This is a genomic window from Lysobacter enzymogenes, from assembly GCF_023617245.1.
GTDB classification, from domain to species: domain Bacteria; phylum Pseudomonadota; class Gammaproteobacteria; order Xanthomonadales; family Xanthomonadaceae; genus Lysobacter; species Lysobacter yananisis.
The window spans coordinates 1464466-1692607 of the sequence record NZ_CP067396.1 but is presented as its reverse complement, the minus strand read 5'-3'; the positions used below and the strand labels follow the sequence as shown (position 1 = coordinate 1692607).

Genomic DNA, 228142 nt, shown 5'->3' with positions numbered 1-228142 from the left:
TCAACAACGGCCGCCTGGTCAACGGCGCCATCGTGCTGACCGCCGAGGGCGGCGACTCCTACCGCCTCGACTACGACGCGGCCGGCAACGCCGCCGCACGTACGTTCTACCGTGGCAACACGCTCAATATTCGATACAGCAGCTACGACCTGCGCGGCAACCTCATCACCGAGTATCACGACAATGCCGCCCAGAACAGCGGCTACGGCGGCATCGCCCGCAGCTTCACCTACGACGCCGCCAACCGCCTGACGTCCACCCGCTCCTACTACGCCAACGGCTCCACCTGGACCCGCACCACCGGTTCGGGCCAAAGCTACGAAGAGTGGGAAACCTACGACTACAGCGGCTGGCTGAGCAGCGCCGAGAACTACAGCTACGACGCCGCCGGCCGCCTGCTCTACCAGGACAAGATCGGCCGCAACGAGGCCGCGCCGAACTGGATCCAACTCGCTTCGCAAAACAACGAGAACAACCGCCAGTCCACCGACGTCGGCGTCCTCAACACCCTCAACAACCGCATCGAATACCGCGACGCCAACGGCAACAGCACCTACGACGCCTTCGGCCGCGCCACCGGCTTCAAGACCACCACCCTGCAATACACCCACACCTACGCCATCGCCTACGAAGGCTGGGAGGGCTACCAGCAAAAGACCGTCAGCGGCACCAGCAGCAACGCCAGCTACCGTCCCACCACCAACACCCTGACCTACGACGCGCTCGGCCGCCTGATTTCCCAACAGGAAACCACCCGCCTGAGCACCGGCAGCATCGACGACCGCGTGCGCTACTACGCCTACAACGGCGACGGCCAGGTGCAACTGCGCCGCGAAGGCACGATCAAGAACGGCCAGTTCGTCCAGGACGGCGCGGTCAAGCCGAACTACCTCTACGCCTACGCCGGCGGCCAGCAGATGGCCCAGATCGCCGAAGGCAGCCGCATCGTCAGCCTCAACGGCGTCGGCATGTACCAGGCCGGCGGCGCCAAGGTCGTGGCCCTGGCCGGCGAAACCCTCCGCACCCTGGCCCAGCGCATCTACGGCAACGACCTGCTGTGGTACGTGCTGGCCGAAGCGAACGGGCTGGGCGAACCGGACCAGGAAATCGGCGGCGGGCGCGAGCTCGATGCGCCCCGGGTGGATGTGAGTCGCAACGATGCGAATACGTTCAAGCCGTACGATCCGGGGGAAGCGATTGGGTCGACTATGCCCGGATTACCGTACATTCCGCCGGCGCCGGGCGCGAAGTGCGGCGCGATGTCGAAGGTCATCTCCGTCATCGTCACCGCGGTCGTCAGCTACTTCGCAGGCGGAGCCGCCGGCGCGGCGGCGGGCAACTATGTGGGACAGATGAGCCAGCTGATGTTCAACGGCCAGTACGACTGGGGAAGAGCCTTACGCCTGGGCCTCAACCCCTTCGGCGGCAACAGCTCGGACCTGGCTCGCTCAGTTTACGATCCCGGCTCGCACGGTGCGCCAGGCCGAGTCGACTACAAGAGCATCGCGGTGTCGGCAGCCTCCGCTGCTGCGACGACAGGGATCTCGCAGTACGCCAGTTATATCGGGTTGGGCACGGCTTCCTCGATGGCGCTGCAAACCGTCGCTACCACGGCGGCAAACTATCAATTCAACAAATGGGCGGGATACGACGTCAGCTGGAGCAACCGCCAACTAGGCGCAAATATCGCCACAGCTTTTATCGGACAAGCCATGTTCGGTGGGGGAAGCAACGGCAACGCCGCTAAGGACTCCGCATCTGTCGAAGCACCTCAAGGCAACGGTAGCTTTCAGTGGAGAGCAATCGCATTAGAAACAGCCCGATCTCTCGGTCGCGGCCTAGTGTTAGGCGCTGTACAAACAGGGGTCGAAAAGGCGTTCGGCGTTAAAGACGCGTCATGGAACTGGGAACGCATCGCCACTGACGCGTTCGGAAATGTATTAGCCAATGCAGCCGCGATGGGGGTCCGAGCGGTGCAAACTAAACGGCCGCCTTCGCAAGCAGCTCGAAGTGGCAACACGCTACTACTTAATTTCGCCGATGAGCGGGCTGCGCAAGAAGGTGCCGATTCGACGTCTAACGCCAAGCTCTACCCCCAAGGCTATGAACGCGATCCCAGAGAAATCCGTATAGCTCGCGATCCAGACCAGGTGCTAGGACGAAGCGAAAGAATCGCCAGGCTCAATGCTCTCTTCGACGATCCGTTGCCCGCAAATGTCAGTGATTCAGAGCTATTGCAGCTCGAACACAACTATGGCCGCGAGTTGGCCGGCAAGATGGAACTCAACGCGACTGCCATGCCCACGGTAACCGTGGTCGGTACAAAGCCGCCCAGCGCCCCCGGATACGGCTACGACCTCATGTACCTCCTGGGCATGCTCGGAATGGGCTATCGCCGCACGGGGACGATGAGCGCAGCCGAGCGTATCGACGCTGTCGTACCGAGGATAAGCCAGGAACAAGTCGACCATTATCGGAAGACCGGATCTACGCGCTTGCCAGGCATGTATCCAGTCGATCCGATGATCGAAGCGAGGCGCGAACTCAGCAGGCGCGCCCTGCTGGCCGGGGGCAACAATCCGTTGGCTGGAATGCAGGGAGCTCTCACCTCAATGCTGGGAGGTGATGCCCAAGCGATCCAGGAATCCATTATAGCCAACGACACCTTTACCGCGCCGATTATGGACGCGGCCCCAGGCCTTTCTACGCCCGGCCGCGTGGTTAGGACACCGATCAAGTCCCTGCCTTTTGCTCAGACCAAAGGACTCGTCAATAACCATGCCGCAGACGACCTTGGCGAGCTTTTCCTGCGCAGCGGCAAGAGCTATGGCGATATTCGTGGAGCCGCTAGCGAACCCTTAAGCAAGCCGCCTGGCGGCTGGCCTAAAAGCGAGCGCCCGCTGAACGTTGACGACATTTGGGACCTCGCAGATAGAATCGGCCTGCTCGACGACAGGGAATTAACATTGGATCTTGACAAAGTGGAGTTCAAGATCATCGAAGACCGCTTCATGCCAAAAAATAGCGACGGCACGCCCCTTGCGGCCTACTACTACTATGCCCCGCAAGCAAGTACACCGGAAGGAAAACCATTGGGCGGTACGAATTTAGAAACCGGAATGGTGAAGTACAGTGACCTTACCGGTCCGAACGGCAAGATCCCGATCCGCATCTCCGAGTCAGTGGCCCAGAGCGAAATGCATACACTGCATACGGTGGCCCATGAGCTTTATGAACTGAGTCGCCTTATCGATTACTTCAAGAACAACGGCTGGGCGGCTAACGCTGGAGCACTCAGAAAAAGAATCGGAGAGAATCAGGGCGCCAACTTCCATACCAGAGCTCACGATTTCGGCGACATATGGGTGGATAAGTACAAGGAAGCCAACCGGATGAGTAAAAGTCAGCCATGAACGAAATCCATCAACAGCGAATGCTCGCGCTAAAGTCCAAGCCCTCCTCGGAGTTCGATAAGGAACTCGCCACGCTACTCGATGCGGAGAACGTTTACAGCTATCTCTCCTTGCTTGACACGACGATCTATCATTACTACGAACGCGCAGCCACTGAGCCCGACAGGTACCACGAAGCGGTAGCCGAACTGACTCATGCTTTCGGCCAAGAAAAATGGAGCCTGATCAGCGAGGCGGTCAAAAAACCCTACCGGGTATTGATCGAAATCTGCGAGCAATGGCGTATAGAAAAGCCATCGAAGAGCGAAGATTTCAGCGAAGGCGATGTTTACCGCATGGCCCTTAATGCCGCCGACGAAGAAAATGTCCTCGAAATCTTCCAAGCTCTCCCGGACACTCTAAAGTTTCAATTCGACCTGAACGCCGAAAATATCTTGAATACAGATTCGGACAAATATAGCCACCTTGACATAATTAAAGCCGCTCGGATATTCAGGGACGCCAAGCTTCGTGGTGAGGTCGAAGTCCCCGCGGGGACACTGGAGCCGTCTTCATGGCCGCTACGAGAGAGGGACCCGCGATGACATCAACCACCTTCGGCGATCTCAATGGACCGACGGCGCAGACGCTAGGTGGCAGCTAATAAGCTCGTGCTTCGCCGCGAAGTAGACACCGAATCTACTGGGGTACCTCTCCCGGTCGCAACGCAACAGGACTCGAACTCGCATCGCTTTGAGCCTTGCGGTCGGGCGTTTAGGGCGTGCGGTGGGATGGCACGGGCTGGCGACAAGGCTCGGCGGCTTGCGTTCGAGGCGGATTGGGTTGCGCGCATCCGGTGATGGCTTGCGTTCGAGCCGTTGAGGCTTGCTCGCGAGGTAAAAACGCTTGCGATTGCAGCGGAGCCGAAGGTCGCCGCCGGCCGGACGGCGACCGGTGGGCGGTGAAGGGGCTTAGTCGGAGCGGATCGTTTCGAGGTTGCCGTGGACTTGGTCGGCCCAGAGGCGGAACACGCGGGCCAGGGCACGGCGGCGCGATTGTTCGGGTTTGCGGATTTCGAGCGATGAGGCGGCGGGGTCGATGGTTTGGGCGATGCCGATCAGTTCGTCGCGGAAGGCCTGCAGGCCGTGGTAGGCGTCGGCGGGCAGCAGGACGTAATCGGCGCGGGTCGCGGGCGCGGTTCTTCGGGGCATCGGCGGTACTCCTCTCCATGAGCCAGTGGCCCGCGCTGCGCGGATGCGCAGGCGGGATGTCGGGAGGCTAGAAACCGCACGTAGACGGCGGGCTTATTCCCCTTTCGGGTGTTGTATTCACCGCCCTCCCGACGCTGACATGCGCCGAGCTTGCGCCCAAACTTCGGGCACAAAAAACCCACCGGTTTGTCGGAGGTGGGTGCCGCTACGTGAAGGAGTTTCTAGGCTCCAGCGCCAAGACTGCTACTCGCAAAAACACTTGTCAACAGCCGCTTGTGAGGCTTTTCGAGCTGTGTGCAATGCTGATGCACGCAATGCGTATCACATCGAAAGCCGCAACAGCATCGCGAACAACGCCGCCGTCGTAGAACGCGCTCGGATGAAGCGACGGCATAGTTGAGTTGACGCGGTCGCGGCTTGCGCCGCTCCTACAGGGGGCGGTCGCGACTTACTCGGCGCTTGCGGTTGCGACAAAGAAAAAGGGCGTTCTCGCGGACGCCCTTTTTGATTCGGCGATGGTGCCGCCCTACCCCGCCGTTAGTAGTAACCGGCCAGGTTGAGGAACCACCCCTTGTTGTCGTACTCCAGATCCGTCATATCGTCGCTGAAGTCGGTGAAGTTGTAGCCCACGCCGACCTTGAAGTTCTCGCTCAGCTGACGGTCCACGCCGACCAGCCAGCCGCGGCGGTCGCCGCCGTCCTTGACCGACAGCCAGCGGTATTCGGCCATCGCGTCCCACTTGGCGATCAGGTGGTAACGCACCTGCCCGGCCAACAGGTCGGCGCGGCTGTCGAGCCACAGGCCTTCGCTGCGGCCCATGCGGTAGTCGCCCCAGCGGCTGGCGGCCTTGCCGGCCACTTCCCACTTGTCGTCGATGCGGTAGATGCCTTCGAACGACAGCACCTGCGAGCGTTGGTCGTAGCGGTTGCCGCCTTCCTGGCCGATGGTGGCCAGGTCGTACAGGTACACGTACTTGCCGAACGCGGCCCAGCGCGAGTTGTCGTGCGGGCGGTAGGCGAAGCCGAGGTTGCCTTCGACGGTCTTGGCGCCGCGGCTGACGTCGATCTGGTCCTTGATGTCGGAGTACAGGAAACGCGCGGCGATGCGCCAGTCTTCGTTGATCTTGTAGAACAGGCGGTTGGCGGTGGTCCAGGCTTCGCGGCGTTCGGCGCCGCTGTCCTTGCGGTATTCGACCTTGCTCGACCAGTCGGTGCGCTGGTCGGTGCGGCCGCCGCTGAGGCTGTAGGCGCGGCGGTCGATGTGGCCGGAGGGGCCGTCGACGTCGCCGTCCATCACGCTGAAGCCCAGGTTCCAGCCTTCGGCGGGATAGAAGTCCATGCCGAAGGTGTGGCCGATGCCCTCGCTGGAATCGCGCGGGTCCTTGAGGAACACGCTTTCGTTGTAGAGGTTGGTCTGGTTGTTCAAGCGCCAGCGCTGGCCGATGGTCCAACCGGTCTGCAGCACGTTGTCGAACAGCGGATCGCGTTCGGTGCTGTCGGCGCTGAAGGTGTAGCCGCCGTAGATGGTGTGGTCCGGGGTCAGGCGGTACTCGGCCTCGGCCTTGCCGGCGCTGCCGCGGCTGCCGTTGCTGTATTCGGCGCTGACGCTGGAGCGGTCGCCGAACAGATAGCGCGCGCCGATCGTGCCCAGGTCGTTGCGGTCGTAGCGGCCGCCGTCGTCGTCGACGGTGTACTGGCCGGCGACGTACAGCTCCAGGCTGGAACCGATGCGGTGGGTGTAGCGCATCGCGAACAGCATCGCGTCGAGGTCGGGCACGGTCGAGCCGGCGCCGCGCTCTTCGCGGATGCGGCGCAGTTCGGCGCCGAGCTGGTCGTCGTTGGTGATGCGCCAGTCCATCGTCAGCTGGCTCTGTTCCAGCGCCTCGTCGCCGCGCTCGCGGCGGGTGTGGCGGCCGAACAGGCTGAAGTTCTCGGTGAAGTAGCCGAGGAATTCGGCGCCGTACTCGCGCACGGCCTGGCCCTGGTCGTAGCGCGAGATCGAGAAGCCCGGATCGACGTCGCGCCACCACGCGCCCGCGCTCCAATCGAGCTGGGTCCAGCCCAGTTCCTTGAAGTTGGCGCGCGCTTCGATCTTGTCGGCGTCGCCCTTGCGCGGGCCGTCGATCGGGTTGACGCGGACGAAGTCGATGCCGCCGTTGCTCGAATACCACAGCGGCGCCGCGGTGGATTCGCTGCGGCTCTTCTCCAGTTTCAGGTAGGTGCCGCGGCCGGCCTGCAGGGTCAGGTCCACGCCCTTGAGGGTGTAGTCGTCGCCGCTGCGGTTCTCGTCGATGTAGGTGCCGCCGACGGCGAGGTGGTCGCCGAACCACTGCTTGCCGCGGAAGCCGGCGCTGACGTCGTCGGTCTGGAAGCCGGCCGGAACGTATTCGTAGTCGACCAGCAGGCGCTGGGTGTAGCCGTCCAGCGGGGTGTCGCGGGTCAGCGTGCGCACGTTCTCGCGGGTGATCTGCGACAGCGGGCGGGTCAGCAGGATCCGGCCCTGCATGTTGTTGATTTCGTAGTCGGCGCCGCGCGTCAGGTCCACGCGCGATTCGACCCGGCCGGTGCTGACGTCGCGGATTTCGACGGTGACCTTTTCCGAACCCGGCAGCAGGTCGGTGTGGCGCAGCATGTACAGGCTGTTGCCGGTGCCGAGGAACTCGGTGTGGCCGAGCGCACTCTGCGCTTCGGAACCGAACACGCGCAGTTCGCTGCGCGGGTCGCCGAGCACGGTGGTGTTGCGGCTGCGCCAGGCCAGCGCCGCGCCGTACAGCGAGCGGTTGTACTGGGCGTACTCGGTGCCGGTGATGCCGGTGTTGAAGTTGCCCCAGATCGCCTGGTTCTGGTCCCAATCCACGCGCAAGTACAGCTTGCCCTGGGTGTCGACGTCGCGATAGGTGTTGGAATCGTCGCCGTAGACCGGGTAGTACAGGTTCGGGTCGAGGCGGCGGAAAATGTCCTGCGCGTCGGCGTCGAAGAAGCCGTTGAACAGCCGCTTGATCTCGTTCTCGCGGGTGTCGGCCTGGGCGGTGATCAGGTACTTGCCCTGCACCTTGCCCTTCAGATAGAACGCCAGCCGGCCTTCGCTGATGAAGCTGTCGTCGTAGCGGCCGCGGTCGCCCGCCGCCATCGGCTCGATGTTGCCGCTGACGCTGTTCTTGGACAGGGTGACGTCGGCCAGCGCGACCAGGAAGCTGTACTTGCCGGTGACGTTGACGTCGAGGTTCTTCTCCAGCGTCGTCCCGCCCTGGCCCTTGATCTTGACCGCATAGGTGTGCGGCCCGACCGGCTCGAGGAACTCGGCGGCGAACTTGCGCTCCAGGTCGATCGGGAAGGTCTGGTCGTTGATGGTGAGCTGGGTGTCGCGCGGGATGTCGCGGCCGTAGATGCGCACGCGCGAGCCGTACACCGGGATGTTCTGCAACCGGATCGCGTTGGTGCCGTAGATCGAGCTGGTGATCGCCAGGTCCTGGGCGTTGCGCTCGTCGATCGGCTGGCCGAGGCTCTTTTGCACCTGGTCGCGCTGGATCTGCACGCCGCGCTCGTACTCTTCCGGCTTCAGCAACTGGATGCGCTGCGGCTGGATTTCGTCGAACACTCCGCTCTTGCCGTAGGCGCGGGCGATGTAGATCAGCTCGTCGCCGGCGAGCAGGTTCAAGCCGGCCGGCAAGGCGCCGTCCCATTCCTGCTCGGCCACGTTCTCCACCGGCACGTCGATGGTCGCCAGCGGCGTCACCAGGTCGGTGTCGCTGCCGCGGTACACAGTGACCTGCAGCTTCTCGATGAAGGACGCGTAGTTGGTGTAGGCGTGGAAGCGCACCGGCTTGATGATGCGGCCGTTCTCGAACGGCGCGGTCGAACCGGACTGCACGTTGAGCACCGGCGGGCCGAGGGTGGGATCTTCGGTGGCCCAGATCACGCCGCCGTTGGGCAGGTCGATCTGGAACTTGCCGGCGATCTTGGCCGTGCCTTCGGTGAGGTTCTCGCGCACCACGTCGACGCGGCGGTTGGCCTGCAGCGCGGCGGGGTCGTCGCCTTGCGCGACCGGCTTGTCCTCGCCGCGGGTGCGCACGCGGAACAGCAGGCCCTCGTCGCTGCGGCACTCGTTGCCCTGGCACTGCGCCGGGACCTCCGCCGCGCCCGCCACCGCCTCGCGCGCGGGCGCGGGCTTGTCGAGCGAGCTCAGGTCCACCGGCACGGCGCCGGCGCGGCCGCCGTCGCCCTGCTTCAGCGGCAGGCTCGGCTGGCCGGACTTCTGCGCGTACGCGGGGGCGGCGGCGCCGGCGGCGAACACGCCGCCGGTCAGCAGGCCGATCAGAGTCATGTCCAGAAGCTTCATCTTGATCTTCATGGCCATGTCCTCAGCGGTTGCCCACGCCGACGGGCGCCTGGGTGTCGTCTGTAATGTCCACTCGCACTTTCTGCCTTACCTCGGGCTTGAGTTCGGCCGAGATCGCTTCGAACACGGCCTTGGCTCGACGCAGTCCCAGTTGGACGTTGTAGGCGGCGGCGCCGCGTTTGTCGGCGCGGCCGACGATGCCGATCGCGCCGCTGCCCTGCTGGTTGAGCGCCTTGGCGATTTCGCCGATGAGCGCGCGGTATTGCGGCTTGATCGTGGCCTGGTCGGTGTCGAACAGGACCTCGCCCAGGCGGATCGCCGGGTCCAGGCTGACCAACGTGGCGTCGGTACCGGCGACCACATCCACCGACACCTTGCTCGCCAGCGCCGGATCGCCCTCCAGCTGCTTGAGCAGCGCGGCCTGCACCGCGCGGGCGCGGGCGAAGGCGAGCGCCTCCTCCTGCGCCTGCGCGCTGACGGTGACGCTGCCGCCGCCGGCGTCGCGCAGGCGTCCGGCGATCTGCGCGAACATCGGCGCGTAGCTCTCCTTCACCTTGGCGCTGCCGGACTCGAACATCACCTCGCCCAGCTCGACGTCGGTCTCGGACTTCGCGCCGGAGACTTCGCCCGGCGGCAGCTTGACGCCGAAGTCGAAGCGGGTCGGGATGCCCTGGGTGATGCGGCGCACGCGCGGGTTCTCGGTGGTGAACGCCGAGCCCGGCGGCAACGTGGCCTGATCGACCTTGAGGATGAAGTTGCGGCCGCGCGCGGAGTTGCCGCCTTCGATGCCTTCCAGGTGGAAGCGGCCGTAGGCGTCGGTCTCCATGATCAAGCCCTCGACCGAGGCGATGCGCACGCCCGGGATGCCGCGCTCCTCGATCCCGTTGTTGCGGATCGTGTAGGAGACGACGTAACCGGTCGCGGCCTGGGCGACCTGGCGGGTCACCTGCAGGTCCTGCCCGCTCAGCCCCTTGGCCGCGTCGCCGCGGGTGCGTTCGACCGTGGTGCGGCCGTCGGCGCCCATGCGCACGGTGGTGCCTTCGTCGGTGGTCAGCACGAAGTCGTCGGTGAAGGCCAGTTCGTTCAAGGTCTGGCGCACCACCACTTCGCGCGCCGGCGCGGCGGCCGAACCGCGGCCGTCGATCCGGCCCAGGGCGATGCCGTGCAGCATCGGCGCGCTGGCGTCGGGCTCGGCGACCGGGCCTTCGCCGCGATCGACGGTGGTCGAACCGGCGACGTAGGCGTTCGGGGCGAAGCCGCCCTGCACGCGCACGCCGCTGGCCTTGGCCGGATCCTGCCAGCCGTCGCCGTCTCGGTCGTCGAACACGGTGCCGACCAGCAGGCTGTCTTCCAGCAGCGGGTCGCCGGCCATGGTGACTTCGGCGGTGGCGTCGTTGGAGATCTTGGTGCCCTTGTCGTCGTAACCGGCGACCTGGTTCTTGTGCGTGCCCTTGCCCACGCCGGCGCCGACGCGCAGGAAGTAGCTCACGGTGGCCTTGCCGCCGATCGCCACGTCGATGCCGCCGATGCGCAGCGGGTTGGCGCTCATCACCACGCCGTTCTTGTTGTCGTCGTCCACGCTCAGCGAGTTGTCGACGAAGGTGAAGCCGGCCGGCGGAATGTCGACCAGGGTGGCGTTGACCGCCGGCGAGTCGCCGACGTTCTCGACCAGCACGCTGTAGCGGACCAGGTCGCCGATCTTGACCTCGCGCACCGCCGAGGTCTTGACCAGGCGCAGCACCGGCGCGTTGGCGATCACCGTGATGGTGACCGACGCGGTCGCGCACACCGGCGTCGGCGAGGAGGTGTCGCAGACGCGGTAGGTGAACGTGTCGGTGCCGGCGAAGAACTGCTTGGGCGTGTAGGTGCACGCACCGGCCGCGCAGGTCACGGTGCCGTTGGCCGGTTCGCCGACGATGGTCAGCGAAGCCGGATCCAGCGGCGCGCCGGTCACCGTGTCGTTGCCGATCACGTTGACGGTCACCGGGGTCTGCTGGTTGGTCTGGGCGGTGTCCGGATTGGCCGTGACCTTGTTCGGCTGCACCGTCACGCTGACCTTCGCGGTCGCGCAGTTGGTCGGGTTGAGCTTCTCGCAGATCGTGTAGGTGTAGCTGTCGTCGCCGGCGAAGTTGCTGCGCGGCGTGTAGGTGATGGTGCCGTCGCTGTTGACCACGGTGGTGCCGTTGGCCGGATCGGTGCTGACGGTGATGATCACCAGGTTCGGATCGATCGGCGCGCCGTTGAGCGTGTCGTTGGCGATCACGTTGGTGCTCACCGGCGTGTTCTGCGGGGTCACGCCGGTGCCGCCGGCCGGGTCGTCGGTGGCGGTGATCGCCGGCGCCGACACGGCGATGGTGACCGTGGCGGTGTCGCAGTTGCTCGGGTTCAGCACTTCGCACAGCTGGTAGGTGACGGTGTAGCTGCCGGCCGGGGTGTTCGGCGCGACGTCCACGCTGCCGTCGGCCTTGACCGTCAGCGGACCGTTGCTGTTCGGCTTGACGGTGACGTCGGCCGGATTGACCGCGCTGCCGCCGAGGGTGTCGTTGCCGAGCACGTTGACCACGTTGGTGCCGCCGGTGGCGCCGTTGACCGGCGTGGCGACGATGTCGTCGACCGCGTCGATGGGAGCGGCGTCGACGGTGACCACGACGGTGGCGGTGGTGCAGTTGCCCGGATCCGCGGTTTCGCAGATGCGGTACTCGATGTTGTAGCTGCCCTTCGGCGTGCCCGGGGCGACGTTCACCGCGCCGGTGGCCGGATCCAGGGTCACCTTCGGGTCGGAGGTGGAGACCTGGGTCAGGATCACCGTCGTGGTCGTGGCGGGCTGGCCGTTGAGGGTGTCGTTGCCGAGCACGTTCGGCACGGCCACGCCGCCGGCGGCGCCGTTGGACACGGTGCCGGCGTCGGGGGTGGCGACGATCTGGCGACGCTGCACCTGGGTGGTGCTGGTCGCCGTCACCGGCGTGGTGATCTCGGTCGAGGTCACGCCGGCGTTGTTGACGATGCTCGTGTTGACCGCGTCGGCCGGGGTGACCGTGTAGGTACCGGTGACCGTGCACACCGCGCTCGCGCCGGTCGGCGCCATCGCCGGGCAGTTCCAGCTCGACGGCGTGGTCTTGCTGTCGGTGATCACCACGTTGTTGAGAGTGACGTTGCCGGTGTTGGTGGCGGTCAGCTCGTAGGTCAGCACGTCGCCGATGGTGATGCTGCCGCTGTTGTCGTTGTCGGCGTAGGCCGGCAGCGCGCGCTTGGCCAGGGTCATGGCCGGATTGCGGGTCGCGGTGATCTCGACCGTATCGGTCGCCGAGGTCGTGGTGCCGTCGGTCGCGCTGGCGATGTTGACGACCTTGCCGGCATCGAGGTCGGCCTGGGTCACGGTGTAGTTCGCCGTGCAGGTCAGCGTCTGGCCCGGGGCCAGGCCGCCGGCCGGCAGCGCCGGACAGGTCACCGGGGTCTTGTCGTCGTTGACCGAAACCGGTGCGGTGATCGTCACGTTGCCGCTGTTGGTCACGCGGTAGCTGTACGGCAGCACGTCGCCGACCGCCGCGTAGGTGGTCGCCGTCGACGACTTGTCGATGGTCATCGCCGGGTTGCGGGTCGCGATGATCTCGACCGTATCGGTGGCCGAGGTCGTGGTGCCGTCGGTCGCGCTGGCGATGTTGACGACCTTGCCGGCGTCGAGGTCGGCCTGGGTCACGGTGTAGTTCGCCGTGCAGGTCAGCGTCTGGCCCGGAGCCAGGCCACCGGCCGGCAACGCCGGACAGGTCACCGGGGTCTTGTCGTCGTTGACCGAAACCGGGGCGGTGATGGTCACATTGCCGCTGTTGGTCACGCGGTAGCTGTAAGGCAGCACGTCGCCGACCGCCGAATAGGTGGTCGCCGTCGACGATTTGTCGATGCTCATCGCCGGGTTGCGGGTCGCGGTGATTTCGACCGTATCGGTGGCCGAGGTCGTGGTGCCGTCGGTCGCGCTGGCGATGTTGACGACCTTGCCGGCATCGAGGTCGGCCTGGGTCACGGTGTAGTTCGCCGTGCAGGTCAGGCTCTGGCCCGGGGCCAGGCCACCGGCCGGCAGCGCCGGACAGGTCACCGTCGTCTTGTCGTCGCTGACCGAGATGGCCGCCGTCAGCGTCACGTTGCCGCTGTTGGTAACGCGGTAGCTGTACGGCAGCACGTCGCCGACCGCCGCGTAGGTGGTCGCCGTCGACGACTTGTCGATGCTCATCGCCGGATTGCGGGTCGCGGTGATTTCGACCGTATCGGTCGCCGAGGTCGTGGTGCCATCGGTCGCGCTGGCGATATTGACGACCTTGCCGGCATCGATGTCGGCCTGGGTCACGGTGTAGTTCGCCGTGCAGGTCAGGCTCTGGCCCGGGGCCAGACCGCCGGCCGGCAGCGCCGGACACGTCACCGTCGTCTTGTCGTCGCTCACCGAGATGGGCGCGGTGATCGTCACGTTGCCGCTGTTGGTCACGCGGTAGCTGTAAGGCAGCACGTCGCCAACCGCCGAATAGGTGGTCGCCGTCGACGACTTGTCGATGGTCATCGCCGGATTACGGGTCGCGATGATCTCGACCGTATCGGTCGCCGAGGTCGTGGTGCCATCGGTCGCGCTGGCGATGTTGACGACCTTGCCGGCGTCGAGGTCGGCCTGGGTCACGGTGTAGTTCGCCGTGCAGGTCAGCGTCTGGCCCGGGGCCAGGCCGCCGGCCGGCAGCGCCGGACAGGTCACCGGGGTCTTGTCGTCGTTGACCGAAACCGGGGCGGTGATGGTCACATTGCCGCTGTTGGTGATCCGGTAGCTGTAAGGCAGCACGTCGCCGACCGCCGAATAGGTGGTCGCCGTCGACGATTTGTCGATGCTCATCGCCGGGTTGCGGGTCGCGGTGATTTCGACCGTATCGGTGGCCGAGGTCGTGGTGCCGTCGGTCGCGCTGGCGATGTTGACGACCTTGCCGGCGTCGAGGTCGGCCTGGGTCACGGTGTAGTTCGCCGTGCAGGTCAGGCTCTGGCCCGGGGCCAGGCCACCGGCCGGCAGCGCCGGACAGGTCACCGTCGTCTTGTCGTCGCTGACCGAGATGGCCGCCGTCAGCGTCACGTTGCCGCTGTTGGTGACGCGGTAGCTGTACGGCAGCACGTCGCCGACCGTCGCGTAGGTGGTCGCCGTCGACGACTTGTCGATGCTCATCGCCGGATTGCGGGTCGCGATGATCTCGACCGTATCGGTCGCCGAGGTCGTGGTGCCGTCGGTCGCGCTGGCGATGTTGACGACCTTGCCGGCATCGAGGTCGGCCTGGGTCACGGTGTAGTTCGCCGTGCAGGTCAGCGTCTGGCCCGGGGCCAGGCCGCCGGCCGGCAGCGCCGGACACGTCACCGTCGTCTTGTCATCGCTCACCGAGATGGGCGAAGTGATGGTCACGTTGCCGCTGTTGGTGACCCGGTAGCTGTACGGCAACACGTCGCCGACCGCCACGTAAGTGGTCGCCGTCGACGACTTGTCGATGGTCATCGCCGGGTTGCGGGTCGCGGTGATTTCGACCGTATCGGTCGCCGAGGTCGTGGTGCCGTCGGTCGCGCTGGCGATGTTGACGACCTTGCCGGCGTCGAGGTCGGCCTGGGTCACGGTGTAGTTCGCCGTGCAGGTCAGCGTCTGGCCCGGGGCCAGGCCGCCGGCCGGCAGCGCCGGACAGGTCACCGGGGTCTTGTCGTCGTTGACCGAAACCGGGGCGGTGATGGTCACATTGCCGCTGTTGGTCACGCGGTAGCTGTACGGCAACACGTCGCCGACCGCCGCGTAGGTGGTCGCCGTCGACGACTTGTCGATCGTCATCGCGCGATTCTGAGTCGCATTGATGGTGACGCTGTCCGTCAACGATTGCACCGCGCCGGACTTGGCGCTGGCAATGTTGGTGACCAGGCTATTGTCGATGTCGGCCTGGGTCACGGTGTAGTTCGCCGTGCAGGTCAGCGCCTGGCCCGGAGCCAGGCCGCCGGCCGGCAGCGCCGGACACGTCACCGGGGTCTTGTCGTCGTCCACGGTGATGACCGTGGTCAGGGTCACGTTGCCGGTGTTGGTGACGATGTAGCGGTACGGCAGCACATCGCCCACCGCTGCGTAATTGGTAGCAGTAGAAGACTTGGCGATGCCCAGGCCAGGATTCTGGGTGGCACCGACGACCACCGTGTCGGTCGCCGAGGTCGTGGTGCCGTCGGTCGCGCTGGCGATGTTGGTGACGCTACCCGCGTCGATATCCGCCTGGGTGACCGTGTAGCTGGCCGTGCAGGTCAGCGTCTGGCCCGGGGCCAGGCCGCCGGCCGGCAACGCCGGACACGTCACCGGAGTCTTGTCGTCGCTCACCGAGATGGCCGCGGTAAGCGTCACGTTGCCGGTATTGGTGACCCGATACGTGTAGTTGAGGCTATCGCCCACCACCGCATAGCCGGTCGAAGTGGTGCTCTTGTCGATGCCCAGCCCCGGGTTGCGGGTCGCGGTGATTTCGACCGTATCGGTCGCCGAGGTCGTGGTGCCATCGGTCGCGCTGGCGATGTTGACGACCTTGCCCGCATCGAGGTCGGCCTGGGTCACGGTGTAATTCGCCGTGCAGGTCAGCGTCTGGCCCGGGGCCAGGCCGCCGGCCGGCAGCGCCGGACAGGTCACCGTCGTCTTGTCGTCGCTCACCGAGATGGGCGCGGTGATCGTCACGTTGCCGCTGTTGGTCACGCGGTAGCTGTACGGCAGCACGTTGCCGACCGCCGAGTAGGTGGTCGCCGTCGACGACTTGTCGATGCTCAGCGCCGGATTGCGGGTCGCGGTGATCTCGACCGTATCGGTGGCCGAGGTCGTGGTGCCGTCGGTGGCGCTGGCGATGTTGACCACCTTGCCGGCGTCGAGGTCGGCCTGGGTCACGGTGTAGTTCGCCGTGCAGGTCAGGCTCTGGCCCGGGGCCAGACCGCCGGCCGGCAGCGCCGGACACGTTACCGTCGTCTTGTCGTCGCTCACCGAGATGGGCGAAGTGATCGTCACGTTGCCGCTGTTGGTCACGCGGTAGCTGTACGGCAGCACGTTGCCGACCGCCGAATAGGTGGTCGCCGTCGACGACTTGTCGATGGTCATCGCCGGATTACGGGTCGCGGTGATTTCGACCGTATCGGTCGCCGAGGTCGTGGTGCCGTCGGTCGCGCTGGCGATGTTGACCACCTTGCCGGCGTCGAGGTCGGCCTGGGTCACGGTGTAGTTCGCCGTGCAGGTCAGGCTCTGGCCCGGGGCCAGGCCGCCGGCCGGCAGCGCCGGACACGTTACCGTCGTCTTGTCGTCGCTCACCGAGATGGGCGAAGTGATCGTCACGTTGCCGCTGTTGGTCACGCGGTAGCTGTACGGCAGCACGTTGCCGACCGCCGAATAGGTGGTCGCCGTCGACGACTTGTCGATGGTCATCGCCGGATTGCGGGTCGCGGTGATTTCGACCGTATCGGTCGCCGAAGTCGTGGTGCCGTCGGTCGCGCTGGCGATATTGACGACCTTGCCGGCGTCGAGGTCGGCCTGGGTCACGGTGTAGTTCGCCGTGCAGGTCAGCGTCTGGCCCGGAGCCAGGCCGCCGGCCGGCAGCGCCGGACAGGTCACCGGGGTCTTGTCGTCGTTGACCGAAACCGGGGCGGTGATGGTCACATTGCCGCTGTTGGTCACGCGGTAGCTGTAAGGCAGCACGTCGCCGACCGCCGAATAGGTGGTCGCCGTCGACGATTTGTCGATGCTCATCGCCGGGTTGCGGGTCGCGGTGATTTCGACCGTATCGGTGGCCGAGGTCGTGGTGCCGTCGGTCGCGCTGGCGATGTTGACGACCTTGCCGGCGTCGATGTCGGCCTGGGTCACGGTGTAGTTCGCCGTGCAGGTCAGGCTCTGGCCCGGGGCCAGACCGCCGGCCGGCAGCGCCGGACACGTCACCGTCGTCTTGTCGTCGCTCACCGAGATGGGCGCGGTGATGGTCACGTTGCCGCTGTTGGTCACGCGGTAGCTGTACGGCAGCACGTTGCCGACCGCCGAATAGGTGGTCGCCGTCGACGACTTGTCGATGGTCATCGCCGGATTGCGGGTCGCGATGATCTCGACCGTATCGGTCGCCGAGGTCGTGGTGCCATCGGTCGCGCTGGCGATATTGACCACCTTGCCCGCATCGATGTCGGCCTGGGTCACGGTGTAGTTCGCCGTGCAGGTCAGCGTCTGGCCCGGGGCCAGACCGCCGGCCGGCAGCGCCGGACACGTCACCGTCGTCTTGTCGTCGCTCACCGAGATGGGCGCGGTGATGGTCACGTTGCCGCTGTTGGTCACGCGGTAGCTGTACGGCAACACATTGCCGACCGCCGAGTAAGTGGTCGCCGTCGACGACTTGTCGATCGTCAGCGCGCGGTTCTGGGTCGCGTCGATCTTCACCGTATCCGTGGGCGACGTGGTGGTTCCGTCGGTCGCACGCGCGATGTTGGTGATGCTGCCGGCGTTGAGATCGGCCTGGGTGACGGTGTAGTTGGCCGTGCAGGTCAAACTCTGATTCGGCAGCAAACCGCCGGCCGGCAGCGCCGGGCAGGTCACCGTGGTCTTGTCGTCGCTGACCGAGAGGGCCGCGGTGATCGTCACGTTGCTGGTGTTGGTCACCACGTAGGTGTACGGAATCACCTGGCCCACGGTCGCGTAAGTCGTCGCCGTCGACGACTTGTCGATGGTCATCGAGCGCGTCGGCGCAATGGTCACCGTGTTGGTGTCGCTGGCGTTGGGCAGGGTCCCGCCGGTCGGCGTGCCGCTGGCGGTAGCGGTATTGACCACCGAGCCCGCGTCGACATCCGCCTGGGTCACCGTATAGACATTGCCGCTGGGCGTGCAGCTTGCGCTCGCGCCGGGAGCGACGGAGGCGATGGTGCACGAGAGCGACGGCAGCTTCGGATCGGCGACGCTGACGTTGTTGATCGTGACGTTGCCGGTGTTGGTGACGCTGAAGGTATAGGTCACCGTGTCGCCGGCGCGGGTCGGCGTCGAGGTCGTCGCCTTGTCCAGCGTCCAGCTCGCAGTCGCGACCGGCGTCGGCGTGGCGGTGGCGGTGTTGTTGGCGGTGTTCGGGTCGCTGGTGGCCGCGCTGACCGCAGCGGTGTTCGGGTACGGTCCGGTCTCCTTCACGCGGGCGACGATGGTCAACGTCGCGTTGGCGTTGCGCGCGAGCGCGCCGACCGTCCATGCGCCGGTACCGCTGTTGTAGGCGCCTTGGCTCGCCGAAGACGACACGAAGGTGTAGCCCGCCGGGAGCAGGTCGTTGACGAGGACGCCGGCAGCATCGGACGGACCGGCGTTGTTGTTGACCGAGATGGTGAAAGTGACGTTGCTGCCGATCGCCGGGCTGGCCGGAGCGACCGACTTGGTGAGCGCGAGATCCGCCAAGGCCGTGACCGTATCGGTATCGGTGACGGTGCCCGGCGGGGTCGGGTCGGTGGTGTTCGGCGGCAGCGTCGCGGTGACGGCGTTGGTCACGCTGCCGCTGGTCGCCGTGACATTGGCGACGACGGTAAAGGTGAGGCTGCCGCCCGCGGGCAGGCTGGTCACGGTCACGCCGCTCTCGAACGTCGCCACGGTGACGGCCGGGCACGCAGCGCCGCCGGCGAACGCGCAGGTGACGCTGGTCTTGCTCAAGCCGGTCGCGGCCGGATCGCGAACGACCGTGCCGTTGGCGGCGCTCGGACCGTTATTGGTGAGCACGATGATGTAAGTCGTGGAGCCGCCCGCATTCACGCTGTTGGCGCTGTTGGTCTTGGTCAACACCAGGTCGGCCACCGCCGCCAGCGTGTTGTTGTCGGTCGCCGAGCACCGCCCCGTCCCCGCTTCGAACACGCCGCCGTTGCTCGTGCACGCCGTATCGACGTTGGTCACGTTCGCCGGCGGCGCGATGGTCGCGGTGTTGCTCAGCGTCGTGGGGAAGTTCTGCGCGAACGCGGGCAGGCCGGCCAGGGCCAACGCCGCGGCGAACCACATCCTCATCCCGGTGCGAGTCTTGCGCGGGCCAGCATCGGGGTCGCGCGGACGCGGCGACGGGCTGGACGGGATGAGGATGTTGGCGATTTTCATGCGGTAGCCCAAACAGGAGTTCGGTAAGCGCCGGGACGCGCGGGCGTCCGCCGGGCGGCGGAAGCCTGTGCGCGTCTTGCGGCTGTTCGACGTGCTTACTGCGGGTTTGCCTTGGTACTGCGGTCGTGCGGTGCTGCGGCGGGCGCTGCGGCGAACGCGATCGCGTTCGAGCCGCGACGCTCGCCCCCGTGCTCGCTGCGCCGGAACTGCGCGCGCGCTGCGAAGCCAGCTGGGCGGCGCCTGCCGCAGCCGCCGGACGCATGCGTCGGCGCTGCAGCCGCTACTGCCTGGCTGTCGCTTCGGTTACGGCGGGAACCGCCCGGCGCATGCCCAGTTCGGGCTACTGCACGACGAGCAGAAAGAAGCCGCCCAATGGGCGGATGGACCAGCGACATCCCCTGGGATATCGGTGCTCAGCCAATGACACGCCATGACGTGCCCCCCTTGCTCCCACACCTGGCCACGCCTCGGCGCTGTAGCTAGTGCGCCTTTTCCGTGCCTGGAGTGGAACCCCTACCGCCAATACGTGATTCGTACTGCCTTACAGGACAAGACCGCAAATAGTGTGCCATCCATCACATTGCTGTTTCAATGAAGATCACAATAAAAATGCGATGGGCAATGCACAAATCACGTCATGAAGGGGCAAAAAGTGACGGATCGCGACACTTTAGGCCCCACATTCCTGCAGGCGCGCCGAACCGCCCTGACTTTCCTGCCACCAACAGACAACCAACTAAAAGTGTCTTTTCGCGTCGGAAATTAGCCGTCTTAGCGCAGAAGACATGTGAAATTCACATGCGACTTACATCGCAAATAATCGCTAAATGCGGGTAAAAAGCGGCTTTGGCGTGATTTTCGATTCAGCGCGTTCAGTCATGGACGCCACTTCGGCGTGGACTGGCCGGTCGGCCCGGCGTTCGCGGCGGACTGAGATGGTTTGCGCCCAGGCCCTATAATTCGCGTTTCTTCGATCCGACCGCCCCATGCCTTCCAGCGCTACGACCCTGTCAGTCCCCGACCTGGCGAACATCCAGTCCCTGGCCCGCGACGACATGGGCGCCGTCGACGCCCTGATCCGGCGCCGGCTGGCCTCGGACGTGGTGTTGATCAACCAGGTCGCCGAGTACATCGTCGGCGCCGGCGGCAAGCGCCTGCGGCCGATGCTGCTGCTGCTCGCGGCCGGCGCGCTCGGCCACCGCGGCCCGCAGGCGCACCAGTTGGCCGCGGTCATCGAATTCATCCACACCGCCACCCTGCTCCACGACGACGTGGTCGACGAATCCGACCTGCGCCGCGGCCGCAAGACCGCCAACGCGGTCTGGGGCAACGCCGCCAGCGTGCTGGTCGGCGATTTCCTGTACTCGCGCAGCTTCCAGCTGATGGTCGAACTGGAACAGTTGGAGGTGATGAAGATCCTCGCCGACACCACCAACCGCATCGCCGAAGGCGAAGTGCTGCAGTTGCTGCACGTGCGCAATCCCGACACCGACGAGCCGGCCTACCTGCGCGTGATCGAGCGCAAGACCGCGGTGCTGTTCGCCGCCGCGACCCGCCTGGGCGCGCTGCTGGCCGGCAGCGACGCCGCCGTGCAGCAGCGCCTGCACGACTACGGCATGGCCCTGGGCTACGCCTTCCAGATCGCCGACGACGTGCTCGACTACGCCTCCGATGCGCAGACCCTGGGCAAGAACCTCGGCGACGATCTCGCCGAAGGCAAGGCCACGCTGCCGCTGATCCACGCCATCGCCCACAGCGACGAAGCCGTGCGCGCGCGCCTGCGCGCCGCGGTCGAACACGGCGACAGCGACGCGATGCCCGAAGTGCTGGCCGCGATCCACGCCACCGGCGGCCTCGACTACAGCCGCCGGCGCGCGCAGGACTACGCCGACGCGGCCGAAGCGGCGCTGGACGGGTTGGACGACAACGATTACGTCGCGGCGCTGCGCGGGCTGGCGCGGTATGCGGTGAGCCGCGATCACTGAAAGGCAGCGCGATCGCCGCGATGTCGGCGCGCCCCCTGCAGGAGCGGCGCGAGCCGCGACCGCGACAACGCAACTACGCTGAAACCTGCGCCGCAGGTGCTTTATCGCGGTCGCGGCTCGCGCCGCTCCTACAGGCAGATCGCGCAGCCGCGTTTGTGCGCGCGATCCGTCCCGTCGCCGGGCAGATCGCGCGCTTGCGCGCTGCGATTCACTCGCGCACGCCGAAGCGCTCGACGAAGAACGCGCGCATCGCCGCGAACGAGCGCTTGGCCGCGCGCGCGTCGTAACGGCAGTTGTCTTCCGGCGGGTTGCCGGCGTTCTCCGATTCGGCGAAGCAATGCCGCGCACCGCTGTAGTTCACCAGTTGCCAGTCGGCGCCGCCTTCGTCCATTTCCCGTTCGAAGGCGACGATGTCCTCGTTCGGCACCGACTTGTCGGCGGCGCCATTGAGCACCAGCACCGGCGTGTTGATCTTGACCCCGTTGCCCGGCAGGTGCGCCTTGAGCCCGCCGTGGAAGCTGGCGACGCCGGCGAGATTGACGCCGGTGCGCGCCAACTCCAGCACGCTGGAACCGCCGAAGCAGAAACCCAGCGCGCCGATCCGCGCGGCGTCCAGCGGCGCGGTCTTGTCCTGCGCCTTGAGCGCCGCCAACGCCGCGGTCGCGCGCTTGCGCAGGGTCACGCCGCCGTCGGCATAGACCTTGCCGACCGCGGCCTTGGCTTCGTCCTTGTTCTTCGGCCGCACGCCCTTGCCGTACATGTCGGCGACCAGCACCACGTAGTCGTCGCCGGCGATCTCGCCGGCGCGTTCGATCGCGTTGTCGGTCACGCCCATCCAGTTGGGCACCAGCACCAGGCCGGGACGCTTGATCGCGTTGACGTCGTCGTAGACCAACACCCCGCTGAAGACCTCTTCGCCGATCTTCCATTCCACCGGCCTGGACTTGATCGCGGCGAAGGCGGGCGTGGCGCACAGGGCGAGCAGCAGGACGGCGACGGGACGGCGCATGGCGGGGCTCCTGGGTTGGCGTCGGCGCAGACTAGCGCGCCGCAGTGGCGGAAGCGTGAAGTCTGGAAGTGAGCGCAGAGAAGTGAGGAGCGAGCAAAAGCTGCCTTTGCTCACTCCTCACTTCTCTGCGCTCACTTCTCGCTCTCAAGCGATGCCGATGCCGGCGATGGCGCTGATGGCGTCCGGATCGAACCCGGCCAGTTCGGCGAAATGGCGGCCGCGGGCGACGTAGTCGCGATACGGGCCGAAGCTCGGCGCGCCCGGCGACAACAACACCACGCCGCCTTGCGCGCCGAGCGCGGTGCGGGCCTGGGCCATCGCCTCGGCGAGATCGCGCGCCGCGCTCAAGGCGAAACCGCCCTCGCCCGCCACCGCGGCGAGCAAGGCGTGGATGCGCGGGCCGTTCTCGCCCATGGTGACGATGGCCAGCGGCGCGCGCGTGCGCATCGCCTGCGCGAAACCGTGCCAGTCGATGCCGCGGTCGTGGCCGCCGACCAGCAGCGCGATGCGCTTGCCCGCATAGCAGTCCAACGCCGCCAAGGTCGCGTGCGGCGTGGTGCTGATCGAATCGTTGACGTAGCCGATGCCGTCGCGTTCGCCGATGGGCTGCAGGCGGTTCGGCAGCGGCTTGAAGCTCGCCGCGGCCGGCGCCAGCGCTTCGGCGTCGAGGCCGAGCGCCTCGATCGCGGTCAGCACCGCGCACAGATTGCCGCGGTTGTGCCGACCCGGCAGCGGCAGCGAGGCGGTGTCCATGACTTCGCGCTCGCCGCACCACAGCGCGTCGCCGCGCAGGTGCCAACCGGTCGCGTCGCCGAACCAGCGGATCTCGCTGTCGGGCAGCGACAACGCCGACAGCACCGGATCGGCGGCGTTGAGCACGGCGATGCGCGGCCGGGCGTCGGTCAGCAGGCGCAGCTTGTCCTCGACGTAGCGCGCCTGCGAGCCGTGCCAGTCCAGGTGTTCGGGATACAGGTTCAGCGCCACCGCCACGTCCGGGCGCGCGCCGCCGAGGGCGACGTCGCCGGTCTGGTAGCTCGACAGTTCGATCGCCCAGAACTCGGGCGGCTGCGGCGGGTCCAGCGCTTCCAGCAGCGGCAGGCCGATGTTGCCGGCCAGCGCGGTGCGGTGGCCGCCGGCGCGCAGCAAGTGCGCCAGCAGCGAGGTCGTGGTGCTCTTGCCCTTGGTGCCGGTGACGCAGAGCGTGCGGCCGCCGTCGCGCGCGGCGGCATGCTCGCCGAACCACAGCGCGGTGCCGCCGATGAAACGCGCGCCTTGCTCCGCCGCGGCCACGGCTTCGGCGCGGTACGGGCTGATGCCCGGCGATTTGACGATCCAGTCGAACCCGCCCAGGCGCTCGGCGCTGGCCTGGGTTTCTATCGTCAGCCACGGGTCGTGCAGGCCGCGCGCGTCGGCGGCCTCATCGACCGAACAGAACAGCGTCAGCGCCAGCGACGGCAGGCGCGCGCGGACCGCGCGGTAGGCGGCGCGGCCTTCGCGCCCCCAGCCCCACAGCGCGACGCGCTTGCCGTCAAGCTGCGAGATACGCACGCAGACGCTCCCACAGCGCGGGCGGCACGCGGTGTTCGCCTTCCAGCGCCAGCAGCGGCTCGATGCGCAGTTCCTCGCCGGCCAGTTGCGGCCGGATCTCGCGCGCGAAGCGCTCGACCAGCGCGTCCTCGCGCCATTCGGCGCGCTCGGCCAGCGCCGCCATCGCCGCGCGCGATTCGCGGCCTTCGCCGACGCATTCGAACGGCTTGTGGTTGCGGTACTCCAACAGCGCGTCGAAACCCTCGGTCTGGGCCGGATCGTCGAGCAGGTTGCGGCCGAAGATCGACACCAAGCGGGGCTTGGTCATGAACGGCGCCAGCGCCAGGAACACGAAGTGGCATTTCGGACAGACGCCGCACCAGCGGCTCGCCGGCCGCTCGCCGAGAATGTGGAAATTGCGGTTGCAGCTGCTGAAATGCGCGTCGTAGCGGTCGCCGCGCGCGAACTGCCGCGCCACCGCCAGCTCGCTCAGCGGCCGCAGCAGCGAGTAATAGCGCAAGTCCGCGGCCACGTGCGTCTGCAAATACTCGCCGAACGCGCGCTCGCAATCCCAGCCCTTCGACCACTGGTGGTTCACCTCGCCGGTGCCCTCGATCATGCTGCCGTAGCTGGCCGAGCGCTCGTTGGAGAACACCACCTGGTCGACGCCGCGCAGCAGCGCGGCCAGGGCCATGATCGCCGAGTTCACCACGGTCACCGGGATGTGGCCGTTGTACGCGCCCTGGCGGTTGTACTCGAACAGCTGCGGCGCCAGCGCGCGGCCGAGATTGAGCGTGTCCAGGCCGGTGCGCGCGGCGCAGGCGGCGATCAGCTGCGAGCCGCCGATCCAGGTCACGGTCTGCTCGACATCGAGCGCGCGCAGCGCCTCGATGCTGACCAGCGAGTCCTTGCCGCCGCCGATGGCGACCAGTGCGTGTTCGCTCAAGCCCAGCGCCGGCGCCGCCGGATCGGCCGCGGCGGCTACCGGGAACGTGATCTTGCCGTGCAGGTTCAAGCCGTTGCGATAAGCGAACTCGCCCAGGCCGTTGACGTAGATCAGCTCCAGCAGCGCCGCGGTGTCGGCGTCGATGGCGTACGAATCGATGCGGATCTGTTCCGGCACCGCCGCCTTGTAGTAGCTCACGCCGGCGATCAGGTGCAGCAACCGCAGCATGCGTTCGACCGCTTGCGCGCGCGCGCCGTCGAGCGCGAACGGCGCGCCGGGCACGGTGACGGTTTCGACCAGCTCCGGGCCGTCGTCGAAGGCGTAGACCAGTTCGGCCACGCCGGTCGCGGCGTCCAGGCCGCAGCGCACGAAACGGAAGGCGCGCACGGCGTCGCGTTGGAATTGCTCGCTCACAGGTTCACTCTCGGAATCGAAACGGCCGCGCACGGCGGATGGGGCAGGTCCACGAAGGCGGGAACGGCGTTCATCCGAGCACCTCCTCGACCGGCAGCGCGCGCAGGTTGTAGCTGTTGGCCATGGCCATGCCGTAGGCGCCGGCGTCGGCGACCAGAATCGTGTCGCCCTCCTCGGTCGCCTTGGGCAGCAGGCGCGCGCGGCCGAGCACGTCGCTGCTCTCGCACACCGGGCCGACCACGTCGAAGGCGGCGGTGTCGGCATCGTCGAGGCGGCCGAGGTTGTGGATGCCGTGGTAGGCCTCGTACATCGCCGGGCGCATCAGCGCGTTCATGCCGGCGTCGCAACCGATCCGGCGCACGCCGTCCTTCTCCACCACCTGGGTCACCGACAGCAGCAGCACGCCGCTCTCGGCGACCAGGTAGCGGCCCGGCTCGACGATCAGGCCGTAGCGCGGATACGCGGCCTTGATCTCGTCCAGGCCGGCGCGCCAGGCGCCCAGGTCGAACTCGCGCGCTTCCGGCGTGTACGCCACCGGCAGGCCGCCGCCGATGTCGATGGTCTCGATCGTGCCGACGCTGTCGGCCAGCCCGGCCAGGCTGGCGTAGACGCCGCGCCAGTGCTGCGGATCGTCGATGCCGCTGCCCAGGTGCGCGTGCAGGCCGCTGATGCGCGCGCCGAGCTTGCGCGCCTCGTCGACGAAGGCGTCGAAGCGCGCCAGCGGCAGGCCGAACTTGGCCGCGACGCCGCCGGTGCGGACTTTTTCGTGGTGGCCTTCGCCGTGGCCCAGATCCAGGCGCAGCCACAGGGTGCGGCCGCGGAACGTTTCCGGCCAGCGCTTGAGCGCCTCGACGTTGTCGAGGGTGACGATCACGCCGCGCTTGAGCGCCGCCTCGTACTCGTGGCGCGGGGCGAAGCTCGGGGTGAACAGCACCCGCTCGGGCGCCATGTGCGGGATCGCCTGGAACACCCGTTCGATCTCGGCCAGCGACACGCACTCCAGGCCGAAGCCTTCGCCGACGACCGCGCGCAGCACCGCCGGATGCGAGTTGGCCTTCATCGCGTAGAAGCAGCGGTCGACCGCGGCGGTGCCGATCAGCGCGCGCGCGCGTTCGCGCACGGTGGCCAGATCGTAGACGTAACGCGGGGTGCCGGCCGCGGCCATCGCCAGCAGGCGCGGACGCTGCGCCTGCCACCACGGCGCGGCGCGCTGCGGCTTGCCGTCGGCGATCTCGCGCCAGCTCGGGCCGAACACGCTGTCGTCGCGCACCGGCATCGCGCCGCTGCGGATCAGCTCGTGGTGCAGGTGCGGCAGCAGGCCGTCGGCGTCGGCTTCGTCGATGACGAAGGTCAGGTTCAAGTCGTTGGACGACTGCGAAATCAGGTGCACGCGCTCGCGCCCGAACGCGGCCCAGATGTCCGACAGCCGGTGCAGCAGCGAACGCATGCCGCGGCCGACCAGGGTGATCGCCGCGCACGGCGCGATCACCTTGACCCGGCACACCTCGGCCAGATCGGCCGACAGCGCTTCGAGCACGTTGCTGTTGACCAGGTTCTCGCTCGGGTCCAGCGACACGGTGACGTTGGTTTCCGACGAACCGATCAGGTCGATGGAAAGCCCGTGGCGCTTGAAGCGCTCGAACACGTCGGCGAGGAAGCCGACCTGCTGCCACATGCCGATGCTTTCCATCGACACCAGCACGATGCCGTTGCGGCGGCTGATCGCTTTCACGCCCGGCACCGTGGCGGCGCTGGCGTCGATACGGGTGCCCGGCAGGTCGAAGCGCTCGGTGTCGAGGATCGCCATCGGCACGCCGGCGTCGCGGCACGGCGCGATCGAGCGCGGGTGCAGGACCTTGGCGCCGGTGGTGGCGATTTCCTGCGCTTCGGCGTAGTCCAGCCGCGCCAGCAGGCGCGCGTCGGGGACTTCGCGCGGATTGGCGCTGAACATCCCCGGCACGTCGGTCCAGATCTCCACCCGCTGCGCCTTCAGCAACGCGCCGAAGTACGCGGCGGAGGTGTCCGAACCGCCGCGACCGAGAATCGCGGTGCCGCCGTCGCCGTGGCGGGCGATGAAGCCCTGGGTGATCAGCATCCGCGTCGGCTGCGCGCTGAAGCGCTCGACGAAGCCCGGCTCGGCGTGGTGGCGGCAGTTCACCGACAGGCGCTGCGCCCATTCGCTGGCGTTGGGCAGCGAGACCGCGTCGAGCCACTCGCGCGCGTCGCACCAACCGAAGTCGTGGCCCTGCGAACTCAGGTAGGCCGCGCCCAGGGTCGACGACAGCAGTTCGCCCTGCCCCAACACTTCGGCCTGCCAGTCCAGCGCGCGGACCGCCGCGCGCGGATCGGTTTCCAGCGCAACCAGTGTCGCCAGGCGCTCGCCGAGCACCGTGTCGGGATCCAGGCCGAGCTCGGCGCAAAACGTGCGGTGGCGCTCGACCAGTCCGGCGAAGCGCGCGGGGATGCCGCCGTCGTCGCCGGCCGGCGCGTAGGCGATGGCCTGCAACTCGTTGGTGACGCCCGACAGCGCGGAGACCACCACCAGCACGCGGCGGCCGTCTTCGCGCAGACGTTTCCCAGCCAGGCGTCCGATCGTGTCCCAACGGTTGCGGCGGGATACCGAAGTACCGCCGAACTTGAGCACCACCCAGCCTGTCTGTTGCGTCTCCACGTTTTCCTCGGTTGTCGGTTCCACTGTGATGGGCCCGGCGCGGCGGCCGGGGCAGGTCGATCCGCCCGCGGCGGCCGATGAACGGACGCGGCGGGATTCCACACTTGCGGGTCTGGCGTGCCTAGAATTACGCGCCTTGCGGCTGGCGCCCGCGTCGCTGCGGCGCCGGCCCGGCAGCCGGGCACGAACCAGCGATTCTAGTCCAACCCGACCGTCGCCGAACGCCCGGCGCGCAAGTCTTTCGCCAACCCGCCGAAACGCTCTCTTTCCAACCCCTCTTCCCGCCTTCGGCCCCGCCCCACGCCACGTGCCGCTCGCCACCCGCACGGGCCTCACGGAACTTCCCTGGAAATGACGCAACGCCGCTATCTGCAACTGGACGTCTTCGCCGACCGCCCCGGCGCCGGCAATCCGCTGGCCGTGGTCCTCGACGCCGAAGGCCTCGACGATGCCGCGATGCAGGCCATCGCCCGCTGGACCCGGCTGCCGGAGACCACCTTCGTGTTCGCCCCGACCCAGCCCGGCGCCAGCTACCGCATCCGCATGTTCAGCCCGCGCCGCGAAGTGCCCTTCGCCGGCCATCCCAGCGTCGGCACCGCCTGCGTGGTGCTGGAGGCCGGCCTGGCCGCGCCGGTCGACGGCGTGCTGGTGCAGGAAGGCGTGGCCGGCCTGCTGCCGTTGTCGGTGTCCGGCGAAGGCGAGGCGCGCACGATCGCGGTGCGCACGCCGCGCGCGCGCGTGGTCGAGACCGCCGATGCCGCCGACCCGCGCCTGGCCGCGGCCCTGCGCGGGCTGCCGCTGGGCGCGCTGCCGCCGGCGCTGATGGACGGCGGCCGCCGCTGGTGGCTGGCGCAGCTGCGCGACGAAGCCGCGCTGCGCGCCGCCCAGCCCGATTGGGCGGCGATCGGCGGCCTCGCCGAACGCACCGAAAGCATGGGCCTGTGCGCGTTCGCGCGCGCCGACGCCGGCCAGGACTACGACTTGGTGGTGCGCGCCTTCGTCGGCGCGCCGGCGCAGTTCGAGGACGCCGCCTCCGGCGCGGCCAACGCCACGCTCGCCGCGTGGCTCAAGCACAACGACGCCCTGCCCGGGCGCGACGGCCGCTACACCGTCAGCCAGGGCCGCGAGGTCGGTTTCGACGCGCGCCTGCAACTGCGCGTGGACGCCGACGGCGAGGTCTGGTCGGGCGGCCGGGTCAGCAACGTGGTGCGCGGGCAGATCGACTGGCGTTGATCGATGGGCGTTGATCGATGGGTGTTGATCGATTAGTGCTGACCGACTGGCGTTGATTGATGTGCGCCGAGCGGTTGGCGCCCGACGCTCGTCCCGCGCGCGCCGGCCTGTCCGCCGGCGCGCGCGACCGCTCTCCAGGTCACAAGCCCATCGAACTCATCCAGTCGTGCAGGGCCTTGCGTTGGGCCTCGGCGCCGGCCTTGACCCCACCGCCGAACTCGGCGAACAAATCGCCGCAGCAATCGGTGTTGCGCGGCACGCAGATGTGCGGGATGACCTGCGACTTGGGGATCTTGTACTCGCGCATCAGCCAGCCGATCAGCGCCGCCGAGGTGCGCGCCTGCTGCTCGGCGATGCGGTCGCCGACCGCGGCCACGTGCTCGATCCCGATCGAGCGCGCGTTCATCAGCGCATTGCCGGCGTGCCAGGCGCGCTCGCCGTCGCCGACCATCTGCACCAGCGCGCCGTCGCGGCCGATGAGGTAGTGCGCCGAGGTTTGCGGGGAGCCGTGCTTGAAGTGGCTGATCGTGCCCTCGATGTTCCGCGAGGTGGTGTAGTGGACCACGATGTGGTCGATGTCCTGGCCGTTGCGGCTGGAGTGGTGCGAGGTCGGCTCCCACCGGTTCACTGTGGGCTTGCCTGGGCCGCTGCCGGCGCCGGCCGCATGCGCCGCCGCTTCGGCGTTGTCGCAGCCCGCGCAGACATGCGGGGCGTCGAAGGCCGCGTCGTGCGGCCCCGCGTTCGGTGTGAGATTGGTCATGCCGTTTCCCTCCCTTGGTCGAATGCTCCGAAGCAGGCGCGAGTGCCTGCAGGTGGGGACAACGCCGGGAATCGGAGCCGACGGCCAGCCATCGCGCGCCGCCGGTCGGCGCTTGCGCGAACCCGCACGCGCTGGCACGCCGGGCGAGAAACGGACGGATTTCGATGCGTGGATTTGCGCCACGCCCACATTGCGGTCTCGAGAGGCGCAGCGACGGCGCCGCGCCGCCGCCGTCAGCCGCCCTCGGCCCGCGCCACCGCGCGCCGGCCCAGCCACGCCGCCGCGAACGCCGGCAGGTACATCAGCAAGCCGTACACCGCCGCCGGCACCGCGATCGCCGGCGACTGCAGCAGGGTCAGCGCGATCACGATCGCCAGGGTGCTGTTCTGCACCCCGACTTCCATGCCGACCGTGATCGAATCGCGCGGGCCGAGCCGGGCGATGCGGCCGAGCAGGAAACCGCCGCCGATCGCCGCCGCGCCCATCGCCAACGCCGCCGGACCGAGTTCGCCCAGGCTACGGGTCAGCACTTCGCGCTGGGTGATGCAGATCGCCACGATCAGCAGCAACAACAGGCCGAGCGCGAAGCGGCTGACCCACGGCTCCACCCGCAGCGCGAACGCCGGCGCGAACCGGCGCAGGGCCATGCCGGACAGCACCGGCGCCAGCACCAGCGCGGCCAGATGCAGCACGGTCTGCGCGAACGGCAGGCGGATGCCGCGGGTTTCGCCGCCGAACCAGTGCAAGGCCAGGTCGACCAGCAAGGGCACGCTGAGGAAGGTCGCCAGCGCGCTGATCACGGTCAAGGTCACCGCCAGGGCGACGTTGCCGCGGGCCAGGTAGGTCAGCGCGTTGGAGCTGCTGCCGCTGGGGCAGGCGGCGACCAGCACGAAGCCGACCGCGAACTCGACCGCGCCCGGGCCGCCGGCGCGCGCCACCCACCAGGCGGTGGCGAAGCCCAGCAACGGCAGCAGCAGGTAGTGGCCGACCAGGCCGACCGCGACCGGCCGCGGCCGCCGCAGGATCTGGCGGAAGTCCTCGCCGCGCAGGGTCAGGCCGATGCCGCACATGATGATGGCGATCGCCAGCGGCAGGCCGATCTTGAGCAGTACGCTGTCCTGCACGAATCCCTCCTTCGGTGGATGTCCGCGGCGCGGGCGGCGCCGACCGATCCGCGGCCGACCCGAGCGATCCTAGCCGCTGCGCCCCCAGCTTGCGCGCACGGGCGGACACCGGCGCGGCACTGGGCCACAATCGTGCGCATGCCTGCCCGTCCGCCCCGCCCCCGCCGCGCATGACCGAGCCCGCGCCCCTGCCCGCCGATCCGTGGCTGCGCGACCTCTCGCCCGAGGTGGTCGCGCACCTGCAGGCGATGTCGGTGCGCCGGCGCCTGCGCGACGGCGAGCTGCTGTACGCGCGCGGCGACGCGGCCGAGGGGCTGTACGGCGTGGTGTCCGGGCGCATCCGCCTGAGCGTGCCGACCGCGGGCGGGCGCGAGATGCTGATCGTGCAGTTCGAGCCCGGCAGCTGGTTCGGCGAAGTGTCGATGTTCGACGGCGAACCGCGCCCGCAGGACGCGCGCGCGGTCGGCGACAGCGAGATCCTGCTGTTGCCGCGCACGCGCTTCCTGGCGCTGCTGGAGCAACACCCCGAGCTGTACCGCGGCTTCACCCGGCTGCTGTGCCGCAAGCTGCGCACCGCGCTGGACTACGTCGAGGACGCGCTGACCCTGCCGCTGGCCGCGCGCCTGGGCAAGCGCCTGCTGGAACTGGCGCGGGTGTACGGGGTCGAGCGCGAGGAAGGCCGGCTGATCGACCTGCCGCTGCCGCAGGACGACCTCGCCAACATGCTCGGCGCGACCCGCCAGAGCGTGAGCAAGCAGCTCAAGGCCTGGGAGCAGCGCGGCTGGATCGCGCTGCGCTACCGCCATGTGGTGATGCGCGATGCGCAGGCGCTGGAACGCGCGCTGGCGCAGGACGCCGCGCGCGGCGCGCGCTGAACCGCGCGCGCCGCGCGCGCTACGCGAATCCTGTCTTCAGCTCGACGCCGGCGCGTTGATCACCGCTTCGACGCGGTGGCCGTCGGGATCGATCAGGAAGCATGCGTAATAGTGCGCGCCGTAATCCGGACGCAGGCCCGGCGCGCCGTTGTCGCGTCCGCCGCCGGCGAGTCCGCCGCGGTGGAACGCATCGACCTCGGCGCGCGAGGCGGCGGCGAACGCGAGATGGGTCCCGTCGCCGGGCGCGGCGGCTTCGGGCGTGAGGTTCAACAGCAGCAGATCCTGGTTGTCGACGAGCCCGTAACCGATCGACTCGTCGCCGTCGAATACGCGACGGTAGCCGAGCGCGCCGAGGACCGCGTCGTAGAACGCGCCGGCGCGGGCGAGATCGCGCACGCCGAGCGAGAGGTGATGGAACATGGATGGGCCGCGCGACAGTGAGATCGGCGCAGCTTAGCAGCCGCCCCTGTAGGAGCGGCGCAAGCCGCGACCGCGACAACGCGACTGCGCCGAAACCTTCGCGGTGGTTGCGTTGTCGCGGTCGCGGCTCGCGCCGCTCCTACAGTCGGACCTCGCGGCCGCCGGAACGATCCGGCGGCCGTGCGTTCCTCAGAACCGCGCGTCGAGGGTCAGGAACAACTGCCGCGGCGCGTTGGCGTGGAAGGCGTAGGTCTTGCCCTGCGGGTCCGAGGCGCTGAACGCAGTCAGGTTGCTCGCGGTGCGCTTGTCGGTGAGGTTGCTGGCGTTGAGCGAGACCGACCACTGCCGCAGCGGCCCCATCGCATCGAAGGTGTAGCGCAGCGCCGCGTCGAAGGTGGTGTAGCCGCCGAAGCCGTTGTCGTTGAGGTAGGTGTAGTAGCGCTTGCCGGTGTACTTGCCGCTGACGCTGGCCAGCCACGGGCCGCGGCTGTAGCTGACTTCACTGGAGAACATGGTGTCGGGCACGTCGACCACGCGCTTGCCGCTGGTCGGCACGGTCTTGCCGCCGTCGATGTAGTTGTCCTGGTAGGTCGACTTGTTCCACGACAGCGCGTTGTACCACTGCAGGCCGTCGACCGGCTTCCAGATGAACACCAGTTCGCTGCCGTAGCTGTCGACCGAACCGACGTTGAAGAACTTGGTGATGCACTCCGGACGCGTGCCGGCCTCGATGCTCGAACACGGGTTGAGCGAGAGCAGGCGGTTGTCGAAGCGCACCTTGTACACGCTCAGCGAGGCCTGGTAGGTCTCGCCGACCTGGCGATAACCGGCCTCCAGGGTCTTGGACTCTTCCGGCTTCAGATCGGCCTTCTGCGCGTCGAACGCGGCCTGGCCGATCGCCAGCGGACCGCCGGCGCCGCCGCCGACGAAGGCGGCGACGTTCTCGGTGTAGGCGGCGAACAGTTCGCGGCCTTCGCCGAGCTTGTAGCCGACGCCCAGCTGCGGCAGGAAGCTGTCCTTGGTCTCCAGCCGGCCGCTCGCGTTGGGCACTTCCATCATCTTCGACGGGACCTGGGTCGCGCGCATGTCGACCTGGGTGCTCTTGGCGCCAACGTCCACGGTCAGGCGGCCGTCGAGCAGGCTCATGGTGTCCTGCAGATAGGCCTGGCGGGTGTTGATGCGGTACTTCTGGAAGAACAGGCGGCGGTCGGGATCGTTGAGGAAGCGGTCGTCGTTGATCGGCCCGTCGATGAAGTAGAAGTTGCGCTGCACGTCGTGGTGGTTGCTCTCGTACCAGAAGCCGCCCTGGATGCGGTGGATGCCGACTTCCCAGTTCAACGAGGCCATCGCGCCGTAGCGGTTGATGCCGTAGTTGGTGCTGCGGATCGAGATCGGGATTTCCTTGGCGGTGTTCGGGTACGACCAGTTGCCCGGCGACCACCAATGGCCCTGGCCGCGGTCGTCGTGATAGTAGGTCTGCGCGTTCAGGCGCAGGCCTTCGCCGAGGTTGAACTCGCCGGCCAGCGCGGCCAGGTGGTCGGTGCGCAGCGCGCGGCTGGCGTAGTAGGCGTCGTCGATGGTCGCCGCCGGCGATTCGAACTTGCAGCGGCGGTCGCCGGCCTTGTTGGCCGGCCACGGCTTGGGCGCGCAGTAGGCGGCGTTGAGCGCGCGCTGCCAATCCGGCTTGTACAAATTCCAGTCCCAATCCGCGCCACGCGCGAGCAGCGCCTTGGACAGATAGGCGTAGTTGGCCTGGCTGGTTTCGGCGCTGGAGACGAAGGCGCTGATGCGGTTGCCGTCGCCAAAGGTGTACAGCGCCTTGAGGTTGACTTGGTTCTGGTCCTGGTTGTCGTGCGGTCGCGACCACATGTCGGCGCTGAGCAGCGAGCCGGACAGGTACATCGAGAAGCCGCCGTGCTCGCCGGTGTCCAGGCGCGCATAGGTGCGGCGGGTGCTGTCGCTGCCGAAGGTCTGGGCCACGCGCAGGCCGAACTCGGCCTCCGGATCGGCCGAGAAATACTGCAAGGTGCCGCCGAGATTGCTGGTCGAGGCGGTGCCGAGCGACCCGATGCCCGCGGCCAGTTCGGCGCCGGCGAGGTTCTCGCCGATCAGCGCGCGGCTGATGCCCAGGCCGTTGTAGTTGCCGTAGCTGTTGTCGCCGAGCGGGATGCCGTCGAGGGTGTAGCCGAGCAGGCGCTGGTTGAAGCCGCGCAGGCTGATGGTCTGCGATTCCTCGTTGGCGCCGTAGGCGTCGTTGGACTGCACCGAGATGCCCGGCAGCTTGTTGAGGATCTTCTGCGGGCTGGTGCCGGCGACGGTCTTCTCGATGTCGGCCAGCTTGACCCGCTGCACCTGGCGGGTTTCGCCCAGACCGATGACCGAGACCGCGTCGAGCGTGGTGGCGTCGCGGGCCTCGCCCGCGGCCGTGGCGTCGGCGCTGTCGGCGGCGGCGCCGGCGGCCGCATCGGCGGCGTGGACGGGCGCGGCGACCAGGGCGGCGGCGATCGCCAGCGCGAGCGCGGCGAAGGTGCAGGGGTACGGCTTCATTGCGGATCTCCGGGGGAGCGGGGCAAAAATCCGCGCAAGCATGGGCAATGCAGATGACGCGCTGATGGCGGCCGGCGCCGACGCCGGCGCCGCCCGCGCCGGCTAAGACCAATGGGCTAGCCGCCGCGGATGGTTGCTGAAGCGGCCTTTTTTCTGCGCGAATCGGCAGTTTCGCGGCAGCGCGGCGTGCCGGCCCCGGCCCCTAACCCTAAGGTGTTATTGGCCCTCTCCCCGCCGCCGCCCACCATCGGCGCCGGGTGTGGGGACGCCCTTGCGCGCCGTCGACGTCCCACCGCACGGAACGCGCTCCCACCCCGATCTTCGCAACAGGAGCCGATGTGAGCGCCATCACCACCACCGATGCACCGGCCGCGGCCCCGGGCATGACCCCGGGCCAACGCCTGAAGTCGATCTTCTCCGGCTCGGTCGGCAACCTGGTCGAGTACTACGACTGGTACGTCTACAGCGCGTTCTCGCTCTATTTCGCCCACGTGTTCTTCCCGTCCGGCGACCGCATCTCGCAGGCGCTCAACGCCGGCGCGATCTTCGCCGTCGGTTTCCTGATGCGCCCGCTCGGCGGCTGGGTGTTCGGCCGCTACGCCGACCGCCACGGCCGCCGCGCCGCGCTGATGCTGTCGGTGCTGCTGATGTGCGCCGGCTCGCTGATCATCACCTTCACCCCGGGCTACGGCACCATCGGCGTGTTCGCGCCGATCCTGCTGGTGGCCGCGCGGCTGATGCAGGGGCTCAGCGTCGGCGGCGAATACGGCAGCTCGGCCACGTATCTCAGCGAGATGTCGTCGCGCGAGAACCGCGGCTTCTGGTCGAGCTTCCTGTACGTGACCCTGATCCTGGGCCAGCTGCTGGCGCTGCTGGTGCTGATCGTGCTGCAGCAGTTCGTGCTGAGCGAGGAACAGCTCAGGTCGTGGGGCTGGCGCATCCCGTTCGGGATCGGCGCGATCGCCGCGATCACCGCGCTGTACCTGCGCCGCAACATGCAGGAAACCGAGTCGTTCACCAAGCTCAAGAACAGCGACGCGCCGGCCAGGCGCGAAGGTTCGCTGCGCACGCTGATGCGGCACCCGCGCGCGGTGCTGACCGTGGTCGGCCTGACCATGGGCGGCACGCTGGCGTTCTACACCTACACCAACTACATGCTGAAGTTCCTGACCATCAGCACCGGCTTCGACAAGGAAACGGCTTCGTTGATCAACGCCGCGACCTTGTTCGTCTACATGCTGATGCAGCCGCTGGTCGGCGCATTGTCGGACCGCATCGGCCGGCGCCCGATCCTGATCGCGTTCGGCGTGCTCGGCACGATCCTGACCGTGCCAGTGATGCACTGGATCCGCGGCGCGCAGACGCCGATGGAGGCGTTCTGGCTGATCATGATCCTGCTCAGCGCGGTCAGCGGCTATACCGCGATCAACGCGGTGGTGAAGGCCGAGCTGTTCCCGGTGGAAGTCCGCGCGCTCGGCGTCGGCCTGCCGTATGCGCTGACCGTCGCCCTGTTCGGCGGCACCGCCGAGCCGGTGGCGCTGTGGTTCAAGAAGATCGGCATGGAAACCGGCTTCTTCTGGTACGTCAGCGCCTGCATCTTCTGCTCGCTGCTGGTCTACGCGCTGATGCCCGATACGCGCAAACACTCGACTATCGACCGCGACTGACCCCCGCCGCTCGCTCCTCACTCCTCTCCGCTCACTCCTAAGCCCCGGTGCCCCTCATGAAAAAATCCGGCTCGCACTTCTATCTCTGGGTGGTCGGCGCGATCATCCTCGGCGGCCTGATCGGGCATTTCTTTCCCGAGTTCGGGGTCAAGCTCAAGCCGCTGGGCGATGGCTTCATCGCCCTGATCAAGATGCTGATCGGCCCGATCATCTTCCTGACCGTGGTGCTGGGCATCGCCGGCGTGGCCGACGTCAAGAAGGTCGGCCGGGTCGGGGTCAAGGCGATCCTGTATTTCGAGGTGGTCTCCACCATCGCCCTGGTGATCGGCCTGGTGGTGGTCAACACGCTCAAGCCCGGCGCCGGCTTCAACGCCGACCCGGCCAAGCTCGACCCGGCGCTGGTGGCCAAGGCCACCGACTACGCGCACAAGGCCGAGCAGCAGAGCACGGTCGACTTCCTGCTGCACATCATCCCCAAAACCTTCACCGACGCCTTCACCGGCGACGGCAGCCTGCTGCAGGTGCTGCTGCTGGCGGTGCTGTTCGGCTTCTCGCTGCTGCACATGGGCAAGACCGGCGAGAAGGTCATGGACCTGCTGGAGCCGCTGTCGAAGGTGTTCTTCGGGATCATGAGCATGATCATGAAGCTCGCGCCGATCGGCGCCGGCGCGGCGATGGCCTTCACCATCGGCGAATTCGGCGTCGGCGCGCTCGGCCCGCTGATGAAGCTGATGGGCAGCTTCTACCTGACCTGCGCGCTGTTCGTGCTGATCGTGCTGGGGCTGATCGCGCGCTTCACCGGCTTCAGCATCATCCGTTTCATCCGCTACATCCGCGACGAACTGCTGCTGGTGCTGGGCACGTCGTCGTCGGAATCGGCGCTGGTGCCGCTGATGCGCAAGCTCGAGCGGCTCGGCTGCTCCAAGCCGGTGGTCGGCCTGGTCGTGCCGAGCGGTTATTCGTTCAATCTCGACGGCACCAACATCTACCTGACCATGGCGGCGATCTTCGTCGCCCAGGCGCTCGGCGTGGAGCTCACCCTGACCCAGGAAATCACCCTGCTGGCGGTGGCGATGCTGACCTCCAAGGGCGCGTCCGGCGTCACCGGCGCGGGTTTCATCACCCTGGCCGCGACCTTGCACGTGGTGCCGGCGGTACCGGTCGCGGGGCTGGCGCTGATCCTCGGCATCGACCGCTTCATGAGCGAGGCGCGCGCGCTGACCAACATCATCGGCAACGGCGTCGCCACGGTGGTGGTGGCGCGCTGGGAGAACGAGCTCGACCGCGACCAGCTCAACCGCGAGTTGCTGAATCCGCCGAGCGCGACCGAACTCGACGCCGACCTGCCTTCGGACCACCACGGTCCGCTCGGCGAGAAGGCCTGACGCCGCCCGGGCGCAGCGCCGCGCCGTGACCGCGGCGACCCACGCGGGCCGCCGCCGCTTCCCCTTCCCTTCCCCCTTCCCTTCCCTTCCCCCTGCCGGGCGCGCGTGCGCCCGGCACGGAGCCTGCTGCCAGGACGGCGCCGACGACCTGGAGCCCGACCATGCGCAACGCCCGTTTCGCCTTCGCCGCATCCCCCATCGCCCTGGCCTTGTGCGCGCTGCCGCAGGCCGCGCCGGCCGCGAGCTTCGACGACTGGCCGACCAAGCATCGCTTCGGCGACGGCAGCGAAATCTCCGCCACCGCCAACTGGGCTTACGACGTGGTCGACTTCGACGGCGACGGCTACGGCACCGCCGCGACCCGGCTCAAGGACGACGGCCACTACCGCCGGCGCGAGTTCGGCGTGAACCTGAAGAAGAAGGACGTCTACGACTTCACCGCGGTGTTCGACTTCGAATCCAAGCTCTGGCTCGACGTGGCCGTGCGCCTGGAGACCAAGGCCGCGTTCGGCGCCGACTACGGCAAGGTCCGCATCGGCTACTTCAAGACCCCGGTCAGCATGGAGAGCGTCGCCGCCTCGCGCGCCGGCAGCCTGCTGGAATTGTCGGCCGCTTCGCAGGCGATCTACGAAGGCCGCCGCACCGGCGTGGAGTGGTCGCTGGAACGCCCGCGCTACGCGCTCGGCGCCGGATATTTCTTCGGCCACGACCTGCAGGGCGACAACCCCGGCACCACCGCCGCCGGGCGCGCGGTGTGGACGCCGGTCAAGGAGCAGGACCGCGTCGTGCACCTGGGCCTGACCGGCTCGGTCGAGAACCCGCACGGCTACCGCGACGGCCGCGGCGCGTACTTCGGCCCCGCCGCGCGTTTGCGCGCGCGCCCGCTCAACGGCCTGACCGCGACCCGCCTGGTCGATTCGGGCAGCCTGCGCGACACCGACAAGATCGTGCGCAACGGCCTGGAGGCGTTGTGGATCGACGGGCCGTGGTCGCTCCAGGCCGAGTACCTGCGCGCGACCGCGCAACGCGACAACGGCCAGCGCGACTTCAGCGCAGACGGTTACTACCTCACCGGCAGCTGGGTGCTCACCGGCGAGACCCGGCCGTACGCCGGCAACAACGTCGGCAACGTCAAGCCCGCGCACGGCTACGGCGCGGTCGAGTTGCTGGCGCGCTACGGCGAGCTCGACCTCGACGACGGCGGCATCGCCGGCGGCAAGCAGCGCGACTGGACCCTCGGCGCCAACTGGTACCTGACCAGCCACTTCAAGTTCCAGGCCAATTACGTGCACGTGGAGGCGGACAAGGGCCTGCTCTCGGCCGATCCGGATGCGGTGGAGCTGCGGGCGCAGGTGCAGTTTTGATGGTGGGAGCGGGACCGGGGACCCGGGACCGGGGACCCGAAAAGCACGAACCGGATCGCGGTTGGGGCGCGATCGGCGACCGTGGTTCCACCGCATCCTCATTCTCGTGCGAGTAGCCTCGCGCGAATCCCAGATCCCAAGCCCCACTCCCGGTCCCCGGTCCCCGCCCCCAAGTCCCTCCCATGCTCCACACCCGCCGCCGCCAACTGCGCACCGCCGTCTGGATCGTCCTGATCCTGGCCGGCATGCTGCTGTCGGCGCTGGTGGCCGGACGCATCGCCTATTCGCAGGCGCTGCAGCGCCAGGCCGGCGAGGCCAGCGCGCTGTTGGCGCAGCGCGCGCAGGTGATCGAACAGCACATCGACCGCTACCGGATCATGCCGGCGGTGCTGTCGCTGGACCCGCAGTTGCGCGCGACCCTGGCCAACCCCGGCGACACCCTCCAGCGCCAGCGCGCCAACGAGCGGCTGGTCCAGCTCAACTTCGCCAACCGCACCAGCACCCTGACCCTGATCGACCGCAGCGGCACCGGCATCGCCGCCAGCAACTGGGACCAGCCCAACAGCAACGTCGGCTATTCCTACGCGTTCCGCCCCTACTTCCAACTGGCGATGGCGCACGGCGCCGGCGAGTTCTACGCCATCGGCGTCACCACCGGCGTGCCCGGCCACTTCATCGCCCGCGCGGTGCGCGACGAACGCGGCGGCGCGGTCGGCGCGGTCGCGGTCAAGGTCGAACTCGAAGACATCCGCTCGGACTGGAGCGAGCGCGGCGACGTGGTCCTGCTCAGCGACAACCACGGCGTGGTGTTCCTGTCGGCGCAGCCGCAATGGCGCTACCGCATGCTGCATCGGCTGCCGCCGGACTGGCAGCGCGAACTGCGCGACACCCGCCAGTACCAGAGCCAGCGCCTGCGCCCGGTCGCGTTCGACGTGCAGCGCGAGATCGACGGCGGCGCGCGCGTGGTGCGCTGGCGCGAGCCGCGCCTGCGCGAGCCGATGCTGTGGCAGTCCATGCGCCTGGCGCGCGAAGACTGGACCCTGCACCTGCTGCGCGACGTCACCCCGAGCATCCGCGCCGCCTGGATCGCGCGCGCGGTCGCCGCCGGCGCCTGGCTGCTGGCGGTGGCGGTGGCGCTGCTGCTGATCCAGCGCGGCCGCATCGCCGCGCTGCGCCTGCGCAGCCGGCAGGAGCTGGAGAAGATGGTCGAACACCACGCCGAAGCGCTGCGCAACGCGCAGGACGGGCTGGTGCATGCGGCGCGGCAGGCGAGCATGGGCGAAGGGCAAAGCCTGGAACATTTGCCGCAAGGCGTCAGCGTGGTCGATTCGCAGCTTCGGTTGGTCGCCTGGAACCAACGCTACGGCGAACTGTTCCGCTATCCGCCCGAGCTGCTGCAAGTGGGCCGGCCGATCGAGGACCTGATCCGCTTCAACGCCCGCCGCGGTCTGCTCGGCGCCGATCCGGAAGACGCGATCCGGCGCCGCCTCGACCATCTGCAGCGCGGCCAGCCCTATCTGCACGAACGCGAGCGCCCCGACGGCACCGTGATCGAGATTCGCGGCAATCCGATGCCCGACGGCGGCTTCGTCACCAGCTACGCCGACATCACCGCCTACAAGCAGGCCGCGCGCGACCTGCGCACGCTGGCCGACAGCCTGGAGCGCGGCATCGAACAACGCACCAGCGACCTGCAGGCGGCCAAGGGCGAGGCCGAGCGCGCGAACCGTTCCAAGACCCGCTTCGTCGCCGCCGCCGTGCACGACCTGCTGCAGCCGCTGAATGCCGCGCGCATGTATCTGTCCTCGCTGCGCCGGCGCGTCGACGACGAGCAAGGTCGCGAACTCGCCGACCACATCGAGGCCGCGCTGGCGGCGCAGGACGACATCCTCTCCAGCCTGCTCGACATCTCGCGGCTGGAATCGGGCGCGCTGGAAGTGCGGCGCGCGGCGTTGCCGCTGGCGCGGGTGTTCGCCGCGATCGACAGCCAGTTCCGCATCCTCGCCGAATCGCGCGGACTGCGCCTGCACGTGCTGCCCACGCGCGCATGGGTCGACAGCGACGAAGTGCTGTTGCGGCGGATCGTGCAGAACTTCGTCTCCAACGCCATGCAGTTCGCCCCGCGCGAGGGCCGCATCGTGCTCGGCGCGCGGCGCTTGCGCGAAGGCGTGCGCATCGAGGTGTGGGACAGCGGGCCCGGCATCGCCGAGAACAAGCGCGAGCTGATCTTCGAGGAATTCCAGCGCCTGGACACCGGCGTGGAAGCGCCGCAGCGCGGCGCCGGCCTGGGCCTGGCGATCGTGCGGCGGGTCGCGCGCCTGCTCGGCCATCGCGTCGCGGTGCGCTCGTGGCCGGGACACGGCAGCGTGTTCTCGGTCGAGGCGCCGTATGCGCGCTTGCCTGCCGTTCCGGCGAGCGTCGATCGACCGACCGCCGCTGCATCGGCCGCGGCGCCCGCGAACGCGGCGCAGTCTGCGCAGGCCGCGGCCACCGCCGATCCCGACTCGCCGCTGCGCGGCCGCACGGTGTGGGTGATCGACGACGACCTGCATTCGCGCCAGGCCGCGCTGGGCCTGCTCGGCGACTGGGGCTGCGAAGCCAGCGGCGCCGCCAGCGCCGCCGAGGCACTGACCCGCGCCGGCGCGCAACCGCCGCCGGAACTGTTGCTGCTGGACTACCGCCTGGGCGAGAGCACCGGCTTCGAGCTGGGTACGCAGCTGGAAGCCAAGTGGAAACGCTTGCCGCCGGTGGTGCTGATGTCGGCCGACGTCGATCCGACGTTGCGGCCGCGCGCGGCCGAGCGCGATTGGCATTTCCTGCCCAAGCCGCTGAAGCCGGCGGCGCTGCGGGCGCTGGCGTCGCGGTTGTTGGCGCGCGGCGAGTGAGGTGTCGGCGGAATCGGGTTTTCGGCGCGGCCTGAAACCCCGCGGTCGCGGCTTGCGCCGCTCCTGCAGTCGCTACGTTGCGGCGTCGCAACGGCGTGTTTTATCCGACGCTACGTCGCGGCATGCAATCCCTATGCAGGAGCGGCGCAAGCCGCGACCGCGCCAGCGCATCCACGACGCATGCCGCAACGCAGTCAGCTCAACCCGCCGACCCCATCGTGCAATTCGCCGCCGTCCTCTTCCAGCGACAGCCCCTTCACCAGCACCGCCGCCTGGGTGCGCGAATGGCAGCCCAGCTTGCGCAGGATCGCGGTGACATGGATCTTCACCGTGTTCTCCGCCAGCGACAGCTCGTAAGCGATCTGCTTGTTGAGCAGCCCATCGGCCAACCGCAACAGCACCCGCATCTGCTGCGGCGTCAGTTGCGCCAGCCGGTCGGCCAACTGCGCGTCGCCTTCGTCGCGCTCGGCCTGCTGCGGCGAGAACCAGACCCGGCCGGCCAGCACCGCGCCGACCGCTTCGGCCAGCACCGCCGCCGGCGCCGACTTGGGCACGAACCCGGACGCGCCGAACTGCTGCGCGCGGCGGATCGTGCGCGGGTGCTCGTTCGAGGAAATGATCACCACCGGCAACTCGGGCCGCTCGCCGCGCGCGTACACCAGCGAAGAGAAGCCCATCGCGCCGGGCATCATCAGGTCGAGCATGGCTAGGTCGAAGGCCTCGCCGCTGCCGATCGCCGCTTCCAGCGCGCTTTGGCTGGCGACCTCGACGATGTGCGCGCCCGGCGCGATCTCGCCCAGCGCATAGCGCAGCGCCGCCCGGAACATCGGATGGTCGTCGGCGATCAGGATGCGCAGCGCGGCGTCGGCCATGGGGGATCCCGGTGGAAAGCGGGTCCGATCCTACACGCTCCGGCCGCGGGTCGGGGCGGCCGGGACGCTCCGGCGCCGGGCTGCTCTTGTGGGAGCGACTTCAGTCCCGATGCTTTCCGCTCAGGTCGCCGCGATCTGAGAAAAAAGCATCGGGACTGAAGTCCCTCCCACAAAAGCAGCCCCGCGAAGCGCAAAAACGAACGGGGCGGCCGAAGCCGCCCCGTTCATGCATCGATGGCGCGAACCGCTCAGCCCAGCAGGTGGGCGACGCCGGCGCGCTCTTCTTCCAGCTCGGCCAGGGTCTTGTCCATGGCCTTGCGGCTGAACTCGTCGATCTCCAGGCCTTCCACGCGGGTGTACTCGCCGTTGGCGGTGATCACCGGCACGCCGTACATCACGCCTTCGGGGATGCCGTAGCTGCCGTCCGACGGCACGCCCATGGTCACCCACTTGCCGTCGCTGCCGAGCACCCAGTCGCGGATGTGGTCGATCGCGGCGTTGGCGGCCGAGGCGGCCGAGGACAGGCCGCGCGCTTCGATGATCGCCGCGCCGCGCTTGCCGACCTGCGGGATGAAGGTGTTGGCGTTCCAGTCGGCGTCGCCGATCTTGTCCTTCAGCGAGGCGCCGCCGGCCTTGGCGAAGCGGTAGTCCGGATACATGGTCGGGCTGTGGTTGCCCCACACGATCAGGTTCTCGATGTCGCCCACGGCGACGCCGGCCTTGGCGGCGAGCTGGCTCAGCGCGCGGTTGTGGTCCAGGCGCAGCATCGCGGTGAAGTTCTTCGCCGGCAGGTCCGGCGCCGACTTCATCGCGATGTAGGCGTTGGTGTTGGCCGGGTTGCCGACCACCAGCACCTTGACGTTGCGCGAGGCGACCTTGTTCAGCGCGGCGCCCTGGGCGGTGAAGATCTTGGCGTTTTCCAGCAGCAGGTCCTTGCGCTCCATGCCCGGGCCGCGCGGACGCGCGCCGACCAGCAGGGCGATGTCGGCGTCCTTGAACGCGACTTCGGCGTCGTCGGTGCCGACGATGCCGGCCAGCAGCGGGAACGCGCAGTCTTCCAGCTCCATGATCACGCCCTTGAGCGCGGCCTGGGCCTTCTCCAGCGGCAGCTCCAGCAGCTGCAGGATCACCGGCTGGTCCTTGCCGAGCATTTCGCCGGAGGCGATGCGGAACAGCAGCGAGTAGCCGATCTGGCCGGCAGCGCCGGTGACGGCAACGCGGACGGGAGTCTTCATCGAGGTGTTTCCTTCGCTAGTGAACGTTGGGGCGGGCGCGGGCCCGCGAGTGTGTAAACAGGACGCGCGCGGTCACAGCCGATAGCCGAGCGGCGCGAGCTTGTCCTTGATCCGATCGGGTTGGTAGCCGTAGACGATGTCCTGGCCGACGATGGTGACCGGCACCCCGCGCGCGCCGACCGCGGCCATCGCGCGCTGGCCCTGCTCGGTGTCGACGTCGATCAGGGTGTAGCGCACGTCGGCCAGTTCGAAGTCCTTGCGCAGCTTTTCGCAGTAACCGCACCACTCCGCGGCGAGCATGACGATGCGCTTGTCGCCGGTGGCGTGGCGCGGATCGTCCGCCGCCAGCTGCGCCGGCGCCGAACCGAACCACTGCTGCGGCAGGCCGCCGCTCATGGCGAACTTGGCGCCGGCCACGCCCACGGCGAGCGCGGCGACGACGCACAACACGGTGGTCACGCGCATGACGTCGTCCTTCTCGTCGCGGGCGGGCGGCTTCGCCGGGCTCAGGCGAGCTCGGCGAAGAACTCCTGGAAGCGCTGCAGGCCCGGCGCCAGCTGCGGCGTCGGGCAGGTGTAGCTGATGCGCAGCGCGCTGGGTTCGCCGAACGCCGAGCCCGGCACGCAGGCCACGCCCTTGGTTTCCAGCAGCGCGTTGCAGAAGTCCATGTCGTTGCCGATCTTCAGGCCGCTGGGCCGGTGGGTCTTGCCGAAGGCGACGCTGATGTCGGGGAAGACGTAGAACGCGCCCTGCGGACGCGGGCAGATCACGCCGGGAATCGAGTCCATCGCCGCCATGACCTGGTCGCGCTTGGCCTGGAACTCGGCGCAGCGCTGGGTCGGCACGTCCTGCGGGCCCGACAGCGCGGCCACGGCGGCGGCGGTGACGATCTCCGGCACGTTGGTGATGTGGTTCGAGTTCATCGTGGTCACCGCCTGGGCGATCACTTCCGGCCCGGCCATGAAACCCACGCGCCAGCCCGGCATGCCGTAGGTCTTGGACAGCGAGTCGATGAAGATCACCCGGTCGCGCAGCTCGGGACGCGAGTGCACGAAGTTGTGGTAGCCCAGGCCGTCGAACACCATGCGGTTGTAGATGTCGTCGGTGATGACCCAGGTGTCCGGGTACTTGGCGACGACCGCGGCCAGCGCGTCGATCTCGTCCTTCGAATAGACCATGCCGGTCGGGTTCGAGGGGTTGTTGAACAAGAACACCTTCGGCTTCTTCGCCAGCGCGGCGTCGAGCTGCGCCGGGGTGAGCTTGTAGTCCTGCGAAGCCGGGCACGGCAGCAGGTCGATCTTGGCGTTGACGATCTCGGCGATGTCGAGATAGCTGGTCCAGTACGGGGTCGGGAAGACGATGGTGTCGCCTTCGTCGAGCAGCGCCTCGGCGATGTTGTAGATCACGTGCTTGGCGCCGATGCCGGTCGCGCAGTTGACCCGGCCGTAGCCGGTCAGGCCGATCTTGCCCATGTGCTCGATGAAGGCGTCCAGCAGCGCGTCGGCGCCGCGGTTGCTGCCGTACTGGCCGCTGTCCTTGGCCAGCGCCTCGCGCACGGCGGCGTAGACGTGGTCGCCGGGCAGGAAGTTGGGGACGCCGATGGAGAAGCTGATGATGTCGCGGCCTTCGGCCTTGAGCCGCTTGGCCTTTTCGGCAACCTGCATGATCGCGCTGGGCTTGGCGCGACCGATGCGCCGGGCGAGCTGGGGCATCGTGTGAACCTCGTGGGGTGGTTACGACGGAGCGAGGATGGACGGCGCCGGAAGCAGCGGCGCGGCGCGCGGGGCGCCTCGCGGGCGGCCTTGCGGAAAGGGCCGCGATTACCGCTGGTTCGAGCCGCAGAATGGTATCACAGCGGTCGCCGCGGACCGGCCCGCGCGCGGCCGCGGGGCGCCGGCGCGGACGCCGCCGGCCGTGCCCGTCCGGCCGGTCGGCTTTGCACGATTCGCCTCTTGAAAACGCGACGGCGTTCGGGTTTAGTGTGCCGGCTCGAATCGCCTGCGCACGCAGGAGGCGGACGCGGGGGACGCGGCCGCCGCCGTTCGGGCCACTCGGGGATTCCAAACGTTTTCGTCAGGGACATCGGCATCAGGGGGCCGATTCGATGAAACCATTCGCCAGCAAGCTGGCCGGCGCCGTCGTGGCGCTGGCGATCGCGTGCGCGCCGCTGTCGGCCGCCCATGCCCAGAACCGCACCGCCACCGACGCCCAGGGCCAGGCGCTCAAGGTCGAAGGCAGCGTGGTGCTGATCGAACCGGACATCGAGCTGAGCCTGGTCTCGGCCGGCGGGCTCGCCGAGCCGCGCAAGGAATGGTCCGAGGCCGCGCGCAAGCTGTATCCGCAGGCGGTGCGCGAACTGCTGGCCGGCTCCAAGGCCGAGCGCCGCGACGACTACGACGTGCCCGACGACCTCGACCCGAACTCGCAGATGGGCCAGATCGTGCGCCTGAACCAGGCGGTGGCGCTGAGCATTTCCCAGTACAGCCTCGGCGGCGCGCTGGCGACCAAGAAAGACGCCAAGACCGGCAAGCCGCGCATGGACTGGAGCCTCGGCCCGGGCGTGGCCGGGCTGCGCGAGGCCACCGGCGCCGACTATGCCCTGTTCACCTACATCCGCGACTCCTACGCCACCGGCGGCCGCACCGCGGTGCGGGTGCTGACCATGCTCGCCGGCGCGGCGCTCGGCACCTACATCGATGTCGGCGGCGGTTCGCAGGTCGGCGTGGCCACGCTGGTGGACCTGCGCACCGGCCAGGTGGTGTGGTTCAACCAGATGGTCAAGGGCAGCGGCGACCTGCGCGACGAAAAGGGCGCCAAGGGCACCGTCGCCAGCATGCTCAAGGGCATTCCGCTGTGAGCCGCGCGGCGGTGCGTCCGCCGCGCCGGTCCGCCCCCGCCCCGCTCCGCTTCGTCGCACCACGCCTGGCCTGCCTGCGCCTGGCGCTCGCCTGCGCGCTCGCCGCGCCGGCGCTGGCCTCGGCGGCCGCGCCGATCGAGCCGATCCGGCCCGGCGAACGCCCCGGCGCGGGCAGCACCGAGGCCGAGCTGTGGTACGGCATGGACCAGGCCGAACGCGACATCAAGACCGCGCCGGCGCTGGTGCGCGACCCCGCGCTCAACGCCTACGTGCAGGGCGTGGCCTGCAAGGTCGCCGGCGAGCATTGCGCCGACCTGCGCGTCTATATCGTCGACGTGCCGGTGTTCAACGCCTCGATGGCGCCCAACGGCGCGATGCTGGTGTTCACCGGCGCGCTGCTGCGGATGCAGGACGAATCCGAGCTGGCGCTGGTGCTGGGCCACGAGTTCGCCCACTACCGCCAGCGCCACGGCCTGCGCGGCTGGACCAAGGCCAAGAGCACCAGCGCGGTGATGGCGTCGATCGCGATCATCCCCAGCGTGGTCGCGCTGGCCGCCTCGCTCGGCGGGCTGGCCAGCGTCAGCAAGTTCTCGCGCGACATGGAGCGCGAGGCCGACCAGGTCGGTTTCGACCGCGTGGTCGGCCTGGGCTACGACCCGCAGGCCGGCGCGCAGGTGTGGGGGCGGATGCTGCGCGAGGAGAAATCCAGCAAGCGCTCCAAGCCGTGGCCGGTGTTCGCCAGCCACCCCAATACCGCCGAACGCCTGGAAGACACCGCCGCCGCGGCCAAGGCCCACGCCGGCGCGCCCGGCGAGGTCGGCCGCGACGCGTATCAGGCGGCGATGCGGCCGTGGCTGGACCGCTGGCTGGCCGCGGAACTGTCGCGGCGCACCTACGACACCTCGATCCAGGTCATCGCCGACCTGCGCGAGGAGGCCCAGCGCGCCGGCGACCAAGGCAACCAGGGCCTGTACGGCTACTACCTCGCCGAAGCCTACCGTCGCCGCGGCAAGAACGACGACCGCCAGCGCAGCGCGCAACTGTTGAGCGAGGCCGTCGCCCACGCCGACGCGCCGCCCGCGGCCTGGCGCGAACAGGCCTACGCGCTGCGCGAACGCAAGGACGCGGCCGCCGCGATCGACGCGTTCCGCCGTTATCTCGCCGCCGCGCCCGACGCCGAAGAACGCCCCTTCATCGAAAAAACCATCGCCGAACTGGAGACCGCCCCGTGACTTTGCGCCTCAAGACTTTCGCCGCGGCCCTGGCGGTCCTCGCCCTGGCCGGCTGCGCCGCCAACACCCTGCAGCGCGCCGGCGCCTCGACCGTGTTCGACCTGCGCCTGGACAGCACCCTCGACTGGGCCCGGATCAAGGGCGCGCGCCAGGAAACCTGGACCATCGACGGCACCCGCCTCAACCAGCTGCGCATCTACTCCAACATCAAGCCCGGCGAGCACGTGTTCATGGCGCGCAAGGAAAAGGCGTCCAAGCCCGACGGCCCGTGGTTCCGCAGCGGCATGCGTCCGGACGAACTGCGCGACCTGGTGCTCGACGGCCTGCGCGAGGAAGGCGCGGTCAACCTCGACAGCGGCGAACTGCACCCGCACCGCTTCGGCGCCGTCGACGGCCTGCGCTTCGACTTCGCCATGAGCAACGCCGACGGCCTGAACTACAAAGGCACCGTCGCCGCGGTGGAACGCGAGGGCAAGCTGACCTCGCTGGTATGGATGGCGCCGAGCGAGCACTACTACAGCCGCGACGCCGGCGCGGTCGGGCGCATGCTCGACACGATGCAGTTCGTGCGCTGAGCGCCCCGCGCGCGCGAAGACCTGTCGGGCCTTGCGGCCCGACGATCCTTGGGAGGGCCTCAGGCCCGACGCTTTCGGCTCTTGTGGAAGGGCCTCAGGCCCGACGCTTTCGGCTCTTGTGGGAGGGCCTTCAGGCCCGACGCTTTCGTCTCAGCTCGCAGCGCGCCAGCGACAACCGACCGAGCCCGGCAACGCCCCAAAAAAAAGACGGCCTCGCGGCCGTCTTTTTTTGCTCCGGCCGCCGCGAACCCGCGGCGGCCGCAAGACTCACGGACGCGCGTTCGCGTCCAGCACCTTGTTCCACTCGGCCACGCGCTCGGCCTTGGCCGCCAGCACCGCAGCGGTGTCGCCCTCGATCTTGACCGAGTTCAGCTTGTCGCCCTGCTGCACGGTATCGACGATCTCCTGGCCTTCCAGGACCTTGCCGAACACGGTGTGCTTGCCGTCGAGCCAGTCGCAGACGATGTGGGTGATGAAGAACTGGCTGCCGTTGGTGCCCGGGCCGGCGTTGGCCATCGACAGCACGCCGCGCTGGTGGCCCAGGCCGTTGCGGGTCTCGTCCTCGAAACGGTAGCCCGGGCCGCCGGTGCCGGTGCCCTGCGGGCAGCCGCCCTGGATCATGAAGTTCGGGATCACCCGGTGGAAGTTCAGGCCGTCGTAGAAGCCGCGCTGGGCCAGGTTGACGAAGTTGGCGACGGTCAGCGGCGCCTTCTCGGCGTTGAGTTCGACGCGGATCGGGCCGCGCGAGGTGTCGAAGGTGGCGATCAGGCTCATGCAACGTGCTCCAGGTGATGCGATGGGGATGGGGTAAGGCGTCGCCGGCCGAGATGGCGACGGCCGGGGCAATCCACAAGGGTACCGAAGCGACGGACCGCGCGCCGGCCCCCGAAGCCCCGGAGGGTCGGCGCAAGCCGCGATCGCCGCAAGCCCGGCCCGGGCAACCGCTCCGACCGCACCGAGCCCCGCCCCGCTGGCCCCAGTTTTCGCGCCATCCGGCGAGATCGCGAGGCCGCGCTTGCAGCCCGAAGCGCGCAAACCCCGCGTTTTACGCCCGCTTCGAGGGCTAGCGGCTCGCCCCGCCCGTGCACGGCCGGCCCGAAACCGCGCCCGGCCTGTTCAGGCTCCTGAGCCGCTGAACAAAAATCCCCGCCCGCACAGGCGCTTGCCGTATTTGCCCCGTATAATGGCCGGCTTCCTTCCAACGTCTAGGCGCCTTCCGGCGTCCTCTCGCATGTCCATCGAACGCCTGCGCAATATCGCCATCGTCGCCCACGTCGACCATGGCAAGACCACCCTCGTCGACCAGCTGCTGAAGCAGTCGGGCACCCTGAACGAGCGCGCCGTGGTCCCGGACCGCGTGATGGACAGCAACGACCTGGAAAAGGAACGCGGCATCACGATCCTGTCCAAGAACACCGCGATCCGCTGGACCAATCCGAACACCAACGAAGTCTGGCGCATCAACATCGTCGACACCCCGGGCCACGCCGACTTCGGCGGCGAGGTCGAGCGCGTGCTGTCGATGGTCGACTCGGTGCTGATCCTGGTCGACGCGATGGACGGCCCGATGCCGCAGACCCGCTTCGTCACCCAGAAGGCCTTCGCGATGGGCTTCAAGCCGATCGTCGTGGTCAACAAGGTCGACCGCCCGGGCGCGCGCGCGAGCTGGGTGCTGGACCAGACCTTCGACCTGTTCGACCGCCTCGGCGCGACCGACGACCAGCTCGACTTCACCACCGTCTACGCCTCGGGCCTGCAGGGCTACGCCGGCATGGACGAGAGCGTGCGCGGCGGCGACATGACCCCGCTGTTCGAGGCCATCTGCAACCACGTGCCGGCGCCGCCGGTCGATCCGGACGGCCCGTTCCAGATGCGCGTGACCTCGCTGGACTACAACAACTACGTCGGCGTGATCGGCGTCGGCCGCATCCAGCGCGGCAAGGTCAAGACCAACCAGCAGGTCACCGTGATCTCCGCCGCCGACGGCAAGCCGCGCAACGCCAAGGTGCTGCAGGTGCTCGGCTTCATGGGCCTGGAGCGGGTCGAAGTCGGCGAAGCGCAGGCCGGCGACATCATCGCGTTCTCGGGCATCGAGTCGCTCGGCATCTCCGACACCATCTGCGATCCGTCCGCGGTCGAGCAGCTGCCGGTGCTGACGGTGGACGAACCCACCATCTCGATGACCTTCCAGGTCAACGACTCGCCGTTCGCCGGCGTGAAGGACCGCAGCGGCGGCAAGTTCCTGACCTCGCGCCAGCTGCGCGACCGCCTCACCCGCGAGACCCAGCACAACGTCGCGCTCAAGGTCGAGGACACCCAGGACGCCGACAAGTTCAAGGTCTCCGGCCGCGGCGAGCTGCACCTGTCGATCCTGATCGAGAACATGCGCCGCGAAGGCTACGAGCTGGCCGTGTCGCGCCCGGAAGTCATCATCAAGCAGATCGACGGCATCATGCAGGAGCCGTACGAGTCCCTCGTCGTCGACATGGAAGAGCAGTTCCAGGGCGGCGTGATGGGCCGCCTCGGCGAGCGCAAGGCGCTGCTGCAGAACATGGAACCCGACGGCAAGGGCCGCGTGCGCCTGGACTACATCATCCCGGCGCGCGGCCTGATCGGCTTCCAGACCGAGTTCCGCACCCTCACCGCCGGCACCGGGCTGCTGTTCCACGTGTTCGACCATTACGGCCCGAAGGCCGACGGCCAGATCGGCCAGCGCCAGAACGGCGTGCTGATCTCCAACGGCACCGGCCCGTCGCCGGCCTACGCGCAGATCGCCATGCAGGAGCGCGGCCGCTTGTTCATCGAGCCGGGCGAGGAGATCTACGAGGGCCAGATCGTCGGCATCAACAGCAAGGACAACGACCTCACCGTCAACGCCCTGCGCGGCAAGCAGCTGACCAACTTCCGCGCGTCCGGCAAGGACGACGACGAAGGCCTGATCCCGCCGATCAAGTTCTCGCTGGAGCAGGCGCTGGAGTTCATCGACGACGACGAACTGGTCGAGATCACCCCCAAGGCGATCCGCCTGCGCAAGAAGTTCCGCAGCGAGACCGACCGCAAGCGCGCCTCGCGCGCGGCCTGATCGCGATGAGGGCGCGGACCGCAACCGCCGGTCCGCGCCCCGCTCCGCACGCCGCGCAACGCGGCGTCGCGCGTCGGTTCCGGGTCTTTTCCGCTTCGCCCCCCGCTTCGATCTTCGATTCCGGCCGCGCCGTCGCAGTTGCGCCGCGCCGCCGCGTGCCTGGGCGGTTGCAAAAATGTCCGCGCACGGGGAACCTGCGCGCGTGAGCGAGATCGAAGCGAAATGGACTTGCATTCCCTGATCTGGTGGTTGGCCGGCCTGGTGCCGGGACTGGCCTTGGGCTGGTGGCTGCGCGCGCGCATCGCCGCGAAGCAACCGATCCGGCAAATCGCCGACGCGCCCGCGCCGCGGCCGCTGCGGCCCGCATCCGAACCGGCGCCACAGGCGGTCGCGGCGCCCTCGACACTGGCAGCAGTGCCCGCGCCTGCGCCCGCCGATTCCGCGCCGATGGCGTCATCCCTCGAGCCTGCACCGGCCGAGCCTGCGCCGACCGAGCCCGCACCGGCCGAGCCCACGCCGCCGGCGTGGCCCGAAGCCGTGCAGGAACTGTTCGACCGCGGCCAGGCGGTCGAGGCGATCGTGCTGATCCGCCGCACCCTCGGCGCCCCGCTCGCGCGCAAGGCCGCGCGCGAGCGGTTCGTCGACCCCGGCGCGTCCGCGCCGCTGCCCGCCGAGGTGCGCAAGCTCGCCGACGACGGCAAGAAGCTCGACGCGATCCGGCGGCTGTGCGATCTCACCCACATGGACCTGCCGCTCGCGCAGCGGCTGGTCGAACACTACGTCGCCCACCCGCGTCGATGACCGATCCCGGCCCGCACTACGACACCGATCCCAATGCCCACCCCGGACTGCACGCGATCGCCGCGGTCGAAGCCGGCAAGGGCCTGCTCGCGCTGTCGGCGGCCAGCGGCCTGGAACTGCTCGGCCCGGCGCCGCTGCAGCGCTGGATCGAGCTGCTGATCCACCGCTTCCACCTCGATCCCGAGCACGGCTCGATGGCCTGGCTCGCGCACAGCATCAGCCCCGGCTCGGTGCACCTGGCGGCCGGCATCGTGTTCGCCTACGCCGCGCTGCACCTGCTGGAAGCCTGGGGCCTGTGGAAGGCCAAGGCCTGGGCGTCGTGGTTGGGCTGCCTCGGCGCGGCGCTGTACCTGCCGTTCGATCTCTACGCCCTGGCGCGCCATCCCGGCTGGCTCGCGATCGCCGTTCTCATAATCAACGTGATCGTGGTTTGGGTTCTCGCCCGCGACATCCTCAAGCGCCGGCGTTAGGCCGCGCGTCGATGACCGGCGGCCACCGCGTGGCGCGCAGCGTGTGCAGCCAGGCTGCGCGCGCGGCACGCGCCATCGCCGCCGAACCGCGCGCGCCATCGCATGCGCATTGCGCAATAGCGATCACGGCCGCGCCGCGCCCGCCCGCGCGGAACCCGCATCCGCGCCGGACAACGCGCGCATCCGTGGCGCGTTTCGCGTCCGTACCGGTCTCCAATCACAGGCCGCGCGGCGCGGGCCGGTGTATCGTGGTCCGGTCGCGGCCGCACGCCGCGGCGGCGTCGACGATACGGGCGGTTCGTCCGCTATCGACGCCCTCCCCAGCCAGAGGAACGCTCATGAAGACCTGGTCCAAGCCTCAGATCCGCGAAATCCCGTGCGGCTGCGAAATCAATTCGTACTCGTCCGGCGACCTGTTCTGAGCATGCCCGCTTCCGCCGTCGCCACGCGCGCGCGGCCGCGCCCCGCCTCGACGGACCGTCGTCCGACGGAACCTCGATGATGCGCATCCTCGTGCTCGGAGCGGCGGCCGGAGGCGGCTATCCGCAGTGGAACTGCAACACGCCCGGCAGCCGCCGGGCGTGGCGCGGGGAAGACGGCGCCAAGCGCCGCAGCCAGGCCAGCATCGCGGTCAGCGCCGACGGCGAACGCTGGCTGCTGGTCAACGCCTCGCCCGACTTCCGCCAGCAGGTGCTGGCGTTGCCGCCGCTGTGGCCGCGCCACGGCCTGCGCCACTCGCCGATCGAGGCGGTGCTGCTCAGCAGCGGCGAGATCGACCACATCGCCGGCCTGCTGTCGATGCGCGAGCGCCAGCGCTTCGACCTGTGGGCCAGCGCGCGCGTGCACGCGCTGCTCGCGCAGAACCCCATCTTCGACGCCCTGCATCCCGACTACGTCACGCGCAAGCCGCTGGCGCTCGACGCGCCGACCGACATCGTCGGCCTGGACTCGCTGCTGGGCCTGCGGGTGACCGCGTTCTCCGTGCCCGGCAAGGTGCCGTTGTTCATGGAATCGCGCAGCCCGGACCTGCGCGGCGGCGACGAGGAAACCCTGGGCCTGGAGATCACCGACGGCCGCGAGCGCTTCTATTACATTCCCGGCTGCGCGGCGCTGACCCAGTCGCTGCGCGAGCGCCTGCGCGGCGCGGCGCTGGTATTCTTCGACGGCACCTTGTGGCGCGACGACGAAATGCAGCGCGCCGGCGTCGGCGGCAAGACCGGCGCGCGCATGGGCCACATGAGCATCGCCGGCGGCAACGGCGCCGACGACGCCGGCACGCTCGCCGCGTTCGCCGGCCTGGATGTGCGGCGCAAGCTGTTCATCCACCTCAACACCACCAACCCCGTGCTCGACGAGGCCTCGCCCGAGCGCGCGCAGGTGCGCGCGCAGGGCTGGGAAGTCGCCGAGGACGGCATGGAACTGACGATATGAACGCCGCCACCGCGCCGGACGCGCGCGCCGCCCAGGCCGAACGCGCGCCGCGCATCGACGCCGACGCGCCGCTGTCGCCCGACGAACTCGAAGCGCGGCTGCGCGCGATCGGCGCCGAGCGCTACCACGACAAGCATCCCTTCCACATCCTGCTGCACGGCGGCCGCCTCGGCCGCGCCCAGGTCCAGGCCTGGGCGTTGAACCGGTTCGAGTACCAGCGCTGCATCCCGCTCAAGGACGCCGCCCTGCTAGCCCGCATCGAGGACCCGCAACTGCGCCGGGTGTGGCGCCAGCGCATCGTCGACCACGACGGCGAGCGCGAGGGCGAGGGCGGCATCGCCCGCTGGCTGCGCCTGACCGACGCGCTGGGCCTGGACCGCGAACTGGTCGAATCCGGGCGCGCGCTGCTGCCGGCCACCCGCTTCGCGGTGCAGGCCTACCTGCAGTTCGTGCGCGAGCGCAGCCTGCTGGAAGCCATCGCCTCCTCGCTGACCGAACTGTTCGCGCCGGCCATCATCGGCCAGCGCGTGGCCGGCATGCTCGCCAACTACGACTTCGTGTCCCGGGACGCGCTGGCCTATTTCGACTCGCGCCTGCAGCAGGCGCCGCAGGACGCGGACTTCGCCCTGGACTACGTCAAGCGCCACGCCGCCACGCGCGCGCAGCAGGAATCGGTACTGGCCGCGCTGCGCTTCAAGTGCGACGTGCTGTGGTCGATGCTCGACGCGCTGCACCTGGCCTACGTCGAGCCGCGCCTGGTCCCGCCGGGCGCGTTCCATCCCGGGCAGGCGCGGCCATGAGCGCGACCATCGACGCCGGCAGCGTGCTGCGGTTCCCGGTCGGCGTGCGCCTGCAGCACGACCGCGCGCGCGAGCGTTGGGTGTTGCAGGCGCCGGAGCGGGTGGTCGAGCTGGACGAGATCGCGCACGCGGTGCTGACCCACGTCGACGGCCGCTGCGACGTCGAGGCCATCGTCGCCGCGCTCGCCGCCGAGTACGGCGCCGACGCCGGCGAGATCTACGGCGATGTGATCGAGCTGTTCTCCAGCCTGCTGGAGAAACGCATGCTGGCGTTCGCGCCCAGGCTGTCGTGAGCGCGCGCGGCGAACGCGTGGCGAACGCGCCGGCGGCGAGTGCGTTCGCCGCGACCATCACATCGCGCCGCGGCGCCGCGGCCTCCGCGATCGCGCCGCGATGAACGCGCAGCCGGCCGCCGTCGTCGCGCCCGAACCGCCGCTGGCGGTGCTGCTCGAACTCACCCATCGCTGCCCGCTGGCCTGTCCGTACTGCTCCAACCCGCTGCAACTGGTCGGCCTGCGCCAGGAACTGGACACCGCGCAGTGGCAGCGCGTGCTCGAACAGGCGGCCGAACTCGGCGTGCTGCAAGCGCATTTCTCCGGCGGCGAACCGACCCTGCGCAAGGACCTGGCCGACCTGCTCAGCCACGCCCGCGCCCACGGCCTGTACTGCAACCTGATCACCTCCGGCGTCGGCGTGACCCGCGAGCGCCTGCAGGAATTGCAGCGCGCCGGCCTCGATCACCTGCAGCTGAGCCTGCAGGACAGCCGCGCCGACGGCGCCGACCGCATCGCCGGTTACGCCGGCGCGCACGCGCGCAAGCTCGCCCTGGCGCGCTGGTGCGGCGAGCTGGAACTGCCGCTGACCCTCAACGCGGTGATCCACCGCCACAACGCCGAACGCGTCGGCGAGATGATCGAGTTGGCGGTCGAACTCGGCGCCGGCCGGCTCGAGGTCGCCCACACCCAGTACTACGGCTGGGGCCTGAAGAACCGCGCCGCGCTGTTGCCGACGCGCGCGCAGTTCGACGCGGCCAGCGCCGCGGTCGCCGCCGCGCGCGAACGCCTGCGCGGACGCCTGACCATCGACTACGTCACCCCCGACTACTACGCGCGTCGGCCCAAGCCGTGCATGGGCGGCTGGGCACAGCGCTTCGTCAACATCACGCCCGAGGGCAAGGTGCTGCCCTGCCACGCCGCCGAGACCATCGACGGACTGCGGTTCGACAGCGTGCTCGAACGCGGCCTGGGCGAGATCTGGCGCGACTCCGACGCCTTCAACCGCTACCGCGGCACCGCCTGGATGCCCGACCCCTGCCGCGGCTGCGAACACCGCGAACGCGACTGGGGCGGCTGCCGCTGCCAGGCGCTGGCGCTGAGCGGACGCGCCGACACCCTCGACCCGGTGTGCGAGAAATCGCCCGACCACGCCGGCCTGCGCGCGCTGGCCGAACGCGAATCGCAGGCCCCCGCGCCGGAATTCGTCTACCGCCGCCCCGGGCGCTGACGCCCGCACTCCGGCGGCATCCCCTCTCTCTGTAGGAGCGGCGCGAGCCGCGACCGCGCCGCCTCCGTTCGCCGCGCCAGCCCGATTCGCGCCGACTCGCGGATCGACTCGCACCGACTCGCACCGATTCGCACCGATTCGCGCCGACTCGCGGATCGACTCGATTCGGCGAGTCCGACGCGGCCGCTCCGACATCGGCCGGCTCTTGTGGGAGGGGCTTCAGCCTCGACGCTGTCCGCTCAGGTCGCCATGCGGCATCGGATCGGATCGGATCGGATCGGATCGGAAAGCGTCGGGCCTGAAGGCCCTCCCACAAAGCACCGCGACCGCCGACGCCACGCGATCCCCCGTCCACGCCGCGACCGGCTTCCGCCCGCCACCGCCGCAGGCATACTCGCCTCGCCCTGCCTTCTCGACCGGAACCGGCCATGCCCGCCCTGCCTCCCGCGCCGCGCCCGAGCGCGCCCGTCCGCGTCCATGCCCTGCTCTGCAGGGCCCAGCGTTACGGCGCACAGCGCTGCAAGGCCTGGCTTTACGGAGCCCAGCTATACAGGGCGCTCTGCGGCACCCTCGCCTGCCTAGTCCTCGCCGGCTGTGCCGGCGGCACTGCGCCGCGGCCGCCGCAGCCCATCGCCGCCACCGCCGCGGCCGCGCCGCGCGACTTCGTGCCCGGCGACCCGTTGCGCATCGCCGAGGCCGACACCGCCTCGCTGGCCGCGCGCATGGCCGGCGGCGAACTCACCAGCGCGCGCCTGACCCAGGCCTACCTCGACCGCATCGCCGCGCTCGACGACGCCGGCCCGCAACTCAACGCGGTGATCGAACTCAATCCCAATGCGCTCAGCGAGGCGCGCGCGCGCGACGAGGAACGCAAGGCCGGACGCGTGCGCGGCCCGCTGCACGGCATCGCGGTGCTGATCAAGGACAACATCGACGCGGTGCCGATGGTCAACTCGGCCGGCTCGCTGGCGCTGGCCGCGCACCGGCCCAAGCAGGACGCGCCGCTGGTGGCCGCGCTGCGCGACGCCGGCGCGGTGATCCTGGGCAAGACCAACCTCAGCGAATGGGCGAACTTCCGCTCCGACCGCTCGATTTCCGGCTGGAGCGGGCGCGGCGGCCTGACCCGCAATCCCTACGCGCTCGACCGCAGCGCCTGCGGCTCCAGCAGCGGCACCGGCGCCGCCATCGCCGCCAGCCTGGCCGCGGTCGGCGTGGGCACCGAGACCGACGGCAGCATCCTGTGCCCGGCGGCGATGAACGGCCTGGTCGGGTTCAAGCCCAGCGTCGGTCTGGTCAGCCGCGCCGGCATCATCCCGATCTCGCACAGCCAGGACACCGCCGGGCCGATGGCGCGCAGCGTCGCCGACGCGGCGCAGTTGCTCAACGTCCTGGCTGCGGCCGAGGCCGGCGGCGACGCGGCGGCGCAGGCGGCCGCCGGCAAGCGCGCGCAGGACTTCGCCGCCGCGCTCGACGCCGACGCCCTGCACGGCGCGCGCCTGGGCCTGCTGCGCGACACCGGGGTCAAGACCCATCCCGACCAGGACGCGGCGCTGCAACGCGCGCTCAAGTCCATGCGCGACGCCGGCGCCACCGTCGTCGAGGTGCGCATGCCGACCGAAGGCAAATGGAACGCGGCCGAGTTCCAGGTGCTGCTGTACGAATTCAAGGACGGCCTGCAGCGCTATCTGCAAGACAGCGACGCGCCGGTGAAGAGCCTGGACGAACTGATCGCCTTCAACCGCGCCAACGCTGCGCGCGAGATGCCGTTCTTCGGCCAGGAACTGCTGGAACAGGCGGCCAGGAAAGGCCCGCTGACCGATCCCGCCTACCGCAAGGCCGCCGCGCAGGCGCGCCAGCTCGCCGGCGCGCAAGGCATCGACGCGCTGATGAAGAAACACAAGCTCGATGCGCTGATCGCCCCGGCCACCGCGCCGGCATTCATGGTCGACCCGGTCAACGGCGATCAATTCGGCGGTTCCAGCTGGGGCGCCGCCGCGGTCGCCGGTTACCCGAGCCTGACCGTGCCGATGGGCGAAGCCCACGGCCTGCCGGTCGGCCTGGTGTTCATGGCCCGGCGCTGGGACGACGCCAAGCTGCTGTCGCTGGGCTACGCATTCGAACAGCTCACCCAGGCGCGCACGGCGCCGAAGTATCGGGTGACGTTGAGCCCGTGAGGCGATTCGGGTTCAGCGCTTCAGGACTGAACTTCGCCCTCGCAAGCCGTGTTCGCTTGTGTGGTGGGACTTCAGTCCCGATGCCTTCTTTTCGGGTCGCCGCGAACTGAAAGGAAAGCATCGGGACTGAAGTCCCTCCCACAAAAAAGCCCGCCATTCGGCGGGCTTTTTTGATCGACCGGGAATCCGAAGCCTCAAGCCGGCGCCGCGATCTGCGCCTGCTTGCGCACGATCAGCATCGCCACTTCCAACGCCTGCTCGTAGTTCAGGCGCGGATCGACGGTCGAACGGTACGCGCGTTCCAGATCGCTCTCGGTCAACTCGCGCGCGCCGCCCAGGCATTCGGTCACGTCCTCGCCGGTCAGCTCCAGGTGCACGCCGCCCAGGCGGGTGCCGGCCGCGGCGTGCAGTTCGAAGCTCTGCTCGATCTCGGCGCGGATGTTGCGGAAGCGGCGGGTCTTGTAGCCGTTGCTGGTGCTCTCGGTGTTGCCGTGCATCGGATCGCACACCCACAACACGCGGCGGCCGTCGCGGCGCATCGCGTCGAGCAGCGGCGGCAGCCTGTCGGCGACCGTGCTCGCGCCCATGCGGTGGATGAAGGTCAGCCGGCCCGGCTCGTCCTCGGGGTTGAGCAGGTCGATGGTGCGCAGCAGTTGGTCCGGCGTCACCGACGGGCCGACCTTGAGCGCGATCGGGTTGCGGATGCCGCGGAAGTATTCGGCGTGGGCGCCGTCCACCGCCGCGGTGCGCATGCCGATCCACGGGTAATGGGTGCTGAGGTTGAAGTGGCCCCAGTGGCGCGGCACCTGCCGGGTCAGCGACTCCTCGTACGGCAGCAGCAGCGCTTCGTGCGAGGTGTAGAAGTCGACCCGGTTGAGGTTGTGCACCTCGGCGCCCGACAGCGTCTCCATGAAGCGCACCGCATCGCCGATGGCGTTGACCATGCGCCGGTACTCGTCGGCCAGCGGCGAGTGGCCGACCCAGCTGAGGTTCCAGTACTCGGGATGGTGCAGGTCGGCGAAACCGCCGTCGATCAACGCGCGCACGAAGTTCATCGTCATCGACGAACGCGCGTGCGCCTTGATCATGCGGCGCGGGTCGGGCTTGCGCGCGACCTCGGTGAACGCCGGGCCGTTGACCATGTCGCCGCGGTAGCTCGGCAGGGTCACCCCGTCGATGGTCTCGGTGTCGGCCGAGCGCGGCTTGGCGTACTGGCCGGCGAAGCGGCCCACGCGCACCACCGGCTTGCGCATGCCGTGCACCAGTACCAGGCTCATCTGCAGCAGCACCTTGAGCCGGTTGGAGATGACGTCGGAGGAGCACTGGTCGAAGCTCTCCGCGCAATCGCCGCCCTGCAGCAAAAATCGCTTGCCTTCCTGCGCCTCGGCCAACTGTTGCTTGAGCGAGAGGATCTCCCACGACGTCACCAGCGGCGGCAGATGGCGCAGCTCGGCCAACGCGCTCTCGAGCTCGGCCTGGTCCGGATAAGTCGGCAGCTGCAGTGCGGTGCGCTCGCGCCAGGAGGTCGGGCTCCAGTCGGCGGGCAGGTTGACGGCACGGAGGTTGCTGCGATCGGAGGCGCTCATTTGCTTGGTTCCGTTGGGTGTCGCGGTGTGTGGGAGGTTTGCGGTGGATGGGAAGGGTGGCGAAGCGGGAGTGCGGTGCGGCGCTTACTTGGGCGAACGGGCGCGGAACGCGGCATAGACCGCCCACAGCGCCAGCACGATGAAGCAGATCAGGCTCCAGGCCGGCATCGCCAGGCCGAGGAAGCTCCAGTCGACGTTGGCGCATTCGCCCGAGCCGGTCATGACCTTGCGGATCACGCCGCCGATCGGCATCGCCTGCATCATGTAATCGAGGCCGGGACCGCAGGCCGGAACCTGGTCCGGCGGCAGGTGCTGCAGGCGCACGTGGTTGCCGGCCACGGCCATGCCGGCGCCGGCGGCGATCAGGGCGAGCACGCCCCAGATCCTGCGGCCCAGCGGCTTGCCCGGGCCGTGGATCGCGCCGAGCAGGAACATCAGGCCCAGCGCGGCGAACGCCACGCGCTGGAAGATGCACAACGGGCACGGTTCGAGGTGCTGATAGAACTGCAGGTAGAGCGCGTACGCGAGCAAGCCCGCGCAGGCCAGGAAGCCGAGCAGGAACTGGATCCGGAAGGAGGCTTTGAAGGGGTTCATGTACACACCATACGGGGCGGGGTTGGGTCGTGCCAATGTCGAATCGGCATGTGGTCGGGCAACGCTGCATCGCGTCGCAGCCCACATGGACTGCGCCGGCGGCGCGAAAGTTGCCGCCCTGCGACGATTCGTCTGCGCGACGATCTCAAGACTCCTGCCGGTCCCGGCTCGTGCCGGTCCGACCTCGCTGCCCGCCCGCGTCCTCCTCGATGCCTGGGCCCGACCCTACCGGTTCGGGACGTTTACCGCGGTAACCGTTGCCGGCGTAACCGTCGCCGGAAAGCAAAAACCCCGACCTCTCGGCCGGGGTTTCGCTCGCAGGGACCCCGACCGCAAAGGCCGAGACCCAGTGTGCTGGCTGTCCGTCGCGCCGGTTGCGGCGCGAACGGGGAATTACTCGGCCGCCGCTTCCGGACGGTCCACCAGCTCGACGTAGGCCATCGGCGCATTGTCGCCGGCGCGGAAACCGCACTTGAGGATGCGCAGGTAGCCGCCCGGACGGGTCGCATAGCGCGGGCCCAGGGTGGTGAACAGGGTGCCGACGGCTTCCTTGTCGCGCAGGCGCGAGAAGGCCAGGCGGCGGTTGGCGACGCCATCGACCTTGGCCAGGGTGATCAGCGGCTCGGCGACGCGACGCAGTTCCTTGGCCTTGGGCAGGGTGGTGCGGATGAGGCCGTGCTTGATCAGCGAGGCGGCCATGTTGGTGAACATGGCATCGCGGTGGGCGCTGGTACGGCTGAACTTACGACCGGCTTTCTGGTGGCGCATGACGGTGATTCCTGTGAATGTTGTGACGGTTGGGTTTCGCTGTCGCCATCCAGGCGTTGGAGCATTGGACTGCGGATGGTCCGAACCGGGCTTCCTTGACCGGTTGGCCGCGGACCTTGGGGGCCGTCGGCTGGGTGTTGCGTGGAGCGGGTGTTGCGGATTACATCAATGCGGGTGAATCAAGAGCCCACGCTTCGGCTGACTTCGGCGTGGACTCTTTTCGCCCCCTGCCCGGCGCAGCGCGCCGGGCGTTCGCCCAAGCGCGCGGCGGTGCCGCGCAAGCGGCTTGGGCTCACCCCATCATCCCGTGCGAGGCGATGCCGGCCGGCGGCCAGTTTTCGAGCTTCATGCCGAGGGACAGGCCGCGCTGAGCCAGCACTTCCTTGATCTCGGTGAGCGACTTCTTGCCCAGGTTCGGGGTCTTGAGCAGCTCGACCTCGGTCTTCTGGATCAGGTCGCCGACGTAGTAGATGCTCTCGGCCTTGAGGCAGTTGGCCGAACGCACGGTCAGCTCCAGATCGTCGATCGGGCGCAGCAGGATCGGATCGATGCCGCTGGTGGCCGGCTTCTGCGCGCCGCGGTCGCGGTGGGTGAAGTCGCCGAACACCGACAGCTGGTCGGTGAGGATGTCGGCGGCGGTCCGCACGGCTTCCTCGGCGTCGATCGTGCCGTTGGTCTCGATGTCCAGGACCAGCTTGTCCAGGTCGGTGCGCTGCTCGACGCGCGCGGCTTCCACGGCGTAGGCGACGCGGCGGACCGGCGAGAAGCTGGCGTCCAGGACCAGGCGGCCGATCGCGCGGCTCTCTTCGTCCGGACGACGGCGCGAGGCCGCCGGCTGGTAGCCGAAGCCGCGCTCGATCTTCAGACGCATGTTGATCGCCGTGTCCTTGGTCAGGTGGCAGATCACGTGGTCGGTGTTGAGGATTTCGACGTTGTGGTCGGTCTTGATGTCGCCGGCGGTGACGATGCCGGGGCCCTGCTTGGCCAGCGACAGCGTCGACGACTCGCCGGTGTGCATGCGGATGGCCACGTCCTTCAGGTTCAGCAGGACTTCCAGCACGTCCTCTTCCAGACCTTCGACCGTGGTGTACTCATGCAGCACGCCGTCGATTTCGACCTCGGTGATGGCGAAACCCGGGATCGACGACAGCAGCACGCGGCGCAGCGCGTTGCCCAGCGTGTGGCCGTAACCGCGCTCCAACGGCTCGATCACGACTTTGGCGCGATTGCCGGCGAGGCGTTCGATCTGCGGGCCACGCGGGCGCAGTACCTGGTTGGCGGTAACCGTCATGTTTCGGTGTCTCCAATGACCTTCGCCGGGGGGCGACGGAAGGCTTTAGCTCTTGGAGCCCCCTCGAATCGAGGGAGCGGCCGCCGCGGCTGGCGCCACGGCGGCCTGGGGTGCACAGCGCGCCGGCCTCGCGAAAGACCGGCGCCGGGCTTGCACTATTACTTGCTGTACAACTCGACGATCAGCGCTTCGTTGATGTCGGCCGGCAGATCCGCGCGGTCCGGGATCGCCTTGAACACGCCGCTGAACTTCTTGCTGTCGACTTCGACCCACGACGGCGACAGGTCCATCTGCGACGAGACGGTCAGCGACTCCTGCACGCGCAGCTGCTTCTGGGCGCGTTCGGACAGGGCGATGATGTCGCCGGCCTTGACCTGGTACGACGGCAGGTTGACCGACTTGCCGTTGACGGTGACGCCGCGGTGCGAGACCAGCTGGCGGGCGGCCGGACGGGTCACGGCGAAGCCCATGCGGTAGACGACGTTGTCCAGGCGGGTTTCGAGGAACTGCAGCAGGTTCTCGCCGGTGTTGCCCTTCTTGGTCGAGGCCTTCTTGTAGTAGTTGCGGAACTGACGTTCCAGCAGACCGTAGATGCGCTTGACCTTCTGCTTCTCGCGCAGCTGGGTGGCATAGTCCGACAGCTTGCCCTTGCGGGCGGTCGGGCCGTGCTGGCCGGGCTTCTGCTCGAGCTTGCACTTGGAGTCGAGGGCGCGGGCCGACGACTTCAGGCTGAGGTCGGCGCCTTCGCGACGGGCGAGCTTACAGGTGGGACCGATATAACGAGCCATGTTCTTTCAGCTCCTCAGACGCGACGCTTCTTCGGCGGACGGCACCCGTTGTGCGGGATCGGCGTCACGTCGATGATGTTGATGATCTTGTATCCGACGTTGTTCAGCGAACGCACGGCGGACTCACGGCCCGGACCCGGACCCTTGATGCGCACTTCCAGCGACTTGACGCCGTAGTCGAGCGCAGCACGGCCGGCCTTTTCGGCGGCGACCTGGGCGGCGAACGGGGTCGACTTGCGCGAGCCGCGGAAACCGGCGCCGCCCGAAGTCGCCCACGACAGCGCATTGCCCTGGCGGTCGGTGATCGTGATGATGGTGTTGTTGAAAGAAGCGTGGACGTGGGCGATGCCGTCGGTGACGACGCGCTTGATCTTCTTCTTGGTCTTGACTGCTGCCGGCTTGGCCATGGTCTAGGTCCCCTTACTTCTTGATGGCCTTGCGCGGACCCTTGCGGGTACGGGCATTGGTCCGGGTACGCTGACCACGCAGCGGCAGGCCGCGACGGTGACGCAGGCCGCGGTAGCAGCCCAGGTCCATCAGACGCTTGATGGCGATGCCGATTTCGCGGCGCAGATCGCCTTCGACCACGAACTTGCCGACCTCGGCGCGCAGGCGCTCGACTTCCGGTTCGGACAAGTCACGGATCTTGGTGCTCGACGTCACACCTGCGGTTTCGCAGATCTGCTTCGAACGGGTACGGCCGATGCCGTAGATGCTCTGGAGCCCAACCCAGACATGCTTCTGGGCAGGCAGATTGACGCCCGCAATACGCGCCATAACGCGATCTCCAACTGGTTTGGCGGCCGAGACGGATTAATCCCGGCGGAGTGAACTGGAAATTGTATCTAGGTCTCGGGTTAATAGGAAGCCCCGCGGCACCCGAAGGTGCCACGGCGCTCCGGCATGGGGAGTGTGCCCATGCTCCGGCGACGAGTCGGAACTGGCTGAACGGGCGATGCCCTGCCCCTCAGCCCCGCGCGCTACTCTGGCGCGCGTACTGGTTCTGACTCACCCGCGCGCGAGACCGCCGCGCGAGCCGCCCTTCAGGTTCGCTTTCTTCAACAGGCTTTCGTACTGATGCGACATCAGATGCGCCTGGATTTGAGCGATGAAATCCATCACCACGACCACCACGATCAGCAGCGAAGTGCCGCCGAAGTAGAACGAGGTGCCCAGTTGGGTCCGCATGACCTCCGGAAGGAGGCAGACGATCACCAGGTAAATCGCGCCGGCCGCCGTCAGGCGGGTCAGCACGCCATCCACATAATCCGCCGTGGCCTTGCCCGGACGGATGCCCGGAATCAGCGCGCCCGACTTCTTGAGGTTGTCGGCGGTTTCCTGCGAGTTGAACACCAGCGCCGTGTAGAAGAACGCGAAGCCGATGATCAAACCAGCATACAGGATCATGTGCACCGGCTCGCCCGGGGCCAGCCACTGGCTGAGCCGCTGGAGGAAGCCGGAGAAACCCGAACCGCTGTTGCTCTGGGCGAACCAGGTCGCGGCGGTGGCGGGGAACATCACGATGCTCGAGGCGAAGATCGCGGGGATCACGCCCGACATGTTGAGCTTCAGGGGCAGGAACGACGCCTGGTTCATATAGGCGTTGCGACCGCCCTGACGGCGTGCGTAGTTGACCGTGATCCGGCGCTGGCCGCGTTCGACGAAGACCACCAGGTAGGTGAAGCCGAACACCAGCAGGATCACCACGATCGCCGCGATCGCGCTCATGTCGCCGTTGCGGATCTGCTCGAACATGTGCAGGACCGCGGCCGGCAACCCGGCGACGATGCCGGCGAAGATGATCAGCGACACGCCGTTGCCGACGCCACGCTCGGTGATCTGCTCGCCCAGCCACATCAGGAACATGGTGCCCGCGGTCAACGCGATCACCGCGGTCAGGATGAAGCCCATGCCCGGCGCGTACACCACCGGCACGCCATCGGGCGCCACGCTGGACTGCAGGCCGGCGGCGATGCCCCAGGCCTGGAATACCGCCAGCGGAATGGCGCCCATGCGCGACCACTGGTTGATCTTGCGCCGGCCCGACTCGCCTTCCTTCTGGATGGCCTTCAGGCTGGGCACGATCTGCACCAGCAACTGCACGATGATCGATGCCGAGATGTACGGCATCACGTTCAGGGCGAACAGGCTGAAGCGATGCAGGGCGCCGCCGGTGAACATGTTGAACATGTCCACGATGGTGCCCTGCTTGGTCTCCATGAACTTGACCATCGCCTCCGGGTTGATACCCGGCACCGGGATGTAGCTGCCGATGCGGTAGACGATCAACGCGCCGATGACGAACAGCAGACGCTGGCGCAACTCGGTGAACTTACCGAGCCCGCCGCCGATACCAGCCATTGCGTTGCCGCTGCGCGCCATTCGTCAGTTACTCCTCGACCTTGCCGCCGGCCGCTTCGATCGCGGCCTTGGCGCCGGCGGTAGCCAGCACGCCCTTGAGCACGAACTTCTTGGTCAGCTCGCCCTTCTTCACGATCTTGGCCTGCTTGGCCGTGCTCGGAACGAGCTTGGCGGCCTTCAGCGCGGCGAAATCGATGTCGCCGGCGTCCAGCTTGTCCAGCTGGTACAGCAGCACTTCGGCGGTGTCCTTGGCCAGCTTCGAACGGAAGCCGATCTTGGGCAGGCGACGCTGCATGGGCATCTGGCCGCCTTCGAAACCGGCCTTGATCTTGCCCTTGCCCGAGCGCGCGAACGAGCCCTTGTGGCCGCGACCGGCGGTCTTGCCCAGGCCGGAACCGATGCCGCGACCGACGCGGGTACGTTCCTGGCGGGCGCCGTCGGCGGGCTTGAGAGTGTTGAGACGCATGGTGATTACTCCTCGACCTGGACGAGGTAGTGAACCTTGTTGATCAGGCCGCGAACCTGCGGGCTGTCCTTGAGTTCACGCACATCGTTGAGCTTGTTCAGGCCCAGCGCGCGCACCGACAGGCGGTGACGCGACTGGGTGCCACGCAGACCCTTGACCAGACGCACCTTGACGGTGCCGGTACCGGCTTCGTTCTTAGCCATTGAGGAGGTCCTCCACCTTCTTGCCGCGCTTGGCCGCGATCTTGGCCGGCGAGTGCATGTCGGTCAGGCCCTTCACGGTGGCGCGGACCAGGTTGATCGGGTTGCGCGAACCGGTGGCCTTGGCCAGCACGTTCTTCACGCCCACCGCTTCCAGCACGGCGCGCATCGCGCCGCCGGCGATCACGCCGGTACCTTCCGAGGCCGGCTGCATGAACACATGCGCCGCGCCGTGGCCGGACTTGACCGCGTGCCACAGGGTGCCGTTGTTGAGCTCGACGGTGTTCATCGCCTTGCGCGCGTATTCCATCGACTTCTGGATCGCGACCGGCACTTCGCGCGCCTTGCCGTAGCCGAAGCCGACCTTGCCGTTGCCGTCGCCCACCACCGTCAGCGCGGTGAAGGTGAACTGGCGACCGCCCTTGACGGTCTTGCTGACGCGGTTGACCGCGATCAGCTTCTCGATCATGCCGTCGTCGATTTCTTCGCGGTTGCGATCGCGATCGCGGCCCCGCGGCGCTCTGTCGTCTGCCATTTCGATATCTCGTTGATTGAAGGGATTTGCGGCCTGGCCGCTTATGATTGTGAAGTGCTTCGGATGCAGCATCGACCGTGGCAACCCGCGATCGCGCCCGACGCAACCCGCGTCGGCAGGTGAAACGGTTCGGCGCGTAAAGCGTGGAGACGGATCTCCACGCTTTCAACCCTGAATACGGCGGGCCGTATCAGAACTGCAGGCCGCCTTCGCGCGCGGCGTCGGCGAGGGCCTTGATGCGGCCGTGGTAGCGGTAACCCGAGCGGTCGAACGCGACCTTCTCGATGCCGGCGGCCTTGGCGCGCTCGGCGATCATCTTGCCGACCTTGACGGCGGCATCGGCGTTCTTGCCGTTCTTCAGACCTTCCTTGACGTCGGCCTGCACGGTCGAGGCGGTGGCTAGGACCTTGGAGCCGTCGGCGGTGAAGATCTGGGCGTACAGGTGCTGACCGGTGCGCAGCACGGTCAGACGGGCGACGCCGAGGTTGCGGATGTGCGAGCGGGTCGACTTGGCGCGACGCAGGCGAGCGGTGTTCTTGTTCATGTTCTGGTCTCCGAAAGCTGAAAGCCTGGTGATCCGGGGCCGGCACGCGGGCCGGCGCCCTACCCGTTAGGCCTTCTTGGCTTCCTTACGGATGATGACTTCGCCGGCGTACTTCACACCCTTGCCCTTGTAGGGCTCCGGCGGACGGAAACCGCGGATCTTGGCGGCGACTTCGCCCACGCGCTGCTTGTCCGCGCCCTGGACCAGGATCTCGGTCTGGGTCGGAGCGGCGAGGGTGATGCCTTCGGGGGCCTGGAACACGACCGGGTGCGAGAAACCCAGCGACAGGCTGAGGTCCTTGCCCTGCATCGCGGCGCGGTAACCGACGCCGACCAGCTCGAGCTTGCGCTCGAAGCCTTCCGACACGCCCTTGACCATGTTGGCCAGGATCGCGCGCAGGGTACCGGTCAGCGGGATCAGCGCGGCGTCTTCGGTAGCGAAGACGGCCTCGTTGTTCTCGACCTTGAGGTTGATGGCGGCCGGCTTGGCGATGCTCAGCGAGCCCTTCGGGCCCTTGGCGACGATCGCGTCGGCCTGCACGTTGATTTCGACGCCCTTCGGCAGGGCGATCGGCTTCTTGGCAACTCGGGACATGGTTCGTTTACTCCCTTAGGCCACGAAGCACAGGACTTCACCGCCGACGCCCTGCTGGCGCGCCTGCGCATCGGTCATGATGCCCTTGGAGGTGGAGATGATGGCCACGCCGAGGCCGCCGAGGACCTTGGGCAGCGCGTCCTTGCCGCGGTACTGGCGCAGGCCCGAACGGGAGTAGCGCTCCAGGCGCTCGATCACCGGCTTGCCTTCGTAGTACTTCAGCGAGATTTCGAGTTCGGACTTGCCGGCGGACGTGGGGGTCACGCGCGAGTCCAGGATGTAACCCTCTTCCTTCAGCACGGCGGCGATGGCCACCTTCACCTTGGACGAAGGCATCTTCACCGTCTGCTTGCGCACAGCGGCCGCATTCTTGATGCGGACCAGCATGTCGGCGATGGGATCAGTCATGCTCATTAAAAGTCACCTATGAGTAGCACCGATATCCGCGGGATTGCGAATTTCAGTTGTATTCGACGCTTTACAACAACGCCAGCGCGGCCCGAAGGCCGCGCTGGGAACCCGGGCCGAGGCCCGGGAAGCCGGCAACTATAACAGACTTTGAAGCCGTGGGCTCCCAAGTCTGGCCGGTTGCCGGCGTGGACCGCTTACCAGCTGGCCTTGCGCAGGCCCGGCACGTCGCCGCGCATGGTGGCTTCGCGCAGCTTGTTGCGGCCGAGGCCGAACTTCTGGTACACGCCGCGCGAACGGCCGGTCAGGGCGCAACGGTTGCGCTGGCGGCTCGGCGACGAGTCGCGCGGCAGCTTCTGCAGCTTGACCACGGCGTCCATCTTGTCCTCGTAGGAGGACGCGTCGGACGAGATGATCTTCTTCAGCGCGTCGCGCTTGGCCGCGAACTTCTTCGCCAGCTTGGCCCGCTTGAGGTCGCGGTTGACCATGGAGGTCTTAGCCATTGTTCAATCCTAGCCTCAGTTACGGAACGGGAAGCGGAAGGCTTCGAGCAGGGCCTTGGCCTCGGCGTCGGTCTTCGCGGTCGTGGTGATCGCGATGTCCATGCCGCGCAGGGCGTCGACCTGGTCGAAGTCGATTTCCGGGAAGATGATCTGTTCCTTCACGCCCATGTTGTAGTTGCCGCGGCCGTCGAACGAACGGCCCGACACGCCGCGGAAGTCGCGGACGCGCGGCAGCGAGATGTTGATCAGGCGGTCCAGGAACTCGAACATCTTGGCGCGGCGCAGGGTGACCTTGGCGCCGATCGGCCAGCCGTCGCGGATCTTGAACGAAGCCACCGACACGCGGGACTTGGTCACGATCGGCTTCTGGCCGGCGATCTTGGTCATGTCCGCAACGGCATTTTCCAGGATCTTCTTGTTGGTGGCGGCTTCGCCCACGCCCATGTTCAGCGTGATCTTGACGAGGCGCGGCACTTCCATCGGGTTCTTGTAACCGAACTTCTCGGTCAGCGCGGGAACCACTTCTTTCTTGTAAAACTCTTCGAGCCGGGTGGTCATCTCAGCATTCCTCAGGCGTCGACCGCCTCACCGCTGGAGCGGAACACACGCAGTTTGCGTCCATCCTCCAGCACCTTGAAACCGATGCGTTCGCCCTTGCCGGTGGCCGGGTTGAACAGCATGACGTTGGAAATGTGGATCGGCGCTTCGCGCTCCACCACGCCGCCCGGCTGGTTGGCCTGCGGATTCGGCTTGGTGTGGCGCTTGACGATGTTGATGTTCGACACGACGACCTTGTCGCCGAGCACGCGCACCACATCGCCCTTCTTGCCCTTGTCCTTGCCGGCGGTGACGATCACCTGATCGCCCTTCTTGATACGGTTCATGGTCTAGTTCCTCCGCTCAGAGCACTTCGGGCGCGAGCGAAACGATCTTCATGAACTTCTCCGAGCGCAGCTCGCGAGTCACGGGCCCGAAGATACGGGTGCCGATCGGCTCATGCTTGTTGTTGAGCAACACCGCAGCGTTGCCGTCGAAGCGGATCAGCGAGCCGTCCGGACGGCGCACGCCCTTGCGGGTGCGCACCACGACGGCGTCGTAGACGTCGCCCTTCTTGACCTTGCCGCGCGGAATCGCATCCTTCACGGTGACCTTGATGATGTCGCCAATGTGCGCGTAACGGCGCTTGGAGCCGCCGAGCACCTTGATGCACATCACTTCCTTGGCACCGGAGTTGTCGGCCACGCCGAGGTAGCTTTGCATCTGGATCATGGTTCAGCCTCCTCTTATTCGGCCACGCGGCTGACGATCTCAACCACGCTCCAGTTCTTGGTCTTGGAAAGGGGAGCAATCTCCTTCACGCGCACGATGTCGCCTTCCTTGCAGGCGTTGTCGGCGTCGTGGGCGTGGAGCTTGGTCGAGCGGCGGATGTACTTGCCGTACAGCGCGTGCTTGACCTGGCGCTCGACGAGCACGGTGACGGTCTTGTCCATCTTGTTGCTGACGACCCGGCCTTCAACCGTGCGCACAGCCTTCTCTGTCTTGTTGTCGGTCATGGCAGGGTCCTTACTTCTTCTCGCCCAGCAGCATGTTCACGCGAGCGATCTCGCGGCGAACGCGGCGGGCGTCGTGGGTCTTGGCGAGCTGGCCGGTGGCCTTCTGCATGCGCAGGGCGAAGCCCTCCTTGTGCAGTTCGACCAGATGAGCCTTGAGCTCATCGGCAGACTTCTCGCGCAGTTGCTTGAGTTCCATTAGCGCACCGTCCGGGTAACGAAAGTGGTGGTCACCGAGAGCTTGGCGGCGGCCAGACGGAACGCTTCGCGCGCCACGTCTTCCGGAACGCCCTCGATCTCGTAAATCATGCGACCGGGCTGGATCTGCGCGACCCAGTACTCGACGTTGCCCTTACCGGAGCCCATTCGGACTTCGATCGGCTTCTTGGTGATCGGCTTGTCCGGGAACACGCGGATCCACATCTTGCCGCCGCGCTTGACGTAGCGGCTGATCGAGCGGCGGGCCGCTTCGATCTGGCGAGCGGTCAGCTGGCCGTGCGCGGTCGCCTTGAGGCCGTACTCGCCGAAGCTGACGGCGTTGCCGCTCCAGCTCAGGCCCTCGTTACGGCCCTTGTGTACCTTGCGGTACTTGGTTCGCTTGGGTTGCAGCATGGCGGATTACCTCTGTTCGCGGGCAGGACGGCCCGAGCGGTCGTTGCGATCGCCGCGGTCGCCGCGATCGCCGCGGTCGCCACGGTCACCACGCTCGTTGCGCGGCGAGTCGTCCTGCTTCTCCTGGCCGACCTGGGCGAAATCGAACACCTCGCCCTTGTAGATCCAGGTCTTGATGCCGATGATGCCGTAGGTCGTCTTGGCTTCGGCGAAGCCGTAGTCGATGTCGGCGCGGAGGGTATGCAGCGGCACGCGGCCTTCGCGGTACCACTCCGAACGCGCGATCTCGGCGCCGTTGAGGCGGCCGGCGACGTTGACCTTGATGCCCAGCGCGCCGAGGCGCATCGCATTGCCGACCGCGCGCTTCATCGCGCGGCGGAACATGATGCGGCGCTCGAGCTGCTGCGCGATCGATTCGGCGACCAGCTGCGCGTCGAGTTCCGGCTTGCGGACCTCGGTCACGTTGATGTGCGCCGGAACGCCCATCAGGTTGCTGACTTCCTTACGCAGCTTCTCGATGTCCTCGCCGCGCTTGCCGATCACCACGCCCGGACGGGCGGTGTGGATCGTGACGCGGGCGTTGTTCGCCGGACGTTCGATGAAGATCTTCGAGATGCCGGCCTGAGCCAGCTTCTTGCGAAGCATCTCGCGAACCTTCAGGTCAGCCGCCAGGTACTCGGCGTACTGCTTCTTGTTGGCGAACCACTTGGAATTCCAATCCTTGGCGATGCCCAGGCGGATTCCGGTCGGATGAACTTTATGACCCATTGTCTACTCCGCCTTACTTGCCGGCGCCCACAACCACAGTGATGTGGCTGGTGCGCTTGAGGATGCGGGTGCCGCGGCCCTTCGCACGCGCCATGAAGCGCTTCAGTGCGGGACCCTCGTCAACCATGATGGTCTTGACCTTGAGATCGTCGACGTCGGCGCCCTGGTTGTTCTCGGCGTTGGCGATGGCGGACTCCACGACCTTGCGGATCAGTGCAGCAGCCTTCTTGTCCGAGAACTTCAGCAGGTTGACGGCGCGCTCGGCGGACAGACCGCGCACCTGGTCGGCGACCAGGCGGGCCTTCTGCGGGGAGATGCGCGCGGTGCGCAGGATGGCTTTCGCTTCCATGGTCATCTCCTTACTTGCCCGACTTCTTGTCGCCGCCGTGACCCTTGAACGTACGGGTCAGGGCGAACTCGCCAAGCTTGTGGCCGACCATGTTCTCGTTGACCAGCACCGGGATGTGGTTCTTGCCGTTGTGGATGGCGATCGTGAAACCGACCATCTCCGGCAGGACCATCGAACGGCGCGACCAGGTCTTGATCGGCTTCTTGTTGTTGCCCGCGGTCTCCACCTTCTTGATCAGATGGTGGTCGACGAAGGGACCTTTCTTCAGTGAACGTGCCATGGCCGATTAACCCCTGCGATCGCGCACGATGAATTGCGTGGTGCGCTTGTTCTTGCGCGTCTTGTAACCCTTGGTCGGAACACCCCACGGGGTGACCGGATGCGGGTTGCCCTGGCCGGCCTTCGCCTCGCCACCACCGTGCGGGTGGTCGACGGGGTTCATGGCGGCGCCGCGGACGGTCGGCTTGATGCCGCGCCAACGCTTGGCGCCGGCCTTGCCGAGCTTCTCGAGGTTGTGCTCGTCGTTGCCGACTTCGCCGACGGTGGCGCGGCACTCGACCGGCACCTTGCGCATTTCGCCGGAGCGAAGGCGCAGCGTGGCGTAGCCCTGCTCGCGAGCCACCAGGTAGGCGCTGGCGCCGGCCGCGCGGGCCAGCTGGGCGCCCTTGCCCGGCTTCATCTCGACGCAGCACACGGTGGTGCCGACCGGGACGTTGCTCAGCGGCAGCGTGTTGCCGACGCGGATCGGGGCGTCGCGGCCCGCGATCACCTGGTCGCCGTCCTTCAGGCCCTTGGGGGCGATGATGTAACGGCGCTCGCCATCGACGTAGCACAGCAGCGCGATGTGCGCGGTGCGGTTGGGATCGTATTCGATCCGCTCCACGCGCGCCGGAATGCCTTCCTTGTCGCGCTTGAAGTCGATGATGCGGTAGTGCTGCTTGTGACCGCCGCCGATGTGGCGGGTGGTGATGCGGCCGTGGTGGTTACGGCCGCCGGTCTTGCCCTGCTTTTCGATCAGGGCCGCGTGCGGCGCGCCCTTGTGCAGGCCCGGGGTCACGACGCGGACCGCGTTGCGGCGGCCGGCGGAGGTGGGCTTGAAAGTCATCAATGCCATGGGTCTTTCCTCAGGCCTTGGCCATCACGTCGATCGACTGGCCTTCGGCCAGCGTCACGTACGCCTTGCGCCAGTCGCCGCGGCGGCCCATGCGGTTGCGGAAGGCCTTGTTCTTGCCCTTCACGTTGACCACATTGACAGCCTCGACCTTGACGTCGAACAGCTTCTCAACGGCGACCTTGATGTCGCCCTTGGTCGCTTCGTTCGAAACTTCGAAGACGTATTGGTTGGAAACTTCCTGCAGACGCGCGGTCTTTTCGGACACGCGCGGCGCGCGGATGATGCTGTAGAGCTTGGCGTCGTTCATGCCAGCCACTCCTCGATCTTCTTGACCGCGTCGCTGGTGAGCACGACCGAGTCGGCGCCGACGAGGGCGACCGGATCCAGGCCCTGGACATCACGGACTTCGACGTACGGCAGGTTGCGGGCCGAGAGGTACAGGTTCTCGGTGGCCTCTTCTGTCACGATCAGCGGACGGCGGCCGACTTCCAGGCTCCTGAGCTTTTCGATCAGGCCCTTGGTCTTCGGCGCGTCGATGTCGAAGCTCTCGACGACCGTGATGCGGCCCTGGCGGTTGAGCTCGGACAGGATCGCGGCGATCGCGGCGCGGTACATCTTGCGGTTGACCTTCTGCGCGAAGCTGCGCGGCTTGGCCGCGAAGGTCACGCCGCCGCCGACGAAGATCGGAGCGGTGAGCGCGCCGTGACGAGCACCGCCGCCCTTCTGCTTCTTCGACTTCTTGGTCGTGCCGTTGACTTCCGAACGGGTCTTCTGCGCCTTGGTGCCGGCGCGACCGGCGTTGCGATAGGCGACGACGACCTGATGGACTAGGTCTTCGCTGAATTCGCGGCCGAAGATCTCGTCGGAGACCGATAGCGTCTTGCTGCTGTTATTGATGGCGAGTTCCATCGTCATCTCTCCTTATGCCTTGCTCGAGGGACGGACGATCACGTCGCCACCCGGTGCGCCCGGCACGGCGCCCTTGATCGCGATCAGGCCGCGCTCGGCGTCGACCTTGACCACTTCAAGACGCTGGGTGCTCTGCTGGACGGCGCCCATGTGGCCCGACATCTTCTTGCCCGGAAACACGCGGCCCGGCGTCTGGCGCTGGCCGATGGAGCCCGGCGAACGGTGCGACAGCGAGTTGCCGTGCGTCGCGTCGCCCATGCGGAAGTTCCAGCGCTTGATCGTGCCCTGGAAGCCCTTGCCCTTGGTCACGCCCTGGACGTCGACCAGCTGGCCGGCGCTGAAGATGTCGGCCTTGATCTCGCCGCCGACTTCGAACGCGCCGATCTGGTCGGCTTCCACGCGCAGCTCCCACAGGCCGCGACCGGCTTCGACCTTCGCCTTGGCGAGGTGACCGGCTTCGGGCTTGTTGACGAGCGCGGCGCGGCGCACGCCGACCGTCACCTGCACGGCGCTGTAGCCGTCGGTGTCTTCGGTCTTGATCTGGGTGATGCGGTTCGGGGTCGCCTCGATGAGGGTCACCGGAACCGACTTGCCGTCTTCGGTGAAGAAACGGCTCATGCCGGCCTTGCGACCGACGATGCCCAACGAATACTTCTTCGCGGTCATGGTGGTCGCCTCAGGTCAGCTTGATCTGGACATCGACGCCAGCCGCGAGCTCGAGCTTCATCAGCGCGTCCACGGTCTTGTCGTTGGGGTCCACGATATCGAGCACGCGCTTGTGCGTGCGGGTCTCGTACTGGTCGCGCGCGTCCTTGTCGACGTGCGGGGAGACGAGAACGGTGTAACGCTCGATCTTGGTCGGCAGCGGGATCGGGCCGCGCACTTGCGCGCCGGTCCGCTTGGCCGTCTCGACGATCTCGCTGGCCGAGCGGTCGATCAGACGATGATCGTACGCCTTGAGCCGGATCCGGATCTTTTGGTCCGCCATGAACGGAATTCCTTGGTTGAAAGAGCGACGGGACGGCTTCTGGGTGCGCCGGCCCCACGAAAACGCAAACACTCCAGGGCAACACCCTCGCCCCGGAGCTTCCTTGCCTGGAAAAGCTAAGGCGGCCCGGCTTCCCGGCCCGCCCCAGACTGAGCAGAACGCACGAAGGGCCCCGTTACTGCTCCTTGGATGCCTTGTGGGCCCGGAACGTACGGAGCTGCCGTGCGACATATCCCTGTCTGGCGAATACGAGGGACGTCCTGTTCCTCATTTCGCTGGTTGTGCCGACTCGGAAACCGGGCCTGGCACGGTGGTCGCGCATTCTAGCCGTATTGGCGGGGGCGATGCAACACCCCTGCCCTGCGGGATTGCGGACCGGGCCTGAGCTCTGTTCACAGAGCCGGCGACCCTGAAAAAGCCGCGGCGGCCGGGAGGCCGCCGCGGGATCTTTCGCCGGAGACTTCGGAGTGGAGCCCTCGTCTCTGGATCCCCGCTTTCGCGGGGATGACTATTCGGCAAAGCCGTGCGCGCTATGCGCGCACGGGCCGAATCGTCACTTGACGATCTTCGACACCACGCCGGCGCCGACGGTACGGCCGCCTTCGCGGATCGCGAAGCGCAGGCCTTCGTCCATCGCCACCGGGTTGATCAGCGTGACCACCATCTTCACGTTGTCGCCCGGCATCACCATCTCGACGCCTTCCGGCAGCTGGCACGCGCCGGTGATGTCGGTGGTGCGGAAGTAGAACTGCGGACGGTAGCCCTTGAAGAACGGGGTGTGGCGGCCGCCTTCGTCCTTCGACAGCACGTACACCTCGCCCTCGAACTCGGTGTGCGGGGTGATCGAACCCGGCTTCGCCAGCACCTGGCCGCGCTCCACGTCGTCGCGCTTGGTGCCGCGCAGCAGCAGGCCCGCGTTGTCGCCCGCCTGGCCCTGATCCAGCAGCTTGCGGAACATCTCGACGCCGGTGACCGTGGTCTTCTGGGTCGGACGGATGCCGACGATTTCGATTTCGTCGCCCACCTTGATGATGCCGCGCTCGATACGGCCGGTCACCACGGTGCCGCGGCCCGAGATCGAGAACACGTCTTCCACCGGCATCAGGAACGGCTTGTCGATCGCGCGCTCCGGCTCCGGAATGAAGCTGTCCAGCGCCTCGACCAGCTTGATGATCGCCGGCACGCCGATGTCGCTCTGGTCGCCTTCCAGCGCCAGACGGGCCGAACCGTGGATGATCGGGGTGTCGTCGCCCGGGAACTCGTACTTCGACAGCAGCTCGCGCACTTCCATCTCGACCAGCTCGAGCAGCTCGGCGTCGTCCACCATGTCGGCCTTGTTCAGGAACACGACGATGTACGGCACGCCGACCTGACGCGACAGCAGGATGTGTTCGCGCGTCTGCGGCATCGGGCCGTCGGCGGCCGAGCACACCAGGATCGCGCCGTCCATCTGCGCCGCACCCGTGATCATGTTCTTCACGTAGTCGGCGTGGCCCGGGCAGTCCACGTGGGCGTAGTGACGGTTCGGGCTTTCGTACTCGACGTGCGCCGTCGAGATCGTGATGCCGCGAGCCTTCTCTTCCGGCGCCGCGTCGATCGCGTCGTACGCCTTGAACTCGCCACCGAAACGCTCGGCGCCGACCTTGGTCAGAGCGGCCGTCAGCGTGGTCTTGCCGTGGTCGACGTGACCGATCGTGCCGACGTTCACGTGCGGCTTGGTGCGCTCGAATTTACCCTTAGCCATGATTGTCTCTCTTTAATTAATGCAGTGATTCGTTATTCGGAGCGGACGGAAGCCGCGAGCGGCGGCTCCCGTCCGGGGGCGCAAGCGTCGGCTTAGCCGCCCTTCTTGATGACCGTCTCGGCGATGTTGGTCGGCGCCTCGGCGTAATGGTCGAATTCCATCGTGAAGGTCGCGCGGCCCTGGGTCAGCGAACGGATCGTGGTCGCGTAACCGAACATCTCGCCCAGCGGCACCATCGCGTTGATGGTCTTGCCCGACGGCGTGTCGTCCTGGCCCTGCAGCAGGCCGCGACGACGGCTCAAGTCGCCCATCACGTCGCCGACGTACTCTTCCGGGGTCACCACTTCGACCTTCATCATCGGCTCCAGCAGGACCGGATCGGCCTTGCGGAAGCCTTCCTTGAAGGCCATCGACGCGGCGAGCTTGAACGCCATTTCCGACGAGTCGACGTCGTGGTACGAACCGAACACGAGCTTGACCTTCACGCCCACGACCGGGAAGCCGGCCAGCGGACCGCTGGTGATGGTCTCGCGCAGGCCCTTCTCGACCGCCGGGATGAATTCCTTCGGAATCACGCCGCCGGTGATGTCGTTGACGAACAGGAAATCGTTCTCGACGTCCTCGTTGGCGCGGTCGGCTTCGTTCATCGGCGACAGCTCGATCACGACGTGACCGTACTGGCCCTTACCGCCGGACTGCTTGGCGTGCTTGTAGTCCGACTTGACGTCCGACTTGCGGATGGTCTCGCGGTACGCCACCTGCGGCTTGCCGACGTTGGCCTCGACGTTGAACTCGCGACGCATGCGGTCGACGATGATGTCCAGGTGCAGCTCGCCCATGCCCGAGATGATGGTCTGGCCGGACTCTTCGTCGGTACGCACGCGGAACGAGGGATCTTCCTGAGCCAGGCGGCCCAGCGCGATGCCCATCTTTTCCTGGTCCGACTTGGTCTTCGGCTCGACCGCCATCGAGATGACGGGCTCCGGGAACACCATGCGCTCGAGGGTGATGACGTGGTCCTGGGCGCACAGGGTGTCGCCGGTGGTCACGTCCTTCAGGCCCACGGCCGCGGCGATGTCGCCGGCGCGGACTTCCTTGATTTCGTCGCGCTGGTTGGCGTGCATCTGCAGGATGCGGCCGATGCGCTCCTTCTTCATCTTGACCGGGTTGTAGACCTGGTCGCCCGAGTTCAGCACGCCCGAGTAGACGCGGAAGAAGGTCAGCGCGCCCACGAACGGGTCGGTCATGATCTTGAACGCCAGCGCCGAGAACGGCTCGGAATCCGAAGCCTTGCGGCTGTCTTCCTTTTCGTTCTCGTCGATGCCCTGCACCGGCGGACGGTCGGCCGGCGACGGCAGCAGGTTGATGACGCCGTCGAGCATGGCCTGCACGCCCTTGTTCTTGAACGCCGAGCCGCAGAACACCGGCACGATCTCGACCTTCAGGGTGCGCGCGCGCAGACCGGAGACGATTTCTTCCTCGGTCAGCTCTTCGCCGCCCAGGTACTTCTCCATCAGCTCTTCGGTCGCTTCGGCGGCGGCTTCGATCATGAAGCTGCGCGCTTCCTCGGCCTTGGACTGCAGCTCGGCCGGGATGTCCTTGTATTCGAACTTGGTGCCCTGCGAGGCGACGTCCCAGTGGATCGCCTTCATCTTCAGCAGGTCGACCACGCCCTCGAAGCCGTCTTCGGCGCCGATCGGCACCTGCATCGGAACGGCGTACGCGCCCAGGCGCGCCTTCAGCTGTTCGACGACCTTATCGAAGTTGGCGCCGGTGCGGTCCATCTTGTTGACGAACGCCATGCGCGGCACCGAGTACTTGTTGGCCTGGCGCCAAACGGTCTCGGACTGCGGCTGCACGCCGCCCACGGCGCACAGCACGAACACCGCGCCGTCGAGCACGCGCAGCGAACGCTCCACTTCGATGGTGAAGTCGACGTGGCCGGGGGTGTCGATGATGTTGAAGCGGTGCTCGGGCAGCGACTTGTCCATGCCCTTCCAGAACGCGGTGGTCGCGGCGGAAGTGATGGTGATGCCGCGCTCCTGCTCCTGCTCCATCCAGTCCATCGTCGCGGCACCTTCGTGCACTTCGCCGATCTTGTGGCTGACGCCGGTGTAGAACAGGATGCGTTCGGACGTGGTGGTCTTGCCGGCATCGATGTGGGCCATGATGCCGAAGTTGCGGTAACGCTCGATGGGAGTGGTGCGAGCCACGGGACCCTCTCGTAAGTTTTCGAATTCCAGATGGCCGGACGCCGCCTTATCGGCGGCCTCCGGTTCGCAAGGCGGCTGTCACGCCGCCGCGGCAACATCACATGCGGATGTTGCGAAGACCCTGTCGCCAGGGCGACTAGATCACCAGCGGTAGTGCGCGAACGCGCGGTTCGCTTCCGCCATGCGATGAGTCTCTTCGCGCTTCTTGATCGCCGCGCCGCGGTTCTCGGAAGCGTCCAGCAGCTCGGCGGCCAGCTTGCGCGGCATCGAGCTCTCGCCGCGCTTGCGCGCGGAGTCGATCAGCCAGCGCATCGCCAGGGCGACGCGGCGCGAGGAGCGCACTTCGACCGGCACCTGGTAGGTGGCGCCGCCGACGCGGCGGGACTTCACCTCGACCGACGGGGACACGTTGGTCAGGGCCTTCTCGACCAGTTCCAGGGCGTTGGGATTCTTCTCGCCGATGACGTCCATCGCGCCGTAGACGATCTTCTCGGCGACCGACTTCTTGCCGCTCTGCATGACCATATTGATGAAACGCGCGATCGTTTCGCTGCCGTGCTTGGGATCGGGCAGGATCGAACGCTGCGGGGCGGAGCCTTTACGCGACATGGTGCGTACCTATTCTCGTGATTCTTGAACGTGCGTGGTTGCGGGTGGCGGCGCCTTGGGCGCGCCGGGCATCGACGCGATTAGGACTTCGGACGCTTGGCGCCGTACTTGGAACGGCTCTGGCGACGCTTGGCGACGCCGGCGGCGTCGAGCGAGCCGCGCACGGTGTGGTAGCGCACGCCCGGCAGGTCCTTCACGCGGCCGCCGCGGATCAGCACGACCGAGTGCTCCTGCAGGTTGTGGCCTTCGCCGCCGATGTACGAAATGACTTCGTAACCGTTGGTCAGGCGCACCTTGGCGACCTTGCGCAGAGCCGAGTTCGGCTTCTTCGGGGTGGTGGTGTACACGCGGGTGCAGACGCCGCGGCGCTGCGGGCAGTTGGCGAGCGCCGGCGAGGTGCTCTTGTAGGTAGCTGCCTGCCGCGGCTTGCGGACGAGCTGATTGATGGTTGCCATCTGGAACTCTTGTTTAAGGGCCGGGCGGCCGCTTCGTGAGAAACGAACGGCAAGCCGATAGCACCCGACCTGCCGAGACGAAAAAGTATAGCCCGCGCTTAACGTTTCCGTCAACGCAGGCAGCGCGAACAGGCGGAACCGACGCCGTAGGCGCCAGTTTCGTTTCCTTATTCGATGATCCCGCCCTACCCTGGGCCGAACACTAGGCGCTCCCTGCGCCTAATTTCGTGATCTGGGATGCGACCCATACGGGCCCAATCCGATCCGCGAGTCTAGCATGTTTTGCCGGACTTGCCAGCCCCGACCCGCCTGGCCCGCCGTCATGTCCACGCGGGCGCCGCGCGACGCGCGGGCAAAAAACAAGGCGGGCATCGCTGCCCGCCTTGCGTGGAACCTCGTTGCCGGCCCCGATCCGGCCTGACGGCCGGACCGGGATGCGGCGGACGCTTGCTTACTCGGCGTCGTCGCCGGCGACCGTCTCGGCCGCGGCCGGAGCCTCGACCGCCACGCTCACCGGACCGGCCAGCGCTTCCATCTCCGAGTCGGTCAGGCCCGACGCGTTCTTGCGGCGCTGGGTGTGGTACGCCAGGCCGGTACCGGCCGGAATCAGGCGACCGACGATCACGTTCTCCTTGAGGCCGCGCAGGCTGTCGCGGGTACCGCGCACGGCGGCCTCGGTCAGCACGCGGGTGGTCTCCTGGAACGAGGCCGCCGAGATGAACGACTCGGTCGCCAGCGAGGCCTTGGTGATGCCGAGCAGGACCGGATCGAACTTGGCCAGGATCTCGCTGCGGGCCTGCAGGCGCACGTTCTCCTCGATCAGGCGCTGACGCTCGACCTGCTCGCCGTTGAGGAACTTGCTGTCGCCGCCGTCGACGATCTCGACCTTGCGCAGCATCTGGCGAACGATCACCTCGATGTGCTTGTCGTTGATCTTCACGCCCTGCAGGCGGTAGACGTCCTGGATTTCCTTGGTCAGGTAGACCGCCAGCGGCTCCACGCCCAGCAGGCGCAGGATGTCCTGCGGGCTCGGCTCGCCGTCCACGACCGTCTCGCCCTTCTCCACGTGCTCGCCTTCGAACACGATGATCTGGCGGTACTTCGGGATCAGCTCTTCGTGCTCCTCGCCGTCGGCCTGCTTGATGATCAAGCGCTGCTTGCCCTTGGTGTCCTTGCCGAAGCTGACGATGCCGGAGACCTCGGCCAGGACCGCCGGGTCCTTCGGCTTGCGGGCTTCGAACAGGTCGGCCACGCGCGGCAGACCGCCGGTGATGTCGCGGGTCTTCGACGCTTCCTGCGGGATCTTGGCGACCACGTCGCCCACGCCGACCGGCGCGCCGTCCTGCAGGTTGACGATCGAGCGCGGCGGCAGCAGGTACTGCGCCGGCAGGTCGGTACCCGGGATCGACAGGTCCTTGCCGTTCTTGTCGACGATGCGCACGATCGGACGCAGGTCCTTGCCCTGCGAGCCGCGACGCTTGGGATCGGTGATCTCGCGCGAGGCCAGGCCGGTCAGGTCGTCGGTCTTCTCGATCACGGTCACGCCATCGACGAAGTCGATGAAGCGCACGAAACCGGCGACTTCCGAAACGATCGGGTGGTTGTGCGGATCCCAGTTCGCGACCGTGTTGCCGGCCTTGATCTCGGCGCCATCGCGGAAGTTGATGGTCGCGCCGTAGGGCACCTTGTAGCGCTCGCGCTCGCGGCCGTGCGGGTCGAGCACCGACAGTTCGCCCGAACGCGAGACCGCGACCAGGTGGCCGCCGGCGTGCGCGACGTGCTTGAGGTTGTTGAACTTCAGCGAACCGGTGGTCTTGACGGTGACGTTGTCGATCGCCGCCGCTCGCGACGCCGCGCCGCCGATGTGGAAGGTACGCATGGTCAGCTGCGTGCCCGGCTCGCCGATCGACTGCGCGGCGACGACGCCGACCGCTTCGCCGTGGTTGACCAGGTGGCCGCGGCCGAGGTCGCGGCCGTAGCAGCGCGCGCACACGCCGAAGCTGCTGGCGCAGGTGATGGTCGAACGCACCTTGATCGACTGGACGCTGGCGTCCTCGAGCTTCTGCACCCAGGCTTCGTCGAGCAGGGTGTTGCGGGTGACGATCGGTTCCTCGTCGTTGCCCGGCAGGAACACGTCCTCGGCCACGACGCGGCCCAGCACGCGGTCGCGCAGCGGCTCGACCACGTCGCCGCCTTCGACGATCGGGGTCATGGTCAGACCCTCGACGGTGCCGCAGTCGGTTTCGGTGATGACCACGTCCTGCGCCACGTCGACCAGACGGCGGGTCAGGTAACCCGAGTTCGCGGTCTTCAGCGCGGTATCCGCCAGGCCCTTACGGGCGCCGTGGGTCGAGATGAAGTACTGCAGAACGTTGAGGCCTTCGCGGAAGTTCGCGGTGATCGGCGTCTCGATGATCGAGCCGTCCGGACGCGCCATCAGGCCGCGCATGCCGGCGAGCTGACGGATCTGCGCCTGCGAACCGCGCGCGCCGGAGTCGGCCATGATGTAGATCGAGTTCATCGACTTCTGCGGGACCTGGTCGCCCTTGGCGTTGGTCACGGTGTCGGTGCCGATCGCGTCCATCATCGCCTTGGCCACGCGCTCGTTGGTGCGCGACCAGATGTCGACGACCTTGTTGTAGCGCTCGCCCGCGGTGACCAGGCCGGACTGGTACTGCTGCTGGATTTCCAGCACTTCCGACTCGGCCTCGGCCAGGATGCCCTTCTTCTCGCCCGGGATGATCATGTCGTCGATGCCGATCGACACGCCGGCGCGGGTCGCGTAACCGAAGCCGGTGTACATCAGGCGGTCGGCGAACACGACGGTGTCCTTCAGCCCCAGCATGCGGTAGCAGGAGTTGATCAGGCGGCTGATGTTCTTCTTGGTCAGCTCGGTGTTGGCCAGCGCGTACGGCAGGCCTTCCGGCAGGATCTCGCGCAGCAGGGCGCGGCCGACGGTGGTGTCGACGACCGAGGTCTTCTGCGAACGGGTGCCGTCCTCGGCGATCACGGTCTCGGTGATGCGGACCTTGACCTTGGCGTGCAGCTGCACGGCGCGGTTGTCGTAGGCGCGCTTGACCTCGGCCACGTTGGCGAACGCCATGCCCTCGCCCGCCTTGTTCTCGAGGGCGCGGGTCATGTAGTACAGGCCGAGCACGACGTCCTGCGACGGCACGATGATCGGCTCGCCGTTGGCCGGCGACAGGATGTTGTTCGACGCCATCATCAGCGCGCGCGCTTCCAGCTGGGCCTCGAGGCTCAGCGGGACGTGCACGGCCATCTGGTCGCCGTCGAAGTCGGCGTTGAACGCGGTGCAGACCAGCGGGTGCAGCTGGATCGCCTTGCCTTCGATCAGCACCGGTTCGAACGCCTGGATGCCGAGGCGGTGCAGGGTCGGGGCGCGGTTCAGCAGCACCGGGTGCTCGCGGATCACCTCTTCGAGGATGTCCCACACCTCGGCCTCTTCGCGCTCGACCAGCTTCTTGGCGGCCTTGATCGTGGTGGCGAGACCGCGGCGCTGCAGCTTGGCGAAGATGAAGGGCTTGAACAGCTCGAGCGCCATCTTCTTCGGCAGGCCGCACTCGTGCAGGCGCAGGGTCGGGCCGACCACGATGACCGAACGGCCCGAGTAGTCCACGCGCTTGCCGAGCAGGTTCTGGCGGAACCGGCCCTGCTTGCCCTTGATCATGTCGGCCAGCGACTTGAGCGGGCGCTTGTTGGTGCCGGTGATGGCGCGGCCGCGGCGGCCGTTGTCCATCAGGGCGTCGACCGATTCCTGCAGCATGCGCTTCTCGTTGCGCACAATGATGTCGGGCGCGTTGAGTTCGAGCAGGCGGCGCAGGCGGTTGTTGCGGTTGATGACGCGGCGGTACAGATCGTTCAGATCCGAGGTCGCGAAACGGCCGCCTTCCAGCGGCACCAGCGGACGCAGGTCCGGCGGCAGCACCGGCAGCACGGTCATGACCATCCACTCCGGACGGTTGCCGGATTCGAGGAAGGCTTCGACCAGCTTGATCCGCTTGGTCAGGCGCTTGAGCTTGGTCTCGCTGTTGGTCGAGGCGATCTCTTCCTTCAGCTGCAGCATCTCGGCCTGCAGGTCGATGGTGCGCAGCAGGTCGTAGACCGCCTCGGCGCCCATCGCGGCCTCGAAGTCGTCGCCGTGCTCCTGGCGCGCCTGCAGGTACTGCTCTTCGGTCAGCAGGTTGCCGCGTTCCATCGGGGTCAGGCCCGGCTCGGTCACGACGTACGCTTCGAAGTACAGGATGCGCTCGATGTCGCGCAGGGTCATGTCCAGCATCAGGCCGATGCGCGAGGGCAGCGACTTGAGGAACCAGATGTGCGCGACCGGCGAGGCCAGGTCGATGTGGCCCATGCGCTCGCGGCGGACCTTGGCCAGGGTGACCTCGGTGCCGCACTTCTCGCACACCACGCCGCGGTGCTTCATGCGCTTGTACTTGCCGCACAGGCACTCGTAGTCCTTGATCGGACCGAAGATCGCGGCGCAGAACAGGCCGTCGCGCTCGGGCTTGAAGGTGCGGTAGTTGATGGTTTCCGGCTTCTTCACTTCGCCGAACGACCACGAGCGCACCAGGTCCGGGGAGGCCAGGGCGATCTTGATGGCGTCGAAGTCCAGCGCGGGACGCTGCTGGTTGAAGAGATTGAGCAAGTCTTTCATTTCTTTACTCCAATCGGAGGAATTCGTCGGGGAGAAGCGAGGGAAAAACCAGGGCGGGAGAGAGGGAGCCGGGAGGAGCGGAGGGATCGCGCGTTACGCCGCCATTCCCTTCGCCGCCGGCTCTCTGTCGCCTGCGCTTGCCTCAGTTCTCTTCCAGCTCCATGTTGATCGCGAGCGAGCGGATTTCCTTGACCAGCACGTTGAAGGACTCCGGCATGCCGGCGACCATTTCGTACTCGCCGTCGACGATGTTCTTGTACATCTGGTTGCGGCCCTGCACGTCGTCGGACTTCACCGTCAGCATTTCCTGCAGGGTGTAGGCCGCGCCGTAGGCTTCCAGCGCCCAGACTTCCATTTCGCCGAAACGCTGGCCGCCGAACTGCGCCTTGCCGCCCAGCGGCTGCTGGGTGACGAGCGAGTACGGACCGGTCGAGCGCGCGTGCATCTTGTCGTCGACCAGGTGGTTCAGCTTCAGCATGTGCATGTAGCCGATGGTCACCGGACGCTCGAACGCCTCGCCGGTGCGGCCGTCGTGCAGCACGGTCTGGCCGCTGCTCGGCAGTTCCGCGAGCTCGAGCATGCGCTTGATCTCGGACTCGGCCGCGCCGTCGAACACCGGCGTCGCCATCGGCACGCCGTCGGTCAGGTTGCGCGCCAGACGCAGCAGTTCCTCATCGGTGAACTGCTTCAGGTCGACGCGCTGGCCGTGCACCTTGGTGTCGTGGTTGTAGACGTCGTCGAGGAACTTGCGCAGATCGGCGATCTTCTGCTGCGCCTCCAGCATGCGCTGGATCTTCTGGCCCAGGCCCTTGGCGGCCCAGCCCAGATGCACTTCGAGGATCTGGCCGATGTTCATACGCGACGGCACGCCGAGCGGGTTCAGCACGATGTCGACGGTCTGGCCGTCGGCCGCGTACGGCATGTCCTCGACCGGAACGATGGTCGAGACCACGCCCTTGTTGCCGTGACGGCCGGCCATCTTGTCGCCCGGCTGGATGCGGCGCTTGACCGCCAGGAACACCTTGACCGTCTTGAGGATGCCCGGAGCTAGGTCGTCGCCCTGGGTGATCTTGGCGCGCTTGTCGGCGAAACGGCGTTCGAATTCCTTGGCGTGAACGTCGATCTGCTTCTGCGCGCGCTCGATCGCCTCGATCGCTTCCTCGTCCTTCATGCGCAGGGTGAACCAGTCGGTCTTCTTCAGGCCGTCCAGCACCAGCGAGGTGACGGTGTCGCCCTTCTTCAGGCCGGCGCCGCCGTTGGCGGTCTTGCCGATCAGCTGCGAGCGCAGGCGGTCGTAGATCGCCGCTTCGAGGATGCGGAACTGGTCGTCGAAGTCCTTCTTGACCCGGCGGATTTCCGACTCTTCGATCTGGCGGGCGCGCTTGTCCTTCTCGATGCCGTCGCGGGTGAAGACCTGCACGTCGATGACGGTGCCGTCCATGCCCGGCGGCACGCGCAGCGAGCTGTCCTTAACGTCGGAGGCCTTCTCGCCGAAGATCGCGCGCAGCAGCTTCTCTTCCGGAGTCAGCTGCGACTCGCCCTTCGGCGTGACCTTGCCGACCAGGATGTCGCCGGCGCGGACCTCGGCGCCGATGTACACCACGCCCGACTCGTCGAGGCGGTTCAGCGCCTGCTCGGAGACGTTCGGGATGTCGGCGGAGATTTCCTCCGGCCCCAGCTTGGTGTCGCGCGCCGAACAGGTCAGCTCTTCGATGTGGATCGTGGTGTAGCGATCCTCCTCGACCACGCGCTCGGAGAGCAGGATCGAGTCTTCGAAGTTGTAGCCGTTCCACGGCATGAACGCGACCAGCATGTTCTGGCCGAGCGCGAGCTCGCCGATGTCGGTCGAGGGACCGTCGGCCAGCACGTCGCCGCGCGCGATCACGTCGCCCACCTTCACCAGCGGACGCTGGTTGATGCAGGTGTTCTGGTTCGAACGCGTGTACTTGATCAGGTTGTAGATGTCGACGCCGGCGTCGGTCACCGCGGAGATCTCCTCCTCGTTGACCTTGACCACGATGCGGCCCGCGTCGACCTGCTCGATCACGCCGCCGCGCAGCGCGTTGACGGTCACGCCCGAGTCGCGCGCCACGGCGCGCTCGATGCCGGTGCCGACCAGCGGCTTCTGCGAACGCAGGGTCGGAACGGCCTGACGCTGCATGTTCGCGCCCATCAGCGCGCGGTTGGCGTCGTCGTGCTCCAGGAACGGAACCAGCGCGGCCGCGACCGACACGGTCTGCATCGGCGAGACGTCCATGAAGTGGATCTCGCTCGGCGGCTTGAGCAGGGTTTCGCCCTGGAAGCGGCAGGCGACGAACTGGGCGGTGATCATGCCCTTGTCGTCCTGCGGCGCGTTGGCCTGGGCGATGACGTACTCGTTCTCTTCGATCGCCGACAGGAACTCGACGTCCTCGGTGACCTTGCCGTCCACGACCTTGCGGTACGGCGTCTCGAGGAAGCCGTACTTGTTGGTGCGGGCGAACACCGCCAGCGAGTTGATCAGGCCGATGTTCGGGCCTTCCGGCGTTTCGATGGTGCAGACGCGGCCGTAGTGGGTCGGGTGCACGTCGCGCACTTCGAAGCCGGCGCGCTCGCGGGTCAGGCCGCCCGGGCCCAGCGCCGAGACGCGGCGCTTGTGGGTGACTTCCGACAGCGGGTTGTTCTGGTCCATGAACTGCGACAGCTGCGAGGAGCCGAAGAACTCCTTGATCGCGGCGGCCACCGGCTTGGCGTTGATCAGCTCCTGCGGGGTCAGGCCTTCGGACTCGGCCATCGACAGGCGCTCCTTGACCGCGCGCTCGACGCGGACCAGGCCGACGCGGAAGGTGTTCTCGGCCATTTCGCCGACCGAACGCACGCGGCGGTTGCCGAGGTGGTCGATGTCGTCGACCACGCCGCGACCGTTGCGGATCTCGGTCAGGGTGCGGATGACGTCGAGGATGTCGGAGGTGTCGCCCAGCTCGTTGCGCAGGCGCGCGGACTCGTCGTCCTTGCGGTCGGCGAAGTACTTCGCGTCGTACAGCACCGAGGCGCCGATGGTTTCCTTGCGGCCGATGCGGCGGTTGAACTTCATCCGGCCCACGGCCGAGAGGTCGTAGCGCTCGAAGGTGAAGAACAGGTTGTGGAACAGGTTCTGCGCGGCGTCCTTGGTCGGCGGCTCGCCCGGACGCATCATGCGGTAGATCTCGACCAGGGCCTCGAGCTGGGTCTTGGTCGGGTCGATGCGCAGGGTGTTGGAGATGTACGGACCGCGGTCGAGGTCGTTGACCCAGATCGTGCCGATCTGGTCGATGCCGGCCTTGCGGAAGGCCTGCAGGTGGTCTTCGTTGATCTCGTCGTTGGCCGAGGCCAGCGGCTCGCCGGTCTTGGTGTCGACGACGTCGTGCGACAGGATGCGGCCCATCAGGTAGCTGTCCGGCACGGCCAGGGCGGAGATGCCCGACTGCTCCATCTGCTTGACGTGGCGCGCGGTCACGCGCTTGCCGGCCTCGACGATCACGCGGTCGCCGTCGGCCAGGTCGAAGTCCAGGGTTTCGCCGCGCAGGCGCTCGGAGACCAGCTCCCACTGCACGCCCTCGGGCATGATGTGGAAGGTGTTGATCTCGAAGAACTTGTTCAGCATCTCCTCGTTGCCGTAGCCGAGCGCGCGCAGCAGCACGGTGACCGGCAGCTTGCGGCGGCGGTCGATACGGGTGAACACCGCGTCCTTCGGGTCGAACTCGAAGTCCAGCCAGGAGCCGCGGTAGGGGATGATGCGGGCGCTGTACAGCAGCTTGCCCGAGCTGTGGGTCTTGCCGCGGTCGTGGTCGAAGAACACGCCCGGCGAACGGTGCAGCTGCGAGACGATGACGCGCTCGGTGCCGTTGACGATGAAGGTGCCGTTGTCGGTCATGAGCGGAATCTCGCCCATGTAGACCTCTTGCTCCTTGACGTACTTGATCGCCTTGGTCGAGGACTCGCGGTCGTAGATCACCAGGCGCACGGTCACGCGCAGCGGAGCGCCGTAGGACAGCCCGCGGTTGCGGCATTCGCGCTCGTCGAACACCGGGTCGCCGAGCTTGTAGCCCACGTACTCGAGCGCGGCGTTGCCGCTGTAGCTGGAGATCGGGAACACCGACTTCAGCGCGGCGTGCAGGCCGCGGTCGGCGCGCTTGGCCGGGTCGGTGTGCTCTTGCAGGAATTCGCGATAGGAATCGACCTGGATCGCGAGCAGGAAGGGTACTTCGAGGATGGACTTGCGCTTGCCGAAGTCCTTGCGGATGCGCTTCTTTTCGGTGAACGAATAGTTCTGGGAAGCTGTGGTCATGGTGAGCTACCGCCTCGATTAGCTAATGGGCCGGGAAAGCCGCTTGCCGGCGCTTTCCGGGCGAACCGCGCGTCCGCGGTTCGGGGGACTAATGACTGAAAAGCAAAAATTGCCAGTGGGAAGTCGCTGGTATTGCCGGCACCAGCACGCCTTCTCCCGCTACTTCCGACTGACAACTCACGACGACGGGACGCGGATCGTAGAAAAAACCTCGAACCGATCCGGAATGCGCGATCCCGCTACAACGGCCAAAGGCCGGGGGCTTTCGCCCCCAGCCTTCGGTTGGTCGCCAATACGAACCGGCGACGCAAGTACGGCTTACTTGACTTCGACGGTCGCACCAGCGGCTTCGAGGTCCTTCTTCATCTTGGCAGCGTCGTCCTTGGAGACGGCTTCCTTGACGTTCTGCGGAGCGCCTTCGACCAGGTCCTTGGCTTCCTTCAGGCCCAGGCCGGTGATGGCGCGGACGGCCTTGATGACTTCGACCTTCTTCTCGCCGGCGGCCTTCAGCACGACGGTGAACTCGGTCTGCTCTTCGACCGGCGCGGCGGCTTCGGCGGCGACGCCGGCGACGACCGGAGCGGCGGCGGAGACGCCGAACTTCTCTTCGATCGCGCGGACGAGTTCCATGACTTCCATCAGGCTCTTTTCGGCGATGGCGTCGACGATCTGTTCGTTGGACAGGGACATTGTGTTTAACCTCAGGAAAATTTGATCTTACGAATCGGGTTCAGTGAAGCGGTCGCGAAGACGGTGCGGCGATTACGCCGGTTCCGCTTCGGCCGGAGCTTCGGCTGCGACTTCGCCGCCGCCCTGCTGGTCGGCCACGGCCTTGACGGCGCGGGCGAACATCGCGGCGGGTTCGGACAGCACGCGCGCCAACATCGACAGCGCCTGGTCCAGGGTCGGCAGCGAGGCCAGGACTTCGACGTGGCTGGCCGGATAGACCTGACCGCCCACGGCGACGACCTGAGCCTTGAGCTTGTCGTTGCCCTTGGCGAATTCCTTGATCAGACGGCCGGCGGCGCCGGGTTCGTCCACCGAGAACGCGTACAGCAGCGGACCGACGAGCTTGTCTTGGACGCACTCGAATTCGGTACCGGCGACGGCGCGCGAGGCCAGGGTGTTCTTGACGACACGCAAGTACACACCGGTTTCGCGAGCCTTCTTGCGCATCGCGGTCAGCTGGCCGACCGTGATGCCCGCGTACTCGGCTGCAATCAAGGAGTGGGCCTTCGCGGCGACTTCTGCCAGCTCGGCGACTACTTCTTGCTTCTGAGACAGATTGAGAGCCATTGCACTCCTCCGAAAGCCGGGAATCGAGGGCGGGAGCCGGACGCCGGGGACCGAGCTTTCGCTCCGCCCGACGTCCCGATCCGCGTTCCCCATTCCCAGCCTTATTGACTCCGCTCGCGGCTCCTGCCGCTTGCGGTCCTGGGCGGCGACCGTCCTTGTCGCCGGGGACGCCCGAAAGCGTCCCGGGTGGTGGCCTTTCCTGAAAAAATTCCAGTAAGGGGCACCATCTGCGCCGGCACGGCTCCGAAGAGTCCGAATTAAGCGGTCTCGCTTGCACCGACGGCGACTCCTTGCCGTGTCGAGCTTCCGTGCCCGTCGTCGGTACGCGCTGACCGCGCCTGCGGTCTTTGACGGCTATCGCGTCGGGTTGCCCCTCGGCGATGCCCTCAAAAAGCTAGGAGCGAGTTGGGAGAAGAGAGAAACGAGTGGGAGCGAATGCGGCTGTTCGCTCACTCCTCAACTTCTCTTCGCTCACTCCTGTGATTCGATTACTTGAGCGTCAGCGAAGCCTGGTCGACGATCACGCCCGGACCCATGGTCGAGCTGATCGAGACCTTCTGCAGGTACTGGCCCTTGGAGGTCGACGGCTTGGCCTTGATCAGGTCCATCAGCAGCGCCTGCAGGTTGTCCTTCAGCGAACCGTCTTCGAACGAGACCTTGCCGATGGTGCAGTGGATGATGCCGGCCTTGTCGGTGCGGTAACGGACCTGGCCGCCCTTGGCGTTCTTGACCGCCTCGGCCGGGTTCGGCGACACGGTGCCGACCTTCGGGTTCGGCATCAGGCCGCGCGGGCCGAGCACCTGGCCGAGCTTACCGACCACGCGCATCGCGTCCGGGGTGGCGATGACCACGTCGTAGTTCAGGTCGCCGGCCTGCATCTTCTCGGCCAGGTCGTCCATGCCGACGGCTTCGGCGCCCGCGGCCAGGGCCTCGTCGGCCTTGGCGCCGGCGGGGGCGAACACCGCCACGCGCACGGTCTTGCCGGTGCCGGCCGGCAGCACGGTCGAGCCGCGCACCTGCTGGTCGGACTTCTTCGCATCCACGCCCAGGCGCACGGCGACGTCGACGGACTCGACGAACTTGGCCTTGGTGGTGGTCTTGACGATCTTCACCGCGTCTTCGAAGGCGTACGCCTTACCCGGAACGACGGCTGCCTTGATGGCCTTTTCGCGCTTGTTCATTGCCATGTCTTAACCCTCCACCACCAGGCCCATGCTGCGGGCCGAGCCCGCGATCGTCTTCACCGCGGCATCCAGGTCGGCCGCCGTCAGGTCGGCTTCCTTCTGCTTGGCGATGGCTTCCAGCTGGGCGCGGGTGACCTTGCCCACCTTGTCGGTGTTCGGGCGCTTGGAACCGGAGGTGATGCCGGCGGCCTTCTTCAGCAGCACCGAAGCCGGGGTCGACTTGGTGACGAAGGTGAAGGTACGGTCCGAGTAGGCCGTGATGATGACCGGGGTCGGCAGACCCGGCTCGAGCTTGGAGGTCGCGGCGTTGAACGCCTTGCAGAACTCCATGATGTTCAGGCCGCGCTGACCCAGCGCAGGACCGACCGGCGGCGAGGGGTTGGCCTGACCGGCCTTGACCTGCAGCTTGATGTAGCCGACTACTTTCTTTGCCATTGATGTGCTCTCCGGGTGCTAGCGCCTTAAGACCCCAGGCTCCCCATCGGGCCGGAAATCGCGCGTTCCGGCATCGCGTTTTCTGTCGCGCGAACAGCCGCCCGTGGATTGATCCGGGGCGGCTGGTCGGTTGAGGCTGCCACCCTGCCGGGTAGCGAGCCGCACACTATATCAGGTTTTGGGGCGTAGGGCGCAGCCGGCCGGCGGGGCCGGCGCGGGCGCCCCACCCGGCTCAGGTGGCCTTTTCGACCTGGCCGAATTCCAGCTCGACCGGGGTCGAGCGGCCGAAAATGAGCACCGCGACGCGCAGGCGGCTCTTTTCGTAGTTGATCTCTTCGACCACGCCGTTGAAGTCGACGAACGGGCCGTCGATGACGCGGACCATCTCGCCCGGCTCGAACAGCACCTTCGGACGCGGCTTTTCGACGCCTTCCTGAACGCGCTGCAGGATGCGGTCGGCCTCGACGTCCTGGATCGGCAGCGGGCGGTCGGCGGTGCCGCCGATGAAACCCATGACCTTCGGGGTTTCCTTGATCAGGTGCCAGCTCTCGCTGTCGATGCGGGGAATGCCCGCCTCGTCGTGAGTGGCGATCTGGACCAGGACATAGCCCGGGAAAAACTTGCGCTCGGAGCGGCGCTTCTGGCCGGAGCGCATTTCCACGACCTCTTCGGTCGGGACCAGCACTTCGCCGAAGCGGTCGGTCATCTCGAAGCGGACGATGCGGTCGCGCAGGGCCTGGGCCACCGACTTCTCGAAGCCGGAATAGGCGTGGACCACGTACCAGCGCTTGTTTTCTTGCGTATTCAACTCGGTCATCTCCTCAGCGTCCTCAGCGCGCCAGCAGGAACTTGACCGCAGCCTGGATCACCCAGTCGAAACCGGACAGGATCAGGCTCAGGATCAGCACCGCAACCATGACCACCCAGGTGGTCTTAAGGGCTTCGTCGCGGGTCGGCCAGACCACCTTGCGCAGCTCGAAGCGCGACTCGGACAGGAACTCGCGGGTCTGGGCGCCCTTGGCCGACAACATGAACACCGCGGCGCCCGCGACCAGACCGGCCACGACCACGGCGGCGCGCAACGGGCCGCTCCAGTTCTCGAACCAGATATAGGCGAACACCCCGCCGGCGGCCAGCGCGAGGGCCAGCACGTACTTGACGAGGTCGCCGGCGTTGCCGCCGCTGGATTTGTGCTGTTCGGCCTTGCTGTTCATTCTCAGGGCGATTCCCTCGCGAAAGCCCGCCCATCCTGCGCGGCCCTTTCAATGGCTTGCCAGTCGCCGGGTCGTCCGAACCGGCTCGGTAATAGGTGGCACGCCAGGAGGGACTCGAACCCCCAACCTGCGGTTTTGGAGACCGCTGCTCTGCCAATTGAGCTACTGGCGTACGTCTGAAATCTCGGGTCCGGATCGGCGCCCTTCAAGGGGCAGAGCCGCCGGCCGGCCATTGTCATCGAAAACCGGTCGCCACGAAACAGGGCGCCCTAAACAACGAAGGCGGACCGGGTTGCCGGCCCGCCGTTCGCGGCCTGCGGCGACCCTGGGGCCGCCGCGGGGTGCAACGATTACTTGACGATCTTCGACACCACGCCGGCGCCGACGGTACGACCGCCTTCGCGGATCGCGAAGCGCAGGCCTTCGTCCATCGCCACCGGGTTGATCAGCGTGACCACCATCTTCACGTTGTCGCCCGGCATCACCATCTCGACGCCTTCCGGCAGCTGGCACGCGCCGGTGATGTCGGTGGTGCGGAAGTAGAACTGCGGACGGTAGCCCTTGAAGAACGGGGTGTGGCGGCCGCCTTCGTCCTTCGACAGCACGTACACCTCGCCCTCGAACTCGGTGTGCGGGGTGATCGAACCCGGCTTCGCCAGCACCTGGCCGCGCTCCACGTCGTCGCGCTTGGTGCCGCGCAGCAGCAGGCCCGCGTTGTCGCCCGCCTGGCCCTGATCCAGCAGCTTGCGGAACATCTCGACGCCGGTGACCGTGGTCTTCTGGGTCGGACGGATGCCGACGATTTCGATTTCGTCGCCCACCTTGATGATGCCGCGCTCGATACGGCCGGTCACCACGGTGCCGCGGCCCGAGATCGAGAACACGTCTTCCACCGGCATCAGGAACGGCTTGTCGATCGCGCGCTCCGGCTCCGGAATGAAGCTGTCCAGCGCCTCGACCAGCTTGATGATCGCCGGCACGCCGATGTCGCTCTGGTCGCCTTCCAGCGCCAGACGGGCCGAACCGTGGATGATCGGGGTGTCGTCGCCCGGGAACTCGTACTTCGACAGCAGCTCGCGCACTTCCATCTCGACCAGCTCGAGCAGCTCGGCGTCGTCCACCATGTCGGCCTTGTTCAGGAACACGACGATGTACGGCACGCCGACCTGACGCGACAGCAGGATATGTTCGCGCGTCTGCGGCATCGGGCCGTCAGCGGCCGAGCACACCAGGATCGCGCCGTCCATCTGCGCCGCACCCGTGATCATGTTCTTCACGTAGTCGGCGTGGCCCGGGCAGTCCACGTGGGCGTAGTGACGGTTCGGGCTTTCGTACTCGACGTGAGCCGTCGAGATCGTGATGCCGCGAGCCTTCTCTTCCGGCGCCGCGTCGATCGCGTCGTACGCCTTGAACTCGCCACCGAAACGCTCGGCGCCGACCTTGGTCAGAGCGGCCGTCAGCGTGGTCTTGCCGTGGTCGACGTGACCGATCGTGCCGACGTTCACGTGCGGCTTGGTGCGCTCGAACTTACCCTTGGCCATGGCTATCGCTTCTCGTGTTTGGTCTATGTGTCGCGTTGGCTGTCGGTAAAGCAGCCAGGTACCGCTTGAAGATGGTGCTCACGAAAGGAATCGAACCTTCGACCTCCTCCTTACCAAGGAGGTGCTCTACCGACTGAGCTACGTGAGCGAAACTTGTTGCTGCGCTGGACGGCGTTGATTCAATGGAGCGGGAGACGGGGATCGAACCCGCACCATCAGCTTGGAAGGCTGAGGTTCTACCATTGAACTACTCCCGCGCCGCGTACAGCCATTACAGCGTTGGAACTTGCAATCTTGGAGCTTGCAACCTTGAAACTTTACCGCTTTGCCTGAGCGCCGCATCGATGAAACCGATCGTCGCACCGGCCAACCTGGTGGAGGGAGGTGGATTCGAACCACCGAAGGCGTAAGCCAGCAGATTTACAGTCTGCCCCCGTTGGCCGCTTGGGTATCCCTCCGAAGAGCCCGTAATTTTGAAGTGCGATCTTCAGCTTGTCAACGCACTTTCACGAAATCTTGCGGGATTTTTTTCGCCCCCGCCGTCGGCGCGTTCCAGCCGTCGGCAGCGGGGCGCGTAGTCTACTCAAACATTGAACCGGAAGTGCAAGACATCGCCTTCCTGGACGCGATATTCCTTGCCTTCCAGGCGCAGACGGCCGGCATCGCGGGCGCCTGACTCGCCCTTGTACTTGATGAAATCGTCGTAGGCGATGGTTTCGGCGCGGATGAAGCCCTTCTCGAAGTCGGTGTGGATGACCGCGGCGGCCTGCGGCGCGGTCGAGCCGGCCCGGACCGTCCAGGCGCGCACTTCCTTGACCCCGGCGGTGAAGTAGGTCTGCAGGCCCAGCAGGGCGTAGCCGGCGCGGATCAGGCGGTTGAGGCCCGGCTCTTCCAGGCCCAGGTCGGCCAGGAAGGCGTCGCGGTCGGCGTCGTCGAGCTGGCTCAGCTCCTCCTCGATGGCCGCCGAGACCGGCACCACCTGGGCGCCCTCGGTCACGGCGCGGGCGCGCACGGCATCGAGGTGCGGATTGTTCTCGAAGCCGTCCTCGAGCACGTTGGCCACGTACATGACCGGCTTGAGGGTCAGCAGGAACAGGTCGCGCAGCGCGGCCTTGTCGTCCTCGGACAGGTCCAGCGCGCGCGCCGGCTTGCCGGCGTCCAGGCCGACGCGGACGCGGCCGAGGATGTCCTTGCGCGCGATCGCTTCCTTGTCGCCGGTCTTGGCCGAGCGCTCGGCGCGCTGCAGGGCCTTCTCGACGCTTTCCAGGTCGGCCAGGGCCAGCTCGGTGTCGATGGTCTCGATGTCGGCGATCGGATCGACCTTGTTGTTCACGTGGATCACGTCCGGGTGCTCGAAGCAGCGCACCACGTGGGTGATCGCGTCGACCTCGCGGATGTGGGCCAGGAACTTGTTGCCCAGGCCCTGCCCGCTGGCGGCGCCGGCGACCAGGCCGGCGATGTCGACGAACTCGACCGCGGTCGGGATCAGCTTCTGCGGCTTGACGATCTCGGCCAGCGCGTTGAGCCGCGGATCCGGCACCGGCACCGCGCCGACGTTGGGCTCGATCGTGCAGAACGGGAAGTTGGCCGCGGCGATGCCCGCCTTGGTCAGCGCGTTGAACAGGGTCGACTTGCCGACGTTAGGCAGGCCGACGATGCCACATTTGATGCCCATGGGTGCTGAGTCCGGGAATTAGAGAGAAGGATTGAGGAGTGGGAGCCGCGCGACGAACCGCGCGTATCGCTGCGAGCGCGCAGCTCCCGCCAGGAAATCTTGTGGGCGAGGCCGGGAACCGGGGAGCCTGCGCTCCGCGCCCCGCCCCGGCTTCATTTCGCGGTGTGCAACCGCGTCATCGCATCCATGAAATTGCCCTGCGCCGCCAGCGGCATGACGTCGATGGCCTCGTCGATGGCGCGAAGGATCGTGGCCTCGTCGTCCTTGCCGGGACGGCCGAGCACCCACGGGGTGACCTTGTCCTTGTGGCCGGGATGGCCGATGCCCAGGCGCAGGCGGTGGAACTTGCCGTGGCCGAGCAACTGGATGGTGTCGCGCAGGCCGTTCTGGCCGCCGTGGCCGCCGTCGAACTTGAGCCGGGCGGTGCCGGGCGCGAGGTCGAGCTCGTCGTGCGCCAGCAGCGCTTCCTCGGGCTCGATCTTCCAATAGCGCAACGCGGCGGTGACCGACTTGCCGGAGAGATTCATGAAAGTGGCCGGCTTCAGCAGCCACACCGGCTTGCCGGCGATCTCGATCTTCGAGGTCTCGCCGAACAGCTTGGACTCCAGGCCGAAGCGGCCGCCGAACTTCTCGTTCAGGGCATCCACAAACCAGAACCCGGCGTTGTGCCGGGTCCGGGTGTATTCGGCGCCGGGGTTGCCCAGGCCGACGATCAGGCGCAATCCCGCCATGAACTCAGGACAGTCCGCAAACGCGGACCGGCGCGCCGGCTACGGCGCGCCGGCCGGCGATCACTTCTTGTCTTCGTCCTTCTTGGCGACCTTGGCGGCCGGCACGTCCGCGGCCGGCGCGTCTTCGGCCGGCTCGGCCTCTTCCTTGCCGTGCTTGGCGATGACGATGGCGACGTCGTGTTCCTTGCCCAGCTTCAGCTCGGGGATCTCGACGCCCTTCGGCAGCTTGAGGTCCGACAGGTGGACGATGTCGCCGACCTTCAGCTCGGACAGGTCGATCTCGATGAACTCCGGCAGGTCCTTCGGCAGGCAGGACACTTCGACTTCGTTGAGCTCGTGGGTGACCACGACGTCGGCGGACTTGCCGGCCGGCGACTTGTCTTCGTTGAGGAAGTGCAGCGGCACCGCCACGCGCAGCGCCTGGTTGGCGTCCACGCGCTGGAAGTCCAGGTGCATGATGATCTGCTTGAACGGGTGGCGCTGCATGTCGCGCAGCAGGACCTGCTCGACCTTGCCGTCGACGTCGAGGTTCAGGATCGACGAGTAGAACCACTCGTGCTGGCTGGCCAGCCAGATCTTCTCGTGCTCGAGCTGGATCGGCTGCGGCGCGGCGCTGCCGCCGTAGACGATGGCCGGGATGCTGGCGGCATGACGCAGGCGGCGGCTCGCACCCTTCCCCTCGACATTGCGGCCAGTGGCCTTGATGGTGTGTTCGGACATTTGCGTGTACTCGGTGTTTACAGCGTTGGAACCGCCTCGCGGCGGCGGGGAAGCTCATCCGCGACCAGATGAGCCTTGAAACGAATTCGGGTGGATCAGTCGACGTAGAGCGAGCTGACCGACTCGCCGAAGGCGATGCGGCGGATCGTCTCGGCCAGCAGCTCGGCCACGCTGAGCTGGCGGATGCGGCCGGTGGCGCGGGCCGCGGCGGTCAGCGGGATGGTGTCGGTCACCACCAGCTCGTCCAGCTGCGACTTGGTCACGTTGTCGATGGCCGCGCCCGACAGCACCGGGTGGGTGCAGTAGGCCACGACCTTCTGCGCGCCCTGCGCCTTGAGCGCCGCCGCGGCGGCGCACAGGGTGCCGGCGGTGTCGACGATGTCGTCGACCAGCACGCAGGTCTTGCCCGACACGTCGCCGATGATGTTCATCACCGTGGCGACGTTGGCGCGCGGGCGGCGCTTGTCGATGATCGCCAGGTCCGCGTCGTCCAGGCGCTTGGCGATCGCTCGCGCGCGCACCACGCCGCCGACGTCCGGGGACACCACGATCAGGTTGTCGGTGCCGTGCGCGCGCCAGATGTCGGCGAGCAGCAGCGGCGAGGCGTAGACGTTGTCGACCGGGATGTCGAAGAAGCCCTGGATCTGATCCGCATGCAGATCGACCGTAAGCACCCGGTCGGCGCCGACCGCGCCGAACATCTTGGCCGCGACCTTGGCGGTGATCGGCACGCGCGAGGAGCGCGGGCGGCGATCCTGGCGGGCGTAGCCGAAGTACGGCACCACCGCGGTCACGCTGGCCACCGAGGCGCGCTTGAGCGCGTCGATCAGCACCAGCAACTCCATGAAATTCTCGGCCGTCGGCGCGTTCGTCGGCTGGATGACGAACACTTCCTGGCGGCGCACGTTCTCTTCGATCTCGACCTGCACTTCGCCGTCGGAGAAGCGCCCGACCAGGGCCTTGCCGAGCCGGATGCCCAGCTCCTTGCACACGGCTTGCGCGAGCGGGCGGTTGGCGTTGCCGCTGAAAACCAGCAGGTTGCGATCGTTTTGCACTGTCTTGAGACCGGGACTCGGGATTTGGGATTCGGGATTCGTAGCGGCGGCTGCGAGGTCCTGCCTTTTACGAATCGCGAATCCCAAATCTCCAATCCCTTGTGTGTGGCAGGGGCGGTAGGATTCGAACCTACGAATGCCGGGATCAAAACCCGGTGCCTTGGGCCTCTTGGCGACGCCCCTGCGGAAACCTGATTTGCAACGCGAGTTGGAACCGAACGTGCCGCGCGACGGGAGCGAACCTGCGGTTCAGCCGCGCCGGCGGGCTTCGAGCGCGATGCGCAGCGGCGAACGCTGCGCCCCGGCCGCCGTCCAGGCGCGCAGGCCCGGCGGCAGTTCCGCCAGCGCCGCCTCGGCGGATTCGCGCGTGGCGAACTCGACGAAACAGCCGCTGCCGGACCCGGTCAGGCGTGGCGAACCGATCCGCGCCAGGGCGGCGAAGGCGGCCTCGACGGCGGCCTCGCGCTGACGCAGCACCGGCTCGAACGCATTCCCGAGCGGTCTACCCGAAACGAAGTCCGACATTGTCGCGGGCGCGGCATCGCGCGTCAATTCAGGGGATCGAAAAAGCGCCGCGGTCGGGGCGTGGACGCCGGGGTCGGCCAGCACATACCAGGCCGGGGCCAGCGCGACCGGGCGTAGGTCTTCGCCCACGCCCTCGGCCCAGGCATTGTCGCCGCGCACGAACACCGGCACGTCGGCGCCCAGGCGCAGGCCCAGCTCGGCCAGCGCTTCGACGCCCAGATCGGTGCCCCAGAGCGCGTCCAGCGCCACCAGGACGGTCGCGGCATCGGACGAACCGCCACCGAAACCGCCGCCGGCCGGAATGCGCTTTTCGATGACAATGTCGGCACCTTGTCCGCAATTCGACGCCGTTTTCAGCGCCAACGCGGCGCGCACGGTGAGATCGTCGGCCTCGGCCACCCCGGCCACCGAGCCGCCATGGCGGACGATGCGGCCGTCGCTGCGCGGACGCAGGCGGATGGTGTCGCCCCAATCGAGGAGACGGAACACGGTCTGCAGCAGGTGGTAGCCGTCGGCGCGGCGGCCGACGATGCGCAGGAACAGGTTCAGCTTGGCCGGAGCCGGCCAGGCCGACCAGGCGGGATCGTTGAAATCGTGGGACATCGTCGGCATCGCTGGGACGGCCGCGCCGTCCGGGTTCGGTTCAGTAAGTCGCCGCCGCGGCGGCGGCTCAGGGCGTCGCGGCCTCGGCCGCCCCGCCCTGCCATCGATCGACGATCAGCCGCACCCGCGCCGAGTCGCGGCGCGCGTCTAGGCGCGTGGGCAGGTCGCCGGTAGCGGGCCATTCGTAGGCGATGGTCCAGCCGCCCTGGGCGATCGATTGCGGACGGCCGTCGGGGCCGGGAAGGATGCGGGCGTCGCCGCCGTCGCCGCCCGCGGCCAGGCCGCGCAGCCAGTCGCCGAGCGCGGCGACCGGAATGTCCCAGCCGGTGGCCTGGAACAGCAGCTCGGCCGCATCCGCGCCTTCGCGCGGGCCGCCGTCGAGACCTTCCAGGCGGGCGCTGCCGGGCGCGCCGCTCAGGCGCCAGCTCTGGCGGGTGACCGGCGCGCTCAGGGCGACATCGAAGCCGGCGCCGCGTTGGCTCCATTCGATCCGGCCGCTGCCGCCCTTGCCGGCGTTGGACACAGCGATGCGGCCGGTCAGCGACCAGTCGGCCGCGGCGCGCACGCGGGCCGAGCGCGCGGCCTCGCGTTCGGCCGCGTCCGCGGCCGGCACCACCTGCCCCGCCGGCGCGCCGGGACGCACGCCCGGTCCGGCGCAGGCCGCCAGCAAGGCGGTCAGCAGCAATCCCGCGACCAGGCGGACGCGGGCGGCGACCACCACCTCTGTCATCGCGCTCATACCCCGTACTTCTGCAGCGCCCGCTGCAGCGAGCGGTTTTCGGCGTCGATCTTGCGGCCCTGCTCGAAGTACTTGCGCGCTTCGTCGCGGCGGCCGGTCTCCCACAGCAGTTCGGCCAGGTGCGCGGCGATCTCGGCGTCCTTCTGCATGGTCAGGGCGCGGCGCAGTTCGACTTCGGCCTCCTTGACCCGGCCCAGGCGATACAGCACCCAGCCGTAGCTGTCGACGATGGCGGCGTTGTCCGGCTCGGCGGCGCGCGCGCGCTCGATCAATTCCAGCGCTTCCTGGTAACGGTTGGTGCGGTCGGCCAGGGTGTAACCGAGCGCGTTGAGCGCGGCGACGCTGTCGGGTTCGGCGACCAGGATGCGGCGGAAATCGGCTTCGGCGCGGGCGACGTCGTCGCGGCGTTCCCAGCTCAGGGCGCGCGCGTAGAGGATCTCCGGCTCGTCCGGGAACGCGGCCAGGCCGCGGGCGAAGGCCTCGTTCTCGCCGCCGATGTTCTTGTCCTCGGCGCGCAGGTTGGCTTCCAGGATGTAGGCGTCGCGGCGGGTGTCGTCCTCGGCCGAGGCGTCGGACTGGATCGCGCGCAGCGCGCCGTAGGCTTCGTCGGCGCGCTTGAGCTTGTGCAGCATGTTGGCCGCGCGCAGCCGCGCCAGCTCGCGCTGCGGGCCGCCGGGCACGCCGCGGTACCAGCCCAGCGCTTCGTCGTAGCGCTCCAGGTACTCGGCCAGCTGGCCCAGCAGCAGGCGCCGGGCCGGGTCGGGCTTGGTCGCGCTGGCGCTGAGTTCGTCGTACAGCGCGGTCAGGGTCGGCTTGTCGTCGGCGCGGGCCAGGTAGGACGCGCGCAGGGCGTAGGTCTGGTCGTCCTGCGGGCCGCGCGCGAGCACCGCGGCGACGTTCTGGAAATCGTTGAGGCCTTCGTACTGCTCGGCGATCAGCGCGCGCAGGTTGTTGTCGCCGTCGGCCAGCGGCACCAGGGTCGCCAGCAGTTTGGCGGCCTCGTCGCTCTTGCCTTCGTCGCGCATCTGGCTGACCCGCAGCAGCGCCACCCGCGGCTCGCCCGGGAAGCGCTTGACCACTTCCTCGACGATGCGGTCGGTGAGCTTGGGCTGGTCCAGGCGCTGGGACAGGCCGCCGAAGGCGACCCAGGCCATCAGGTTGCGCGGCGGCAGGCGCCCGCCGGCGACGATCTTCTCGACCATCCGCGCGGTCTGCTTGGGGTCCTTGGAACCGGCGGTGAGCACGCCCAGCGCCTGGCGCCAGCCGGTCTCGGGCTCGGAGGTCATCAGCGCGTTGAGCTGGCGCAGCGCGGCGCGTTCGTCGCCGCGGCGCAGCGACAGGGTCGCCTCGGCCGCGGCGTAGACCGAGCCCTGGCCGCCGAGCTTGCGCCACAGGGCCAGCGAATCGGCCGCCACCGCATCCTGGCGCGCGACCAGGGCGATGGTGGTGGCGCGTTCGGCCAGGACCGGGTCGGCGGCCGCGCGCGCGGCCTGCAGGTAGGACTCGGCGGCCTCGTTCAACCGGCCCGCCTGCAGTGCGAATTCGCCGGCCAGCAGCGGCTCCAGCGAGGCGCCGACCGGGTCCTTGGCGGCCTGCGCCTGGATCGTGGCGCGGGTCGCGGCCAGCGCCGCCGCGCTGGGCTCGGCGGCCGGCGCCGCGGCGGACGCGGCGCCGGCGCTGCAGCCGCACACGGCCAGCAACAGCGCCGCGGCGAGGCGGCCGGCGCGGCCGTGCTGGGGTCTGTCTTCGGCGCTGCCTATCGGACCGATCGAGCAAATCGAATCGTGGGAAGACACGGGGGGACCAGTGGGCCGGTAGAATGGCGGCCTTCAGCAGCCCGCAGCTTATCGCAAGCGCCTGAACCGATGTCCCGCGCACGCCGCCGTCCGATGGAACTTTCCCGCCGCCGCGGGACGGCCGCGCGCGCGTGCGCCCCGGTAGCGCGACGCCCCCGTCCATGAGCCTGTTCGTCCTCGGCCTCAATCATCAGACCGCGCCGGTCAGCCTGCGCGAACGGGTGGCGTTCGCCGGCGACGCGGTGCCGGCGGCGCTGGCGGCGCTGCGCGCGCTGGCGCCGGTGCGCGAGGTGGCGCTGTTGTCGACCTGCAACCGCACCGAGATCTACGCGGTCGCCGAGGACGACGGCCGCGCCCTGGCCGACTGGCTGGCCCGTCATCCCGACGATGCCGGCGACCTGCACGGCTACCTCTACCGCCATCGCGACGCCGAGGCCGTGCGCCATCTGTTCCGGGTCGCCACCGGCCTGGATTCGCTGGTGCTCGGCGAGCCGCAGATCCTCGGCCAGGTCAAGGACGCCTGGGCCGCCGCGCGCGGCGCCGGCACCCTCGGCGGCCAGCTCGACCGGCTGTTCCAGCAGGCGTTCTCGACCGCCAAGCGCGCGCGCACCGACACCCGCATCGGCGCCAACCCGGTGTCGGTGGCCTCGGCCGCGGTGCGGCTGGCGCAGGAATCGTTCGCGCGCCTGGAAGATTCCAGCGTGCTGCTGGTCGGCGCCGGCGAGACCGTCGAGCTGGCCGCGCGCCACCTGGTCCAGGCCAAGGCGAAGCGCCTGCTGATCGCCAACCGCACCCTCGCCCACGCCCAGGACCTGGCCACCCGCCACGGCGGCGTGGCGCTGCCGCTGAGCGAACTCGAACGCCACCTGGCCGAGGCCGACATCGTGCTGTCGGCCACCGCCAGCCGCGAACCGATCCTGCGCAAGCCGCAGGTCGCCGCGGCGCTGGCCGCGCGCAAGCACCGGCCGATGCTGCTGCTGGACCTGGCCGTGCCGCGCGACATCGCCGCCGACGTGGCCGAGTTGAAGGACGTGTTCCTGTACACCGTGGACGACCTGGAACGCGCGATCGAAGACAACCGCCGCAGCCGCCGCGAGGCGGCGACCGAGGCCGAGGCTATCGTCGAACTGCAGGTGGCGCGCTTCGTCGAGACCCTGGCGGCGAGCACCCGCACCGCGCCGATCAAGCGCCTGCGCGACCACGGCGAGGCCGCGCGCGAGGAAGTGCTGGCCAAGGCGCAGGCGCAGCTCGCCGCGGGCCAGGACCCCGGCGAAGTGCTCAACTTCCTCGCCCATACCCTGACCAACCGCCTGCTGCACGCGCCGACGATCGCGCTGCGCGAAGCGGCGCTGACCGGCAATCCGGAACTCGCGCGCGCGGCCGACAAACTGTTCCCTGCGGCCGGCGGGATGGGAACCCGGAGCCAGGAACCGGGAACCGGAGACAGCGAAACGGCGCAAGCCGAATCGCTGCGCGATCGTTAGCGACTTCCAGTCGCCGACGTCCGCGCTGTTTCTGTTTCCTATCTCCTGCTCCCTATCTCCTGCCCCAATGACTCCCAGCCTGCGCCGCAAACTCGAAGCCCTGGCCGAGCGCCGCGAAGAGCTCGAACGCCTGCTCGCCGACCCCGGCGTGATCGGCGACAACGAGCGCTTCCGCAAATGCTCGCGCGAGTTCGCCCAGCTCGAACCTGTGGCGCTGGCGCTGGCCGCCGAGACCCAGGCCAAGGCCGACCTGGCCGCGGCCGAAGCGATGCGCGCCGACCCGGAACTGCGCGAGCTGGCCGAGGAAGAAATCGCCTCCGCGCAGGAACGGCTGCAACGGCTCGACGTCGAGCTGATGGCGCACCTGATCCCCAAGGACCCGCGCGACGACGGCGACCTGTACCTGGAAGTGCGCGCCGGCACCGGCGGCGACGAGGCGGCGATCTTCGCCGGCGACCTGTTCCGGATGTATTCGCGCTACGCCGAGCGCCAGGGCTGGAAGGTCGAGGTCGAGTCGGCCAATCCCGGCGAGCACGGCGGCTACAAGGAAGTCATCGCCCGGGTCGAAGGCCGCGGCGCGTATTCCAGGCTCAAGTTCGAATCCGGCACCCACCGCGTGCAGCGCGTGCCGGAAACCGAATCGCAGGGCCGCATCCACACCTCGGCCGCGACCGTGGCGATCATCGCGGTGGAACCGGAAGGCGAGCCGATCGAGATCAATCCGGCCGACCTGAAGATCGACACCTTCCGTTCCTCCGGCGCCGGCGGCCAGCACGTCAACAAGACCGAATCGGCGATCCGCATCACCCACGTCCCCAGCGGCGTGGTGGTCGAGAACCAGACCGAGCGCAGCCAGCACGCCAACCGCGACAAGGCGCTCAAGCGCCTGCAGGCGATGCTCGCCGACGCCGCCGCGGCCAAGGCCGCCGCCGCGCAGGCGCAGGACCGACGCCTGCAGGTCGGCAGCGGCGACCGCAGCCAGCGCATCCGCACCTACAACTTCCCGCAGGGCCGGATCACCGACCACCGGGTCGAGGGGCTGACCTTGTACGACCTGCCGAATGTGATCGCCGGCGACCTGGACGGCCTGATCGGACGCTTGCTGCACGAGCACCAGGCCGACGAACTGGCGCGGCTGTCGGCCAACACGTAATCCCGGCGTCCACCTGTAGGAGCGGCGCGAGCCGCGACCGCGACAACGCAAGCATTGCGCAGGCTTCGGCGTAATTGCATTGTCGCGGTCGCGGCTCGCGCCGCTCCTACAGGTAGATCGCGCGCATCGACGGCGCCCGGGCCGCCGCGACCGGCCGTCGCAAGTCATGACGCTGCCCCCGGCCTGCAGCCATAATCGGCCCTCCCCCGCCGCGCCGACGTCCGCATGAGCCTCGCCATCCGCCGCGCCCGTTCCGCCGATCTCGACCTGGTCGCGCCGCTGTTCGACCGCTACCGGCATTTCTATACCCGGCGCGACGACGCCGCGGTCTCGCGCGCCTTCATCGGCGAACGCCTGCAGCGCGGCGATTCGGTGCTGCTGCTGGCCGCGCTCGACGGCGCCGACGGCGCCGGCTTCGTCCAGCTGTATCCGACCTTCTCCTCGGTGCGCGCGGCGCGGGTGTGGGTGCTCAACGATCTGTTCGTCGAGCCGCACGCGCGCCGCCGCGGCGTCGCCCGCGCCCTGCTCGACGCCGCCGCCGCGTTCGCGCGCGCCGACGGCGCCGCGCGCCTGGAACTGGAAACCGACCACGACAACGCTCAGGCCCAGGCGCTGTACGACGCCGCCGGCTGGCGGCGCTTCGACGGCACCCAGCGTTACCAGCTGCCGCTGGCGCAGGCCTGAGCGCCGTGACCGATCCGCGCCCCGCCCTGCGCCAGGCCCTGCGCGCGCGTCCCGACGACGCGATGGGCTGGGTGATGCTGGCCGAGCATGAACTCGACGCCGGCGACGCCGCCTCCGGCGAAGCCGCCGCGCGGCGCGCGCTGGCGCTGCGTCCCGGCCATCCCGAGGCGCTGGCGCGGCTGGGCCGCGCGCACTGGATGCTCGGCCGCCGCGAGGACGCGGTGCAGAGCCTGCGCGCGGCCGCGCGCGCGGCGCCGCAGCATCCCGGCATCGCAGTGTGGCTGGCGCACGCGCTGGAAGACATCGGCGACGCCGAGGGCGCACTCGCCGCCTACGCCCACGCCTATGCGCTGGCGCCGCAGGAGCCGCAGCTGGCGTCCTATCTGTTGGCCTGGCGCCGGCGCCTGTGCGATTGGCGCGATCTCGACCGCCTCGCGCGCCAGGTGCGCGACGCGGTGGCGCGCGCGCAGGCCTCGGTGGAGCCGTTCGCGTTCCTCAGCGAAGACGCCAGCGCCGCCGAACAGCGTCGCTGCGCCGCGCTGCGCGCCGCGGTGATCGCGCGCGCGGTGCGGCCGCTGCCGCCGGCGCCCGCACGCGACGCGCAGGCGCCGGTGCGCGCCGGCTTCCTGTCCAACGGCTTCGGCAACCATCCCACCGGCTTGCTGACGGTGGCCCTGTTCGAAGCGCTGCGCCGCCGCGGCGGCCTGGAACTGCATCTGTTCGCGCTCAACCGCGACGACGGCAGCGCGATCCGGCGCCGCCTCGGCGCCGCCGCCGACGTCCTGCACGAAGTCGCGCAACAGCCGCACGCCATGGTCGCCGACGCGATCCGCCGCGCCGGCGTCGACGTCTTGTTCGACCTGCGCGGCTGGGGCGGCGGCGGCGCGCCGGAGGTGCTGGCGATGCGGCCGGCGCCGGTGCAGGTCAACTGGCTGGCCTACCCCGGCACCAGCGCGGCGCCGTGGATCGACTACGTGCTGGCCGACCGCTTCGTCCTGCCCGACGCGCTGGCCGCCGATTTCAGCGAGACCGCGGCGTGGCTGCCGCGCTGCTTCCAGCCCTCCGACACTGCCCGCGTCGTCGCCGAACCGCCCGACCGCGCCGCCTGCGGCCTGCCGACGCACGGCGTGGTGTTCTGCTGCTTCAACAACAGCTACAAGCTCAACCCGCGCAGCGTGGCGCGCGCGCTGGAGGTATTGCGCGGCGTGCCCGGCAGCGTGCTGTGGCTGCTGTCGGGCCCCGGCAACGCCGATGCGCGCCTGCGCGAGTTCGCCGCCGGCCGCGGCCTCGATCCGGCGCGGCTGGTGTTCATGCGCAAGCAGCCGCATCCGGACTATCTGGCGCGCCTGCGCCACGCCGACCTGTTCCTCGACACCGATCCCTACAACGCCCACACCACCGCCTCCGACGCGCTGTGGGCCGGCTGCCCGGTGTTGACCGTGCCCGGCGCGACCTTCGCCGCGCGCGTGGCCGGCAGCCTCAACCACCACCTCGGCCTGGCCCACATGAACGTCGCCGACGACGCCGCCTTCGTCGCCCGCGCGATCGCGCTCGGCAACGACCGCGCCGCGCTGGCGGCGCTGCGCGCGGAACTGGCGGCGCGGCGCGCGGACAGCGGCGTGTTCGACATGGACGGCTTCGCGGTCGACTTCGCCGCGATGACCCTGGCGATGGCGAGGCGCCAGCGCAAGGGCGAAGCGCCGGCGCCGCTGCAGGGGCCGGCTCGTCCCTAGCCGCGCTTGTTAACGCCGCCTGGACCTCGCGTTCACCTGCGCCGTGCGCAAACGCGGCTAACGTCGCGGCTTGCAACTTAACGATTCAGCGACCGCGCGCGCCGCCGCGCGCGGTCCTGGCACGGAGGAGCGCAATGCGAAGACTGGCCGTCTTTTCGCCGTTCGCAGGACCGTCATTGGATACGCTGCACCAGCAATTGCGTAGCGCCACCGCCGCCCAGCATCGCGACCTCGACGCCATGCTGGCCGACAGCCTCGACGATCGTCGCGGCTACCTGCGCTACCTGCTCGGCATGCTGTCGCTGGTGGAACTGCTGGCGCCGCCGCCGGCCGCGGTCGACGCGCGTTCGGCCTGGACCGAATGGTTCGATCCGCAACGCCGCGCGCTGCTGCACCAGGACCTGCGCGAGCTGGGCCTGCTGCCGCTGGCGTACCGCCCGGCGGCGCTGCCGGCGTCGTGCTGGATGGGCGCGAACTACGTGCTGGAAGGATCCGCGCTCGGCGCGCGGGTGCTGCTGCGCGCGGCCGAGCGCCTGCGCCTGCGCGATCCGCGCGTGCCGCTCGCGTTCCTGCGCCACCATGCCCGGCCCGGCGACCGCTGGCCGCGCTTTCTCGACGAACTGCAGACGCTCGACGGCGGCTTGCGCGACGACGCCGCGCGCGGCGCGCGGCACGCGTTCGCCCTGGTCGCCGATGCGCTGATCGAAAAGGAGTCCGCGTGACCGATCCGAAGCTGCAGGCCGCCTACGACGCTTGCGCGCGCGAGCCGATCCACCTCAGCGGCGCGATCCAGCCGCACGGCGTCCTGCTGGCGTTCGCGCCGCGCAGCGGCGAGATCGTGGCGGCGTCCGACAATGCCGGCGAACTGTTCGCGACCGACGCGCAGGCGCTGCTCGGCCAGGCCATCGACGAATTGTTCGACTCGCACGCGCTGGAACTGGTCCGGGCCAATGCCGCGGCCTCGCAGCCCGGCGACTTCCCGCGCCTGGCCGGCCTGGTCAACGCCGGCGCCTGGGGCGAACTGCACTATCTGTCGGTGCATGTGCGCGCGCAGCTGATCCACGTCGAACTGGAACCGGCCGCGCGCGACAGCGGCGAACCGCTCGACGCGCACGCGATGATCGCCCGGCTCGAGACCGGCGCGCAGGCCGCGCCGTTCTTCCAGGCCGTCGCCACGCAGGTGCGCGAGCTCACCGGCTACGACCGGGTCATGGTCTACGCGTTCCGCCGCGACCATTCCGGCGAAGTCGTGGCGCAGGCGCTCGGCGGGGAACTCAGTTCTTACCTGGGCCTGCGCTTTCCCGCGTCCGACATCCCGCCGCAGGCGCGCGCGCTGTACCTGGCCAACCGCGTGCGGGTGATCCCCGACGCCGGCTACGCGCCGGTGCCGGTGCATACCGCGGCGCAGGCCGCGCCGCTGGACATGAGCTTCGACCTGCTGCGCAGCGTCTCGCCGATCCATCTGGAGTACCTGCGCAACATGGGCGTGCGCGCGTCGATGTCGATCTCGCTGATCGTCGACGGCCGACTGTGGGGGCTGATCGCCTGCCACCATCCGCAGCCGCGTCCGGTCGGGCCGCGCGAGCGCATCGCCGCCGACGTGTTCGGCCGTTACGTGTCGCTGCTGCTGGGCACCCGCAACCTCAAGCAGATCGGCGCCGCCGAGGCGGCCGCGCGCCTGCATCGCGACCGCCTGGAGCAGGCGCTGGCGCGCTCGCCGTCGCCGTGGGCGACGCTGCGCGAACAGTCCGAGGCGCTGCTCGGCGCGCTCGGCGCCGACGCCGCGGCGCTGGTCGCCGGCGACGGCGCGCTGCTGGCCGGGGCCGACTTCGATCCGGCGGCGCTGGCGCCGGCCCTGGCCTGGGCGCGGACGCACGCGCGCCACGCCCCCGCCGGCACCGCCGAGCGCGCCGACTGGAACGACGCCGGGCACGGGCCGGCCGGCCTGTTCGCGACGCCGCTCGACGCCGGCACCGGCGGCTGGCTGCTGCTGTTGCGCAACGAACAGATCGAACACGTGCGCTGGGCCGGCTCGCCGGACGACGCCTACCAGCTCGACGCCGGCCGCCTGACCATCGGCCCGCGCACCAGCTTCGCCGAATGGAACCAGACCGTCAGCGGCACCGCCGAGCCGTGGTCGGAGGAAGACGCCGAGCGCGCCGAACGCGTGCGCCTGCTGCTGTCTCGCCACCTGGACGCCGGCGCGCAGCGCGAGGCCGCGCACGGCGAAGCCGGCGGGCGCCTGGTGCGGCTGGACCTGCACGGCCACCGCCGGCGCCTGGTGCGGCTGGCCAACCTGCTGACGGATGCGGCCGATCACCTGGACGCGTCCCGACGGGCGCAGCTCGAGGACGCGATCGCGGCGATGGAAGCCGCGCTGGCATCGCCCGCCGACACGGAGCGACGCGCGGCCGGTTGAGCGGATCGGGACGCCGGACCGCGGCCGCGCGGATTGACGCCGGTGCGTGCCTACCGATCCGTACCGACAGACCCGTGCCGACAGATCCGTGCTGATCGACACGCGCCGACCGGCCCGTGCCGCCTCAGCCCGATCGGGGCCGATTCGCTTCTGTCCGCCCGATCCACTCCTGTCCGCCCGACCCGCGCCGGTCGCCCGATGCGCGCGGATCCGTGCCCGCGCGCGCAATCGCGTTCGCGGCGCGCGCGCCTTCGCTGCGCCGCAACCCCGGCCGGCCGCGGTTTGCGCTAGTCTCGGCGGCATGACCGCAGAACGCGATTTCATCCCCCTGAACCTGTGCGTGCTGACCGTCTCCGACAGCCGCACCCTCGCCAACGACAGCTCCGGCGACTACCTGATCCAGTCGCTGACCGACGCCGGCCACCGCCTGGTCGAACGCAAGCTGCTGCCGGACGATCGCTACAAGCTGCGCGCGGCGGTGTCGCAGTGGATCGCCGACGACGGCGTCGACGGCATCCTGGTCACCGGCGGCACCGGCTTCACCGGCCGCGATTCCACCCCCGAGGCGCTGCTGCCGCTGCTGGACAAGGAAATGCCGGGCTTCGGCGAACTGTTCCGCGCGATCAGCTTCGACGAGATCGGCACCTCGACCCTGCAGTCGCGCGCCTTCGCCGGGCTGGCCAACGCCACGTTCCTGTTCTGCCTGCCGGGTTCGACCTCGGCCTGCCGCACCGCCTGGGAAAAGATCGTCAGCGCGCAGCTCGACGCGCGCACCCGGCCGTGCAACCTCGCCACTTTGCGTCCCCGCCTCAAGGAGTGATGCGCATGTCGCTGGACACCACCCTGCGCCTGCTGGCCAAGGCCAGCGGCCTCAGCGTGACCGACCTGGCCACCGCGATCCCGCGCGCCGGCGCCAACACCGTCAGCGCCTGGCTGCGCGGCGAGAAGCTGCCCGGCCGCGACCAGCTCGACGCGCTCGCGCGCGCCTTCGGCGTCCCCGCCGGCGCGCTGCTGGCCGAACTGGCCAGCACCCTCGACCCGGCCCGCACCCAGGGCGAGCACGACCTGCTCGCCGCCTACCGCGCGCTCGACACCCGCCAGCAGGGCGCCCTGCTGGAAGTCGCCGCGAGCATGGCCGGCACCCGCCGCGCCGCGCCGGCGCGCGCGCGCAAGGCGCCGGCGAAGAAGGCTTCCGCCCGCAAGAAGGCCGCCCGATGAGCAAGCTCAAGCGCAAGGACTACGAAGCGCAGCTGGAACCGCTGCAACTGGAACTGGCGGCGATGGGCCGCTGGCTGCAGCACAGCGGCAAGCGGCTGATGGTGATCTTCGAAGGCCGCGACACCGCCGGCAAGGGCGGCGCGATCGGCTCGATCTCGGAGAACCTCAACCCGCGCCAATGCCACATCGCCGCCCTGTCCAAGCCGAGCGAACGCGAAGCCGGGCAATGGTATTTCCAGCGCTACGCGCCGCACCTGCCGGCGGCCGGCGAGATCGTCCTGTTCGACCGCAGCTGGTACAACCGCGCCGGCGTCGAGCAGGTCATGGGCTTCGCCAAGCCCGAGCAGGTCAAGGCCTTCCTCAAGCAGGCGCCGGTGTTCGAGAAGCTGCTGGTCGACGACGGCATCCTGCTGTTCAAGTACTGGCTGTGCTGCGACCAGGCGCAACAGGAAGAGCGTTTCGCCGAGCGCCTCAACGATCCGCTCAAGCGCTGGAAACTCTCGCCGATCGACCTGCAGGCGCGCGCCCATTACGACGACTACACCCGCGCCCGCGAGGCGATGCTCGAAGCCACCCACACCAAGCATGCGCCGTGGACGCTGGTCGACTTCAACGACCAGCGCCAGGGCCGGCTGAGCTTGATCCGCGACCTGCTCTCGCGCCTGCCCGACACCGAGGTGGCGCCGGCCAAGCTCGACTTCCCGCCGCTCAAGGGCAAGCCGGCGAAGGAGAGGTTCGGCGTGCTGAAACCCATCGGCGGCAAGTCGGGCGGCAAATCGGGCGGCAAGTCGGGCGACAAGGGCTGACCAGCACACGGGAGGCGATATGGACCGCGAACAGGCCGAGCGCACCAGCCTGTTGTTGGCGAGCATGAACGCCACGCTCAACCGACACCTGCTGCAACTGCAGCCGCAGCTGCCGCACGACGAATTCCGCGCCCTGTGCGAGGACATCGGCCGGGTGACCGGCGAACTGCTGAGCGTGACCGCCCCGCTCTACCGGCAGTTCCCGCAGCTCAAGCCCGAAGAGCTCGGCGGGCCGTACCGGATGGAGTTCGTCGAAGTCCCCGAGGCGATGTTCGCGCGCAAGGCGATCGCGCCGAGCGCCGAGTTCGGCTGAGCGCGACTATCGGTCGCCCCCTGTAGGAGCGACGCGAGTCGCGACCGCGACAACGCAACTACGCCGAACCTTTCGATGTAGTTGCGTTGTCGCGGTCGCGGCTTGCGCCGCGCCTACAAAAAGCGATGCGTGTGGGGTGCAGGCTTCGGGGAGGAGCGCTTGCGTGCGTCGCTTCGGTTGGTCGTGACTCGCGTCGCTCCTACACAAAGCCCGCCGGCCTCACGCCTGCGAGCGCCGGTACGGCTGGAACAACTGCAGCAGCCACGGCTTCTGCGCCAGCACCAGGCTCACGCCGACCCGCTCCTGCGCGGTCAGCGCGGCATCGCGCGCCAGCAGGGCGTCGAATTCGCGCGCGACCTCGCCCAGCCGCTGCTTGAGCTGGCGGATGCCGGCCGGGCTCAGCGAGCCGCTGAGCAGCAGCAACACGTCCTGCTCGCCGTCGAACGGATCGGCGAAGTAGTCCTGCAGCAGCTTGAGCCGGAAATAGCGCTCCATCGGCCCGTCGGCGCGCCAGCGGAAGTTGCGCGCGGTCAGCGGGCGGCCGCGGTTGCCGGGCATCAGTTCGATGATGCCGAGCCGGTCCAGCCGCACCAGCAGGCCGGTCCAGCGCGCGTTGTCGAAGTTGAAGTGGGCCTGCACGTCGGCCTGCTTCCAGCGGTTCAAGGTCAGGAACAAGGCCAGCAGCAGCGCCGGCTCGTCGACCAGGGCCTGCTCCTGGGCTTCGCTGAGCGTGGCCATCGGCGCGCGGCCGCGGCCGGCCTCGGCGCTGAGTTCGGCCAGGCCGATGTCGAGCACATCGCAGATCTCTTCCAGCCGCGCCAGGCTCATCGCCCGTCGCGAGAACATGCGCTTGACCGCTGCCTCGCTGAGCTTGAGCCGGCCGGCGAGGTCGCGGTAGGTGAGGTCCTGGGCACGCAGGAAGCGCTTCAGGGCGTCAACGAGTTCGAGTGAGAGGGCCATGGGTAGCAAAATACGCTACCTCGCAGGGAAATCCGAGACACCTTGTCGATGATCGTTGCCAGCCCGCGAAGCCGTCGGGAAGGTAGGCCGCAGGTCCCGACGAGGTGGCACGAATGCCAAGGAATGCCGAACGCCTGCTCCTCCTCGCCGCGGCCTGCGTCGCCGCCATCGCGCTGCCGGCAGGGAGGCCGGCACGCGCGGCGGTGCAATCCGACGCCGCCAGCCGGCAATCGGCGACCAGCCTGGATGCCTCGGTCGAGGTGCCGGTGGCCGCCGCCCACGCCCTGTCGCAGGGCGCCAAATTTTCCGTCACCGCGATCCAGGCCAGCGGCAACGCCGTCGCGGTGACCGTGTCCGCGGTCGGTGCGGGCACCTCGCTGGTGGTCAAGCTCTCGGCCGAACAGGCACGCGACCTGGGCTTGTCGATCGGCGCTTCGGTGGCGATCACCGCGGTCGCCGCCGGTTGGCTGATCAGCGACGCCGCCGGCCACGTGTTCTGCTTCGTGCCCGACGAACGCGCGCGCCGGCATGTGCACAGCCGCAAGTTGAGCTGAGGACGGCGCGGCCATGGACAGGCAGGGTTCGCAGCGGGCGCGATCGGAACAACGGGGGGCGCGAAAGCAGTGGTTGGAAAAGTGGTTGCAAGGGCAGACGGTGGGCAAGGACCCGGCGCAGGGACGCGCCGCGCGAACGAGCGCCATGGCATCGACCGCGTTCGGCAGGACGCTGGCGGCGGCGATGTTGGCGGCGACGCTGGGGCTGCTGCCCGCACAGGGACGTGCGGGCACCGGATGCGGCAACGAACCGCTGGCGCCGCGCAAGCTCGCCGACGCCGCGCAGACCGCGCTGATCGTGGCCGATGCGCTCGACCGCCGCGACGCGCCGCTGGCGCTGGTGGCGCGGGTCGGCAGCGACCTGTCGGCGCAGGGCCTGGTCTACAGCCACGTCGGCTTCGTCGTGCGCGACCACCCCGCCGGCCGCTGGACCGCGGTGCATTTGCTCAACGAATGCGGCAGCGACCGCTCCAATCTCTACAGCCAGGGCCTGGTCAATTTCTTCGCCGACGACCTGGTCAACCAGGACGCGCGCATCGTCTGGCTCGAACCCGAACTCGCCCAGCGCCTGGCCGAGCGGCTGCGCGCGCTGCCGAGCGGCGCGCTGCACCAGCCCCGCTACAACCTGATCGCGCGGCCGGGCAGCGCCGATTACCAGAACTCGACCGCGTGGGTGCTGGAAACCCTCGGCGCCGCGCTGACGCAGGCGCAGGCGCCCAGCCGCAACGCCGCGTTCGCGGCCGCGCAGCGCGACGGCTTCCGCGCCGACCGCGTGCACATCCCCTATTCCAAGCGCGTGCTCGGCGGTCTGTTCAGCGCCAATGTCGCCTTCACCGACCACCCGATCTCGACCCGGCTCGGCGGCGACTATCCGGTGGTGACGGTTCGCTCGATCGTCGAGTACCTCGACCGCAGCGGCCATGTGCAGGCGCAAAGCGAGTGGCGCAACGGCCGCGCGATGCGGACGCCGGGCGCGCTGTAGTCCGCGTCGGCGCGCCCGCGCAACCGGGGCGTTCGCCGTATGTAGGAGCGGCGCGAGCCGCGACCGCGACAATGCAACCGCGCCGGAGCTTGCGCCGTAGTTGCGTTGTCGCGGTCGCGGCTTACGCCGCTCCTGCAGGGAGCATCCGGTGTTCGCCGCGGCCCGCCGCGGATGGCGGGCGCGCGCTCAGAACACGAAGTCGATGACGTCGCCGACCTTGTCGGCGGTGGCGCTGATGCCGTCGCCGACCGCGTCGGTGACATCGCGCACCACGCCGCCGCCGGGAATGCCGGCCCAGTCCATGAAGTCGCCGGCCCAGCCGCCCCAGTGGTCGATGGTCTCGTTGGCCAGTTCGCCGCCGCTGTCGAGCAGCACGTCGCTGGCGCGGCCGGGATCGGCGGCGATGTTGAGCAGCATCTGGCCCCAGCCCTTGATCAATTCCGGGCTCACCGCCGAGGTGCCGATGCCGGTGTAGTCCTGGTCGCCGTTGAACTGGCCGTAGATCTCGCGGTGCGCGTTCTGCCAGGCGTTGTGCTGGCCGGCCGAGACCGAGGCCAGTTCCTGGATGTCGCCCACCAGCGGCGTGCTGCCCTGGAAGCTCGCGTCCTGGGTCAGGGTGGTGCCGCCGCTGCAGTTGTCGGTGAAGGTGAAGGTCTGGGTGCCGCGCAGGACGTGGCCGTCGAGGGTGTTGATGGTGATGGCGCGGTTGTCCGCATCCAGGCGGATCTCGACCGGCAGCCAGGTCGGCGGCGGGCCGCCGGTTTCGAGCATGTAGCGGCCGCCGTCTTCCAGGTTCTGCGTGGGCGGGCGGATTTCCATGCCGCCGGCGCCGAACACTTCGCCCGGGTTCTGCACGAAGTGGTCGTAGGCTTCCTGCGGCGTGGCGTTGGGAATGTCGCTCTGGTACACGGCGCGGGTGACCTCGCGGCCGACTTCGCCGATCGGCGGGTTCGGCTGCAGGTCCTGCAGGATGTTGCGCACGTCGCCGTCGCCGGGATAGCGCGGGGTGCCGGGCGTGTGTCCGGTCAGGTAGCTGGCGAAGCCGCGGCTGGCCAGGGCGAGCATGAAGTCGCGCTGGCTTTCCTGCTGGTCGTGGCTGCCGCCGACGGCGAGGTCGGGATCGGGGCCCTGCACGCCGATCTCGAAATCGTTGGGGCCGGAGTCGGCCTGGACCGGCTTGAGTTCCGGCGCGCGCGGATCGGCCGGAGGCGGCGTCGGCGTGCAGACGGGGAAGTTGGTCGGGCGGTAGGCGTCGATCGGCAGCACGGGAGAACTCCTTTTCCGCGGGGGCCGGGCCATTGCACTCCCAAGCCGCGCGCGCGCCAATCCGGGGCGTCCCGAGCTAGGGGTTGCCCTAGGCCGCTTCAGGCTTTGGGCAGGAGCGCCGCGAGCCGCGGCCGCGACAACGCAACTGCGCCGCCGGTTTCGCCGTGTTTGCCTTGTCGCGGTCGCGGCTCGCGCCGCTCCTGCACAAGCCTGGCGGACAGTGGCTGGCCCTTCAGCCGCAGACGAAGCCGTCCCCGGCCTCGTTCTCGCCGGCCGGTTCGCGTTCGATGCGGTCGACCCGCGCATTCGGCGGCCCCTGCCGCAACCACTGCGCGAGGCGTTCGATCGCCGCCGCGTCGCCGACCGCGAGCACTTCCACCCGGCCGTCGCGCAGGTTGTTGGCGTAGCCGCGCAAGTCCAGCGCCAACGCCTGTTCGCGGGCGCTCGCGCGGAACCACACGCCTTGCACCTTGCCGGCGACGTAGAAGCGCGCGGCGCTCAAGTGTTGCCGCCGCTCGGACCGCCCTTGCTCGAATCGTCCTTGTTCGAACCGTTCTTGCCTGCGCCGCCCTGGCCCGCCGGCTCGCCCGGCTTCGGTCCACCGGCCTTGGCGATGGCGTCCTCGAGCTTCTTCGCGTCGACCGGGCCGAGGAACTTCTCCACCACCTTGCCGTCCGGCCCGATCAGGTAGGTCATCGGCAGGCCCTTGGGCGTGTCGAAGGACTTCGGCGGATCGGTCACGTCGAGCACCGCGATCGGGTACGACACCGGATGTTGCTTGAGGAAGGCCTGCATGTCGGCCTTGTCGATTTCCTCGTAGGCCAGGCCGATCACTTCGATGTGCTCACGCATCGCGTCCAGCGCCGACAGCTCGGGCATTTCCTTGATGCACGGCGCGCACCAGGTGGCCCAGAAGTTCACCACCACCCACTTGCCGCGGTGCTCGGCCAGGTCGTAGGTCTTGCCGTCGAGGGTGGCGATGCGCAGTTCGGGAACATCGGACGCGGCGGGCGCCTCGGCCGGCTTGTCGGCGGGCGCCGGCGCGGCGGCTTGCGCGGCGATGCGCTCGGCATCGGCGCGCTTGATCTCGTCGGCCCGGTCGATCGACCGGGGGTCGTCGGACTTCTGGCAGGCGCCGAGCAGGGTCGCGGCGATCGCGACGGCGAGCAGCGGCAGCGCGCGGCGGGTGCGGGCGGTGGAAATCATGGTGCGTCCTCTTCGGCATGAATGCTGGACACGCGCCGTTTCATCAGCGCGCGCAGCGGTACGCGCAGTTCGTCCATCGCCGCCACCGCCGACTGGCCGAGCGAGTCGTCGCGGCAGGGCAGCATCGCCTCGGCGATGGGGATGCGCAGGTTGCAGGCTTCGTACAGTTCGCCCAGCGAGAGTTCGTCGAGATCGCGCGAGAGCAGCCATTCGCCGCTCTCGGCGCGGCTCACCACCTGGATCTCGCCGAGCTGTTCGAGCATCTGCTGGACCAGCGAGTCGGTCAGCATCGGTTCGAGCTGCTGGATGTCGTCGATGTGCAGCCCGCGCCCGCGCTTGCGCGCCTGGGCGAAGCGCGCGAGCAGGCGCAGCAGGCCGTACATCTCGAAGCCCAGCGGCAGGCGCATCGCCGCGGGCTGGTAGCGGAACGCGGCGATCGAGGACGCCAGCGAGGCGCCCAGCAGCACCGCGATCCAGCTCAGGTAGATCCACAGCAGGAAGATCGGCACGAACGCCAGGGTGCCGTAGATCTTGGAATACGAGCCGAAGCTGCCCAGGTACAGGCCGATGCCGCCCTTGATGACCTCGAACAGCACCATCGCCAGGAACGCGCCGGCCACGGCGTGGCGCCACTTCACCGTGCGGTGCGGCACTACGACATAAATCGCCGCGAACGCCAGCCACTCCAGCGCCATCGGCGCGCCGCGCAGCAGCAGGCTTTCCAGCCAGCGCCCGGGCTGGGTGGCGAACACGTCCAGGGCGAAGAAGCGCGCCGAGATCGCCAGGCTGGCCGCGGCCAGCAGCGCGCCGAGGGTCAGCACGGTCCAGTAGATCAGGAAGCGGCCGATGCGCGGGCGCGCGGAGTGCACGCGCCAGATCTGGTTGAACGCCGACTCCACCCCGTTGAGGGTGATCAGCAGCGACACCACCAGCGCGATCACGCCGGCGGCGGTGAGCTGGCCGGCGTTGGCCGAGAACTGCTTGAGGTAGGACTCCACCGAGCGCGCCGCCGAGGGCACGAAGTTGGAGAAGATGTAGTCGCTGAGCTTGTCGCTCCATTCGCCGAACATCGGGAACGCCGAGAGCACGCCGAACACCACCATCGACAGCGGCACCAGCGCGAACACCGTGGTGTACGACAGCGCGCCGGCGGCCTGGAACAGGTTGTCGTCGAGGAAGCGGCGGGCGAGGAAGCGGAAGAACGTGCCCACGCGCGCGCGGTCGCGCACGCGGTCGCTCCAGCGATAGATCGAATCCAATGGCTCCATCGGGCGCAGGGTAACCGATGGGGCGTTGGGGCGGGATGCAGGGCCGTCATCCGCCTTTCGGGGCACCTTCTTCGGCAAGCGGGTGAGCGGCCGCGCTTGCGGGCCATCGGCTCGCGCGGCCGCGAACGCTTGGGCGCTCTGCGCCCGGGCCGGGAACGCGCCCGCAAAAGGCCGCGCCGCGCGCATTCCTCTATCCTGTCCAGCGCAAAGGAGACCCCGATGACCGAAGTGTTGGTGCTCTACTACAGCCGCGGCGGTTCCGTCGCCCGCCTCGCCCGCCAGATCGCGCGCGGCATCGGCGAGGTCGAGGGCGTTAGCGCGCGGCTGCGCACGGTGCCGCCGGTGGCCGCGATCACCCAGACCGCGGCGCCGCCGGTGCCCGAGGACGGCGCGCCCTACGTCGAGCCGCGCGACCTGGACGAATGCGCCGGCCTGGTGCTCGGCAGCCCGACCCGCTTCGGCAACATGGCCGCGCCGGTCAAGCACTGGCTCGACGGCCTCGGCGCGCAGTGGGCCAGCGGCGCCCTGGTCGGCAAGCCGGCGGCGGTGTTCACCTCCACCGCCAGCATGCACGGCGGCCAGGAATCGACCCTGCTGAGCATGATGCTGCCGCTGCTGCACCACGGCTGCGTGATCCTCGGCATTCCCTACACCGAGCCGGCGCTGAGCCGCACCCGCGGCGGCGGCACGCCGTACGGCGCCAGCCACGTCGCCGGGGCGCAGGACGATCCCGAACTCAGCGACGACGAGGCCGCGCTGGCGCGCGCGCTGGGACGCCGGGTCGCGGCGCTGACCGCGAAGGTGAACCGTTGAGCGCGTCGGGCCCCGGTGCCCACGGTCGCGGCCGCGACGCAGCCGGGCCCGACGAAGCGGGCCCCGACAACGCCGGCCCGGGCGAGCGCGCGCCGGCCGCGCGCGTCGCGGACGGCGGCGCCCACGAGCGCAGCGTTATCGATGACGGTACTGCGCAAGGCCACGCCGGGCATGGCGCGACGACCGCGCGGCCGGGCTCGCAATGGGTGCTGCTGGTCTGCCTGCTCGCCCTGGCCGCGCTGTTCGCGCTGTGGTACCTGCTGCCGGGCCGGCACTGGATCGCCGGGCTGACCGTGTTCGTGCTGCCGCCGGCGCTGCTGGCCGCCGGCGTGGCCCTGCGCAGCCGCCTGGCCGGTTACTGGGCCGGGGTGCTGGCGCTGTTCTGGTTCTGCCACGGGGTGATGCTGGCGTGGTCCTCGCCGGGCGAGCGGCTGTACGCCTGGATCGAGGTGGTGCTGGCGCTGGCGGTGATCTTCTCGGCCAACCTGGCCGGGCTGAAGGCGCGGTTGGGGCGCAAGCGCGGGTAAAGCCCTTGTGGGAGGGCCTTCAGGCCCGACGCCCTGCGTTCGGATCGCCGCGCCCTGGCACGAAAGCGTCGGGCCTGAAGTCCCTCCCACAACAGCCGCGGCCCCGTTGCCGCGGCGGCCGGGCCGCGCAACGCCAAGCCCCGGCCGGGAACTCCCCGCCCAGGGGTCCTATAATCGATCCCCCTCCCACCCGACCACGCGACCCACCCGAGATGGACAAGCTCTGCATCGTCACCACCGGCGGCACGATCGACAAGATCTACTTCGACGACAAGTCGGACTACCAGATCGGCGAACCGCAGATCGGCCACATCCTCGAAGAGCTCGGCGTGGGCTTCCGCTACAACGTCATTCCGATCATCCGCAAGGACTCGCTGCACATCAGCGCGCAGGACCGCGAACTGATCCGCGCCACCATCGCCGCCCAGGACGCGCGCCACGTGCTGGTCACCCACGGCACCGACAGCATGGTCGAGACCGCCAAGGTGCTGGCGACCATCGCCGACAAGACCATCGTCCTGACCGGCGCGCTGAATCCGGCGCGGTTCCGCGGCTCGGACGCCGAGTTCAACATCGGCACCGCGGTCGGAGCGGTGCAGTCGCTGCCGCCGGGCGTGTACATCGCGATGAACGGGCGGATCTGGGATCCGGCCAAGGTGCGCAAGAACGTCGAGGCCAATCGCTTCGAAGCCCTCTGATCCGGGCGGCCGGCGCGGCGGGACGATCCCGCCGCGATGCGGGCGCGAGAACGAGGCCCGGTCCGCATGCGGACCGGGCCTCGTCGTTTCGGCGCCCGGCCGCGCCGCGCCGAAGCGCCCGCCGGCCGGACGCGGCGTGCGCGCCGGCGCGTCCGCAGCGTGACCGGGTTCGCGAACCCGGTCCGGATTTCGATCCACACCCGATGTGGAAACCGCCCTTGCGCCGCCGCCCGATCGATTAGCATCGGCGCTTCGTCCCGAAAACCAGCGGTGATCCAAGATGCGTCGATCCGTTCCGGCCCTGGCGGCTTCCGCGTTGGCGTTGCTCGTCCTGGCGGCCTGCCAGAAACCCGCCGAGCCGGCCCAGTCCGCGCAGGCGGCGGCCGCCGACACCGGCAAGGCGCCCGCCGCGGGCGCGGCCGCGAGCGACAATCCGCTGGAACCGCCGGAGCGCGCGGTGCGCGGCGACGCGATCGGCTACGACGGCTTCAGCGGCGGCGCCGAGCCCGGCGGCCCGGTCACCGCGCGCTTCGGCGCCGACGCCGCCAGCGTGCGCGGCGCCTGGGGCGGGGAAATGAAGGACAACAACGGCCAGCGCCCGGACGCCCACTGCTTCCTGCTGTACCCGGTGCGCGGCGCGATCACCCACCAGTACGGCTTCCTGATGGGCAAGGACGGCCTGGCCGGCATCGACGTCTACGATCCCAAGGCGCAGGCGCCGGGCGGCGGCCGCATCGGCCTGAGCATCGACGAGATCAACAAGGCCTACGCCGGCAAGGTCAAGCAGGTGCCGAACCCGACCTTCGAAGGCGCTGCGTTCCTGGAAGTGGAACCGCCGCAGGGCAAGGACACCCAGCTGACCTTCGAGACCGACGCGCTCGGCAACGTCACCAACTGGCGCATCGCCCGCAAGGGTGCGATGGCGCACGAGGAAAGCTGCACGCGCTGAAGCCGTTGCGGCCGCAGCCGGCGACATCGCGGGCCTGAAAGCCCCCCGCATCGCGGGAGGCCTTCAGGCCCGAAGCTTTTCGAGTCGGAGGACCTTCAGGCCCGATGCTTTCCGACCGGCTCGCGGCGCTCCCGCATGCGGGCCCGCTGCGGCATCACATCCCCGAGGTCTTGCCCAGCTCGCCCAGGAACGCCAGCCCGAGCTTGGCGAACGGCACGCTGTTGGCCGCCGAGTTGCCCATGTTGGCCAGGGTGTCGTTGCGGGTGTGGATGTGCGGCGAGTAGCCGCCGGTCGCGGTGCCTCCCTCGAACAGCATCGCCGCCGGATAGCCGGCCGAGGTCCACGACGCGTGGTCGGAGCAGCCGTAGCCGCAACGGTACTCGGCCAAGGTGCCGCCGCCGAGGTAGCGCGAGTACAACTGGCGCACCAGCCCCTGCAGCCCGGCGTTGGAATTGTCGCTGATCAGGCGCAAGTCGGCCGCGCCCGCGGTGCGGTAGTTGGTCATGTCCAGCTGCAGCACGCCGACCACGTTGACGCCGCGGTTGCGGTGATCGACGGCGATGGCGTTGGAGCCGCGCAGGCCGATCTCCTCGGCCGCATAGGCCATGAACTTGACCGTGCGGCGCGGCTTCCAGCCGCTGCCCAGGGCGACCCGCAGCACCTCGGTCAGCGTGGCCACGCCCGAGGCGTCGTCGTCCGCGCCCGGCGCGCTCGCGCTGCTGCCGCCGCTGGCGATCGAATCCATGTGCGCGCCCAGCACCGCCACTTCGTCGGACAGTTCGTTGCCGCGCACGGTCAGCACCACCGACGGCTGCTGGCCGCAGTTGCTACAGGCCACCTGTTCGACGCTGACGTCCGCGCGGTTGGCGGCGAGGCGCTTCCAGCTGTCGCGGATCCAGTCCGATGCGGCGCGGCCGCTGGCGGTGGCGGCGTGGCGCGTAGTCCAGTTGCCCGACAGGCTGCGGATCGTGGCGCGGATGTCGGCCTCCCTGACCTGCCCCAGCCATGGCGTCACCGTGGCCTGATTGTCGACCGTGTACTCGACCGCCTGCGCCGACACCGCCAATGCGCTGAGATCGTCGCGGACGAACGCCTCGGCCTGCTCGCGACTGTCGAAGGCGAAGAACCCGCCGCAGCGCTTTTCCTTTTCGTGCACGTGCCGCACCAGTTCGGGCAGGCGCCCGGCCGGCACGCGGGAAATCGCCAGCGCTTCGCCGTCGCGGCCCGCGAGCGTGCGCAGGCGGGTCCCGGCGTCGGCGAGCGCGGCGCGATGGGTGCGCTCGGCGGCGACCACGTACACCGGCTTGAGCGGATCGTCGCCGGCGGCGGCCGGACCGGAGGCGATGGCGGGAGCCGCGACGGACGCGGCCAGGGACAGCAGCAATTGCGGAGCGAAGCGGGACACGGCGATCTCCAGGAACGGCGCCTCGCGGCGCGGGACGGGCCGCGCGCGGCGGACGCCGCGGCGGAAACGGCCGATCGCACGCACGCGATCGGCCGTGCCTCCACGCTAAGCCGCGGCCGCGGCGGCCTGGCGCGCGACGCGCACGGCCTCGACGCCGACGCGCGTGACCGGGGTCATGCAACGCGCCGAATCGGACGCGTCCCAATTGAATCGTTATCGCGTTCGCGCGTCCGCCGTCCTGGCCTGCGTGCCGCATGCGAAAAAGAAAACCCCGGCCGGGGCCGGGGCGCGAACGTCTTCGCCAAGTTGGGAAGCGTCGCCGCGCGACGCATGCGCGCGCGGCGACGCGGTGCGGCGAGCTACGGCCCGGCCAGCGCCGGCGCGAAACGCACCGGATCGCGACAGGCCGGGCCGCAACCGCCGGTTCGGCGGCGCACCGTCAGAACGTGATGCTCCACTTGACGATGCGGCCGGTGTCGCCCGGGCCGTTGTCGTTGACCCGCAGCTTCCACTGGCCGTTGAGCGCCTCGCTCGACACGTCCACGGTGTAGGTCTGCTCCAGGTTGTCGGCGCTGCCGCCGCTGCGGTTGTGCAGGTTGTAGAGCGAGCCGTCCGGCGCGACCAAGTCGACCTTCAAATCGCCGCGATAGGTGTGCACGATGCTGACGTACACCTGCGCGTTGGCCGGCCCGTTGCCGGTGCGGCCGGACACCGGGATCGGGCTGTCGACGGTGGCGTTGTCGTTGATCGCATACGCGGTGGCGTTGCTGTAGGTCTGCGTGCCCGGCCCCGGCCCGGGGCCGCTGCCGGCGGTCTTGCCGAGTTCGCCGACGAAGGCCAGGCCGAGCTTGGCGAACGGCACGCTGTTGGCCGCCGAGTTGCCCATGTTCGCCAGCGTGTCCGAGGGCGAGTGGATGTACGGCGAGTAGCCGCCGCCGGAGGTGCCGCTCTCGAAGTAGATCGCCGCCGGGAAACCGGACGCGGTCCACGACGCGTGGTCGGAGCAACCGTAGCCGCAGGTGTAGCTGCCCAGCGTGCCGCCGAGGTAGGTCGCGTGCAGGTCGCGCAGGAACTGCTGCAGCGCCGAGTTGGAGTAGTCGGTGACCAGACGCACCGGGTTGGCGCCGCCGTTGCGGTAGTTGGTCATGTCCAGCTGCAGCACGCCGACCACGTTGACGCCGCGGTTCTTGAAGTCGGTGGCGATCGCCTTGGAGCCGCGCAGGCCCACTTCCTCGGCGGCGTAGCCCATGAACTTGATCGTGCGCTTGGGCTTGTAGCCGCTGGCCAGGGCCACGCGCAGCACTTCGGTCAGGGTGGCGATGCCCGATGCGTCGTCGTCGGCGCCCGGCGCGTTCATCGCATCGCCGCTGCCGCTGCTGGAGATCGAGTCCAGGTGCGCGCCGAGCACGACCACTTCGTTGGGCAGTTCGCTGCCCTGGATGGTCAGGATCGCCGAGGGCTGGGTCGAGCAGTTGGTGCAGCCGGTGTAGAGCTCGGCGCTGACATCGCTGCGGCCGTTCGCCAGCGCCAGCCAGGTGTCCTTGATCCAGGTCGCCGAGGTGCGGCCGTGGGTGGAGGCGTAGTAGCGGTTCGGATACTGCGTGGACAGATGGTTGATGGTGCCGCGGATGTTCGCCTCGCTGACCTGGCTCAGCCACGGATTGACCGTGGCCTGGTTGTCGACGGTGTAGGTCGCGAACAGGGTCTCGATGGCCTCGCGGCTGCGGTCGGCCTTGACGAAGTCCTCGGCCTCGCGACGGCTGTCGAAGGCGAAATAGCCGCCGCAGCGCTTCTCGTTTTCGTGGACGTGGCGGATCAGGTCCGGCAGCTGGTGGGTCTTGAGTTCGGCGATCACCAGCGGCTTGCCGATCGCGTTGCTCAGGCCGCTGGCGTTCTTGGCCAGGCTCTGCACGCCGGCGTCGAAGGTCTGGCGCGAGGTGACGATGTAGACCGGCTTGAACGGATCGTCGCTGGCGTCGGCGGGGCGCGCATGGTCGTGGCCATGGTTTTGCGCGTACGCCGGCGAGAGCGCGGCGGCGAGCGCCAGCGCGAGCGCGACGGGTGCGAGGCGGAAGCGGGCGGACCGGGCGTACGGGGAAGCGGATTGCGGTTTCACGGAAAACGCTCCTGGATCGGGCGTCTGCGGCGGATGCTCCGGCATCGGCGCGCGAACGCGGTGGACGGAACGGCGTGCGCGTCGCGCACGTCGCGAGGACTTGCTGCGCGTGAAAGCGCGTTCGAGCCGTACGGGGGAGAACGATCCGATGCGCCCGGGATTCGACGCTAAGCGCGCGGGCGCGCAGCGACAAGCGACAAGCGAAGCGAACGCACATTCGCGATCGTGACTGGGGTCATGCAACCGCGCAGTAAACGCTTACGGCTTGCGTTCGCCGGCATATGCATGCAGGAAATCCCTATATTTTCAGTGTTTCGCCGACTGAAACTCCGTGCCGATGCCGAAGCGGCGTTCGCGGCGGCGCGGTTGCATGCGAGGCGGTATGGACAGAAGACCTCGTAATTCCAGCCCCTTTCTGCATCGACAGCGCTCGCATCGTGGGAGGGGCTTCAGCCCCGATGCTTTTCGATCCGAGGCGGCGCCGCAACCGGAAACAAGAGCATCGGGCCTGAAGGCCCTCCCACAAAAGCAAAAGCCTCGGCGCTCGTGGTATCGGTTCTTGTGGGCCAGTTCGTGCGCCGCCGGCTCTCGCAACAGCCGCTCTTGTGAGAGCAGCACCAGCTCTTGAAGACCCGCTCTTGTGGGAGGGGCTTCAGCCCCGACGCTTTCCGATCCGATGCGACAACCGCGACAACAAACAAGAGCCGCGGCCTTGAAGCCATCCCCACAAAAACGAAGCCCCGGCATGCGCCGGGGCTTCGCAAGCGCAGCATCCGCAACGATCGATCAGAAGGTGAGGCTCCAGCTGTCGATCCGCCCGGTGTCGCCGTTGGCGTTGTCGTTGACCCGCAGCTTCCAGGTGCCGTTGAGCGCCTCGCTCGACAGGTCCTTGTTGAAGGTGCCGATGACGTTGTCGGCGCTGCCGCCGGTGCGGTTGTGGATGTTGTAGACGGTACCGTCCGGCGCGACCAGATCGACCTTCAGATCGCTCTTGTAGGTGTGGTAGATGGTCACCTGCACCGGCGTGCTGGCCGAGCCGTTGCCGCTGCGGCCGGACACCACGATCGGGCTTTCCACCGTGGCGCTGTCGGCGATCGCCACGTCGGTGTCGTTGCGGTAGGTCTGCGCGCCGCCGCTGCTCACCGTCACCGAGGCGGTCTTGGTGTTGGTGCTGCCGTCGTCGTCGGTCACGGTCAGGGCGACGCTGTAGGTGCCGGCCGCCGCATAGGTCTTGCTCGGATTGGTCGCGGTCGAAGTGCTGCCGTCGCCGAAGCTCCAACTGCGCGACACAATGGTCCCGTCGCTGTCGCTGGAGGTGTCGGTGAAGCTCGCGCTGAGCCCGCTGGTGGTGCTGCTGAAGTTCGCCACCGGCGGGTTGTTGGTACCGGGGCCGCCGCCAGTCACGGTGAAGCGCGCGGCGTTGGGCGTGCCCGGCTTGCCCGAGGCGTCGGTGCCCTGCACATAGACCGTGTGCACGCCGGCGGCGAGGCCGCTGGTGGAAATCGAGCCGGTGACGTTCTCGTTGCTGCTGTTGAAGCTGCCGTCGCTGGCGCTCAGCGCGATGCCGACCGCCCCGCTCGCCCACGGCGGCGTGTCGATGTAGGCGCGCGCCGATGCGATGTTCTGCACCGGCTCGCTGCCGTTGCTCTGGTTGAACACGCCATCGTTGACGTTGGCGTTGACCGTCACCGGGGTTCCGGCCGGCACCGACGCCGACGAGACGCCGACCGAGGTGGTGTCAGGGCCGCTCGGCAGCGTGTAAGGCGCCCACAAGGCGCGGGCGACGTAGCGCAGCGTCCTGAGGTTGTTCGGCAAGGTGGTGCCGGTGAAGCTGCTGCAGCTTTCGAAGAAGCTGCCGCCCAGTTCGATGGTGTAGCCCGGCACGCCGAGCAGACCGTACATGGTGTCGTCGGTGGTGCCGTCGGTCCCGTACAGCTCGTTGGACTGCTGCGGCCGGTAGCCGTTGAAATAAGCCATGCGCCGGCCGAAGGTCTGCAGCGCGTCGCGGTTCGGCGCCGGGTTGACGGTGTCGCCCCACGACCACAGCACCAGATCGGCCGCGCTGTGGATGTCGATGAACACGCCTTGATAGTCCGCCGGCGCCGGCGTGGTCACGTCGTCGCTGCGGCGGTCGGGGAAGATGCCGCCGCTGTAGACGCCGTTGCTGCCGCGGGTGCCGGCGACCAGACGCATCAGGTTCTGGGTTTCCGGGTCCGAGCTCGGGGTCGGGCCGCGATAGGTCTCGGCGCACTGGTTGCCGCTGGAACCGCCGGACACGCTGTTCCAGTGATACGGGAAGTTGCGGTTGAGGTCAGTGCCGTAGCTGCTCGCGCTACAGCTGCCGCCGTTGCTGTTGTTGACGTTCTTGCGCCAGGACGAGCCGGCCTCGGCTTTCTTGCGTCCGTCGGGATTGGCGTTGAGCACCAGCTGGAAGGCGAAGTTGTCGAGCAGCCAGGTCGCTTCGGCGTCGGTGCCGTAGCCGTTGACCAGGCCTTCGGCGAAGCGGGTGACCAGTTCCGCCGGCGCGTACTCGCGCGCGTGGATCGAACCGAACAGCACCAGGGTCGGCTTGTTCGGCAGCGCCGCGTCGGTAGCCGAGTTGGTGATCTTGAACACCTTCATGTCGTAGCCGGTGCCGGCGTTCTGGGTCTTCTGCCAGCTCGGGCCGATCACGCGCACGCTGGCCAGGTTCGGCTTGCTCGCCGCCAGCTGGTCCATGGTCTGGTAGGTCTCTTCGACCGTGCGGAAGCAAGCGTAGCCGGGGATGCTCTTGGCGCCGGGGAGCGCGGACTTCAGCGCGCTTTGCAGGCGCTGCATCTGCGCGGTGGACTCCTGGTCGAGCTCGTACTTGAAGCCGGCGGCGCGCAGCGCGGCCAGATCCTCGGGCATGGCCTCGACCTTCACGGTCCTGGCCTGGCGGTCGACGATCAAGTGCTGGAAGCGCGATGCGATGCGCTGCAGTTGCTTGGGGTTGTCGTACTTGGCGGTGACGAACACGGGTTGCTCGTCGGCGGCCGCGGCGCTGGCGGACAGGGCCAGCAACAGCGGCAGCGCGGCAATTTGGAAGCGCATTGGGAGACTCTCCATGGACCGGTGCGGTGTGGGCAGCGACGCGGAGGCGTGCCGGAGTCATGCTTGGATGCGGCGTGCGCGCTGGCAAGCGCCGTGCGGCGCGCAATGGCAGCGCTTTCGTGAAGCAGACCAGCAGAATGCAGCTGTGCGAATCAGCGCACAGTTCCGTGCGTTGCGACGAAGCCGTCCCTGCAGGAGCGGCGCGAGCCGCGGCCGCGAATCCACAATGAGAGCGCAAGCATCCGCGGCCCGCGACAGCGGCAGTCGTCGCGCACCAGTGCCGGGTTCGTCGCAGGCGCGGATTCGCGGTCGCGGCTCGCGCCGCTCCTACAGGGGGAACCGAAACTTCATCGCCGCAAAAAAGCCGCGGCCCGAAGGCCGCGGCGTGGTGCGGGTCAAACCGGCTGCATCAGAAGGTGATGCTCCACTTGTCGATGCGGCCGGTATCGGCAGTGGCGTTGTCGTTCACCCGCAGCTTCCAGGTGCCGTTGAGCGCCTCGCTCGACAGGTCCTTGGTGTAGGTCTGGATGATGTTGTCGGCGCTGCCGCCGGTGCGGTTGTGCAGGTTGTAGACCGTGCCGTCCGGCGCGACCAGGTCGACCTTCAGGTCGCTGCGGTAGGTGTGGTAGATCGTCACCTGGATCGGCGTGGTCGCCGAACCGTTGCCGCTGCGGCCGGACACGGTGATCGGGCTTTCCACCGTCGCGTTGTCGGTGATCGCCACATCGGTGTCGTTGGTGTAGGTCTGCGCACCCGGGCCGCCGGACACCGTGACCGAACCGGTCTTGGTGTTGGTGGCGCCGCCGTTGTCGGTCACCGTCAGGGTGACGGTGTAGGTGCCTGCCGCGGCGTAAGTGCGGGTCGGGTTGGTCGCGGTCGAGGTGCTGCCGTCGCCGAAGTTCCAGCTACGCGACGCGATCGAGCCGTCGCTGTCGGTGGAGCTGTCGGTGAAGGTCGCGGTCAGGCCGCTGGTGGTGGAGGTGAAGTTCGCCACCGGCGGGTTGTTCGGGGTGCCGCCGCCCGAATCCACGCCGTCGATGAACTGGGCGCCGGTACCGGCCGGGTCGAGCCAGTCGCTCAGGCGCGAGGCCGCGGCGCCGCCGCCGGTCCACGAGGTGAACACGCGGCCGTAGTAGTCGCTGCGGTTGGTGCCGGTGGCGCTGCAGCTCGACGGACCGCCGTGCAGCTGGCCCAGCACGCGCTTATCGGGGCTGTAGATCGGCGAACCCGAGGAACCCGGCTCGGTCACGCCGCCGGTCGGCTGCCACTGCACGCGCAGGTGGGTGGTGCCGGCGCCGCCGCCCCAGGCCACGAACGACGTCGGCTCGGTGACGTTGCTGATGCGCTTCTCGGCGACGTTGGGATGGTGGATGCCGATCGCGCCGGGATAGTTCTGGTCGCGACGGTCCCAACCGGCCCAGAACAGGTTGAACGCCGGATTGGCCGGGGTGTTCAGTTCGAGCAGGGTGAAGTCGGAGGTGGCGTAGGTCGCCTTGACCGTCGAACCGGTCTGGGTCTGGCTCATCGAGCCGTCGCCGTTGGCGCCGCTGGCCGGCGTGTTGGGCGCGCGGCAGGTCGAGTTCTGGTAGTTCCAGTAGACCACGATGCTGGCCGCGGTCGACGCCGTACCCATGCCGCAGTGGTGCGCGGTCAGGAAGTACATCTTCTTGTCGTTGGCGGTGTTGTTGACCAGCGAACCGGTGCACGCCAGGGTGCCGTTCTTCGAGTACGCGCCGACCGAGCGGATGATGTCGCGGCGGCCGTCGCCCTCGGGGCAGACCACGTCGATGTTGCACGAACCCGACACGCCCTTCTCGCCGGACGCGGCGGCCAGGCGGCGCGCGAGCGGACCGAAGCCGACGTAGTCGTGGTTGACCTTGGTCAGGCGCAGCTTGAGTTCGCCGACCTTGTCGCGCGGCACCACCACTTCGATGACCGCCTCGGCGCCCGGCACCACCGCCGTCCACAGCTGGTTCATCGGGTTGTTGTTGCTGGCGTCGTACTGGCTGATCAGGCCGCGATCGCCGGCCGGCGCCTGGGTCGCCGGATACACCAGCAGGCGGCCGCCCGCGGGCATGTGGTAGTCGGTGAAGCCGAAGTTCAGCGACAGCGCCTTCTCCGAGCGCACGCGCTGGCGCCACACGGCGAACTGGCCGTCGGCGGTGTATTCCCACGCGCCGGAATTCTGCGGCGTCATGTCCACGTCCATCGCCAGGGCGAAGCGCGGAATGTCGCCGCGCTTGTCGCGCTTCAGGTCTTCTGCCTTGGCCTTGGCGACGTCGACCGCCGGCATGGTGCGCAAGGCGACCTTGTCGACGCTGGAAAGATTGGCGTTATCGAACGCCGCCGGGCGCGAGGCCGGCGCGGCGAGCGCGGCGCTGATCGACAAACCAAGCAACACCAGGGAACCACAAATGCGTTTCATTGCGTCTCTCCGTCCGTGATGTGGGCATGACCGCGACGCCCGGCTTGGCCGGTGCTGGATGGCGAACGACGTCGGGTCAGGCGGTGGGAACTGGATGCTCCAGTGAGTGAGGCGGGCGTTGCCGCATGCTTCCCCCTACAGCGTGCGTGTACGGCAGGCTTGCGTGTACGGCGGCTTGCGCGACCGAATGCATGCCTTTGAAGCGCTTCGTCGTAGCGATTGCGGTGTTACGCCGCAGTGCCCTGCCGGCGTGTCGTTGCGCGTGGCGTCGGAGTTCGTCGAAGTGGCCACGGCGCGACTGTGAATCACCCTCGTCGCGCACAACAAGACGCAAATCCGCCGGTTCCACATCGCATCCGTGCATCGCGTCACGCATACGACGAAGATTTGTTGCGGATGAAATCGGTGGCCGAAACGGGAAATCGGAATTGAGAACGCGCGCGAATTCAGAATGGGTTGAAGCGCACGGGACGGCGGAACTTCGGGGTGGGGAGTTGCGATGGCGCGGTTTTCGGCGTGGCGGCAAGCGCGTCGGGGCTTCGATGTTGTTGTTTCGGGCGGGGTCGTCGCGACCTGAGCGCAAAGCGTCGGGACTGAAGTCCCTCCCACAGAAGCCTGAGATATGAGCCGCGGGATCGACGAGCCGTCGGCGCTTGCGGTGCTTGCTGTTGTGGGAGGGGCTTCAGCCCCGAAGCTTTTGTATCCGCTCGCCGCGACCTGAGCGGAAAGCATCGGGACTGAAGTCCCTCCTGCAAGATGCGCAGGCCTGCGCCGCGGAATCGAACGAGCGGTCGGCGATAGCGATGCCTGCCGTTGTGGGAGGGGCTTCAGCCCCGACGCTTTTGTGTCCGCTCGCCGCGACCCGGGCGAAAAGCATCGGTACTGAAGTCCCTCCCACGCGGCTTCCGCTGCAACGATCGCCACAAAAAACCCCGGCCGAAGCCGGGGTTTGGGGTCTTCATCGCAAGACGGCGCGAATCAGACGGCGCGAATCAGACGGCGCGCATCAGAAGGTGACGCTCCAGCTGTCGATCTTGCCGGTGTCCTGCCCGGCGCGGTCGGCGACGCGCAGCTTCCAGGCGCCGTTGAGCGCTTCGCTCGACAGGTTCTTGGTGTAGGTCTGGTCGATGTTGTCGGCGCTGCCGCCGCTGCGGTTGTGCAGGTTGTAGACCGAACCGTCCGGCGCGACCAGGTCGACGATCAAATCGCCCTTGTAGGTGTGGACGATCTTGACCGCGATCTGCGCATTGCTCGGCGCGTTGCCGCTGCGGCCGGACACGTTGATCGTGCTGGTCACGCCGGTGGCGTTGTTGTCCGGGATGTTGACGTCGGTGCCGTTGGTGTAGGTCTGCACGCCGCTGGCGTTGACGGTGACGGTCGCGGTCTTGGTGTTGCTGGCGCCGCCGTTGTCGGTGACCGTCAGCTTGACCGTGTAGGTGCCCGCAGCGCTGTAGGTCTTGCTCGGGTTGGTCGCGGTCGAGGTGGTGCCGTCGCCGAAGTCCCAGCTGCGCGAAGCGATCGAACCGTCGCTGTCGCTGGACGAATCGGTGAAGTTCACCGTCAACCCGCTCGCCGACGACGCGAAGTTCGCCACCGGCGGCTGGTTGCCCGGAGTGCCGCCCGAATCCAGGCCGTTGACGAACTGCGCGCCGGTGCCGGAAGCGTCGAGCCAGTCGCTCAGGCGCGTGGCCGCGGTGCCGCCGCCGGTCCACGAGGTGAACACGCGGCCGTAGTAGTCGGCCTTCTGCTCCTGCGGCACGGTGCAGCTCGACGGGCCGCCGTGCAGCTGGCCGATCACGCGCTTGTCCGGGCTGTACAGCGGCGAGCCCGAGGAACCCGGCTCGGTCACGCCGCGGTTGACGCCCCACTTCACGAACAGATGGGTGCCGTTGGCCACCGTCGGCGGGTTGTAGTCGGCGCCGCCGTAGCCGGTCTTGCGCGAGGCGCTGTCGGAGAAGCTGATGCGCTTGTCGGCGACGTTGGGATGGTGGATGGCGATCGAGCTCGGATAGTCCTGGTCGCGGCGGTCCCAGCCGGCCCAGTACAGGTTGAACGCCGAGTTGGCCGGGGTGTTGAGCTCGAGCAGGGTGAAGTCGGAGGCGGCGTTGGTCGCGCGCAGGGTCGCGCCGGTCTGGGTTTGCGTCAGCGAACCGTCGCCGTTGCTGCCGTTGGCGGCGGAACCCGGCGCGCGGCAGGTCGAGTTCTGATAGTTCCAGTACACCACCATCGAATTGTTGGCCGCGGCGCTGGTCATGCCGCAGTGGTTGGCGGTGAGGAAGTACATCTTCTTGTCGTTCGCGGTGTTGTTCACCAGCGAACCGGTGCACCACATCGTGCCTTCCTTGGAATAGGCGCCGACCGCGCGGATGATGTCGCGGAAGCCGTTGCCCTCGGGGCAGACCACGTCGATCTCGCAGCTGCCCGAAGCGCCCGGCGTGCCGCCCGGACGCTTGACCGCATTGACCAGATCGCTGAAGCCGACGTAGTCGTGGTTGACCTTGGCCAGGTGCAGCTTGAGCTCGCCGAGCTTGGCCTTCGGCACCACCACTTCGATCACCGCTTCGTCGCCCAGCACCACCGGCGTCCACAGCTCGCCGCGGGCGTTGTTGTCGGCGCTGGTGAAGCTGCGCACGCGGCCGGCGGCCGAGGCCGGCGCCTGGTCGGCCGGGTAGATCAGCATGCGCGCGCCGTCGGGCAGCTTGAACTTGTCGAAATGGAAGTTCAGCGAAAACGCGTCCTTGGACTCGATGCGGGTGCGCCAGATCGCGGTGTTGGCGTCGAGGTCTTCCCACACGCCGTCCTTGAGCGTGTCGATGTCGGCGCTCAGCGCGGTGGCGAAGCGCGGGATCTCGCGGCGCTGCTCGCGCTTGGCGTCCTCGACGCGCAGCTTGGCGACGTCCACCGCCGGCATGCTGCGCAGGGCGATGCGGTCGACGCGCGACAGGCGCGCGTGGTCGAACGCGGCCGGACGCAGGTTGGGGGCGGCCAGCGCGCTGCCGATGGACAGTGCGAGCAGGCCGAGAGCGAGGCAGGTACGTTTCATGTCGATCTCCATCGAAGTGGAATGCGGGCGAGGTGGAATGCGAGCAGGGTGGAAGGCCGGGCGTCGCGCAGGGCGACGGGCAGGCGGTGCGGCGTAACGGTGCGGCGGACGGTTGCAAGCGACTCACGGGCGCGAACGGCGGGGGAACCGGCGCTGCGCGGAAAACGGCAAAACAAATCGATGCGCGGTTCGAAGCGGCGACGCGCGATGGCGCCCGCCACCGGCGACGCAGCGGAGCGGCGACGCGCGGTCCGAGGCGGAACCGCGCGCGGCCGCGCCCGCGACGGTCCGCGTCCGGACCGCCTGGCGTCGTCGCGTCTGCGTCGTGGCGCCGCAAGCCTGCAGGTTCGTACCGACACATGCGGCCGCGGCCGACGCGGTGGCGTTGCGCTCCCCTCGGCGCTGGAACCCGGCGACCTGCGCCGCCGGGCGGTCGGACCGGCCTTGCGGCCGCGAAGCGAACACTTGCGCCCCCGCCCGCGCGCCACGATCGCGACGCGCGGGCGGACGGCATCAGAAGGTGACGCTCCAACTGTCGATCTTGCCGGTGTCCTGCCCGGCGCGGTCGGCGACGCGCAGCTTCCAGGCGCCGTTGAGCGCTTCGCTCGACAGGTTCTTGGTGTAGGTCTGGTCGATGTTGTCGGCGCTGCCGCCCCTGCGGTTGTGCAGGTTGTAGACCGAACCGTCCGGCGCGACCAGGTCGACGATCAAATCGCCCTTGTAGGTGTGGACGATCTTGACCGCGATCTGCGCGTTGCTCGGCGCGTTGCCGCTGCGGCCGGACACGTTGATCGTGCTGGTCACGCCGGTGGCGTTGTTGTCCGGGATGTTGACGTCGGTGCCGTTGGTGTAGGTCTGCACGCCGCTGGCATTGACGGTGACGGTCGCGGTCTTGGTGTTGCTGGCGCCGCCGTTGTCGGTGACCGTCAGCTTGACCGTGTAGGTGCCCGCAGCGCTGTAGGTCTTGCTCGGGTTGGTCGCGGTCGAGGTGGTGCCGTCGCCGAAGTCCCAGCTGCGCGAGGCGATCGAGCCGTCGCTGTCGGTCGACGAATCGGTGAAGCTCACCGTCAGCCCGCTCGCCGACGACGCGAAGTTCGCCACCGGCGCGGTGTTGCCGCCCGGCGCGCCGCGGAACGCCGCCACCGCGGCCTTGGTCTGCACCAGCACGCGCTGGTTGTGGTTGCGGTCGGCCGTGCCCATGGCGATGCCGTTGTAGGTCACGTCCGGGTTCGACCAGTAGTTCAGGCGCGGGCAACCGCCGCTGCAGGCGTAGGCCATGATCGTGCGCCACTTGCTGCCTCCGGCCGGCTCGTAGCGGTAGCCGTGGCCGTAGGCGTAGGGCGTGTTGGTCGGGTCGGCGGCGGGATCGTGGCGCGCCGACAGCAGGTGGCCGATCTCGTGGGCGAAGCTGTAGTAGCCGGTGGCGCAGTCGTAATGCACGGTCGCGAACGCGGTCGCCGCGGTCGAGCCGATCGAATGGGCCAGGCCGCAGTTGCCGGCGTCGTCGATGATCAGCACGCTGACGTCGGCGGCGTTGGCGTCGCGCGAGGCGTGGATGTCGTCCATGTAGCCGTCGGCGGGATCGGCGAAGCGCTCTTCGTCGGTGAAGTGGCCATCGCCGGCCGAGGTGTACTCGACGGTGCGGTAGTTGGCCAGTTCCAGCTGGATGCCGACGTTGGAGTTGGCGTAGCCCTGGTTGCTCTCGGCGATGGCCAGGTCGACCAGCGCGCGCATGTCGCCGCCGTAGGCGGTCACCGCCTGGTTGGTGGCGACCACCTGCACGCGGATGGTCGCGGTCGCGCCTGGATCGACCGCGGCGGGACCGACCGCGGCGAGCGCGGCGCGGCTGGCGGCGCGCATGTCGATCTGCGGCAGGTCCGAATCGCGATAGCCCTGCGGATGGTCCGGCGGCATGCGGCTCTCGTCGACCTCGACCACCGCGTGGGTGCCGTCGGCGAGCGGACGGATGCGGTAGAGCCTGCCGTCCACGCGCACGTTGCCGGTGACGCCGTCGCCGCGGCGCACCAGCGCGACCGAGTTGCGCTCGTCGCGGCGCACTTCGCGCGCGTCGTGGCCAACGGACTTGGCATTCTCTTTCAAATGTCCCAACCACACCGTAGCGCCGTCGCCGGTGTCGCGCGCGCTGTCGAGCACGGCATCGACGAGCCTGGAACCCAGGCGCAGTTCGATCTCGCGCGTGGCCTTGGACACCACGGCCGCATCGGCACGCTTGAGCTGCAGCGACATCGTCGCCGGCGCGGCGGCGAGTCGGTTGGCGCCGGCCACTGCGGCGGATTGCGCGCCGGCGAGGCTCGCGCGCGCGGCGGGCGCATCGGCGACGAACAACGGCTGGGCGGCGAAAGCCGGGAATACCGAGACGGCGGACAACAGTACGGCGGCACGCGCGGCGTTGCGCGCGCGCAGGCGAGTGATGGTGCGCATTTTGTTCAACCCCCGAGGTCGAAGGCCGCGGACGCGGCCGAAAGGATGGCTATAGCGCCGGTGCGTCGTCCGCGCATGCGTCGGGCTGCGCGGACGCGACCGGTCTTGCTGCGGATCGGTTCGTCGTTCCGGCCGCATCACGAAGCTAGCGGCATCGCCCCGGCAGCGGCAACGGTTGGCAAGCGTTTGCCGGGCCCACCTTCGTGATGCCGGTCATGCATCGTAAAACTGCTTCGGAAGTGTGATTTCGCGCGTCTCACGCAGCGATACGCACACAATAAAAAACCCCGGACAAGCCGGGGTTTTTCGTAATTCCTGGCGCGACGCGCGCCGGCGCTACGCGATCACTTGTCGACCGGCGCGGGGCTGCGAATGATCGGCCCGAGCGAGATGTGGTTGTCCGGTTCGATGAACTGCACATCGGGATCGGCGGCGAAGGCTTGCATCAACGCGACCGCCTCGGCGCGATCGAGCGCGGGCGCGACGCTGAAGACATCGGCGTTGATGCCCATGCGGTGCTTCCAGGTCAGCTTGAGCCCGCGCTTGCCCAACTGCCCGGCGGTGCGGTCTAGGCGCGGCTGCACCGCGCCGAGCTGCTTGAGCGGCTGCGAATCGTCGCGGTACTTGACGATGAACTGGCCGAACGGGCCGGCGCCGGCCGGTTCGCCGACCTCGGCCTTGGGCTTGCGGGGATCGGCGGCGCGGTCGGACGGCATGGGCGGGGGCTCCGGCGTGGGGACGGCATCGACCGAGGCTTCGCTCGGCGGGTTAGGCGCGGACTCCGGCGTGGGCGACGCGGCGGCATCCGACGAGGCGCTGCCGGAGGCCATGCAGGCGCCGACCGCCAGGCACAGCGAGACCGCGATGACCGAGGGGACGAAGCGGCGGGACAGAGGCGACATGCGGGCGGCTCCTTCGAGGTACGGAATAATCTGCAACGCGCCAGCGCGCGCGCCGGGGTCGATGGGGGTCGCGGGAACCCCGCGGTCGGACTTGGACCGGCCGCCGCTGTGCATTCTCCCACGCCCGCGACGCTCGGGGGTGCGCAGCCCTGCCTGCCTCGCGCCCTGCAAGCGAAAGGCCCCGGCCGAAGCCGGGGCCCTGATTCAGCCGGGAAACTCGCAACGGCGGCAGCACCCGCGGCCGCCGAAGTTCATCCGAGTCAGAAGCTCAGGCTCCAGCTCTGGATCTGGCCGGTATCCTGCGCGGCGCGATCCGCGGCGCGCAGCCGCCAAGTGCCGTTGAGCGCTTCGCTGGACAGATTCACGGTGAACGTGCCGGTCACATTGTCCGCACCGGCGCCGCTGCGGTTGTGCAAGTTGTAGACCGAACCGTCCGGTGCGAGCAGATCGACGATCAGGTCGCCGCGATAGCTGTGGACGATGTTCAACGTCACCTTCGAATCGCTGGGCGCATTGCCGCTGCGGCCGGAGACCACGATGCTGCTGGTGGCGCCAGCGGCATTGTTGTCCGGAATCGCGACCGCCCCGGTGCTGTTGTAGGTCTGCGCGCCAGTGCCCGGGCCGGGACCGGTGGAACCGGCCGCCGCGACGACCGCGGCCGCTGCGTCGACCAGGCCGGGGCCGCAACCGCCCGGGCACTGGCCGGCCGGGATCGGACGCGCGGTGCTGGCGAGGAGTTGGCGCACCTGCTCGAACGTCTTGGGCGTGGGCGACGCGGCCTGGATCAGCGCCACCACGCCGGCGACGTGCGGGGCCGCCATCGAGGTGCCCTGCATGAAGCCATAACCGTTGCCGTTCACCGTCGACAGGATGCCCTGGGCGGGATGGCTGCGCGTGCAGCTCGGCGCGGCGCCCAACGGCAGGAACTCGGTGTCCGGCGAGCAGGTCTCGCCGCCCGGCGCGGTGATGTCGATCGCGCCGCCGTAGCTGGAATAGAACGCGCGGTTGCCGGCCTGGTCGCTGGCCGCCACGCCGATGACGTTGTTGCAGCCGACCGGAGTGGCGCCGGCGGAGTCGATGTTGCTGTTGCCGGCCGCGGCGACCACGATCGCGCCGTTGGCGGTCGCGGTGTTGATCGCCTGCTGGTACGCCGGCATCTGCGAACACGGCAGGTCGAGACCGAGCGAAAGATTGATCACTTCGGCCGGATTGGCGTTGGCCGGCGCACCGGGCACGCTGCCGCCGGAGGCCCACACGATGGCGTCGACGATATCCGAGGTGGCACCCGAACCGTACTTGCCCAGGGCGCGAATCGGCACCACGCGCGCGCCATAGGCGACGCCGGCGACGCCGGTGGCGTTGTTGGTCACGGCACCGACTGTGCCGGCCACGTGGGTGCCGTGCACGCTGCTGGTCGCGGCCGAACTATCGAGCGGATCGCCGTCGCGGCCGTTGCCGTCCTCGGAGGCGCCGCAGTCCGCTCCCCTGGAACAGGCCCCGCCGGCGATCGAGCTGACGAAGTCGTAGCCCGGCAAAACGTTGCCGTTGAGATCGGTGTGGGAAACGATGCCGCTGTCGACGACCGCGACCACCACGCCCGTGCCGGTCGTGGTGTTCCAGGCCGTGGGCGCGCGGATGCCGGCAGCGCTGTCGGCATAATGCCACTGCTCGCCGAAACGGGTGTCGTTGGGCACCGCCCAGGCCTGCATGATGTAGTCCGGCTGCACCCAGTCCACGCTCGAATCGCTGGCGAGTTGCTGGATCAGCGCGCGCGCTTCCTCGCTGTTCATGCCCTGGTCGGTGACGATCACATCGGCGCCCAGCGTCATGCGGCGCAAACGCTGCAAGCCCAGCTTCTTGCCCTTGGATGCGGCCGGCAGGACAACGCGCGCGGCGGCGCGATCCAGCACCGCATCGATCGCGCCCAGCGCCGAAGCCGAGCGTGCGACGGACGCCGTCGCAGGCGCGGAATCCTTGAACTTGACTATCAGCCGACCGTAGGACTGCCCGGCCTTGAGCCCGGCGACCTCGGCTTGGCCGGCGAAGGCCGGCGCGGCGGCGATGGCGCCCAGAGCGAACGCGGTGGCGGCCGCGAGCACATGCACACGGTGGCGGCGGTTGGAATGCAACGACATGTTGGTGATTACCCCTTTGAGCGCCGCAATGCGGCTGAAGAGGCGATGCCCGACGCGCCAACGTACGTTGTCGGCGCCTGCGCGCATCGCCATTCGCTGCGAACACCCCCTGCAGCGCAGCCTTTAAGCTGCAGCGACCGCACCGATCGCAACAAGCGCCGCTCCGACTCGAAAAGGTCGAGCTTATGTGATTCGTATCACGAAAAAATAGAACTAGGACGCATCCTAATCGATAACGATCAGCGGGATTTCCCCCTGCTCGCCACGATCGAGCACGCGGCCGAATACACCGTTTGTATTCCTTGAATATGCAGTCCTCACTGATCCGATCACCCTAGCCTGTCGACGCGATCGCATCGCCGCACGCCATGATCGGTGGCGATCCACGCCGGGAACGCAGCGCGTGGCTGCGCATCCCGGCGTTGCGACCGGCCTTCGCGCGGCCTGCGCGCGGCCGCGCCGCGCTCAGCGAGACGACTGCGCGGCCGCGACCGCCGCGGCCGCGTCCACCAGACCGGCGCCGCAACCGCGCGAGCACTTGCTCGCCGGGATCGGTCGCGCCGTGCTCTTGAGCAGCGCCTCGACCTGCGCCGGCGTCTTGCCCGGCGCCAGCGAGCGCACCAGCGCGGCGACGCCGGCGACGTGCGGGCTGGCCATCGAGGTGCCCGACATCGCGCCGTAGCCGTTGTTGGCGACGGTGGACTGCACCTGGTTGAACAAGCCGTCGCCGCCCGGCGCGGCGAGGTCGATCTTCGCGCCCCAGGCCGAGAACGAGGACTTCGCGCCGTTCTTGTCGGTGGCGGCGACCGCGACGACGTTGTTGCAGCCGGCCGGCACGTTGCCGCTCACGTCGTTGTTGCCGTTGCCGGCGGCGACCACCACCAGCGCGCCGTTCGCCGCCGCCGCATCGACGCCGGCCTGCCACGCCGGCGTGCAGGCGATGTCGCTGCCGAGCGAGACGTTGATGACTTCGGCCGGATTGAGATTGTCCGGCACGCCGGCGACATGCCCGCCGGAGGCCCAGACGATCGCGTCGATGGTGTCGGAATGGGCGTTGTAGCCCTGCGAACCGGCCGCGCGCACCGGCACGATCTTGGCGGCGTGGGCGATGCCGGCCACGCCCAGGCCGTTGTTGGTCACCGCGGCGATGGTGCCGGCGACGTGGTTGCCGTGCGGGATGTTGCCGGCGTCGTGCGGGTTGGCGTCGCGGCCGTCGCCGTCGAGCGACTTGCCGCAGCCGGCGGAGAGGCCGTCGATTGCGCATTCGGCGGCGTTGCGGCCGTTGACCGCGCTGACGAAGTCGTAGCCCGGCAGCACGTTGGCGTTGAGGTCGGTGTGCGACAGGATGCCGCTGTCGACCACCGCCACCACCACGCCGGCGCCGGCGGTGGCGTTCCAGGCGGTCGGCGCGCGGATGCCGGCGGCGGTGTCGGCGTAATGCCACTGGCGCGAGAACTGCGGATCGTTCGGGGTCATCTTCACCGTCACCCCGCCGTCGACCTGGACGAATTCGACGTTCGGATCGGCGGCGAGCTGGCGCATCAGCGCCGTCGCCTGAGCGCGCTTGAGCGGCGCCGGCGTCGTCACCACGCGTATGCCCGGCAGCGCCATCGCGCGCAGCGCGCTGAGCTTCGGCGCGCCGGCGCGGGCGGCGGCGGCGTCCAGCGCCGCCTTCATCGCCGCGACCTCGCGCGACGGCGCGCTGCCGCCGCGGAACTTGACGATGTACTGGCGGTTGCCGTCGTCGCCGAGGCCGGCGAGGTGGGCCTGGCCGGCGCAGGCGGGCGCGGCCGCGCCGAGCAGCGCGAGCGCGGTGGCGGCGGCGAGTGCGTTCAGACGATGGGACGATGCGGGCATGGTCTGGCTCCTGGGAGGTGGCATAGCGGCTACGGGGCGCCGTGCGCGCATCCAACGGCGACGATGCGGCGGCGGCGTGACGACGACCGAACAGCGAGCCGCGACGGCCCGACCGCTTCAATCTAGGCAAGAACGCCGCGGAAACAGCCCCGGAATGAGCGATGCGACCGGTGCAAACTGCGATTGCCGCTAAAGATCCGGATTGTTTAGGTCGCGTCCGATTACGGGTTCTGCCTACGGGTTCTGCGTCGCCGAAGCCGCGGCCGCGGGATACGCCGCCCGCCCCCGCGGCCGCCACGCGATCTACCTGTAGGAACGGCGCGAGCCGCGACCGCGGGCGCGCCGCTCGCATCGAAGGTTCGTCGCAACCGCGTTGTCGCGGTCGCGGCTCGCGCCGCTCCTACAGTCGCTTCGGCCGCAACGCGTTCCCTCCGTGGCGACGACGCACACAACGAAAAGCCCCGGCCGAAGCCGGGGCTGTGCTCGTATCGACCGATGCGGCCATCGCGACCGCGCGGGCGATCAGAAGGTGACGCTCCAGCTGTTGATGTAGCCGGTGTCTACCGCCGCGCGATCGGCCGCACGCAGCTTCCAGCTGCCGTTGAGCGCCTCGCTCGACAGGTTCACCGTATAGGTCTTCTTGATGTTGTCGGTGCTCGAACCGGTGCGGTTGTGCAGGTTGTAGACCGAGCCGTCCGGCGCGATCAGATCGACGATCAGGTCGCCCTGGTAGGTGTGGACGATGTCGACCGCGACCTGGGCGTTGCTCGGAGCATTGCCGCTACGGCCGGTCACGCTGATCGAGCTGGTGATGCCGGTGGCGTTGTTGTCGGGGATGTTGGCGTCGGTACCGTTGGTGTAGGTCTGCACGCCGCCGCTGCTGCCGACGGTGACGGTCGCGGTCTTGCTGTTGCTCGCGCCGGCGTTGTCGACGACCGTCAGCTTGACCGTGTAGGTGCCGGCCGCGCTGTAGGTCTTGCTCGGGCTGGTCGCGGTCGACGTGGTGCCGTCGCCGAAGTCCCAGCTGCGCGAGGCGATGGAGCCGTCGCTGTCGCTCGACGAATCGGTGAAGCTCACCGTCAGCCCGTTCGCCGACGACGCGAAATTCGCCACCGGCGCCTGGTTGCCCGGCGTGCCGCCGCCAGCCGCAGCCACCGCCGCGGCGGCGTCGACCAGGCCCGAACCGCAACCGCCCGAGCACTTGTTGGCCGCGATCGGGCGCGCGGTGCTCTGCAGGATCTGCAGGATCTGCGCCGGCGTGCGCGGGCTCGACGCCGCGGCCTGGATCAGCGCGGCGATGCCGGCCACGTGCGGCGCCGCCATCGAGGTGCCGGCCATCGGGCCGTAGGCGTTGCCGGACACGGTCGAGATGATGCCCTCGGTCGAGCTCGGCCCGAAGATGCCGTTCTCGCCGCCCGGCGCGGTGACGTGGATGGTCGCGCCGTAGTTCGAGTACGACGCGCGCGAGCCGGCCTTGTTGCTGGCGGCGACGCGGATCACGCCGTTGCAGCTGGCCGGGGTGAAGCCGGCGACATCGATATTGCTGTTGCCGGCAGCGACCACCACGGTCGAGCCGTTGGCGATCGCGGCATCGATCGCCGCCTGCCAGGCCGGCGTGTCGGTGCACGGCGCCGGGCCGCCGAGCGAGAGATTGATGATCTCGGCCGGGTTGGCGTTGGCCGGCACGCCGGCGACGGTGCCGCCGGAGGCCCACACCACCGCGTCGGCGATGTCCGAATCCGAACCGAAGCCCTGGTTGCCGAGCGTGCGGATCGGAACGACCTTGGCGTTGTAGGCCACGCCGGCGCCGCCGGCGCCGTTGTTGGTCACCGCCGCGATCGTGCCGGCGACGTGAGTGCCGTGGACGATGTTGGACGAGTCGTTGGGATTGGAATCGCGGCCGTCGCCGTCGTCGGACTTGCCGCAGCCCGGCGACCCGCCGGCTTCGCGGCACTCGGCGTCGGAGAAGCCGGTGGTCGAGCTGATCATGTCGTAGCCGGGCAGGATGTTGGCGTTGAGATCGGTGTGCGACAGGATGCCGCTGTCGATCACCGCGACCACGATGCCGGTGCCGGTGCTGCTGTTCCACGCGGTCGGCGCGCGGATGCCGACGGCGCTGTCGGCGTAATGCCACTGATTGCTGAAGGTGGGATCGTTCGGCGTCGCCAGCGCGCGGCGGATGCCGTCGACCTGGACGAACTGCACGTTCGGATCGGCGGCGATCTGGCGCATCACCGCGGCGGCCTCGTCGCGGCCGAGCGCGCGGTCGGAGGCGATCACGCTGGCGCCGGGCACCAGCATGCGGCGGACCTGGCGCAGGCCCACGCGCGCGCCCTTGGACGCGGCCGGCAGCGCGAGCTTGGCCGCGGCGGCGTCGAGCGAACGCGTCAGCGCCGCGCCGCCGGACGCGGCGGCGCTGTCGTTCTTGTACTTGACGATGAAGCGGCTGTAGCTGCCGTCGGCTTTCAACGCGCCCAGGTGGGCTTCGCCGGCGAACGAAGGCGCGGCCAGCGAGGCCAGGGCCAGCGCGGTGGCGGCGGCGAGCAGGTGCGGGCGGTGACGGATGGCGGAACGCAACGACATGGTGGACCCCTCAAAAGATAAGCGCCGCAATGCGACGAAAAGAGCGCCGGCGCGCCGCCGTGGCGGGTGCGGGACACAAGACGCAGCTGGAAGGACGCGTGTGGGGTTCGCGTCCGGACCACACGCTAGCCGTCGGGGAAAAGCCTGGACAAGATGCCGCCGCCATCGATCGCGTGCGAGTAATCGATGTCGATCACAGTACGCGCATTGGTAATGAGCATCGTGCGGAGGGCGGGATTCTCGCTCACTGAGGCTTGCTCGTATTTTTTATGTGTTTTTTGTGATTGATTCTGGCAGTCGGATACGCATCGATCGTCTGCATCGCGGGGTTCGTCGTGGTCGACGCTTCGCGGTCGCGGCTTGCGCCGCTCCTGCAGGGAGATCGCGCGACCGCCGTAGCGACCGTGGGGCGGCGCGAGCCGCGACCGCGCCGCGCCCTCACCGACCGCGGCGCCCTTCCCCATCCGTCGTCCCCGCAACGAAAAGCCCCGGCCGAAGCCGGGGCTGTGCTTGCATCCGCTCACGCGGCCCGCGGGCCGCGCCGCAGGATCAGAACGTGAGGCTCCAGCTGTTGATGTAGCCGGTATCGAGCGAGGCGCGATCGGACACGCGCAGCTTCCAGGTGCCGTTCAACGGTTCGCTCGACAGGTTCACCGTGTAGGTCTGGACGATGTTGTCGGCACCGCCGCCGGCGCGGTTGTGCAGGTTGTAGACCGAACCGTCCGGCGCGATCAGATCGACCACGAGGTCGCCCTGGTAGGTGTGGACGATGTTGACCGCGACCTGGGCGCTGCTGGTGGCGTTGCCGGAACGGCCGGAGACCACGATGCTGCTGGTCACGCCGACCGAGCTGTTGTCCGGAATGCTGACGTCGCCGGCGTTGCTGTAGGTCTGCGTGCCCGGGTTCGGGGTGCCGCCGCCGAGCGAGTCCAGCGCCGCCTTGGCGTCGACGATGCCCACGCCGATCGGCTGGTCCGGAGTGGTCGGGAACGCGCGCGCGGTGGTCTTGAGGATGCTCTCGATCTGCGCCGGGGTCTTCGGCGTCGCCGACTTGGCCTGCAGCAGCGCGACCACGCCGGCCACGTGCGGCGTCGCCATCGAGGTGCCGCCGTAGGACGCGTAGCTCTCCGAACCCGGCGTGGTGGTGCCCGAGTTGAGCGTGGACAGGATGTTCGAACCCGGCGCGGCCACATCGACCACGGTGCCGTAGTTCGACTTCTGCGTGCTGCTCCACACCGAACGCTTGCCGGCGCTGTCGACCGCGCCGACGGTGATCACGTTGTTGCAGTTGGCCGGACGCGCGTTGGAGGCGTTGCCGTTGTTGTTGCCGGCCGCCACCACCACGGTCACGCCGCGCGAGACCGCGCCGTCGATCGCCGCCTGGTAGGTCGAGCCGCAGGCGCCGCTGCCGCCGAGCGACATGTTGATCACTTCGGCCGGGTTGGCGTTGGCCGGAATGCCCGACACGGTGCCGCCCGAGGCCCAGGTGATCGCGTCGGCGATGTCGGCCAGGGTGCCGCCGCACTTGCCGAGCACGCGCACCGGCACGACCTTGGCGTTGTACGCGGTGCCGGCCACGCCCTTGGCGTTGTTGGTCACCGCCGCCACCGTGCCGGCGACGTGGGTGCCGTGCCAGCTGGAGTTGCTGCTGTAGCTCACGCCGCATTCGCCGGCGGCGAACCAGTCGCCCTGATCGGCCGGGTTGGAATCGCGGCCGTTGCTGTCGCGCGCGGCGGTCGAATCGCTGATGAAGTCGTAGCCGGGCAGGATGTTGCCGTTGAGGTCGCTGTGGCTGGCGATGCCGGTGTCGATCACCGCGACGACCACGCCGGTACCGGTGCTGACGTCCCAGGCCTGGGTGGCGTTGACGCCCGAGGCGCCGTAGCCCCACTGCTCGCCGAAGCGGGTGTCGTTGGGAGTGAAGAACGCAGTCATGCGCGCGTTCTCTTCCACGTATTCCACGTTCGGGTCGAGCGCGATCTGCTGCATCAACGACTGCGCCTCGGCGCGGTCGAGCTTGCGCCCGGCCTGGACCACGTCGGCGCCGGTGCCGATGCGGCGCAGGTGCTTGAGGCCCAGCGCGCGGCCCTTGCCGGAGAAACCGGCGGCGGCGCTGTCGAGCGAGCGGCTCAGGTTGGCGGGGTTGCTGCGCGCGGCGCTGCCGTCGCGGTACTTGACGATGAACTGGTCGTGCGCGTCGGCATTCGCCAGCGCGGCCAGATTGACGCGGTCGGCGGCGGACGCCGACATCGCCACGCACGACAGCGCGGCCAGGGTGGCGGCGGCAAGCGCGTGCTGGCGCGGAGCGCCCTTGAAGCGATAGGACATGGTGAAACCCCCAAAATCGAAGTGCCGCGTCGCGGCGTATCAACGCGTGGTGGTCTGGCGGCCACGTCCTTGTCTGCACACCCAGCGTCCACGCTGTTTGTGTACGGACTCGTTGCTGCCCGGTCCGCCATAACACGCTACGTGTGTAACTGAACCGTCAACAAGGTGGATGAAAGCCTCAGCAACGCGCAGAGTCGCGAGCGGTATCACAGTTCTGGATTTCCATCGGTCTCGCAGGGGTGGGAACCGCGCCCTGTTGCGTCGTCGTAAGCCGACGCGGCCGGGCGTGGCGGACGGCAAAGAAAAACCCCGGCCGAAGCCGGGGTTTTTCGTGACGCTCATAGCAAATCAAGATTTAGAACGTGACACTCCAGCTGTCGATGCGGCCGACGTCCTGCGCCGCGCGGTCGGCGGCGCGCAGCTTCCAGGTGCCGTTGAGCGCTTCGCTCGACAGGTTCACGGTGAAGGTCTGGTTGATGTTGTCGGTGCTCGAACCGGTGCGGTTGTGCAGGTTGTAGACCGAGCCGTCCGGCGCGACCAGATCGACGATCAGGTCGCCCTTGTAGCTGTGGACGATGTTGACCGCGACCTGGGCGTTGCTCGGCGCGTTGCCGCTGCGGCCGGTCACGCTGATCGAGCTGGTGATGCCGGTGGCGTTGTTGTCCGGGATGTTGGCGTCGGTGCCGTTGGTGTAGGTCTGCACGCCGCCGCTGCTGCCGACGGTGACGGTCGCGGTCTTGGTGTTGCTGGCGCCGCCGTTGTCGACGACCGTCAGCTTGACCGTGTAGGTGCCGGCCGCGGCGTAGGTCTTGCTCGGGTTGGCCGCGGTCGAGGTGGTGCCGTCGCCGAAGTCCCAGCTGCGCGAGGCGATCGAGCCGTCGCTGTCGCTGGACGAATCGGTGAAGCTCACCGTCAGCCCGTTCGCCGACGACGCGAAGTTCGCCACCGGCGCCTGGTTGCCCGGCGTGCCGCCGCCGGCCGCGAGCACCGCCGCGTTGGCGTCGACGATGCCGGCGCCGATCGGGCGATCCGGCGTGACCGGGAACGCGCGCGCGGTGTTCTTCAGCAGGGTCGACATCTGCGCCTGGGTCAGCGGCGTCGACGCCGCCGACTGCACCAGCGCGGCGACGCCGGCGACGTGCGGCGAGGCCATCGAGGTGCCGCTCAACGACTGGTACAGGTTGTTGGCGCCGTTGAAGCCGTTGGAGGTCGAGACGATGTCCGAACCCGGCGCGGCCACGTCGACGCGCGTGCCGTGGTTGGAGAAGCTCGAACGCGCGCCGGTGTTGGTGACCGAGCCGACCGAGATCACCGGGGCGCAGTTGTTGAGCGTGTAGCTGTTGGCGTCGCCGTTGCTGTTGCCGGCGGCCACCACCACGATGGTGCCGCGGCTGATCGCGAAGTTCAGCGCGTCGCGGGTGGCGTTGTCGCAGGTCGCCGGAAAGCGGCTGCCCAGGCTCAGGTTGATGACGTCGGCCGGATTGGCGTTGGCCGGCACGCCCGGTACCGAGCCGCCGACCGCCCAGGTGATGCCGTTGACGATGGCCGAAGTGCTGCCGCTGGGGCCGTTGAACACGCGCACCGGCAGGATCTTGGCGCCCGGCGCGGTGCCGGCCACGCCGAGGCTGTTGTTGGTCACCGCGGCGACGGTGCCGGCGACATGGGTGCCGTGGAAGCTCGCGGCATCGGTCGGGTCGCTGGGATCGTTGTCGTTCTGGGCGAAATCCCAGCCCGCCACCAGGTTGGCGGCGAGGTCGGCATGGCGATTGACGCCGGAGTCGATCACGCCGACCACCACGCCGGCGCCGGTGCTGCGGTCCCAGGCCTGTCCGGCGCGGATGCCGCCGGGGCCGGTGCCGTAGCCGTACTGGCGCGGGAATTCGGGATCGTTGGGGGTCATGTACAGCACCATCTCCCGATCCACTTCGACGTACTCCACGTTCGGGTTCTCGGCGATCCGGCGCATCAGCGCCTCGGCTTCGGCCGGGGCCAGCTTGCGGTTGGCGGTCACCAGTTCGGCGCCCAGCGCCAGCGCCTGCGCGCGGCGCAGGCCGATCGCCGGCGCGGCCTTGGCGCCGGCGCCGTTCGCTCCGAGCGTGCGCGCAGCGGCGTTGGCGGCCGCGCTCAGCGAACGCTGCAACTCGCCGGCGTCGCGGCGCTCGACGCTGTCGCTGCGGTACTTGACGATGAAACGGTCGGTGGACGCGCCCGAATCCAGCGCGCTGGTGTTGACGCGCACGTACTGGATCGGACCGGCGGCGGAGGCGGCGGTGGCGAACACGGAAGCGACGACGAAGGCGGTGGCGGCGGACAGCGCGCACAGGCGTGGGTGACGCGACGAAATACGATGCATCGGGCTTTTCTCTCCAACAGGCAACGGCCGCACAGCGCGGCGAGTGCGGCGCGCGGCGGCGCGGTCCCTGTCCGCGCCGGCGTGCGCGTATCCGTCGGATAGGCGCGCGCATGGCGCTGGATCGACCTGCCGGCGGCGACGCGGCGGTTGCGCGACCTTGCGGCGGCGCAAGCGGCAGTCTGGGTTCCGCGCCGAACGCTTCGTTGGTCGAATCCGGACGCGGTCACGCTTGTTCCTGCCTGCGGATGTCCGCTTTTCCGGATTTTCAGACAAGTCCTAAATCACTCGCCGTGCCTGCTCACTCCCCGCCCGCCGATGCCGTCGAGCGTCCCTGGCCGCGGCTCGACGGGTCGGTCGTCGCTGGCGCGAGGCCCGGCGCACGTCCGATAGCCGCCGGCATCGCCCGACCGCCGGGGCTGGCGCGCATAAAAAAACCGCCGCCCGGCAAGCCGGGCGGCGGCGGTGTAGCGCTCTGTTGCGCCGCTAGCTGCGCGGCGCTCGGGTCGCGATGCGGCCGCTCAGAAGGTGATGCTCCAGGTATCGATGCGGCCGACGTCCAGCGGCCCCAGGTCGCGCGCGCGCAGGCGCCAGTTGCCGTTGAGCGCTTCGGTCGACAGGTTGCGGGTGAAGGTGCCGGTGACGTTGTCGGCGCTGCCGCCGCTGCGGTTGTGCAGGTTGTAGACCGAACCGTCCGGCGCGATCAGGTCGACGATCAGGTCGCCCTTGTACGGATGCACGATGTTGACCGAGATCTGCGCGTTGCTCGGCGCGTTGCCGGTGCGGCCGGACACCGCGATCGCGCTGCTGGCGCCGGTGGCGTTGTTGTCGGGAATCGCGACGTCGGTGCCGTTGGTGTAGGTCTGCGCGCCGCCGCTGCCGACCGTGACGGTCGCGGTCTTGGTGTTGCTCGCGCCGTCGTCGTCGGTGACGGTCAGGGTGACGGTGTAGGTGCCGGCCGCGGCGTAAGTCTTGCTCGGGTTGGTCGCGGTCGAGCTGGTGCCATCGCCGAAGTTCCAGCTGCGCGAGGCGATGGTGCCGTCGCTGTCGCTGGAACTGTCGGTGAAATTGACCGTCAAGCCGCTGGCGCTGGAGCTGAAGTTCGCCGTCGGCGCCTGGTTGCCCGGGCCGGGGCCGCCGGAGAACAGCGTGTACAGCAGCCGGTTCGGCGAGCCGCGCAGGTCGGTGATCTTGCCCGGGGTGCTGTTGTCGACGATGGCGGCGTGCACTTCGTCCGGCGTGGCCGCCGGATGGGTCGCCAGGTACAGCGCGGCGGCGCCGGCCACGTGCGGCGAGGCCATCGAGGTGCCGCTGTTGGGCGCCGACGCGGTCGCGCTGCCGATGCCGGCCGAAACGATGTCGGTGCCCGGCGCGAACAGATCCAGGCAGGCGCCCCAGCTGGAGGCCTGGCCGAACTGCCAGATCGAACGCGCGTCGTTGCGGTCGCTGGCGCCGACGGTGATCGCGCGCGGCACCCGCGACGGCGACTCGGTGCAGGCGTCGATGTTGCCGTTGCCGGCCGCGACCACCGCGACCACGCCGGCGTTGATGAGGTTGGTGACCGCGGTGTCGGTCGCGGCCGAGGCCGGGCCGCCCAGGCTCATGTTGGCGACCGCGGGCTTGACGTGGTTCGCCGTCACCCAATCGATGCCGGCGATGATCTGCGAATTGGGCGCGCTGGAACCGCAGCCGAACACGCGCACCGGGTGCACGGTGGCCTTCTTGGCGATGCCCCAGGTGGTGCCGGCGACGGTACCGGCGACGTGGGTGCCGTGGCCGTGGCAGTCGGTGGTGCTGCTGTCGTTGGGCACCGAGGAATAACCGTTGCCGATGCGGCCGGTGAATTCGGTGTGGTCGCCGCGCAGGCCGGTGTCGACGACGTAGGCGTGCACGCCGGTGGCGTCGGTGTCGTAGGTGTAAGTCGTGCTCAGCGGCAGGTTGCGCTGGTCGGCGCGGTCCAGGCCCCAGGTGGCGTTGTTCTGGGTGGCCTCGACCGACATGTAGCCGTCTTCTTCGACGAAGGCCACGCGCGGGTCCTTGAGCAATCCGCTCAGGGCCGCGTCGTCGGCCTCGACCACGAAGCCGCGCAATGCGTGCTGGTAGCTGCGCACCACCGTGGCGCGATGCTGGCCGGCGATGCCGCGCGCCACCGCGGGCACGTCGGCGACGCCGCGCGCGTTTTCGGCCGACAGCCGCGCGGCCTGTTCCTTCAGCACGACGATGTAGCGTCCTTCGATCGGCCGGTCCACGGTCAACAACTCCGCGGCCAGGCCCGGCAGCGCGGTGCAGACGAGGGAAGCACCGATGGCTACCGACAAGATACGACGATTCATGCGCGTCTCCTGAGTGAGATTGCGGAACCGTTCGCGACGACCGCGGTGCGCGGCGGGGCGCTGCGCGCAACGCATGGCCCCCCGGCCTGCGCGCAGCCCCGACACCGGCGCCGGCCGCGCGCACTGTCGCCGCGCGCAGCCGTCCGCCGCCGATGCCTGTACGGCACCGACTGTCGTTCGCGATACGAATTCCAACCCGAGCGATGCCGCGTTGTGCGGCGGATACCGTGGCGTCTCGCGCGTGGCGTTGCGTGCAGTGCGCGAGCCGTGCGGTGTTCGCGGCCGCTGCGTTCGTTGTGGCCGCGGTCAACAACCTATGCAGGCGCCTACGCGAAGTCCATGCGATGGAAACGGTTAATTCGTGGGCAAAGCGTGAACCCGACTGGCACTTTCGTGATCGCGCCGCGACACCGCGCGCGTGACAGCCAGATAGCACGAGCGTGCAGGTGATTCGATGCGTCGGCGTACTGCGCGCATGTGCGCCGCGCCGTTGCGCGCGTGGCGAACGTTCGTGCCGGATGGGGTTTCACGTCGCGCGCGATGCGGGATCGCGCGTGCGCGGTGGCGCGTCCGGACGGTATCGACGACACCGGCCGATCCGCTGCGCCCGCTCCGCGTTCGGCGTCGCGCATCGCGCGGCGACGCTTCCGCGCAGGTCGCGCGCAAACGAAAAACCCCGGCCGGGGCCGGGGTTCGATGCGCCGCGGTCGCGGCGGTGCGGCGACCGCGATGGCGGATGCCGTCGCTTACAGCATTCCGGTTTCGAGCCGCGCCGCCTCGGACATCATGTTGCGGTTCCACGGCGGGTCGAACACCAGCTCGACGTCGGCCTCGGCCACGGTCGGGATCATCTCCAGCTTGCTGCGCACGTCGTCGACCAGGATGTCGCCCATGCCGCAGCCCGGCGCGGTCAGGGTCATGCGCACCTCGACCGTGCGCTGGCCGTCGTCGCGGTGCTTGACCGCGGCCTCGTAGACCAGGCCCAGCTCGACCACGTTGATCGGGATCTCCGGATCGAAGCAGGTGCGTAGCTGCTGCCACACCAGCCGCTCGACGGCTTCGTCGTCGGCGCCCTCGGGCAGCTCCAGCGGCTCCGGCGGCTCCTTGCCGATGGCGTCGGCGTCGCGGCCGTGGATGCGGAACAGGTTGCCTTCGACGAAGACGGTGTAACTGCCGCCCAGGGCCTGGGTGATGTAGCCGACACTGCCGGCCGGCAGGGTCACCTGCTCGCCTTGCGGCACCATGACCACGGCGCAATCGCGCTCGAAACGGACGGGTTCGCTGCTGCGGGAATACATGCGGGAGAAATGGGGGTGCCGTGCCGCAGCACAAGACCGGCGATTGTACCGGGCCCGGCCGGCTATGCTGTAGGGCTTGCCCCCGTCCACAGTGTTCCGCCGATGACCGTCGCCGCCCCGCCCGACCGCCCCGCCCCGCCCGTCGCCGGCCGCGTCCGCCTGTACTCCTGGCTGCTGCTGGCCCTGGGCACGTTCGGCTTCGCCGCGTTCTGGACCCTGGCGGCGGTGAGCCTGGACCGGCAACTGGCCTGGCTGGCGGTGCTGGGAGCGCTGGACATCGCCTGGATGCTGCGCCTGGGCGGCTGGCGCCGCGGCTGGACCCGCGCCGCCCTGGGCCTGATCGCGACCGCGCTGATCGTGCTGGTCGCCAACTGGGGCATCGTCGCCGGCCAGCTCAGCGGCCCGTTCGGCCTGGACCTGGCCAGTTCGGCGACCAAGCTCGGCCCGAACCTGTTCTGGACCCTGTTCCACCTCGCCAACGCCGGACCGGAACTGATCTGGATCGCGATCGGCCTGATGGTCGCGGCGGTGGCGTCGCGCTGAGCGGCCGCCCGCGCCGGAAGGCCCGCCGTAGCTGAATTGTCGCGGTCGCAGCTCCTACAGGGGCTCGGCCGCCACGCGATCTACCTGTAGGAGCGGCGCAAGCCGCGACCGCGGGGTCACCGCTCGCGCCGAAAGCCTCGCCGTAGCCGCGTTGTCGCGGTCGCAGCTCGCGCAGCTCCTACAGGAGGCTTCGGCTGCCGCCCGCGCATCCGGCTCACGCCGCCGGCGCGGCGGCGAACTCCATCTCGTCCAGGCAGGCCGCGAACAGCCGCGCCGCTTCTTCGATCTCGGCCACCGACAGGGCGCCGTAGCCGAACAGCAGACCCGCGCGTACGGGCGCCTGCATGTAGCACGGCGCGACCGAGTACAGCCCCAGCCCGCGCGCCTGGGCATGGGCGACGAACGCGTCGCCCTGCGCCGGGGTGCAGCCGCGCAACCACACCAGCAGGTGCATGCCGGCGCGCGAGTCCTGGATCTCCAGCGCGTCGCCGGCCAGCCGGCGCAGCGCCGCCAGCAGGGCTTCGCGGCGCTGGCGCAGGGTCTTGGCGGTGCGGCGCAGGTGGCGCTCGAAGCCACCGTCGGCGAGGAAGTGGGCCAGCGCCGCCTGCTCGATCCCCGGCGAGCCGAAATCGTCGGCCCACTTGGCCGAGACGAAGTCCTCGCGCAGCCCCGGCGGCACCACCAGGTAGCCCAGCCGCAGCGACGGGAACAGCACTTTCGAGAACGTGCCCACGTACAGGGTGCGGCGCGCGTCGTCGAGGCCGTACAGCGCCGCGTGCGGCTGCGCGTCGAAGCGGAACTCGCCGTCGTAGTCGTCCTCGAAGATCCAGCACTCGTGGCGGCGCGCGTAGTCCAACAGCGCGCGCCGGCGCGGCAGCGACATCAGCGCGCCGGTCGGGAACTGGTGCGAGGGCGTCACGCAGATCAGCCGCGGCGGCCGCTCGGGCAGCAGGTCGGTGCGCAGGCCTTCGCGGTCGACCGGGATCGGCAGCAGCCGCGCGCCGTGGATCTGCAGCGCTTCGCGCACGGCGAAGTACTGCGGGTCCTCGAGCGCGACCTCGTCGCCTTCGTCGAGCAGCACCCGCGCGGCGAGGCTGATCGCCTGCTGGGTGCCGGCGACGATCACCACGTCCTCGGGCGCGGCGCGCACGCCGCGGCGCAGCGACAGGTACTCGCACACCGCCGCGCGCAACGCCGGCAGGCCCTGCGCGGCCGGGTAGTTCGGCGGCGTATAGGCGGCCGCGTGCGACAGCGCGCGCGCCCAGGCCGAGGTCAGCAGCGGATTGGTGAACGGCACTCCGTACTGGAAGCTGTGCACGGTGCCGGGCAGGCGCCGGCCGGGGATGTTGGCGTGGTCGTGGTAGCGGCGCAGGCGGCGCGCGTAGTCGCTCTGCGCCGGGATCCGCGCCGGCGGCTCGCTGCGCGGCTGCGCCGGCGCGCCGGGCAGGACCACGAAACTGCCCGAACCGACCCGCGCCTGCATGAAGCCCTCCGCGCGCAGTTGCTCGTAGGCGGCCAGCACGGTGTTGCGCGACAGCCCCAGTTCCTGGGCCAGCAGCCGGCTCGGCGGGAAGCGCATCCCGGCCGGCAGCCGGCCGGCCAGCACCGCGTCCTTGAGCGAGCGGACCAATTGGCCGTGCAACGGGCCGCGGCCATCCAACGGCAGGTACATCCGCGCACTCCCGATTGGCCCCCTCGGGCCGCGCTCGCCGCGAGTGTGCCAAGCCCGCCGCCGGCTGGCGAGCCGTCGGCGCGGCCTGCCGGTCGCGGCACATCGAGCCCGCGCTGGCCGCGCAACCGCGGCCGTCCCAGGCCCCGAATCCGTTGCCGGGCGCGTCGGCGCAGGCACCGGTCGCGTCGGATTGGCTCCTTCGTCGCCCTGGAAATTGGCCCTCCTGATGCGCGACCGAGGTGGCTAGCTTAGGAACCAACCGCGGCATTCACGCCGCACCGCGACGACGCCGAGGGCCGCAATGAGCGTGCACCATCACCGCATCCGTTTCGCCGAGCATCTGGACCTGGGAGCCGGCGCGCATCCGGGCCCGTCGCTGGACCTGAACAGGCCGTGGTCGCCCACGCCCGCCGGCTTGCACCTGGTCTGCGCCTCCGGCCGCGCCGTGCAGCTGGACCTGCCGCCGGGCTGGCTGTCGCTGTGGCTGCCGCTGCAGGGTCCGCTGCGGCTGGAAGCGGCCGACAGCGCCTGGGACCTCGCCCCCGGCCATCTGCAGGTCTGGCGCGACGGCCGCGTGCGCAGCGGCGCGCGCGGCCCGTGCTGGTGGCTGTGCCTGTGCGGCCCGGAAGCGGCCTGGAAACCGCACCTGGCCGGGGCGCCGCAGGCGCTGGGCAGCGAACTGTTCCCCTGGGAAGGCGTCGCCGCGCGCGACGCGCGCCGGCTGCTGGTGCGGTTGGCGCGGTTGGGTGCGCGGCCGGCCGAACTGGCCGCTAGCGGCCCGACCTTGCTGCGCACCCTCGCCGAGTTGCTGCGCGAAGAACAGCGCGAGTTGCTGGAACGGCTGGCGCGCTGCAGCGGCCGCACCCTGCGCCGGCGCCAGCAGACGCTGTTGCGGCTGCTGCGCGTGCAACACCTGATCCGCCGCCATCCCGACGTGCGCCTGGACCTGGGCCGGCTCGCGCGCAGCGCCAGCTACTCGCCCTGCCACCTGATCCGGATCTACCGCGACGTGTTCGACGAGACCCCGACCGAGTACGCCGCGCGGCTGCGCTCGGACCGCGCCTGGCGCATGGTCCGCGACACCCGCATGCCGGTGTGCGAGATCACCGAGGCGCTCGGCTTCGAAAGCCAGAGCGCGTTCTGCCGCGCGTTCAAGAACTCGTTCGGCGTCACCGCGACCCAGGCGCGGCGCGCGGAGGGCGCGCGCCTCGCCCGCGGCCGCGCGGCGTGAGCGCCGCCTCTTCGCGCGCCGACGCCGCGTAGCGCCGGCAATCCCTTCCGCCGCAGCGGCCCCGCCGGCGCGGCCCACCCGCCACCGAGCCCGCCATGACCGCCGCCCTCCGCTCCGCCCGCTCCTTGCCGCTGTGGACTCTGATCGGCGGGCTTATCGCCGCCATCCTCGATATCGGTTACGCGATCGGTTACTGGGGCCTGACCAAGGGCGTGCCGGCCGAACGCGTGCTGCACAGCGTCGCTTCCGGCCTGATCGGGCGCGAGGCCGCGCTCGCCGGCGGCGCCGGCACCGCCGCGTTGGGCCTGTTGCTGCACTGCTTCATCGCGGTGCTGATGGCCGCGGCCTACGCCATCGGCGCGAGCAAGCTGGCGTGGATGCGGCGCAGCCCGTGGCTGGCAGCGACCTTGTACGGCCTGTGGCTGTTCGTGGCGATGAACTTCATCGTCGTGCCGCTCTCGCGCGCCGGCATGAAGGGGCTACCGCCGGATCCGGTATGGATCGGGCTGAGCATCCTGGTCCATGTCGTGTTCGTAGCCTGGCCGATCGCCTGGGCGGTCAATCGCGCCCTGAACGCGAAGAGTGGCCGGCACGCGCGCTGATTCCGGCAAGACCCGCCTGCCGCGCCTACGCCAATCCAGCCGCGTTGCAGGGCCTGTGCGGCGGCGCTTTTCGACCGCGGGCCCGGAAAACCCGATCCGCCCAAGCCTCGCCCCGCCCGAAATGCGAGAATCCGTCCTCGCCCCCTACCGTCCCGGCCGCCGCATGCGGCGTCGGCACGGCACTATCGCCGCGCTCCGCCAAGCGGCCGGCAGGACAGACCATGATCGCCAACGACGTACTGCGCAGCATCCGTTACATGCTCGACCTGAGCGACCAGAAAGTGGTCGATCTCGTCCATCTGGCCGATCCCGCGTTCGCGATCGAGAAAGCCGACGTGCAGGCCTTCCTAAAGAAAGACGAGGACGAAGGCTACGCGCCCTGCGACGACGCCGTGCTCGCGCGCTTCCTCGACGGCCTGGTGTTCCATTATCGCGGCCGCGACGAAAGCCTGCCGCCGCGCCCGCTGGAAAAGCGCGTCAGCAACAATCTGGTGCTGAAGAAATTGCGCGTCGCCTTCGAGCTCAAGGACCTCGACATGCATCAGGCCTTCGCCGATGCCGGCTTCCCGGTTTCGAAACCGGAGTTGAGCGCGCTGTTCCGCCAGAGCGACCACAAGAACTTCCGCCTCTGCGGCGATCAGATGCTGCGCAACTTCCTCAAAGGCCTGACCTTGCGGATTCGCGGCGGCAATTAAGCCGCGGCGCTGTCCGCCGCGATGCGGGCGCATGCGCGCCCGCGCCCGCTTCCGCCCGCGAAAGACGGCTCAATGCCCGCCGTCGAGCGCCTTGAGCTCCGACACCAGCGCGCTCGCCATCTCCGCACCGTCGCCGTACAGCATGCGCGTGTTGTCGGCGTAGAACAGCGCGTTCTCGATGCCGGCGAAACCCGTGCCCTTGCCGCGCTTGATCACGATGGTGTTGCGCGAGTTGATCACGTCGAGGATCGGCATGCCGTAGATCGGCGAGGCCGGGTCGGTCTTGGCGACCGGGTTCACCACGTCGTTGGCGCCGATCACCAGCGACACGTCGGTGGTGGCGAACTCGGGGTTGATGTCGTCCATGTCGGCGATCATGTCGTACGGCACGCCGGCCTCGGCCAGCAGCACGTTCATGTGGCCCGGCATGCGCCCGGCGACCGGGTGGATCGCGAACTTCACCTTGACTCCGCGCTCGGTCAGCTTCTGGGTCAGCTCCCAGATCTTGTGCTGCGCCTGCGCCACCGCCAGGCCGTAGCCGGGCACGATCACCACGCGCTCGGCGAAGGCCATCATCGCGGCCACGTCGCCGGCTTCGATCGGCTTCTGGGTGCCGGCGATCTCCTGCGCCTGGCCGCCGCCGCCGAAGTTGGAGAACAGCACGCCGCTGATCGGCCGGTTCATCGCCTTGGCCATCAGGCGGGTCAGCAGCATGCCGGCCGCGCCGACCATGGTGCCGGCGATGATCAGCGCCTCGTTGCCGAGCACATAGCCTTCGAACGCCACCGCCAGGCCGGTGAAGGCGTTGTACAGCGAGATCACCACCGGCATGTCGGCGCCGCCGATCGGCAGGGTCATCAGTACGCCCAGCGCCAGCGCCACCAGGATGAAGGCGATGATGATGCCGCTGTTCAAGGTCATCACCGCGGCCACGCCCAGCACCACCATCGCCAGCGCGACCAGGGCGTTGAACGCCTGCTGGCCGGGGAACACCACGCGCTTGTCCAGGCGGCCGTCGAGCTTGGCCCAGGCGATCACCGAACCCGACAGCGACACCGCGCCGATCGCCGCGCCGACCATCGCCAGCACCAGCGCGATGCTCGGCGTGTGCATCGCGACCACGCCGTGCTCGAGCTGCGCCTGCAGCGGGTCGGCCGGCAGCTTCCACGACAGCCGCAGCAGTTCCACTGCGCCGATCGCCGCGGCCGAGCCGCCGCCCATGCCGTTGTACAGCGCGACCATCTGCGGCATGTCGGTGATCGCCACCTTCTTGCCCGAGACCCACGCCGCCGCCGTGCCCAGCAGCACCGCCGTCGCGATCAGGCCGAGGTTGTGCAGGCCCGGCAGGAAGAACGTCGCCACGGTGGCGATGATCATTCCCGCGCCGGCCCAGCGGATGCCGCTGCGCGCGGTCACCGGCGAGGCCATGCGCTGCAGGCCGAGCAGGAACAGGGTCGCCGCGACCAGGTAGCTGGCCTTCACCAAAGTCGAAAGAACGTCCATCAGCGCGCGCGCTCCATAGAACGACAGCTGCCCCACGGGCAGCGCCCAGCCGAGAAAAGCGAGGAGGAAAGGAACGGCGAGCAGAGCCGCGCCGAAGACGGCGGCCGCGGCCGCCGCGAGGTACCGCAGGTGCGGCGCATTCAGCCGCCCGCCTTGCCGGCGGGCTTCTTGCTGGACTTGAACATCTCCAGCATGCGCTCGGTCACCACGTAGCCGCCGGCGGCGTTGCCGGCGCCGAGCAGCACCGCGACGAAGCCGATGACCTTCTCCGTCAGGTTGTCGGCGTGGCCCAGGACGATGATCGCGCCGATCAGCACGATGCCGTGGATGAAGTTGGAGCCGGACATCAGCGGGGTGTGCAGGATCACCGGCACCCGCGAGATGATCACGTGGCCGGCGATGGCCGCCAGCATGAAGATATACAGCGCCACAAAACCGTCGTTCATCCGGATCTGTCCCCATGCGTCGTCCGCGCCATCATAACCGTCCGTGAATGCAGCGCCACCGTTGTCAACCGATCCCGGGGGCGGACGTTTGCGGATTGTGTAAGCGCCGCACATTCCGGTGCAGGAACCGTCCGCATGCCCAAGCCCGCCCATGCCCATCGCCGCCACCGCCGGCCGGCCGCGCGCGGCTGAGGGCGCGCGCGTGCTGCAACCGCCCGCCACCCGTATGCTGGAGGCCGTGAGCGTCGAGTCCGAGCCGCTGCCGCCGAACGATCCGCTGGAGCATCGCTACGACGCCCGCCAGCCCGGGCGCGCGCGCCCGGCCGGTGCCGGCGCGGCGGCCGCGGCCGGGCCGGATTCGGCTGGACCCACGCCGCCCGGGCCCACGCCACCCGGGCCGAACGCGCCCGCACCCGCGGCGACGGCCGGCGAGCACGAGGACGACTTCGACGCCGCGACCGCGCTGCCGCCGCCGGAGCGCGACCCGGCCCCGGCGCGGCTGCCGGCCAGTCTGGAGGAATTCCTCGCCGGCCTGGGCACGCGCGCGTTCCGCTTCGCCGAACTGGGCCTGCGCCACCGCGAGGACGCGCTCGACGCGGTGCAGGACGCGATGATGAAGATGCTCGGTTACCGCGACCGCCCGCCGCAGGAATGGACGCCGCTGTTCTGGAGCATCCTGCGCAGCCGCATCGTCGATGTGCAGCGGCGGCGCGCGTTCCGCCTGCGCTGGCTGCTGCCGGCCGCGCGCGGCGAGGACGACGCGCCGGCCGACTGGGCCGACGACGGCCCCGACCCGCAACGCACCCACGACGGGCGCGAAGCCTACGGCCGGCTCGCGCAGGCGCTGCAAACACTGCCGCGGCGGCAACGCGAAGCGTTTTCGCTGCGGGTCCTGGAAGAACTCGACGTCGCCACGACCGCGCGGGCGATGGGCTGCAGCGAAGGCGCGGTGAAGACGCATCTGTCGCGGGCGCGCGAGGCGCTGCAGCGGCAATTGGAGGAATGGCGATGAACACCGACCCGCGCAGCGCCGACGGCCGCACCCCGGCGCCGCACCGCGCAAGCCCGGCGGACGAAGCGGACGCGCGTTTCGACGCGGCCCTGCGCGATCTGCACGCGCAGTCGCTCGAACGGCTGAGCCCGCAGGTCCGCCAGCGGCTGCGTACGATCCGCAGCGAGGCCGCCGCCCAGCCCCGACGGGGCCGCGGCGGCCTCCTCGGCTGGACCCTGGCCAGTTCCGGCGTGGCCGCGGTCGCGCTGGCGCTGGGCCTGCAGTTCGCCGGCGGCGGCGCGCCGCTGCCGGCAGACGCGCCGGCGCAGGTCGCGCAGCAGCCGGCCTCGGCCGCGCCGGCCGCGGCCGCGGTCGCGGCCGAGGCGAGCTACGACCCGGACACCGCCGTGGCCGCGCTCGACGAGAATCCCGATCTGTACCTGTGGCTGGCGTCCAACACCGACGCGCTGCCGCAGACCCACCTGGAGTAACCCGCCATGCGCCGCCCCTTCTTCCGCCGCGCCGAACCGCTGCTGGCCCTGGTCCTCGCCGTGGCCGCGCCCGCGCTCGCCGCCGCGCAAACCGCCCCGGCCGGCGCCGCCCTGCCCAACTGGGACCAACTCAGCCAGGCCCAGCGCGAACAGTTGATCGCGCCGATGCGCGACCGCTGGAACACCCAGCCCGAAGAGCGCCAGCGCATGCTCGACCGCGCGCGCCGCTGGCAGCAGATGACCCCGGACGAACGCCGCGAGGCGCGCAACGGGATGAAGCGCTGGGAAGGCCTGAATCCGGAGGAACGCGGGCAGATGCGCGCGCTGTACGGCAAGATGCGCGGCCTCGACGAGAACGGCAAACGCGCGCTGATGGAGAAGTGGCGGACGATGACGCCCGACCAGCGCCGCGCCTGGGCCGAGTCCAACCCGCCGCCGCCGAAACAGCGCGGCGACCACCATTTCCCGCCGCCTCCTCCGCCGCCGCCGCGCAATTGACGACGAGTCGCCGCTAAAGCCGCGCCGGCTCCCTGTAGGAGCGACGCGAGTCGCGACCGCGAAACCGCAACAACGACGCAACGAGCCGCAGGCCTGCGCAATCGATCGCAGTGACGACGTGATTGAGGTTGCGCGGTCGCGACTTGCGTCGCTCCTACAGGGCGCGGCCGACTATTCGCTGCAGGACTCAGCCTCCGCGCGAACGCGGAGATCCAAAGCTGCGGGGCAGGAACCTGAGCAGCGTTCGGATCTCCGCGTTCGCCGGTTCTGTTTCACCGGCGATGCAGTCCGTGCCGCCATGCCATGGCAGGGCTTTGAGGCCCGACGCCTGCTGTTGTGGGAGGGCCTTCAGGCCCGACGCTTTTCTCTCAGGTCACCGCGATCCGAAACAAGAGCATCGGGCCTGAAGGCCCTACCACAAAATAGCCCTCTCACCGAAAGGGTCCGCAAAAGCGGCCCTTTCAAAGAACGCGGCTACGCGGCCGCGCTCTGCGCCTGCGCCTTGCGCTCCGGCCACACCGTCTTGGCCAGCAACTCGTCGTCCCAGTCGTACTTGAGTTCGCCGCCGTCGACGAACAGGCTGACGAAGTTGAGCACGTTGCGCGCGAACATCTCGCTGGCATGGACCGCGCCGGCGCTGGCGAGGTTCAGCGGGCCGGCGATGGTCACGCCGTTGGCGTCGACGGTCTCGCCCGGGCGGGTCAGTTCGCAGTTGCCGCCGGTCTCGGCGGCGAGGTCGACCAGCACGCTGCCGGGCTTCATCCCGGCGATCATCGCCGCGGTCACGATCTTCGGCGCCGGACGGCCCGGCACCGCGGCGGTGCAGACGATCACGTCGACGTTCTTGAGGTGTTCGCCGAGCCGGCGCTGCTGTTCGGCGCGCTCTTCGTCGGTGAGCTGGCGCGCGTAGCCGCCCTCGCCCGCGGCACTGACGCCGAGGTCGAGAAACTTGCCGCCGAGCGATTCGATCTGCTCGCGCGTCTCCGGCCGCACGTCGAAGCCTTCGACCTGCGCGCCCAGGCGCTTGGCCGTGGCCACCGCCTGCAATCCGGCCACGCCGGCGCCGACGATCAGCACGCGCGAGGGCCGGATGGTGCCGGCGGCAGTGGTCAGCATCGGGAAGAAGCGCGGCGCCAGTTGGGCGGCGATCAGCACCGCCTTGTAGCCGGCCATGCCGGCCTGCGAGCTGAGCACGTCCATGGCCTGGGCGCGGGTGGTGCGCGGCAGGCGTTCCAGCGGGAACGCCAGCAGCTGGCGCGCGACGATGGCCTCGGCGCGCGCGGCGTCGGCCTGCGGCTGCAGCAGGCCGACCAGGGCCGCGCCTTTGCGCAGCAGGTTCAGCCGCTCGCCGTCGGGCGCCTGCACGCACAGCACCACGTCGGCCTGGGCGGTGGCGCCGGCGGCGTCGTCGGCCAGTTCGGCGCCGGCCTGGACGTAGGCCTCGTCGGTGAAGCTCGCGCCGCGTCCGGCGCCGCGCTGGATGCGCACGCGCGCACCGCGGGCGATCAGTTTCTTGCAGGTCTCCGGCGTCAGCGCCACGCGCTGTTCGCCGGCCGCGGTCTCGCTGGCCACACCAATCGTGATGCCCGACATGCTCTGCTCCGTGCCCGGTTTGGCTGATCGTAGCGGATGCCGGGGGCAGGAGCGAGAAGTGAGCGTGGAGGAGTGAGAAGTGAGCAAAGGCGGTTAGCGCCGCTCCTTCTCACTTCTCACTTCTCTGCGCTCGCTTCTCGCTTCTCTGCGCTCGCTTCTCGCTTCAAATAACGCGATCCAGATGGCGCCGCACCTGCCGCATCGCCTCATCGAACGCGGTGCGCTCGGCGCCGACCACCAGCCGGCCGGAGGCGGCCAGCATCGCCAGTTCCTCGGCCGAGGCGACCAGGGCGCGCACGCCGCGGCGGTTGACCAGCAGCAGGCGCGAGGTCAGCGGGCTGAGCCAGGCGACCTTCACCGCAACGGTCTCGCCCTGCAGGCTGGTCAGGCGCAGCCAGTCGCCGGGTTCGAGCTGGCGCATGCGTTCGGCCAGCAGCGGGTCGTGGCCGCCCTGGGCGGCGTCGTCGGCGAGGTAGCGGCGGCGTTCCTCGGCCACGTCCTCCTCGACTTCGGCGGCGCTGGGCTGCGGATGATCGGCGCGCTCCTTGTCCGGCGTCGCCAGCGCCCGCACCAGCCCGGCCATGGCGTGCTGGGCGGCGCTTTCGTCCAGGCCCGAGGACGACAGGCACTGGATGATGATCGGCTGCAGCGCCAGCAACTGGTCGGCCAGCTCGCGGCCGCGGTTTTCGGCGGCGAGCTTGTCGGCCATCACCAGCGCATCGCCCAGCGCCATCGCCTGGGCGCGGCGCTTGGGGTCTTCGTTCTCGCGCAGCAGCACCTGCACCAGGTGGTGGCGCCAGGGCGTGGAAATGAAATCGGCCACCGCCGAGGTCAGCTTGCCGTCGGCGATGCGCTCGCGCACCGCCTGGTCGGCCTGGCTGCGCGCGGCGCCGAGGCGCTCGCGGCCGTAGGTGGCCTTGGCCGCGCGCTGTTCCTGCAATTCGATCCGGCGGCGGTGCTGGGCCAGCATCGCGTCGAGCTCGGCGTGGGCCAGCTCGAACACCGCCAAGTCTTCGTTGTAGTCGGAAACGATGCGCTGGGAGATGTCCGACGCGCGTTCGAGCAGGTCGCGGTCCTGCGGCGTCTCGCCGTCGTTGCCTTCGCAGGCCTCGGTGATCGCATCGAGCAGGCGCCGCGCGGGGTGTTCGCGCTTGACGAACACCGCGTTGTCGGTCAGCGCGACCTTGACGTAGGGCATCACCAACCGCGCGTACACGCGGCGGGCGCGGTCCTGCAGGGCGTGGTTGCGGAACAGCGAGTCGAACAACAGCGCGACCAGGTCGATCGCGTCGTCTTCCTCGGGGCTGAAGCAGGTCTGGTCGGGATTGAAGCCGAGCCGGCGCGCGCCGTCGAAGAGCTGGTCGCGGATGGTCTCGCCCAGGCGCCCGGACACCGCCAGCGCGCGCGCGAACGCATCCGGCGGCTCGGGCTGCAACAGCGAGGCCATGCCGACCACTTCGTCCACGCGCAGTTCGCGGCGCTGGGCCATGGTGCGCTGCGGCTGCTGTCCGGGCGGCAGGCCGCCGCCCTTGATCAGCCCCTCGCGCCAGGCATGCAGTTGGGTGCGCAGTTCGGCCAGTTCGGCCGCCATCGCCGCCACTTCCACCTGCGACACCGCCCCGCCCTGCGCCGCGTAGCCGGAGCCCTGGCCCGGTGCGGGCGGATACGATCCTTGTTGATAGTCGTGCGGCACGGACGCTGCGGCCTCGCGATGCGGAACGGTGTCGAACACGCCGTCGAGCGTGTTGCGGTCGCGGCGCTCTTCGGCCGCCGCGCGCGCCGGGCCGGCCGGCGGCGCGCCGGTGGCCATGCCGTAGCCGGCGGTGGCGAGCACCTGGTTGAGGCGCGCGTACATGTCGCCGAGCAGGCGCGCCAGCTCCTGTTCGTACTGGCGGAACAGCCGCATGCGCAGGCTTTCGGTGACCTGGGCTTCGGTATAGACCGAGGTGAAGGCCTTGATCAGGCGATACGGGCCGACCGGGTTGACGCCTTCCGGCGCGCCCATCGCCTGGGCCAGCATCTGCAGGCGCGCGCGCACCATTTCCAGCGGGCGCTGGTAGCGCTGCTCCAGCAGTTCGACCAGGCGCTCGCCGTCGAGATCGAACGCCAGTTGCTGCTCGCCGACCAGTTGCAGCGGCGAACCGCCGACCCCGCCGACCGCCGCGCCGGGCGCGCGGAACGCCTCGAAGCCCTGGCCGATCTGCTGGCGGAACGCCATGACATGGCTGGCCTGTTGCTGGCGCAGGACCCACAATGCGGCCTGGTCTTCGAACTGGTGGTTGCGGCCGTCGCCCTTGAGCGAATCGGCCTTGAGGGCATCCTCGATCGGTCCGTACAGGGAACCGGGCAGCCCCCCGAGTTGCTCGAGCGTCTGTCGTTTGAGTTCTTCGAGCACGCGTGCAGGATCTGCCCGCGTGTTGTGAACGACGCCGTGCAAGTGACCGGACACTCGCGTTCCCCCTGATGATTGCGGCTACGTCTTTTTGCGACCGCGAACGTCAGGATAGTGCCTAGATGCGACCATTCATGTGTCGCCGTTCATTTTTGTGACCGACATTCAGATTCCTTAAATGCCTACCTCCGACCCCACCCTCCTCGCCGCCCTCGACCGCCGCCGTTCGGTGCCCGCCAAGCAGTTGTCCGAGCCCGGACCGGACGAATCCGACCTCCAGCGTATGTTGGCGGCGGCGGTGCGCGTGCCCGACCACGGCAAGCGCGTGCCGTTCCGCTTCCTGACCCTGCAAGGCGACGCCCGCCACGTGCTCGGCGAGCGCGTCGCCGCGCGCGGCATCGAGCGTTTTCCCGATGCCGGCCCGGCCTCGGTGGAGAAAGACCGCGGCCGTTTCTCGTACGCGCCGCTGATCGTCGCCGTCATCGCCCAGCTCGGCCCGGACGAGAAGATCCCCGAGCTCGAACGCACCCTCACCGCCGGCTGCGTCTGCTTCGCCCTGCTGCAGGCCGCGCAGGCACTCGGTTACGGCGCGGTGTGGCTGACCGGCTGGCCGGCCTACGACGAACAGGTCGAGCGCTGGCTCGGCGTGCAGGCGCACGAACGCATCGTCGGCTTCATCCACATCGGCACCGCCAAGCTCGAAGCGCCCGAGCGCGAACGTCCGGACCCGCTCGCGCTGACCCAGGCCTGGTCGCCGTGAGCGCGCCCGCCGCGTCCGCCGCGCGCTACCGCCGACGGTATCCGCGCGGCGCCGCGCGTGCTGGAATGCGGGCATGACTTCCCCGCCCGCCCCGGCCGCGCAAACGCCGGTCTACCTCGTCGACGCCAGCCTGTACGTGTTCCGCGCCTGGCATTCGATCCCCGACGACTTCCAGGACGCCGAAGGCTGGCCGAGCAACGCCGTGCACGGCTTCGCCCGCTTCCTGCTGGAGCTGATCGAGCGCGAACGGCCGCAGCACATCGCCGTGGCCTTCGACGAAGCGCTGGACTCGTGCTTCCGCAACGCGCTCTATCCGGCCTACAAGGCCAACCGCGAGCCGGCGCCGGACGCGCTCAAGCGCCAGTTCGGCCATTGCAAGGCGCTGTGCTCGGCGCTGGGCCTGAGCGTGCTGGCCGACGCGCAGTACGAGGCCGACGACCTGATCGGCAGCGCGCTGCTGCGCATGCGCGGCCACGGCTACCGCGGGGTGATCGTGTCCGCCGACAAGGATCTGTCGCAGTTGCTCGACGCCGCCGACGAGCAATGGGACTTCGCCCGCGGCCTGCGCTGGACCGCCGCCGGCGTGCCCGAGCGCCACGGCGTGCAGGCGACCCAGATCGCCGACTACCTGGCGCTGTGCGGCGACGCGGTCGACAACATCCCCGGCGTGCCCGGCATCGGCGCCAAGACCGCGGCCGCGCTGCTCGGCCACTTCGGCAGCCTCGACGCGCTGCTGGCGCGGGTCGAGGAAGTCCCGTTCCTGCGCCTGCGCGGCGCCGCCAGCGCCGCGGCCAAGCTGCGCGCGCACCGCGATCAGGCGCTGCTGTGCCGGCAACTGACCACGATCGCGCTGGACGCGCCGCTGGCCGACGACGGCGGCCGCTACCGCCGCGGCGGCGCCGACGCCGACACTCTGCAAGCGCTGTGCGACCGCCTGCGCTTCGGCCCGATGACCCGGCGCCGGCTGTACGCCGCGGTCGGGCTCGACTTCGCTGCGTCACAGGTTCCGTCGTAGCATCGTTGCCATCCCACGGGAACGCGCGACGCGCGTCCCGCCGCCGCGCCGCCGCGGACCTCGCGCGGCCCGGCGCCACCGCATCCCATCACACCGCCCGCCGCCGTAGCGGCCGCGGGCACCGGCGAGGAACCCCATGACCGCAGATCGAGATCATTCCGCCCAGCACGAACCCGTGGAAACCATCTACAACGGCCAGTGGCTGCGGATGATGCGGCGCGGCCATTGGGAGTACGCCGAGCGCACCCACGGCAAGGGCATGGCGGTGATCATCATCGCGGTCACTCCCGACGACAACATCCTGTTCGTCGAACAGTTCCGCGTCCCGCTCAACGCCCGCACCATCGAAATGCCGGCCGGCTTGGTCGGCGACGACCACGCCCACGACACCCTGGAATCGGCCGCCGCGCGCGAATTGATCGAGGAAACCGGCTGGGAACCGCGCCGGGTCGAAGTCCTGCTGACCGGCCCGACCTCGGCCGGCATGAGCAGCGAACGCATCGCCTTCGTCCGCGCCAGCGACCTGCACCGCGTCGGCCCCGGCGGCGGCGTCGCCGGCGAGGACATCGTCGTCCACGAAGTCCCGCGCGCGGACGCGCCGACCTGGCTGATGGCGCGGCAAGCGGAGGGGTATGAGTTGGATCTGAAGCTGTGGGCGGGGCTTTGGATGATCGAGCGCAATCCGGATGGGTCGGCGGCGAAAAGCTGAGTGCGGCCCATTAATCCACAAGACGGATTTTAGGACGAGTCTGATAGGCATCCATCGCGTCCTTCGCTAGCCTTTCGATCTATTTGCCGCAAATCGCGCGAATCCGGTCCCAAGGCGTCCCATGAAGCAGCTACGTTTGCTGGTCCCGGCCAACGACGAGCATTTCGACGAAAGCGCCTATCTGCGGGCCAATCCAGATGTAGCGCAGGCCGTGGCCGCGGGCATCCTCGCCAGCGGACGCGAGCATTTCGAACTGTTCGGCCGCAACGAGGGGCGCAGCCAGCGCTTGGCCGTGCCCCAGGAGTGGAAAGCAGCCAAACTTGCGCATATCCGCTCCTGCCTCAGCCGCCCCGCTGCCGCTCGCTGCGGCACGGGCTTGATCGATTGCCTCGACCACGACCTGCGCGAACGTTGGGGCGTGGTAGCCACCGAGAACGTCAGCGCGCACGAATACGACAGCCGCGCCCTGGCCTTGATCGAACGCCACCGCAAAGGGTGGGTGCTCGACTGCGGCGCCGGGCTGCGCAACACCTACTACGCGCATGTGGTCAACGCGGAAATAGTCGAATACGACAGTACCGACATCCTGGCGATAGCGGAACGGTTGCCCTTCCGCGACGCCTGTTTCGACGCCGTGCTGAGCCTGAACGTGCTCGAACATGTGAAAGACCCTTTCGCCGCGGCGCGCGAGTTGATCCGAGTTCTGCGCCCCGGCGGCGAGCTTCTGTGCGTAGCGCCGTTTCTCCAGCCCTTGCACGGCTATCCGCACCACTACTTCAACATGACGCGCGAGGGACTGGCCAGTCTATTCGCCGCACTCAGCGATCATCGCTTCGAAATCTACGGCGCCATGCATCCGGTCTGGGCGATGCAATGGTTCCTCGCTCGCTACTCGCAAGGCTTACCGCAAGCCCAACGCCAACGCTTCGAAGCGATGACGGTGTCCCAGCTGCTCGCCCCGGCCGCTCAACTGGAGCTCGACGAGATCGCCACCGAACTCGACGAAGCCTGCCGCACCGAGCTCGCCAGCGCGCACGCGCTGCATGCACGCAAGCCGCAATGATCCACTCTTCGCGCAGACTCCGATCGCCATGAAGCTTCCCGACTTCCTGACCAGCTATCGCAAACAAAGCCATCGCCTGTTGGCGCAGCACGACGAAGCCACCGCGATGTCCCTGGCGGTTGGAGGCGATTTCGAGACCGTCGGCGTTCTGGAATTCTGCCTACTGAAAAGCCTCGGCCTGCGACCTGAGCAAACTGTCGTCGACGTAGGCTGCGGCAGCGGCCGCCTTGCGGTGCAACTCAAGGATTACCTAAGCGGTCGCTACGTGGGCCTCGATGTCGTTCCGGAACTCCACGCTTATGCGCGCAGGCGATGCGCCCGCCAAGACTGGAGTTTCCAAACCGCGACAGGGACCGTCATTCCGGAGCCGGATCGCAGCGCCGACTTCGTCGTCTTCTTTTCGGTGTTCACCCACCTTACCCACGAACAGACCTACCGCTATCTAAGGGAAGCCAAGCGCGTGCTGCGCCCAGGCGGGACCATCGTGTTCTCGTTTCTCGAGTTCGCGCTTCCCACGCACTGGTTCATCTTCGAGCATTCCGTTGCCGACGATCGCGAAGACAAGGTACTCAACCAGTTCATGGATCGGGACATGATCCACGCCTTCTGCGCCCACTTGGATCTCCATGTAGAACGCATCGTCGACGGCCATATTCCGAGCATCCCGCTCGATCGCTCCATCCGCTGGGCCGATGGCCGAGAAAGCAGCGGCATGGGCGAACTCGGCCAGTCCATCTGCTCGCTCAAGCTGAAGTAACGGGAACAGCGCAAGGCGCACGAACTACCCATTTTTTCGACCTTTCGCCGAAACCGGTCTCTCACTAGCCTTGAGCGATCGAATACCTGTTTTAGTACCCATGCATATCCTGGTCTGCGGCGGCGCCGGCTACGTCGGCTCGCATACGGCTTACACACTTGCGCAACACGGACACGAAGTGACCGTGCTCGACAACCTGAGCACAGGACATCGTCGCGCGGTGCGCTGGGGACCGTTGATCGAGGCCGACTTGCTGAAGCCGGAATCGCTCGATGCGGCTTTCGCACACCCCGTCGACGCCGTCATGCATTTCGCTGCCAAGTCCCTGGTGGGCGAGTCGGTCGCCGATCCGTACGAGTACTACCAGCACAACGTCGCCGGCAGCATCAACCTGCTGCGGGCCATGCGTCACCACCGCGTGCAGCGCATAGTGTTTTCGTCCACCGCCGCCATCTTCGGCCTGCCGTCCTCGCTGCCGATCGACGAGGACCACCCGAAATCGCCGATCAACCCTTACGGCGCGAGCAAGTGGATGGTAGAGCGCATACTCGCCGACGCGGCCAGCGCATACGGCCTGCGTTCGGTCTGCCTGCGCTACTTCAATGCCGCAGGCGCCGCCGCCCAGGCCGGCATCGGGGAGTCGCATATGCCGGAAACGCATCTGATTCCGAACATACTGAAATCGGCGCTGGGCGAAGGCACCGCCTTACGCGTCTTCGGCGACGACTACCCGACGATGGACGGAACCTGCGTGCGGGACTATGTCCATGTACTCGACTTGGCCAACGCGCACGTTCGGGCCTTGGAGTTCATGCAGACGCACGACGGCGCGCATTGTTTCAATCTCGGCAATGGCACAGGCTTCAGCGTACTGCAAGCGATAGAAGCCGTCCGATCGATCTGCGGCGTGCCGGTCGCATACGAGCATGCGCCCAGGCGGCCGGGAGACCCCGCGGCCCTGGTCGCGTCCAGCCGCAAGGCCCGCGAGATACTGGGTTGGTCGCCTCAGCAGTGCGATCTGGAACAGATCGTCGCCAGCGCATGGGACTGGCATCGCGACCCGGCATACTGACCGACGCGACGCACCCGATCAGTCACGACAAACGCTCCAGACCGGCGGTCACCAAAGCCGGATCCACGGTCCACCCGCGCATGAAGCCAGGCACCTCGCGATCGTCCGCGTAGCGCCCGAAGCAGAATCCGTAGCGATGCCCGCAACTGCCATAGATCTTCGCATGTTGGCGGACGGTGGTCGTATAGCTCTCCAGGTCCAGAACGCCGCAACCATCCGGCGCGAACATCGCATTGAGCATCCCCGACCCCGACGGACCGACCAACATCCGCGCCTGCGCGAACATCGCCATCTGCTGTTCGAAACTCATCAGCTCAGGATAGGCCACCTCCAAACCGAGGCGCGTCATGGCCCGCTGTATTTCCAGTTCGTTGCGTAACGGCCGGTAACCGGGACGATACCCGCTGCTGAGGTAGCGCGAAACATAGATCCGTCGCCCGCCGGCCGGACGGTCGGCATGGCGGGAGGTCAGGTTTTCGAGCCGCCGCCTTGTCGACGCGCACAGCGCGCCCTCGGCCTCGAAATCGTCGATCGCGTACAAACGTTCGAATACGATGCTGACGGCTTCGCGCACCGAAATCAGTTGCGCCTCGCCGAACCCCGCCCAGGCCGCGGCCTGCGAAACGAATGAAGACCTGTCCGGAACCACCACGCGGTCGACATGCACGCCGAGTTCGCGAAACAAAAGCAGTTTGGGCAGGAAGCGGAACAGGAAGGAACCATAGTTCCCGGCTTCCAGGCCGCTGAGGAACAACGTATCGCCGCCCATCACCAATCGATGCGACCCGGAGGAAACATGGTGTAACGTGCCGCCGCAGGCGGCGAAGCCTTCATGAGCGGTGGCGAAGAATTCGCCCGAATCCCCATGCAGATAATTCTGCGCGCTGGAAAAGAAGCCCCGTCGACTCAGCAGACTGCGCCAGCCGATCACCCGCGCGTCGGAAAATCGCCGTACCCGCTTCTCCGGAACCTTGAGCGTGGCTTCGGCCACGCCGGTCAGGCACGACGGGTCCTCCGCAACGCCCAAAACGAACTCGGGGCCGCGCATCCGGACGTCGACAGCAGGCTCGCCCGCAATCGTCTCGCCTTCGTCGCGCTGCGAAACATCTACCCGATCCAGCGGCAAGCCATCGTGGCTATCGACCAGATCTCCAGCCGCCAACTTGCGCTGCAACGAACCAACCTGGGCGCTGTTCAACACTATCGTCAGGCTCCGCAGCGGCCGGCGCGCCAGACCACGAACGACTGCGCCTGCAATCGCTCGACGAATGAATCCATGATTTCGTCGAACTGGAAGCCGAATCCTTCCACCACGACCAGGTCTATCTCGGAAGGGACATAATTCGCCAGCAAGCGTCCGTACGCCGCCCCCCTTCCTTCCGCAACCAGCTCGGACACCAGGCGATAAATCTTGTCTACGCGAAAGCGCGCCACGATCTCCCGAACCAGTTCGTCGCGGCTGGCGAATTCGTCTCGTGCGATCAAGGCGAGAATATGATCGTGGTCGATGCGGGCCGCCGCCGAATGCGCCGCCAGCAGCGAGGCCAAGTACGTCTTGCCTTGGCCGGAATCTCCGGACAGCACGATCGCCGTAGGCCGCCGCTTCCAGCAATGAAACACCTGGCGCCCAAGCGGATCCCCGCTTTGGGACACGCTCGGGCCGATATAACGCACCGCCATGCTGGACAGGATGTCCTCCACCAGCATCCTGCGCGTGGGGAACCGAAGCGCGCCGTCGTGCCTTTGCACTTCGACCCACATCTTCTCGTCGCTGCGCGCATAGACTCCGGCCTCCAGAATGAACACTCCGCCAGGGGATAGCCGACGCGCTATCTCGGCCATCAGTTCCTTCGGCCGACGCTCGTAGTGCAGGGCGCTGGACATGAGGATCACATCGAAGGGGCCCTGCGGAAGTTCCCACCAATCGCCATTTCGATAGTCGATCGGAAGTCCGCGCGCGCGCGCGCGCGCGCGTTCCAGAACCGAAGCATCCAGATCGATACCGACGGCATGCGCAGCGCCGCGCCGAATGGCCTCGAGGCAAAAGAACCCTTCGTTGCAGCCAATGTCCAGGAAACGTTTGCCGGTGAGGTCTTCGGGAAGCGCGAGCGCCAAGAGCTTCGTCGCCGAATCCGAATCGCCCTTTTCTTCGCCAAAACTCTGGTATGCCATCGTATTACTCCGGTAAAGCGCCGGCGCGCGCGACCGCATCGGCTTTGATGATGCGCAGATGCCGATCGGCGCACTGACTGTGGGACAAGGGCGGCTGGATCGAATCGGCGCAGTCCTGCCAACGTTGCGGATCGGCCGCCTCGAGCAGGGCTTTCCCCCACGCGAGCGGGCTGCCGCAAGACACATGCAATCCGTTTCCGCCGTGTTTCACTTTCTCTGCCATGCCGCCGATATCGGACACCAACAAGGGTCGTCCGCACACGAGCGCTTCCTGGATGACCATCGGAGAGTTCTCCCACCAGATGGACGGAACCACCACCCAATCCACGTTTTCCATCCGCTTGCGCACTTCGTGCGGCTGGTAAGGGCCGACCCATTGCACGACGCCCTTGGCGATCAGCGGGTCGGCCAGGGCTTTGATCGATTGCTGGAACTCGCCGGCCTGAGCCTCAAGATTGGCCCCGTGCACTTCCAGCACCACCCGCTTGCGATCCTCCTTGGGCAGCTCATGCAAGGCTTTCAGCAGAACATCCAATCCCTTGAACGGGTTGATCTGACCGAAGAATCCGAAACGGTTCCGCCCCTCTCCCGGATCGACCTTGCGAGGCGGCGACCGCGGCACGTCGTCCTGACCGTTCTCGATCACCGCGATCCGTTCGCCATCCAGCCCCCAGTCGATGTATCGCCCGCGCAAGAATCGCGACGGAGAAACGAACTGGTCTACATAGTCGAAATGCCGCTGAATGAAGTGTTTTCGCCGCCACAGATCCTGCACGCTCATCTGCGGAAAGCAGCCGCGGCAATCGTCGAAGGACTCCCTTGCGCATAACCGTCCGTCGGTTTTGATCATCTGTCCCTGCCGATGGCAGATCGCCATGTATTCGTGCAGGGTGAGGCAGATCCTGATGTTCGGATCTATCGCCTTTACGACGCGCAGAAATTCCAGTCCCAGATGAGCGTAGTGATGCGCATGCACTATGGTCGGACGCAGCGCGCGCACCAGTTCCGCGAACCCTTGCGCGACGCTGCGCCGGTGTGCCGCCTTGAGCATGGCCCAGTCGTGAATCCCCTGCTCCCAGAGGTACTCGCCTTCGCGTCGCAGCATGATGCCGCCGGCCGCGCCGCGACCGCGATCCGCACTGGCCAGGAACCACGCCTCGGCCACATCGCGATGCTGACGGTATGCGCGAAAAAGGTTGTACGCGGCGATCTCTCCGCCGCCGAGGCTGAAATCCGGGTGCCGATGCGCGACGACCAGGATGCGCTCACTGCTCGCGCCGCTGCGTGCCGCCCACTCCGGCGCCCGATCCGACGAATGCCCCATGCTAAGACCCCTGTTGCGCGGGTATGTCCAGAAAATGCCGCCAACGCCGTTGATGCCGCATGGCGTTCCATAGAGTGACGCGCATCCGATAGTCGCTGCCGCCCAACGCGGTCATCGACTGCCTCTCCAAGTGGGTGAGTTCCACGCTCGGCAGATAGGCCACGGCCAATCCGATCGAGCGCAACTTCAGGCACAGATCGGAATCTTCGAAGTCGCCGATCAAGTAGCCGGTATCCCAACCGCCGACCGCATCGAAATCGCGTCGCCTGATAAGCAGGCAAGCTCCGGTGACCGCTGGCACTTCGGTGAGTTCCGTAGTGGGGTCCAGATCCGGGGACAAACCCAAGTACGGATGCCGGTTGATCCAGACGCCGTATTCCGGCGAATGCTCGAAGCTCATGCCCGCATGCTGAATTCCGCCTTCGGCGAAAACCAACCTGGGGCCGACCGCACCCAGGTCCGTCCGGGATTCCAGGACGCTCAACAACGGTTCGATCCAGCCCGGCGCCGTTGGAAAGACGTCGCTGTTGAGAAACAGCAGATGGCTACCGCTCGCAACTTCCGCGCCGAGATTGTTCGCGCCGGAAAAACCCCGGTTGACCACGGTCGCGGTCCATTTGAACGCCACGCCATATAACTGAAACAGCTCTTGTGCGTGCGAATGGAAAGGCGCTTCCAGAGCCGGATCGTCTATCACGTAGATCAGTTCCGCGTTGGCCCGCAGCCAACCGTCACGCACCCATTCGAGCATCTGACTCTCGACGAAATCGAAGCGCCCGTACAGCGGAACGATCACGCTGACCCGGGGTTCGGCAACGGGAGTGCCGAGCACCCGGAGTCGCCTTGGGATCGAGGGCCAAGCGAGCTGTCCACGCTCGATCAGAACCGACAGCGCGGGCTCTTCGATCAGCGCATGATGCCGCTTGAGATCCGGCTCGGCTACATCGATCCCGAACAGCCATCGGCTCACCGCCAGGGCATCGGCGGGCATGGGAACGCAGGTCGCGCGATGGAGCTCATGCACCCCGCTTTCGGTCAGCGCCTTCAGCGCGAGCCCCCCGGCGGCACAGAAGCCGTCTAGGTAAGCGACAAAACCGGATTCCAGCGCCTCCAGGCCGAATTTTCCGCGAACCGTCTCATGTACATCGCGGCGTTCGCGCCAGGATGCGTCGACAAGCGACCTGACCTCGCCGGCACCGTTTTCCAGCCAGAACTGCACACCAGGCAGCCCGACCGCCCATCCGCACACGACCGCAGCGTCCTCTGCCCCGATGCTGATCGCGCTTTCCAGGTGACCTAGCGCTGCGGCATCGACGTTGGGCGAGTCCTGGGGCAGCAAGGTCCGCCACTCGGTGCCGCCGACTTCCAACCGCTGCAGCAAACGCGTCCGCACCGGGCCGAGCGACGCCATTGCCGCCTCGGTCAATTCGCTTGGGTCGACCGGCGAAAGCAAACGACGGTTGTATTCCTTCCCCGAATGCCAGCACAACCAAACCGGCTCGTCGCCATCGGTTTCGGCAATGCAGGCGAAACCGAGTTTCGCGGCGTCCATACCCGGAAAGTGTGCAACGACATCGTCTCGCCGCACGGGATCGGAGGTAAACGCAAGTTCGTCCCCGCCCCGCTCCAAAATCAGCCCTACGTCGCCGATTTTCCAGCCGGAAATCACCAGGCACCCCGCCACCCGCGCGACCGCGTCGATCTTCAACACGCCGGAACTGCCGTCGGGGAGCAACACGGTCGCCGGCGCATCGTCCGACAGCCTCACGGAGTCGCAGGACACACTCTCTTTGCGAAGGCGCGCACGCTCGGCCAGCATAGGAATCTTCATGGGAGCTCCACTCCTCCGACGACGAAGTGCCGGCAGAATCCAAGCGTTATCCGCTTGCGCGAACTCGCATAACGCCTCATGGATGGCCGTCTCAGCGCCCGTCCCAGCGCGACGTTCATGCAGCCTCCACGATGATTCCACACGCCGACTGCAGCGGAATCCCGACGCGCCCGCGCGCATTCACGACCGAGACGCTCAACCTTGCGGTTATACCGAGCGGATCCGCCGCCTCGGCGTCCTGCAGAACGAAACGGAATCCATACTTGCCCGATGCGCGCGAAGCCGCACGCAGCACATCCTCGCGGCCGACCCGCTCGAATGCGTCCAAGCGATAGCGACGGCCGTCCAAGTCGACCTGAAACGCGTCAGCCTCCCGGCCTTTCTCGCCGATGGCCCACCCTTCGACTTCGATTCCTCGGGGCAACAACCTGATCCGCTCGACGAATCCGCTCACGTCCCCGAACAGCAGCGGCACCTGGTTTACGCCATGCGCACTCAGTTTGTCGCTCGCGGTTGCGACGATGTCGCGATAGACAGAAAATCCTTCGTCGACGTCGCCGAAATAGCGCATTTTTCCGCCATCAAGGACCAGCGCTTTGTTGCAGAGCTGGCGCTGCAGATCGGCGCCATGGCTGGCGAGCACCACGATGCGGCTGTCCCGAAAGCGATCGCGCATGCGTTCCTGCGCACGCTGTACGAATACCGCGTCTCCAGTCGCGATCCATTCGTCCATGAGCAGGATATCGGGCTGTACTGCCGTAGAAATGGCGAACCCCAACCGCATGCGTTGTCCGGCCGAAAGAGTGTGCAGTCGATGCATTGCCTTCTCGCGCAGTCCGGAGAAATCCAGGATGTCGTCCATCGCGGCGTTGAGCTGTGCCCGCCTCAGCCCCATTCCCGTGCCGCGCAGGATCACGTTCTCAGCGACGCTGGCGTAGTCTGAGAACCCCAGCCCCGGATTGAGCAACGACTGCATGCGGCCGCTGCTGCGGACGACCCCGCGGGTAGGCTGGAACGCGCCGTTGAGCACCCGCAGCAGCGTGCTTTTCCCGGACCCGTTCAACCCGACCAGTGCGATCCGATCTCCCTCGTTCGCGGAAAATTCGATCCGGGACAACACCGTCGTATACCGCCGCACCGCGCCGCTCAACGCGGCGCGCAGTCCGCCGCTGGCGGCGGTGGAGGCGCGCTGGGAATCCAGCGGCATTTCCAGAGTCACGTCATGGGCTGCGAGATGGATGCTCATGTTTTACCTCACAGCCAGATCGGCACGTGTCTGGCCGCACGTCGGTAGATCACTGCCGCCGCGACGGCTCCGAGAATCGTTGCGGCCAGCAGATAAACGTACGTCGACGCTGCGACCTGATCGCCGAGAATCGGCGCCCGGATCAGATGCAACAAATGATGAAAAGGATTGATCTCGATCAACATTCCTTGCGCGGTGTCGCGCTGCACCGCGCCGTCGTACCAGACGATCGGCGTGACGAGGAACGCGGCCATCATCACGCTGCTCATGATCTCGTGCAGGTCCGGGAACTTCGCCCCGGCGATCGCCAGCAGGGCCGAGAAGCTGAACATGTTCACCAGCAGTACCAAGACCCCCAGCAACGACAGCGGCAAGCCCGCGGGAGCGAAGTCCGGCGATGCCACCACCACGGCTCCCACCACCGGCAGCGATATCAGGAGATAGTGGAAGGAACGCGCGAGATTGCGCAGAACGAAATCGGTCAAGCGCAGTTGGCCATCCAGAATGTAGCCCTGAGAGCCGACGAACACGGTGGAAGCATCAATCATGACCGTCGCCATGAACCGGAAGACCGCGAATCCGATCCCGACGTGGGCGAAGTAACGCGCTTTATCCAGTCCGGTCTGCATCGACGCCAGAAACCCGCCGATGCCCCAGATGTACACCGCCGTCGGAATCAACAACCAGGCGATTCCAAGGCGGGTCTTGCGGTATCGGACCACCGTATCCAGCCAGCTTCCATACAACCAATGATCGGGTCGTCGCAGACTTTGACCCAGGTGCGAGAACAAGGAACTCATTCGGCCACCGCGCGAATATGGGAAGAGGTTGCGATTGCCCGACTCGCGCGAGACCGCGGCGGAAACGCCAAATCGAAGTGCAGGCTGTCGAGCGACAGATTCGGGTTGTAGGCCGGATCGTTGCGCAACAGCTCGCCCCAACGACGCAGCATGATCGCCGTCTCTCCGAGGAAGCGCTCGCGCTTCTCCGGCGTATCCTCCGGCCCGCGCGACGCCGACTCGTGGTGATACAGCTCCGCATGCGGCGTCCACACGTTGCGGTAGCCGCGCGCGTGCAGGCGCAGGCACAGGTCGATGTCGTTGAACGCCACCGCCAGGGTCTCGTCCATGCCGCCGACTTCGGCGTACACCCGCCGCCGCAAGGCCAGGCAGGCGCCGGTCACGGCGCTGAGGTTCTGGACCACGCCGGCGCGGCCGAGGTAGCCGTTGCTGCCGCGGCGCAGGTGGCCGTGGGCGTGGCCGGCGACGCCGCCGATGCCGAGGATCACGCCGGCGTGCTGGATGGTGTCGCCGGGGTAGTACAGCATCCCGCCGACCGCGCCGACGTCCTCGCGCAGCGCGTGCGAGACCAGTTCGTCGAGCCAGTCCGAGGCGATCACCTCGGTGTCGTTGTTGAGCAGGCACAGCACCTCGCCGCGCGCCTGCGCGGCGGCGTGGTTGACGATGGCGGAGAAGTTGAACGGATGCGGCCAGTCGAGCACCCGCACGTGTTCGCGCCGGCGCAGTTCGCCGAGATAGCGCAGCGCCTCCGGCTCGCTGGAGCCGTTGTCCACCACCAGCAATTCCAGCGGCCGGTACGCGGTGCGCTGCAGCACGCTTTCCACGCAGGTGCGCAGCAGCCCGGCGCGGTCGCGGGTGGGCACGATCAGCGAGGCCAGCGGCCGTTCGCGCAGGCTGCGCACGCTGCGGTAGTAACCGTGCTCGGTCACCTCGACCCGCGCGCGCACGCCGCTGCGCGCGTGGTGCTCCTCGACGGCGCGGCGCCCGGCTTCCAGCGCATAGGGCTTGGCGCCGCCGGACAGCGCGGTGGACTCGGGCAACACCCGCCAGTGGTACAGCACCTGCGGGATGTGCACGATCTGCGCGTCGTCCAGCCGCTCGGCGCAGCGCAGCAGCAGGTCGTGGTCCTGCGCGCCCTCGAAGCCCGCGCGCAGCCCGCCCAGTTCGCGCACCAGCGCCGCCTCGATCGCGACGAAGTGGCAGATGTAGTTCTGGGTGCGCAACAGGTCCGGGTTCCAGGCCGGCTTGAAGTTGGGTTCGAAGCGGCGGCCGCTCTCGTCGATCTTGTCTTCGTCGCTATAGAACAGCCGCGCTTGCGGATGCTCGGCGATCGCGCGCGCCATCTCGGCCAGCGCCTGCGGCGCGAGTTCGTCGTCGTGGTCGAGGAAACCGATGTGGCTGCCGGTGGCCATCTCGATCGCGCTGTTGCTGGCTTCGCAGATATGACCGTGGTTCTCGCGCAGGCGCAGCGCGATGCGCGGATCGCGCGCGGCGTAGTCGCGCAGCAGCCGGCGCACCGCGCCGGAGCGCGAGGCGTCGTCGGCGATGCACAACTGCCAGTGCGGCCAGGTCTGCGCCAGCACGCTGTCCAGGCAGCGCCGCAGCCACGGCAGCGGCGGGTCGCGCACCGGCAGGACGATCGAGATCGTGGGCCCCGCCGGCGCCGGCGCCGGCGCGGTTGTGTCCGCCTCGGCGCCCGCCGCGGCCGCGCGCTCGTAGCGCGACAGCCAGTGCGGATAGGAATGCGCGCCGTGGCGCAGTGCGCGGCGGTAATGCTGCAACAGGGTCTTGCCGCCGTCGGCGATGCGCCCGCGCAGCGCGGCGCGCAGGAAGCGCAGGCCGGCGCCCACGGCGTCCTCGCACAACACGTCGCGGCGCGCGCGCTGGATGCCGCACATCAATTCCCACACCGCGCGCAGCCGCGAGATGCGGCGCAGACGAAACCCCTCCAGCGCGAAGCGCGCTTCGCTCTCGCTGGGATCGAAACGCAGCCGATGCAGGCGCGTCCCGAACAGGACCACGCTGCGCGAGCGTCCGTCGCGCCCGGGCTCGGCCAGGGCGATGCGCAACGCCTCGCTCACCCCCGCGCCGTAATCGGGATACAGGCAGGGCGCGAGGATGCGCCCCTCGTCGAGCCCCAGGCGCAGATCCAGCAGATACCAGCCGGGCGGCGGCAGCTCGCCCTGCAGGCTCTCGACTTCGAACTGGGGGTCTTCGCCCTGCGTCTGATAACGCGGGTGCGCCGACGAGGCGTCCGGGCGCAGCTGATTGATCGGCGTCAGCCGCAACTGCCGTTCCTGCGTATAGGTCCTTCGTGCCCTGAACATCGCCCCTCGCCGCGCGGCGCGGCCGTAGCCGTCGCATGCGTCTGTCGCTGCCATCGTCGCGGTCGTGCCGCATGCATCGGCCGCGCCCCTTCCATTACGGCGGGCGATTGGATGCGTCCTGGCAGGACGAGTCAAGCAGGGGAAGTGCAGGGTTTTTCTGGCTTTTTTTCAGCGAATCCAACGCAAGGCATTGATACGGATCGTTGCCGCGGGAATGCTCTACACGCTTTTTATGCCATTAACAGCGAAGCAAATAATTTTTCCGGTGCCCAGGCAAGTAGCGGGTTACTGACTGTCCCGGCGCATGTCGCTGCGAACTGCGCGAAGATGCGCACGGAGCGCGTCGCGCGAAGCGGCGGGCATGACGCAAAATCTGTGTCCATTGAACACAAGCCCAGCGTCTTCGGCGCTCACCGGCAGGTGCGCGATGCCGGCATGGAGACCGGCGGCGTCATCGTCGCCGCCGATCGTCGCCGGATCGGCGCAGCGCCGATCCGGCCGTCGCGGTCCGGGTGGACCCGCCACCCGCGACCGCCCGGCGGCGTCGTGCGCCACCGGGCCTCATTGCGCCGGCGTCGCGCGCCGGCGAGTCCCGCGTCGGGCTTTCCGGCTCAGGCGAACCGGTCGGTCGCCCGCACCAGCGCATCCACGTTCTCGGCCTCGAACGCCGAATGGCCCGACGCCGGGGTGATGGTCAGCTCGGCCTTCGGCCAGGCCTTCTTCAGCTCCCACGCGTTCTGCACCGGGCAGACCACGTCGTAGCGGCCGTGCACGATCGCGCCGGGGATGTCGGCGATCTTGTGCGCGTCGCGCAGCAGTTGCTCTTCGACCTCGAAGAAGCCGCCGTTGACGAAGTAATGGTTCTCGATGCGGGCGAAGGCCAGGGCGAACTTGGCGTCCTCGTGGCCGCTGACGAAGTCGTCGTCGACGTGCAGGAAGCTGGTCGCGCCTTCCCACACGCTCCAGGCGCGCGCGGCGTCGAGGCGGGTCTTCTCGTCGGAACTGGTGAGGCGGCGGTGGAAGGCGCTGATCAGGTCGTGGCGCTCGACCGCCGGGATCGCGTTGACGTAGTGCTCCCAAGCATCGGGGAACAGGCGCGAGGCGCCTTCCTGGTAGAACCATTCCAGTTCCCAGCGGCGCAGCATGAAGATGCCGCGCAGCACCAGCTCGGTCACGCGCTGCGGATGGGTCTGCGCGTACGCCAGCGCCAGGGTCGAGCCCCAGGAACCGCCGAACACCTGCCAGCGCTCGATGCCAAGCTTGGCGCGCAGCTTTTCGATGTCGGCGACCAGGTCCCAGGTGGTGTTGTCGGTCAGGTCCGCGTGCGGGGTGGAACGGCCGCTGCCGCGCTGGTCGAACAGGACGATGCGGTACTTGGCCGGGTCGTGGAAGCGGCGCATCTTGGCGCTGCAGCCGGCGCCGGGGCCGCCGTGCAGCAGCACCACCGGCTTGCCGTCGGGATTGCCGCACTGTTCGTAGTGCAGGGTGTGGCGCTCGTCGACCTGGAGCGTGCCGGTATCGAAGGGTTCGAGTTCGGGATAGAGCGTGCGCATCGGGGACCTCGCAGTCGGGATGCGCGCAGTTTAGCCGCCCCGGGCCGGCGCTTTCGGTGCCCGCCGCGGCGGTTCGGGCGGCCAGGCGGTGCGCGCGGCCGCATTTCACGCGGGCAGAAGCCGGCTGCGGCGACGCGGGCGCGGGCGCGGGCGCGGGCGTTGCGCGCCGTGGGGCTTGCCGATGCGGGCCCGTGGAACGGCCGTGCTCGCAGCGAACCGGTGCGACGCTCGCATGGCCCGTGCCGCGGCGACCCTAGCCGGCCCAGCGCCCCAGGCTGACCCGATCGCGCTGCTCCCAATCGCGCTCGGTCGCCACCTCGGCGAAACCGGCCTGCGCCAGCAGCGCGCGCACCGCCGCGCCCTGCTCCCAGCCGTGCTCGATCAGCAGCCAGCCGCCGCGCCGCAGGTGCGCGGGCGCGTCGCGCGCGATGATCCGGATCGCGTCGAGGCCGTCGGCGCCGGAGGCCAGCGCGTCCACGGGTTCGAAGCGCAGGTCGCCCTGCGCCAGGTGTGGGTCGGCCGCTTCGATGTAGGGCGGATTGCTGGCGATCAGGTCGAAGCGCTCGCCGGCCAGCGGCGCGAACCAATCGCCGTGGCGGAAGGCCACGTTCGCCAGGCCCAGTTCGGCGGCGTTGGCGCGCGCCACCGCCAGAGCCTGTTCGCTCAGGTCCACGGCCAGCACCTGCGCCTGCGGGCGCTCCAGCGCCAGCGCCAGCGCGATCGCGCCGCTGCCGGTACCGAGGTCGGCCACGCGCGATTCGGTATCCGGCGGCAACCGTTCCAGCGCCAGCTCGACCAGGCGTTCGGTCTCGGGGCGAGGGATCAGTGTGGCCGGGCTCACTTGCAGGTCGAAGCGCCAGAAGCCGCGGCGGCCGAGCAGGTAGGCGACCGGCTCGCCGCCGGCGCGGCGTTCGAGCAGTTCGGCGAAACGCGCCCGCGCCTCGGGCTCGGGCGCGTGGTCGTCGTGGGCGAACAGCCAGCTGCGCGAGCGTTGCAGCGCATCGGCGAGCAGCAGTTCGGCTTCGGCCGGCTCGATCCGCGTGCGCGCGGCGCGCAGCAGTGCGGCGACGGTCGGCGGCGGAGCGGAGTCGTTCGAGTTCATCGCTCGTATTGTAAGGCGGGCGCTGTGGGTGGGCTGCCTGCTGGGTTCGGGGCGACCTGAAAGAAAGCATCGGGCCTGAAGGCCCTCCCACGACAACAAGGCCGGCCGCTGGGTTCGCGGCGATCTGAAGCAAAAGCATCGGGCCTGAAGGCACTCCCACAAGGACAAGGCCGGCCGCTGGGTTCGCGGCGATCCGAAGCAAAAGCATCGGGCCTGAAGGCCCTCCCACAACAACGGGCCGCAGCCGCGTCACGCGCGGCCGTGCTGCGGCGCAACGCAATCGCGCGGGATTATGTGCGCGGTGTCGAATTCGCCTTGTACCGCGGGCGCGAACGCAGCCCGTTGATTGCCCGGGAAAATCTCCGCCGCGCGCTCGGTTTTAAACGTTTTAGCCTTATTTAAATCGATCCAAACGTTGACACCGGGAAATCCCCGCTCGCACTGTCGGCGCGTCGCCGCCGTGGCGACCGCAACGCGCGCACCGTCGCTCCAACGTCCCGCCGCGACCGCGCCGCCGCCGACCATCACTCCAGGGGATCGCCCATGACCGTGCCGCGCCAGCCTTCGACTCCCGCCCTTCGCCGTATCGTCCCGGCGCTCGCCGCTCCGGCCCTGGCCGCGCTCGCGCTGGCCCTCGCCGCGCCGGCCGCGTCGGCCGCCGAGTCGGCGATCTTCGGCGGCGGCCCGTTCTATTCCGGCGGGCAGACCGTGATCAACGACCTCAAGGCCTCCGGCTTCACCACCGTGTTCCTGTGGAGCATCCACATCGAGGACAACGGCGACCTGGTCTACAACGACATCCCCATCGTCAAGAACGGCGCCTACATCGGCAGCGACGCCGACTGGCCGGCGCGACTGGCCTCGCTGAAGACCGCGCCGACCTCGGTCAAGCGGGTGGAAGTCTCGATCGGCGCCTGGGGCGTGCCCGACTTCGAACGCATGGCCAAGCTCGCCAACGGCACCGCCGCCGGTTGCGGCAGCACCATCGTCTGCGGCACCGGCAGCAACAGCATCCTGTACCGCAATTTCCAGGCGCTGAAGACCGTCACCGGCGCCGACGCGGTCAACTTCGACGACGAGAGCCACTACAACGTCGCCGACACCACCACCTTCGGCAACATGCTGGTCGGGCTCGGCTACAAGATCACCTTCGCGCCGTACACCAACCAGAGTTTCTGGAGAGGGGTCAAGGACAACCTCGGCGCCTCGGTCGACCGCATCTACCTGCAGGTCTACGACGGCGGCGCCGGCAACAACCCGGCGACGTGGAACACCGCGATGGGCATGACCGTCATGCCGGGCCTGTGGACCAAGCACGGCAGCGGCTGCAGCGCCGGCGACAGCCCGGCCTCGGTGCAGAGCCGCATGGCCGGCTGGAAGACCAGCGCCGGCATCAACGGCGGTTTCCTGTGGCTGTACGACGACATCCAGAAGTGCTGGGCGCAGGGCACCAGCGCGCAATACGCGGCGGCGATCAACAACGCGCTCAGCGGCAATACCGCGCCGGTGGCGAATTTCGGCGTCAGCGTCAGCGGCCTGACCGCGAACTTCAGCGACTCCTCCAGCGACGCCGACGGCAGCATCGCCTCGCGCAGCTGGAGCTTCGGCGACGGTTCCAACTCGACCGCGACCAACCCGTCGCACACCTACGCCAGCGCCGGCAACTACACCGTCGGCCTGACCGTGACCGACAACGGCGGCGCCAGCAACACCAAGACCGCCACCGTCTCGGTCGGCGCCGGCAACGTCAACCTCGCGCTCAACAAGCCCACCACCAGCTCGGCCGCGTGCAACAGCAACGAAAGCGCGGCCAAGGCGGTCAACGGCAGCGTGTCCGGCGGCACCACCGACAAGTTCTGCTCGCTGGCCTCGCCGGCCTGGCTGCAGGTCGACCTGGGCTCGGCGCAGACAGTCGGCGGCTTCACCGTCAAGCACGCCGGCGCCGGCGGCGAGTCGGCGAACTGGAACAGCAAGGCCTTCACCATCCAGACCTCGACCAACGGCAGCACCTGGAGCACGCCAGTGTCGGTGAGCGCGAACACCGGCAATACCTCGACCCATGCGATCAGCGCGACCTCGGCGCGCTACATCAAGCTCAACGTGACCACGCCGACGCAGAACGGCGATCCGGCTACGCGGATCTACGAGTTCGAGGTGCGTTGAGCGCGAGGCGCCGCCGCGGGTCTTTCCCGCGGCGGCGGCGCTTCAACGCCTCCCTGTAGGAGCGGCGCGAGCCGCGACCAACCGAAGCGTCGAACGAAAGCGAAACCATCCGAAGCCCAGGACACCGCACGACGAGCGCACCCATGTTCGTGGAACGCCGGCTTCGGAAACGCAAGTGGCATGACGTCGCTTCGGTTGGTCGCGGCTTGCGCCGCTCCTACAGGTAGCGAACCGATTTCACGCGCAAAAAAAGATCGCCGGTGTTACCACCGGCGATCCCCTACCACCATCCAACTTTTAAACGCGACGCGCTCAGGCCTGCTCGAGCGCCACCGCGACCGCGTGCACCACCGCGCCGATCTTGAGCGCGCTCTGCACGCCCTGCGCGCTGATCTCGTGCTTGCGCAGCACCTTCTCGTGCGAGTCCATGCAGGCGCCGCAGCCGTTGATGGCCGACACCGCCAGCGAGGCCAGTTCGAAGGTCATCTTGTCGATGCCCGGGTTGGCCATGACGTTCATGCGCAGGCCGGCGCGCAACTGGCCGTACTCTTCGTTCTGGATCAGGTGGGTGGCGCGGTAATAGATGTTGTTCATGCCCATCACCGCCGCCGCGGCCTTGGCGCCGGCGATTTCCTCGGCCGACAGCTTCTCGGCCGCGAACGCTTCCACCGCTTGCGTCAGCGGCTTGTAGCGCGAGGCGATCGCGCACGACAGGGCGATGGCGCGGATCTGCTTGGCGTCCAGGCCCTGCGAGCCGGCGTCGCTGAGCACGCTGTCGAGGTTGAGCTTGAGGTCCTTGGCGTAGTCGGGCAGCGAATTGCGAAGATCGGTGAGGCTCATCGGGAAGCTCCTGAATTCTCGGATCGGGGGACGGCCGCGCAGCGGGCGCGCTCGAGCGCCTGGCGGGCGTGCGCAAGCGCACGGCTGGCTGGGAACTCGTCGAGGGCGTAGCGCAGCGGCGCGATGCAGCGGTGTAAAAAACAGCCGGGGCGAACCCCGGCTGCAGGCACCCGCACGGAGGGGAGGGAGGCCGGTGCGACCGGCCGCATGCGGGGTGGTGCCGAAGAAGACTGCGCTGCCGGCGAGCCGGCGGCGCAGGTGGAACCAGGTGGGCGCCGGGTCACGGAATCCGGCGCCGCGGGACAGGCGTCCCGAGGTCGAAACCCTGCGCCGGGCCGCCGTCAACGGGCGGCCGGCGCCGAGTCCCTTAGGCGACCTTCAGGGTGTTGTCGCCCTGGTTCCAGTTGCACGGGCACAGCTCGTCGGTCTGCAGGGCGTCCAGCACGCGCAGCACTTCCTGCGGGTTGCGGCCGACCGAACCGTCGGTGACGTAGACGAAGCGGATGATGCCTTCCGGGTCGACCAGGAAGGTGGCGCGCTGGGCGACGCCGTCTTCGCTGAGGATGCCCAGGGCCGAGGTCAGGTCCTTCTTGATGTCGGCCAGCATGGGGAACGGCAGGTCGCGCAGGTCCTTATGGTCCTTGCGCCACGCCAGGTGGACGAACTCGCTGTCGGTGGACGCGGCTAGCACCTGGCAGTCGCGGTCCAGGAACTGCTGGTTCAGGTCGCCGAAGCCCTTGATCTCGGTCGGGCAGACGAAGGTGAAGTCCTTCGGATAGAAGAACACCAGCAGCCACTTGCCCTTGTAGGTGTCGTTGTCGATGTCCGCGAAGGCGGTGTCGAGGTTGTCGATGCCGACGGTGGCCTTGACCTTGAATTTCGGGAACTTCTCGCCGATCGAAAGCATGCGGGTATCTCCTGGATGGGATGGGATGGGTGGTAAAGGGGGGCGCAACAGGATCAACACGTCGCTAGGCACAACCTATGCTGCGTATGTTGCGCTACAGCAATTGATTACTGAAATGAATTGTTCCTATTATGCCGATAGCCATCCTCAATTGACAGCCCGGCCATGAACCTTCGAGACCTCAAATATCTGGTCGCGCTCGCCGATCACAAGCACTTCGGCCGCGCCGCCGCGGCCAGCTTCGTGAGCCAGCCCACGCTTTCGACCCAGATCAAGAAGCTCGAGGACGAGCTGGGCGTGTCGCTGGTCGAACGCGCGCCGCGGCGGGTGATGCTGACCCCGGTCGGGCGCGACATCGCCGAGCGCGCGCGCAAGGTCATCGCCGACGTCGAACAGATGAGCGAGATCGCGCGCCGCAGCCAGGACCCGGAGGCCGGCACGGTGCGGCTGGGCCTGTTCCCGACCCTCGGCCCGTACCTGCTGCCGCACGTGGTGCCGAACCTGCGCAAGCGCTTCCCGCGCCTGGAGCTGCTGCTGGTCGAGGAGAAGACCGACCAGATCCTCGCCCGCCTGCGCGACGGCCGCCTCGACGCCGGCCTGCTGGCGCTGCCGATCCACGACGACCAGCTCCACGTCGAGCCGCTGTTCGACGAACCCTTCATCCTGGCGGTGCCGCAGCAGCATCCGATGGCCGCGCGCGACAGCCTCGACCTGCACGACCTCGACGACCAGCACCTGCTGCTGCTCGAAGAGGGCCACTGCCTGCGCGATCAGGCCCTCGACGTGTGCCGCCTGGCCGGCGCCGACGAGCGCGACGGTTTCCGCGCCACCAGCCTGGAAACGCTGCGGCAGATGGTCGCCGCGGGCGTCGGCATCACCCTGCTGCCGACCCTGGCGGTGCAGCCGCCGGTGCCGAACTCGCCCGACATCCGCCTGCTGCGCTTCAGCGGCACGCCGCCGCACCGGCAGATCGGCATGCTGTGGCGGCGCAGTTCGGCGATGTCGGACTTCCTGCTGCAACTGGCCGACGAACTGCGCAAGCTGCCGGCCTCGCTGCTGCAGCCGCCGGTCGCCGTCGCCGGCGGCAAACGCAAGCCGGCGCGCGAGGTGCGCTGAGCGGGCGCGGTTTCGCTGGCGCGGGTGTCCGGCAACGCGCTGTTCGAGCCGGCGCCGGCCCTGCCATCCAAGGCGTTCGAGCATGGGGCTGCGTGGACAAGCGCGGCGTCCGCCGGCGCGGTCCCGAGCGAACCACGCGCCGACCGGGCGAGCCGTCGCCGCGACGCGATCTTCGCGTTGCCTGACGGGCGTCACTGGCAGCGCGCGGCGACCGCGGGGACGATGGGCGCCCCATTCCGGAGCCTTCGCGCATGACCCAGCGCATCGTCCTGCTGATGATCGACCGTCCCGCCGATTGGGAATACGCGCCGCTCGCCGGCGCCGCGCATGCCTGGTTCGGCATCGACGTAGTCAGCGCCAGCATCGACGCCGCGCCGCTGACCACGATGGGCGGGCTGAGCCTGCAGCCGCAGCGGCGCCTGGCCGAACTCGATCCGGGCGACGGCGAGCTGTGGGTCGTGCCCGGCAGCCCGCTGTGGGACGAAGCGCCCGCGCCGGCGCCGATCGTCCAGGCCTTGCGCGAGCGCGCCGCGCGCGGCGGCGCCATCGCCGGCATCTGCGGCGGCACCCGCGCGCTGGCCGCGGCGGGGCTGCTCAACGAGCGCGCGCACACCAGCAACGAACCCGGCTATCTCGACGCGGTGCCCGGCTACAGCGGGCACGCGCATTACCGCGAACAAGCCTGCGTCAGCGCCGGCGGAATCGTGACCGCGCCGGGCACCTCGCCGGTGTCCTTCGCCGAAGCCTGCCTGTGGCTGGTCGCGCCGGAGCAGGCCGACGGCATCGCCCAGATGCGGGCGATGTTCGCGCGCGATTTCGCTTGAGGCCGCGGCGCGGAAACACCAAGCCGGGAATCGGCGCGCGCATCGCGCAGGCGCGACGCGGCCGCCGTGGCGACGGCCGCGCCCGTTGGCCTGTCCGCTAACTTCCCGGCTTCACGCCACGCCGATCGGACAACTCACGCCGGTGCCGCCCAGGCCGCAATAGCCGGCCGGATTCTTCGCCAGGTACTGCTGGTGATCGTCCTCGGCGTAATAGAACTCCGGCGCCGGCGGCGCGGCGATCTCGGTGGTGATCTCGCCGAAACCGGCCTCGCGCAACCTGGCCTGGAACGCGTCGCGGCTGGCCAGGGCGGCGCGGTACTGGCTGTCGTCCTCGCAATAGATCGCCGAACGGTACTGGGTGCCGGCGTCGTTGCCCTGGCGCATGCCCTGGGTCGGGTCGTGGCTTTCCCAGAAGACCTTCAGCAGTTCGTCGAAGCCGATCTTGGCCGGGTCGTAGACCACCAGCACGGTCTCGGCGTGGCCGGTCTGGCCGCTGCAGACTTCGCGGTAGGTCGGGTTCGGGGTGTAGCCGCCGGAATAGCCGACCGCGGTCACCGCCACGCCCGGCAGCGACCAGAACTTGCGCTCCGCGCCCCAAAAGCAGCCCAGCCCGAACTGCACCCGCGCCAGCCCGGGATACGCATCGCGCAGCTTGGCGCCGCTGAGGTAATGGGCGTTGTGCAGCGGCAGCGGCGTGTCGCGGCCCGGCAGCGCGTCTTCGCGCTGCGGCATGCGCTGCTTGAACGCGCCAATACCGGGAATGAAGGAACCGGCCATCGTCTGCCTCCGTGTGCGGGCTGTGGCGGTATCGCCGCCGTGGCAATGAAATGCGGCGCAGGTCGCAGGATTCAAGGCCGGCGTGCGGCGGCGCGGCTTGTCCGCGCCCGCGCGCGGCGGGAAGCTCGACCCTGCGCCGGCGCTCGCCGGCCGCCGCGCCCTGCCCCCGCCTGCCGCAAAGGATGCTCGCGATGCCCGCACGCCCCGCCGTCCGCCCGAATCCCGGCCTCGCTACGAACGCGAACCCGCCCTCCCGCAGCGCCCGCTGGCGCGAGTGCGCGCTCGCGCTCGCCCTGCTCGGCCTGAACGCCGCGCCGGCGCTGGCCGCCGACGAATTCGGCAGCGACTGGGACGACCCGCGCACCGCCGATCCGGCGGTGGCGCGTCCGGATACGCGCAGCTGCACGGTGCCGATCCTCGATACCGCTTTCGCCGATTTCGAATGGCACCTGGGCCAGATCGCCCCGCCCGCCGCCTGCCCCGGCCCGTGGAGCAAGGTGGTGCTGGAGATGGACGGACAGGTCAAGGGCGTGCAGTACGACCGCCTCGGCCATATGGAAATCGGCGGCGTCACCGTGTTCTCCACCAGCACGCCCGAGCCGTCGCGCGACGGCATCGCCTGGCGCGTGGAAAAGGACCTCAGCGACTACGCCGCCCTGCTCAAGACCCCGCAGCAGGTGCGCATGGCGCTCGGCAACGTGGTCAACGACACCTACACCGGGGTGATCTACGTGCAGGCGCGGGTGGTGTTCTACAACGCCGACCGCCGCCACCCCGCCGTCGCCAGCGCCGACCGGGTCGCGCCGCTGGCGAACGCGCGCCGCGACGGCGGCGACCTGGTCGGCGACTACACCCTGCCGGCCAACGCCACGCGCTGGCTCGGCGAGGTCTACGCCACCGGTTCCGGCGGCGGTTGCGAGGAATTCTGGTACTTCACCGCGCCGCCGGAAGCGAACTACTCCTGCCCGGCCCAGCACGGCGCCTACCGCGAAGTGCAGGTGCTGATCGACGGCCGCGTCGCCGGCATCGCCATGCCGTATCCGCACATCTACACCGGCGGCTGGTCGAACCCGTTCCTGTGGTACGTACTGCCGGCGCCGCGCGCGTTCGACATCGAACCGATCCGCTACGACCTCACTCCCTTCATCGGCCTGGTCAACGACGGCCGCGCGCACGAGGTGCGCTTCCGCGTCGCCAACCTGCCCGACGGCGCGTCCGGCTGGACCTTGCAGCCGAACCTGCAGGCCTGGACCGACCCGCGCCGCGGCGCCACCGGCGGGCGCCTGCTGAGCTACGAGCTGACCCCGTTGGCGGCGCGTTCGAACTACAGCGCGAAGCCCGACGGCACGTTCCAGGTCGACACCCGCGGCGGCCACCGCCTGCGCGCGACCGGTTATGTCGATACCGCCAAGGGCCGCGAATACACCACGGTCGAGCGCATCGTCGGCAACGACGGCCTGCACACCTGGGGCGCGGACGAGAATCCCGACGGGATCAAGGCGCAGTGGAACGACACCCAGACCGTGACCCGGCTCGGCCGCGGCCTGCCGACGGTGTCGACGCTGGCCCAGCGCTTCGGCTTCGACGGCGCGATCAGCGTGATCCCGTCCGGCAGCGCGCAGCGCATCGTCACCACGATGAAGATCTTCGACGACGCCGACCTGCTGCAGAGCCCGGGCCGCGGCCAACCGGCGGCGGCGCAGGTCAAGCGCAACCGCTTCGAAGGCGAAGCCGGCTGGAACTACGGCGTGCCGCGGCCGGAGCGGCACGCGACCGGGCATTCGACCCAGCGCCACCGCAGCTACGGCACGCAGGGCTGCTACGACCGCGAGATCTCGCAGCGCAACGGGTTCATCGAAACGGATCGGTATCGCTGCGGGACGCCGTGAGCGGCGCGGCTGCGTTTCTTCGCGCTTCGGCGTGGAGAAACGCGGCGGGTCGCGGATGGCGCCGGGCGGCGCGGTGGCGCGGTCGCGGCTCGCGCCGCTCCTACAGGGGCGGCGGGTGCGTCGGCCGCTCCCTGTAGGAGCGGCGCGAGCCGCGACCGCGGGCTTTCACGCCCGCGCCGCAACCTCGATCAGTAACGCAGCAACGAATGCACCGGCGCCTCGCCGCTCCAGCGCGCGCGTCCGTTCAGCGCCGGCAGTTCGATCAGCACGCTGGCGCCGACCAATACCGCGTCCAGGCGCTCGACCAACTCGCGCGCCGCCGCCAGGGTGCCGCCGGTGGCCAGTACGTCGTCGACGATCAGGGTGCGCTCACCAGGCTTGAGCGCGTCGCTGCGCGCCTGCAGGCTGTCGCGGCCGTATTCCAGCTCGTACTCCACCGTCACCAGCGGCGGCGGCAGCTTGCCCGGCTTGCGCAGCGGCACGAAGCCGGCGTGCAGCTTCTGCGCCAGCGCCGCGCCGAAGATGAAACCGCGCGATTCGATCCCGCACACCGCCTGCACGCCGCTGCCCTGCCAGGGCTCGGCCAACGCGTCGATGCAGCGGGCGAAGCCGCCGGCATCGGCCAGCAGCGGGGTGACGTCGCGGAAGGTGACGCCGGGCTTGGGAAAATCCGCGACGCTGCGGATCAGGCGCTGGATCGGGACGAGGGAATCGGTCATCGGGGCGTTAGCAACTGAAGGAATGACGGGATTGTGCGCGCCGGCGGCGTCGGCGCGCGTCAACGCGGCTTGCGCGCGAACAGCGGCTGGTCGCCGCGCGCCAGGCCCAGGAAGATGCCGGCCAGCGACAGGCCGATGCCGAGCAGCTCCAGGCCGCCGAGCCGCTTGTGGAAGATCAGCACGTCCCAGACATAGGCCAGCAGCGGCTGCAGCAGCAGGCACAGGCCGACGATGCCGGCCGGCAGCAGCGGCATCGCCCGGCCGATCACCAGCCAGCCCAGCACCTGGGCGATGGCGGCGTAGGCGGCCAGGATCAACCAGTCGTGCGCGCTTTGCGGCCACATGCTCTCGCCGCCGAGCGGCACGGTCAGCCCGAGCACCAGCACGCAGCCCAGGCACAGCCACCATTGCAGCGCTTCGTTCGGGGTGTCGCCGCGGCGCGCCTGGGCAGCGCGGAAGGCCAGCAGGAAACCGCCGTAGGCCAGCGCCGCGGCCAGGCCGAAGAACACGCCGAGACGGAAGCGCGCGTCCATGTGCTCCCAGCCCGGCGCCAGCAGCAGCGCCAGCCCGACCAGGCCCAGGCTCAGGCCGACCCACAGCTTCCAGCCGGCGCGCTCGCCGAGGAACAGCGCGCCGGCGCCGGCCAGCACGAACACCTGGAAATTGGCCAGCAGGGTCGACAGGCCGACCCCGACGTAGACGATCGAGCGGTGCCACATCCACAGGTCGAAGGCCATGAACACCGCGCTCAGCATCACCAGGCCCAGCACCCGCGGCTGCGGCCGCCACAGCCGCAGGCGTTCGCGCCGCCACGGCTGGCCCAGCAACAGCAGCAGGATGATCGCGGCCAGGCCCATGCGCCAGAACGCCGAGGCGCCCGGGCCGATCTCGACCCAGCGCACGAACACCGCCGAACTGCTGATCACGCTGGCGCCGAGCAGCATCTGCAGCAGCGGCGCGCCGGAGCCGGCGGCGGGGGCGGACGACGAGGCGGACGACGAGGCGCTCATGCGCGCCTCCGGGAGCCGCGGCGGTGCACGGCCGCGGGCGCGAGGGTCGGCGATGCGAAGGCGATAGGTGCGAATGCGATAGGTGCGAAGGCGATAGCCAGGAACATGGCGAAACTCCGATGGTCCATCCGCGGCGCGCCGCGGACGGAGTGTCCGGCGCGGGCCGGCCGGCGCTCGCCGGCCGCGCCGCAGCGGGCGCGAGGGGGTCGGGAAGGGGGTGGTGGACGCCGGAACGGCACCGGCGCGGCCGCGATCCGGGCCGCGGCAGGCGTCTCAGGCGCCCGGGCGAGCGGCGCCGCTCAGGCCGGCAGCCACGCCGGCGGCGGCATCGCGGTCTGCGGCTCCGGCTCGGGCGGCGGCGGCTCGCCCAGGGCCAGCGCCCGGACCACCTCGTCCGCCTGCGGCCAGGCCGCGTCCGGCACGCACACCTGCACCGCGCCGAACAGCGGCAGCTCGCCCATGCCGCCGATCAGGGCCTCGCCGCGCAGGAACACCGGGATTCCGGCGTCTTCCAGCGCATGGCGGACCAGATGGGCGTCGATCAGGTGGGCGGCTTCGTAGACGACTCGCATCGTCGCGTCCTTCGGCCGGCAGGCCAGGCGGGTCTGCGGCCAGCATACGCCGCAACCGCGCGCCGCATGCACCCACTTTCGTCATGTCCGCGCGCTGAAAGCGTCCCGATCGCGCAACGATCGGCAAGCCGGCACGACCGGCAAACCGGCCCGCCGGCGCGGCGCGAGACCGGCCGCCCAGGCACGCCGGCGCCGCACCGGCTAAACTCCCGTTTCTCCCTTTTCCGAAGATGCCGCGCCGCATGTCCGCCGATCCGTCCCGCCTTGCCCCCGAAACCCCGACCGATGCCGCCCCGGCGCAGAAGCAGGATTTCGTCCGCCAGATCGTTCGCGACGACCTGGCCAGCGGCAAGCACCAAGCGGTGCGCACGCGCTTCCCGCCCGAACCCAACGGCTACCTGCACATCGGCCACGCCAAGGCGATCTGCCTGGACTTCGGCGTCGCCCGCGAGTTCGGCGGCCGCTGCAACCTGCGCTTCGACGACACCAACCCGGCCAAGGAAGACCCCGAGTACGTCGAGGCGATCCAGGACGACGTGCGCTGGCTCGGCTTCGACTGGGCCGAACTGCGCCACGCCTCGGATTATTTCGAAGTGTTCTACCTGGCCGCGCAGAAGCTGATCCGCCAGGGCGACGCCTTCGTCTGCGACCTCAGCGCCGAGGAAGTGCGCGCCTACCGCGGCAACCTCACCGAGCAGGGCCGCAATTCGCCGTACCGCGACCGCGGCGTCGAGGAAAACCTCGACCTGTTCGCGCGCATGCGCGCCGGCGAGTTCGCCGACGGCGCGCGCACCCTGCGCGCGAAGATCGACATGGCCTCGGGCAACATCAACCTGCGCGACCCGGCGCTGTACCGGATCAAGAAGGTCGCCCACCAGAACACCGGCGACGCCTGGCCGATCTACCCGATGTACGACTTCGCCCACTCGCTCAGCGATTCCTGCGAAGGCATCACCCACTCGCTGTGCACGCTGGAATTCGAGGACCACCGTCCGCTGTACGACTGGTGCGTGGCCAAGGTCGACCTGCCGAACTCGCCGGAGCTGCTGGCGCCGCTGCTGGCCAAGGGCCTGCCGAACGAAGCCGCGATCCCGCGCCAGATCGAGTTCTCGCGCGCCAACCTCAACTACACCGTGATGAGCAAGCGCAAGCTCATGGTGCTGGTGCAGGAACAGCTCGTCGACGGCTGGGACGACCCGCGCATGCCGACCCTGCAGGGCATCCGCCGCCGCGGCTACACCCCGGCCGCGATCCGGCTGTGGGCCGAGCGCCTCGGCGTGAGCAAGCAGAACTCGGTGATCGACTACTCGGTGCTGGAAGGCTGCCTGCGCGAAGACCTCGACGCGGCCGCGGCGCGGCGCATGGCGGTGATCGATCCGCTCAAGCTGACCATCACCAACCTCGACGACGCGCACGAGGAATCGCTGCACTTCTCCAACCACCCGAAGGACGAGAGCTTCGGCGCGCGCCAGGTACCGTTCTCGAACCAGCTGTGGATCGAGCGCGAGGACTTCGAGGAAGTCCCGCCGAAGGGCTTCAAGCGCCTGATCCCGGGCGGCGAAGTGCGCCTGCGCGGCGCCGGCATCCTGCGCTGCGACGAAGTGATCAAGGACGAGGCGGGTCGCGTGACGGAACTGCGCGGCACGCTCGACCCCGAATCGCGCCCCGGCATGGCCGGCGCCGACCGCAAGATCAAGGGCACGATCCACTGGGTCAGCGCGCGCCACGCGGTCCAGGCCGAGATCCGCCTGTACGACCGCCTGTTCGACGTCGCCGCGCCGGACGACGACAGCGACGGCAAGACCTACAAGGATCACCTGAATCCGAACTCGCGCCGCAGCGTCGTCGGCTACGTCGAGCCGTCGGCCGCGCAGGCCGCGCCGGAGCAGGCGTTCCAGTTCGAGCGCGTCGGCTATTTCGTCGCCGACCGCTACGACCACCGCAGCGACGCGCCGGTGTTCAACCGCAGCGTGACCCTGCGCGACACCTGGGCGAGCAAGGAATGAGCGCGCAGCCATGAGCACGAAGATCCAGAACCCGCTGACCCGCCAGGTGCAACTGCTGTTGCCCGACTGGGTCGACGCCGCGGTCGACCGCAGCCGCGTCTACGCCAGCGACGAGGACAAGGTCGCGCTGGCGGTGGAACTGTCGCGGCGCAACGTCGAACTGCGCACCGGCGGCCCGTTCGGCGCGGCGGTGTTCGACGGCCACGGTCGCGTGGTCGGCGTCGGCGTGAACCGGGTGGTGCCGCAGAATTGCTCGGTGGCCCACGCCGAGATGATGGCCTTCATGTGCGCGCAGACCGCGGTCAGCCAGTTCCGTCTCAACGAGCTGGGGCCGATGACCCTGGCGACCTCGGCGCAACCGTGCTGCATGTGCTACGGCGCCAGTTTCTGGGCCGGCATCAACAACCTGCTGATCGGCGCGCGCTCGGAAGACGTGATGCGCCTGACCGAGTTCGACGAAGGCCCGCTGCCGGCGGACTGGATCGGCGAACTCGAACGCCGCGGCGTCGCCGTGCGCCGCGACCTGCAGCGCGAGGCCGCGTGCGAGGTCCTGCGCAAGTACGGCGAGAGCGGCGTTTCCTATTGAACGACGGCGGCGGCGGTCGCTGCGGCCGACGCCGTAATCGCGCAGCCGCAACCTGTAATCGCTTAGCCGTAGCCACCCCAAGCGTCGCCGAAAGCCCCAAAACACCGTCATTCCGGCGAAAGCCGGAACCCATTTTGATTTTGCTCTTGCGGTCCCAATCGAAAGCCAAAGCAACGGCAAAATGGGTTCCGGCTTTCGCCGGAATGACGGTGTCGAAAAGACCGAGCCGAAAAAACCCGGAACGCCGGTGTCGAAAAGACCGGAACGACGGCGTCGAGCGCATCGCCTCCAACCGCCCCTAGCGCTGTCCACCCGACGGCCGCCGCCTGTGCTTCACTTCCCCCACCCGCCCCCGAGCCGCGCCCCATGACCGATTCCGCCCTGTTCTGCCTGTGCCGCGCCGGGTTCGAGCCCGAGCTCGCCGCCGAACTGAGCGAGCGCGCCGCCAACGCCGGCCATCCCGGCTACGCGCGTACCCAGCGCAACAGCGGCTACGTCGAATTCATCGTCGAGGACGCGGCCGCCGCCTCGCGCGCGCTGCCGTGGTCGGCGCTGATCTTCGCCCGGCAGAAGCTGGTGCGGCTGGCCGATCTGAACGGGCTCGACCCGAGCGACCGCATCGCCCCGATCCTCGCCGCGCTCGACGCTTACGGCGAGCCGGTCGCGTTCGGCGAACTGTGGGTCGAGCACCCCGATTCCGACGAGGGCAAACCGCTGGCCGGCCTCGCCCGCAGCTTCGGCAACGCGCTGCGCCCGGCGCTGCGCAAGGCCGGCTGGCTGAGCAAGCACGACGACCCGCGCAAGCCGCGCCTGCACGTGGTCTTCCTCGCCGGCGACCACGCCGTGTTGGCGCAGGCCGATCCCGACGACGGCGCGCCGTGGCCGCTCGGCATCCCGCGGCTGAAGATGCATCCCGACGCGCCCAGCCGCTCCGCGCTCAAGCTCGAGGAAGCGCTGCTGACCCTGCTGACCCCGGACGAACGCGAGCGCCGCGTGCGCGACAACATGCAGGCCGCCGACCTCGGCGCCGCGCCGGGCGGCTGGACCTGGGTGCTGATGCGCAACGGCATGAAGGTCACCTCGGTCGACAACGGCCCGCTGCGCCAGGCGCTGCTCGACAGCGGCCGGATCGACCACCTGCGCGCCGACGGCTTCACCTGGCAACCCAAGCGCACGCTCGACTGGATGGTCTGCGACATGGTCGAGTCGCCGGCGCGGGTGGCCGAGCGCATGGCCACGTGGTTCCGCGAAAACTGGTGCCGGCAGGCGATCTTCAACCTCAAGCTGCCGATGAAGAAGCGCTGGGAAGAAACCCGCGTGTGCCTGGAAGCGTTCGAATACCAGACCCACCGGCCGATGATCGTGCGCGCGCGCCAGCTCTATCACGACCGCGAAGAAATCACCGTATTCGCCGCGCCGCGCTGAGCGCGCGGTCCGTCGCTGCAGAAACAATCGCGATCCCGCGCCGTCGTCGCGGAACGGTGTCCGGCGCGCCGGTCGGCGACCGTGCCACACGCCGCGACGTTCATGCCGCCGCGACATTGCTGAGCGCCGCCGCAACGCCGGCGCGCGCCCGCCGAGCCGGCGTTTGCGTGCGGATGCGCGCGCTACGGACGCTCGCACGCATGCGCGCGCGGCGTTGCGTTCATCGCCGGTTGCGCCGATTAACGCGGGTTTGATCGCGCCGGGTTTAGCGTCGCCCCGTCCCCACAAACGCGAGGCCTTCCCATGCGACAGCACGCGATCCAGCGACAGACCCTGCTCGCCCTGGCCCTGACCGCGACCTTCGCCCTCGGCGCCGCCAACGCGCAGGTGCCGGGCAAGGTGCAGTCCAAGCACGATGCGGTCGAGAAGGCCGACGTCGCCGCCGGCAGCGCGATGCAGGCGCGCGACAGCGCCGCCAGCGCCGAGTTGGCCGCGGAAGCCGCGGTGCAGACCCGCGAGCAAGGCGCGACCAGCGCGCGCGGCGCGATCGCCGCACAGGCCACCACGCAACAGGCCGAGCGCGCCGCCGCCGATGCCCGCAGCGCCGCCCAGCAGGCGATCCGCGCCGCCGACGAAGCGCGTTCGGCGCAGGCCGCGGCGGTCTCCGGCAGCAACCCGGCCGGCGCCGCGGTGCAGGCGCGCGCGGCCATGAACCAGGCGCGCACCGCCAACGCCGTCGCCGCCGATGCCGGCAGCGTCGCCCGCGCCGCGGCCGCGGCCACCGCCGAAGCCAACCGCCTGCCCGACCGCGTCGTCGCCCCGCCCAGCGACGGCCGCAGCGTCGACTTCGCCGCGCTCGACCTCGACGGCGACGACGCGATCAACCGTGAAGAATCGCGCGCCCACGGCGCGCTGAGCGCGAACTTCCTGGCCGTGGACGTCAACGCCGACGGCCGCATCAGCGTCGACGAAGTCAACGCCTGGCGCCGTTGATTCCCCGCGACCGCCGCGGCCCGTCCCTGTAGGAGCGGCGCAAGCCGCGACCACGCAACAGAACTACGCCGCAACTACCGCCGTGCGCCGACAAGGCGGGGATCCAGGGCTTCGAACGTTCCCGCACGAGAAGCCCTGGATTCCCGCTTTCGCGGGAATGACGGCAAAAAATACACAAGCGCCAGCGCAGCCCCGGCCGCTGCCTGTAGGAGCGGCGCAAGCCGCGACCGCGACAACACAACCACCTCGCAACCGTCGCATCGCCGGCTTTGCGGCAGCGGGAGTTCAGGACTTCGGACCTTCCCGCACGAGAACCCCTGGATTCCCGCTTTCGCGAGAATGACGGTAAAAAGCGCAACGCATCGATGTACTCGCGCCCATCAAATCCAGGCTGCCGTGGACCAACGAAGCCACACGCCCCCACACCGCAAAACCCGCATCGCCTCAGCGCACCACGCTCAAAACATCGCCCCCACCGCCACGCTCGCATAATCGTGATCCGCCAACGGATCGTAATGCGCGCTGCCCGCGTAATCCGTGTAACCGAAACTCGCGAAGTAGCGCTGCCCGTACTTCGCCGTCACGCCGAGCGTCAGCTGTCGCCGGTCCTCGACCAACTGATTGTCGATCGCGAATCCGCGCACATCGTGGCCGAAGCTCATCATCGGCGACACCGTCCAATCCGCGCCGACCGCGTAATCGAGCTGCGCGCGCAAGCGGTAGCCCCAGGCATTGCGCGTGTAGAAGCCCTTGTCGAGGCAGCCGCGCGGATTCTGGATCGGCGGGCACGCGCCGCCGTAGCCCTGCGGCGAGAAGCCCCAATGGAAGCCGCGGCCGTAGCGCGCCTGGTCCAGTCCCGGCAAGTCCGCGCGGCTGTACATGGCCTCGCCCGCCAGCGTCGCCTGCTTCGCGCCGAACATACCGGCGAAGCTGCGCTGGACGTTCAACATCGCTTGGTCTTTGTCGACCCGGTCGTAGCCGCGCAACACCGCGCCCGGCGCCAACGCCGCGTTGCGCGCGCCGATCGGCCCGCCGTTGCTGGTCAGCGCGCGGAACATGTCGGCGGTGTTGAGTTGCACCGGTTGGCCGCGCGTGTGCGAAAGCTCGGCGCCGAGCTGCCAGCCGCGCCAACGGGCCTGCGCGCTCAGGCCGAGGATGCGGATGTCGTCGGGGTATTCCCAGATCTCGCGGATCGTCGACAGGCGCGCCGACAACTGCGCGTAAGTCTCGGGCACGCCGGCCGCGATCAGGCGCGGCGCCAGGGTCGGATCGGTGCGCGCCGGGTCGATGACGGTCGCGTCCAGGTACGGCGCGCGCGAGTTGATCCGCAGGTAGTAGGCGCCCCAACCGCGGCCGCTGGCCTCGTCGCGATAGCGCAGCGACAGCCCGTACTGGCCGCGGTCGCTGCCGTAACGGTCGCGATCGCGCGGCAAGATCGCGCCCATCGATTGCATGAAGCCGTCGCTGAGCCACGGCCCCGCGCCCGCCGACGCGGTGTTGAGCGGGTAATAGGCGTTGGACTGGATGCCGGCGCAGCCGCGCTCGATGCCCAAGTCGCTGCCGGAGAAGAAGGTGCCGCAGGGGTCGTACTCCGACGGCCGCCAGTTCCATTGCCAGAAGCCTTCCAGGCTCAGCTTCGGGTCCAGCGTCCATTTCGCCCACAGCATCTCCACCGGGATCTGCGCTTCGCTGGCGGCGTCGGTGCCCGGCCGGCGCAAGCTGGTGTAGTCGACCGGATTGATCTGGTTGACGCCGCTGAAGAACACGCCGCCGCCCCACTTCACCGCCTGCTTGCCGACGCGCAAGTCCAGCGCGCTGTCGTCGTCGAGCTTGAAGTGTCCGTACGCATACGCGTTGAGCCACAGGAACCCGGAGAACCGGTTCGAACGCGAGAATCCGGCGTCGCTGAGCGGCGCGGAGGGATCGAAGCCGTTGGGCACGTTGCCCTGGCGCACCTCGCTACGATCCAGGGTCGCGTCGTACCAGGTGCGCGCGCTGAGGTTGAGGCCGACCTCGCGGTACTTCAGGTCCACCGACTGCACGATCTTGAACAGGCTGGAAAACGCGTCGCCACGGTCGAAATTGAGATTGCCGTCGTCGGCGGTGTCGGCGCCGGTGCCGCCCTTGGGCCGGCCGTCGGACGCATAGCCCTTGCCGAGCAAGTGCGGCTGCGCCTTGCCCGCGCGCACGGCGGTGCCGGCGACGATGCGGGTGTTCCATTGCCCCTGGATGCGGCCGTCGGCCAACTCGAAATCGGCAGCCCGTGCGGGCGCGACGGCCAGTGCGCAGGCCAGCGCCGCGACGATCGATGTGGACAAAACACACACTCGATACGTGAACGAACGACGCGAAAAATCACCGGAAAACAGCTGAAAACCCGACATGCGAACCGATCCTGCAGAACTGCTGCAGGGTTTCTAGCACCGCCGCGGCGAAACCCGCACTACTACTTTAGGCTGTGTTCCGCCGCGCCCCGGTTGTGCCCGCGCGCAGTTGCGGCATAGTGCGATGCCAGTCCCGTCCGAGTCCGCCGCAGTCCATGAATCCGCCGCCGCCGATGCATTCCGACGCCGTCGCCGCCGCGCCCGCCGGCGCCCCACCGCTGAGCCGCAAGGACACCCGCACGCTGCTGCTGTCGGCGTTGGGCGGCGCGCTGGAGTTCTACGATTTCGTGATCTTCGTCTTCCTGACCGAGACGCTGCGCAAGCTGTTCTTCCCGGTCGGCACGCCCGAGTGGCTGGGCACGCTGCAGGTCTACGGCATCTTCGCCGCCGGTTATCTGGTGCGGCCGATCGGCGGGGTGATCATGGCCCACTTCGGCGACCGCTCCGGGCGCAAGCGCATGTTCACCCTGAGCGTGTTCCTGATGGCGCTGCCGACGCTGTTCATCGGCCTGCTGCCGACCTACGCGCAGATCGGCATCGCCGCGCCGCTGCTGTTGCTGGCGCTGCGCATCGTCCAGGGCATCGCCATCGGCGGCGAAGTGCCCGGCGCGTGGACCTTCGTCGCCGAACACGCGCCGCGCGGCCGGGTCGGCTTCGCCTGCGCCTCGCTGTCGGCCGGGCTCACCGCCGGCATTCTGATCGGCTCGCTGGTCTCCACCGCGGTCAACACCTGGCTGGCGCCGGCCCAGGTGCTGGACTGGGGCTGGCGCGCGCCGTTCGTGCTCGGCGGCGTGTTCGGCTTCCTCGCCGTGTACCTGCGCCGCTGGCTCAGCGAGACGCCGGTGTTCACCGCGATGCGCGAGAGCCGCCAGTTGGTGCGCGAACTGCCGCTCAAGCAGGTGCTGCGCGAGCACCGCGCCGGCGTCGTGCTGTCGATGCTGGTGACCTGGCTGCTGACCGCGGCGATCGTGGTGATCATTTTGATGACCCCGACCATCGCGCAGCAGGCGTTCAAGATGGAAGCCTCGCGCGCCTTCGTCGGCAACAGCCTGGCGGCGTTCTTCCTGACCTTGAGCGCGATCGGCGGCGGCTGGCTGGTCGACCGCATCGGCCGCGGCCGCGCGCTGTTGATCGGTTCGCTCGGCGTGCTGGTCAGCAGCTTCGCGCTGTACTACGACCTCAACCACGGGGCGCACAACTTCCTGCTGCTGTACGCGCTGGCCGGGGTGTTCGTCGGCGTGGTCGGGGTGATCCCGGCGGTGATGGTGGCCGCGTTCCCGGCGCCGGTGCGGTTCTCGGGGCTGTCGTTTTCCTACAACGTCGCCTACGCGGTGTTCGGCGCGGCCACGCCGCCGCTGATCGGCGGTTACCTCGCGCCGCATTTCGGCGGCATGGCGCCGGCCTACTACGTGATGGCGGTGGCGCTGGTCGGGGTGGCGGTGTCGGCGTACCTGTTGAGCAATCCGCGCCAGCAGTTCCACGAAGACTGAGCGCGCGTCAGCACACCATCACGAAGTACACGCCGAAGATCGACAATCCGGCGATCCAGCAGCCCAGCATCGCCAGACAGGCGAGCAGTATCCAGGCCGCGCGCAGCCAGCCGCCGCGGCCGAGCGTGCTGCGCACGGCGACGACGGGCAAGGCCAGACCGAGCAGCGCGAACAGGCACAACACGGTCCAGCCGAGCGCCCAGAACGCGAGCGATTTCTCGCCGTATTCCGGCGGGCATTGGGTCGTGGCCAGCGACAACGCAGGCCACAGCGCGCAGGCGAGCGCTGCGCAGCGCTTCGTGCGGCGTCTCCAGGGGCCAGCGGGCGCAAAATCAAAATGGATTCCGGCTTTCGCCGGAACGACGGCAGGAGGGAGTCGTTTCATTCCACGTCGGGCGCGCAACTTCCCAGCCGTCGTTCCGGCGAAAGCCGGAATCCATTTTGACTTTGACTTCACCGCCGCCAACCCACTCATACCCCCGCCGCGCGGCGCCAGAAGAAATGCGCCAGCGGCGGCAGCTTGCCGGCCAGCCCCAGCAGCGGCCCGCGCGCCAGGGTGGCGACGAGGTCGTCGTTGGAGAACAGCTTGTTCAAGCCGTCGAAGCCGTAGGCCGCCAGCGCGTTCTCGCTGCGCCGCTCGCGCGCCCAACGCGCCAGCCGGTGCGGCGAGCCCGGATCGGCGCCGTGGCGGCGCGCCTGCCGCAGGCTCGCGCGCAGCCCGGCGACATCGCGCAGGCCGAGGTTGACGCCCTGCCCCGCCAGCGGATGCACGACGTGGGCGGCATCGCCGATCACCGCCACCCGCCCGGACACGTAGCGCTGCGCCAGTTGCCGGCGCAGCGGGAACGCGGCGCGCGCCGACACTTTCGTCAGCGCGCCCAGGCGGCCGGCGAAGGCGCGTTCGAGTTCGCCCAGGAACGCGGCGTCGTCCGCCGCCAACAGCCGCTCGGCTTCGGCGTCGGGCAGAGTCCAGACGATGGAACTGCGCCGGTCGCGCGCGCCGTCGTCGCCCTGCGTCGGCAGGAACGCGACCGGCCCGCCCGGCAGGAAGCGCTGCCAGCAGGTCGCCTCGTGGCTGCGTTCGCTGTCGATGTAGGCGACCAGACCGCGCTGGCCGTAATCGTGCGCGGGCGCCTCGATTCCGGCCAGCCGGCGCAGCTTCGATTCGGCGCCGTCGGCGGCGACCACCAGCCGCGCGCGCAGGCGCTGGCCGCCGGCCAGGGCCACGCCGACGCTGTCGCTGCCATCGCGCTCCAGCGCCTCGACGTATTCGGGGCAATGCAGTTGCACGCCGGCCTGCGGCAGCGCCGCCCACAGCCGGTCGACCAGCAGGCCGTTCTCGACGATCCAGCCCAGTTCGCGGCGGCCGAACGCGTCGGCGTCGAAGGCGATCTCGCCGCCGCCGGCCGCGTCCCACACCCGCATCGCGCGATACGGCTGCGCGCGCGCGTCGCGCACCGCGCTCCACACGCCGAGGTCCTGCAGCAGCGCGGCGTTGTCGGGCGCGAACGCGTACACGCGCAGGTCCGGCCGCAGCGGCGACCACGGCGCGGGTTCGCGCGCTTCGACCAGGGCGACGTCGAAACCGTCGTGGGCGAACGCCAGCGCCGCGGCCGCGCCGACCACACCGGCGCCGACCACCGCCACGTCCAGAATCTCGCGCCGGCTCATGCGCGGCCTCCGCGTTCGCCACCGGAAACCGCGGCGGCGCGGTCGTTGCGGCACAGCGCCGGCACGTCGCCGCGGTAGCCCATCGCGCCGCCGACCAGGAACGACTGCGCGCTGGCCAGGCGGTCGAACGCGAACAGGCCGAGGCTGCGCAGCGGCCGCATCAGCTCGGTGTCGTTGGCGCTGAGCCGCGCCAGCCCGTCGGAGAAACCGACGGTGCGTTCGCGGTCCTCGCGCCGACGTTCCAGATAACGCGCCAGCAGCGCGTCGCTGCCGCAATCGCCGTCGCCGGCGCGGCGCCGGTCTTCGATCAGTTCGGCCAGGGTCATCGCATCGCGCAGGCCCAGGTTGAAGCCCTGCGCGCCGATCGGGTGGATGGTCTGGGCGGCGTTGCCGACCAGCACCGCGCGCGCCGCGACGGTGCGCTGCGCCAGCACCCGGATCGCCGGATACAGGCTGCGCGCGCCGCAACTGAGCAAGCGCCCGGCGCGCCAGCCGAACGCGTCCTGCACGCGCGCCAGGAAACCGGCTTCGTCGAGCCCGGCGACCGCGTCGGCATCGACGCTGGCGACGCCGTGGATCAGGCCGTAATGGCGGTCGCCGCGCGGCAGCAGCGCGGTCGGGCCATCGCGGCCGAGGCGCTCGTAGGCGGTGCCGTCGGGCGCGCGCTCGCCGCGCAGGCGCGCGACGAACAAGGTCTGGCCGTAGTCGTGTTCCTCGGTGCCGATCCCCAGCGCCTCGCGCACGCCGCTGCGGGTGCCGTCGGCGGCGACCAGCAGGCGCGCGCGCACGGTCCGCTCCCCCGCCCCGTCGGCCAGCCGCACCGCTCGCCAGCCTTCGCCGCCGTCGGCCAGGCCGACGAAGCGCACCGGCCGGTAGCGCAGCAGCCGCGGCAGTTCGGCCAGGCGCGCTTCCAGCGCTTCGCCGAAGTCGCGCGCCACCACCACCCGGCCGAACTCCTCGCGGCCGTAGCGTTGCGCTTCGAGCACGGTGCGGCCGAAATCGCCGCGGCGGCTGATGTGGATGCGCCGGATCGGCCCGGTCGGCGCGCGCAGCCGGGCCAGCACGCCGAGCGCGTCGAGGGCGTTGAGGGTGGCTTCGGCGAAGCTGAGGTTGCGTTCGTCGAACACCGCCGGCAGCGCGCCGGGCGGGGCGGCCTCGACCAGGCCCACGTCGAGGCCGATGCGGTCCAGGGCGATGGCGAGACTGGCGCCGACCAGGCCGCCGCCGACGATCAGGACATCGTGGCTGGCGTGAATGGCGGGGTCGGGCGCGCCGGCGGAAGAATGCGGCGTGGCGTCGGAAGTCATGGGGTTCATGATACTGGCGCGGTCGCTAAGCGGGTGTTCGCGGATGTCGCAGCGCCGCGATCGGGCACAAAAGCATTGGGCGGCCTGAAGGCCCTCCCACCACAGCCCGGGCTTCGGGCGACGGCACGGTGCCCAGCGCCAGCCTGTAAGGCGCTTGTGGGAGGGCCTTCTGGCCCGGCGCTTTCCGACCAGCCCACCGGAATCAATCACTTAGCCCCAAGCCCCGACCCAGTCGGCACATTCGCCCCCAGCTTCTTTAGAATGGCCGCATCGACGCCGCCGCGTCCGGAGCCCGATCCATGAAGCCGAACACCCGCAACAGCCTGATCCTCGCCCTGCTGGCCGTGTTGATGGTCGCCACCCGCGTCAATCACTGGACGCCGATCCCCGACGCGTCGTGGGCGGTGTTCTTCATCGGCGGCTTCTACCTGCGCAACTGGACCCGCTGGGCGTTCCCGGCGCTGATGGCGCTGGCGGTGCTGATCGATTACGCGGTGATCAGCCGCATGGGCATCAGCTTCTGGGACCACTACTGCGTCTCGGCCGCGTACTGGTTCCTGGTCCCGGCGTACTTCGCGATGTGGGCCGGCGGCCTGTTCGTCGCGCGCAACTACAAGCGCAGCTGGAGCACGCTCGCCACCGCCGCGATCGCGCTGCTGGCCTCGGTCGCGGTGTGCCAGCTGCTGAGCCAGGGCAGCTTCTACTGGATCTCCGATTCGGTGCAGAACAAGAGCGTCGCCGGCTGGGCCGCCAATTACTTCGAATGGCTGCTGCCGTACCTGCGCACCACCGCGACCTACGTCGGCATCGCCGCGGTGGTCCAGGCGATCGCGGCGTCGGCCAGCAAGACCGCGCTGCCGGCGCAATCCGACGACGCGCGCAAGCGCTGATCGGCCGCGCGCCGGACCGACCGACCCGATGGGCAACCGCCTCTCCAAGATCTACACCCGCACCGGCGACGACGGCTCCACCGGCCTCGGCGACGGCAGCCGCACCGGCAAGGACTCCGCCCGCGTCGGCGCCTACGGCACGGTCGACGAAGCCAATTCGACCATCGGCCTGATCCTCGCCGCCGAACTGCCGGACGAAGTGCGCGAGCAACTGGTGTCGATCCAGCACCAGATGTTCGACCTCGGCGCCGAGCTGTGCATCCCGGGCCACGCGGCGATCTTCGCCGCCGACATCGACCGGCTCGAACACTGGCTCGACGCGCACAACGAGCACCTGCCGCCGCTCAAGGAATTCATCCTCCCGGCCGGCGGCGAGGCCGCGGCGCGCTGCCACATCGCCCGCACCGTGGTCCGCCGCGCCGAGCGCGAGGCCGTGGCGCTGGCGCGGGTCGAGGACATCCGCCCCGAGGCCGTGCGTTATCTCAACCGCCTGTCCGACCTGCTGTTCGTGATCGCGCGCGTGCTGGCGCGCGCCGGCGGCCACGGCGAGGTCACCTGGAACCACGAGCGCCGCAAGGCCTGACCGCACCGTGCGCGTCTATACGCATCCGGCCTGCACGCGCCACGACCCGGGTCCGGGTCACGCCGAGCGGCCGCTGCGTCTGGTGGCGGTGACCGAATCCCTGCGCGAAGCCTTCGCCGAGCGCCTGCACTGGTGCGAGGCGCCGGCGGCGAGCCGCGGCCAGTTGCTGCGCGCGCATTCCGACGAACTGCTGGCGCTGGTGCTCGACACGCCGGTCGACGGCCCGGTCCAGCTCGATCCCGACACCGTGCTCGCGCCGGGCTCGGCCGAAGCCGCGCTGCGCGCCGCCGGCGCCGGCGTGGCCGCGGTCGATAGCGTGCTCAAGGGCGAGGACCGCCGTGCGTTCTGCGCGGTGCGTCCGCCCGGCCACCACGCCACCGTGCATGCGGCGATGGGCTTTTGTCTGTTCAACAACATCGCCGTCGCCGCCGCCCACGCCTGCGACAAGCACGGGCTGGCGCGGGTCGCGGTGATCGACTTCGACGTCCACCACGGCAACGGCACCCAGGCGATCTTCGACAGCGATCCGCGGGTGCTGTACGTCAGCTCGCACCAGTTGCCGCTGTATCCCGACACCGGCTACGCGCACGAGCGCGGCATCGGCAACATCGTCAACGCGCCGCTGCCGGCGGGCACCGGCAGCGACGGCTTCCGCCGGGTCTGGCGCGAGCGCCTGCTGCCGATCGTCGACGGCTTCCGTCCGCAGCTGGTGCTGATCTCGGCCGGGTTCGACGCGCACAAGCGCGACCCGCTGGCGCAGATCGAACTCGACGGCGAGGACTTCGCCTGGCTCACCGCGGAACTGGTCGCCATCGCCGAGCGGCATGCGGCCGGGCGGGTGGTGTCGATGCTGGAAGGCGGCTACGACCTGGCCGCGCTGCGCGAAAGCGCGGTCGCCCACGTCGGCGCGATGCTGGCCTGAGCGGCGCGCCCCGGTGAGGGCGGCGCGGGTCGCGGCCGCGATAACTCGGCTTGCGGCGCGACCAGCCACCCCGCGGTCGCGGCTTGCGCCGCTGCTACAGGGGGCTTCGGCTGGCTCGATCAGGCTTCGGGCTTGGCTTCGAAGTCCAGCGACGCCGAATTGATGCAATAACGCAACCCGGTCGGGCGCGGGCCGTCCGGAAATACGTGCCCCAGGTGCGACTGGCAACGCGCACATTTGACTTCGATCCGGCGCATTCCGTGACTCTCGTCGGCATGCTCGCTGACCGCTTCGGGCCGGATCGGCTGGTAGTAGCTCGGCCAGCCGCTGCCCGAGTCGTACTTGGTGTCCGAGCCGAACAGCGGCTCGCCGCAGGCCACGCAGGTGTAGGTGCCGGCGTCCTTGTGGTTCCAGAAGCGGCCGGTGAACGCCCGCTCGGTGGCCGAGCAGCGGCAGATCGCGTACTGCTCCGGCGACAGTTGCTCGCGCCATTCAGCTTCGGTCTTCTCGACCGGGACGGCGGGGCCGGGGACGGGGTGCTGGCTCATGATCTCCTCCTGGGTGGACGGCGCCGCGTTGCCGGCGCGATCGGCGGGGAATCCCGGCCGGTCCGGCGAAACTTGCAAGATGAACGCCGATGACTCCCAGATGGCGTTCGCGTTGCCCGCTTGCAAGGGATGGGGCAATCTAACCGCCGTTTTTCCCCGTCTGCCGGATGCTCGCGTGCGCAAACCCCTCCGCCTGCTCCCGTTGTCGCTCTGCATCGCCATCGCCCTGCCCGCGTACGCGGCGGACGACAACGAGAACTGGGGACTGTGCCCGCTGATCGATGCGGTCCCGTCCTTCAACGACGCCCCCGCCCCGACCGGCACCGCCGACCAGCGCGCCAGCCAGCCGACCGCGATCGACGGCGGCACCCTGGAGCGCGCCGGCGACGAGCAGAACATCGTCGTCCAGGACAACGTCCGGCTCAGCCGCGGCGACCAGTTCCTCGGCACCGACAAGCTCAGCTACAACCAGGAAAGCGGCAAGTACACGGCCGAGGGCCACGTCCGCTACCAGGACTCGAGCATGCGCCTGGTCGCCGAGCACGCCGAGGGCGACCAGAACGCCGACAAGCACCAGATCGACGACGTCGAGTACCAGCTGACCTCGCGCCGCGGCAACGGCGGCGCCGAGCGGATCGAACTCAACGGCGCCAAGGGCTCGCTGCTGAGCTCGACCTATTCCACCTGCGCGCCGAACCAGCGCGCCTGGGAACTGCGCGCCCACCGCATCGACATCGACACCGAGGAAGGCATGGGCGTGGCGCGCAACGCCACCCTGCGCATCGGCAAGATCCCGGTGCTGTACGTGCCGTGGTTCATGTTCCCGGTCGACGACCGCCGCCGCACCGGCCTGCTGTATCCGAACATCGGCATGTCCGGCAAGAACGGCTTCGACTGGCGCCAGCCGATCTACCTCAACCTGGCGCCGAACTACGACGCGACCCTGTTCCCGCGCTACATGAGCCGGCGCGGCGCGAGCCTGGGCGTGGAGTTCCGCTGGCTGTACGAAAACGGCTCGGGCGAGACCTACGTCAACTGGATGCCGCGCGACGATCTCTCGCGCAAGGATCCGGACCGCTACACCTACTACATCCGCACCGGCGACCCGTTGCCGACCATCCCCAAGGACGACATGCCGCGCGACAACCGCGGCGAGTTCGCGTTCAAGGGCGTGCACCGCTTCGACGGCACCTGGTACGCCGGCGCCAACCTGGCCTGGGTCAGCGACAAGTACTACCTGCAGGACTTCAGCAACAGCCTGTACAGCCAGTCGACGATCTCGCTGCGCAGCGAAGTCGGCCTGTACGGCCGCGGCCGCTACTGGGACGCGAGCATCATCGCCGACCACAACCAGCTCGCCGACTTCACCCTGCGCGAGAACTCGCTGGCCTTCGACCGCCTGCCGCGCGCGACCTTCCACTGGGCGCAGCCGGTGCAGCCGTGGCTGGAAACCGGCGTGGACACCGAGGCGGTGCGCTTCCAGCACGCCGACCTCAAGTTCGTCGCCAACGACCCCACCCCCGGGATTCCGGAGAGCCGGCGCCAGAGCATCCCCGGCGGCAGCCGCTTCGACGTCAAGCCGTACATCAGCTTCCCGCTGGAAGGCGCGGCCTGGTTCATCCGGCCCAAGCTGGCCTGGCGCTACACCGCCTACGAGCTCGACGGCGAGATGGCCGCGCAGATCGCCGACGCCCGCGCCAACAGCTTCATCGCCAACAACCCCGGCACGGTCAAGACGCCGGAGCTGGTGCGCAGCTTCTACGACAAGTCGCCGACCCGCAGCCTGCCGATCACCTCGATCGACGCCGGCCTGTACTTCGACCGCGAGACGGTGATCCGCGGCGACAACTACGTGCACACGCTGGAGCCGCGCGTGTTCTACCTGCGCGCGCCGTACCGCGACCAGGACGCGATCCCGCTGTTCGACACCAACCCGATGTCGTTCAGCTGGGGCGCGCTGTTCCGCGACAACCGCTACTCCGGCGCCGACCGCCAGACCGACGCCAACCAGCTGACCACCGCGCTGACCACCCGCCTGATCAACTCCGAGGACGGCCGCGAACGGCTGGCCGCGAGCATCGGCCAGATCCAGTACTTCGACGACATCCGCGTGGTCGCCGGCGCCGAAACGCCGATCAAGCAGGGCAAGTCGGCGTGGGTCGCCGACGTCAGCGTCTCGCCGACCGACCGCTGGACCATCAACGCCACCTACCAGTGGGACCCGCGCCTGCGCAGCGAGGACGTCGCGACCCTGCGCGCGCGCTACCTGTTCCGCAACAGCGGCGTGGTCAACTTCGCCTACCGCTACCGCCGCAACCTCGCCGCGCCGCCGGGCTCGCCGAGCGACATCGCCGATCAGTACGAACAGGCCGACGTGTCGTTCCTGTATCCGATCAACGACAACTGGAGCGTGGTCGGCCGCTATTACTACTCGATCAAGGACAGCCGTCCGCTCGAGCAGATCGCCGGCGTGCAGTGGGAAAGCTGCTGCCTGGCGGTGCGCGCGATCGCCCGTCGCTACCAGCGCAACCGCTCCGAAGACCTGAACAGCTCGTTTCAGGTGGAGTTCGAACTCAAGGGCCTAGGCTCGGCGGGCCAGAACACGGAGCGGGTATTGCGCCGTGCTATTCTCGGCTACAACCGCGACGACCTCTATTTGACGCCTCCGTCCCCCTCGATCAGCCGCGAAAACCGCGGTCCGGGCGGCGACGAGGCCATCCTCGACCCGACCCTATGAACAATCGTTTTGCCCGCGCCCTGACCGCTGGCGTCCTGGCCACCGGCCTGCTGATCGGCGTCGCCCAGGCCCAGGAGCTGCAGCCGATCGACCGCATCGCCGCGGTCGTGGACGAGGACGTCATCCTCAAGACCGAGCTCGATCGCGCGGTCGCCAACATCCTCGGCCAGTACGCCGGCCGCAGCGAGCAATTGCCGCCGCGCGACGTGCTCGAACGGCAGGTGCTCGAGCGCCTGATCCTGCTCAAGCTGCAGGTCGCCCAGGCCCAGGGCACCGGCGTGCGCGTAACCGACCAGGAGATCGAGCAGGCCATCGCCGGCATCGCCCAGTCCAACCGCCTCAGCGTCGACCAGCTGCGCCAGCAGCTGGCCCGCGACGGCAGCTCCTACGCCGACTTCCGCAATTCGATCCGCGACGAGCTGCTGGTCCAGCGCCTGCGCCAGCGCTTCGCCCAGACCCGGGTCTCGGTCAGCGACGCAGAAATCGACGCCGCCCTGGCCGCGCAGGCCAACACCGGCACCCAGTACCACCTGGCCCACATCCTGATCGCCCTGCCCGAAGGCGCCACCGCCGAGCAGATCGCCACCGCGCAGAAGAAGGTCGACGGCGTCAAGGCGCTGATCGACAAGGGCGAGATGGACTTCAACGCCGCCGCCGTGCGCTATTCCGACAGCCCCAACGCGCTGGAAGGCGGCGACCTGGGCTGGCGCAGCGTGGACGAGATCCCGGCCGCGTTCGCCGACATGATGAAGGCGATGAAGGCCGGCCAGGTCACCGCGCCGCTGCGCGGGCCGAGCGGCTTCCAGCTGCTCAAGCTGGTCGAAGTGCGCGACGCCTCGCAGTCCGGCCCGCAGATGGTCACCCAGTACCACGCCCGCCACATCCTGGTGCGCGTCAACGACCAGACCACCGAAGCCCAGGCCAAGGCCAAGGCCGAGACCCTGCGCGCGCGCATCGCCGGCGGGGCCAAGTTCGAGGACGTGGTCAAGGAAAGCAGCGAAGACCTCGGCACCCAGTCCAAGGGCGGCGACCTGGGCTGGTTCATGCGCGACGAATTCGGTCCCGAGTTCGGCGGCGCGGTCGCGGCCCTGGCCGACAACGAAGTCTCGCAGCCGATCCACACCACCGCCGGCTACCACGTGGTCCAGCGCCTGGGCACGCGTGAGAGCGACGTGTCCAACCAGAGCAAGCGCGCGCAGGTCCAGGAGACCATCGGCCGGCGCAAGCTGGAAGAGGAATGGAACCGCTTCCTGCGCGAGAAGCGCAGCGAAGCCTACGTCGACTTCCGCATGGGCAAGGGCTCGGAAGGCAACCAACCGGGTACCGAGACCACGCTGCCCACCAAGGGCGGCTGACGTGACCCCGCCCCGGCTCGCGCTGGTGCCGGGCGAGCCGGCCGGCGTCGGGCCGGAGCTGTGCGTGCGGCTGCTGCAACGGCCGCGCGACTACGATCTGATCTGCTACGCCGACCCGCGCAGCCTGCGCGCCGCGGCCGACGCGCTCGCCTTGCCGCTGACCCTGCTGCCGCCGGACCGCCCCTCGCGGGCGCCGGGCGAAGTGGCCGTGGTCGAGATCCCCAATCCCGTACCGCCGGCCTTCGGCACGCCCGAGCCGGGCAACGCCGCGGCGGTGATCCAGGCCCTGCGCGACGCCGCCCAGGCCTGCCTGGACGGGCGCCTGGACGGGGTGATCACCGGCCCGGTGCACAAGGCGGTCATCAACGAGGGCGGCATCGCCTACACCGGCACCACCGAGCTGCTGGCGCAACAGGCCGGCTGCGAGGTGGTGATGATGCTCGCCAACGACATCGTCCGGGTCGGCCTGGCCACCACCCACCTGCCGCTGCGCGACGTCGCCGACGCGATCGCGCCGGAGCCGCTGGCGCGCACCCTGCGCATCGTCGATGCCGCCCTGCGCGGCGACTTCGGCCTGGCGCGCCCGCGCATCGCCGTGCTCGGCCTCAACCCGCACGCCGGCGAAGCCGGGCACCTGGGGCGCGAGGAGATCGAAGTGATCGAACCGGTCCTGGCCGCGCTGCGCGGCGAAGGCCTGGACCTGATCGGCCCGCTGCCCGCCGACACCGCGTTCCTGCCGGCCAAGCTGCAGGGTTTCGACGCCGTGGTCGCCATGTACCACGACCAGGGCCTGCCGGTGCTCAAGTACAGCGGCTTCGAGCGCGCGGTGAACCTGACCCTGGGCCTGCCCTACCCGCGCGTCGCCGTCGACCACGGCACCGCGCTCGACCTGGCCGGGCGCGGCCTGGCCGATCCGTCCAGCCTGATCGCCGCGGCCGACGCCTGCGCGCGCATCGCCCACATCCGCTCGACCCGCAGCGACCGCAACCCGCCCGGAGGCTCGCCATGACCGGCACCGCCAAGACCCACGCCAAGGGCTTCAAGCCCGAGGCGAAAAAGCATCTGGGCCAGCACTTCCTGCACGACGCCAACGTCATCGCGATGATCGTGCACGCAGTGGACCCCAAACCCGGCGACCGCCTGGTCGAGATCGGCCCCGGCCAGGGCGCGATCACCTTCCCGCTGCTGGACCGCCACGGCGAACTGACCGTGATCGAGTTCGACCGCGACCTGATCTTCCCGCTCACCGAGACCGCACGCGCGCACGGCACGCTGGAAGTGATCCATCGCGACGTGCTCACCGTCGATTTCAGCGCGCTGGCGCACAACGGCGGCCCGATCCGGCTGGTCGGCAACCTGCCCTACAACCTGTCCTCGCCGATCCTGTTCCATGCCCTGGAGCACGCCGCGGCGATCCGCGACATGCATTTCATGCTGCAGAAGGAAGTCGTCGACCGCATGGCCGCCGCACCCGGCAGCAAGGTCTACGGCCGCCTCAGCGTGATGCTGCAGGCCTATTGCCAGGTGATCGCGCTGTTCGACGTGCCGCCAGCCGCGTTCCGGCCGCCGCCGAAGGTCGATTCGGCGGTGGTGCGGATGATTCCGCTGGCGCCGGACCGGATCGGCATCGACGACCACGCCCTGTTCGCGCGCCTGGTCCGCGACGCCTTCGGCCAGCGCCGCAAGACCCTGCGCAACGCGCTCTCGCTGGTCTGCGACGGCGCCTCGATCGAGGCCGCCGGCGTGCGTCCCGACGCGCGCGCCGAGCAACTGGAAGTGGCGCAGTTCGTGCGCCTGGCCAATTGGCTGCGCGCCCACGACAAGGTCCTGCCCGATCCCTCCGCGAGCTAGCGGACCGCCATCGCCGCGGCCCGGCGGCGCCTGCCCGCGCGGCGCCGCCGCGGCCGCGTTTTTTCGTCCGTCCGCGCCATCGCGCGCCGCCGCGACGGCTCATTCCCGCTTCATCCCCGCTTTGCTTAAACTGCCGCCATGAACCGCCCCACCGAATACGTCTTCGACATCGACGTGGCGACCCGCTACCTGGACGACCAATCCGCTCCGGAGCAGGATCGCTACGTGTTCGCCTACACCATCCACATCCGCAACGCCGGCACCGTGCCCGCACGCCTCATCTCGCGCCATTGGGTGATCACCGACGCGAACGGCAAGGTGCAGGAAGTGCGCGGCGACGGCGTGGTCGGCGAGCAGCCGTGGCTGCGTCCGGGCGACGACTTCGAATACACCTCCGGCGCGGTGCTGGAGACCAGTCTGGGGACGATGGAAGGCACGTACGCGATGGTCGCCGACGACGGCACCCGCTTCGACGCGCCGGTGCCGACGTTCACCCTGACCATCCCGCGTACCCTGCACTGAGCGCGGACGGCACATGAGCGTTTGGGCAATCGGCGACCTGCAAGGCTGTTACGACGCCACCCAGCGGCTGCTGGAACGGCTGAAGTTCGACCCGGCGCAGGACAAACTCTGGTTCTGCGGCGACCTGGTCAACCGCGGCGGCCAATCCCTGGAAACCCTGCGGCTGGTGCACTCGCTGCGCGAGCACAGCACCGTGGTGCTCGGCAACCACGACCTGTCGCTGCTGGCGATCGGCCAGCGCACCGAGGAAGAGAAGCGCAAGGTCAACCCCGACCTGCAGCGCATCGTCCTGGCCGACGACGGCGAAGCGCTGCTGGACTGGCTGCGCATGCAGAAACTCGTGCACGCCGACCGCGCGCTCGGCTGGATGATGGTGCACGCCGGCATGGCGCCGAAGTGGACCACCTCGATGGCCGAGCGCCACGCGCGCGAGGTCGAGGAACGGCTGCACGGCGACCAGTACCGGCGCCTGCTCAAGAACATGTACGGCGACCGCCCGGCCTGGAATCCCAAGCTGGCCGGCATCGACCGCCACCGCGCGATCATCAATATCTTCACCCGCCTGCGCTATTGCACCCCGCGCGGCCGCATCGCGTTCGAGGACAAGGGCGCGCCGGGCACCCAGCCGGTGGGGCTGTATCCCTGGTACGAAGTGCCGGGCCGGGCCGAGCGCGACCTGAAGATCGTGTGCGGGCATTGGTCGACGCTGGGCTTGTTCATCGGCCACGGCGTGCACGCCATCGACACCGGCGCGGTCTGGGGCGGCAAGCTCACCGCGCTGCAGTTGGACACCGACGAACTGCGGCTGGTGCAGGTGCCCGGCCGCGACGTGCCGGCGAATCCGCCGCGGCCGCGGCCGCCGCGCCAGCCGGGCTGACGGAGACGCGCATGCGCCACGGACGGCCGCGAACGCAGCAATCGCCACGGCCCGCGCTCGTCGCGGGGCCCGGTCGCGCCAGCGCGCCCGAGCCGGCGCGCGCGGCGTCGATGGAGGCCGCGACGCGGCCGTTCGCATCGGCGGCGCGTGCGCGCGCCGGCGGCGCATCCGCGCCGTGGCGCGGCGCCGTCGCGACGCTGCTCATCGCCGCCCTCGCCGCCGGCTGCTCGCAACCCGCCTCGCCGCCGGCCGAACGCTCGCCCGCCGACGCCACGCCGCCTGCCGCCGCCGAACCCGCGAAGCCGTCGCCGCCGTTGGTCGCCGCCGCGCGCGCGCAAGTCGGCGTGGTGCGCCTGTACGACCCGGCCTACGTGCGGCTCGGCTACCCCGGCGGCGACGTCGCGCCCGACCGCGGCGTCTGCACCGACGTGGTGATCCGCGCCCTGCGCGTGCAGGGCCTGGACCTGCAGCAGCGCGTGCACGAGGACATGCGCGCGAACTTCGCCGCCTACCCGTCGCTGTGGCGGGCGAGCGCGACCGACCGCAGCATCGACCACCGCCGCGTGCCGAACCTGCGCCGCTGGTTCGAACGCCAGGGCTGGTCGCTGCCGGTCAGCGCCGACGCCGCCGACTACCGCGCCGGCGACGTGGTGACCTGGGACCTCGGCCGCGGCCAGACCCACATCGGCATCGTCTCCGACCGCCGCTCCTGGGACCGCCGCCGGCCGCTGATCCTGCACAACATCGCGCGCGGCACGCAGGAGGAAGACGTGCTGTTCGCCTATGCCGTCACCGGCCGTTATCGCCCGCAGCTGCCGCCGGCGGTCGCCAGCCGATGAACTCGCCCGAGACGCCCGCGCCGGGCCAGGGCGGCCCCAATCGCCGGCTCGCGGCCGAGATCGATGCGCGCGAATACCGCCGGCGCAGGCCCGGCCCGATCCTGCTGATGGGCGCCGCGGTCGTCGCGGCGCTGGTGTTGACCGACATCGTGCGCAGCAACCTGCGCCAGTCGCAGATCGAGGCCGACGCCGCCGCGCGGGCGACCGCGCAACGCGCCGCGGCCGCCGCGGACACCGCCGCTGCTGCCGCGACCGCGACCGGCCCGAGCGCCAGCGACCGCATCGTCGGGCGCGCCTTCGACACGATGCTGGCCGAGCTGCGCGCGCGAAGCGCCGCCAGCGCCGAGGCGCGCGAGCGCACGGCGCGCTACCGTTCGCTGTTGCAACGGACCATCGCCGCGTCCCGGCTCGAACTTGAGATCGAGCGGTTCGAATGCGGCCCGCACCTGTGCATCGGCTCGCTGCTCGGCGATGCCGCGGCCTATGCCCGCTTCGGCGATGCGGCCCGCAAGGCGCAGCCGCCGCTGTCTGCGTTCGCCGATTGGTCCGCCGCCGCGGACGTAGGCACGGACGCAGGCGCGACGCAGCACCGCTTCCTGCTGCCGTTGAACGCGGACGACGATGCGGACGGCGCGCCCGCACCGGCCCGCGAAGAACCCGGCGCCCGGCCCTGAGCGAGGCCGGCGCCGCGCGGGTCAATCCATGCCCAGGCGGACGTAATCCACGTACTCGAAATCGAATTCGTTGCGCTCGTCCGCGCGATGGCGATCGCGCGCGGTCTCGCGCCACTCGGCCGGGTCCAGGCGCGGGAAGAACGCATCCGCGCCGGCGACTTCGGTGTCGACCCGGGTGAGATACAACCGCGTCGCGGACGGCAGGCACAGCGCGTAGACCTCGCCGCCGCCGATCACGCACAGCTCGGCGGCGCCGTCGGCCGCGGCGAGTTCCAGCGCCTGTTCGGTCGAACCCACCGCTTCCATGCCGGCGAACGGCACTTCGCCGGACCGGGTCAGCACCAGGTTGCGCCGGCCCGGCAGCGCGCGGCCGAGCGATTGCGCGGTCTTGCGGCCCATCAGCAACGGCTTGCCCAGGGTCAGCGCCTTGAACCGCTTGAGGTCGTCGGACAGGCGCCAGGGCAGCGCGTTGTCGCGGCCGATGGCGTGGTTGCGGTCGAGCGCGGCGATCAGGCTGAGCTGGAGGGTCATGCGGAACTCCTTGCTTTGCGGCAGCTGGCGTTGCAGCAGCTTGCGTTACGGCGCGCGCAGGCGCGCGGTGCGCGCCGCCGCGGCAGCGGCGGACGGACGCTCATTCGAACCAATCCGCCAAGCGTCCGCTGCGCACGAATTCGCCGGTCGTGCCGGCGTCGAAGTCGCCGTACTCGACGTCGTCGAGCTTCCAGCGGTCGTCCTCGCGCAGCATCAGCGCGCGGCCGCGCCAGCGCAGCGGCGGCTCGGAACGGTCGTAGACGAATTCGAGTTCGACGCTTTCGCGGCCCGGTCCCAGCGCAGTGCGCGCGCCGACCCGGTAGCCGGTCGCGCCCTCGTCCAGGCCGGTGAACATGTCGCCTTCGAGGTAGGGCGGCTTGAGCCCGGGCTGCTCGGCGATCATCCGGTCGCGCTCGCGCGCGGCCGGCGCCATCAACGCCAGCAAATGCCGCGACAAATAGGGCCGGTAGCGCGCGAGGTCCTCGCCGACCGGCAGGCCGCTGGCCCGCAGCTGCATGTGCAGGTCGTAGAGCCCGCGCACCGCGTCGGTCGCGCTGCCGTCGGGCAGGGAGCCGACGGCTTCGGGCTCGGCGCGCACGCCCGGTTCGGGCACGGGGGGCGGCGCCATGGGCGGATCAGGCGGCCGCGGCGAAACGGTTGCGGCCGCGGGCGCGGGGCGTTCGTCCTTCGCGGCCGGCGCGGCCGGGCGCGCGCAGGCGACCAGGCCCAGCGACAACAGCAGCCACGCCGCCAGCTGCGGGCCGACGCGCGCCATCGCCGCGCTCAGACCGCGACCGGCGCCTTGATCGCCGGCGCCGGATCGTAACCTTCGATGGCGATGTCGTCGTAGCCGAACGCGAACAGGTCGGTCACCGTCGGATCGAGCTTCAGCCGCGGCAGCGCGCGCGGCTCGCGCGCGAGCTGTTCGCGCGCTTGCTCGAAGTGGTTCGAATACAGGTGCGCATCGCCGAGCGTGTGGACGAAATCGCCGACGCCCAGCCCGCACACCTGCGCGACCATGTGGGTCAGCAGCGCGTAGCTGGCGATGTTGAACGGCACGCCGAGGAAGATGTCGCCGCTGCGCTGGTACAACTGGCAGCTGAGCTTGCCGTCGACCACATAGAACTGGAACAGCGCGTGGCACGGCATCAGCGCCATCTTCGGCAGGTCGGCGACGTTCCAGGCGCTGACCATCAGCCGGCGCGAATCGGGATTGCGCTTGATCTCCTCGACCACCCAGCGGATCTGGTCGATCTCGCCGCCGGCGCCGTCGCTCCAGCTCCGCCACTGCTTGCCGTAGACCGGGCCGAGCTCGCCGTCGGCATCGGCCCATTCGTCCCAGATGCTGACCTTGTTGTCCTTCAGGTAGGCGATGTTGGTCGCGCCCTGCAGGAACCACAGCAGCTCGTGCACGATCGAGCGCAGGTGCAGTTTCTTGGTGGTCACCAGCGGGAAGCCCTGGTTCAAGTCGAAGCGCATCTGCCAGCCGAACACGCTGCGCGTGCCGGTGCCGGTGCGGTCGGACTTCTCCGCGCCGTGTTCGAGTACGTGCCGCAGCAGGTCGAGGTATTGGCGCACGGCTCAGCCCTTGGCCGGCTCGGCCGCCGGCGGTTGCGGTTGCAGGGTCGGCGAACGGGTCGACAGCCACAGCCAGAACAGGCCGAGCACGATCAGCGGCACGCTCAGCACCTGGCCCATCGTCAACCAGCCGAAGGCGAGATAGCCGTGGTCGCCGAGCTGTTGGTCGGGCACGCGCACGAATTCGACCAGGAAGCGGAACGCGCCGTACAGCAGCGCGAACAGGCCCGAGACCGCATAGCGCGGACGCGGCTTGCGCGAGAACCACCACAGCAGCGCGAACATGGTCAGCCCCTCCAGCGCCGCCTGGTACAGCTGCGAGGGATGGCGCGCGTAGCGCTCCAGCGCGCCGGCGGCGAACTGGGTCTGCAGCTGCTGCGCGCTCCAGTTGGCGAACTCCGGCGCGCGCGGGAACACCACGCCCCAGCCGCCGTCGGTGAACTTGCCCCACAACTCGCCGCCGATGTAGTTGCCGAGCCGGCCGAAGCCCAGCCCCGGCGGCACCAGCGGGGCGATGAAGTCGGCGGTGTCGAAGAAATGGGTGCGATGGCTGCGCGACCACCACCACATCGCCGCGACCACGCCGAGCAGGCCGCCGTGGAAGCTCATGCCGCCTTCCCAGATGCGCAGCAGCATCAGCGGATCGCGCATCAGGTCGGCGAAGCCGTAGAACAACACGTAGCCGATGCGGCCGCCGAGGACCACGCCGAGCATGGCGTAGAACAGCAGGTCGCCGTAGGCCTGCTCGCCGACCCCGGGCAAGCGCCCGGCGCGGACCCGTTGCCGCCCCAGCCACCACGCGGTGACGAAGCCCAGCAGATACATGATTCCGTACCAGTGGACTTGCAGCGGGCCGAGGGAGATCGCGATCGGATCGATCTGGTGCAGGATGATCATGCGGCGGGACGGGCTCGGAAAGACGCTCGACGGAGCGGGAGACCGACCTATTGTGCCCCAGCGCGCCCGCGCGCAGGGTGCGGGCTGCGGCCGCTGGAGCGCGGGCCGCGTCGCGTTCGGGCGGCGTTCGGGCAGCGCCTGCTAGAGGCCGCCGGGCGCGCGCCGACCGGCGCCCGCCGCGGACCGCGCCGCGTTACAGCAGTACCGGCGCGTCCGCCAGTTCGTTGCCGGCGCCCGCGCCGCTGCGCGGGAAGGCCTGGGCCATGACCTCGTTCAACGCGGCGATGCCGCCGAGCACCGCCGCCTCGGCCTCGCCGGCCGCCAGCGCGCGCTGGATGCCGTCGCACACCGCCTGCCAGCGCTCGTCGCCGATCCGGCGCGCGTAGCCGCGGTCGGCGACGATCTCGATGCGGTGATCGGCGAGCAGCAGATACAACAGCACGCCGTTGTTGCCGACGGTGTCCCACACCCCGAGCTGGGCGAACGCGGCGCGCGCGGCCTGGCGCGCGTCGCGCCCGGCCAGCAAGTCGCGCCAGCCCAGCCGCGATTCCACCGCGAAGCGCAGCTGGCCGGCATGGTGCGCTTCGCCGGCGGCGATCGCCTCGGCGATGCGGCGCAGGCTGGCCGGCGGGAAACGCCAGCGCGCCGACGGCGCGAACAGATGCCTGAGCGCGCGCATCACCAACTCCCCGAGGCGCCGCCGCCTCCGCTCGAACCGCCGCCGCCGGACCAACCGCCGCCGCCTCCACCGCCGCCGCCTCCACCGCCACCGCCGCCGCCCCAGCCGCCGCCGTACCCGCCCCAGCCGCCGCTGCTGACGTAGTGCCCGCCGCCGCGCCCGAACAGGGAAAAGAAGAAGCCCGCCGCCACCGCCAGCGCGACCAGCCCCCACGACATCGACAGCAGCCACGCGACCGCGCCCGCGCCGGCGCCGCCGACCAGCGCGCGCAACAGCGCCGGCACGCCGCCGAGCACGCCGCGGACCAGGGCCGAACCGATCATCGCCAGCACCAGCGCCATCACCCAGTTGCCGCCGCCGTCGCCGCCTCCCTGGGCGCCCTGCCCGCCGGCGCCCATCGGTTCGGGCAGCGGTTCGCCGTCGATCAGCCGCGCCAACATCGCGGTGGCGTCGATCAGGCCGCCGGCGTAGTCGCCGGTGCGGAACTTGGGCCCGAGGTATTCCTGGATGATGCGGCCGGATTGGGCGTCGGTGATCGCGCCTTCCAGGCCGTAGCCGACTTCGATGCGCACGCGCCGGTCGTCCTTGGCCACCACCACCAGCACGCCGTCGTCGACGCCCTTGCGGCCGAGCTTGAACTGCTCGAACGCGCGCACGGCGTACTGTTCGATCTCCTCGGGCCGCGTCGTCGCCACCATCAGCACCTGCAGCTGGCTGCCCTTGCGCTGTTGCAGCGCGCGCGCCTGCGCATCCAGCTGCGCGCGCGCGCTGGCGTCGAGGGTGCCGGTGGTGTCGACCACCGGCGAATCCAGCGGCGGGATCGGCACTAGCTGTTGCGCGAACGCGGTCGCGGCCAGCAAGCACAGGCCCAGCGCCAGCAGCGCGCGGCGCAGGTTCGGTCCGACCATCGCGCCCGGGCTCACCATGATCCGCTCGCTCCGCCGCCGCCGCTGCGTCCGCCGCCGCCGGACCAGCCGGTGTCGCCGGCGCCCGAGTCGCTCGATTCAGAACGGCTCGGTCCCGAATGGCTCGGTCCCGCGTCGCCGGAACGCTGCTTGCGTTCGCTATCGCCGTTGCGCCGGCGCCCGCCACGGCCGTCGCGCTTGCGCGAACGCCCGCCCCAGATCTCGCCGTTGAGCAGGAACACCAGCACCCAGGCGAGGTAAGCGAACAGGCCGACGCCGAGCCAGCCGCCGCCGCTGAGGCCGGACGGGTCGCCGTCGGTCATGCGCAGCAGCACGCGCCACGCCAGCCAGGCGATGGCGGCCAACGCGCCGGCGCGCAACGCGAAGCCGAGCCGGCCGCGCTCCTGCCAGGCGATCATCGGCGGCGCGATCGCGCCGACCAGCAACGGCGTGGCGAACAGCACCGCCACCGCGCCCATACCGATGTCGCCGGGCGCGGGCACGCCGCGCCGCACCAGCGCCGCGCCGAGCGCCGCGACCGCCAGGCCGACCGCCGCCGCGCCGGCCACGCTGCGCAACCAGCGCCAGCGCGGCAAGGCCAGGCCGAGCGCGCCGGCGGCCGCGCCGCACAGCAGCGGCAACCACAGCCACGCCGGCCCGCTCCACACCCAGGCCGCCACCGCGGGCGGCAGCAACGCCGCCGGCGCGGCCCATGCCAGCGGCCAGCCGCGCCGCTGCGCGCACCAACCCAGCACCAAAGCGAACGCGGCGCCCAGCGCGCAGATCCGCGCAAGCGGGCTCCATGCCGACGCGGCGGCCGCATACGCGTCCGCCCCCGGCGCCGGCAGCGGCTCTTGTTCGATCAACGCGGCCAATGCGGCGCTGGCCGCGTCCACGCCCGCGTCGTACTCGCCGCGCGCCAGGTGCGGCAGCAGGTAGGCGGACAGCACGTCGCGCGCGGCCGCGTCGGGAATGCGCCCTTCCAATCCGTAGCCGGCCTGGATACGCGCGCGGCGGTCGTCGCGCGCGACCACCAGCAGCACGCCGTCGTCGATACCGCGACGGCCGAGCGCCCAGGCGTCGAACACCCGCTGGGCGTAAGCGTCGATGGATTCCGGCGCGGTGCTGGCGACGATCAACACCTGCAACTGCGCGCCCTTGCGTTCGCGCAACTCGCGCGCGCGCGTCTCCAATTTTTCGCGGGTGTCGGGCCGCAACGCGCCGGCCAGATCCTGCACCGGCGAATTCAGAGTCCGTGAATCCAGCACTGGAGCCACGTTCGCCGGCGCGGGCGCGCGGGCCTGCGCCGATAGCGCCAACGCCCAGGCGAACAGGCACAGCAATGCGACGATCATCGCGCCGCATTGAAGCGGCCGCGCGCGTAGCGATGCGCCGTCGGCCGCCATCACCAACGCCCCGAGGCGCCGCCGCCGTCGCTGCTCCCGCCGCCGCCCGAGTAGCTGCTGGAATCGCTCGAGCTGGACGAACTAGACGACGACCGGCGCCGCCGGCGCTGTTCTTCGTCGCGATCGTCCCAAGGCCGGCCGCGTCCGCCGTCGCCGCTGGCGAACGCGCTGACCCAGGCGAAGGCCGACGCGATGTAGGTCAGCAGCGCCATCGGCATCCATCGCTGCCACTCGGGCAGGTCCGGCGCGAGCTTCGGTACGGTGATGAAATAGGCGGCCACCGCCACCACGGCGATCAGCGCCCAGCGGCCGAAGAACGCCGCAGGCCCTGTGCGCCACGCCGCGCGCATGCCGAACAGCGGGATCAGCACGAACGGCGAGCAGAGCGCGCCGACGAAGATCCAGAACGGCCACGGCATGCCGCCGCCGCTCCGCGGCTCGGGCAGCGGCGTGCCGTCGATCAAACCGATCAAGGCGTCGTAGGCGCGCTCCAGCCCGCCGGGGTAATCCTCGTCGCGGAACGCCGGAGCGAGGATCTCGTCGATCACGCGCTGCGCGGTGTCGTCCGGGATCGTCGCTTCGAGCCCGCGGCCGAGATGGATGCGCATGCGCCGGTCGCGCTTGGCCACCACCACCAGCACGCCGTCGTCGATCCCGGCGCGGCCGGGCTGCCATTGCGCGAACACGCGTCCGGCGTAGGCGCCGATGTCTTCGCCGCTGGTGCTGTCGAGCATCAGCAGCATCACCTGCGCGCCCTTGCGCCGCTGCAGTTCCAGCGAGCGTTCGCCGAGCCGCGCCACCGCGGCCGCGTCGAGCGTGCCGGTGAGGTCGACGACCGGGCCGGTCAGTTTCGGCACCGCCGCGACGGCCGGCACATCGACGGCCACGGCCTGCGCGCCTTCGGCCGGACGCGTCTCGGTGACCGGCGCCGGCTCGCGCGCGGCCAGCGGCGCGGCGCACAGCCACAGCGCGGCCAGCCAGGCCGCCCATGGCCGCGAGCGTCGGCGCGGAGCGCGGCTCATCGAGCGCGGCTCATCGTCGGCCGGTCAATGCTGCGGCGCCGGCTGTTGCGGAGCGGGCGGCTGCGCGGCCGGCTGCGGCGCCGGCTGCGCCGAACCGAAGTCGACCGTCGGCGCCTGCTGGATCTGCGCCTCGTTCTCGACGGTGAAGTTCGGCTTGGTCGCGTAGCCGAACATTTTCGCGGTGAGGTTGGTCGGGAACTGGCGGATGTAGGTGTTGTAGTCCTGCACCGAGGCGATGTAGCGCTGGCGCTCCACGGCGATGCGGTTCTCGGTGCCTTCCAGCTGGGTCTGCAGGCTCAGGAAGCTCTGGTCGGCCTTGAGCTGGGGATAGTTCTCGCTGACCACCAGCAACCGGCCGATCGCGCCGCGCAGTTCGCCCTGGGCCTGTTCGAACTGCTGCAGCGAGCCCGGATCGTCGGCGTTGACGTTGATGCTGCCGACCTTGGCGCGCGCCTCGGTGACCTGGGTCAGCACCTGCTGTTCGTGGCTGGCGTAGCCCTTGACCGTGGCGACCAGGTTCGGCACCAGGTCGGCGCGGCGCTTGTAGACGTTGAGCACCTGCGACCAGGCCGCCTTCACCGACTCGTCCTTCTGCTGGATGGTGTTGTAGCCGCAGCCGCTCAGCAGCACGGCCAGGGCGAGCACGATCAGGGGACGGAACATGGCGACGGCACTCCGGCGGGATGACGGCCGCATTGCAGCACCGGGCGCGGGGCGGCGCAATGGACGGCGCGTGATGAAGCTCGCGACCGGGACTGCGGCTTCTGCCTGTGTGGCAGGGACTTCAGTCCCGACGCTCTTCGGCCGGGTCGCAGCGATCTGGCCGAAGAGCGTCGGGACTGAAGTCCCTCTCACAAAAGCGGCCCCTCGCACAAACGAAAAGGCCGGCGATCGCTCGCCGGCCTTCGCGGTCTGGCGCGACTTCGCGCTTACTCGGCGGTGAGCCGCCGCGCCGCGCGCTTCTTCGCCCACAGGTTCAGGCACTCCACCAGCGCCGAGAAACCCATCGCCGCGTAGATGTAGCCCTTCGGGATGTGGATGCCCAGGCCGTCGAGGATCAGGAACGCGCCGACCAGGACGATGAAGGCCAGCGCCAGCATCTTGATGGTCGGGTTGGAATCGATGAACTGGCCCAGCGGACGCGCCGCCAGCAGCATCACGCCGACCGCCAGCAGGATCGCGGCGACCATCACCGGGGTGTGGCTGGCCATGCCGACCGCGGCGATCACCGAGTCCAGCGAGAACACGATGTCGATCACCGCGATCTGCGCGATGACCATCATGAACGACGCCGCCGGCTTGGTGTGGACGTCGTCGGCGTCTTCCTCGCCGACGATCAGGTCCTTGATCTCCATCGAGCCCTTCACCAGCAAGAACGCGCCGCCGAGGATCAGCACCAGGTCGCGGATCGAGACGCCGATGCCGGCGACGGTGAACAGGTCGGCGGTCAGGCCGGCCAGCCAGGCCAGGGTCAGCAGCAGCGCGATGCGGGTGATGCAGGCCACGGCGATGCCGAACTTGCGCGCTTTCTCGCGCTGGTCGAACGGCAGCTTGCTGACCGCGATCGAGATGAAGACGAGGTTGTCGATGCCCAGCACGATCTCGATCGCGCTCAGGGTGAACAAGGTGATCCAGACTTGCGGATCGGTCAGCATTTCCATCACGTGCGGCATACCTCTAAGAGTGTTGGGTGTAGCGCCCGCGGCGAGGCCGCGGGCACGGGCGCGCCGCGTCGGGCGGCCCGGGACGGACGGCGCGGGGGCGCCGTCCTGGCGATGCGCGATGCGCTCCCCGCGGGGGCGATCAGCCCATCAGGTGGTGCCACAAGCGCGGGCCGAGGATCGCGGCCCACACCAGCAGCACGTTCATCAGCAGCACGAACACCGCGGCCGAGCCCATGTCCTTGGCGCGGCCGGCGAGTTCGTGGAATTCCGGGCCGTAGCGCTCGATCACCGCCTCGACCGCGGAGTTGAGCAGTTCCACGCTCAGCACCAGCAGGATCGAGCCGATCAGCAGGGCGCGCTCGACCCCGGTCTCGCCGAACCACCAGCCGACCGGCGCCAGCACCAGGAACAGGTAGACCTCCAGCCGGAACGAGGACTCGTGCAGCCAGGCCGCGCGCAGGCCCTGCATGGACCAGGTCGCGGCCTTGAGGATGCGGCCCGGGCCGCGCGGCAGGTGCCCGTATTCGTCAGCCATGCCGGCGCTCCTGGCCGCAGACGGGGGCCGCGGCGCGCACGGCGCGCGCGGTCGGGGACGACGGGGTGGTCGGCATGGGCGGGCGTTCTCGGTCCTGAAGCCGGGACCGGCCCGGCGACGGCGGCCGACGGCCGCCACAAGCCCGCGATTTTGCCACAAGCCCGGCCCGGCCGCCCCGGCGGCGGGGGCGCGGGTGGTCCCGCCGTGGCGGTTGCGGGGCAGCGACTGGACCTGTCGAACCGGTGCCGCCGGCCATTGCGGTTCAGGTAGCTGGTCAGCCCGGCCAGGGCTGCGGTCGCTCCCTGTAGGAGCGGCGCGAGCCGCGACCGCGACACCGCACCTGCGTCGCAGGCGTTGTTTCGCGGTCGCGGCTCGCGCCGCTCCTACAAAAGCTTACGACCGCTCGCGCGGTTCGATGTCGCGCCGCCAGTAGCCGCGCAGTTGTTCCTGCTGGCGCGGACTCAACCCGGCCGCGCACTGATCCAGCAAGACCGAGGCCGCCGCCGCATCGCCCTGTGCCAAGGTCTCGCGCGCCGCCTCCAGCAAGGCCCGCCGGCGCACGTCGAGGTTGCCGAACGGATCGAACCACGAATCCACCCGGCCCGCGTCCTTGACCCCGGTCCAGCCGAACCGCGCCGCGCCGGCCTCGGCGGCGATGGCGCGGTAACGGGCGATCGCCTCGGCGCGGGCGATCCGCCCCTGCAGCAGTTCCAGCCGCACCCGCAGCAGCCGCGTCTGCGGCGTCGCGCCGCCCGCTTCCAGCGCCGCCAGCGCGCGGCCGACGAAGGCGTAGTCCACCGCCCCGCTGGCCGCCTGCACGCCGAGCAGATTGAAGCCGGCGATCGCCGCCTGGTACTCGGGCCGGTCGTGCGCGGCGGCCTCGGCCTCGCTCGGCCGGCCGAGGCTGGACGGCTGGACCAGGCGCAGGCCCGGCTCGTCGGCGAGGATCGCCTCGATGTCGCGCTTGTGGAACTCGCCGACCACCACGACCACCCGCCCGCCCGGATGCGCGCGCGCCGCCGCGGCGACGCGCTGGGCCTGCAGGTAGGTGCGGTACAGATACAGCCGGCGCGGCAGGTCGTGCCGGGCCTTGGCCGCGGGCGTCGCCGCCCAGTTCGTCACTTTCTCCAGCTTGGCCGGATCGTCGGCGTGGAACAGGTCGCGCTGCAGCGACGGCGCGGCGAAGCTCAGGAAACCGAACATGCCGTTCAGCGGCCGCAGTTCCGGCGGCGCATCCAGCGCCAGGCCGAAGCCGAGGCGCTGGTCTTCCACCGGCGGTTCCCAATCGATCGGGCACAGCTCGATTCCGCGCCGGCGCGCGAACGGCACCGCCACGTCCTGCGCTTCGTAGGTGAACTCGTAGAAATCGCCGCGGGCGAAGGCCTCGGGCGTGCGCTCGATGCAGAT

At 69.1% G+C, this 228142-nt stretch carries 202 protein-coding genes, 5 tRNA genes and 6 pseudogenes (2 of these 213 running past the window's edge); 79 read left to right on the top strand and 134 right to left on the bottom strand.

Annotated elements, in window-relative coordinates:
- Together JHW41_RS07280 and JHW41_RS07275 are read left to right on the top strand one after the other, a co-directional pair.
- Nucleotides 1–3413, top strand: the 3' portion of a protein-coding gene (locus tag JHW41_RS07280) for a putative Ig domain-containing protein (RefSeq protein WP_250449470.1). 3295 nt of this gene lie to the left of the window's left edge; 3413 of the gene's 6708 nt are visible here — the last part of the coding sequence; the start codon falls outside the window, past its left edge; the stop codon is at nt 3411–3413.
- A complete protein-coding gene (locus JHW41_RS07275) occupies nt 3410–3997 on the top strand; it encodes a hypothetical protein (protein ID WP_250449469.1) in 588 nt (195 codons plus the stop codon). Before JHW41_RS07280 ends, JHW41_RS07275 begins: the two co-directional genes overlap by 4 nt.
- A gap of 366 nt (nt 3998–4363) precedes the next feature.
- Here JHW41_RS07275 and JHW41_RS07270 read toward each other — a convergent pair whose 3' ends face one another.
- The 3 genes from JHW41_RS07270 to JHW41_RS07260 all read right to left on the bottom strand — a co-directional run bounded on the left by JHW41_RS07270 (nt 4364) and on the right by JHW41_RS07260 (nt 18956).
- A complete protein-coding gene (locus JHW41_RS07270) occupies nt 4364–4603 on the bottom strand; it encodes an XAC0095 family protein (RefSeq protein WP_250449468.1) in 240 nt (79 codons plus the stop codon).
- A gap of 537 nt (nt 4604–5140) precedes the next feature.
- A complete protein-coding gene (locus JHW41_RS07265) occupies nt 5141–8953 on the bottom strand; it encodes a hypothetical protein (RefSeq protein ID WP_250449467.1) in 3813 nt (1270 codons plus the stop codon).
- Between the two features lie 10 nt (nt 8954–8963).
- Nucleotides 8964–18956, bottom strand: coding sequence for a DUF7507 domain-containing protein (locus JHW41_RS07260; protein WP_250449466.1), 9993 nt, complete (start codon nt 18954–18956; stop codon nt 8964–8966).
- A 1073-nt stretch (nt 18957–20029) separates the two neighbouring features.
- Between JHW41_RS07260 and JHW41_RS07255 the strand changes: the two genes are divergently transcribed.
- Nucleotides 20030–21028, top strand: a complete 999-nt coding sequence (locus tag JHW41_RS07255; protein ID WP_078999366.1) for a polyprenyl synthetase family protein — start codon at nt 20030–20032, stop codon at nt 21026–21028.
- Nucleotides 21029–21236: 208 nt separating this feature from the next.
- Here JHW41_RS07255 and JHW41_RS07250 read toward each other — a convergent pair whose 3' ends face one another.
- From JHW41_RS07250 to JHW41_RS07235, 4 genes are all read right to left on the bottom strand, one after another.
- A complete protein-coding gene (locus tag JHW41_RS07250) occupies nt 21237–22037 on the bottom strand; it encodes a dienelactone hydrolase family protein (RefSeq protein ID WP_250449465.1) in 801 nt (266 codons plus the stop codon).
- Nucleotides 22038–22181: 144 nt separating this feature from the next.
- Nucleotides 22182–23585: a UDP-N-acetylmuramoyl-L-alanine--D-glutamate ligase gene (murD, locus tag JHW41_RS07245; protein ID WP_250449464.1), complete on the bottom strand. Its 1404-nt coding sequence runs from the start codon at nt 23583–23585 to the stop codon at nt 22182–22184.
- Entirely contained in the window at nt 23566–24924 is a 1359-nt protein-coding gene (gene murL, locus JHW41_RS07240) for a UDP-N-acetyl-alpha-D-muramoyl-L-alanyl-L-glutamate epimerase (RefSeq protein ID WP_250449463.1), read from the bottom strand. Before murL ends, murD begins: the two co-directional genes overlap by 20 nt.
- A gap of 70 nt (nt 24925–24994) precedes the next feature.
- Nucleotides 24995–27595 carry a bifunctional aspartate kinase/diaminopimelate decarboxylase gene (locus JHW41_RS07235; protein WP_250449462.1) on the bottom strand — a complete coding sequence of 867 codons (2601 nt, stop codon included), beginning with the start codon at nt 27593–27595 and terminating at the stop codon, nt 24995–24997.
- A 351-nt stretch (nt 27596–27946) separates the two neighbouring features.
- On the opposite strand from JHW41_RS07235, the gene JHW41_RS07230 reads away from it, so the two are divergent.
- A complete protein-coding gene (locus tag JHW41_RS07230; protein ID WP_250449461.1) occupies nt 27947–28828 on the top strand; it encodes a PhzF family phenazine biosynthesis protein in 882 nt (293 codons plus the stop codon).
- A gap of 139 nt (nt 28829–28967) precedes the next feature.
- Here the strand turns inward: JHW41_RS07230 and JHW41_RS07225 are convergent, their stop codons facing one another.
- Entirely contained in the window at nt 28968–29588 is a 621-nt protein-coding gene (locus JHW41_RS07225) for an N-acetylmuramoyl-L-alanine amidase (RefSeq protein WP_250449460.1), read from the bottom strand.
- Nucleotides 29589–29821: 233 nt separating this feature from the next.
- Nucleotides 29822–30712, bottom strand: coding sequence for a bile acid:sodium symporter family protein (locus tag JHW41_RS07220; protein WP_250449459.1), 891 nt, complete (start codon nt 30710–30712; stop codon nt 29822–29824).
- 170 nt (nt 30713–30882) lie between these two features.
- Here JHW41_RS07220 and JHW41_RS07215 point away from each other — a divergent pair, with 170 nt between their 5' ends.
- Complete coding sequence (locus JHW41_RS07215; protein WP_250449458.1) at nt 30883–31587, top strand: Crp/Fnr family transcriptional regulator; 705 nt, start codon at nt 30883–30885, stop codon at nt 31585–31587.
- A 36-nt stretch (nt 31588–31623) separates the two neighbouring features.
- Here the strand turns inward: JHW41_RS07215 and JHW41_RS07210 are convergent, their stop codons facing one another.
- Both JHW41_RS07210 and JHW41_RS07205 read right to left on the bottom strand, forming a co-directional pair.
- On the bottom strand, nt 31624–32007 hold the full coding sequence (locus tag JHW41_RS07210) for a VOC family protein (protein WP_250449457.1): 384 nt from the start codon (nt 32005–32007) through the stop codon (nt 31624–31626).
- Nucleotides 32008–32196: 189 nt separating this feature from the next.
- Nucleotides 32197–34554 carry a TonB-dependent receptor gene (locus JHW41_RS07205; RefSeq protein ID WP_250449456.1) on the bottom strand — a complete coding sequence of 786 codons (2358 nt, stop codon included), beginning with the start codon at nt 34552–34554 and terminating at the stop codon, nt 32197–32199.
- A gap of 338 nt (nt 34555–34892) precedes the next feature.
- Here JHW41_RS07205 and JHW41_RS07200 point away from each other — a divergent pair, with 338 nt between their 5' ends.
- From JHW41_RS07200 to JHW41_RS07185, 4 genes are all read left to right on the top strand, one after another.
- On the top strand, nt 34893–36221 hold the full coding sequence (locus tag JHW41_RS07200) for an MFS transporter (protein ID WP_250449455.1): 1329 nt from the start codon (nt 34893–34895) through the stop codon (nt 36219–36221).
- Nucleotides 36222–36277: 56 nt separating this feature from the next.
- Complete coding sequence (locus JHW41_RS07195; RefSeq protein ID WP_250449454.1) at nt 36278–37606, top strand: dicarboxylate/amino acid:cation symporter; 1329 nt, start codon at nt 36278–36280, stop codon at nt 37604–37606.
- Nucleotides 37607–37767: 161 nt separating this feature from the next.
- Nucleotides 37768–38970 carry an OprO/OprP family phosphate-selective porin gene (locus JHW41_RS07190; RefSeq protein WP_250449453.1) on the top strand — a complete coding sequence of 401 codons (1203 nt, stop codon included), beginning with the start codon at nt 37768–37770 and terminating at the stop codon, nt 38968–38970.
- Nucleotides 38971–39152: 182 nt separating this feature from the next.
- The gene (locus JHW41_RS07185; protein ID WP_250449452.1) at nt 39153–41855 is read left to right on the top strand and encodes a hybrid sensor histidine kinase/response regulator; all 2703 of its coding nucleotides are present in this window, start codon (nt 39153–39155) and stop codon (nt 41853–41855) included.
- A 194-nt stretch (nt 41856–42049) separates the two neighbouring features.
- Here JHW41_RS07185 and JHW41_RS07180 read toward each other — a convergent pair whose 3' ends face one another.
- The 4 genes from JHW41_RS07180 to JHW41_RS07165 all read right to left on the bottom strand — a co-directional run bounded on the left by JHW41_RS07180 (nt 42050) and on the right by JHW41_RS07165 (nt 45674).
- A complete protein-coding gene (locus JHW41_RS07180) occupies nt 42050–42727 on the bottom strand; it encodes a LuxR C-terminal-related transcriptional regulator (protein WP_057948516.1) in 678 nt (225 codons plus the stop codon).
- Nucleotides 42728–42975: 248 nt separating this feature from the next.
- On the bottom strand, nt 42976–43962 hold the full coding sequence (locus JHW41_RS07175; protein ID WP_057948517.1) for a malate dehydrogenase: 987 nt from the start codon (nt 43960–43962) through the stop codon (nt 42976–42978).
- A 72-nt stretch (nt 43963–44034) separates the two neighbouring features.
- Complete coding sequence (locus tag JHW41_RS07170; protein WP_250449451.1) at nt 44035–44427, bottom strand: glutaredoxin family protein; 393 nt, start codon at nt 44425–44427, stop codon at nt 44035–44037.
- Nucleotides 44428–44468: 41 nt separating this feature from the next.
- Nucleotides 44469–45674, bottom strand: coding sequence for a pyridoxal phosphate-dependent aminotransferase (locus JHW41_RS07165; RefSeq protein WP_250449450.1), 1206 nt, complete (start codon nt 45672–45674; stop codon nt 44469–44471).
- Nucleotides 45675–46066: 392 nt separating this feature from the next.
- Here JHW41_RS07165 and JHW41_RS07160 point away from each other — a divergent pair, with 392 nt between their 5' ends.
- From JHW41_RS07160 to JHW41_RS07150, 3 genes are read left to right on the top strand one after another with little or no spacing between them, the layout of a single operon-like run.
- Entirely contained in the window at nt 46067–46819 is a 753-nt protein-coding gene (locus tag JHW41_RS07160; protein WP_057948520.1) for a hypothetical protein, read from the top strand.
- Complete coding sequence (locus JHW41_RS07155; RefSeq protein WP_057948521.1) at nt 46816–48051, top strand: M48 family metallopeptidase; 1236 nt, start codon at nt 46816–46818, stop codon at nt 48049–48051. Before JHW41_RS07160 ends, JHW41_RS07155 begins: the two co-directional genes overlap by 4 nt.
- A complete protein-coding gene (locus JHW41_RS07150) occupies nt 48048–48626 on the top strand; it encodes a hypothetical protein (RefSeq protein WP_250449449.1) in 579 nt (192 codons plus the stop codon). The genes JHW41_RS07155 and JHW41_RS07150 overlap by 4 nt, the downstream gene beginning before the upstream one ends.
- Nucleotides 48627–48893: 267 nt before the next feature.
- On the opposite strand, the gene JHW41_RS07145 is transcribed toward JHW41_RS07150, so the two are convergent.
- Nucleotides 48894–49400 (bottom strand): peptidylprolyl isomerase, encoded by a 507-nt coding sequence (locus JHW41_RS07145; protein ID WP_057948523.1) that lies wholly within the window; start codon nt 49398–49400, stop codon nt 48894–48896.
- A 457-nt stretch (nt 49401–49857) separates the two neighbouring features.
- Here JHW41_RS07145 and typA point away from each other — a divergent pair, with 457 nt between their 5' ends.
- The 10 genes from typA (at nt 49858) to JHW41_RS07105 (ending at nt 58887) form a co-directional block, all read left to right on the top strand.
- Nucleotides 49858–51708: a translational GTPase TypA gene (gene typA, locus JHW41_RS07140; RefSeq protein WP_057948524.1), complete on the top strand. Its 1851-nt coding sequence runs from the start codon at nt 49858–49860 to the stop codon at nt 51706–51708.
- A gap of 222 nt (nt 51709–51930) precedes the next feature.
- Entirely contained in the window at nt 51931–52509 is a 579-nt protein-coding gene (locus tag JHW41_RS07135; RefSeq protein ID WP_250449448.1) for a hypothetical protein, read from the top strand.
- Nucleotides 52506–52979, top strand: a complete 474-nt coding sequence (locus tag JHW41_RS07130) for a DUF2127 domain-containing protein (RefSeq protein WP_250449447.1) — start codon at nt 52506–52508, stop codon at nt 52977–52979. Before JHW41_RS07135 ends, JHW41_RS07130 begins: the two co-directional genes overlap by 4 nt.
- A gap of 11 nt (nt 52980–52990) precedes the next feature.
- Nucleotides 52991–53401: a pyrroloquinoline quinone precursor peptide PqqA gene (gene pqqA / locus JHW41_RS26595; RefSeq protein WP_428995472.1), complete on the top strand. Its 411-nt coding sequence runs from the start codon at nt 52991–52993 to the stop codon at nt 53399–53401.
- A gap of 79 nt (nt 53402–53480) precedes the next feature.
- Entirely contained in the window at nt 53481–54410 is a 930-nt protein-coding gene (gene pqqB / locus JHW41_RS07125; protein ID WP_250450814.1) for a pyrroloquinoline quinone biosynthesis protein PqqB, read from the top strand.
- On the top strand, nt 54407–55210 hold the full coding sequence (gene pqqC / locus JHW41_RS07120) for a pyrroloquinoline-quinone synthase PqqC (RefSeq protein WP_078999408.1): 804 nt from the start codon (nt 54407–54409) through the stop codon (nt 55208–55210). The genes pqqB and pqqC overlap by 4 nt, the downstream gene beginning before the upstream one ends.
- On the top strand, nt 55207–55503 hold the full coding sequence (pqqD, locus tag JHW41_RS07115) for a pyrroloquinoline quinone biosynthesis peptide chaperone PqqD (RefSeq protein ID WP_057948528.1): 297 nt from the start codon (nt 55207–55209) through the stop codon (nt 55501–55503). Before pqqC ends, pqqD begins: the two co-directional genes overlap by 4 nt.
- Nucleotides 55504–55603: 100 nt before the next feature.
- Nucleotides 55604–56713: a pyrroloquinoline quinone biosynthesis protein PqqE gene (gene pqqE / locus JHW41_RS07110; protein WP_250449446.1), complete on the top strand. Its 1110-nt coding sequence runs from the start codon at nt 55604–55606 to the stop codon at nt 56711–56713.
- A gap of 207 nt (nt 56714–56920) precedes the next feature.
- Entirely contained in the window at nt 56921–57295 is a 375-nt protein-coding gene (locus tag JHW41_RS26590; protein ID WP_428995471.1) for a DUF6053 domain-containing protein, read from the top strand.
- 140 nt (nt 57296–57435) lie between these two features.
- Nucleotides 57436–58887 carry an amidase gene (locus tag JHW41_RS07105; protein WP_250450812.1) on the top strand — a complete coding sequence of 484 codons (1452 nt, stop codon included), beginning with the start codon at nt 57436–57438 and terminating at the stop codon, nt 58885–58887.
- On the opposite strand, the gene JHW41_RS26585 is transcribed toward JHW41_RS07105, so the two are convergent.
- The 55 genes from JHW41_RS26585 to JHW41_RS06835 form a co-directional block, all read right to left on the bottom strand.
- Nucleotides 58838–59044, bottom strand: coding sequence for a DUF6053 domain-containing protein (locus JHW41_RS26585; protein WP_428995470.1), 207 nt, complete (start codon nt 59042–59044; stop codon nt 58838–58840). The two genes, JHW41_RS07105 and JHW41_RS26585, sit on opposite strands and share 50 nt — an antisense overlap.
- Nucleotides 59045–59081: 37 nt before the next feature.
- On the bottom strand, nt 59082–60473 hold the full coding sequence (locus tag JHW41_RS07100) for a class II 3-deoxy-7-phosphoheptulonate synthase (protein WP_250449445.1): 1392 nt from the start codon (nt 60471–60473) through the stop codon (nt 59082–59084).
- Between the two features lie 84 nt (nt 60474–60557).
- Complete coding sequence (locus tag JHW41_RS07095; RefSeq protein WP_250449444.1) at nt 60558–61067, bottom strand: disulfide bond formation protein B; 510 nt, start codon at nt 61065–61067, stop codon at nt 60558–60560.
- A gap of 393 nt (nt 61068–61460) precedes the next feature.
- Nucleotides 61461–61835 (bottom strand): 50S ribosomal protein L17, encoded by a 375-nt coding sequence (rplQ, locus tag JHW41_RS07090; protein WP_057948532.1) that lies wholly within the window; start codon nt 61833–61835, stop codon nt 61461–61463.
- A 292-nt stretch (nt 61836–62127) separates the two neighbouring features.
- A complete protein-coding gene (locus tag JHW41_RS07085) occupies nt 62128–63126 on the bottom strand; it encodes a DNA-directed RNA polymerase subunit alpha (protein ID WP_057948533.1) in 999 nt (332 codons plus the stop codon).
- 158 nt (nt 63127–63284) lie between these two features.
- On the bottom strand, nt 63285–63914 hold the full coding sequence (rpsD, locus tag JHW41_RS07080) for a 30S ribosomal protein S4 (RefSeq protein WP_057948534.1): 630 nt from the start codon (nt 63912–63914) through the stop codon (nt 63285–63287).
- A 14-nt stretch (nt 63915–63928) separates the two neighbouring features.
- Nucleotides 63929–64321, bottom strand: a complete 393-nt coding sequence (rpsK, locus tag JHW41_RS07075; protein WP_057948535.1) for a 30S ribosomal protein S11 — start codon at nt 64319–64321, stop codon at nt 63929–63931.
- 13 nt (nt 64322–64334) lie between these two features.
- Nucleotides 64335–64691 carry a 30S ribosomal protein S13 gene (gene rpsM / locus JHW41_RS07070; protein ID WP_057948536.1) on the bottom strand — a complete coding sequence of 119 codons (357 nt, stop codon included), beginning with the start codon at nt 64689–64691 and terminating at the stop codon, nt 64335–64337.
- A gap of 231 nt (nt 64692–64922) precedes the next feature.
- A complete protein-coding gene (secY, locus tag JHW41_RS07065) occupies nt 64923–66275 on the bottom strand; it encodes a preprotein translocase subunit SecY (protein WP_394540476.1) in 1353 nt (450 codons plus the stop codon).
- A 28-nt stretch (nt 66276–66303) separates the two neighbouring features.
- Nucleotides 66304–66747 (bottom strand): 50S ribosomal protein L15, encoded by a 444-nt coding sequence (rplO, locus tag JHW41_RS07060; protein WP_078999419.1) that lies wholly within the window; start codon nt 66745–66747, stop codon nt 66304–66306.
- Nucleotides 66747–66944 carry a 50S ribosomal protein L30 gene (rpmD, locus tag JHW41_RS07055; protein ID WP_057948539.1) on the bottom strand — a complete coding sequence of 66 codons (198 nt, stop codon included), beginning with the start codon at nt 66942–66944 and terminating at the stop codon, nt 66747–66749. Before rpmD ends, rplO begins: the two co-directional genes overlap by 1 nt.
- The gene (gene rpsE, locus JHW41_RS07050) at nt 66937–67476 is read right to left on the bottom strand and encodes a 30S ribosomal protein S5 (protein ID WP_057948540.1); all 540 of its coding nucleotides are present in this window, start codon (nt 67474–67476) and stop codon (nt 66937–66939) included. Before rpsE ends, rpmD begins: the two co-directional genes overlap by 8 nt.
- A gap of 190 nt (nt 67477–67666) precedes the next feature.
- Nucleotides 67667–68020, bottom strand: a complete 354-nt coding sequence (gene rplR / locus JHW41_RS07045; RefSeq protein WP_057948541.1) for a 50S ribosomal protein L18 — start codon at nt 68018–68020, stop codon at nt 67667–67669.
- A gap of 66 nt (nt 68021–68086) precedes the next feature.
- Nucleotides 68087–68614, bottom strand: a complete 528-nt coding sequence (rplF, locus tag JHW41_RS07040) for a 50S ribosomal protein L6 (protein ID WP_057948542.1) — start codon at nt 68612–68614, stop codon at nt 68087–68089.
- Between the two features lie 15 nt (nt 68615–68629).
- Nucleotides 68630–69028: a 30S ribosomal protein S8 gene (gene rpsH, locus JHW41_RS07035; protein WP_057948543.1), complete on the bottom strand. Its 399-nt coding sequence runs from the start codon at nt 69026–69028 to the stop codon at nt 68630–68632.
- A 191-nt stretch (nt 69029–69219) separates the two neighbouring features.
- Nucleotides 69220–69525 carry a 30S ribosomal protein S14 gene (gene rpsN, locus JHW41_RS07030; protein WP_057948544.1) on the bottom strand — a complete coding sequence of 102 codons (306 nt, stop codon included), beginning with the start codon at nt 69523–69525 and terminating at the stop codon, nt 69220–69222.
- Between the two features lie 15 nt (nt 69526–69540).
- A complete protein-coding gene (gene rplE / locus JHW41_RS07025) occupies nt 69541–70083 on the bottom strand; it encodes a 50S ribosomal protein L5 (RefSeq protein WP_057948545.1) in 543 nt (180 codons plus the stop codon).
- An 11-nt stretch (nt 70084–70094) separates the two neighbouring features.
- Nucleotides 70095–70409 carry a 50S ribosomal protein L24 gene (gene rplX, locus JHW41_RS07020; RefSeq protein WP_057948546.1) on the bottom strand — a complete coding sequence of 105 codons (315 nt, stop codon included), beginning with the start codon at nt 70407–70409 and terminating at the stop codon, nt 70095–70097.
- A 16-nt stretch (nt 70410–70425) separates the two neighbouring features.
- On the bottom strand, nt 70426–70794 hold the full coding sequence (rplN, locus tag JHW41_RS07015; protein WP_031373826.1) for a 50S ribosomal protein L14: 369 nt from the start codon (nt 70792–70794) through the stop codon (nt 70426–70428).
- A gap of 14 nt (nt 70795–70808) precedes the next feature.
- Nucleotides 70809–71078, bottom strand: coding sequence for a 30S ribosomal protein S17 (gene rpsQ, locus JHW41_RS07010; protein WP_057948547.1), 270 nt, complete (start codon nt 71076–71078; stop codon nt 70809–70811).
- A 10-nt stretch (nt 71079–71088) separates the two neighbouring features.
- On the bottom strand, nt 71089–71274 hold the full coding sequence (rpmC, locus tag JHW41_RS07005) for a 50S ribosomal protein L29 (RefSeq protein WP_057948548.1): 186 nt from the start codon (nt 71272–71274) through the stop codon (nt 71089–71091).
- A complete protein-coding gene (gene rplP / locus JHW41_RS07000) occupies nt 71274–71687 on the bottom strand; it encodes a 50S ribosomal protein L16 (RefSeq protein ID WP_057948549.1) in 414 nt (137 codons plus the stop codon). The genes rpmC and rplP overlap by 1 nt, the downstream gene beginning before the upstream one ends.
- A 6-nt stretch (nt 71688–71693) precedes the next feature.
- A complete protein-coding gene (gene rpsC / locus JHW41_RS06995) occupies nt 71694–72455 on the bottom strand; it encodes a 30S ribosomal protein S3 (RefSeq protein ID WP_057948550.1) in 762 nt (253 codons plus the stop codon).
- 13 nt (nt 72456–72468) lie between these two features.
- Entirely contained in the window at nt 72469–72804 is a 336-nt protein-coding gene (gene rplV / locus JHW41_RS06990) for a 50S ribosomal protein L22 (RefSeq protein ID WP_055902442.1), read from the bottom strand.
- A gap of 10 nt (nt 72805–72814) precedes the next feature.
- Nucleotides 72815–73084, bottom strand: a complete 270-nt coding sequence (gene rpsS, locus JHW41_RS06985; protein WP_057948551.1) for a 30S ribosomal protein S19 — start codon at nt 73082–73084, stop codon at nt 72815–72817.
- A 6-nt stretch (nt 73085–73090) separates the two neighbouring features.
- A complete protein-coding gene (gene rplB, locus JHW41_RS06980) occupies nt 73091–73918 on the bottom strand; it encodes a 50S ribosomal protein L2 (RefSeq protein ID WP_057948552.1) in 828 nt (275 codons plus the stop codon).
- 10 nt (nt 73919–73928) lie between these two features.
- Entirely contained in the window at nt 73929–74225 is a 297-nt protein-coding gene (gene rplW / locus JHW41_RS06975) for a 50S ribosomal protein L23 (RefSeq protein WP_057948553.1), read from the bottom strand.
- Entirely contained in the window at nt 74222–74827 is a 606-nt protein-coding gene (gene rplD / locus JHW41_RS06970) for a 50S ribosomal protein L4 (RefSeq protein WP_250449443.1), read from the bottom strand. The genes rplW and rplD overlap by 4 nt, the downstream gene beginning before the upstream one ends.
- Nucleotides 74828–74839: 12 nt before the next feature.
- Complete coding sequence (gene rplC / locus JHW41_RS06965; protein ID WP_057948555.1) at nt 74840–75493, bottom strand: 50S ribosomal protein L3; 654 nt, start codon at nt 75491–75493, stop codon at nt 74840–74842.
- Nucleotides 75494–75503: 10 nt separating this feature from the next.
- Complete coding sequence (gene rpsJ / locus JHW41_RS06960) at nt 75504–75815, bottom strand: 30S ribosomal protein S10 (protein ID WP_022968186.1); 312 nt, start codon at nt 75813–75815, stop codon at nt 75504–75506.
- Nucleotides 75816–76368: 553 nt separating this feature from the next.
- Nucleotides 76369–77559, bottom strand: coding sequence for an elongation factor Tu (tuf, locus tag JHW41_RS06955; protein ID WP_057948556.1), 1191 nt, complete (start codon nt 77557–77559; stop codon nt 76369–76371).
- A gap of 92 nt (nt 77560–77651) precedes the next feature.
- Nucleotides 77652–79772, bottom strand: a complete 2121-nt coding sequence (fusA, locus tag JHW41_RS06950; protein ID WP_057948557.1) for an elongation factor G — start codon at nt 79770–79772, stop codon at nt 77652–77654.
- A gap of 141 nt (nt 79773–79913) precedes the next feature.
- Nucleotides 79914–80381, bottom strand: a complete 468-nt coding sequence (gene rpsG, locus JHW41_RS06945; protein ID WP_057948558.1) for a 30S ribosomal protein S7 — start codon at nt 80379–80381, stop codon at nt 79914–79916.
- 80 nt (nt 80382–80461) lie between these two features.
- Nucleotides 80462–80836 (bottom strand): 30S ribosomal protein S12, encoded by a 375-nt coding sequence (gene rpsL / locus JHW41_RS06940; protein WP_057948559.1) that lies wholly within the window; start codon nt 80834–80836, stop codon nt 80462–80464.
- A 451-nt stretch (nt 80837–81287) separates the two neighbouring features.
- Entirely contained in the window at nt 81288–85511 is a 4224-nt protein-coding gene (gene rpoC, locus JHW41_RS06935; protein WP_057948560.1) for a DNA-directed RNA polymerase subunit beta', read from the bottom strand.
- Between the two features lie 142 nt (nt 85512–85653).
- Nucleotides 85654–89817: a DNA-directed RNA polymerase subunit beta gene (gene rpoB / locus JHW41_RS06930; RefSeq protein WP_057948561.1), complete on the bottom strand. Its 4164-nt coding sequence runs from the start codon at nt 89815–89817 to the stop codon at nt 85654–85656.
- Between the two features lie 318 nt (nt 89818–90135).
- On the bottom strand, nt 90136–90507 hold the full coding sequence (gene rplL, locus JHW41_RS06925) for a 50S ribosomal protein L7/L12 (protein WP_057948562.1): 372 nt from the start codon (nt 90505–90507) through the stop codon (nt 90136–90138).
- 72 nt (nt 90508–90579) lie between these two features.
- On the bottom strand, nt 90580–91113 hold the full coding sequence (gene rplJ / locus JHW41_RS06920; protein WP_057948563.1) for a 50S ribosomal protein L10: 534 nt from the start codon (nt 91111–91113) through the stop codon (nt 90580–90582).
- Between the two features lie 488 nt (nt 91114–91601).
- Nucleotides 91602–92300, bottom strand: a complete 699-nt coding sequence (gene rplA, locus JHW41_RS06915; RefSeq protein WP_057948564.1) for a 50S ribosomal protein L1 — start codon at nt 92298–92300, stop codon at nt 91602–91604.
- 3 nt (nt 92301–92303) lie between these two features.
- A complete protein-coding gene (gene rplK, locus JHW41_RS06910; RefSeq protein ID WP_057948565.1) occupies nt 92304–92732 on the bottom strand; it encodes a 50S ribosomal protein L11 in 429 nt (142 codons plus the stop codon).
- Nucleotides 92733–92964: 232 nt separating this feature from the next.
- On the bottom strand, nt 92965–93549 hold the full coding sequence (nusG, locus tag JHW41_RS06905; RefSeq protein ID WP_057948566.1) for a transcription termination/antitermination protein NusG: 585 nt from the start codon (nt 93547–93549) through the stop codon (nt 92965–92967).
- A gap of 13 nt (nt 93550–93562) precedes the next feature.
- Entirely contained in the window at nt 93563–93946 is a 384-nt protein-coding gene (gene secE, locus JHW41_RS06900) for a preprotein translocase subunit SecE (protein ID WP_057948567.1), read from the bottom strand.
- A 96-nt stretch (nt 93947–94042) separates the two neighbouring features.
- Nucleotides 94043–94118 (bottom strand) — tRNA-Trp (locus JHW41_RS06895).
- Nucleotides 94119–94296: 178 nt separating this feature from the next.
- Complete coding sequence (tuf, locus tag JHW41_RS06890) at nt 94297–95487, bottom strand: elongation factor Tu (RefSeq protein WP_057948556.1); 1191 nt, start codon at nt 95485–95487, stop codon at nt 94297–94299.
- A 72-nt stretch (nt 95488–95559) separates the two neighbouring features.
- A tRNA-Thr gene (locus JHW41_RS06885) sits at nt 95560–95635 on the bottom strand.
- 35 nt (nt 95636–95670) lie between these two features.
- A tRNA-Gly gene (locus JHW41_RS06880) sits at nt 95671–95744 on the bottom strand.
- A gap of 115 nt (nt 95745–95859) precedes the next feature.
- Nucleotides 95860–95945: transfer RNA gene (locus JHW41_RS06875), tRNA-Tyr, on the bottom strand.
- 125 nt (nt 95946–96070) lie between these two features.
- Nucleotides 96071–97162, bottom strand: a complete 1092-nt coding sequence (ychF, locus tag JHW41_RS06870) for a redox-regulated ATPase YchF (RefSeq protein ID WP_057948568.1) — start codon at nt 97160–97162, stop codon at nt 96071–96073.
- Nucleotides 97163–97314: 152 nt separating this feature from the next.
- Nucleotides 97315–97893, bottom strand: a complete 579-nt coding sequence (pth, locus tag JHW41_RS06865; RefSeq protein ID WP_057948569.1) for an aminoacyl-tRNA hydrolase — start codon at nt 97891–97893, stop codon at nt 97315–97317.
- 60 nt (nt 97894–97953) lie between these two features.
- Nucleotides 97954–98613 (bottom strand): 50S ribosomal protein L25/general stress protein Ctc, encoded by a 660-nt coding sequence (locus JHW41_RS06860; protein WP_057948570.1) that lies wholly within the window; start codon nt 98611–98613, stop codon nt 97954–97956.
- 95 nt (nt 98614–98708) lie between these two features.
- Nucleotides 98709–99668, bottom strand: a complete 960-nt coding sequence (locus tag JHW41_RS06855; protein WP_057948571.1) for a ribose-phosphate diphosphokinase — start codon at nt 99666–99668, stop codon at nt 98709–98711.
- 106 nt (nt 99669–99774) lie between these two features.
- A tRNA-Gln gene (locus JHW41_RS06850) sits at nt 99775–99851 on the bottom strand.
- Nucleotides 99852–99917: 66 nt separating this feature from the next.
- On the bottom strand, nt 99918–100796 hold the full coding sequence (gene ispE, locus JHW41_RS06845; protein ID WP_250449442.1) for a 4-(cytidine 5'-diphospho)-2-C-methyl-D-erythritol kinase: 879 nt from the start codon (nt 100794–100796) through the stop codon (nt 99918–99920).
- Nucleotides 100797–100863: 67 nt separating this feature from the next.
- Entirely contained in the window at nt 100864–101535 is a 672-nt protein-coding gene (gene lolB, locus JHW41_RS06840; RefSeq protein WP_241833803.1) for a lipoprotein insertase outer membrane protein LolB, read from the bottom strand.
- Nucleotides 101532–103226 (bottom strand): tetratricopeptide repeat protein, encoded by a 1695-nt coding sequence (locus tag JHW41_RS06835; RefSeq protein WP_343226617.1) that lies wholly within the window; start codon nt 103224–103226, stop codon nt 101532–101534. Before JHW41_RS06835 ends, lolB begins: the two co-directional genes overlap by 4 nt.
- Before the next feature lie 266 nt (nt 103227–103492).
- Here JHW41_RS06835 and hemA point away from each other — a divergent pair, with 266 nt between their 5' ends.
- The 10 genes from hemA (at nt 103493) to JHW41_RS06785 (ending at nt 113141) form a co-directional block, all read left to right on the top strand.
- Nucleotides 103493–104815 (top strand): glutamyl-tRNA reductase, encoded by a 1323-nt coding sequence (gene hemA / locus JHW41_RS06830; protein ID WP_250449440.1) that lies wholly within the window; start codon nt 103493–103495, stop codon nt 104813–104815.
- Nucleotides 104816–104882: 67 nt separating this feature from the next.
- Nucleotides 104883–105968: a peptide chain release factor 1 gene (gene prfA, locus JHW41_RS06825; RefSeq protein WP_057948572.1), complete on the top strand. Its 1086-nt coding sequence runs from the start codon at nt 104883–104885 to the stop codon at nt 105966–105968.
- A 225-nt stretch (nt 105969–106193) separates the two neighbouring features.
- Complete coding sequence (locus JHW41_RS06820; RefSeq protein ID WP_078999560.1) at nt 106194–106652, top strand: GNAT family N-acetyltransferase; 459 nt, start codon at nt 106194–106196, stop codon at nt 106650–106652.
- A 62-nt stretch (nt 106653–106714) separates the two neighbouring features.
- Entirely contained in the window at nt 106715–108385 is a 1671-nt protein-coding gene (locus tag JHW41_RS06815) for a tetratricopeptide repeat protein (RefSeq protein ID WP_250450810.1), read from the top strand.
- A 176-nt stretch (nt 108386–108561) separates the two neighbouring features.
- The gene (locus tag JHW41_RS06810; protein ID WP_250449439.1) at nt 108562–109107 is read left to right on the top strand and encodes a biliverdin-producing heme oxygenase; all 546 of its coding nucleotides are present in this window, start codon (nt 108562–108564) and stop codon (nt 109105–109107) included.
- Entirely contained in the window at nt 109104–110804 is a 1701-nt protein-coding gene (locus JHW41_RS06805; protein WP_057948575.1) for a GAF domain-containing protein, read from the top strand. The genes JHW41_RS06810 and JHW41_RS06805 overlap by 4 nt, the downstream gene beginning before the upstream one ends.
- 301 nt (nt 110805–111105) lie before the next feature.
- Nucleotides 111106–111624 carry a molybdenum cofactor biosynthesis protein B gene (moaB, locus tag JHW41_RS06800; RefSeq protein WP_250449438.1) on the top strand — a complete coding sequence of 173 codons (519 nt, stop codon included), beginning with the start codon at nt 111106–111108 and terminating at the stop codon, nt 111622–111624.
- A 5-nt stretch (nt 111625–111629) separates the two neighbouring features.
- Nucleotides 111630–112022 (top strand): helix-turn-helix domain-containing protein, encoded by a 393-nt coding sequence (locus JHW41_RS06795; protein ID WP_231736176.1) that lies wholly within the window; start codon nt 111630–111632, stop codon nt 112020–112022.
- Nucleotides 112019–112828 carry a polyphosphate kinase 2 gene (gene ppk2 / locus JHW41_RS06790; protein ID WP_250449437.1) on the top strand — a complete coding sequence of 270 codons (810 nt, stop codon included), beginning with the start codon at nt 112019–112021 and terminating at the stop codon, nt 112826–112828. Before JHW41_RS06795 ends, ppk2 begins: the two co-directional genes overlap by 4 nt.
- Before the next feature lie 19 nt (nt 112829–112847).
- On the top strand, nt 112848–113141 hold the full coding sequence (locus JHW41_RS06785) for a hypothetical protein (RefSeq protein WP_057948578.1): 294 nt from the start codon (nt 112848–112850) through the stop codon (nt 113139–113141).
- Nucleotides 113142–113360: 219 nt separating this feature from the next.
- Here the strand turns inward: JHW41_RS06785 and JHW41_RS06780 are convergent, their stop codons facing one another.
- A complete protein-coding gene (locus tag JHW41_RS06780; RefSeq protein ID WP_250449436.1) occupies nt 113361–114101 on the bottom strand; it encodes a helix-turn-helix domain-containing protein in 741 nt (246 codons plus the stop codon).
- Nucleotides 114102–114304: 203 nt separating this feature from the next.
- Here JHW41_RS06780 and JHW41_RS06775 point away from each other — a divergent pair, with 203 nt between their 5' ends.
- A complete protein-coding gene (locus JHW41_RS06775; protein ID WP_250449435.1) occupies nt 114305–114655 on the top strand; it encodes a hypothetical protein in 351 nt (116 codons plus the stop codon).
- Nucleotides 114656–114800: 145 nt separating this feature from the next.
- Complete coding sequence (locus tag JHW41_RS06770; protein ID WP_250449434.1) at nt 114801–115637, top strand: DUF2145 domain-containing protein; 837 nt, start codon at nt 114801–114803, stop codon at nt 115635–115637.
- Between the two features lie 186 nt (nt 115638–115823).
- Here the strand turns inward: JHW41_RS06770 and JHW41_RS06765 are convergent, their stop codons facing one another.
- From JHW41_RS06765 to JHW41_RS06750, 4 genes and pseudogenes are all read right to left on the bottom strand, one after another.
- The gene (locus JHW41_RS06765; protein ID WP_250449433.1) at nt 115824–116903 is read right to left on the bottom strand and encodes a hypothetical protein; all 1080 of its coding nucleotides are present in this window, start codon (nt 116901–116903) and stop codon (nt 115824–115826) included.
- 232 nt (nt 116904–117135) lie between these two features.
- Nucleotides 117136–117405: an acylphosphatase gene (locus tag JHW41_RS06760; RefSeq protein WP_250449432.1), complete on the bottom strand. Its 270-nt coding sequence runs from the start codon at nt 117403–117405 to the stop codon at nt 117136–117138.
- A gap of 98 nt (nt 117406–117503) precedes the next feature.
- A pseudogene (locus JHW41_RS06755) lies at nt 117504–118027 on the bottom strand (TlpA family protein disulfide reductase); the annotation flags it as partial.
- 78 nt (nt 118028–118105) lie between these two features.
- A complete protein-coding gene (locus JHW41_RS06750; RefSeq protein WP_057948585.1) occupies nt 118106–119377 on the bottom strand; it encodes a YihY family inner membrane protein in 1272 nt (423 codons plus the stop codon).
- A 219-nt stretch (nt 119378–119596) separates the two neighbouring features.
- Here JHW41_RS06750 and wrbA point away from each other — a divergent pair, with 219 nt between their 5' ends.
- From wrbA to JHW41_RS26575, 3 genes and pseudogenes are all read left to right on the top strand, one after another.
- Nucleotides 119597–120190 carry an NAD(P)H:quinone oxidoreductase gene (gene wrbA / locus JHW41_RS06745; RefSeq protein WP_250449431.1) on the top strand — a complete coding sequence of 198 codons (594 nt, stop codon included), beginning with the start codon at nt 119597–119599 and terminating at the stop codon, nt 120188–120190.
- Nucleotides 120187–120717 carry a DUF2069 domain-containing protein gene (locus JHW41_RS26580; RefSeq protein WP_428995469.1) on the top strand — a complete coding sequence of 177 codons (531 nt, stop codon included), beginning with the start codon at nt 120187–120189 and terminating at the stop codon, nt 120715–120717. The genes wrbA and JHW41_RS26580 overlap by 4 nt, the downstream gene beginning before the upstream one ends.
- 7 nt (nt 120718–120724) lie before the next feature.
- Nucleotides 120725–120778: pseudogene (locus tag JHW41_RS26575) on the top strand (DUF6053 domain-containing protein); the annotation flags it as partial.
- Here JHW41_RS26575 and JHW41_RS26570 read toward each other — a convergent pair.
- Nucleotides 120754–120807: pseudogene (locus JHW41_RS26570) on the bottom strand (hypothetical protein); the annotation flags it as partial. The pseudogenes JHW41_RS26575 and JHW41_RS26570 overlap by 25 nt on opposite strands.
- A gap of 122 nt (nt 120808–120929) precedes the next feature.
- Between JHW41_RS26570 and JHW41_RS06735 the strand changes: the two are divergent.
- Together JHW41_RS06735 and JHW41_RS06730 are read left to right on the top strand one after the other, a co-directional pair.
- Entirely contained in the window at nt 120930–121415 is a 486-nt protein-coding gene (locus JHW41_RS06735; protein WP_057948587.1) for an asparaginase domain-containing protein, read from the top strand.
- A gap of 280 nt (nt 121416–121695) precedes the next feature.
- Nucleotides 121696–122364: a hypothetical protein gene (locus JHW41_RS06730; protein ID WP_250449430.1), complete on the top strand. Its 669-nt coding sequence runs from the start codon at nt 121696–121698 to the stop codon at nt 122362–122364.
- On the opposite strand, the pseudogene JHW41_RS26565 reads toward JHW41_RS06730, so the two are convergent.
- From JHW41_RS26565 to JHW41_RS06720, 3 genes and pseudogenes are all read right to left on the bottom strand, one after another.
- A pseudogene (locus JHW41_RS26565) lies at nt 122303–122491 on the bottom strand (DUF6053 domain-containing protein); the annotation flags it as partial. The gene JHW41_RS06730 and the pseudogene JHW41_RS26565 overlap by 62 nt on opposite strands.
- Before the next feature lie 27 nt (nt 122492–122518).
- Nucleotides 122519–123769: a M20/M25/M40 family metallo-hydrolase gene (locus tag JHW41_RS06725; protein ID WP_250449429.1), complete on the bottom strand. Its 1251-nt coding sequence runs from the start codon at nt 123767–123769 to the stop codon at nt 122519–122521.
- Nucleotides 123770–124208: 439 nt separating this feature from the next.
- On the bottom strand, nt 124209–125885 hold the full coding sequence (locus tag JHW41_RS06720; protein WP_250449428.1) for a M20/M25/M40 family metallo-hydrolase: 1677 nt from the start codon (nt 125883–125885) through the stop codon (nt 124209–124211).
- A gap of 468 nt (nt 125886–126353) precedes the next feature.
- On the opposite strand from JHW41_RS06720, the gene JHW41_RS26560 reads away from it, so the two are divergent.
- On the top strand, nt 126354–126494 hold the full coding sequence (locus tag JHW41_RS26560; RefSeq protein WP_428995520.1) for a DUF6053 domain-containing protein: 141 nt from the start codon (nt 126354–126356) through the stop codon (nt 126492–126494).
- Nucleotides 126495–126671: 177 nt separating this feature from the next.
- Here the strand turns inward: JHW41_RS26560 and JHW41_RS25945 are convergent, their stop codons facing one another.
- From JHW41_RS25945 to JHW41_RS26550, 4 genes are all read right to left on the bottom strand, one after another.
- Nucleotides 126672–128957: a M14 family zinc carboxypeptidase gene (locus JHW41_RS25945; protein ID WP_284499534.1), complete on the bottom strand. Its 2286-nt coding sequence runs from the start codon at nt 128955–128957 to the stop codon at nt 126672–126674.
- A gap of 409 nt (nt 128958–129366) precedes the next feature.
- On the bottom strand, nt 129367–131382 hold the full coding sequence (locus tag JHW41_RS06700; RefSeq protein WP_078999591.1) for a proprotein convertase P-domain-containing protein: 2016 nt from the start codon (nt 131380–131382) through the stop codon (nt 129367–129369).
- 135 nt (nt 131383–131517) lie between these two features.
- Nucleotides 131518–132114, bottom strand: a complete 597-nt coding sequence (locus tag JHW41_RS26555; RefSeq protein WP_428995468.1) for a DUF6053 domain-containing protein — start codon at nt 132112–132114, stop codon at nt 131518–131520.
- Nucleotides 132065–132280 carry a DUF6053 domain-containing protein gene (locus JHW41_RS26550; RefSeq protein WP_428995467.1) on the bottom strand — a complete coding sequence of 72 codons (216 nt, stop codon included), beginning with the start codon at nt 132278–132280 and terminating at the stop codon, nt 132065–132067. Before JHW41_RS26550 ends, JHW41_RS26555 begins: the two co-directional genes overlap by 50 nt.
- Here JHW41_RS26550 and JHW41_RS26545 point away from each other — a divergent pair.
- The gene (locus JHW41_RS26545) at nt 132186–132500 is read left to right on the top strand and encodes a DUF6053 domain-containing protein (RefSeq protein ID WP_428995466.1); all 315 of its coding nucleotides are present in this window, start codon (nt 132186–132188) and stop codon (nt 132498–132500) included. The two genes, JHW41_RS26550 and JHW41_RS26545, sit on opposite strands and share 95 nt — an antisense overlap.
- Here JHW41_RS26545 and JHW41_RS06695 read toward each other — a convergent pair.
- The 4 genes from JHW41_RS06695 to JHW41_RS06680 form a co-directional block, all read right to left on the bottom strand.
- Entirely contained in the window at nt 132389–134425 is a 2037-nt protein-coding gene (locus JHW41_RS06695; RefSeq protein WP_250449427.1) for a PKD domain-containing protein, read from the bottom strand. The genes JHW41_RS26545 and JHW41_RS06695 overlap by 112 nt on opposite strands.
- A 513-nt stretch (nt 134426–134938) precedes the next feature.
- Nucleotides 134939–136867 carry a M12 family metallo-peptidase gene (locus JHW41_RS06690; RefSeq protein WP_250449426.1) on the bottom strand — a complete coding sequence of 643 codons (1929 nt, stop codon included), beginning with the start codon at nt 136865–136867 and terminating at the stop codon, nt 134939–134941.
- Nucleotides 136868–137211: 344 nt separating this feature from the next.
- A complete protein-coding gene (locus JHW41_RS06685; protein WP_078997793.1) occupies nt 137212–137769 on the bottom strand; it encodes a hypothetical protein in 558 nt (185 codons plus the stop codon).
- 260 nt (nt 137770–138029) lie between these two features.
- Nucleotides 138030–139904 (bottom strand): S8 family serine peptidase, encoded by a 1875-nt coding sequence (locus tag JHW41_RS06680; RefSeq protein WP_250449425.1) that lies wholly within the window; start codon nt 139902–139904, stop codon nt 138030–138032.
- Between JHW41_RS06680 and JHW41_RS06675 the strand changes: the two genes are divergently transcribed.
- Nucleotides 139893–140210 (top strand): hypothetical protein, encoded by a 318-nt coding sequence (locus JHW41_RS06675; protein WP_250449424.1) that lies wholly within the window; start codon nt 139893–139895, stop codon nt 140208–140210. The two genes, JHW41_RS06680 and JHW41_RS06675, sit on opposite strands and share 12 nt — an antisense overlap.
- Nucleotides 140211–140369: 159 nt before the next feature.
- Here JHW41_RS06675 and JHW41_RS06670 read toward each other — a convergent pair whose 3' ends face one another.
- The 8 genes and pseudogenes from JHW41_RS06670 to sufT all read right to left on the bottom strand — a co-directional run bounded on the left by JHW41_RS06670 (nt 140370) and on the right by sufT (nt 152653).
- Nucleotides 140370–141761, bottom strand: coding sequence for a S8 family serine peptidase (locus JHW41_RS06670; protein WP_250449423.1), 1392 nt, complete (start codon nt 141759–141761; stop codon nt 140370–140372).
- A 522-nt stretch (nt 141762–142283) separates the two neighbouring features.
- Nucleotides 142284–142703 carry a proprotein convertase P-domain-containing protein gene (locus JHW41_RS26540; RefSeq protein ID WP_428995519.1) on the bottom strand — a complete coding sequence of 140 codons (420 nt, stop codon included), beginning with the start codon at nt 142701–142703 and terminating at the stop codon, nt 142284–142286.
- Nucleotides 142701–144344, bottom strand: a pseudogene (locus JHW41_RS06665) (S8 family serine peptidase); the annotation flags it as partial. The pseudogene JHW41_RS06665 and the gene JHW41_RS26540, both read right to left, overlap by 3 nt.
- A 125-nt stretch (nt 144345–144469) precedes the next feature.
- Entirely contained in the window at nt 144470–144808 is a 339-nt protein-coding gene (locus tag JHW41_RS06660; RefSeq protein WP_157490418.1) for a hypothetical protein, read from the bottom strand.
- Nucleotides 144809–144893: 85 nt separating this feature from the next.
- Nucleotides 144894–146672: a S8 family peptidase gene (locus JHW41_RS06655; RefSeq protein ID WP_057948596.1), complete on the bottom strand. Its 1779-nt coding sequence runs from the start codon at nt 146670–146672 to the stop codon at nt 144894–144896.
- Nucleotides 146673–147027: 355 nt separating this feature from the next.
- Nucleotides 147028–149025 (bottom strand): S8 family serine peptidase, encoded by a 1998-nt coding sequence (locus JHW41_RS06650; protein WP_250449421.1) that lies wholly within the window; start codon nt 149023–149025, stop codon nt 147028–147030.
- A gap of 518 nt (nt 149026–149543) precedes the next feature.
- Nucleotides 149544–151355, bottom strand: a complete 1812-nt coding sequence (locus tag JHW41_RS06645; protein WP_250449420.1) for a S8 family peptidase — start codon at nt 151353–151355, stop codon at nt 149544–149546.
- A gap of 746 nt (nt 151356–152101) precedes the next feature.
- Complete coding sequence (sufT, locus tag JHW41_RS06640; protein ID WP_057948599.1) at nt 152102–152653, bottom strand: putative Fe-S cluster assembly protein SufT; 552 nt, start codon at nt 152651–152653, stop codon at nt 152102–152104.
- Nucleotides 152654–152755: 102 nt separating this feature from the next.
- On the opposite strand from sufT, the gene JHW41_RS06635 reads away from it, so the two are divergent.
- Nucleotides 152756–153196 (top strand): hypothetical protein, encoded by a 441-nt coding sequence (locus JHW41_RS06635; RefSeq protein ID WP_250449419.1) that lies wholly within the window; start codon nt 152756–152758, stop codon nt 153194–153196.
- A 214-nt stretch (nt 153197–153410) separates the two neighbouring features.
- Here the strand turns inward: JHW41_RS06635 and JHW41_RS06630 are convergent, their stop codons facing one another.
- Nucleotides 153411–154868 (bottom strand): PLP-dependent aminotransferase family protein, encoded by a 1458-nt coding sequence (locus JHW41_RS06630; RefSeq protein ID WP_078997799.1) that lies wholly within the window; start codon nt 154866–154868, stop codon nt 153411–153413.
- A 301-nt stretch (nt 154869–155169) separates the two neighbouring features.
- On the opposite strand from JHW41_RS06630, the gene JHW41_RS06625 reads away from it, so the two are divergent.
- The 3 genes from JHW41_RS06625 (at nt 155170) to JHW41_RS06615 (ending at nt 157396) form a co-directional block, all read left to right on the top strand.
- Nucleotides 155170–156099 (top strand): helix-turn-helix domain-containing protein, encoded by a 930-nt coding sequence (locus JHW41_RS06625; protein ID WP_250449418.1) that lies wholly within the window; start codon nt 155170–155172, stop codon nt 156097–156099.
- 95 nt (nt 156100–156194) lie between these two features.
- Nucleotides 156195–156701, top strand: a complete 507-nt coding sequence (locus JHW41_RS06620) for a hypothetical protein (RefSeq protein ID WP_250449417.1) — start codon at nt 156195–156197, stop codon at nt 156699–156701.
- Nucleotides 156702–156922: 221 nt separating this feature from the next.
- Entirely contained in the window at nt 156923–157396 is a 474-nt protein-coding gene (locus tag JHW41_RS06615) for a DUF1456 family protein (RefSeq protein ID WP_057948604.1), read from the top strand.
- Between the two features lie 69 nt (nt 157397–157465).
- Here JHW41_RS06615 and JHW41_RS06610 read toward each other — a convergent pair whose 3' ends face one another.
- Together JHW41_RS06610 and JHW41_RS06605 are read right to left on the bottom strand one after the other, a co-directional pair.
- Nucleotides 157466–158899, bottom strand: coding sequence for an NAD(P)(+) transhydrogenase (Re/Si-specific) subunit beta (locus JHW41_RS06610; RefSeq protein ID WP_057950231.1), 1434 nt, complete (start codon nt 158897–158899; stop codon nt 157466–157468).
- A gap of 140 nt (nt 158900–159039) precedes the next feature.
- Nucleotides 159040–159345: an NAD(P) transhydrogenase subunit alpha gene (locus JHW41_RS06605; protein ID WP_057948605.1), complete on the bottom strand. Its 306-nt coding sequence runs from the start codon at nt 159343–159345 to the stop codon at nt 159040–159042.
- 463 nt (nt 159346–159808) lie between these two features.
- Between JHW41_RS06605 and JHW41_RS06600 the strand changes: the two genes are divergently transcribed.
- The 4 genes from JHW41_RS06600 (at nt 159809) to JHW41_RS26535 (ending at nt 161751) form a co-directional block, all read left to right on the top strand.
- Nucleotides 159809–160357, top strand: a complete 549-nt coding sequence (locus tag JHW41_RS06600; protein ID WP_250450805.1) for an RNA polymerase sigma factor — start codon at nt 159809–159811, stop codon at nt 160355–160357.
- Nucleotides 160354–160827: a hypothetical protein gene (locus tag JHW41_RS06595; RefSeq protein WP_250449416.1), complete on the top strand. Its 474-nt coding sequence runs from the start codon at nt 160354–160356 to the stop codon at nt 160825–160827. The genes JHW41_RS06600 and JHW41_RS06595 overlap by 4 nt, the downstream gene beginning before the upstream one ends.
- Before the next feature lie 6 nt (nt 160828–160833).
- The gene (locus tag JHW41_RS06590; RefSeq protein ID WP_250449415.1) at nt 160834–161325 is read left to right on the top strand and encodes a DUF3106 domain-containing protein; all 492 of its coding nucleotides are present in this window, start codon (nt 160834–160836) and stop codon (nt 161323–161325) included.
- Nucleotides 161326–161661: 336 nt separating this feature from the next.
- Nucleotides 161662–161751, top strand: coding sequence for a DUF6053 domain-containing protein (locus JHW41_RS26535; RefSeq protein WP_428995465.1), 90 nt, complete (start codon nt 161662–161664; stop codon nt 161749–161751).
- A gap of 48 nt (nt 161752–161799) precedes the next feature.
- On the opposite strand, the gene JHW41_RS06585 is transcribed toward JHW41_RS26535, so the two are convergent.
- Both JHW41_RS06585 and JHW41_RS06580 read right to left on the bottom strand, forming a co-directional pair.
- Entirely contained in the window at nt 161800–162918 is a 1119-nt protein-coding gene (locus JHW41_RS06585) for an NAD(P) transhydrogenase subunit alpha (protein ID WP_250449414.1), read from the bottom strand.
- 163 nt (nt 162919–163081) lie between these two features.
- Nucleotides 163082–165367: a DUF1631 family protein gene (locus JHW41_RS06580; RefSeq protein WP_078997805.1), complete on the bottom strand. Its 2286-nt coding sequence runs from the start codon at nt 165365–165367 to the stop codon at nt 163082–163084.
- A gap of 121 nt (nt 165368–165488) precedes the next feature.
- Between JHW41_RS06580 and JHW41_RS06575 the strand changes: the two genes are divergently transcribed.
- The 6 genes from JHW41_RS06575 to galE all read left to right on the top strand — a co-directional run bounded on the left by JHW41_RS06575 (nt 165489) and on the right by galE (nt 170686).
- Nucleotides 165489–166070, top strand: coding sequence for a nitroreductase family protein (locus JHW41_RS06575; RefSeq protein ID WP_250449413.1), 582 nt, complete (start codon nt 165489–165491; stop codon nt 166068–166070).
- 73 nt (nt 166071–166143) lie between these two features.
- Nucleotides 166144–167085, top strand: coding sequence for a 5'-3' exonuclease (locus JHW41_RS06570; RefSeq protein ID WP_250449412.1), 942 nt, complete (start codon nt 166144–166146; stop codon nt 167083–167085).
- A gap of 136 nt (nt 167086–167221) precedes the next feature.
- The gene (locus JHW41_RS06565) at nt 167222–167794 is read left to right on the top strand and encodes an NUDIX hydrolase (protein ID WP_250449411.1); all 573 of its coding nucleotides are present in this window, start codon (nt 167222–167224) and stop codon (nt 167792–167794) included.
- Nucleotides 167795–167915: 121 nt separating this feature from the next.
- The gene (locus tag JHW41_RS06560) at nt 167916–168857 is read left to right on the top strand and encodes a methyltransferase domain-containing protein (protein WP_250449410.1); all 942 of its coding nucleotides are present in this window, start codon (nt 167916–167918) and stop codon (nt 168855–168857) included.
- Nucleotides 168858–168885: 28 nt separating this feature from the next.
- Entirely contained in the window at nt 168886–169614 is a 729-nt protein-coding gene (locus JHW41_RS06555; protein WP_250449409.1) for a class I SAM-dependent methyltransferase, read from the top strand.
- A gap of 100 nt (nt 169615–169714) precedes the next feature.
- Nucleotides 169715–170686: a UDP-glucose 4-epimerase GalE gene (gene galE / locus JHW41_RS06550; RefSeq protein ID WP_250449408.1), complete on the top strand. Its 972-nt coding sequence runs from the start codon at nt 169715–169717 to the stop codon at nt 170684–170686.
- A gap of 22 nt (nt 170687–170708) precedes the next feature.
- Here galE and JHW41_RS06545 read toward each other — a convergent pair whose 3' ends face one another.
- The 9 genes from JHW41_RS06545 to prmC form a co-directional block, all read right to left on the bottom strand.
- Complete coding sequence (locus JHW41_RS06545; protein ID WP_250449407.1) at nt 170709–171884, bottom strand: glycosyltransferase family 61 protein; 1176 nt, start codon at nt 171882–171884, stop codon at nt 170709–170711.
- An 8-nt stretch (nt 171885–171892) separates the two neighbouring features.
- A complete protein-coding gene (locus JHW41_RS06540) occupies nt 171893–172858 on the bottom strand; it encodes a class I SAM-dependent methyltransferase (RefSeq protein ID WP_250449406.1) in 966 nt (321 codons plus the stop codon).
- Nucleotides 172859–172862: 4 nt separating this feature from the next.
- Nucleotides 172863–174182: a glycosyltransferase family 4 protein gene (locus JHW41_RS06535; protein ID WP_250449405.1), complete on the bottom strand. Its 1320-nt coding sequence runs from the start codon at nt 174180–174182 to the stop codon at nt 172863–172865.
- A gap of 1 nt (nt 174183) precedes the next feature.
- Nucleotides 174184–176013, bottom strand: coding sequence for a glycosyltransferase family 2 protein (locus JHW41_RS06530; protein ID WP_250449404.1), 1830 nt, complete (start codon nt 176011–176013; stop codon nt 174184–174186).
- Nucleotides 176014–176128: 115 nt separating this feature from the next.
- Nucleotides 176129–177259: an ABC transporter ATP-binding protein gene (locus tag JHW41_RS06525; RefSeq protein WP_250449403.1), complete on the bottom strand. Its 1131-nt coding sequence runs from the start codon at nt 177257–177259 to the stop codon at nt 176129–176131.
- An 8-nt stretch (nt 177260–177267) separates the two neighbouring features.
- Nucleotides 177268–178050, bottom strand: a complete 783-nt coding sequence (locus tag JHW41_RS06520; protein ID WP_250449402.1) for an ABC transporter permease — start codon at nt 178048–178050, stop codon at nt 177268–177270.
- A 5-nt stretch (nt 178051–178055) separates the two neighbouring features.
- A complete protein-coding gene (locus tag JHW41_RS06515; RefSeq protein WP_250449401.1) occupies nt 178056–180347 on the bottom strand; it encodes a glycosyltransferase family 2 protein in 2292 nt (763 codons plus the stop codon).
- A 650-nt stretch (nt 180348–180997) separates the two neighbouring features.
- The gene (gene pip, locus JHW41_RS06510; protein ID WP_057948619.1) at nt 180998–181939 is read right to left on the bottom strand and encodes a prolyl aminopeptidase; all 942 of its coding nucleotides are present in this window, start codon (nt 181937–181939) and stop codon (nt 180998–181000) included.
- Nucleotides 181940–182192: 253 nt separating this feature from the next.
- Entirely contained in the window at nt 182193–183041 is an 849-nt protein-coding gene (gene prmC, locus JHW41_RS06505) for a peptide chain release factor N(5)-glutamine methyltransferase (protein WP_250449400.1), read from the bottom strand.
- A 137-nt stretch (nt 183042–183178) separates the two neighbouring features.
- Between prmC and JHW41_RS26530 the strand changes: the two genes are divergently transcribed.
- Both JHW41_RS26530 and JHW41_RS06500 read left to right on the top strand, forming a co-directional pair.
- On the top strand, nt 183179–183424 hold the full coding sequence (locus JHW41_RS26530) for a DUF6053 domain-containing protein (protein WP_428995518.1): 246 nt from the start codon (nt 183179–183181) through the stop codon (nt 183422–183424).
- Nucleotides 183425–183584: 160 nt separating this feature from the next.
- Entirely contained in the window at nt 183585–185204 is a 1620-nt protein-coding gene (locus JHW41_RS06500) for a PKD domain-containing protein (RefSeq protein WP_250449399.1), read from the top strand.
- Nucleotides 185205–185516: 312 nt separating this feature from the next.
- On the opposite strand, the gene JHW41_RS06495 is transcribed toward JHW41_RS06500, so the two are convergent.
- Nucleotides 185517–186044: a carboxymuconolactone decarboxylase family protein gene (locus JHW41_RS06495; protein ID WP_057948622.1), complete on the bottom strand. Its 528-nt coding sequence runs from the start codon at nt 186042–186044 to the stop codon at nt 185517–185519.
- 367 nt (nt 186045–186411) lie between these two features.
- Nucleotides 186412–186951 carry a peroxiredoxin gene (locus JHW41_RS06490; protein ID WP_057948623.1) on the bottom strand — a complete coding sequence of 180 codons (540 nt, stop codon included), beginning with the start codon at nt 186949–186951 and terminating at the stop codon, nt 186412–186414.
- A gap of 165 nt (nt 186952–187116) precedes the next feature.
- Between JHW41_RS06490 and oxyR the strand changes: the two genes are divergently transcribed.
- Entirely contained in the window at nt 187117–188067 is a 951-nt protein-coding gene (gene oxyR, locus JHW41_RS06485; protein WP_057948624.1) for a DNA-binding transcriptional regulator OxyR, read from the top strand.
- Nucleotides 188068–188318: 251 nt separating this feature from the next.
- Nucleotides 188319–188891, top strand: coding sequence for a DJ-1/PfpI family protein (locus JHW41_RS06480; protein WP_250449398.1), 573 nt, complete (start codon nt 188319–188321; stop codon nt 188889–188891).
- A gap of 111 nt (nt 188892–189002) precedes the next feature.
- On the opposite strand, the gene msrA is transcribed toward JHW41_RS06480, so the two are convergent.
- Nucleotides 189003–189653 carry a peptide-methionine (S)-S-oxide reductase MsrA gene (msrA, locus tag JHW41_RS06475; protein ID WP_078998254.1) on the bottom strand — a complete coding sequence of 217 codons (651 nt, stop codon included), beginning with the start codon at nt 189651–189653 and terminating at the stop codon, nt 189003–189005.
- A gap of 206 nt (nt 189654–189859) precedes the next feature.
- Between msrA and JHW41_RS06470 the strand changes: the two genes are divergently transcribed.
- Complete coding sequence (locus tag JHW41_RS06470; protein ID WP_250449397.1) at nt 189860–191557, top strand: peptide-N4-asparagine amidase; 1698 nt, start codon at nt 189860–189862, stop codon at nt 191555–191557.
- 188 nt (nt 191558–191745) lie between these two features.
- On the opposite strand, the gene JHW41_RS06465 is transcribed toward JHW41_RS06470, so the two are convergent.
- The 3 genes from JHW41_RS06465 to JHW41_RS06455 all read right to left on the bottom strand — a co-directional run bounded on the left by JHW41_RS06465 (nt 191746) and on the right by JHW41_RS06455 (nt 193858).
- Nucleotides 191746–192276: an adenine phosphoribosyltransferase gene (locus tag JHW41_RS06465; protein WP_057948626.1), complete on the bottom strand. Its 531-nt coding sequence runs from the start codon at nt 192274–192276 to the stop codon at nt 191746–191748.
- 59 nt (nt 192277–192335) lie between these two features.
- Entirely contained in the window at nt 192336–193286 is a 951-nt protein-coding gene (locus JHW41_RS06460) for an EamA family transporter (protein ID WP_250449396.1), read from the bottom strand.
- Nucleotides 193287–193585: 299 nt separating this feature from the next.
- A complete protein-coding gene (locus tag JHW41_RS06455) occupies nt 193586–193858 on the bottom strand; it encodes a DUF2007 domain-containing protein (RefSeq protein WP_250449395.1) in 273 nt (90 codons plus the stop codon).
- Between the two features lie 242 nt (nt 193859–194100).
- Here JHW41_RS06455 and JHW41_RS06450 point away from each other — a divergent pair, with 242 nt between their 5' ends.
- The 4 genes from JHW41_RS06450 (at nt 194101) to JHW41_RS06435 (ending at nt 198868) form a co-directional block, all read left to right on the top strand.
- Entirely contained in the window at nt 194101–195864 is a 1764-nt protein-coding gene (locus tag JHW41_RS06450) for a glutamine--tRNA ligase/YqeY domain fusion protein (protein ID WP_250449394.1), read from the top strand.
- 10 nt (nt 195865–195874) lie between these two features.
- Nucleotides 195875–196450, top strand: a complete 576-nt coding sequence (locus JHW41_RS06445; protein WP_250449393.1) for a nucleoside deaminase — start codon at nt 195875–195877, stop codon at nt 196448–196450.
- Between the two features lie 366 nt (nt 196451–196816).
- Complete coding sequence (rlmM, locus tag JHW41_RS06440; protein WP_250449392.1) at nt 196817–197875, top strand: 23S rRNA (cytidine(2498)-2'-O)-methyltransferase RlmM; 1059 nt, start codon at nt 196817–196819, stop codon at nt 197873–197875.
- 303 nt (nt 197876–198178) lie between these two features.
- Nucleotides 198179–198868: a hypothetical protein gene (locus JHW41_RS06435; RefSeq protein WP_250449391.1), complete on the top strand. Its 690-nt coding sequence runs from the start codon at nt 198179–198181 to the stop codon at nt 198866–198868.
- Between the two features lie 458 nt (nt 198869–199326).
- On the opposite strand, the gene JHW41_RS06430 is transcribed toward JHW41_RS06435, so the two are convergent.
- Nucleotides 199327–201186 carry a DUF1302 domain-containing protein gene (locus JHW41_RS06430; protein ID WP_250449390.1) on the bottom strand — a complete coding sequence of 620 codons (1860 nt, stop codon included), beginning with the start codon at nt 201184–201186 and terminating at the stop codon, nt 199327–199329.
- A gap of 239 nt (nt 201187–201425) precedes the next feature.
- Here JHW41_RS06430 and JHW41_RS06425 point away from each other — a divergent pair, with 239 nt between their 5' ends.
- Nucleotides 201426–202742, top strand: a complete 1317-nt coding sequence (locus JHW41_RS06425; RefSeq protein ID WP_250449389.1) for an MFS transporter — start codon at nt 201426–201428, stop codon at nt 202740–202742.
- A gap of 7 nt (nt 202743–202749) precedes the next feature.
- On the opposite strand, the gene JHW41_RS06420 is transcribed toward JHW41_RS06425, so the two are convergent.
- The 3 genes from JHW41_RS06420 to ubiH all read right to left on the bottom strand — a co-directional run bounded on the left by JHW41_RS06420 (nt 202750) and on the right by ubiH (nt 205669).
- The gene (locus JHW41_RS06420; protein WP_250449388.1) at nt 202750–203127 is read right to left on the bottom strand and encodes a hypothetical protein; all 378 of its coding nucleotides are present in this window, start codon (nt 203125–203127) and stop codon (nt 202750–202752) included.
- An 86-nt stretch (nt 203128–203213) separates the two neighbouring features.
- Complete coding sequence (locus tag JHW41_RS06415) at nt 203214–204413, bottom strand: FAD-dependent oxidoreductase (RefSeq protein WP_250449387.1); 1200 nt, start codon at nt 204411–204413, stop codon at nt 203214–203216.
- Nucleotides 204410–205669, bottom strand: coding sequence for a 2-octaprenyl-6-methoxyphenyl hydroxylase (ubiH, locus tag JHW41_RS06410; protein WP_250450803.1), 1260 nt, complete (start codon nt 205667–205669; stop codon nt 204410–204412). The genes JHW41_RS06415 and ubiH overlap by 4 nt, the downstream gene beginning before the upstream one ends.
- 110 nt (nt 205670–205779) lie before the next feature.
- On the opposite strand from ubiH, the gene JHW41_RS26525 reads away from it, so the two are divergent.
- The 4 genes from JHW41_RS26525 to JHW41_RS06395 all read left to right on the top strand — a co-directional run bounded on the left by JHW41_RS26525 (nt 205780) and on the right by JHW41_RS06395 (nt 208115).
- Nucleotides 205780–205869 (top strand): hypothetical protein, encoded by a 90-nt coding sequence (locus JHW41_RS26525; protein WP_428995517.1) that lies wholly within the window; start codon nt 205780–205782, stop codon nt 205867–205869.
- 150 nt (nt 205870–206019) lie between these two features.
- Nucleotides 206020–206610, top strand: coding sequence for a hypothetical protein (locus JHW41_RS06405; RefSeq protein WP_250449386.1), 591 nt, complete (start codon nt 206020–206022; stop codon nt 206608–206610).
- Nucleotides 206611–206638: 28 nt separating this feature from the next.
- Entirely contained in the window at nt 206639–207193 is a 555-nt protein-coding gene (locus JHW41_RS06400) for a cob(I)yrinic acid a,c-diamide adenosyltransferase (RefSeq protein ID WP_057948637.1), read from the top strand.
- A gap of 7 nt (nt 207194–207200) precedes the next feature.
- Nucleotides 207201–208115: a histone deacetylase family protein gene (locus JHW41_RS06395; protein WP_057948638.1), complete on the top strand. Its 915-nt coding sequence runs from the start codon at nt 207201–207203 to the stop codon at nt 208113–208115.
- A gap of 119 nt (nt 208116–208234) precedes the next feature.
- Here JHW41_RS06395 and msrB read toward each other — a convergent pair whose 3' ends face one another.
- On the bottom strand, nt 208235–208663 hold the full coding sequence (msrB, locus tag JHW41_RS06390; protein ID WP_250449385.1) for a peptide-methionine (R)-S-oxide reductase MsrB: 429 nt from the start codon (nt 208661–208663) through the stop codon (nt 208235–208237).
- Nucleotides 208664–208838: 175 nt separating this feature from the next.
- On the opposite strand from msrB, the gene lptD reads away from it, so the two are divergent.
- The 8 genes from lptD (at nt 208839) to JHW41_RS06350 (ending at nt 217518) form a co-directional block, all read left to right on the top strand.
- Entirely contained in the window at nt 208839–211400 is a 2562-nt protein-coding gene (gene lptD / locus JHW41_RS06385) for an LPS assembly protein LptD (protein WP_250449384.1), read from the top strand.
- Nucleotides 211397–212755 (top strand): peptidylprolyl isomerase, encoded by a 1359-nt coding sequence (locus tag JHW41_RS06380; RefSeq protein ID WP_057948640.1) that lies wholly within the window; start codon nt 211397–211399, stop codon nt 212753–212755. Before lptD ends, JHW41_RS06380 begins: the two co-directional genes overlap by 4 nt.
- A 1-nt stretch (nt 212756) precedes the next feature.
- The gene (pdxA, locus tag JHW41_RS06375; RefSeq protein ID WP_250449383.1) at nt 212757–213764 is read left to right on the top strand and encodes a 4-hydroxythreonine-4-phosphate dehydrogenase PdxA; all 1008 of its coding nucleotides are present in this window, start codon (nt 212757–212759) and stop codon (nt 213762–213764) included.
- Nucleotides 213761–214606 (top strand): 16S rRNA (adenine(1518)-N(6)/adenine(1519)-N(6))-dimethyltransferase RsmA, encoded by an 846-nt coding sequence (gene rsmA, locus JHW41_RS06370; protein ID WP_057948642.1) that lies wholly within the window; start codon nt 213761–213763, stop codon nt 214604–214606. Before pdxA ends, rsmA begins: the two co-directional genes overlap by 4 nt.
- A gap of 138 nt (nt 214607–214744) precedes the next feature.
- Nucleotides 214745–215128, top strand: coding sequence for a Co2+/Mg2+ efflux protein ApaG (gene apaG, locus JHW41_RS06365; protein WP_057948643.1), 384 nt, complete (start codon nt 214745–214747; stop codon nt 215126–215128).
- A 13-nt stretch (nt 215129–215141) separates the two neighbouring features.
- Entirely contained in the window at nt 215142–216005 is an 864-nt protein-coding gene (locus tag JHW41_RS06360; RefSeq protein ID WP_082644607.1) for a symmetrical bis(5'-nucleosyl)-tetraphosphatase, read from the top strand.
- Between the two features lie 110 nt (nt 216006–216115).
- Complete coding sequence (locus tag JHW41_RS06355; RefSeq protein ID WP_250449382.1) at nt 216116–216844, top strand: DUF1287 domain-containing protein; 729 nt, start codon at nt 216116–216118, stop codon at nt 216842–216844.
- Entirely contained in the window at nt 216841–217518 is a 678-nt protein-coding gene (locus JHW41_RS06350; protein WP_250449381.1) for a hypothetical protein, read from the top strand. The genes JHW41_RS06355 and JHW41_RS06350 overlap by 4 nt, the downstream gene beginning before the upstream one ends.
- Nucleotides 217519–217539: 21 nt before the next feature.
- Here the strand turns inward: JHW41_RS06350 and JHW41_RS06345 are convergent, their stop codons facing one another.
- The 10 genes and pseudogenes from JHW41_RS06345 to JHW41_RS26520 all read right to left on the bottom strand — a co-directional run.
- Nucleotides 217540–218049: a dihydrofolate reductase gene (locus JHW41_RS06345; RefSeq protein WP_250449380.1), complete on the bottom strand. Its 510-nt coding sequence runs from the start codon at nt 218047–218049 to the stop codon at nt 217540–217542.
- Between the two features lie 100 nt (nt 218050–218149).
- Nucleotides 218150–218677 (bottom strand): hypothetical protein, encoded by a 528-nt coding sequence (locus JHW41_RS06340; protein WP_250449379.1) that lies wholly within the window; start codon nt 218675–218677, stop codon nt 218150–218152.
- A gap of 155 nt (nt 218678–218832) precedes the next feature.
- Nucleotides 218833–219627 carry a thymidylate synthase gene (locus tag JHW41_RS06335; protein ID WP_250449378.1) on the bottom strand — a complete coding sequence of 265 codons (795 nt, stop codon included), beginning with the start codon at nt 219625–219627 and terminating at the stop codon, nt 218833–218835.
- Between the two features lie 3 nt (nt 219628–219630).
- Nucleotides 219631–220524 carry a prolipoprotein diacylglyceryl transferase gene (gene lgt / locus JHW41_RS06330; RefSeq protein WP_057948648.1) on the bottom strand — a complete coding sequence of 298 codons (894 nt, stop codon included), beginning with the start codon at nt 220522–220524 and terminating at the stop codon, nt 219631–219633.
- Between the two features lie 193 nt (nt 220525–220717).
- A complete protein-coding gene (locus tag JHW41_RS06325; protein WP_250449377.1) occupies nt 220718–221203 on the bottom strand; it encodes a TPM domain-containing protein in 486 nt (161 codons plus the stop codon).
- The gene (locus tag JHW41_RS06320) at nt 221203–222096 is read right to left on the bottom strand and encodes a TPM domain-containing protein (protein ID WP_428995516.1); all 894 of its coding nucleotides are present in this window, start codon (nt 222094–222096) and stop codon (nt 221203–221205) included. The genes JHW41_RS06325 and JHW41_RS06320 overlap by 1 nt, the downstream gene beginning before the upstream one ends.
- A gap of 26 nt (nt 222097–222122) precedes the next feature.
- Nucleotides 222123–223463: a TPM domain-containing protein gene (locus JHW41_RS06315; protein WP_250449375.1), complete on the bottom strand. Its 1341-nt coding sequence runs from the start codon at nt 223461–223463 to the stop codon at nt 222123–222125.
- A 50-nt stretch (nt 223464–223513) separates the two neighbouring features.
- A complete protein-coding gene (locus JHW41_RS06310) occupies nt 223514–224536 on the bottom strand; it encodes a TPM domain-containing protein (protein ID WP_250449374.1) in 1023 nt (340 codons plus the stop codon).
- A gap of 24 nt (nt 224537–224560) precedes the next feature.
- The gene (locus tag JHW41_RS06305; protein ID WP_250449373.1) at nt 224561–225199 is read right to left on the bottom strand and encodes a LemA family protein; all 639 of its coding nucleotides are present in this window, start codon (nt 225197–225199) and stop codon (nt 224561–224563) included.
- 105 nt (nt 225200–225304) lie between these two features.
- Nucleotides 225305–225391: pseudogene (locus JHW41_RS26520) on the bottom strand (DUF6053 domain-containing protein); the annotation flags it as partial.
- Between JHW41_RS26520 and JHW41_RS26515 the strand changes: the two are divergent.
- On the top strand, nt 225354–225479 hold the full coding sequence (locus JHW41_RS26515; RefSeq protein ID WP_428995515.1) for a hypothetical protein: 126 nt from the start codon (nt 225354–225356) through the stop codon (nt 225477–225479). The pseudogene JHW41_RS26520 and the gene JHW41_RS26515 overlap by 38 nt on opposite strands.
- Here JHW41_RS26515 and JHW41_RS06300 read toward each other — a convergent pair.
- The 3 genes from JHW41_RS06300 to JHW41_RS06290 form a co-directional block, all read right to left on the bottom strand.
- Nucleotides 225466–226209 (bottom strand): TerC family protein, encoded by a 744-nt coding sequence (locus JHW41_RS06300; RefSeq protein ID WP_231736179.1) that lies wholly within the window; start codon nt 226207–226209, stop codon nt 225466–225468. The genes JHW41_RS26515 and JHW41_RS06300 overlap by 14 nt on opposite strands.
- Before the next feature lie 130 nt (nt 226210–226339).
- Nucleotides 226340–226735: a diacylglycerol kinase gene (locus JHW41_RS06295; RefSeq protein ID WP_057948653.1), complete on the bottom strand. Its 396-nt coding sequence runs from the start codon at nt 226733–226735 to the stop codon at nt 226340–226342.
- Nucleotides 226736–227128: 393 nt separating this feature from the next.
- Nucleotides 227129–228142 carry the 3' portion of a hypothetical protein gene (locus tag JHW41_RS06290; protein WP_250449372.1) on the bottom strand. Its footprint extends 165 nt past the window's final position, so the window shows 1014 of its 1179 coding nt (coding positions 166–1179); its start codon lies off the right edge, out of view — the gene reads right to left on this strand; its stop codon occupies nt 227129–227131.

Excerpts from the sequence above, each read along its gene's own strand:
- JHW41_RS07275 (WP_250449469.1), top strand. The coding sequence starts at position 3,410 with ATGAACGAAATCCATCAACAGCGAATGCTCGCGCTAAAGTCCAAGCCC.
- JHW41_RS07270 (WP_250449468.1), bottom strand. The coding sequence starts at position 4,603 with ATGCCCCGAAGAACCGCGCCCGCGACCCGCGCCGATTACGTCCTGCTG.
- JHW41_RS07265 (WP_250449467.1), bottom strand. The coding sequence starts at position 8,953 with ATGAAGATCAAGATGAAGCTTCTGGACATGACTCTGATCGGCCTGCTG.
- JHW41_RS07260 (WP_250449466.1), bottom strand. The coding sequence starts at position 18,956 with ATGAGGATGTGGTTCGCCGCGGCGTTGGCCCTGGCCGGCCTGCCCGCG.
- JHW41_RS07255 (WP_078999366.1), top strand. The coding sequence starts at position 20,030 with ATGCCTTCCAGCGCTACGACCCTGTCAGTCCCCGACCTGGCGAACATC.
- JHW41_RS07250 (WP_250449465.1), bottom strand. The coding sequence starts at position 22,037 with ATGCGCCGTCCCGTCGCCGTCCTGCTGCTCGCCCTGTGCGCCACGCCC.
- JHW41_RS07230 (WP_250449461.1), top strand. The coding sequence starts at position 27,947 with ATGACGCAACGCCGCTATCTGCAACTGGACGTCTTCGCCGACCGCCCC.
- JHW41_RS07225 (WP_250449460.1), bottom strand. The coding sequence starts at position 29,588 with ATGACCAATCTCACACCGAACGCGGGGCCGCACGACGCGGCCTTCGAC.
- JHW41_RS07215 (WP_250449458.1), top strand. The coding sequence starts at position 30,883 with ATGACCGAGCCCGCGCCCCTGCCCGCCGATCCGTGGCTGCGCGACCTC.
- JHW41_RS07210 (WP_250449457.1), bottom strand. The coding sequence starts at position 32,007 with ATGTTCCATCACCTCTCGCTCGGCGTGCGCGATCTCGCCCGCGCCGGC.
- JHW41_RS07205 (WP_250449456.1), bottom strand. The coding sequence starts at position 34,554 with ATGAAGCCGTACCCCTGCACCTTCGCCGCGCTCGCGCTGGCGATCGCC.
- JHW41_RS07195 (WP_250449454.1), top strand. The coding sequence starts at position 36,278 with ATGAAAAAATCCGGCTCGCACTTCTATCTCTGGGTGGTCGGCGCGATC.
- JHW41_RS07190 (WP_250449453.1), top strand. The coding sequence starts at position 37,768 with ATGCGCAACGCCCGTTTCGCCTTCGCCGCATCCCCCATCGCCCTGGCC.
- JHW41_RS07185 (WP_250449452.1), top strand. The coding sequence starts at position 39,153 with ATGCTCCACACCCGCCGCCGCCAACTGCGCACCGCCGTCTGGATCGTC.
- JHW41_RS07180 (WP_057948516.1), bottom strand. The coding sequence starts at position 42,727 with ATGGCCGACGCCGCGCTGCGCATCCTGATCGCCGACGACCATCCGATG.
- JHW41_RS07175 (WP_057948517.1), bottom strand. The coding sequence starts at position 43,962 with ATGAAGACTCCCGTCCGCGTTGCCGTCACCGGCGCTGCCGGCCAGATC.
- JHW41_RS07170 (WP_250449451.1), bottom strand. The coding sequence starts at position 44,427 with ATGCGCGTGACCACCGTGTTGTGCGTCGTCGCCGCGCTCGCCGTGGGC.
- JHW41_RS07165 (WP_250449450.1), bottom strand. The coding sequence starts at position 45,674 with ATGCCCCAGCTCGCCCGGCGCATCGGTCGCGCCAAGCCCAGCGCGATC.
- JHW41_RS07160 (WP_057948520.1), top strand. The coding sequence starts at position 46,067 with ATGAAACCATTCGCCAGCAAGCTGGCCGGCGCCGTCGTGGCGCTGGCG.
- JHW41_RS07145 (WP_057948523.1), bottom strand. The coding sequence starts at position 49,400 with ATGAGCCTGATCGCCACCTTCGACACCTCGCGCGGCCCGATCCGCGTC.
- typA (WP_057948524.1), top strand. The coding sequence starts at position 49,858 with ATGTCCATCGAACGCCTGCGCAATATCGCCATCGTCGCCCACGTCGAC.
- JHW41_RS07135 (WP_250449448.1), top strand. The coding sequence starts at position 51,931 with ATGGACTTGCATTCCCTGATCTGGTGGTTGGCCGGCCTGGTGCCGGGA.
- JHW41_RS07130 (WP_250449447.1), top strand. The coding sequence starts at position 52,506 with ATGACCGATCCCGGCCCGCACTACGACACCGATCCCAATGCCCACCCC.
- pqqA (WP_428995472.1), top strand. The coding sequence starts at position 52,991 with ATGACCGGCGGCCACCGCGTGGCGCGCAGCGTGTGCAGCCAGGCTGCG.
- pqqB (WP_250450814.1), top strand. The coding sequence starts at position 53,481 with ATGCGCATCCTCGTGCTCGGAGCGGCGGCCGGAGGCGGCTATCCGCAG.
- pqqC (WP_078999408.1), top strand. The coding sequence starts at position 54,407 with ATGAACGCCGCCACCGCGCCGGACGCGCGCGCCGCCCAGGCCGAACGC.
- pqqD (WP_057948528.1), top strand. The coding sequence starts at position 55,207 with ATGAGCGCGACCATCGACGCCGGCAGCGTGCTGCGGTTCCCGGTCGGC.
- pqqE (WP_250449446.1), top strand. The coding sequence starts at position 55,604 with ATGAACGCGCAGCCGGCCGCCGTCGTCGCGCCCGAACCGCCGCTGGCG.
- JHW41_RS07105 (WP_250450812.1), top strand. The coding sequence starts at position 57,436 with ATGGCCGGCGGCGAACTCACCAGCGCGCGCCTGACCCAGGCCTACCTC.
- JHW41_RS26585 (WP_428995470.1), bottom strand. The coding sequence starts at position 59,044 with ATGGCGGGCTTTTTTGTGGGAGGGACTTCAGTCCCGATGCTTTCCTTT.
- JHW41_RS07100 (WP_250449445.1), bottom strand. The coding sequence starts at position 60,473 with ATGAGCGCCTCCGATCGCAGCAACCTCCGTGCCGTCAACCTGCCCGCC.
- JHW41_RS07095 (WP_250449444.1), bottom strand. The coding sequence starts at position 61,067 with ATGAACCCCTTCAAAGCCTCCTTCCGGATCCAGTTCCTGCTCGGCTTC.
- rplQ (WP_057948532.1), bottom strand. The coding sequence starts at position 61,835 with ATGCGCCACCAGAAAGCCGGTCGTAAGTTCAGCCGTACCAGCGCCCAC.
- JHW41_RS07085 (WP_057948533.1), bottom strand. The coding sequence starts at position 63,126 with ATGACGGTTACCGCCAACCAGGTACTGCGCCCGCGTGGCCCGCAGATC.
- rpsD (WP_057948534.1), bottom strand. The coding sequence starts at position 63,914 with ATGGCTCGTTATATCGGTCCCACCTGTAAGCTCGCCCGTCGCGAAGGC.
- rpsK (WP_057948535.1), bottom strand. The coding sequence starts at position 64,321 with ATGGCCAAGCCGGCAGCAGTCAAGACCAAGAAGAAGATCAAGCGCGTC.
- rpsM (WP_057948536.1), bottom strand. The coding sequence starts at position 64,691 with ATGGCGCGTATTGCGGGCGTCAATCTGCCTGCCCAGAAGCATGTCTGG.
- secY (WP_394540476.1), bottom strand. The coding sequence starts at position 66,275 with ATGGCTGGTATCGGCGGCGGGCTCGGTAAGTTCACCGAGTTGCGCCAG.
- rpmD (WP_057948539.1), bottom strand. The coding sequence starts at position 66,944 with ATGGCTAAGAACGAAGCCGGTACCGGCACCGTCAAGGTGCGTCTGGTC.
- rpsE (WP_057948540.1), bottom strand. The coding sequence starts at position 67,476 with ATGGCAGACGACAGAGCGCCGCGGGGCCGCGATCGCGATCGCAACCGC.
- rplR (WP_057948541.1), bottom strand. The coding sequence starts at position 68,020 with ATGAACAAGAACACCGCTCGCCTGCGTCGCGCCAAGTCGACCCGCTCG.
- rplF (WP_057948542.1), bottom strand. The coding sequence starts at position 68,614 with ATGTCCCGAGTTGCCAAGAAGCCGATCGCCCTGCCGAAGGGCGTCGAA.
- rpsH (WP_057948543.1), bottom strand. The coding sequence starts at position 69,028 with ATGAGCATGACTGATCCCATCGCCGACATGCTGGTCCGCATCAAGAAT.
- rpsN (WP_057948544.1), bottom strand. The coding sequence starts at position 69,525 with ATGGCTAAGACCTCCATGGTCAACCGCGACCTCAAGCGGGCCAAGCTG.
- rplE (WP_057948545.1), bottom strand. The coding sequence starts at position 70,083 with ATGACCACCCGGCTCGAAGAGTTTTACAAGAAAGAAGTGGTTCCCGCG.
- rplX (WP_057948546.1), bottom strand. The coding sequence starts at position 70,409 with ATGAACCGTATCAAGAAGGGCGATCAGGTGATCGTCACCGCCGGCAAG.
- rplN (WP_031373826.1), bottom strand. The coding sequence starts at position 70,794 with ATGATCCAGATGCAAAGCTACCTCGGCGTGGCCGACAACTCCGGTGCC.
- rpsQ (WP_057948547.1), bottom strand. The coding sequence starts at position 71,078 with ATGACCGACAACAAGACAGAGAAGGCTGTGCGCACGGTTGAAGGCCGG.
- rpmC (WP_057948548.1), bottom strand. The coding sequence starts at position 71,274 with ATGGAACTCAAGCAACTGCGCGAGAAGTCTGCCGATGAGCTCAAGGCT.
- rplP (WP_057948549.1), bottom strand. The coding sequence starts at position 71,687 with ATGCTGCAACCCAAGCGAACCAAGTACCGCAAGGTACACAAGGGCCGT.
- rpsC (WP_057948550.1), bottom strand. The coding sequence starts at position 72,455 with ATGGGTCATAAAGTTCATCCGACCGGAATCCGCCTGGGCATCGCCAAG.
- rplV (WP_055902442.1), bottom strand. The coding sequence starts at position 72,804 with ATGGAAGCGAAAGCCATCCTGCGCACCGCGCGCATCTCCCCGCAGAAG.
- rpsS (WP_057948551.1), bottom strand. The coding sequence starts at position 73,084 with ATGGCACGTTCACTGAAGAAAGGTCCCTTCGTCGACCACCATCTGATC.
- rplB (WP_057948552.1), bottom strand. The coding sequence starts at position 73,918 with ATGGCATTGATGACTTTCAAGCCCACCTCCGCCGGCCGCCGCAACGCG.
- rplW (WP_057948553.1), bottom strand. The coding sequence starts at position 74,225 with ATGAACGACGCCAAGCTCTACAGCATCATCCGCGCGCCGCGCGTGTCC.
- rplD (WP_250449443.1), bottom strand. The coding sequence starts at position 74,827 with ATGGAACTCGCCATCAATAACAGCAGCAAGACGCTATCGGTCTCCGAC.
- rplC (WP_057948555.1), bottom strand. The coding sequence starts at position 75,493 with ATGACCGCGAAGAAGTATTCGTTGGGCATCGTCGGTCGCAAGGCCGGC.
- rpsJ (WP_022968186.1), bottom strand. The coding sequence starts at position 75,815 with ATGGCGGACCAAAAGATCCGGATCCGGCTCAAGGCGTACGATCATCGT.
- tuf (WP_057948556.1), bottom strand. The coding sequence starts at position 77,559 with ATGGCTAAGGGTAAATTCGAGCGCACCAAGCCGCACGTGAACGTCGGC.
- rpsG (WP_057948558.1), bottom strand. The coding sequence starts at position 80,381 with ATGTCGCGTAAAGGCTCCGCCCCGCAGCGTTCGATCCTGCCCGATCCC.
- rpsL (WP_057948559.1), bottom strand. The coding sequence starts at position 80,836 with ATGGCAACCATCAATCAGCTCGTCCGCAAGCCGCGGCAGGCAGCTACC.
- rpoC (WP_057948560.1), bottom strand. The coding sequence starts at position 85,511 with ATGAAAGACTTGCTCAATCTCTTCAACCAGCAGCGTCCCGCGCTGGAC.
- rpoB (WP_057948561.1), bottom strand. The coding sequence starts at position 89,817 with ATGACCACAGCTTCCCAGAACTATTCGTTCACCGAAAAGAAGCGCATC.
- rplL (WP_057948562.1), bottom strand. The coding sequence starts at position 90,507 with ATGTCCCTGTCCAACGAACAGATCGTCGACGCCATCGCCGAAAAGAGC.
- rplJ (WP_057948563.1), bottom strand. The coding sequence starts at position 91,113 with ATGGCTCTCAATCTGTCTCAGAAGCAAGAAGTAGTCGCCGAGCTGGCA.
- rplA (WP_057948564.1), bottom strand. The coding sequence starts at position 92,300 with ATGGCAATGAACAAGCGCGAAAAGGCCATCAAGGCAGCCGTCGTTCCG.
- rplK (WP_057948565.1), bottom strand. The coding sequence starts at position 92,732 with ATGGCAAAGAAAGTAGTCGGCTACATCAAGCTGCAGGTCAAGGCCGGT.
- nusG (WP_057948566.1), bottom strand. The coding sequence starts at position 93,549 with ATGACCGAGTTGAATACGCAAGAAAACAAGCGCTGGTACGTGGTCCAC.
- secE (WP_057948567.1), bottom strand. The coding sequence starts at position 93,946 with ATGAACAGCAAGGCCGAACAGCACAAATCCAGCGGCGGCAACGCCGGC.
- tuf (WP_057948556.1), bottom strand. The coding sequence starts at position 95,487 with ATGGCCAAGGGTAAGTTCGAGCGCACCAAGCCGCACGTGAACGTCGGC.
- ychF (WP_057948568.1), bottom strand. The coding sequence starts at position 97,162 with ATGGGCATCAAATGTGGCATCGTCGGCCTGCCTAACGTCGGCAAGTCG.
- pth (WP_057948569.1), bottom strand. The coding sequence starts at position 97,893 with ATGGCGGGATTGCGCCTGATCGTCGGCCTGGGCAACCCCGGCGCCGAA.
- JHW41_RS06860 (WP_057948570.1), bottom strand. The coding sequence starts at position 98,613 with ATGTCCGAACACACCATCAAGGCCACTGGCCGCAATGTCGAGGGGAAG.
- ispE (WP_250449442.1), bottom strand. The coding sequence starts at position 100,796 with ATGTCCCACGATTTCAACGATCCCGCCTGGTCGGCCTGGCCGGCTCCG.
- lolB (WP_241833803.1), bottom strand. The coding sequence starts at position 101,535 with ATGAGCGCGATGACAGAGGTGGTGGTCGCCGCCCGCGTCCGCCTGGTC.
- hemA (WP_250449440.1), top strand. The coding sequence starts at position 103,493 with ATGAGCCTGTTCGTCCTCGGCCTCAATCATCAGACCGCGCCGGTCAGC.
- prfA (WP_057948572.1), top strand. The coding sequence starts at position 104,883 with ATGACTCCCAGCCTGCGCCGCAAACTCGAAGCCCTGGCCGAGCGCCGC.
- JHW41_RS06820 (WP_078999560.1), top strand. The coding sequence starts at position 106,194 with ATGAGCCTCGCCATCCGCCGCGCCCGTTCCGCCGATCTCGACCTGGTC.
- JHW41_RS06815 (WP_250450810.1), top strand. The coding sequence starts at position 106,715 with ATGGGCTGGGTGATGCTGGCCGAGCATGAACTCGACGCCGGCGACGCC.
- moaB (WP_250449438.1), top strand. The coding sequence starts at position 111,106 with ATGACCGCAGAACGCGATTTCATCCCCCTGAACCTGTGCGTGCTGACC.
- JHW41_RS06795 (WP_231736176.1), top strand. The coding sequence starts at position 111,630 with ATGTCGCTGGACACCACCCTGCGCCTGCTGGCCAAGGCCAGCGGCCTC.
- ppk2 (WP_250449437.1), top strand. The coding sequence starts at position 112,019 with ATGAGCAAGCTCAAGCGCAAGGACTACGAAGCGCAGCTGGAACCGCTG.
- JHW41_RS06785 (WP_057948578.1), top strand. The coding sequence starts at position 112,848 with ATGGACCGCGAACAGGCCGAGCGCACCAGCCTGTTGTTGGCGAGCATG.
- JHW41_RS06780 (WP_250449436.1), bottom strand. The coding sequence starts at position 114,101 with ATGGCCCTCTCACTCGAACTCGTTGACGCCCTGAAGCGCTTCCTGCGT.
- JHW41_RS06770 (WP_250449434.1), top strand. The coding sequence starts at position 114,801 with ATGGCATCGACCGCGTTCGGCAGGACGCTGGCGGCGGCGATGTTGGCG.
- JHW41_RS06750 (WP_057948585.1), bottom strand. The coding sequence starts at position 119,377 with ATGGAGCCATTGGATTCGATCTATCGCTGGAGCGACCGCGTGCGCGAC.
- wrbA (WP_250449431.1), top strand. The coding sequence starts at position 119,597 with ATGACCGAAGTGTTGGTGCTCTACTACAGCCGCGGCGGTTCCGTCGCC.
- JHW41_RS06735 (WP_057948587.1), top strand. The coding sequence starts at position 120,930 with ATGGACAAGCTCTGCATCGTCACCACCGGCGGCACGATCGACAAGATC.
- JHW41_RS06730 (WP_250449430.1), top strand. The coding sequence starts at position 121,696 with ATGCGTCGATCCGTTCCGGCCCTGGCGGCTTCCGCGTTGGCGTTGCTC.
- JHW41_RS25945 (WP_284499534.1), bottom strand. The coding sequence starts at position 128,957 with ATGCGCTTCCAAATTGCCGCGCTGCCGCTGTTGCTGGCCCTGTCCGCC.
- JHW41_RS06700 (WP_078999591.1), bottom strand. The coding sequence starts at position 131,382 with ATGAAACGCATTTGTGGTTCCCTGGTGTTGCTTGGTTTGTCGATCAGC.
- JHW41_RS26555 (WP_428995468.1), bottom strand. The coding sequence starts at position 132,114 with ATGCTTTCCGCTCAGGTCGCGGCGAGCGGATACAAAAGCTTCGGGGCT.
- JHW41_RS26545 (WP_428995466.1), top strand. The coding sequence starts at position 132,186 with ATGCCTGCCGTTGTGGGAGGGGCTTCAGCCCCGACGCTTTTGTGTCCG.
- JHW41_RS06695 (WP_250449427.1), bottom strand. The coding sequence starts at position 134,425 with ATGAAACGTACCTGCCTCGCTCTCGGCCTGCTCGCACTGTCCATCGGC.
- JHW41_RS06690 (WP_250449426.1), bottom strand. The coding sequence starts at position 136,867 with ATGCGCACCATCACTCGCCTGCGCGCGCGCAACGCCGCGCGTGCCGCC.
- JHW41_RS06685 (WP_078997793.1), bottom strand. The coding sequence starts at position 137,769 with ATGTCGCCTCTGTCCCGCCGCTTCGTCCCCTCGGTCATCGCGGTCTCG.
- JHW41_RS06675 (WP_250449424.1), top strand. The coding sequence starts at position 139,893 with ATGCAACGACATGTTGGTGATTACCCCTTTGAGCGCCGCAATGCGGCT.
- JHW41_RS06680 (WP_250449425.1), bottom strand. The coding sequence starts at position 139,904 with ATGTCGTTGCATTCCAACCGCCGCCACCGTGTGCATGTGCTCGCGGCC.
- JHW41_RS06670 (WP_250449423.1), bottom strand. The coding sequence starts at position 141,761 with ATGCCCGCATCGTCCCATCGTCTGAACGCACTCGCCGCCGCCACCGCG.
- JHW41_RS06660 (WP_157490418.1), bottom strand. The coding sequence starts at position 144,808 with ATGGGGAAGGGCGCCGCGGTCGGTGAGGGCGCGGCGCGGTCGCGGCTC.
- JHW41_RS06655 (WP_057948596.1), bottom strand. The coding sequence starts at position 146,672 with ATGTCCTATCGCTTCAAGGGCGCTCCGCGCCAGCACGCGCTTGCCGCC.
- JHW41_RS06650 (WP_250449421.1), bottom strand. The coding sequence starts at position 149,025 with ATGCATCGTATTTCGTCGCGTCACCCACGCCTGTGCGCGCTGTCCGCC.
- JHW41_RS06645 (WP_250449420.1), bottom strand. The coding sequence starts at position 151,355 with ATGAATCGTCGTATCTTGTCGGTAGCCATCGGTGCTTCCCTCGTCTGC.
- sufT (WP_057948599.1), bottom strand. The coding sequence starts at position 152,653 with ATGTATTCCCGCAGCAGCGAACCCGTCCGTTTCGAGCGCGATTGCGCC.
- JHW41_RS06635 (WP_250449419.1), top strand. The coding sequence starts at position 152,756 with ATGACCGTCGCCGCCCCGCCCGACCGCCCCGCCCCGCCCGTCGCCGGC.
- JHW41_RS06630 (WP_078997799.1), bottom strand. The coding sequence starts at position 154,868 with ATGTACCTGCCGTTGGATGGCCGCGGCCCGTTGCACGGCCAATTGGTC.
- JHW41_RS06625 (WP_250449418.1), top strand. The coding sequence starts at position 155,170 with ATGAGCGTGCACCATCACCGCATCCGTTTCGCCGAGCATCTGGACCTG.
- JHW41_RS06620 (WP_250449417.1), top strand. The coding sequence starts at position 156,195 with ATGACCGCCGCCCTCCGCTCCGCCCGCTCCTTGCCGCTGTGGACTCTG.
- JHW41_RS06615 (WP_057948604.1), top strand. The coding sequence starts at position 156,923 with ATGATCGCCAACGACGTACTGCGCAGCATCCGTTACATGCTCGACCTG.
- JHW41_RS06610 (WP_057950231.1), bottom strand. The coding sequence starts at position 158,899 with ATGGACGTTCTTTCGACTTTGGTGAAGGCCAGCTACCTGGTCGCGGCG.
- JHW41_RS06605 (WP_057948605.1), bottom strand. The coding sequence starts at position 159,345 with ATGAACGACGGTTTTGTGGCGCTGTATATCTTCATGCTGGCGGCCATC.
- JHW41_RS06595 (WP_250449416.1), top strand. The coding sequence starts at position 160,354 with ATGAACACCGACCCGCGCAGCGCCGACGGCCGCACCCCGGCGCCGCAC.
- JHW41_RS06590 (WP_250449415.1), top strand. The coding sequence starts at position 160,834 with ATGCGCCGCCCCTTCTTCCGCCGCGCCGAACCGCTGCTGGCCCTGGTC.
- JHW41_RS06585 (WP_250449414.1), bottom strand. The coding sequence starts at position 162,918 with ATGTCGGGCATCACGATTGGTGTGGCCAGCGAGACCGCGGCCGGCGAA.
- JHW41_RS06575 (WP_250449413.1), top strand. The coding sequence starts at position 165,489 with ATGCCTACCTCCGACCCCACCCTCCTCGCCGCCCTCGACCGCCGCCGT.
- JHW41_RS06570 (WP_250449412.1), top strand. The coding sequence starts at position 166,144 with ATGACTTCCCCGCCCGCCCCGGCCGCGCAAACGCCGGTCTACCTCGTC.
- JHW41_RS06565 (WP_250449411.1), top strand. The coding sequence starts at position 167,222 with ATGACCGCAGATCGAGATCATTCCGCCCAGCACGAACCCGTGGAAACC.
- JHW41_RS06560 (WP_250449410.1), top strand. The coding sequence starts at position 167,916 with ATGAAGCAGCTACGTTTGCTGGTCCCGGCCAACGACGAGCATTTCGAC.
- JHW41_RS06555 (WP_250449409.1), top strand. The coding sequence starts at position 168,886 with ATGAAGCTTCCCGACTTCCTGACCAGCTATCGCAAACAAAGCCATCGC.
- galE (WP_250449408.1), top strand. The coding sequence starts at position 169,715 with ATGCATATCCTGGTCTGCGGCGGCGCCGGCTACGTCGGCTCGCATACG.
- JHW41_RS06540 (WP_250449406.1), bottom strand. The coding sequence starts at position 172,858 with ATGGCATACCAGAGTTTTGGCGAAGAAAAGGGCGATTCGGATTCGGCG.
- JHW41_RS06535 (WP_250449405.1), bottom strand. The coding sequence starts at position 174,182 with ATGGGGCATTCGTCGGATCGGGCGCCGGAGTGGGCGGCACGCAGCGGC.
- JHW41_RS06530 (WP_250449404.1), bottom strand. The coding sequence starts at position 176,013 with ATGAAGATTCCTATGCTGGCCGAGCGTGCGCGCCTTCGCAAAGAGAGT.
- JHW41_RS06525 (WP_250449403.1), bottom strand. The coding sequence starts at position 177,259 with ATGAGCATCCATCTCGCAGCCCATGACGTGACTCTGGAAATGCCGCTG.
- pip (WP_057948619.1), bottom strand. The coding sequence starts at position 181,939 with ATGCGCACGCTCTATCCCGAACTCGAACCCTTCGATACCGGCACGCTC.
- prmC (WP_250449400.1), bottom strand. The coding sequence starts at position 183,041 with ATGAACTCGAACGACTCCGCTCCGCCGCCGACCGTCGCCGCACTGCTG.
- JHW41_RS06500 (WP_250449399.1), top strand. The coding sequence starts at position 183,585 with ATGACCGTGCCGCGCCAGCCTTCGACTCCCGCCCTTCGCCGTATCGTC.
- JHW41_RS06495 (WP_057948622.1), bottom strand. The coding sequence starts at position 186,044 with ATGAGCCTCACCGATCTTCGCAATTCGCTGCCCGACTACGCCAAGGAC.
- JHW41_RS06490 (WP_057948623.1), bottom strand. The coding sequence starts at position 186,951 with ATGCTTTCGATCGGCGAGAAGTTCCCGAAATTCAAGGTCAAGGCCACC.
- oxyR (WP_057948624.1), top strand. The coding sequence starts at position 187,117 with ATGAACCTTCGAGACCTCAAATATCTGGTCGCGCTCGCCGATCACAAG.
- JHW41_RS06480 (WP_250449398.1), top strand. The coding sequence starts at position 188,319 with ATGACCCAGCGCATCGTCCTGCTGATGATCGACCGTCCCGCCGATTGG.
- JHW41_RS06470 (WP_250449397.1), top strand. The coding sequence starts at position 189,860 with ATGCCCGCACGCCCCGCCGTCCGCCCGAATCCCGGCCTCGCTACGAAC.
- JHW41_RS06465 (WP_057948626.1), bottom strand. The coding sequence starts at position 192,276 with ATGACCGATTCCCTCGTCCCGATCCAGCGCCTGATCCGCAGCGTCGCG.
- JHW41_RS06460 (WP_250449396.1), bottom strand. The coding sequence starts at position 193,286 with ATGAGCGCCTCGTCGTCCGCCTCGTCGTCCGCCCCCGCCGCCGGCTCC.
- JHW41_RS06455 (WP_250449395.1), bottom strand. The coding sequence starts at position 193,858 with ATGCGAGTCGTCTACGAAGCCGCCCACCTGATCGACGCCCATCTGGTC.
- JHW41_RS06450 (WP_250449394.1), top strand. The coding sequence starts at position 194,101 with ATGTCCGCCGATCCGTCCCGCCTTGCCCCCGAAACCCCGACCGATGCC.
- JHW41_RS06445 (WP_250449393.1), top strand. The coding sequence starts at position 195,875 with ATGAGCACGAAGATCCAGAACCCGCTGACCCGCCAGGTGCAACTGCTG.
- rlmM (WP_250449392.1), top strand. The coding sequence starts at position 196,817 with ATGACCGATTCCGCCCTGTTCTGCCTGTGCCGCGCCGGGTTCGAGCCC.
- JHW41_RS06435 (WP_250449391.1), top strand. The coding sequence starts at position 198,179 with ATGCGACAGCACGCGATCCAGCGACAGACCCTGCTCGCCCTGGCCCTG.
- JHW41_RS06425 (WP_250449389.1), top strand. The coding sequence starts at position 201,426 with ATGCATTCCGACGCCGTCGCCGCCGCGCCCGCCGGCGCCCCACCGCTG.
- JHW41_RS06420 (WP_250449388.1), bottom strand. The coding sequence starts at position 203,127 with ATGAAACGACTCCCTCCTGCCGTCGTTCCGGCGAAAGCCGGAATCCAT.
- JHW41_RS06415 (WP_250449387.1), bottom strand. The coding sequence starts at position 204,413 with ATGAGCCGGCGCGAGATTCTGGACGTGGCGGTGGTCGGCGCCGGTGTG.
- JHW41_RS06405 (WP_250449386.1), top strand. The coding sequence starts at position 206,020 with ATGAAGCCGAACACCCGCAACAGCCTGATCCTCGCCCTGCTGGCCGTG.
- JHW41_RS06400 (WP_057948637.1), top strand. The coding sequence starts at position 206,639 with ATGGGCAACCGCCTCTCCAAGATCTACACCCGCACCGGCGACGACGGC.
- msrB (WP_250449385.1), bottom strand. The coding sequence starts at position 208,663 with ATGAGCCAGCACCCCGTCCCCGGCCCCGCCGTCCCGGTCGAGAAGACC.
- JHW41_RS06380 (WP_057948640.1), top strand. The coding sequence starts at position 211,397 with ATGAACAATCGTTTTGCCCGCGCCCTGACCGCTGGCGTCCTGGCCACC.
- rsmA (WP_057948642.1), top strand. The coding sequence starts at position 213,761 with ATGACCGGCACCGCCAAGACCCACGCCAAGGGCTTCAAGCCCGAGGCG.
- apaG (WP_057948643.1), top strand. The coding sequence starts at position 214,745 with ATGAACCGCCCCACCGAATACGTCTTCGACATCGACGTGGCGACCCGC.
- JHW41_RS06360 (WP_082644607.1), top strand. The coding sequence starts at position 215,142 with ATGAGCGTTTGGGCAATCGGCGACCTGCAAGGCTGTTACGACGCCACC.
- JHW41_RS06355 (WP_250449382.1), top strand. The coding sequence starts at position 216,116 with ATGGAGGCCGCGACGCGGCCGTTCGCATCGGCGGCGCGTGCGCGCGCC.
- JHW41_RS06350 (WP_250449381.1), top strand. The coding sequence starts at position 216,841 with ATGAACTCGCCCGAGACGCCCGCGCCGGGCCAGGGCGGCCCCAATCGC.
- JHW41_RS06345 (WP_250449380.1), bottom strand. The coding sequence starts at position 218,049 with ATGACCCTCCAGCTCAGCCTGATCGCCGCGCTCGACCGCAACCACGCC.
- JHW41_RS06340 (WP_250449379.1), bottom strand. The coding sequence starts at position 218,677 with ATGGCGCCGCCCCCCGTGCCCGAACCGGGCGTGCGCGCCGAGCCCGAA.
- lgt (WP_057948648.1), bottom strand. The coding sequence starts at position 220,524 with ATGATCATCCTGCACCAGATCGATCCGATCGCGATCTCCCTCGGCCCG.
- JHW41_RS06325 (WP_250449377.1), bottom strand. The coding sequence starts at position 221,203 with ATGCGCGCGCTCAGGCATCTGTTCGCGCCGTCGGCGCGCTGGCGTTTC.
- JHW41_RS06315 (WP_250449375.1), bottom strand. The coding sequence starts at position 223,463 with ATGATCGTCGCATTGCTGTGCCTGTTCGCCTGGGCGTTGGCGCTATCG.
- JHW41_RS06310 (WP_250449374.1), bottom strand. The coding sequence starts at position 224,536 with ATGAGCCGCGCTCCGCGCCGACGCTCGCGGCCATGGGCGGCCTGGCTG.
- JHW41_RS06305 (WP_250449373.1), bottom strand. The coding sequence starts at position 225,199 with ATGTTCCGTCCCCTGATCGTGCTCGCCCTGGCCGTGCTGCTGAGCGGC.
- JHW41_RS06300 (WP_231736179.1), bottom strand. The coding sequence starts at position 226,209 with ATGCCGCACGTGATGGAAATGCTGACCGATCCGCAAGTCTGGATCACC.
- JHW41_RS06295 (WP_057948653.1), bottom strand. The coding sequence starts at position 226,735 with ATGGCTGACGAATACGGGCACCTGCCGCGCGGCCCGGGCCGCATCCTC.